At 40.6% G+C, this 174221-nt stretch carries 143 protein-coding genes and 2 riboswitches; of the genes, 119 read left to right on the forward strand and 24 right to left on the reverse strand.

All coding sequences use genetic code 11. The features are described 5' to 3' along the window. The 9 genes from ASU00_RS26210 to ASU00_RS12225 all read left to right on the forward strand — a co-directional run. Positions 1-215: hypothetical protein (locus tag ASU00_RS26210; protein ID WP_236712713.1), on the forward strand; the 215-nt coding region annotated here is incomplete at its 5' end. Positions 216-267: 52 nt separating this feature from the next. Next, positions 268-1515 (forward strand): amidohydrolase family protein, encoded by a 1248-nt coding sequence (locus ASU00_RS12190; RefSeq protein ID WP_082630279.1) that lies wholly within the window; start codon positions 268-270, stop codon positions 1513-1515. A 24-nt stretch (positions 1516-1539) separates the two neighbouring features. Continuing rightward, a complete protein-coding gene (locus ASU00_RS12195) occupies positions 1540-2787 on the forward strand; it encodes an amidohydrolase (RefSeq protein ID WP_057913746.1) in 1248 nt (415 codons plus the stop codon). A 19-nt stretch (positions 2788-2806) separates the two neighbouring features. Further along, a complete protein-coding gene (locus ASU00_RS12200) occupies positions 2807-4060 on the forward strand; it encodes an amidohydrolase (protein ID WP_057913747.1) in 1254 nt (417 codons plus the stop codon). 443 nt (positions 4061-4503) lie between these two features. Next, positions 4504-5799: a uracil/xanthine transporter gene (locus ASU00_RS12205; protein ID WP_057913748.1), complete on the forward strand. Its 1296-nt coding sequence runs from the start codon at positions 4504-4506 to the stop codon at positions 5797-5799. Between the two features lie 289 nt (positions 5800-6088). After that, positions 6089-6364: a heterocycloanthracin/sonorensin family bacteriocin gene (locus ASU00_RS24525; protein WP_082630280.1), complete on the forward strand. Its 276-nt coding sequence runs from the start codon at positions 6089-6091 to the stop codon at positions 6362-6364. Between the two features lie 140 nt (positions 6365-6504). Beyond that, positions 6505-8454, forward strand: coding sequence for a putative thiazole-containing bacteriocin maturation protein (locus ASU00_RS12215; protein WP_057913750.1), 1950 nt, complete (start codon positions 6505-6507; stop codon positions 8452-8454). Next, positions 8451-10394: a TOMM precursor leader peptide-binding protein gene (locus ASU00_RS12220; RefSeq protein ID WP_057913751.1), complete on the forward strand. Its 1944-nt coding sequence runs from the start codon at positions 8451-8453 to the stop codon at positions 10392-10394. The genes ASU00_RS12215 and ASU00_RS12220 overlap by 4 nt, the downstream gene beginning before the upstream one ends. Positions 10395-10417: 23 nt before the next feature. Beyond that, entirely contained in the window at positions 10418-11983 is a 1566-nt protein-coding gene (locus ASU00_RS12225; protein WP_057913752.1) for a SagB family peptide dehydrogenase, read from the forward strand. Positions 11984-12051: 68 nt separating this feature from the next. Here ASU00_RS12225 and ASU00_RS26215 read toward each other — a convergent pair whose 3' ends face one another. Next, complete coding sequence (locus ASU00_RS26215; RefSeq protein ID WP_236712714.1) at positions 12052-12519, reverse strand: SIS domain-containing protein; 468 nt, start codon at positions 12517-12519, stop codon at positions 12052-12054. Next, complete coding sequence (locus ASU00_RS26220; RefSeq protein ID WP_236712715.1) at positions 12480-12893, reverse strand: MurR/RpiR family transcriptional regulator; 414 nt, start codon at positions 12891-12893, stop codon at positions 12480-12482. The genes ASU00_RS26215 and ASU00_RS26220 overlap by 40 nt, the downstream gene beginning before the upstream one ends. Before the next feature lie 635 nt (positions 12894-13528). Between ASU00_RS26220 and aspA the strand changes: the two genes are divergently transcribed. The 3 genes from aspA to ASU00_RS25440 all read left to right on the forward strand — a co-directional run bounded on the left by aspA (position 13529) and on the right by ASU00_RS25440 (position 16789). After that, positions 13529-14959 carry an aspartate ammonia-lyase gene (aspA, locus tag ASU00_RS12235; protein ID WP_057913753.1) on the forward strand — a complete coding sequence of 477 codons (1431 nt, stop codon included), beginning with the start codon at positions 13529-13531 and terminating at the stop codon, positions 14957-14959. A gap of 479 nt (positions 14960-15438) precedes the next feature. After that, a complete protein-coding gene (locus ASU00_RS12240) occupies positions 15439-16503 on the forward strand; it encodes an ABC transporter ATP-binding protein (RefSeq protein WP_057913754.1) in 1065 nt (354 codons plus the stop codon). Positions 16504-16636: 133 nt separating this feature from the next. Then, the gene (locus ASU00_RS25440) at positions 16637-16789 is read left to right on the forward strand and encodes a hypothetical protein (RefSeq protein WP_161809732.1); all 153 of its coding nucleotides are present in this window, start codon (positions 16637-16639) and stop codon (positions 16787-16789) included. Between the two features lie 352 nt (positions 16790-17141). Here the strand turns inward: ASU00_RS25440 and ASU00_RS12245 are convergent, their stop codons facing one another. Both ASU00_RS12245 and ASU00_RS12250 read right to left on the reverse strand, forming a co-directional pair. Continuing rightward, on the reverse strand, positions 17142-18575 hold the full coding sequence (locus ASU00_RS12245; RefSeq protein WP_057913755.1) for an amidohydrolase: 1434 nt from the start codon (positions 18573-18575) through the stop codon (positions 17142-17144). A gap of 47 nt (positions 18576-18622) precedes the next feature. Beyond that, on the reverse strand, positions 18623-19858 hold the full coding sequence (locus ASU00_RS12250) for an MFS transporter (RefSeq protein ID WP_057913756.1): 1236 nt from the start codon (positions 19856-19858) through the stop codon (positions 18623-18625). A gap of 180 nt (positions 19859-20038) precedes the next feature. Between ASU00_RS12250 and ASU00_RS12255 the strand changes: the two genes are divergently transcribed. From ASU00_RS12255 to ASU00_RS24535, 7 genes are all read left to right on the forward strand, one after another. Then, positions 20039-22117, forward strand: a complete 2079-nt coding sequence (locus tag ASU00_RS12255; protein ID WP_057913757.1) for a helix-turn-helix domain-containing protein — start codon at positions 20039-20041, stop codon at positions 22115-22117. A gap of 529 nt (positions 22118-22646) precedes the next feature. Further along, positions 22647-24551 (forward strand): endonuclease MutS2, encoded by a 1905-nt coding sequence (locus ASU00_RS12260; protein ID WP_057913758.1) that lies wholly within the window; start codon positions 22647-22649, stop codon positions 24549-24551. Between the two features lie 238 nt (positions 24552-24789). Next, on the forward strand, positions 24790-24939 hold the full coding sequence (locus ASU00_RS24530; protein WP_082630282.1) for a helix-turn-helix domain-containing protein: 150 nt from the start codon (positions 24790-24792) through the stop codon (positions 24937-24939). 208 nt (positions 24940-25147) lie between these two features. Then, positions 25148-26965, forward strand: coding sequence for a sensor histidine kinase (locus ASU00_RS12265; RefSeq protein WP_236712716.1), 1818 nt, complete (start codon positions 25148-25150; stop codon positions 26963-26965). Then, positions 26937-27680, forward strand: a complete 744-nt coding sequence (locus tag ASU00_RS12270) for a LytR/AlgR family response regulator transcription factor (protein ID WP_057913759.1) — start codon at positions 26937-26939, stop codon at positions 27678-27680. The genes ASU00_RS12265 and ASU00_RS12270 overlap by 29 nt, the downstream gene beginning before the upstream one ends. 141 nt (positions 27681-27821) lie before the next feature. After that, positions 27822-29615 (forward strand): carbon starvation protein CstA, encoded by a 1794-nt coding sequence (cstA, locus tag ASU00_RS12275; protein WP_057913760.1) that lies wholly within the window; start codon positions 27822-27824, stop codon positions 29613-29615. A gap of 108 nt (positions 29616-29723) precedes the next feature. Continuing rightward, positions 29724-29879, forward strand: coding sequence for a DUF1540 domain-containing protein (locus ASU00_RS24535; RefSeq protein WP_064505156.1), 156 nt, complete (start codon positions 29724-29726; stop codon positions 29877-29879). Positions 29880-29953: 74 nt separating this feature from the next. Here ASU00_RS24535 and ASU00_RS12280 read toward each other — a convergent pair whose 3' ends face one another. Continuing rightward, entirely contained in the window at positions 29954-30163 is a 210-nt protein-coding gene (locus tag ASU00_RS12280) for a hypothetical protein (protein WP_152983749.1), read from the reverse strand. Between the two features lie 212 nt (positions 30164-30375). Further along, positions 30376-31467 (reverse strand): low temperature requirement protein A, encoded by a 1092-nt coding sequence (locus ASU00_RS12285; protein ID WP_057913762.1) that lies wholly within the window; start codon positions 31465-31467, stop codon positions 30376-30378. 198 nt (positions 31468-31665) lie between these two features. Between ASU00_RS12285 and ASU00_RS12290 the strand changes: the two genes are divergently transcribed. The 27 genes from ASU00_RS12290 to ASU00_RS12420 all read left to right on the forward strand — a co-directional run bounded on the left by ASU00_RS12290 (position 31666) and on the right by ASU00_RS12420 (position 59229). Beyond that, positions 31666-32214: an NADPH-dependent FMN reductase gene (locus tag ASU00_RS12290; RefSeq protein WP_057913763.1), complete on the forward strand. Its 549-nt coding sequence runs from the start codon at positions 31666-31668 to the stop codon at positions 32212-32214. 60 nt (positions 32215-32274) lie between these two features. Continuing rightward, the gene (ycaC, locus tag ASU00_RS12295; protein WP_057913764.1) at positions 32275-32916 is read left to right on the forward strand and encodes an isochorismate family cysteine hydrolase YcaC; all 642 of its coding nucleotides are present in this window, start codon (positions 32275-32277) and stop codon (positions 32914-32916) included. A gap of 209 nt (positions 32917-33125) precedes the next feature. Further along, a complete protein-coding gene (locus ASU00_RS12300) occupies positions 33126-34163 on the forward strand; it encodes a LacI family DNA-binding transcriptional regulator (protein ID WP_057913765.1) in 1038 nt (345 codons plus the stop codon). A 118-nt stretch (positions 34164-34281) separates the two neighbouring features. Then, entirely contained in the window at positions 34282-35118 is an 837-nt protein-coding gene (locus tag ASU00_RS12305; protein WP_330219535.1) for an SDR family NAD(P)-dependent oxidoreductase, read from the forward strand. Positions 35119-35152: 34 nt separating this feature from the next. Further along, complete coding sequence (locus ASU00_RS12310; RefSeq protein ID WP_057913766.1) at positions 35153-36334, forward strand: iron-containing alcohol dehydrogenase; 1182 nt, start codon at positions 35153-35155, stop codon at positions 36332-36334. 4 nt (positions 36335-36338) lie between these two features. Further along, complete coding sequence (locus ASU00_RS12315) at positions 36339-37772, forward strand: aldehyde dehydrogenase family protein (RefSeq protein ID WP_057913868.1); 1434 nt, start codon at positions 36339-36341, stop codon at positions 37770-37772. Between the two features lie 49 nt (positions 37773-37821). Beyond that, positions 37822-38445, forward strand: coding sequence for a cupin domain-containing protein (locus ASU00_RS12320; protein WP_057913767.1), 624 nt, complete (start codon positions 37822-37824; stop codon positions 38443-38445). A gap of 2 nt (positions 38446-38447) precedes the next feature. Beyond that, the gene (locus ASU00_RS12325; protein WP_057913768.1) at positions 38448-39155 is read left to right on the forward strand and encodes an alpha/beta fold hydrolase; all 708 of its coding nucleotides are present in this window, start codon (positions 38448-38450) and stop codon (positions 39153-39155) included. After that, positions 39152-39928 (forward strand): HpcH/HpaI aldolase family protein, encoded by a 777-nt coding sequence (locus ASU00_RS12330; protein WP_057913769.1) that lies wholly within the window; start codon positions 39152-39154, stop codon positions 39926-39928. The genes ASU00_RS12325 and ASU00_RS12330 overlap by 4 nt, the downstream gene beginning before the upstream one ends. Before the next feature lie 21 nt (positions 39929-39949). Continuing rightward, positions 39950-41143, forward strand: a complete 1194-nt coding sequence (locus ASU00_RS12335; protein ID WP_082630286.1) for an ester cyclase — start codon at positions 39950-39952, stop codon at positions 41141-41143. 151 nt (positions 41144-41294) lie between these two features. Then, positions 41295-42512, forward strand: coding sequence for an ester cyclase (locus ASU00_RS12340; protein WP_236712720.1), 1218 nt, complete (start codon positions 41295-41297; stop codon positions 42510-42512). Between the two features lie 329 nt (positions 42513-42841). Continuing rightward, positions 42842-44107, forward strand: a complete 1266-nt coding sequence (locus ASU00_RS12345) for an ester cyclase (protein ID WP_057913770.1) — start codon at positions 42842-42844, stop codon at positions 44105-44107. 54 nt (positions 44108-44161) lie between these two features. After that, complete coding sequence (gene hisD, locus ASU00_RS12350; RefSeq protein WP_057913771.1) at positions 44162-45415, forward strand: histidinol dehydrogenase; 1254 nt, start codon at positions 44162-44164, stop codon at positions 45413-45415. Positions 45416-45687: 272 nt separating this feature from the next. After that, positions 45688-46896 carry an MFS transporter gene (locus tag ASU00_RS12355; protein WP_057913772.1) on the forward strand — a complete coding sequence of 403 codons (1209 nt, stop codon included), beginning with the start codon at positions 45688-45690 and terminating at the stop codon, positions 46894-46896. A gap of 24 nt (positions 46897-46920) precedes the next feature. Next, positions 46921-48285 (forward strand): amidase, encoded by a 1365-nt coding sequence (locus ASU00_RS12360; RefSeq protein WP_057913773.1) that lies wholly within the window; start codon positions 46921-46923, stop codon positions 48283-48285. Between the two features lie 244 nt (positions 48286-48529). Further along, positions 48530-49765 carry an MFS transporter gene (locus ASU00_RS12365; RefSeq protein ID WP_057913774.1) on the forward strand — a complete coding sequence of 412 codons (1236 nt, stop codon included), beginning with the start codon at positions 48530-48532 and terminating at the stop codon, positions 49763-49765. Positions 49766-49902: 137 nt separating this feature from the next. Next, the gene (locus tag ASU00_RS12370) at positions 49903-50880 is read left to right on the forward strand and encodes a zinc-dependent alcohol dehydrogenase family protein (RefSeq protein WP_057913775.1); all 978 of its coding nucleotides are present in this window, start codon (positions 49903-49905) and stop codon (positions 50878-50880) included. Between the two features lie 131 nt (positions 50881-51011). Further along, a complete protein-coding gene (locus ASU00_RS12375; RefSeq protein WP_057913776.1) occupies positions 51012-52322 on the forward strand; it encodes an amidohydrolase family protein in 1311 nt (436 codons plus the stop codon). A 653-nt stretch (positions 52323-52975) separates the two neighbouring features. After that, positions 52976-53446: a GNAT family N-acetyltransferase gene (locus tag ASU00_RS12380; protein ID WP_057913777.1), complete on the forward strand. Its 471-nt coding sequence runs from the start codon at positions 52976-52978 to the stop codon at positions 53444-53446. Between the two features lie 127 nt (positions 53447-53573). Then, a riboswitch (SAM riboswitch) is annotated at positions 53574-53685 on the forward strand. Positions 53686-53842: 157 nt separating this feature from the next. Beyond that, complete coding sequence (locus ASU00_RS12385; RefSeq protein WP_057913871.1) at positions 53843-54865, forward strand: methionine ABC transporter ATP-binding protein; 1023 nt, start codon at positions 53843-53845, stop codon at positions 54863-54865. A 13-nt stretch (positions 54866-54878) separates the two neighbouring features. Next, positions 54879-55529, forward strand: a complete 651-nt coding sequence (locus tag ASU00_RS12390; RefSeq protein WP_057913872.1) for a methionine ABC transporter permease — start codon at positions 54879-54881, stop codon at positions 55527-55529. A gap of 21 nt (positions 55530-55550) precedes the next feature. Then, positions 55551-56420, forward strand: coding sequence for a MetQ/NlpA family ABC transporter substrate-binding protein (locus tag ASU00_RS12395; RefSeq protein ID WP_082630288.1), 870 nt, complete (start codon positions 55551-55553; stop codon positions 56418-56420). Between the two features lie 85 nt (positions 56421-56505). Then, positions 56506-57714, forward strand: coding sequence for a M20 family metallopeptidase (locus ASU00_RS12400; protein WP_057913778.1), 1209 nt, complete (start codon positions 56506-56508; stop codon positions 57712-57714). Positions 57715-57843: 129 nt separating this feature from the next. Beyond that, a complete protein-coding gene (locus ASU00_RS12405) occupies positions 57844-58425 on the forward strand; it encodes a TetR/AcrR family transcriptional regulator (RefSeq protein WP_236712721.1) in 582 nt (193 codons plus the stop codon). Further along, a complete protein-coding gene (locus ASU00_RS12410; protein ID WP_057913780.1) occupies positions 58425-58646 on the forward strand; it encodes a hypothetical protein in 222 nt (73 codons plus the stop codon). Before ASU00_RS12405 ends, ASU00_RS12410 begins: the two co-directional genes overlap by 1 nt. Before the next feature lie 173 nt (positions 58647-58819). Continuing rightward, positions 58820-59026, forward strand: a complete 207-nt coding sequence (locus ASU00_RS12415) for a Fur-regulated basic protein FbpA (protein WP_057913781.1) — start codon at positions 58820-58822, stop codon at positions 59024-59026. Between the two features lie 11 nt (positions 59027-59037). Continuing rightward, positions 59038-59229 (forward strand): hypothetical protein, encoded by a 192-nt coding sequence (locus tag ASU00_RS12420; RefSeq protein ID WP_057913782.1) that lies wholly within the window; start codon positions 59038-59040, stop codon positions 59227-59229. Here the strand turns inward: ASU00_RS12420 and ASU00_RS12425 are convergent. Beyond that, positions 59226-59825 (reverse strand): dienelactone hydrolase family protein, encoded by a 600-nt coding sequence (locus ASU00_RS12425; RefSeq protein ID WP_057913783.1) that lies wholly within the window; start codon positions 59823-59825, stop codon positions 59226-59228. The two genes, ASU00_RS12420 and ASU00_RS12425, sit on opposite strands and share 4 nt — an antisense overlap. 223 nt (positions 59826-60048) lie before the next feature. Between ASU00_RS12425 and ASU00_RS12430 the strand changes: the two genes are divergently transcribed. From ASU00_RS12430 to ASU00_RS12445, 4 genes are read left to right on the forward strand one after another with little or no spacing between them, the layout of a single operon-like run. Beyond that, the gene (locus tag ASU00_RS12430) at positions 60049-61857 is read left to right on the forward strand and encodes a M3 family oligoendopeptidase (RefSeq protein ID WP_057913784.1); all 1809 of its coding nucleotides are present in this window, start codon (positions 60049-60051) and stop codon (positions 61855-61857) included. Then, on the forward strand, positions 61854-62306 hold the full coding sequence (locus tag ASU00_RS12435) for an NUDIX hydrolase (protein ID WP_057913785.1): 453 nt from the start codon (positions 61854-61856) through the stop codon (positions 62304-62306). The genes ASU00_RS12430 and ASU00_RS12435 overlap by 4 nt, the downstream gene beginning before the upstream one ends. Then, positions 62296-62661, forward strand: coding sequence for a nuclear transport factor 2 family protein (locus ASU00_RS12440; RefSeq protein WP_057913786.1), 366 nt, complete (start codon positions 62296-62298; stop codon positions 62659-62661). Before ASU00_RS12435 ends, ASU00_RS12440 begins: the two co-directional genes overlap by 11 nt. A 34-nt stretch (positions 62662-62695) precedes the next feature. Continuing rightward, the gene (locus tag ASU00_RS12445; protein ID WP_082630298.1) at positions 62696-63112 is read left to right on the forward strand and encodes an NUDIX hydrolase; all 417 of its coding nucleotides are present in this window, start codon (positions 62696-62698) and stop codon (positions 63110-63112) included. A gap of 61 nt (positions 63113-63173) precedes the next feature. On the opposite strand, the gene ASU00_RS12450 is transcribed toward ASU00_RS12445, so the two are convergent. Continuing rightward, positions 63174-63755 (reverse strand): LOG family protein, encoded by a 582-nt coding sequence (locus ASU00_RS12450; RefSeq protein ID WP_057913788.1) that lies wholly within the window; start codon positions 63753-63755, stop codon positions 63174-63176. A 334-nt stretch (positions 63756-64089) separates the two neighbouring features. Here ASU00_RS12450 and ASU00_RS12455 point away from each other — a divergent pair, with 334 nt between their 5' ends. The 3 genes from ASU00_RS12455 (at position 64090) to ASU00_RS12465 (ending at position 68799) form a co-directional block, all read left to right on the forward strand. Then, positions 64090-64665, forward strand: a complete 576-nt coding sequence (locus ASU00_RS12455; protein WP_201786293.1) for a TetR/AcrR family transcriptional regulator — start codon at positions 64090-64092, stop codon at positions 64663-64665. 74 nt (positions 64666-64739) lie between these two features. After that, entirely contained in the window at positions 64740-67907 is a 3168-nt protein-coding gene (locus ASU00_RS12460) for a bifunctional cytochrome P450/NADPH--P450 reductase (protein ID WP_057913789.1), read from the forward strand. A 442-nt stretch (positions 67908-68349) separates the two neighbouring features. Further along, positions 68350-68799: an NUDIX hydrolase gene (locus ASU00_RS12465; protein ID WP_082630290.1), complete on the forward strand. Its 450-nt coding sequence runs from the start codon at positions 68350-68352 to the stop codon at positions 68797-68799. A gap of 48 nt (positions 68800-68847) precedes the next feature. Here ASU00_RS12465 and ASU00_RS12470 read toward each other — a convergent pair whose 3' ends face one another. After that, entirely contained in the window at positions 68848-70245 is a 1398-nt protein-coding gene (locus ASU00_RS12470; protein ID WP_057913790.1) for an NCS1 family transporter, read from the reverse strand. 317 nt (positions 70246-70562) lie between these two features. Here ASU00_RS12470 and ASU00_RS12475 point away from each other — a divergent pair, with 317 nt between their 5' ends. The 4 genes from ASU00_RS12475 (at position 70563) to ASU00_RS12490 (ending at position 72295) form a co-directional block, all read left to right on the forward strand. Continuing rightward, complete coding sequence (locus ASU00_RS12475) at positions 70563-71048, forward strand: GNAT family N-acetyltransferase (protein ID WP_413783526.1); 486 nt, start codon at positions 70563-70565, stop codon at positions 71046-71048. Between the two features lie 374 nt (positions 71049-71422). Then, positions 71423-71650, forward strand: coding sequence for a DUF3953 domain-containing protein (locus ASU00_RS12480; RefSeq protein WP_057913792.1), 228 nt, complete (start codon positions 71423-71425; stop codon positions 71648-71650). Between the two features lie 44 nt (positions 71651-71694). Further along, the gene (locus tag ASU00_RS12485; protein ID WP_057913793.1) at positions 71695-72051 is read left to right on the forward strand and encodes a DUF4181 domain-containing protein; all 357 of its coding nucleotides are present in this window, start codon (positions 71695-71697) and stop codon (positions 72049-72051) included. A 22-nt stretch (positions 72052-72073) separates the two neighbouring features. Then, positions 72074-72295: a hypothetical protein gene (locus ASU00_RS12490; protein ID WP_057913794.1), complete on the forward strand. Its 222-nt coding sequence runs from the start codon at positions 72074-72076 to the stop codon at positions 72293-72295. A gap of 65 nt (positions 72296-72360) precedes the next feature. On the opposite strand, the gene ASU00_RS12495 is transcribed toward ASU00_RS12490, so the two are convergent. Beyond that, positions 72361-73203, reverse strand: coding sequence for an SDR family oxidoreductase (locus tag ASU00_RS12495; protein ID WP_057913795.1), 843 nt, complete (start codon positions 73201-73203; stop codon positions 72361-72363). A 284-nt stretch (positions 73204-73487) separates the two neighbouring features. Between ASU00_RS12495 and ASU00_RS12500 the strand changes: the two genes are divergently transcribed. Beyond that, positions 73488-73907 (forward strand): HIT family protein, encoded by a 420-nt coding sequence (locus ASU00_RS12500; RefSeq protein WP_330219536.1) that lies wholly within the window; start codon positions 73488-73490, stop codon positions 73905-73907. Between the two features lie 152 nt (positions 73908-74059). On the opposite strand, the gene ASU00_RS12505 is transcribed toward ASU00_RS12500, so the two are convergent. From ASU00_RS12505 to ASU00_RS12515, 3 genes are all read right to left on the reverse strand, one after another. Next, a complete protein-coding gene (locus ASU00_RS12505; RefSeq protein WP_057913796.1) occupies positions 74060-74338 on the reverse strand; it encodes a sigma factor in 279 nt (92 codons plus the stop codon). Between the two features lie 133 nt (positions 74339-74471). Beyond that, the gene (gene blaOXA, locus ASU00_RS12510; protein ID WP_057913797.1) at positions 74472-75260 is read right to left on the reverse strand and encodes a class D beta-lactamase; all 789 of its coding nucleotides are present in this window, start codon (positions 75258-75260) and stop codon (positions 74472-74474) included. A gap of 531 nt (positions 75261-75791) precedes the next feature. Further along, positions 75792-76388 carry a spore coat protein gene (locus tag ASU00_RS12515; RefSeq protein WP_057913876.1) on the reverse strand — a complete coding sequence of 199 codons (597 nt, stop codon included), beginning with the start codon at positions 76386-76388 and terminating at the stop codon, positions 75792-75794. A 284-nt stretch (positions 76389-76672) separates the two neighbouring features. On the opposite strand from ASU00_RS12515, the gene ASU00_RS12520 reads away from it, so the two are divergent. Continuing rightward, the gene (locus tag ASU00_RS12520; RefSeq protein WP_057913798.1) at positions 76673-77056 is read left to right on the forward strand and encodes an iron chaperone; all 384 of its coding nucleotides are present in this window, start codon (positions 76673-76675) and stop codon (positions 77054-77056) included. Between the two features lie 638 nt (positions 77057-77694). Further along, entirely contained in the window at positions 77695-78186 is a 492-nt protein-coding gene (locus ASU00_RS12525) for a PTS sugar transporter subunit IIA (protein ID WP_057913799.1), read from the forward strand. An 80-nt stretch (positions 78187-78266) separates the two neighbouring features. On the opposite strand, the gene ASU00_RS12530 is transcribed toward ASU00_RS12525, so the two are convergent. After that, complete coding sequence (locus ASU00_RS12530; protein WP_057913800.1) at positions 78267-79013, reverse strand: MurR/RpiR family transcriptional regulator; 747 nt, start codon at positions 79011-79013, stop codon at positions 78267-78269. A 172-nt stretch (positions 79014-79185) separates the two neighbouring features. Between ASU00_RS12530 and ASU00_RS12535 the strand changes: the two genes are divergently transcribed. The 5 genes from ASU00_RS12535 (at position 79186) to manA (ending at position 87687) form a co-directional block, all read left to right on the forward strand. After that, entirely contained in the window at positions 79186-81147 is a 1962-nt protein-coding gene (locus tag ASU00_RS12535; RefSeq protein WP_057913801.1) for a fructose-specific PTS transporter subunit EIIC, read from the forward strand. A gap of 75 nt (positions 81148-81222) precedes the next feature. After that, complete coding sequence (locus ASU00_RS12540; RefSeq protein WP_057913802.1) at positions 81223-83886, forward strand: glycoside hydrolase family 38 N-terminal domain-containing protein; 2664 nt, start codon at positions 81223-81225, stop codon at positions 83884-83886. Beyond that, positions 83883-85556 carry a sugar phosphorylase gene (locus ASU00_RS12545; protein ID WP_057913803.1) on the forward strand — a complete coding sequence of 558 codons (1674 nt, stop codon included), beginning with the start codon at positions 83883-83885 and terminating at the stop codon, positions 85554-85556. The genes ASU00_RS12540 and ASU00_RS12545 overlap by 4 nt, the downstream gene beginning before the upstream one ends. Before the next feature lie 14 nt (positions 85557-85570). Continuing rightward, positions 85571-86716, forward strand: coding sequence for a glycerate kinase (locus ASU00_RS12550; RefSeq protein WP_057913804.1), 1146 nt, complete (start codon positions 85571-85573; stop codon positions 86714-86716). A gap of 20 nt (positions 86717-86736) precedes the next feature. Beyond that, a complete protein-coding gene (manA, locus tag ASU00_RS12555; RefSeq protein ID WP_057913805.1) occupies positions 86737-87687 on the forward strand; it encodes a mannose-6-phosphate isomerase, class I in 951 nt (316 codons plus the stop codon). Positions 87688-88068: 381 nt separating this feature from the next. Here the strand turns inward: manA and ASU00_RS12560 are convergent, their stop codons facing one another. Further along, positions 88069-88620, reverse strand: coding sequence for a hypothetical protein (locus ASU00_RS12560; RefSeq protein ID WP_057913806.1), 552 nt, complete (start codon positions 88618-88620; stop codon positions 88069-88071). Positions 88621-89210: 590 nt separating this feature from the next. On the opposite strand from ASU00_RS12560, the gene ASU00_RS12565 reads away from it, so the two are divergent. The 15 genes from ASU00_RS12565 to ASU00_RS12635 all read left to right on the forward strand — a co-directional run bounded on the left by ASU00_RS12565 (position 89211) and on the right by ASU00_RS12635 (position 112458). Further along, the gene (locus ASU00_RS12565; protein WP_057913807.1) at positions 89211-89627 is read left to right on the forward strand and encodes a VOC family protein; all 417 of its coding nucleotides are present in this window, start codon (positions 89211-89213) and stop codon (positions 89625-89627) included. Between the two features lie 383 nt (positions 89628-90010). Beyond that, entirely contained in the window at positions 90011-90466 is a 456-nt protein-coding gene (locus ASU00_RS12570; RefSeq protein WP_057913808.1) for a hypothetical protein, read from the forward strand. Positions 90467-91032: 566 nt separating this feature from the next. Beyond that, entirely contained in the window at positions 91033-92040 is a 1008-nt protein-coding gene (locus ASU00_RS12575; RefSeq protein ID WP_057913809.1) for an ABC transporter substrate-binding protein, read from the forward strand. Between the two features lie 167 nt (positions 92041-92207). After that, positions 92208-93962, forward strand: a complete 1755-nt coding sequence (locus tag ASU00_RS12580; protein ID WP_201786294.1) for a cache domain-containing sensor histidine kinase — start codon at positions 92208-92210, stop codon at positions 93960-93962. A gap of 39 nt (positions 93963-94001) precedes the next feature. Then, positions 94002-95201, forward strand: a complete 1200-nt coding sequence (locus ASU00_RS12585) for a response regulator transcription factor (RefSeq protein WP_057913810.1) — start codon at positions 94002-94004, stop codon at positions 95199-95201. Further along, entirely contained in the window at positions 95194-97080 is a 1887-nt protein-coding gene (locus ASU00_RS12590) for a substrate-binding domain-containing protein (protein WP_057913811.1), read from the forward strand. Before ASU00_RS12585 ends, ASU00_RS12590 begins: the two co-directional genes overlap by 8 nt. 366 nt (positions 97081-97446) lie before the next feature. After that, positions 97447-98973: a sugar ABC transporter ATP-binding protein gene (locus ASU00_RS12595; RefSeq protein WP_057913812.1), complete on the forward strand. Its 1527-nt coding sequence runs from the start codon at positions 97447-97449 to the stop codon at positions 98971-98973. Continuing rightward, entirely contained in the window at positions 98954-99955 is a 1002-nt protein-coding gene (locus ASU00_RS12600) for an ABC transporter permease (RefSeq protein ID WP_057913813.1), read from the forward strand. Before ASU00_RS12595 ends, ASU00_RS12600 begins: the two co-directional genes overlap by 20 nt. Continuing rightward, positions 99955-101007, forward strand: a complete 1053-nt coding sequence (gene yjfF, locus ASU00_RS12605; protein ID WP_082630292.1) for a galactofuranose ABC transporter, permease protein YjfF — start codon at positions 99955-99957, stop codon at positions 101005-101007. Before ASU00_RS12600 ends, yjfF begins: the two co-directional genes overlap by 1 nt. A gap of 406 nt (positions 101008-101413) precedes the next feature. Continuing rightward, complete coding sequence (locus ASU00_RS12610; RefSeq protein ID WP_057913814.1) at positions 101414-104791, forward strand: beta-xylosidase family glycoside hydrolase; 3378 nt, start codon at positions 101414-101416, stop codon at positions 104789-104791. A gap of 30 nt (positions 104792-104821) precedes the next feature. Beyond that, positions 104822-104962, forward strand: a complete 141-nt coding sequence (locus ASU00_RS25445; RefSeq protein ID WP_161809733.1) for a hypothetical protein — start codon at positions 104822-104824, stop codon at positions 104960-104962. 39 nt (positions 104963-105001) lie between these two features. Then, on the forward strand, positions 105002-106204 hold the full coding sequence (locus tag ASU00_RS12615; protein WP_057913815.1) for a galactokinase: 1203 nt from the start codon (positions 105002-105004) through the stop codon (positions 106202-106204). A gap of 422 nt (positions 106205-106626) precedes the next feature. Next, entirely contained in the window at positions 106627-107226 is a 600-nt protein-coding gene (locus ASU00_RS12620) for a TlpA family protein disulfide reductase (protein ID WP_057913816.1), read from the forward strand. 117 nt (positions 107227-107343) lie between these two features. Then, positions 107344-110847 (forward strand): family 16 glycoside hydrolase, encoded by a 3504-nt coding sequence (locus ASU00_RS12625; RefSeq protein WP_057913817.1) that lies wholly within the window; start codon positions 107344-107346, stop codon positions 110845-110847. Positions 110848-111086: 239 nt separating this feature from the next. Continuing rightward, positions 111087-111165, forward strand: a riboswitch (ZMP/ZTP riboswitch). Positions 111166-111258: 93 nt separating this feature from the next. Next, positions 111259-112458, forward strand: coding sequence for a phosphoglycerate dehydrogenase (locus ASU00_RS12635; protein WP_057913819.1), 1200 nt, complete (start codon positions 111259-111261; stop codon positions 112456-112458). A 291-nt stretch (positions 112459-112749) separates the two neighbouring features. On the opposite strand, the gene ASU00_RS12640 is transcribed toward ASU00_RS12635, so the two are convergent. Both ASU00_RS12640 and ASU00_RS12645 read right to left on the reverse strand, forming a co-directional pair. Further along, positions 112750-113220, reverse strand: a complete 471-nt coding sequence (locus ASU00_RS12640) for a FixH family protein (protein WP_057913820.1) — start codon at positions 113218-113220, stop codon at positions 112750-112752. A 26-nt stretch (positions 113221-113246) separates the two neighbouring features. After that, a complete protein-coding gene (locus tag ASU00_RS12645) occupies positions 113247-114590 on the reverse strand; it encodes a PepSY-associated TM helix domain-containing protein (RefSeq protein WP_057913821.1) in 1344 nt (447 codons plus the stop codon). A 330-nt stretch (positions 114591-114920) separates the two neighbouring features. Here ASU00_RS12645 and ASU00_RS12650 point away from each other — a divergent pair, with 330 nt between their 5' ends. Beyond that, a complete protein-coding gene (locus ASU00_RS12650) occupies positions 114921-115991 on the forward strand; it encodes a M4 family metallopeptidase (protein WP_057913822.1) in 1071 nt (356 codons plus the stop codon). A 24-nt stretch (positions 115992-116015) separates the two neighbouring features. Then, positions 116016-116333, forward strand: coding sequence for a protealysin inhibitor emfourin (locus tag ASU00_RS12655; protein ID WP_057913823.1), 318 nt, complete (start codon positions 116016-116018; stop codon positions 116331-116333). A gap of 76 nt (positions 116334-116409) precedes the next feature. Here ASU00_RS12655 and ASU00_RS12660 read toward each other — a convergent pair whose 3' ends face one another. Further along, entirely contained in the window at positions 116410-116946 is a 537-nt protein-coding gene (locus ASU00_RS12660) for a DUF4309 domain-containing protein (protein ID WP_236712722.1), read from the reverse strand. Between the two features lie 487 nt (positions 116947-117433). Here ASU00_RS12660 and ASU00_RS12665 point away from each other — a divergent pair, with 487 nt between their 5' ends. From ASU00_RS12665 to ASU00_RS12695, 7 genes are all read left to right on the forward strand, one after another. Continuing rightward, the gene (locus tag ASU00_RS12665; RefSeq protein ID WP_057913825.1) at positions 117434-118534 is read left to right on the forward strand and encodes a DNA sulfur modification protein DndB; all 1101 of its coding nucleotides are present in this window, start codon (positions 117434-117436) and stop codon (positions 118532-118534) included. Continuing rightward, a complete protein-coding gene (locus ASU00_RS12670) occupies positions 118521-119552 on the forward strand; it encodes a DNA sulfur modification protein DndB (protein ID WP_057913826.1) in 1032 nt (343 codons plus the stop codon). Before ASU00_RS12665 ends, ASU00_RS12670 begins: the two co-directional genes overlap by 14 nt. 154 nt (positions 119553-119706) lie before the next feature. Continuing rightward, positions 119707-120264 carry a competence protein ComK gene (locus ASU00_RS12675; RefSeq protein ID WP_057913827.1) on the forward strand — a complete coding sequence of 186 codons (558 nt, stop codon included), beginning with the start codon at positions 119707-119709 and terminating at the stop codon, positions 120262-120264. Between the two features lie 167 nt (positions 120265-120431). Further along, positions 120432-120701, forward strand: coding sequence for an excalibur calcium-binding domain-containing protein (locus ASU00_RS12680; protein ID WP_057913828.1), 270 nt, complete (start codon positions 120432-120434; stop codon positions 120699-120701). Between the two features lie 423 nt (positions 120702-121124). Beyond that, the gene (gene helD, locus ASU00_RS12685) at positions 121125-123464 is read left to right on the forward strand and encodes an RNA polymerase recycling motor HelD (RefSeq protein ID WP_057913829.1); all 2340 of its coding nucleotides are present in this window, start codon (positions 121125-121127) and stop codon (positions 123462-123464) included. A gap of 110 nt (positions 123465-123574) precedes the next feature. Beyond that, positions 123575-123709: a small, acid-soluble spore protein L gene (gene sspL, locus ASU00_RS12690; RefSeq protein ID WP_057913830.1), complete on the forward strand. Its 135-nt coding sequence runs from the start codon at positions 123575-123577 to the stop codon at positions 123707-123709. A gap of 233 nt (positions 123710-123942) precedes the next feature. Then, positions 123943-127113, forward strand: a complete 3171-nt coding sequence (locus ASU00_RS12695) for an ATP-binding cassette domain-containing protein (protein WP_057913831.1) — start codon at positions 123943-123945, stop codon at positions 127111-127113. Between the two features lie 46 nt (positions 127114-127159). Here ASU00_RS12695 and ASU00_RS12700 read toward each other — a convergent pair whose 3' ends face one another. After that, positions 127160-128428: an ATP-binding protein gene (locus ASU00_RS12700; protein WP_057913832.1), complete on the reverse strand. Its 1269-nt coding sequence runs from the start codon at positions 128426-128428 to the stop codon at positions 127160-127162. Positions 128429-128638: 210 nt separating this feature from the next. On the opposite strand from ASU00_RS12700, the gene ASU00_RS12705 reads away from it, so the two are divergent. The 9 genes from ASU00_RS12705 (at position 128639) to ASU00_RS12740 (ending at position 134687) form a co-directional block, all read left to right on the forward strand. Continuing rightward, positions 128639-129094, forward strand: coding sequence for an SRPBCC family protein (locus tag ASU00_RS12705; RefSeq protein WP_057913833.1), 456 nt, complete (start codon positions 128639-128641; stop codon positions 129092-129094). Positions 129095-129390: 296 nt separating this feature from the next. Next, positions 129391-129888 carry a matrixin family metalloprotease gene (locus ASU00_RS12710; RefSeq protein ID WP_236712717.1) on the forward strand — a complete coding sequence of 166 codons (498 nt, stop codon included), beginning with the start codon at positions 129391-129393 and terminating at the stop codon, positions 129886-129888. 23 nt (positions 129889-129911) lie between these two features. Then, complete coding sequence (locus tag ASU00_RS12715) at positions 129912-130595, forward strand: cell surface protein (protein ID WP_201786295.1); 684 nt, start codon at positions 129912-129914, stop codon at positions 130593-130595. 5 nt (positions 130596-130600) lie between these two features. Further along, entirely contained in the window at positions 130601-131137 is a 537-nt protein-coding gene (locus tag ASU00_RS12720) for a hypothetical protein (protein WP_057913835.1), read from the forward strand. Positions 131138-131383: 246 nt separating this feature from the next. Then, positions 131384-131530 (forward strand): hypothetical protein, encoded by a 147-nt coding sequence (locus tag ASU00_RS25450; protein WP_161809734.1) that lies wholly within the window; start codon positions 131384-131386, stop codon positions 131528-131530. 360 nt (positions 131531-131890) lie between these two features. Then, positions 131891-132640, forward strand: coding sequence for a methionine ABC transporter ATP-binding protein (locus ASU00_RS12725; protein ID WP_057913836.1), 750 nt, complete (start codon positions 131891-131893; stop codon positions 132638-132640). Next, the gene (locus ASU00_RS12730; RefSeq protein ID WP_057913837.1) at positions 132633-133295 is read left to right on the forward strand and encodes a methionine ABC transporter permease; all 663 of its coding nucleotides are present in this window, start codon (positions 132633-132635) and stop codon (positions 133293-133295) included. Before ASU00_RS12725 ends, ASU00_RS12730 begins: the two co-directional genes overlap by 8 nt. An 18-nt stretch (positions 133296-133313) precedes the next feature. After that, the gene (locus ASU00_RS12735) at positions 133314-134141 is read left to right on the forward strand and encodes a MetQ/NlpA family ABC transporter substrate-binding protein (protein ID WP_057913838.1); all 828 of its coding nucleotides are present in this window, start codon (positions 133314-133316) and stop codon (positions 134139-134141) included. A 219-nt stretch (positions 134142-134360) separates the two neighbouring features. Next, positions 134361-134687, forward strand: coding sequence for a hypothetical protein (locus ASU00_RS12740; protein WP_057913839.1), 327 nt, complete (start codon positions 134361-134363; stop codon positions 134685-134687). 78 nt (positions 134688-134765) lie between these two features. On the opposite strand, the gene ASU00_RS12745 is transcribed toward ASU00_RS12740, so the two are convergent. Beyond that, positions 134766-135971, reverse strand: coding sequence for an MFS transporter (locus ASU00_RS12745; RefSeq protein WP_057913840.1), 1206 nt, complete (start codon positions 135969-135971; stop codon positions 134766-134768). A gap of 283 nt (positions 135972-136254) precedes the next feature. Between ASU00_RS12745 and ASU00_RS12750 the strand changes: the two genes are divergently transcribed. The 20 genes from ASU00_RS12750 (at position 136255) to ASU00_RS12840 (ending at position 169383) form a co-directional block, all read left to right on the forward strand. Further along, positions 136255-137994, forward strand: coding sequence for a T7SS effector LXG polymorphic toxin (locus tag ASU00_RS12750; protein ID WP_057913841.1), 1740 nt, complete (start codon positions 136255-136257; stop codon positions 137992-137994). A 1-nt stretch (position 137995) separates the two neighbouring features. Then, the gene (locus ASU00_RS12755) at positions 137996-138610 is read left to right on the forward strand and encodes an SMI1/KNR4 family protein (RefSeq protein WP_057913842.1); all 615 of its coding nucleotides are present in this window, start codon (positions 137996-137998) and stop codon (positions 138608-138610) included. Between the two features lie 131 nt (positions 138611-138741). Further along, positions 138742-139197, forward strand: coding sequence for an SMI1/KNR4 family protein (locus tag ASU00_RS12760; protein WP_057913843.1), 456 nt, complete (start codon positions 138742-138744; stop codon positions 139195-139197). A gap of 227 nt (positions 139198-139424) precedes the next feature. Then, positions 139425-139844, forward strand: coding sequence for an SMI1/KNR4 family protein (locus ASU00_RS12765; protein ID WP_057913844.1), 420 nt, complete (start codon positions 139425-139427; stop codon positions 139842-139844). Positions 139845-140547: 703 nt separating this feature from the next. Beyond that, on the forward strand, positions 140548-141399 hold the full coding sequence (locus ASU00_RS12770) for a hypothetical protein (protein ID WP_057913845.1): 852 nt from the start codon (positions 140548-140550) through the stop codon (positions 141397-141399). Further along, a complete protein-coding gene (locus ASU00_RS12775; protein WP_057913846.1) occupies positions 141400-142902 on the forward strand; it encodes a hypothetical protein in 1503 nt (500 codons plus the stop codon). It begins immediately after the preceding gene. 1133 nt (positions 142903-144035) lie between these two features. Continuing rightward, positions 144036-146210 carry a DEAD/DEAH box helicase family protein gene (locus tag ASU00_RS12780; RefSeq protein WP_057913847.1) on the forward strand — a complete coding sequence of 725 codons (2175 nt, stop codon included), beginning with the start codon at positions 144036-144038 and terminating at the stop codon, positions 146208-146210. Beyond that, positions 146203-146373 carry a hypothetical protein gene (locus tag ASU00_RS25770; protein ID WP_169792911.1) on the forward strand — a complete coding sequence of 57 codons (171 nt, stop codon included), beginning with the start codon at positions 146203-146205 and terminating at the stop codon, positions 146371-146373. The genes ASU00_RS12780 and ASU00_RS25770 overlap by 8 nt, the downstream gene beginning before the upstream one ends. A 13-nt stretch (positions 146374-146386) precedes the next feature. Then, the gene (locus ASU00_RS12785) at positions 146387-148378 is read left to right on the forward strand and encodes an AAA family ATPase (protein WP_057913848.1); all 1992 of its coding nucleotides are present in this window, start codon (positions 146387-146389) and stop codon (positions 148376-148378) included. Next, a complete protein-coding gene (locus ASU00_RS12790) occupies positions 148378-148890 on the forward strand; it encodes a hypothetical protein (RefSeq protein ID WP_057913849.1) in 513 nt (170 codons plus the stop codon). Before ASU00_RS12785 ends, ASU00_RS12790 begins: the two co-directional genes overlap by 1 nt. A 658-nt stretch (positions 148891-149548) precedes the next feature. Further along, complete coding sequence (locus ASU00_RS25455) at positions 149549-149722, forward strand: hypothetical protein (RefSeq protein WP_161809735.1); 174 nt, start codon at positions 149549-149551, stop codon at positions 149720-149722. A gap of 420 nt (positions 149723-150142) precedes the next feature. Beyond that, positions 150143-151825, forward strand: a complete 1683-nt coding sequence (locus ASU00_RS12800; RefSeq protein WP_057913851.1) for a hypothetical protein — start codon at positions 150143-150145, stop codon at positions 151823-151825. A gap of 12 nt (positions 151826-151837) precedes the next feature. Continuing rightward, positions 151838-153415: a hypothetical protein gene (locus tag ASU00_RS12805; protein WP_057913852.1), complete on the forward strand. Its 1578-nt coding sequence runs from the start codon at positions 151838-151840 to the stop codon at positions 153413-153415. Continuing rightward, positions 153415-158448: an FtsK/SpoIIIE domain-containing protein gene (locus ASU00_RS12810; RefSeq protein WP_057913853.1), complete on the forward strand. Its 5034-nt coding sequence runs from the start codon at positions 153415-153417 to the stop codon at positions 158446-158448. Before ASU00_RS12805 ends, ASU00_RS12810 begins: the two co-directional genes overlap by 1 nt. Before the next feature lie 101 nt (positions 158449-158549). Then, positions 158550-159428 carry a DUF4007 family protein gene (locus tag ASU00_RS12815; RefSeq protein ID WP_057913854.1) on the forward strand — a complete coding sequence of 293 codons (879 nt, stop codon included), beginning with the start codon at positions 158550-158552 and terminating at the stop codon, positions 159426-159428. Beyond that, positions 159425-162868 (forward strand): hypothetical protein, encoded by a 3444-nt coding sequence (locus tag ASU00_RS12820; RefSeq protein WP_057913855.1) that lies wholly within the window; start codon positions 159425-159427, stop codon positions 162866-162868. The genes ASU00_RS12815 and ASU00_RS12820 overlap by 4 nt, the downstream gene beginning before the upstream one ends. Before the next feature lie 12 nt (positions 162869-162880). Continuing rightward, positions 162881-163684: a hypothetical protein gene (locus tag ASU00_RS12825; protein ID WP_057913856.1), complete on the forward strand. Its 804-nt coding sequence runs from the start codon at positions 162881-162883 to the stop codon at positions 163682-163684. Positions 163685-163841: 157 nt separating this feature from the next. Further along, on the forward strand, positions 163842-164222 hold the full coding sequence (locus tag ASU00_RS12830; protein WP_057913857.1) for a hypothetical protein: 381 nt from the start codon (positions 163842-163844) through the stop codon (positions 164220-164222). Between the two features lie 183 nt (positions 164223-164405). Then, complete coding sequence (locus tag ASU00_RS12835; protein WP_057913858.1) at positions 164406-166958, forward strand: MrcB family domain-containing protein; 2553 nt, start codon at positions 164406-164408, stop codon at positions 166956-166958. Continuing rightward, positions 166930-169383, forward strand: coding sequence for a restriction endonuclease-like protein (locus tag ASU00_RS12840; protein ID WP_057913877.1), 2454 nt, complete (start codon positions 166930-166932; stop codon positions 169381-169383). The genes ASU00_RS12835 and ASU00_RS12840 overlap by 29 nt, the downstream gene beginning before the upstream one ends. Before the next feature lie 160 nt (positions 169384-169543). Here ASU00_RS12840 and ASU00_RS12845 read toward each other — a convergent pair whose 3' ends face one another. The 3 genes from ASU00_RS12845 to ASU00_RS12855 form a co-directional block, all read right to left on the reverse strand. Then, positions 169544-169942 carry a hypothetical protein gene (locus ASU00_RS12845; protein WP_057913859.1) on the reverse strand — a complete coding sequence of 133 codons (399 nt, stop codon included), beginning with the start codon at positions 169940-169942 and terminating at the stop codon, positions 169544-169546. A gap of 17 nt (positions 169943-169959) precedes the next feature. Further along, a complete protein-coding gene (locus ASU00_RS12850; protein ID WP_057913860.1) occupies positions 169960-170178 on the reverse strand; it encodes a helix-turn-helix transcriptional regulator in 219 nt (72 codons plus the stop codon). A gap of 188 nt (positions 170179-170366) precedes the next feature. Next, the gene (locus tag ASU00_RS12855) at positions 170367-171266 is read right to left on the reverse strand and encodes a DMT family transporter (RefSeq protein WP_057913861.1); all 900 of its coding nucleotides are present in this window, start codon (positions 171264-171266) and stop codon (positions 170367-170369) included. Between the two features lie 149 nt (positions 171267-171415). On the opposite strand from ASU00_RS12855, the gene ASU00_RS12860 reads away from it, so the two are divergent. Next, positions 171416-172792 carry an aminotransferase-like domain-containing protein gene (locus ASU00_RS12860; protein ID WP_057913862.1) on the forward strand — a complete coding sequence of 459 codons (1377 nt, stop codon included), beginning with the start codon at positions 171416-171418 and terminating at the stop codon, positions 172790-172792. 61 nt (positions 172793-172853) lie between these two features. Here ASU00_RS12860 and ASU00_RS12865 read toward each other — a convergent pair whose 3' ends face one another. Continuing rightward, on the reverse strand, positions 172854-173771 hold the full coding sequence (locus ASU00_RS12865) for an aldo/keto reductase (RefSeq protein ID WP_057913863.1): 918 nt from the start codon (positions 173769-173771) through the stop codon (positions 172854-172856). Between the last annotated feature and the right edge of the window lie 450 nt (positions 173772-174221).

Here is a 174221-nt window from a genome sequence, read left to right on the forward strand (position 1 = left end):
CCCCGCAGGCGCAAGCGCCGAGAAGGCTCCCCAACCGCCCGCGGAAAGGGAGCGCCCGCAGTGGAAAGGAACGGTCTAAGTACAAATCCTCCAAAAACGTGGGCAATCTTAATTCAGCTTTCGTTTCAATCAGAGTGGGTGGTTTTTTCATTTATTCAATAAGTAAAAATAACATAAAAAAGAGTAAAAATTCTGAAAATATACGAATTACTTAAGGATTATAATGAAAGGGACGCATGTTCAATCTGTAGTGGAAGGGTGAGTTTAATGTCACGATCGTATTGGTTGACGAATGTTCGGTTGGAAAAAGGCTTCACTTATAATGAAAATGAAGTAATCACCGGCACTGAAACCGGGAAATATCACATTAAGATTGAAAATGGAAAAATATCCTCCATTTTATCGGCAAAGGAAACGATCACAGATCAAGAATTGCAGCATGATGTAGGGGGCCTGCTGATGGTTCCTTCGTTCAAAGAAATGCATATCCATATTGATAAAACATACTACGGCGGTCCGTGGAAGGCTTGCATGCCTGCCATAAACGGAGTGAAAACCAGGATAGCAGAAGAGCAGGTGTTACTGCCTGCGTTATTGCCAACAGCTAAGGCAAGAGCGGAAAAAATGCTCGATCTATTATTGAGTTACGGTTCTACGCATATACGCACCCACTGTAATGTCGATCCCGTAATTGGACTGAAAAACTTAGAGGCCACGATCCAGGCTCTGGAAGGCTACAAAGATAAATTGACGTATGAAATCGTCGCATTCCCGCAGCATGGACTTTTACGTTCGGATTCGGTGGGGCTAATTAGGGAAGCCATGAAAAATGGGGCCAACCTGGTCGGAGGTGTCGACCCCGCTACCATTGATGAAAATATCGAGCGATCGCTTGCAACGATCATGGATATCGCGGTTGAATCGAATTCGGATATCGATGTCCATCTTCATGATCCGGATCAGCTTGGGCTGTTTACGATGCAACGGCTTGCTTCCATGACGGAAGACGCTGGCTGGCAGGGCAGGGTAACGGTAAGCCACGCAAGCGGCTTGGCGGATCTATCCGTTTCTGAGGCGACGAGTATAGCCGAACGGTTTTCGGAATTAGGCATATCGATTACATCCACTGTGCCTATTTTCAGAACGATCCCGATCCCGCTGCTTCATGAAAAAGGAGTGAAAGTCGAACTGGGTAATGACAGCATCACGGATCACTGGACACCATTCGGGATTGGCGACAATTTGGAAAAAGTCGGGCGCCTTGCGGAAAGGTTTCGCATGATTGATGAGCGTTCTTTGGCAAGCAGCCTTCAATTCATAACTGGAGGAAGGACACCGTTAAACCAAGAAGGAGTCAAAACATGGCCTAATGTTGGCGATGAGGCGAATATCGTCCTGGTTGAAGCCGGCTGTTCAGCGGAAGCGGTGGCTAGAAGGGCGAAGCGTGCCGCTGTCATATTTAGGGGCAATGTCGTAAGTGGATCGATTTCCGCTTTTGAGACGACAGGTGTCTAATCTTCTATTAAAGAGAGTGATTTAATGTATAAAGCATACTGGCTTACAAACGTTACACTTGATAGTGGATATGTATTTGGGAATGAAAGAATTGAAGGAACGAAGACCGACCTATACAATTTGTATATAAATGATGGAATCATTAAGGAAATTCAACTTGCGAATGCTCCTTTGCAAACTCATTTGCCTGTTCAAGACGCAAGTAAGCTGCTTGCACTTCCCGCTTTTAAAGAGATGCATAACCATCTTGATAAGACCTATTTAGGACTGCCATGGAAATCATGCACTCCGGCAGCGAATTTAACGGAACGGTTAAAATTAGAAGCAGAGGAACTCACAGAATTGGCAGAAACCGGGCAGCATCGTGCCGAACACATGCTGCAGCTTTTGTTACAAGGCGGTGCGACGCATGTCAGAACTCATGTGAATATTGATCCGTACATCGGCTTGAAAAACCTGGAGGAAATCCAGAAAGCGCTGGATCATTTCAAAGGGAAAATGACACATGAGATCGTGGCTTTCCCCCAGCATGGCTTGTTAAGAACGAACTCAACGGCGTTAATGAGACAAGCGATGACAGAAGGAGCGTCATTGGTGGGTGGCTTGGATCCGGGCGGAATCGACCAGAATATTGAAGCGTCTCTATATGAAATGATGAACATGGCTGTCGAATTTGATGCAGATATTGATATACATCTACATGATCCAGGTCATCTTGGGTTTTATACGATCAAAAAACTGGCTTCGTTGGTCGAAGAAGCAGGGTGGAAAAACAGGGTCGCCATCAGCCATGCTTTTGCAATCGGTGATGTTTCCGTTGGAGAATCAGCTGAGATGGCGGATGAATTAGCAAGCTTAGGAATTGCCATCATGTCAACGGTGCCGATCAATCGGGTCATGCCACCAGTCGATTTACTGAATGAAAAGGGTGTACACGTAGCTCTTGGTTGTGATGGCTTTTATGACTCATGGTCCCCATTCGGTACAGGTGATATGCTGGAAAAGGCAGGTCGGTTAGCTGAGAGGTACAAATGGAAGGATGAATATTCATTATCTCAATCGCTGCAATTCATTACGGGCGGAGTCAAGACACTAGATCGTGATGGAAATCGTTTATGGCCGAATGTTGGAGATGCTGCGAGTATGGTTTTAGTCGATGCATCCTGCTCTGCCGAGGCCGTTGCAAGAAGATCAAGGCGTGCAGCGGTACTTGCCAATGGAAATTTGGTCTACGGTAAAATTAGCGGTGAAGCTGTTTTGGCGGACAATTAAATAAGAAGGGATGAGGGACTTGAATACAAACTTTTGGTTGAAGAATGCACGGTTGGAATGCGGTTTTCAAAAAGAGGATGAAGTAGTGACAGGAACAATGACCGGACTTTTTCATCTATTGATAGAAGATGGAAAGATCACGCAGATCGTCAAGGATGGAGAGACCATTTCCAATGATGTGCCTGTTGAAGATGCAAAAGGATTGCTCGTGCTTCCGTCCTTCATTGAAAAGCATGTCCATCTTGATAAGACCTTGATGGGAGATGTATGGAGAGCATGTACCCCATCTTCAGGTGTCATTGGCCGCTTTGAAAATGAAAAAAAAGTGCTTCCTACCATTGCAACGAGCACACAAGTGCGTGCGGAATCTTTACTGGAAATACTTTTAGCTTCTGGTTCGACTCATGTAAGAACTCATGTTGATATTTATCCAGAAGTAAAATTGCAAAACCTGGAGCAAGTGCAACAGGCGTTAGAAACCTATTCCAACCGACTCAGTTCAGAAATTGTCGCATTCGCCCAGCACGGTTTGCTGCGATCGAATTCAGTCAAGCTCGTCAGGGAGGCATTGCGAAACGGGGCGGGAATCGTAGGGGCAGTCGATCCGGCCACGATCGATAACGATATTGAAGCATCGCTGGTGCAATTGATGGATTTAGCAGTGGAAGCGAATGCAGATGTTGACCTTCATTTACATGACCCTGGCCATTTAGGGACGTTCACGATGAAGCGGTTGGCAGCTCTGACAAAGCAAGCAGGCTGGGAAGGCAGGGTCGCCGTCAGCCATGCATTCGGCATAGGAGATGTTTCCAAAGCAGAAGCCTATGATTTGGCCAACATTTTAAGGGATGCGGGGGTTTCCATTGTTACAAGCGTCCCAATTAATAGACAAATGCCACCCGTTGATTTATTGCATGAAAGAGGCGTTGAGGTATCGGTAGGTAACGATAATATCTTCGATGTGTGGTCACCACTCGGGAATGGTGACATCCTAGAGAGAGCTGGCAGGCTTGCCGAACGCTTCAAATGGGTTGATGAAGTTTCCCTGTCCCAAACATTGAGGTACATAACGGGCGGAAAAACCCCGCTTGATGAACATGGGAATCACGTATGGCCGAAGGTTGGGGATGCGGCAAGCCTAGTATTGGTTGACGCCAGCTGCTCTGCCGAAGCAGTCGCAAGAAGGTCTGAGCGTAAAGCTGTCATTCACAAAGGACGCATCGTTTCCGGTTCACTAAGTAAACAAAAACTGCCTATGAACGTAAAGGGCTAACCCGAAAAAGGATTTCCGGATACTTCCGGATTTCCTTTTTCGTTTTGGGCAATGTAAGACTAGGTATATCAGGTTTTGAGCGTCCCTCCCGCGTCTTAGTGTTCATGTACTCTATCGTGATAATAAGATAAAATGGAAATGAATTCATGGGATAGAGCCTGTGGCCTGCCGATTAATGTCATATTAAACCTATCTTTTGAAACAAACGGAAGCGGTCTTTTTTACCAATACTGATAACAGAATCATTATCCATGCAATCTGTACCTTCATTCTGGTATGATCGATAACGGAATGCAGATTGCGACGTGGTGTTCAAGCAATGCCAATGCAACTTATCCGGTTAGCGAGGCTTTGGGAAAAGTAATAGAAGCAATACTGCAATTATTTTAATTATGCATTCATTATAAGATTGAATAGCATCATGGGTAAAGGAGATGGAAGCTATGAAAAGTTGGGGATCTTCCGTAACCCTATTTTCTTCTTTTCAATGGTTATTTTTTATTTTTGCAAATACGGTAGTCGTGCCCATATCGATTGGGGCAGCGTTCGATTTACCTGCTGATGTTACGGAAATGACAATGAGGAGCTCGCTCGTTTTCACAGGGATCGCTTGTGTGATCCAGGGTTGGAAGGGGCATAAGTATCCAATCATGGAAGGGCACTCTGGCTTATTGTGGGGAGTGATGCTTAACCTTGGATTATCTGCGCCATCAATCGGTCTCGGTTATGCAGAGATTGGAGGGGGAATAGCTACAGGTCTCCTGGCAGCAGGTGTCGTAACGATGATCATAGCGGCCTTTAACCTGATTTCTTATGTCCAGAAGATTTTCACCCCGATGGTCATGACCGTTTACTTATTCCTCCTGACCTTCCAGCTTATCTTTGTATTCTTTAAGGGGATGCTCGGAATTACCGATGCTGGGGAAGTCAACATCCCGGTCAGTTTCCTTTCGTTGGGGATTGTCTTGTTAGTAAGCATATTGAAGATAAAAGGCCCGAGGACCATTAGCAATTTTTCGATTTTGATCGGAATCATCGTCGGTTGGATTTTTCACGCGTTGCTATTTCCTGCGACCGGTGCTGAATCGGTCCCGAAAAGTGCTTCATTTTCATTATTCCCGTTAGGTATGCCAAACCTTGAATTCGGCATCATTGCGATTGCGTTTTTTGCCGGGTTGCTGAATTTGTGTAACACCTTCGCCTCCATCCAAGCTGCATCGGAAGTATTGGGGGAAGAATCCAATCATAAGCAATATCGCAATTCTATCTTCTTGACGGGCGGATTCACCATTTTATCGCCCTTGCTTGGACTTGTTCCATATACGCCTTTCACCTCATCCATCGGCTTTCTGCAAAGCACCCAGATTTATGAGCGGAGACCGTTTTTACTTGGTGGGGTGCTGTTGGCCGTAATTGGACTGATTCCGCCTTTTATTTCTTTCCTGGCCACGATGCCAATAACGGTGGGGAATGCAGTCTTGTTCGTTGCGTACCTTCAATTGTTCGGCACGGCCTTCAACAGCGTCAAGGGGCAGTATTTCACTTCGGACACGATCTTTAGGCTTGCCGTACCAGTATTGATCGGCGTTAGCTTGATGAACGTACTGCCAAGTGCCTTCGCCAATGTTCCGACCCTTTTGCAGCCATTCTTAACGAATGGTCTCATCATGGGCGTATTGATTTCGATCGTGCTGGAGAAATCGGTAAACTGGAAGCGTTTTGAACAGGTGGAGAACTAACCGTATACAAATATCCACCATGAATAAGGAAAAACACGAAAACCGGAAGGAGTCATCCTTCTGGTTTTTTTGTTTGGGTTTAATTTATCAAAAAATGTAATGCTGAACTTTCCCCCCCCCCCCCGCTTTTCATTTCATGAGCCACACGAAAATAGGCTTTCGAATCAGTGGCATTACCTACTTCCTTTACATATTTTGTTGAAGGGAGTATTTGACGTGGCGAATTCCCTGACTATTTCTTGTTGTTACAAAGGATTATTTTATTAATGAATATACGGAGGTTATATAAATGAATGAGTTTCAAAATCAACTTCAAATGTTGAATGTTGACGATTTTCAGGTAAGTCAGCCGGTGCCTTGGGAACAAAATCAGCAACAGTATTCCATGGAGGATTCCCGTCTTATTGGAGGCTGCTTCGGCTGTTTCTTGTGCTTTGGCTGTTTTGGCTGCGGAGGTTGCGGCGGTCGTTGTGGCGGATGCGGTGGACGTTGTGGCGGAGGCCGCTGCGGCGGTTGTGGCGGATGTGGCGGACGTTGTGGCGGAGGCCGCTGCGGCGGACATTGATAACATGAGGAGGTGTCCCTGCAGAGATGTTGCAGGGACTTTCTTTGGAGTTTAGACATATGAGACAAATTGTTATACATAGGATGAAAGTGAAGTGATAGAAGCTGAGCTTAGAAAAGCTTCGGGTCAGGAGGTGCAAAATGGTGAATGTGAGCCCTTCCATGCGATTGAAAGTGAAAAGGGACACGTTTTTTTTCCCTGAACCAAATAGAGGCGTATATTTCAGGAATAATATAAGTTCGTTCCGTATGGAAGGAAGCGCGGTCGTCAAGTGGATCGAAATGCTGCTGCCGATGTTTAACGGCGATCATACGTTACGTGAGATGACGGATGGATTGCCTGGCCCATACAGGAGCCGCGTTATGGAAATCGCCGAGGTTTTGTACAGAAATGGATTTGTTCGGGATATAAGTCAGGACAGTCCTCATCAATTGAGCGATCAGGTTGTAAAGACCTACGCCTCCCAAATCGAGTTCCTTGACAGTTTTGGTGAGTCAGGAGCTAGCCGTTTTGAAGCGTATCGACAAAAGAAGGCGCTGGCAATCGGCTCTGGACCGCTGTTCCTTTCATTGGTGTCTTCACTGATTGAATCGGGTCTGCCCAAATTCCATTTTCTCATCACGGATACGGTACAAACCAATAGGCAGAGACTATCGGAAATCGTTGCACATGGGCACAGCACGGACGATGACGTGGCGATAGAGGAGGTTTTGGCGGGGAAGGAAGAGAATCCGCAATGGCAGGAGATCGTCCGGACGTTCGATTCGGTATTATATGTGTCACAGGAGGGCGATATAGAGGAATTGAGAGAACTTCATTCGGTTTGCAGGCAAGAGGGGAAAGAGCTGTTCCCGGCGGTAATTCTCAATCAAGTTGGTTTGGCAGGTCCGCTTGTCAGCCCGCACTCCAATGGTTGCTGGGAGTCAGCGTGGCGTCGGTTACATCAAACCGTGCTCGAGGGGAATCAGGCATCCGGCACATATTCCGCCACAGCTGGCGCGATGCTTGCAAATGTCATGGTATTCGAGTGGTTTAAAGAGGCTACGGGTGTCACGGCGGCAGAGCAAGACAATCAATTTTATCTGTTAAATACAGAAACATTGGAAGGGAGCTGGCATCCGTTCCTGTCCCATCCGGGGGTGACGGGAAAAGGGAATGCTAAATGGGTCCGGGATTTCGAACAAAAGCTCGGGCAAGATTCGAACCGGGGGGAACCGAGTAAGGTATTCATGCTTTTTGCTAGATTGACATCCGAGCAATCAGGCATATTCCATAGCTGGGAGGAGGGAGAGCTAAAGCAGTTGCCGCTGGCTCAATGCCGCGTTCAGGTTGCCGATCCGCTGTCAGATGGTCCTGCCATGCTCTTGCCTGAAATCATAGGCTCTGAACTGACCCATGAGGAAGCGAGAAGGGAGTCTGGTCTCTCGGGAATCGAGGCTTATGTATCACGAACATTAAATCAACACGTTGCGACTCTTCCGCCGCTCCATGATGGCTTAGCTGAGATAAAGGAAACGATTGCAGTTGGAGCAGGGGCAACGTTTGCTGAATGTGTATGCCGGGGACTGAAAAACTGCTTGAAAGCGGAGTTTGCGAACAGGAATTTCAGCAAGGAGGAGCTTGTTTCGGTGCGGTTGGCAGAGGTGAATGATGAACGCTGCACGTATTACTTACAGGCATTAAGGCGGTTGCAAGGTGAACCGACCATCGGGCTTGGCGGTGATGTGTCCGGTTTTCCAGCAGTTTGGGTAGGAACGAGTGCTGGCTGGTCCGGTGCCGTCGGCTTGAATGTCACGCTCGGCTTGCGGGACGCGTTGAAACAAGCGGTTATGAAGGCACAAAATCAAACCGTTCGCCCAACGGCCCCGGAATTGCGGACATCAACGGAACCGCAACAAGGCGACTCGGATAGCTTTGTGATTCCTTCGTTTGAGGCGGCAACGAACGCCGAGATTGTACGCTCCGCGATGCAAGTCGTAAAGAAGAGCGGGAAGCGAATTTTCGTTTTCGAAGTGGAAGCGGAGCCGCTCTTGAAAGAAGAACTGGAAGGGGTGTTTGGGTTGTTTTTGCGAGAGGAGGAATCAGGGTGAAGGCTGACGTATCGGTTGTCGGGGAAGGCGTGTTGGCCGACCAAGTCCATCGGCAATTAGCCAGCACATACCAGGTTAATCGCCTATCCGATTTCGCGGAAGAAATCCCGCAAGCGACTGCTTTGGTCCTTGTGCTTGAGGATGCCTGGAATCCCGCCTTGCATCTAAAGGCAGAAGAGCTAGTAAGGTCACGAAACATCCCTTGGCTGCGGGGATTCGTATCATTTGGAGAGGGAGTGGTCGGCCCCTTGGTGCGTGCAGGCATTCCCGGCTGCTCACAATGTGCAGATCTAAGGCAGCTCATGGCAGGACGTGACCGCAAGGAAATGTGGGGCATAAAAAAACAGCTCCAGGAAAATGGAGGGATCGGGCGTGATGCCGCAGCGTCGCGCACAGGACTTCTGCAGATGTCTCACCTGATCATGGAAGAGGTTAGGAGGTTCATGAGCGGTGACCATGTCCATTCAGAGGGGCGGGTTGGATTACTCAATCTGAAAACACTTAATGTATCGTGGCATACGTTTTTACCTGATCCATTGTGTCCCGTTTGCAGTCAATTGCCGGATGACACGAGCGATCGAGCAAGAATATCATTACAGCCAAGCCCAAAGATCAGTCCCGATAGTTACCGAACCCGTTCAATGGACGATCTGGGCAAAGTTCTTGCCCGGGATTATTTGGACGCTCGCACGGGTTTCCTGAATAATAAAGTGACCGACCTTGTGCCGCCCTTTGCCGATGTTAGTGTTAATTTGCCTTTGTTCATAGGCGATGAAGCAACGGCTGGTCGGACTCTTTCATACGCTGCAAGCGAGATGACGGCCATATTGGAGGGTCTTGAACGATATTGCGGAATCGAGCCACACGGCAAGCGAACCGTGGTGCACGACAGCTACAACAACCTGAAAAACCAAGCACTCGATCCGATCAAGATAGGTGTACACGCTAAGGAAAATTATGCTCAACCCGATTTTCCGTTTCAGCCGTTCAATCCTGACCGCGCGATAGATTGGGTATGGGGATATTCGTTCCAGCAGGAGCGGCCGATCTTAATTCCAGAGCGGCTTTCCTATTACAGCTTGGGCTGTGGCAATGGATTTGTGTATGAAACCTCCAATGGATGCGCTCTTGGCGGCAGTTTGGAGGAGGCCATTTTCTACGGCATTATGGAAGTGGTGGAACGTGATTCGTTTCTGATGACATGGTATGCACAACTGCCACTCAACCGGATTGACCCAAATTCGGCAAATGATAAAGAGCTGGAATTGATGATAGACAGAGCAAGGGCTGCGGCCGGTTATGATATCCAGTTATTCAATTCGACGATGGAGCACGGTATACCGAGCGTATGGGCGCTGGCAAAAAACAGGAAACAAAAGGGATTGAATCTCATATGCGCAGCAGGGGCCCATCTTGACCCGATCAGGGCGGTGAAAAGCGCGGTTTTCGAGTTGGCGGGCATGATGCTCACCCTTGATCAACAATTGGAAAAAAACAAGGAAGAGATCGAGAAGATGTTCGAAGATTCCTCCCTTGTACGGAAAATGGATGACCATGGCATGCTGTATGGTCTGCCGCAATCGGAAGCACGACTGGATTTTCTGCTGAATGCGGATCGGCCGATGCGGACGTTTGCTGAAGAATTCACGAAAAAGGAGAAGCATCAGGACTTGACTGATGATCTGCAAGACATTCTTCAGGAGTTTCGCCGCTTAAAGCTCGAGGTGATTGTGGTCGACCAGACGACGCCTGAAATCGAGCGGAATGGATTGCATTGCGTGAAAGTGCTGATTCCGGGAATGCTGCCGATGACATTCGGCCATCATCTTACACGGGTGACAGGACTTGAGCGAGTACTCAGGGTACCAATGGAGCTTGGATTTGCAAAACGGCCGCTTGAATTCGCACAGCTCAACCCGCATCCGCATCCGTTTCCATAAACGGTGACCAAGGAGGTAGGGGGATGAGTTTAGACACATTTTTGCATAATTTGCATTTTGACATTGAAAAGGCAAGTCCACCTGATTGGGAAGTGGATTGGGAGGATGCACCGCTTCCGTTTAAGCTCTACCGTGGCTTGCCACAGTTTCCGTTGACACTTGAGGTGCCGCTTACGCTTGATGGACCTGCCGATTTTTCGAAGCGTGGCGTAGGAGGAATCGGTCATTTTCTCTGGTATGCCTATGGACTTACCCAAATCAGTCAAGCACCTAGAGCCTCTGATCCTGATGACCTCATGCAGTCATTCAGGCGTTACCCGCCATCAGGTGGGGGGCTTTATCCTAGTGAGCTGTATGTGTACTTGAAGACAGAGGAATTTCCTGATGGGGTTTATCATTATGATGCGGCACACCATCGATTGGTGCTTTTGCGGGAAGGGAATTTTGATTCATATTTAACGAAAAGCCTTGGTGATCGCTGCAATCTATCCGCATGCTTTGGCGTTATATTCGTTTCGACGATGTTTTGGAAAAACTTTTTCAAATATAATAATTTTTCATATCGGCTGCAAGGCCTTGATGCGGGGGTGCTCATCGGACAGCTGCTTGAAGTGGCCAAACGGTTCGGTATGAATACGAAGGTGTGCTTTCAATTCCTGGATCGCGCCATCAATCATCTCCTTGGACTATCGGAAGAAGAAGAAAGCACCTATGCCATGATCGCCTTATCGAAGGAACGAGCAAATGTGTGTACGAGTGATAAGAATACAGAAGCTGTCACCTCGGCCGATTTGTGCCGGGAATTGCCGGATATCCAGACGGAACACTATGTTCGGTCGCTCGTGGTCAAGGAATTCCCGATGGTAACGACAATGAATCGAGCATCGATGATCGAAACCAGCAGGACGATACAACCGATCGAACCAAAGGAAGGACGGAAGTGCGAGGGACATGTAATTGCCCTGCCTATCGTGAAGAGGTTGTCCTATGATTTGGCTTCGGTTTGCAAAAAACGATTTTCACCTGAGATGGACTTCGTTTTAGGAAAGGTAAGTCAAGTGCAACTGGCACTGCTCCTCCAAGAATCAACAGCTTCATTCGCCTATCGAAATGATCTGGATAAATCAAGTGTAGACACCGAGCACCGCGTCTCCATCTATGTTAGCTTATATAATGTAGAAGACTTGGAAAATGGATCGTATCAATATGATGGCAAAACACATTCGTTAATATTGATACGACCGGGCGATCACCGGCTTCAACTGCAATCCGGAATGTCACTGGATATCTTGAACTTCCAGCAAGTCCCCATCTGCATCCATGTGGCGGGCGATCGCACCTACTTCAAGTCACAGCTTGGATATAGGGGATACCGCATCCAGCAAATGGAGGCGGGAATGCTTGTCCAGCGAATATTGTTAGCGGCGTCTGCCCTCGGAATGAATGGGCACCCCCTCCTCGGGTTCGACGTCCATATGTGTGATGAGCTCTATAAAATGTCCGGTTCCCAAGGAAAAACAAGCCTGATTCAAATCCCGATCGCACCGTATCGCAATCGACCGTGGCTAAAAGCTGGACTGCACAGCTAAACATAAGAAACGAAGGCCACCATCCCTTTCTGGAGATGGTGGCCTTCGTTATTTGAAGAAGAGGGGAATCAGTGGGTATCCGTTAATGCTTGCAACGTCCTTTCCCTAATACTTATCCTGTTCTTATAATCCTTTGCAACCAATTCGGTATAAAGCAAATCAAAAAGCAATAAGAGCGGAAGCAATGGAAAGATGTTCTGTCCCATATGCATGCTATTTTTGCTTGTGACCAATAGCGATATGTCACTTAACTGTGAGAGCTCGGAATTTTTATCGCCAGTAAAAACCAAGATCAGTGAGCCTTGTTTCTTCGCTATTTTCACCGCGCGAATGACCTCTTTTGTTGTGCCGCTAATGGAAATGCCGATGACAACGCTATCTCGGTTGCTTAAAGCTGCATCCATCATCGATTGATGCGGGTCGGTTATCGCCTCGACTGACAGCCCGATCCTGAAAAACTTCGATTTGAACTCATGTGCCGCTATACCTGAACTTCCTATTCCATAGACATGTATCTTTTTTGCCTTGGTAAGCAAAGATACCGCTTTATGGATATCTTCATAAGAAGTAATATGAAAGGTATGATCGATGATGCCCAAGTGATCTTGACATAATTTCGCAAAATAATCGACATTTTTAGATCCTTCATATGTATCGGCGTATTTTGGAGATCGACGAATCTTTTTAACTCATGCTTAAATTCATTAAATACGGAAAAAGCTAATTTTTGACAGAAACGCGTTATCGTTGCCGCCGAGATATGCAGCTTTTTAGCGATTTGACTAATCGTTAACTGACTCACTTCCTCCGGGTGTTGTAGTATATATTTGGCTAATTCTTCTTCCGTTTTGGTGAATTTGCTCATACTGCACTCAATTCCATATATGAGGTTTTCTGCTAAGTATTCCATATGACCACCCATTCAGGCAAAATATAAGATATGTAAAGTTTAATGTAACCATTAAGGCCGTCAATAACCGAAATCTTTAAAGAAGTGGGAGTCATTATAATCGCCCAACCTGTAAAGATTCAACCCGTTTAATCCAGCTCTTCCTTGAAAGCGTTTATTTGCTGGACAAAACAATAAAGTTGTAGGAAGATGTTCTAATGGCATTCAGCCAATTAATCGTTTCCCGATGCCGATGCTTGCCGAGAAATGATGGGAGTATCATATAAAATTTTGAAAGAAAAGCTACTTAAATTATTCTTATATAAAATTATAAAATCTAGTATAATGAAATTGTCCAACGATACCTATCTTCCGTAAAATTGGGCTGATGTTGCATTGGATAGGGTTCACCCCAATAATAGAGCCAAAATCCCAAAATCCCTTTGCTTTCAAAGATCCATTTGAAAGTAATTGAAGGGGTGTTATATTATTCGTTGGAAAACATTTTTGAAGAATGTATGAAGGTAGGGGAGCGAATATTATAATTATAAGGCTCGTTCCAGGTTAAATGATGGAACCAACCATTCCAAAACTGATGTGATGCACAAAGGTGAAGAGAAGAATTTACGTTTTAAAAACATGGGGGCGCAAGAGAAATGATGATAGATGAAAAAACAATCCGAATCGAGAAAGACTTTCTAGGTGAAAAGGAAATTCCAGTTAATGTGTATTATGGGATTCAGACTTTACGCGCAGTGGAAAATTTTCCGATTACCGGATACAAGGTTAATGAAGAAATGATTCGTGCCTTGGCGATGATAAAAAAAGCGGCCGCGTTAGCCAACATGGACACAAAACGGTTGTATGAAGGAATTGGGGAAAATATCGTAAAAGCTTCTGATGAAGTGATCGAAGGAAAATGGCATGAATATTTCATCGTCGATCCAATTCAAGGTGGCGCCGGTACATCCATGAATATGAACATTAATGAAATCGTTGCCAATCGGGCCATAGAATTAATGGGACATGAAAAAGGGGATTACTCAAAAGTTAGTCCTAACAGCCACGTTAATATGTCCCAGTCGACCAATGACGTCTTCCCGACGGCGATTCATATCTCGACGCTGCGACTATTGGAACAATTACTAGAGACGATGACGAAGATGGGTTCCGTCTTTAAAGCAAAAGCAAAACAATTCGATCACGTTATCAAAATGGGCCGTACTCATCTTCAAGATGCCGTGCCCATTCGTCTCGGCCAAGAATTCGAGGCATATAGCCGTGTGCTTGAGCGGGATATAAAAAGGATAAGTCACTCTCGCCAGCACTTATATGAAGTGAATATGGGAGCAACAGCTGTTGGAACGGGATTGAATGCAGATCCACGCTATATCGAAAATGTTGTGAAGTATTTAGCTGAAATTAGCGAAATGCCGCTAGTGGGTGCAGAACATTTGGTGGATGGCACACAAAACACGGATGCTTATACCGAAGTGTCAGCTGCATTGAAAGTATGTATGATGAACATGTCAAAAATCGCGAACGATCTACGTTTGATGGCTTCTGGCCCAAGAGCTGGCTTAGCGGAAATCACGCTTCCAGCACGTCAACCAGGTTCATCGATCATGCCAGGAAAAGTGAATCCGGTCATGCCTGAACTGATCAACCAAGTTGCTTTCCAGGTAATTGGGAATGATAATACAATCTGCTTGGCATCAGAAGCGGGGCAATTGGAATTGAACGTAATGGAGCCTGTACTCGTATTCAATTTATTACAGTCGATCAGCATCATGAATAATGCCTTCAATGTATTCACCGATTATTGCTTGGAAGGTATCGAAGCAAATGAGGAACACTTAAAAGAATATGTCGAAAAAAGCGTTGGCGTCATCACGGCCGTCAATCCGCATCTCGGATATGAAGTCGTTTCACGTATCGCGCGTGAAGCGATTCTAAAAGGCAAATCCGTTCGCGAACTTTGCCTGCAGTATGATGTGCTGACGGCAGAAGAATTGGATTTGATCCTAAACCCTTATGAAATGACCAAGCCTGGTATAGCAGGTGCTTCTCTTTTCGATCGGGAATAAAAAATTTTCAGAAGAACTATGCCTGCTTAGTTAGAGGCATAGTTCTTTTTCTTGTTCAGGCATGTTGTTCACTACAATTGAATAACAAGGATGTTGCTTTAAATACTTTTTCTGCTTCTTAAGTTCCGAAAGAATTTGTCCAGACTGTTACGCCCGTCTTTTAAAAAACATTTAGAGTGATTGCCCCTCTAATTCTTTTGGTTATTTTGGGTAATAATTATTAATAGGGGCAACTTGTTACAGCGATAATAATCAATCCAATTTCATAGTACATAACGCTATATCATAAAAAGCCCTGATTAAAAAAAGCACGTAAGCATGAACAACAACAATTCGAACGCTTTGTCATGCCTGCAGAACCGACTAACTTATACACGGATGTGAACCTAAAACATAAAGAACTCAATCAGTGGGAACATAGAGTGATTAAGGATGGCCCACTGGATGAGGGTTTTGCTAGTGAAAGGAGGAAATAATAAATGGCTTTATTCACTTTACAAGATATTTCCGTCGCTTATGGCAAACAGAAAATTTTAAAGGACTTCAGCCTTGAGATTGAGAAAGGGAAATTGGTCTCACTCCTTGGACCAAGCGGCTGTGGGAAAACGACGACTCTGCGTGTGATTGCCGGGTTGTTAAAGGCGAACGGAGGAAAATTTCTATTCAAGGATAAGAATTATATGAAGGTTCCCGTCAACAAGCGGAACTTTGGCTTTGTGTTTCAGAGCTATGCATTATTTCCGCATTTGTCGATCTTCGATAATATTGCATTCGGTCTTCGTCTAAGAAAGAATTCAAAAGCTGAAATCGAAAAAAAGGTAAGGAATGTGCTGGAAATCGTTAATTTAACAGGATGTGAAAAACGATTTCCGGAAGAGCTTTCTGGAGGGCAAAAGCAGCGCGTTGCGATTGCGAGGGCGCTGGTGATAGAACCGGATATCCTCTTATTTGACGAGCCATTGAGTAATCTTGATGCGAAATTAAGGGTGAATATGCGGGCCGAGATTCGCAGGATTCAACAGGAACTTGGAATTACAACGGTTTATGTTTCCCATGACCAGGAAGAGTGCTTGGCGATATCCGATCAAGTGGCGATCATGAATAAGGGGGCCATCGAGCAGTTTAGTGACCCTGCGACCATTTACCAATATCCTCAAACCAAATTCGTCGCGGATTTCATCGGCTTCCAAAACTTCATAGACTTCGATAAGCGGACGGATCATCACGATAAAATTGAGCTAAAAAAATCCGGCTACTCCTTTGTATTGGATAAGGATGCGCGGATGACCAATAACGCTGGGAAAATAGGTGTGATCAGACCGGGCGATCTTCTGATCAAGGAAAAGGGTGACGCTTGCGCCGTTCAGGAAAATAGCTTATCCGGCCGTGTCAAGGTGAGTACGTATCTTGGAAGAAGCTATCAATACGTCGTTGAAACGCCGATAGGGGATTTCATCGTCAACAAGGAAAGTGCGGAATCCTTTCGGACGGGGCAGGAAATCGTTCTTGAAGTTCCGAGAAACCAGATGGTGCTTGTCGATTGAGTTAAGTTAATAAGGTGATTCCAACTTACTTTAATTTCCATTAAGTGAAAGATATGATAAAATGGAGGAACAACTGAGGGTAGAGTGGTTGGTCACATACTTTTCCATCTATAGATGGAAAGGAGGTGACTGTATGTTTCATTTCTTATTGAACGTAATTGTGGATATGGGTAAAGAGATATTTGTTGCAGTAGCAACCAGTCTTATCCTGTCTATGTTCGCCAAGAAACGGAAAAAGAACCACTCATCCTCCCAAGATGGCAATGGTTCTTCTTCTGACGATTAAATTAAGTTAGTTGTGACCAACCACTCTTGCTAGTTGTCAGCCTCATGTTAGCGCATGGGGCTGTTTTTATTTTATGATAATATAAGGATAACATACCCCGATTTTAAAGTAAATATTCAGACATTGAAGGGGAGTTACGGAAGCAGCATGAGAAAATGAATGCTAAAACCTTGATTAACGAACAAAAGAAAGAGCGTGCTCTGAAAAATATTGATCAAAACATGCTCTTAATATATTCCATTGAATGGTTCTATTATTTTCCTTTAAAGCGCAGGTTGGTAATATAAACTACTCTGAAAAGTTCATATTGTTGGGTACGATAAACCTTTATAAAGGTGACATTAAAAATGACTCAGATTGTTGATACTGGAACAGCATCACTATTTTGCACAGGTGGCTTCGCATCAGATGGGATACCGGGTTTGTAAGCCAATCCTTTTGTGCTTGCGATGAACTCGGCTTTTGCTTTTTCTAGAATGCCATTTTGATCTAGCAGCAATTCATATGCAGATAACGCCATTACTTTCGCTGCGTAATGCATCCCCTTCATGCCGATTGATGAACCAAATGAGGCCGTAGCCTGCCAGGTATGGAACTGAACTCCGAGCGGTGCGCAGGTGGTCATGATTTGTCCGACCGGCGTGATCCAAGAGACATCGCCAACATCCGATGATCCACCCATGGTTATACCGAAATGTTTACTGTTGTGATAGAAACCTGTATCGAGTATTTTGTTAGCATCTGCACTTATGACTTGATCTTTAGCTGCGGCCAACACAGCTGGATCAACCGTTTGGCGGAGTTCTTCAGAGAATTTCTCCTCTTCTTGGGTAAAAACCATTGATCCTGCTGCTTCCGCTTGTGTATACATAAGCTCATTTAGCGCTAGATTTGGCAATGTATCGTAGCATCCAGATTTGATTTCCCAGTGTACCGAGGTTTCTGTCATCATAGCTGCCCCCTGGGCCACTTTAATTAATCTTTCTTTCAATTCTTCCACCTGCTTACGGTCTGCACTGCGTAAGAAATAATAAACGCTAGCGGTATCTGGCACGATATTCGGTGCCATCCCCCCGTTCGTAATCTGATAGTGGATTCGGGAACCATCCGGCACATGCTCCCGTAAATAGTTAGAACCTACATTCATTAGCTCTACTGCGTCTAGTGCACTACGGCCAAGATGTGGGGCCGCACCAGCATGGGAAGTTCTTCCGGTAAAGTAAAATTCGATTGCAGTTAATGCCTGAAAACGAAAATTTGCGGTCATATTGGTCGTTCCCGGATGCCATGTAAGGGCGCAGTCTAAATCATCAAATATGCCCACCCTCGCCATAAATGTCTTTCCTGAGAGGAGTTCTTCAGCAGGACAGCCATAATATCGAATGGTTCCCGCCAGCATTTCCGTATCGATTACTTCCTTAAGAGCAATCACAGCTTCTACCCCGGCTGTTCCGAGCAAGTTGTGCCCACAACCATGTCCGGGTCCATTTTGAACGACCGGGTCATAATTCGGAGTGGCTTGTTGAGATAATCCTGGTAGGGCGTCAAATTCACCAAGAATACCTATGACTGGTTTTCCTTTTCCGTATTCTGCAACAAATGCAGTTGGGACATCACCTATCCCAGAAGTGATCTTAAACCCCGCTTCTTTTAACGTCTTGATTTGCAAGGTAGATGCAAAGGTTTCCGTATAGCCTACTTCAGGGTGGTCCCAAATCTGTTTGGCGATATCTGTAAATTTTGCTTCATTCTCATCAATCCATTTTGTAATGTTCAATTTCCCCATTCTTATCACACCTCTCGTTTGTATAGTAATTACCTGAAATAAGTCCTTCAACCAACTGTTTTTACAGATGAATCTGTTACTTCTTGATTTCTTTTAGCTGACGGTAAAAAACATGCAATGACACCAGCGATTAAGCAGCAAACAGTTAAGAATAAGAACGCACTTTTATAAGATCCGCCTGACGAAGCGATAAGAGCACCCATGATCATCGGGGAAAAAATTCCTGCAGCTTGACCTCCGAAATTCAATATACCAAATGCGGTACCCACTACCTTCTGTTCCATAACCCGGTGGGGGAGCGTGAAGATAAAGCTCATCACAAATGACATGAAAGTAAAAGCAATGCACTGATATATAATAACTTGGACAATGCTGGTAGAAAGTGTCATCAAATAAAGTGAGACACCCATAATAAAGATTCCCGTGATTACTCCATACTTTGCATTAGAACCAACCTTATTAATGATTCGACCGCTTATTATCATGCCTGCTGCCATGAACAAGGTGGGGATGGCACTGATTATTCCAATTGATTTAAGATCAATTCCAAGAACCTGCATCAGGTATGAAGGCATCCAGGAAGAGAGGCCCCAGCCTGTAATATTAATAAAAAAGAAGACTAGAAGAACTTTCCATAAATAGGGGTTTATAAGTAGCTGTTTATACTCTTCTTTCTTAGGCTTATGTGCTTTATCGGAATTAGAGTATCCACCTGCTTGTCTTGTGGATAGGAGGAACCAGACTACAAAGATAATACCTAATAGGGATATCACCCAAAATACATGACGCCACCCTAGCCATACAAGTAGAGGAGCACAAATAATCGGTGCAAGAGCCGCGCCAAGTGAATTTGAGGACATCATTGTTGATTGGGCTTTCGTCCTTTTATCTGCCGGGAAATAATCAGATATGGCTTTAGTACTTGCTGAAGGATATCCTCCTTCCCCGATTCCGAACAGAAAACGAATAAGAAGTAACGAAGTGAGGGACCATGCCAGTCCAGTCAATGCAGTAAATACCGACCAGAACAAAACAGCTATAACGATGACCTTTCGTGATCCAAAACGGTCTGCGAGCCAGCCTCCTGGAATCTGCATCAACGCATAACCCATGAAGAAGGCACTTAATACAATTCCTAATTTTGACGCGTCAAGTGATAAATCTTCTCCGATTTTTAATATGGAGAGACTTACAACGGTTCTGTCAATGTACGATACAATCCAGCCGAAATAGAGGACTAATAAAATCATTTTGCTTTTTGAAGAATTGAGATTGTCCTCCATATAAAACCTCCCTTTTTACTTTAATGATTACAAGTTAAATATTAATAAAACAGGCTATTAGTTGTCATTGTCAGAATAAACAATGTATTCAGAATTCGATTGTGAATCTCTACAATGTGTAAGATAATGAATGGAGAGTTGTACAATTAGTAAAAAAAGAGTTGGGTAAGGGGGAACGCTATGGAACAAAGAGGAATTTTAATGTGCCGATCTGATGAAGCCTTGACATACCATGTCTGGATCTTGGATTCCAGACAGGACTGGGTCCACTTATGTGGGGAACCCCTAACCGATAGTGATCAAAATTTTTTTTCGAATGAAGATACATGGCCGAATTCATCATGCATAGAAAGTAATAATTATGCTACTTGCTACAATCCTCATACCGGTAACCAACTGTTTTTGTTTGTAACGGAAGTTCCTGAAACAACTTCAGTTCGTGCGTCCATACATTCTGGTAGGACGTTATCTAAATTGGAGTCCGATCATTTTGTGTTGCAAGTACGTTATTTGCTCCTTGAACGAACAATCGAGCGGCATTGGCAAGAGAACGATGCATGGCTCGAAGGCTTGCATTCGCTAACTTCCATGCTTGAGTTGAATGAACTGTTACACAACATCATGAAAAACGCATTGATCGCTATTCCAGCCGTAGATAGTGGATTTTTAATGCTTTATGACGCTGAGACGCAAAAGCTTGTCCCTAAAGCAAGCATTGGAATGGGAGCTTCTATCTATGATTTCAAGACGAACTTAGGGGAAGGTGTTGGAGGAAAGGTTTTCCAGAGTGGGATCGGCCACATCTACAATAGAGAACAAGCCTTTGCAGCTATAGCTAATATTCAGGCGAACAACATGAAAAGTTTAATGATTTCAATGGAACATACAGAGGAAAATCCCAATCTAATGGTGATGTCGGTTCCTGTTAGGATGAACAAAGATAAGCTTGGAGTGATGATTGTCCACCAGATTTATAAAAAGCAAAAGCTTACTAATGATGATCTTCGCCGGTTGCAGGGTTTTGCTGATCAGGCAGCGATTGCCATTACCAATGCAAAACTTTTTTCGGATTTAAGGGAAACAAACGAATATTTGGTTAAACGAAACCATATTCATGATGTTTTTACTAAACTCTCTTTTAAGGATTCTGATTTGATAATGGTTGCTAAAACAGTTGAACAGATGACCAATCTTCCTGTTTCTCTTTTTGATTTGACTAAAAATGAGTGGTATCCACATTACTCTCCTCTTTCAAGGAGGCTAATGGATGCGGATATAACAAAAAAATGGGGAAATAGTGTGGAAGCATTGACAGTTACTATTAACGAAACATCCATTCATTTGTATCCCATTGTGAATGATGGAGTTCCAATCGGTTACTTTGTCGTGGAGCTTCACCGATCGCTCCGCCCTCTTGATACGGTAGTGTTGGAGCAGGGTAGTGCTTTAGTTGCACTGAAAATGGTTAATACCTATTCAATGACGGATATGTACTATAAACAATGCTATGAATTTTTTAATGAACTTCTCCAATATAGCGAGCCAAATCAACTTGCTTCCAAATCACGAGATTTTGGTCTATCCCCAGACAAACCACTCTTCGTCACAGTATTGCAACTGAGTGGGAAGGCACAAGTCGTCAAGAAACGAGAAACACACCAGAGAATGCTCATTGCCGCTCTACATAAAGAGCTGGGTTCTTTAGAGTACCTTCTATTCGGTTTTCATGATAAAGTGACGATCATCATGAACGCTAGTACCGAGTCCCTGCAGGAAGTTCTGATCGAAAAATTGAACAAAGTGGTAACGTTATGGACAAATAAGGATGCTCCAATCCTTAGGGGAGGTATAGGCAGACTTTACACAGGACTAGAGCATGTGGCGAGAAGTTCAGAAGAAGCGAATAAGTCGTTAGCTTATCTCTTAAGTCGTGGTACTCCTGGCATTATCAGTTATCAAAGTATTGGCATTAACCGATTATTCCTAAATCAGCAGACCGAGGATATCGAACAATTTATTCAAGAGGTGTTTGCACCGCTCCAATCTCCTAAGGCCAAGTCAAGTGATCTGGAATTGACACTGAGAACATACATTGCAGCTAATCGATCTATATCCGATACGGCAGAACGTTTGCATATTCACCAAAATACACTCTATCATCGAATAAGAAAAATCGAGGAAGCTCTTGCAGTTGATCTAAACGATTCTAATGTTTGGCTTAAGTTGCTCCTAGCCTATCATCTAAGTGAAACGTATTAGAAGGTAAAAGAGAAGGTATTAACTCCTTTAAAAAACTGTGCTGAACAAAGTTAAAAGATTAATCAAACTTTAGAAAACGAAAAAATAATTTGACTCTTTCTTACTGATATGGTATGTTAATTCCAATCTAAGAAAAGGTGTGGTGTTTTATGTCGGGAGTAGGTATCAACTAATTTAGTTGAATAAGGTTCTTTGATCGCTGATTGATCAGCGGATTAAGTATGCCTTTTTTCACGGTGCAATTATGCATTGTGAATACCTACCTTAAGACTGCTTCCTTTTCCATAATTCGTGTAACATGTAGGTGTTACGGCGAAAAGCATGGTGGGATTTGTCCTATCATGCTTTTTTGTTCTATTCAGGTTTATTTGACCTGCCTATTTTGTTATCGATTTTAGGTCTTTAACAGGCCGTGCCCGCAGGAGCTTTCTACTCAAATGGCTAGTTCATTTGTAAAGGTAGGGGGGACTTTTGCGGGCATTTTTTGGATTTAAGGAGAATATCACACTCATTCAAGGAGGATCATGCTATGAATACGATGACTTATGAAAAATTACAATATATCCAACTAAAAGAAATGGTGAAAAACCATTGTGTAAGTGGTTTAGGGAAGGAATTATTGGATCGGCTTCAGCCAAGCAGCGTGTTGAAGGTTGTTAAGAACCGATTGAACGAGACGACGGAAGCAAGGAACTTATTGAACGCGGAAAGTCATATTCCTTTAAAGGGCATTTCCCATGTTGGCCTTCATATCGACAAACTGGAAAAGGGAATGATTTTGGAGCCAAGTGAGCTAGTGGCGATAGCCGACTTTTTGAGAGGCTGCAGGAATATCAAGACGTTCATGACCGATAAAGAGTTCTTTGCACCAACGCTGCACTCGTACGCGCATTCGATGACCGAATTCAGGAGCATCGAAGAAGAGATCCAATTCACGATAAAAGGAAATGCCGTTGTTTCTGAAGCCAGCAAGGATCTGAAGCGGATTCGGAATCAAATTAGCAAAACAGAAAGCAAAATAGAGGAGCGGCTGAATAAGTTTTTGAAGAGCGGGGCCAATAAAGAGTTCATTCAGGAATTCTTCATCAGTAAAAAGGATGATCGGTACACCATTCCGATCAAAGCCTCTTATAAAAACCAGGTGGCGGGGACGATTGTGGAGGTTTCGGCAAAAGGGGCCACCGTGTTCATCGAACCTGCCACCGTGACGAAATTGAATGCAGAATTGGCCAGCTTCAAAGCGGAGGAAGCGATGGAGGAGTATCAACTTCTGGCCACATTATCCGGCACGGTTTTCGAGCAGCTGAAACCGATCAAGATCAATGTTGAGCTGATCAGTCAATATGATATGATCTTCGCAAAAGCCAAGTTCAGTAAAAGCATGGATGCGATCGAGCCGAAAATCAATGATCATGGGTTTATCCGATTAACAGGCTGCAGGCATCCGCTTTTACCCGCGGACAGTGTACCATTGGACTTCGAGATCGGGCACGATTATCGCAGTTTGGTCATTACAGGACCTAATGCCGGGGGAAAAACCGTCGTCCTGAAGACGATTGGCATCCTTACGCTGGCTGTGATGTCAGGGCTTCATATTGCCGGAAAAGAGGGAACGGAGCTGGCTGTCTTCGATCACATATTTGTCGACATTGGTGATAACCAAAGCATGGAAAATGCGCTGAGCACGTTTTCGTCGCATATGAAGAACATCTCGGAAATCCTGCTTGCTGTATCCAATAACTCGCTGCTGCTGTTCGATGAAATCGGAAGCGGAACGGAACCGAATGAAGGCGCCGCGTTGGCGATTGCGATACTAGAGGAATTTTATCAAAAGGGATGCATCACCGTTGCCACGACCCATTACGGGGAAATCAAGCGCTATTCGGAAATTCACAGTGATTTCATGAATGCGGCGATGCAGTTCAACGGTGAAACACTGGAGCCAAAATATAAGCTGTTGATCGGGCAATCCGGCGAAAGTAACGCCCTATGGATTGCGAAAAAGATGGATATACGCCAAAAGGTTTTGCAAAAGGCAAAACACTATATAAACAATAAAGACTATGACTTGGAACGTGTCCAGGAAGGGAAAATCAAAAAAGCGAAAACGGAGATTCCTTCAAAAAAATCAATATCTGACTTTGCCGTCGGTGACAAGGTAAAGGTAAGCGGACTTGAAGGATATGCGATCGTCTATAAAAAGAAGGATTCATTCAATAATGTCGTCATTCTTTTTGAAGATGAATTCAAGGAAGTTCATGCAAATAAACTGGAGCTTGAAATAAAAGCCGTCGACTTATATCCGGAAGGCTATGATCTGAATTCCCTATTCGTCAGCTATGAAGAAAGGAAGCTGAACCATGACCTGGAGCGGGGATCGAAGAAAGCATTAAGAAATGTCGCGGCGGATATGCGGAAGAAGCTAAACGAATAAGAGAAGCAAAAAAACAACGTTCATATCTGAATCCCCCCTTATTCGTTTGGAAAATAGGGAGGTAAGAAAACCGGGGCAAATTTCTGCCCCGGTTTTCCCGTTACCTTAGCTTTTGCAGGTTGCTTGTTTGGCTGATTAGCTTATATCATGAGAAGGGACCGCAAAGTTTAAGAGAAGCTAGCCCAATTCAATTAACAGAGTGCGAAACGTGAGTTATATAGTAGGGTGGCGAAAACGTATGGATGAGAAGGATTGTTTAATACTGCAATATTTATTGAAAGACCAGAATCTAACAAAAGCCGCAGAGAGACTTTACATGACGCAACCTGCCTTAACGTACCGCGTAAGACAAATTGAAAAGGAATTCATTTGGGGTTTAAATAACTGAGTAAGCACCGAATCTATCTATTTTTTAACTCTATTGCCTTGCCTCAGCCTTTTTTCCTCTGACAGCCATGTCTCTAAGATTGCTTTTCACTTCTAGGTCTCTACTTCAAATACGTATCCGAAATGATGAATATATGGAAAGTGTATACTGGCATTTGATTCGCACCCATTTTGACGAAATTCGACAAAGTTTTCCTAGCTGTTGTAAGATGAATGAAAAAGCCAGAAGTGGGGCGAGTGTGTTGGTTCATTTATTACCATCGCTGTTTGAAAAAGTGGGGATCATCGTCATTGCTGCGTTCCTGCTTTCTTATATGAAGCCGTTTCGGCAGATGATCGGCCATGAACATCGAATGTCAAAGAAGATCATGATCATCGTCCTCTTTGGAATATTCGGCATCATTAGTAACTATACCGGGATCGAAATCGGAAATCATGATATACCGTTGGGTGATTGGCATACCGAAATCGCTCCCGATAACGCGATTGCCAATACAAGGATCATGGGCGTGGCCATCGGCGGCTTGCTTGGTGGGCCATTCGTTGGCTTGGGAGTCGGTTTGATTGCAGGACTTCACCGCTATACTCTCGGCGGTTTTACAGCAGGGGCATGTGCGATTGCGGCGATTTTGGCTGGAGTCTTATCGGGGTTTTTGGGGAAAAATCGGCAAAAGCATATGATGGTCACGCCGTGGTTTGCCCTCCCGATTTGCATGGCTCTGGAAGCGCTCCAAATGGTCATCATCCTGGCAACGGCCAAGCCATTTGAACGGGCGTGGGAGCTCGTTCAAGTAATCGGCCTCCCGATGATTTTCATCAACGGCTTTGGCACGTTATTATTCATGCTCATCATTCAATCGATCACGAGGGATGAAGCACGGACGCGGGCCGTTCAGACGAATTTGGCATTCCTGATCGCCGATCAGACATTGCCTTATTTCCGCCAAGGGTTGAATCAGATCTCCTGTAAGAAAATTGCCCAAATCATACTTGGGCTGACTGAAGCCGATGCCGTGGCCATTACCAATGAACATAGCGTACTTGCGCATGTTGGGGCAGCGTCCGATCACCATTTTCCAAAAGAAGGAATCGCGACGGGCATAACGAAAAAAGCCCTTGAACAAGGGAAGATCATTGTGGCCAAAACAAAAACAGACATTAATTGTTTTCATGAGCAATGCCCATTGCAAGCAGCTGTAGTCCTGCCTTTGCAGGTCCAACAGAAAACGGTCGGGACGTTGAAGATGTACTTTAAGCATCCTGATAAGTTAAGCCAAGTGGAGCAGGAGTTGGCTGAAGGCCTGGCGAAGCTTTTCTCCACCCAGCTGGAGCTTGCCAAAGCGGAAATGCAGACGGAATTATTGAAGGATGCCGAAATCAAGGCTTTACAGGCTCAAGTCCATCCTCATTTTCTGTTCAATGCAATTAATACGATTTCCGTTTTATGCCGCACCGATGTCGAAAAGGCAAGAGGCTTATTATTGGAGCTGAGTGCTTTCTTTCGCAGCAACTTACAAGGCGCTAGGCAAATATTGGTGCCGCTTGAAAAGGAATTGGAGCATGTTCATGCTTACTTATCGCTGGAGCAGGCCCGATTTCCGGATAAATATCATATCGACTTTCGTATTGAGCCAAAACTTAAGGAGATTCCAATTCCTCCGTTCACGCTGCAGCCGCTTGTTGAAAATGCGATACACCATGCGTTTCCACATGTGAAAAACAAAGGGGAAATCATCATTCAAGCATTTGTTAAGGACGATATGATGCACATTGTTGTGGAAGATAACGGAAAAGGAATGGCAGGCGAGAAATTAGTTGAATTAGGAAAGCGTGCTGTAAATTCTAGTAAAGGTACAGGAACGGCCCTTTATAATATCAGTGAACGGCTGGAAGGAATCTATAAAGGTCAGGCAAGTCTCGCGATAGAAAGTGAAATGGGGCACGGGACACAAGTGAAAATATCAATACCACTCAATGAAAAAGGAGCATATGTCAAAGATGTTGAAAGCATTTATCGTAGAGGATGAACCACTCGCAAGAGATGAATTGAAGTATCTATTGAAGAGAAGCAGGCAAGTTGAAGTCGTGGGAGAGGCCGAGGGGATAGATGATGCCATGAGGGATATCTCCCGCCTTAAACCGGAACTTGTCTTTTTGGACATTGAGCTTGCGGATGGAAATGGTTTGCACTTGGCAAAGCGATTGGCAGAGCTTGACCCCGCACCTTCGCTCATTTTTGCGACCGCTTATGATGAATTTGCCCTCCAGGCCTTCGAATTATATGCATTCGATTACTTGTTGAAGCCTTTTGATGAAAAGAGGATTCGACAAACCTTGGACAAGCTCGTCAAAGTGCGTAAAGCAGGCGAAGGCGAACCCGGGATGAAACCTCCGCTTCGGACCGCGGTGGAGCAGACAGGGAAACTTGCCGTCGAAATCGATGACCGGATCGTGTTGATTGACCGCAATTCGATTTTATTCATCGGGCTCATAGAAGGAAAGACGATCATTAAAACGGAAGAATCTGAATATAAAATTGGCGAGCCGCTCATCGTATTTGAAAGGAAGCTCGATCACCGCTCCTTTTTACGGGTGCATCGCGGATTTATCGTCAACATGATCCATATATCGGAAATACAGCCTTGGTTCAATTCGACGTATAACCTCATTATGAGTGACGGGTCGAACATACCCGTAAGCCGCACATATGTAAAGGAGCTAAAGCAGCTTATCGGTTTTTAATATTTTTCATAATTCTGCATTTTAGCTTCCTTATGATGCAGTCCAGCCCCCATAATCTGCATTGTAGCCTGAAAACCCTTTGAATCCGCTTTCATCATGATATCATCAGTTTACGATGTAAGAAATAGAGGGGGTTCATATATGAATGCGGTTACAATTGTCATAGGCTCAATCTGCATATTAATGATTGCCTACCGTTTATACGGGACATTCATAGCACTGAAAGTATTAAAACTAGATGATTCCAAGCCAACACCGGCCCATACATTGGAAGATGGAAAAGATTATGTACCAACAAATAAATGGGTGGCATTCGGCCACCACTTTGCTGCGATTGCAGCGGCGGGTCCACTCGTTGGTCCGATCCTTGCTGCACAATTCGGTTATTTGCCAAGTTTGCTATGGCTATTGATCGGAGCTGTCATCGGCGGAGCCGTCCATGATGCCGTCGTGCTTTTTGCATCGATGCGGAAGGACGGCAAATCGCTATCGGAAGTTGCCAAGGAAGAACTTGGCCCAGTCGCAGGCTTCTGTACAGGACTTGCAATGCTTTTTATCATTACCATCACGATGGCAGGACTTTCGATGGTAGTTCTGCATGCCTTGGAGAATAATCCATGGGGGACGTTTGCTGTCGGGATCACGATTCCCATCGCCATGGGAGTCGGTCTGTATCATAAAAAAACCGGCAACTTAAAAGGTGCGACCATTGTCGGCTTCGCACTCATCATGGCTGGGATTTTACTTGGACCAAACATTCAAGGAACGGCCCTTGGTGAACTATTGACACTGGAAGCAAGTACACTTGCCATCATTCTGCCAATTTACGCCTTCTTCGCAGCGGCATTGCCCGTGTGGCTGCTGCTTGCACCACGTGATTACTTAAGCACCTTCATGAAAATCGGTGTGTTTGCCGCTTTGATAATCGGCGTGTTCGTGGTGAATCCAGAAATTCAATTCCCCGCGTTCACCGAATTCGTCAATGGCGGAGGCCCGATTGTCGCCGGTCCTGTGTGGCCATTCATTTCGATAACGATTGCCTGTGGAGCCATTTCAGGATTCCATGCATTCGTTGGCTCCGGCACAACGCCAAAAATGTTAAACCGCTGGAGTGATATCAAATCCGTCGGCTTCGGAGCGATGCTTGTCGAGTGTGTCGTTGCCATCATGGCACTGATTGCGGCAGTTTCACTGCAGCCAGGTGATTATTTTGCGATTAACTCAACACCTGAAGTCTTTCAAACATTAGGCATGGAAACGGTACACCTTAATGAACTAAGTGAAGAAATCGGTATTAACCTTGAAGGACGGACAGGCGGGGCCGTAACCCTTGCTGTCGGGATGACCTATATTTTCACGGAAATTCCCTTCTTTGACAAACTGGCTTCGTTTTTCTTCCAGTTCGTCATCATGTTCGAGGCGGTGTTCATTTTAACCGCAATCGACTCAGGAACACGTGTGGCCCGTTACTTGATCCAAGACTTCTTCGGCGAATTTTATAAACCTTTAAAGAAAGTCGACTGGCTGCCCGGTAACATCTTCGCCAGTGCACTAGCCTGCTTCATCTGGGGCTATCTGCTCTACTCCGGTGACATCAGTTCGATCTGGGCACTCTTTGGCGTATCCAACCAGCTCATGGCGTCAATCGGTCTCATCATCGGCGCGACCGTCGTATTGAAAATCGCTGAAAAACGCTGGTATATCTGGACATGCCTCGTACCACTTGCATACCTTTATGTAACGGTTAATGTAGCAGGATACTGGATGGTCAAAAACGTATACCTGAACCCGGACTCGGCAGGATTCAGCATCCTGAACGGAATATTATCAATCACCATGCTATGCCTCGGCTTGGTCATCCTCATCTCGGCCCTGAAAAAGTGGCGCGAGCTCTGGAAAATCCCGCAAGCCGAACTATTGCGAAGATCAGCATAAGAAATCGCAAAGTTGAGGATATAGTCCTCAGGTCAAGCGCAACCTTAAAAAGGAAAGTATCAATACCCCCAAATTTGTTAATGATAACAAATGAGGAGGTGTAATACGATGGCAAAAGATGTTTTATGTGAGGTAAATAATTGTGTACACTGGCATTCTGGAAACAAATGTAATGCTGAAGCTATTTATGTAGTGAGTCATAAAGGGAATCATGCATCCAATAGTAAAGAAACGGATTGCAAAACATTTGATCCAGGCGTTTAAATCATTGAGGGGAGGTAACCATCATCTGGTTACCTTTCTTCTATTTTAGTATTGATAATAAAAATCATTTTCATTCAAGAAAATTGAAATTCCTTATTTTTTTCTTCATGAGGTCGTGGGATTGGCCGAAATTCGGGTCTTTTTGAAGGAAATCTAAATTCACGAATAAAGTGGCCAAACTCACGAATAAAAGCACCCAATTCACGAATAAAAGCATCAAACTCAAGAATAAAAGCAACAAACTCACGAATAAAGTGGCCAAACTCGCGAGTAAACTCCCCCAATTCACGGATAACGCTCCAAACTCGTTAAAGAAAGCCCCAAACTTCCCCAAATTCATAAGAAACGCAAGAAGTTTGCAAATAACGGCTCAAAATGGCGTGAGAAACTCACGAAATTCTGTTTAAAACCCAAATTCGCGAGTAACTCTCCTAACTCGTGAAAAAAAGCATGAAACTCCCAAAAGATTCAGCTTCTATAATAAGTTTGTCTATATTCATGTGGTCGTCAGCTTGGCGTAGACAATGAAAAACAGAGTTAATTCACCGATTATGACTATATTGGGTACGAAGAAAAGTAAGTTAAAAATAAAAAAGACTGCTAATATCCCTATAAATATCGCTAAATGATACATTTGCAATTGGTGTTGCTTACGTCTGTATTGGTGAAATACAAAAGTGGTGGATAGGAAATAGAGCAGGACGGAACCGAAAGCGAAATACACGTTAAACAAATAATCGACCTCATGTAAAAACAATAATCTGATGGCTGCTGCAATCATGCTTAAGGACATTAGAATAAATAGGTGACCGTAAATGATGATTTGGCCGGACGTTTGTACAGATTTGTCGATTTTCTTCTCGAGGTTATCAAAATATTGCCACCACATCGATATGATCAGTGTAAATGAAAGGATTGCATAGGCGATTGAATCCCAATTGCCTTGTTTAGGTTGAATGACCGCGATCGTGCTAATAAGGGCCTCGCCAAAGAGAATGATGGAAAATAGACCAAATCGCTCTAACAAGTGGGGTGTATTCGTAGGAACCTTAACCAAACATTTTCTTCCAACGATCGGGACGATGATATCGATCAGGATGCCCAAATACAGCACAGCATATCGCAGCCACGAATCAAAAAGGACGGAGAATAATGAAATGACGATTCCTATCCAAAAATACTTTCCTAAATAGAGTGCCGCTTTTTTTCGAAATCCCTCTTCCGTACGCTGTACAACAAGATATTGGATAGCGGTCACAACTCTTAAGCCGATATACCCAATTAAAAAAGAAAGATAATAAGCATCAAAATCAACGGATAAGCTTGATATCATAATGAGGACAAAAAACATTTGCACGATCAAAAAAAGCCGTTGATGAAATAAGTCATTCCCGAATCGGTTGATGAATATCGTTTGACCTACCCAAGCCCACCAGATAGGAATAAAAATCAAGACGAACTTCAGTAAATACTCAGGATGGATATATCCATCTTCAATATGCAGTAAAACATGAGTGGCGCCCGCAACGGCGGCAACAAATAATAAATCATAAAAGAGCTCTAACCAAGTAACCTTCTTTTCATCCATTTCCTGCACTCCTCCCAATCTCCTTACGTATTCTAGTATGTTGGAAACATGCATAAATTGAAAGAGCTTTGGAGCATTAATTCAAGAGTTGAGCTTCATAGGAAGCCAGCCTTAGCCTGTAATTAGGGATAACGTCACTGTCTATAAATTGGTACATTATGGTATTATAGTCTAAGATTTCAAAAAAGGAGGAATCGAATGACAAATACCATCGGGCTTATTTGTGGGAGTTTACGGAGAAATTCTTATAATCGTATCATTGCTCAATCATTGGCCGAAATGGTTGATGCGTACCAATTTCGTTGGATTGACATTAATGATCTCCCTTTATTTAACGAGGACTTAGAATCAAGTGGCGTTCAAGAAGCCGTGACATCTTTTAGGTCTGCCATTCACGACGTCGATGGTGTCATTATCGTAAGTCCTGAGTACGATTCAGGAATTCCAGGCGTTTTAAAAAATGCATTGGACTGGGCCTCAAGACCTCGGTCTGTTCTTAACAGAAAGCCAGTCGGCCTAATCGGCGCAACGCCAGGAGGATTAGGAACTGCTCTGGCACAACTGCAAATCAGGCAAGTACTGGAAGCCATGGAGGTCCGTGTGCTCCCATTTCAAAAAGTGCTGATTTCGCAAGTACATAAAAAGATCGATTCTGATCAGTTTGTGCTTACTGACGAACATACAAAACATCAACTTGAGCGTTATTTGCAACAATTCATAGATTGGATCGACCACACAAAAGTTTAGATTAATAGAGGGGGTGGGGAAGAATTTCCTGATGCCCTTCAATAAAAGGAGGAATGTAAAATGTCTGATCTCTATTCTCGTCTTTCCAAGGATGATGCGGCCGTTCTGCTTGTTGACCATCAAACAGGCCTTATATCCGGCCTGGTGCGTGATTATGGTGTTGATGAATTCAAGAACAATGTTCTGGCACTTGCTAACACCGCCAAGTTTTTTGATTTACCCGTTATTTTAACAACAAGCTTTGAAAACGGACCAAACGGACCGCTCATGCAGGAATTGGAGGAACTATTTCCTCACGCACCCAAAATAGCAAGACCAGGACAAATTAACGCATGGGATAATCAAGATTTTGTTAAAGCGATCGAGAAAACTGGAAAAAAACAACTTATTATCGCGGGCGTGGTTACGGATGTCTGCGTTGCTTTCCCTGCACTATCCGCCATAAACGCTGGTTATGAAGTGTTTGCTGTCACGGATGCCTCTGGAACATTCAGCAAACAGGTAGCTGATGCGGCATTATCGCGCATGGCCCATGGGGGTGTGCAGCTGATGAACTGGTTTAGTGTCGCCTGCGAATTGCAACGTGATTGGCGCAACGATGTCGAAGGCTTTGGGGCGTTACTTTCCAGCCAGCTTCCGGGCTATCAAAACATCATTGGCAGCTACCGGGGAGCTCAGCGCGACCTCAGCAAGCAGATCTAACTCCATACGAAGAAAAGGTTTCGGAATGTTTTCTCGCCGAAACCTTTTTTGACTTCCAACCATTTTTTTATCAAGTTGTACGTTTTACACCACGATGGCTGCAGGATGCAAGAAAAATTTGTAATATTATGATATATTATATGTTATGGGTGTCTATGAGGTTTATTTAGTTTACTAGAAAAACAATTCTTAGGAGTAGAAAGGGTTTAATGAGTATGAAAAGATTGACGACGGAAGATGTGGCGAGAATTGCTGGTGTTTCACAGTCAACGGTTTCGAGGGTTTTAAATGATTATCCGTATATTAAGAAGCATACCCGTGAAAAGGTTCTTGCTGTCATTGAAGAACTGGGATTCACAAGGGATGAAATTGCCCGAAGCCTTGTTGAAAAAAGAACGAAGTCGATAGGGTTAATATTAGGGAGCATTTCCAACCCGTTCTTTGCCGAGACGGCTGAGGTCATCATCGAAAGAGCCCAGCAATTGAAATATGATGTCATCGTTTATAATACGGGGCATAAAGATGAAAACCTGGAGCAAGCCATCAATTTATTGATCGGTAAACGAGTTGACGGTATCATCCTCACAAGTGTTAGTAAAAATTATACTGAAAAAATTAAAAAATTACATGATAATGGATTTCCGGTCTTATTATATAATAGCTTCCTGGAAATTGAAGATGTCAACTTTATTGTCATGGACAATAATAAAGGAGCGAGGCTAGCCGTCCGGCACCTGTTGGGATTGGGACATGAAAAAATCGCAAAAATATCTGGACCTTCGAAATACTTAGCCACTTATGAGCGAACCTTGGGCTATAAGCAGGAGCTGACGGAGAATGGATATGAAATCGATGAGGATTTAATTTTCAATAGTGAATTTTCCTATGATGAAATTTATTCATTCACGAAAAAGCTTTTGAAGAATAAGGACAGGCCGACGGCAATCATCGCAGCTTCCGATCAAATGGCCCTCGCCGTTTTAGGCGCAGCTTCCAGCCTCGACATGAAAATCCCGGATGATTTATCGGTTATCGGCTTTGATAATATAAAGCTCGCTTCCAATGAGTTCATAGGGTTAACGACCATATCGCAAAAAATGGATCAAATGTCATTGACAGCACTGGAAAAACTGATTTATATGATTGAACATAAAGAAGAAGCAGCTTCATCAATCCAAATTTTCCTAGAGCCTGAATTAATGATTCGTCAGACAACAGGACCAGCCGCAAAACAAGATCGAGTGTAATGACCGGTTTTGGGGGTGGTCTCTAGTATTCTTGATTAAAGAATTTGTATTTTTACTATTTACAAAAGTCAGAAAGTTGTATATATTTTAATTTGTAATCGATTATGCGTTCCATTTTTTGAATACGTATTCAAAAAAATGCGGGATTCGCAAAAATCTCCTCGATGAGGTAAAGCTGGGTGATAGATTGGAGCTTAATCAATTATTTAATTTAAACGGTAAAGTGGCGATCATTACTGGCGCAAGTAAAGGAATCGGAAAAGACTTGGCGATAATGCTTGCGCGAGCAGGTAGCGATATCGCTATCATAGCCCGTAATGAAGAGCAGCTTGAAGAAGCTGCCCATGAAATTGAACGAGTCGGTGTGAAAGTTTTACCTGTCTCTTTTGATTTAACGAAGGTGGAAGACACGGCGCATGTAATGGAACGGATATACAAGCATTTCGGCAGGATAGATATCTTAATTAATAATGCAGGCATCAACGTGGCAAAGCCGGCTGAAGAGCTGACACCACAAGATTGGGATAAGGTACTGGACATTAATTTAAAAAGTGTATTTTTTACGAGCCAAGCAGCAGGGAAGTATATGATCGACCAAAAAAAAGGCAAGATCATCAATATGTCTTCACAAATGGCATTCGTCGGCTATTACAAGCGGGCAGCGTATTCCTCCAGCAAAGGAGGAATAACACAGATGACGAAAGCGCTGGCAATAGAGTGGGCGCCGCATCAAATCAATGTCAATGCCATAGCCCCAACCTTCATAGAGACACCGATGACGAAGCAGATGTTTGAGGATGAAACCTTTAAACGTGAAGTATTGGGCAGGATTCCTCTCGGCAGGCTTGCTAAAACGGAGGACCTATTCGGCGGCGTGCTCTATCTGGCTTCGAGCAGTTCAGATATGATGACAGGCCAAACATTGGTGGTTGATGGCGGTTGGACGGTCTGGTGAGATTTTTGAATACGTATTCAAAGGAGGATGAAGAATGTTTGCACATATAAACCACGATTTTCGGATGCCGACAGTTTTCCGCTTTGGTGTTGGGGCATTTGCGACGTTAGCGAAAGAAATTGAAACGATTGGTGCCAAGAAGGTTGCGATCGTTAGTGACAAAGGACTTGAAAAGGTGGGCGTCGTTCAAAGGGTGGTCGAGCTTATTGAACCACTTTCCGTGCCAACCGTCACTTATACGAATATTGCCGGTGAGCCAACGTTTCAGCTATTGCGAGATGCTGTAGAAACGCTTCAAGCCGAGAAATGCGACTTGATCATTGGAATTGGCGGGGGAAGTGCGCTGGATGTCGCCAAAGCAACAGCTGCTTTATGCGGGAAAGATGATATCAGCTCGTATTTAAGTGGTGCGAAAACGATTGAATCCCGGGCGGTGAAATGCATCCTTTTACCGACAACCTCCGGAACAGGTTCGGAAGTGACGTTGAATGCCATTTTCGGTGATGAAGAGCAGCAGGTTAAAAGAGGGCTCGTAAGTCCAGCGTTCCTTCCGGATGCAGCGATCATCGACCCGGAGCTGACCATTTCCTGCCCGCCTCGAGTGACCGCGGCATCAGGGGTGGACGCATTTACACATGCGATTGAATCATATATCGCCATCAAGTCGACACCGCTCACGAAGGTCTACTCAGAAAAGGCGATGAAGCTATTCACTTCGAACATTACTAGAGCTGTCCACAATGGAAATGACTTGGAGGCACGGATTGGGATGAGCTGGGTAAGCTCGCTCGCCGGTGTGGCGCTTGCAAATGCAGGAGTGGGAGCGGTTCATGCACTCGCATATCCATTAGGCGGAACATTCCATATTGAGCATGGAGTCGCAAATGCCCTTTTAATGCCATTTGTTTTCGAAGTGATCGGAAAAACCTGTACGGAAGAAATGATTGAAGTAGCGTCCTTTTTACAGCTGGGCGATTACAAATCACGACCGCATCAAGCATTAAAGGCAGTTGTTGCTTACATGTATCAGCTTCTGGAGGATCTGGATTTACCAACATCGTTATCTGAACTGGGGATTGATGAAGGCTCATTACCGATGCTGGCGGAACAAGCGGCCAAAATCGATCGCCTGCTCTCGAATACTCCTTATAAGCTAAATGAACAAAAGATCCTTGGAATCTATCAAAGCGCCTTTAAAGGAAGGGAGGGAAACTAAGTTGATTGGTACCGATTCAGATAAAAAGAAATTATTCATCGGGGGCGAGTGGCTGGAAGGAAACAATCATTACGATCTTCGGTCTCCTTTCTCGGGTAAGGTGATCGCACAAGTTCCTTTGGCAGAAAAGGAAACCGTTTTAAACGCGATTGAATGTGCCGAACGTGGCGCGAAGGAAATGAGAAAGCTGACGGCGCTTGAGCGTTCAACCATTTTGGAACGCGCAGTCGCACTATTTCAGGAAAGACTTGAGGAATGTGCATTAATACTCGCTAAAGAAAATGCCAAGCCATTGAAAGCGGCGAGAGGGGAAATAGTACGAACGATCGAAACGTATAAGTTTGCGGCAGAAGAAGCAAAACGGATCCATGGTGAAACGATTCCGATGGATGCCGCTAAAAACGGGAAAGGCCGTTTTGCTTATACGAAGCGTGAACCGCTTGGTGTCATTGCTGCGATCACACCCTTCAACTTTCCGTTTAATTTAGCAGCACATAAGCTTGGCCCTGCGTTTGCTGCAGGTAACGCAGTCATATTAAAGCCAGCTTCACAAACGCCGTTAAGCGCAATCATGGCCGCGGAAATCTTTGAAGAAGCAGGCTTGCCTAAAGGAGCGCTCAATGTCGTCACAGGTAAGGGAAGCGTCGTCGGCGATGTTTTGGTCACTGATCCTAGAATTAAAATGGTTACGTTTACAGGAAGTGTCGACGTCGGTTTGGGAATCAAAGAAAAAGCGGGTTTGAAAAAAGTGACATTGGAGCTTGGTTCAAATTCAGCTGTCATCATTGACAGTGCTGATGACTTGGATGCCGTTGCAGCGCGTTGTGTCGAAGGTTCCTTTGCCTATTCAGGTCAGGTATGCATCTCGATCCAGCGAATATATGTACAAGAAGATTTACATGAAGCATTTTTACAAAAATTCACGGAAAAGACGAAGCAGCTCAAGATTGGCGATCCGGAATCCGAAGATACAGACCTTTCCGCACTGATTCATATTAATGAAGCGGAACGTGTGGAAAAATGGATTGAATTGGCTAGAATGGCTGGAACGGAAATCGTTTATGGCGGGCAAAGAACAGATGCAGTCCTTCATCCAACCATTATCAAAAATGCAGGGTCAACACAGGAAGTATGCTGTCAAGAAGCATTTGCCCCGATCGTTTCAGTGAACGCCTATAAAACATGGGATGAAGCAATCGAGCTTGTGAATGATTCTTTATACGGCCTCCAAGCAGGGGTGTATACGACATCCATGCCAAAAGCGTTCGATGCCGTTGAACGGCTTGAAGTCGGCGGGGTCATCGTCAATGACATCCCATCCTTCAGGGTGGATCAAATGCCATACGGCGGTGTGAAAAACAGCGGAACAGGCAGAGAAGGGGTTAAGTATTCAGTCGAGGAAATGACGGAATTGAAGCTTGCCGTCTTTACGCTTTGAATAGATTGAAATTTATAAAAAATAACGAACGTGGAAGGGGAAATTAAAAATGACAGTACAAGAACCTAAAGTGAAAAAAGCGGTAACGAATGAGGAAATGGAAAATAATTGGATCGTTCGGTTTGATGAAATGAAATCAAAAGGCATACCGTTAATGTTCATTGATAGCATAATTCCGGGTCACCAACGGATAAACTATACATTAATTGGGGATACAGCAAGTGAAAATGATAACTTCACACCAGAAATCACCGAGCCGCATGGTTTCCAAATCGGAATGGTAAAGGCCCAGAAAGGAAACGGACCTGCATACCATACGCATGATTACATCGAATCCTTTCTTCCGCTTTCAGGAAAATGGCGTTTCTATTGGGGAAAAGGACCGGATGAAATTGAAGGCGAAACTATTATCAATCAATGGGATCTAATTTCATTACCGCCAGGCTTATGGAGAGGCTTCGAAAACATCAGTGAAGAAGATGCCTGGATCTTCGCCGTGCTTGAACAACATCAAGTATTTGATGGAAAAGACCCTTACTGGGCTCCAAAAGTGATTAAAGATGCAGCTAAGTATGGCTTTCATGCCAATGATTTAGGAAAAATGATTAAACCGGATAACTTCGAAGAGCTTGAAAAGGAAATCGCCGATAAATTGAAAATGGGAGAAAAATAAGCATGGCTAAAGTACCGCTCATTTTGCTTCCTGGTACGCTTTGTGATGAGCGCTTGTGGGAAATGGTGAATCTATCAGATCTTGCTGAAGTGAAAGTCTGTGATGTATCCAAGGCTGATACGATAGAAGGATTGGCAAAGTCAGTATTGGAAGATGCACCTGAAAGGTTTGCCCTTGCAGGCTTATCCCTGGGTGGCATCATTTCTCTTGAAATCATGCGTCTTGCACCGGAGCGGGTCATGAAGCTAGCGTTGCTTGATACAAATCCAAACCCTCCCCAACCTGAACAAATCTCAGGTTGGGAGAGGTTTATCGAAATGGCCAATAATGGCCAATTTCTCGATATTACACGCAAGTACCTTCTCCCGGTGTTAATCCATCAAGACCGGAGACATGATGAAGCATTAGTATCAAAGATTATCGATATGGCGGAGAAAGTCGGAAAAGTTGGGTATATCAATCAGTTAAAGGCCGTGATGACGCGCTCTGACCAACGTTCCATCCTTTCTACTATTGACTGCCCGACGATGATTTTGGTAGGCAAGGAAGACATGGTCTGTCCTGTTCAAATGTCTGAATTTCTAAAAGAAAAGATCCCGGGCGCGAGATTGGAAATCGTAAATCATTCAGGTCATTTAAGTGCGTTAGAGCAGCCAGGAAAAGTAAGCGCTCTATTGAGGGATTGGTTAATGAAGGGTGAGGAAAGATGAAGCAGAATGCAACAAAGGAAAAAATAAAACGTGGGGAACAGGTTCTTGGTGCATTTTTAGGGATAAATTCCCCTCCTTTAGTCGAAATGCTTGGGTATGCAGGCTTTGATTTTGTCCTAATAGATGACGAGCATGGTGCATTCAGTCCGTCAGAGCTTGAAAACATGATCCGTACGGCAGATTCTGTCGGGCTTGACCCGATCGTCCGGGTTTCCTATGACCCTTCCAGTATCCAAAAGGCTTTGGATCGGGGCGCAAAAGGTGTACAAGTACCAATGGTCAATACGAAAGAAGAGGCACTTGAAGTCGTTAAGCGGGCTAAATTCCCTCCATATGGAAATAGGGGGGTATCGTATTCGACCAGACCTGCACGTTACGGAAAAGAAAGTGGAAAACCCTATTTAGATGAGAGTAATGAAAATGTTATGATAATTGTGCATATTGAAACAAAAACTGCTGCCAGCAACTTTGAAGCCATTGCCACGGTGCCTGGAATTGACTTAGCCTTTATCGGATCGACGGACCTCTCGGTGAACATGGGCTATCAACTAGAAGGTGCGAGTCATCCGGACGTGCAAAAGGTCATAAATCAACTGTTCACACAAGGGAGAGAACTAGGTGTTCCAATCGGTACGGTTGCCGGTAATAGCGCTGCTGCAAATGATGCATTTGACAAAGGCGCCCAATACGTTGGGGTCATATTGAATAATGTGATTACGTCTGCATTAAATGATGTTGTCTCGTCAAGCAAACCAGTGCACCCTATTAAATGATGTTGAAGAGGAGTTAATGGGATGACTAAATCCACAGAGACCGCCGATGTGAACGAGAAAAAAGCTGTACCAAGGAAGATACTACGTTCTGATAATGGGAAAATCCATTATGGATATAGTGAAGAGGTTAATAGATTAGGATTTCACGACTTCAATGAGTTTAGTAAAAACCTGAATCGCAAGCAAAGCATGGATGGTTTTGATCCACAGTACTTAGACATAGTGGATTACATTATAAAAATCACTCATCAAATTTGGGAAGAGCGAGGCATTGGCGTTATTTACAAAACGTACCATAATAATGTCACCATGCATTGTGGGTCATTGAATGTACAAGGGATGAATGCGGTTATCTCCAATACCCTGCAAACATTACATGCCTTTCCAGATAGAAGATTAATAGGAGAAAATGTTGTCTGGTCTGGAAACGATAAAGATGGCTTTTATTCCTCCCACCGAATTAACTCCACTGCAACGAATTTAGGGGACTCGTCTTTCGGGTCTGCTACAGGTAAAAAGGTGAATTTTAGAACTACTGTCGATTGTGTTGTTCACTCGAACCGCATTTATGAAGAATGGTTGGTGAGGGATAATCTTTATCTTGTTCAACAGCTTGGTTTCGATCCTCATGAGGTTGCAAAAAAACTGGCGCAAAACTCTAAAAGTAACGCATCTTCCTTACAACTTAGCTACGGTTTAAGCGAGACGATGAATGGTCAATTGATGCCAGCCTTATTTGAACCAAAATCCGCTCAATTCGATATTGGAGAAGTTATTTTGGATATGTACAATAAGGTTTGGGAATGGCGATTATTCAATCTAGTGAGTGATTATTATGCAGATCACGCAGTTGTACATTACATTTGTGATAAGGATCTTGTCGGCTACGATCAAATTCAAGGAATGCTCGTCAGCCTGTTGGCATCCTTCCCGAATGCCAAGTTTTTGGTGGACCGTGTCACTTGCAACCCGTTAGATGATAATGATGCTTGGGATGTATCTGTAAGATGGCGCCTCCAAGGATTACATGAAGGAATAGGCTACTTCGGACAACCTAGTTGGAAACCGGTTGAAATTCTAGGAATCACTCAGCTGCGAGTAATGGAAGGTAAAGTAGTTGAAGAGTGGATCACCTTTGATGGGTTGGATGTCCTTAAACAGATTTACTTGAACACAGAAGAACCTATTGAAAAATCCCATCAGGAAGATCTTTAATCTTCTGGATTTTTGTTTGTAGATATTATGTAATGCACAAAAAAGCATAATGAACTAGGCGTCAATTACGACTGAAAATGTATTTGAGAAAACATGGTGATTTTATTTTAGAAATGTACAATAAGGTATGGGAACGGCGGGATAACGTTTGATGGTATGGACGTTCATGCCGATCAAGAAAAAAAGGACGTGTGGAAAATTGACAAAAGTAGATGATAGTAAAGTGATGGAAAAGAAAGAATCACTAGATTTTAACACCACACAAAATAATCATATAGTTCTTCATGACAAAGTTTTTTACGGAGATAATTCAGAGGTAAATCGTTTAGGCTACGCAGATTATAATGAATTTTCGAAGAACACAATCCGAAAACAAAGCATGAGGGGTTTCGATAGTACCTATGTAGACATTGTGGATTATATTGTGAAATGCACCCACCGCATTTGGGAAGAAAACGGTTTCGGCTTGATCTATTCCCACTACCATAATGAATCGATTTTACATGCAGGATCACTTAATTACTATGGAATCAATCATGTGCTGTCTAGTTCCATTCAAATGCAACATTCTTTTCCTGATCGAAAGGTAGTAGGCGAACAAGTCATTTGGTCAGGAAATGATCAAGATGCATTTTATACATCTCACCGTAGCTTGTCATTGGGGACAAATCTAGGAGCAACAAGTTTTGGACCAGCGACAGGTAAAAGGGCATCTTTTAGAGTGATTGCAGATTGTGTTGTTCATTCTAACAGAATCGTAGAAGAATGGCTTGTAAGGGATTATCTTCATATAGTGAAACAGTTAGGATATAATCCGGTCGAGATTGCTAAAAAACTCGCTCGCACTTCTCAAAAACAGTCTAGTTTCGGGAGACCTGAAGCGATGGAAGGTCAATTTATGCCTGAAGTATACACTAAAAAGCATGAATATTTCGAAATTGGAGATTTTGTTTTAGAGATGTACAATAAAATTTGGGAACAGCGATTATTTAATCATGTAAAAGATTACTACGCAGATCATGCAGTGGTCCATTACATTTGTGATCAAGATATAGTAGGGCACAATAAAATCCAAGGATTGCTTGTTAGTTTATTTGCATCGTTCCCAACGGCAAAAGTAATCCTGGAAAGAGTTACGTGCAATCAAGGTGAACGTAATAAAGAGTGGGATGTTGCAGTAAGATGGAGATTGCAAGGTATGCATGAGGGAATTGGCACGTTTGGTTTGCCGAGTGGAAAGCCAATTGAAATCCTTGGAATTACTCATCTGAAAGTTCGCAATGAAAAAATAGTTGAAGAATGGATCGTATTCGATGGGATAGATGTATTGCGGCAAACCTTTTTAGACACAGAGGATGAAACTATTTAATTGATGCATGTCCACCGATTGTTTATACATGAATCAGCTTTCTAATGCCATATTATATATTACTTTGAAAAGGAGCCTTCTTTTACCTTTTAAAGGGAGAGTAAAGGGGGGGGGCTATTTTTGGGATATTTTTATTTACATTAGTTAGAAAATTGTTTATATTCTATACTATCAATCATTTTGAATGCGTATTCAAAATCAATTCTACCTTGGTGATACAAAACCGGTTGAACAAATGATATCTCAAGTTTGATTAAGTACTGACTTAAGTAAGGATATTAAACCCAAATTGCGGATTTTAAAATCTAACAAAAAGGATGGTTACTATCATGACAGAAAAAAATTCAGGTTCAATCGAATTGGCTGTAAAAGAGGAAAGAACAGGTTCAAGCAACGTGGCTGCAAAAGAAGCAAGGAAAACGAGTCAACCGGCCAAGCGATCGTCCAACTACATCTTCTATGCGGATGCAGATGAAGTGAATATGCTCGATACAAAGGATGACTATGATTACATAAATATAGAAGAAACGAATCAAAAGAAACAGCGGATGAACGGTTTTGACCCGCAATATAATAACATCGTCGATTATATTGTGAAAATTACGCGTCAAATCTGGAAGGAAAAAGACATCGGCCTGATTTACGATACGTATAGCACTAGTATATCTGTACATAAAGGCTTGATTAATAGTCATGGGGTTAACGAAGTCATTTCAGGGACGCTGCAAACCTTGCATGCTTTTCCGGATCGGAAAGGGCTGGGATGGAGTGTAATCTGGTCAGGGGATGATGAAGCAGGATTTTTCACTTCTCATCGAGGACGTTCCGTAGCAACGAACCTTGGCGATAGTTTATACGGTCCGGCCACTGGAAAGAAAGTGATGTTCAGGACTAGCGCCGATTGCTTAATCTTAAACAATAAGATATACGAAGAATGGCTTGTGATGGATACTTATCATCTTATCCAGCAACTTGGCTTGGATCCGGTCGAGTTCGCTAAAAAAATGGCCAAAAGCACGCAGAAGCTTGCTCCATCGATCCAATTCGGCTTTAAGGAAACAGCCGAAACGGGGCTTCCTCCAAAGCTCTTCATTCCTTCTTCGGATGAATTCGAGATAGGTGAGTTCATGCAGCTTGTATTCAATCGAATTTGGGCTCGGCGTTCCTTTAATTTCGTTCGGGATTATTATGAGGAAAATGCCGTCGTTCATTATGTTTGCAACAAGGATGTCATCGGGGTAAGTGAAATTCAAGGAATGTTCATGAGCCTCTTTGCTTCTATTCCGAATGGGAAAGTGATTCTTGAAAGAGTAACGTGTAATAGACGAGGATCAGACAGTGATTGGGATGTAGCAGTACGCTGGAGAGTTCAAGGAGTGCACGAAGGGACAGGTTATTTCGGAGCACCGAGCGGAAAAGCCATTGATGTTGCTGGAATCAGCCACTATAAAATCCGTAATGAAAAAATCCTCGAGGAATGGCTATTGTTTGATGGTATGGAAGTGTTGCGCCAGATCCACTTACCTGATGAAAACGAATTGCAACAAGATGGTCAAGCCACGGTGGATGATGGGAATTTTACCGGCGTATCTTGATTAACCAGCAGCCGGATGTGCTGCAACCAACATTTTGATAAGGAGGAAAAAGAGATGGATTATATGAAGAAAGCGGAAGTGCTTGAAGAGACTTCTTCAAATGATGTAGAACAAACGGTAAAGTCGATAATTGAGCATGTAAAAGCGGGTGGCGATGCCGCCGTACAGGAATACGAAAAAAAATTCGGTCAATCCGATCGTCCGGTCCGGGTAAGTGAAGAGGAGCTGGAGCGTTGCGTAAGGACGCTGCCTGATGAGGTGAAAGTACTGATCGACCGAGTCGTGGATAGGGTGTGTGAGTTTGCCAAAGCGCAGCTGAGCTGTCTGACGCCATTCGAAAAGGATTTTGGTGAAGGAATCAAAATGGGGCATAGAATCGTCCCAATCGAAAAGGTTGGTGCCTACGTACCAGGAGGGAGATTTCCGTTGTTATCTTCAGGACCCATGGTCGTAGCCCCAGCAAAGGTAGCGGGAGCAAAAAGAATCGTTGCTTGTTCCCCGGCCAATTATGAAGGCGGCATCCATCCAGCCGTTTTATATGGCTTGATTCGCTCCGGTGCGACTGACATTTTTGCCATTGGAGGTGCCCAGGCAATTGCTGCGATGGCATATGGAACGGAATCCATTCCGGAAGTGGATATCATCGCAGGTCCAGGAAACCGCTTTGTGGCAGAAGCGAAGCGCCAAGTGTTCGGCAAGGTCGGCATTGATCTTATTGCAGGACCGAGTGAGGTTATGGTTTTTGCCGACGATTCCGCATCACCGACGAAAATCGCTGCAGATTTACTTGCCCAGGCAGAACACGATCCGTACGCACGCGCCATTCTTGTCACCACTTCCCGGGCGGTAGGCAAGGAAACGGAAAACGAAGTCGCAAGGATTTTGAAATCCTTCTCACCTTCATCTCCTGCCCATGAATCATGGGAAAAAAGGGGAGAAATCATTTTTGCGGATTCCCTGCAGGAAGGTCTGGACATTTGCAATGATTATGCCATCGAACATCTACATTTGCATATTGAAAATAGCCGCGAATTGATGGATAAACTATATAACTATGGATCATTGTTCATCGATGAAGGCAGCTCCGTCGTCTTTTCGGACAAAGTCTCTGGAACGAACCATACGTTGCCGACTCAAAAGGCAGCAAGGTATACGGGCGGATTATGGGCAGGAAGCTATGTGAAGGTCATGACACATCAGGAGATAACTGGACAAGGCATTCAATTCCTGGCCTCCCATGCAGAAGACCAATCACAGATTGAAGGATTGGAAGGTCATAAATTATCAGCCACGGTCAGGATAAAATGAATTTGGGACAAGTGTGCTTGGAGGCAACGTTCAAATTGTGTAAGCACTAAAAAAACTGCAGATAAGCTCAATTCTAATCGGGCTTGTCTGCAATCTGAGTCAAATATGTAAAAAGTAAACAAATGCCGATTTCTTTAGTTTATCTCTCTTGGACTGTGATTTCCTTTAAAGCATTCGATAAATGTCATCAGGTATCAAGAAATGTCGAGCTATTTCAACTGTTCGTATTTTTTGGCGGAATTTACGGAAAAGAATAAAAATGAGGTGACTTAATGAACAGAGTCCAATTTCGATTAGATATTGTAATATTTTTTATCATAACCGTACTCTTCTTTATTAGTATTTCCGCCTTTGATCCATTCATTTCATCATATGCCAAAGATTTAGGAATCGCACCCGCAGTGATAGGTAGTGTGATGGGAGTCACGGGGCTGGCATCCATGTTCTTTCGTTTCCCGCTTGGCGTATTCTCGGATATATTGAATAAAAGAAGATTGATTATTCAAATTGGGCTTTTAATTACAATCATTGGTTGGATAATTGCATTTATTGAACCAAACGCTACCACTTTATATCTTGCCAAATTTTTGGATGGTATAACGGGGGCTACATGGGTTCTTTATACGGTCATGTTCGCCTCTTATTTCGGCGTTCATAATTCTGCAAAAGCTGTGGCTTTTTTAACGTTGGCAGATTACATCGGAGCTTTAGCAGGATCGGTCATAGGCGGAATTGTCTCAAACAATTACGGATATTCATATTCTTTTCTTGTTGCCGTTTTCGCTGCTTCTATTGCCTTTGTTTTAACGTTCTTTTTGAAAGAGAAAAAAGTTATCGTGAAAAGGGAAAAACATAATATAAAGCAGATCGTTAAGGAACAAGTTACTGATAAAAACTTATGGCTATTATCACTTTTAGCCATCATAGCACTGATGGCTTCTTTTGGAATGAGAGTTACATTTACACCTCTTGTGGCAAGGGATTTAGGGGCTGGAGCGATTGCGCTAAGTTGGCTATCCAATACGTTTTTAATTGCAGGAGGAATTGCTGCGGCATTATGTGGAGGCTTTTTCTATAAAAAACTGGGAATAGTGAACACGGCTGTTATAGGGGCATTTTTACAATTTTTTGTTGCCATTTTAACACCATTTGCACCAAGTTTACTTTTGCTCTTTTGTTTGCAAGCCCTTTCCGGAATCGCGTTTGCATTAAATTTTACTGTTTTAATGTCCTTAAGTATTATGAATATTCCAGAACATAAGCAATCTACTAGAATGGGATTTTTTCAAAGTGTGTTTTCGTTTGGAATGTTCTTCGGGCCTGTTTTAATGGGGTTATTGACAGAAGCTTTCTCAAGAAGCTTTAGCTTTATAATAATAGGAATCCTATCAGCTATGTCAGGTATATTAATAAAGCTTTTTATTAAACCGAAAACAATAGATAACCAAAGCTTCGTTTCCGAAACGGATCAGGTTAGTTAATACACAGGGAAGGGGTGATGCAAATTGATTTTATCGATTAAAGAACTAATGGAAGGGTATAAAAATAAACAGTATTCCCCTACTGAAATAACAAAATGGTATATGGAAAGAATAAAGGAATTAAACCCAAAGATGCATTCCTACATCACAATTACGGAAGAAAGGGCTTTTGATCAGGCGAAAAAGGCGGAAGTAAAGATTAATGCTGGAGAAGTAAGTGGCTTGATGGGAGTGCCTATTTCTTATAAAGATTCTATTGATACTAAGGGTGTCTTAACAACTAGCGGCTCGATAATCGATGAGATGCGAATCCCGGCTGAAGATGCTGAAGTCGTCACAAGGCTCGAGCAGGAGGGCAGTATTTCTCTTGGTAAAAATAATATGTATGAATATGCTTTCGGCATCACCTCTCAGAACCCTTTTTTTGGTGATGTCATTAACCCATGGAATAACAATAAGACTGCAGGCGGATCAAGTGGTGGTTCAGCAGCAGCTGTAGCCGCAAATCTCTGCTTAGGTTCGATCGGAACGGATACTGCTGGATCCATTCGTGTACCAGCAGCTTGTTGTGGCGTTGTGGGCTTAAAGCCTACTTATAATTTAGTTTCCATGAAGGGGATGACCCCATTATCATGGACTCTTGATCACGCAGGACCGATTGCAGGTAACGTTGAGGATACCGCGATAATAATGCAAGCCCTTACAGGTATCCCATACACAAAGGCATGTTTGAATGGACTGGCAGGAATGAGAATCGGTCTGCCGACACATTATTTCACTGAAAATATCGATAACGAAGTCAAGAAAATGTATGAAAAAGCTATAAGGCATATGACCGATTTAGGAGCTGCCATAGTAGAAATCGATACCTCTTTTTTAACGGATGTAATAAGTATTGCAACGACACTTGGGACATCCGAAGTTGGGGTTGTTCACAAAGAACGGATACAGTCAGCGCTTCATCTTTACAGCGAAGGTGCACAAAAAACATTTGAAAAAAGTCGGCTTATTTCGGCCTTTGACTATATAACAGCTTTGCAAAAAAGAGCGGAGTGGACTCGTAAAGTATCAGAGATCTTTATTGATGTTGATGTAATGATGACCCCAGCGATGCCTATCGTCACAGCTGACCTACAGACAGAAGAAGTGACCATTGGCGGGGTAAATGAATCGCTCGGGGATTGTATGATTCGTTACACTAGTCTGTTTAACATCACTGGACATCCGGCATTATCGATACCATTTGGCCTAACAAAATCTGGAGTTCCCCTCGGATTACAGTTGATCGCTAATCACGATAGAGAAGACCTCCTATTTCGTGCTGGATATGCTTATGAGCAATATACCTTGACAAATTTTTACTCTGAGCGCCACCTTAAACTGCATTAAACAATGAAGGAATTGTGTTAGTACCAGAACGATTGGTCAGTTAATTTATTGGCGAGACTTAAGAAAAAGCTGGACGGGACAAAAAGAATATAGAAGAAACGAGTCAAATGAAAAAGTGAGGCTGAGAACGGTCAAGATAAGCCGTTTCTGCAAATTTTAACCCGGAAAGTATATGAGAAGTATGTATAAACACTAATGAAATCGCCTTTCCGACCAAGGGGACGAAAGGGAGGGGAAAGAAAGGGTGGAATATGTGAACCGAACGAATAAAATGAACAATCGAAAAGAGACCATTTTATTTTTTATCATTAGCTTGTTGTTCTTTGTCACCATTTCGGCATTTGACCCATTTATCTCCTCATACGCTAAAGATCTCGGGTTCGACTCCGTCGTTATCGGCAGCATAATCGGAATTTCAGGGATTGTCGCCTTATTGACCAGACTCCCAATAGGGATACTTTCAGATATGTTCCATAAACGAAGATTGTTCATCCAATTGGGGCTGTTGGTCACGATCGTAATGTGGACGTTAGCCTTCTTCATCCCACATGCAACGACCTTGTATCTTGGGAAAATTTCGGATGGATTAACAGGCTCCACCTGGGTGATTTATAACGTCATGTTCGCTTCCTATTATGGGGTGAGGGAAGCTGTGAAGGCTGTAGCGATATTGGGCGTTGCATCGCCGCTCGGCTCGATCCTGGGTACGACGACCGGTGCGTTAGTGGCCAATAGTTATGGCTATCATTATAGCTTTCTAGTCGCTGTTGCCGCGGCAATCCTTGCGTTGATATTAACCTTCTTCACGAAGGATATAAGTATTAAAATGAAGGCCAAATACGATAAGAAAATACTCATTGAGCAAGTTACCGATAAAAAAATCTGGGTCATTTCCGCTTTGGCAACGGTTGCCTTGATGGTAACCTTTGCAACAAGGGACACGTTCACTCCTCTTGTTGCAACGGACCTGGGGGCCAATCCGCTCATGATAGGGATGCTGGCAAACACGCACCTGATCGTATATGGGGCAGCGGCAGCATTATGTGGCGGCTACTTTTACAAAAAAATCGGATTGATGAAAACGGCGTTTATAGGTGCAGTATTACAAGGGGCGGTCGTGATAGCGATTCCCTATGCCCAAAGTCTGTCGGTGCTTTTCCTTTTACAAGCGCTTCAAGGCTTTGGATACGGCTTGATCTTTACGGTTGTCACCTCCTGGGCTGTTGAAAACATACCGGAAATCAAGCAATCCACGAGATTGGGGTTATTTCAAAGTTTATATTCTGGGGGGATGTTTTTGGGCCCTGTCCTTATCGGGATTTTAATAGAAATATTCTCAAGGACGACAGGGTTCCTGATCATTGGAATCTTATCAATCGTTTCCACGATCTTGATTAGAGGAACAGTAAAAGGACAATCTTCCAATGAGGTCCAGCCTTATTTAGGAGATGCTGATGGTAAGAAAATAAGTACGCGCTGAAATGATAACGCATACATCAATAAAAAAGGTCAAATCCTTAACGGGTTTGCCTTTTTTTACTTGTGAGACACTAGGAGGATTATTGAAAAATGATATGATGAATTCAGGTGTAAGTTCATGTAAAGGAGACGATGGTTTTGGAAGGCAATTGCATTACATTTCATGAATTCGGAAATCCTCAAAGCGTGTTGAACGTTGAACGTAAGAAAATCCAACCTCCTATGAAGGGGGAAGTCCTCGTTCGGATGACCACCCGTCCGATTAATCCTTCTGACTTGCTGCCCATCCGCGGCGCCTATTCCCACCGAATTCATTTGCCTGCGATTCCAGGCTACGAAGGCGTCGGCATCGTGGAAGAAGTGGGTCCTTTTGTTTCCCAAGACCTTATTGGCAAACGTGTCTTGCCTCTGCGCGGCGAAGGGACGTGGCAGGAATATGTAAAAGTATCTGCAGATTTGGCCATCATCATTCCCGATTCCATCGAGGATCATGCGGCGGCCCAATTATATATAAATCCGCTCACGGCCTGGCTTACCTGCACAGAAGTGTTGGCGTTGAAGCCGGATGATGTATTGATCGTGAATGCGTGCGGATCTTCGATTGGCCGTATCTTCACCCAGCTATCAAAGATCCTTGGATTCAAGCTGATTGCCGTAACGAGAAACGATACCTATACGGAAGAACTGCTTACCCTTGGAGCTGCCTATGTAATCGACACATCGAGGACATCATTGATCGATGCCGTGATGGAATGGACGAATGGGTGCGGCGCGAATGCGGCGATTGATTCGGTGGGTGGAAGTGCTGGCTCGGAGCTAGCTTTTTGCGTTCAGCCTAACGGCATTTTGCTAACGATCGGTCTTCTATCAGGCAAATCAGTCAATTGGGCGAACATTTCTCAAGCGACAAAAGTCCATGTTAACATGTTTCATCTAAGGCATTGGAACGAGAGGGCGTCCGTTCAAACTTGGCATGAAACGTTTAACCAGTTGATGGGTTTCATCGAGGATAAACGCTTGAAGCTCATGGTGCCTCATTCCCACTACGGCCTTACGGATGTGCATGAAGCCATCCGTGCCGTCAGCAATAAAGGGAAGGTCTTTTTAAGCAGCTAAATCTGTTTTTTTCCGTACAGAAACTCAAACAGACTCCCTTAATATGGAAATGCTTGATTATAGGTAAGGTGCTGGTTTAGAATGCGGAATAGAAACATGTTGATCAATGATACGACTTGGAGGAATTATGAATGAAAACGATATATAAGAATGCTACTTTTTTTACCATGGATAAGGAAAATCAAATCTTTGAAAATGGCATGATGGTCGTACAAGATCAAACGATCTCCTCTATCGGTCCACATTCACAAGAACAATTGAAGGATGCAGATCAAGTCATCGACCTTGGTGGGAAATGGGTGATGCCAGGACTTGTAAACGTCCATTCACACATCGTGATGACATTATTGCGCGGAATCGGCGATGATATGCTGCTCAAGCCATGGCTTGAAACGAAAATCTGGCCGATCGAGGCCCAGTTCACAACCGAGATCGCCTCCGTAAGCACACAGCTTGGCATTCTGGAAATGATGAAATCAGGCACGACCACATTCTCGGATATGTTCAATCCTAATGGAATAGATGCGGGTACTGTCATGGAAACGATAGGCGAAACAGGCATGCGCGGAGCCTTCTCCTACACGATTTTCAGCTTAGGTACAGAAGAAGACCAAAAAGCGAACCTCATCGGAGCTGAACAATTCTCGAAAGCATACAAGAATTTTGCCGATGGCCGCCTGACAACCATGGTCGCACCGCATAGTCCATATGCCTGTACGCCTGAAGCGATATTGGAGAGTGCACGGATCGCTAAAGAAAATGACCTGATGGTCCACATTCACGTATCGGAAACCGACTTTGAAATCCTCGACATCGAAAAGCGATACGGCTCCCGTCCGGTCGAGCACCTTCGCCGTTTAGGGCTGTTTGATCAACCAACCGTCATGGCCCATGGCGTCGTTCTCAACGATGAAGAACGATCGATACTAAAACAGCATGACGTACGAGTTGCCCACAATCCAATCAGCAACCTAAAACTCGGATCAGGAATTGCCGATGTTGTCAGCCTATTGGATGCAGGCATAAAAGTAGGAGTGGCAACTGATGGCGTCGCCTCCAACAACAACTACGATATGTTCGAGGAAATAAGGACAGCGGCATTGCTCCAAAAAGGCATCTACAAGGACGCCACCAAATTCCCGGCCCAAACCGCACTCGCCATGGCCACAAGAATGGGCGCCGAAGCAATTGGCATGAGCCATACCGGATCACTCGAAGCAGGTAAAAAAGCAGACTTCATCACCATTTACCCTCACGACAAAGAACATCTGCAACCGCTAAGTGAAGCCTACTCGCACTTGCTCTATGCCGCACGAGGAAACGACGTATGTGATGTCTACATCAATGGCAAAAACGTCGTCAAAGACCGCGTCTCCCTAACCATCGACGAAGAAAAAGTCATTGCCGAAGCAAATCGACTGCAAGGCACCCTATCACGATAAATATCAATGAAAAGAAGCTGCACGTGCAGCTTCTTTTTTTTTATCCATTAGTGGTGAAAAATCGGGGCGGACGAATAAATCCGATTGTAGGTCGAATTAGATGGGGGTTAGGTCGAAAAATTGGATTGTAGGTCGAATTAAAAGGAGTTTAGGTTGAATAATTTGATTATAGGTCGAATTAAATGGGGTTTAGGTCAAAAATTAGATTGTAGGTCGAATTAGATGGGGTTTAGGTTGAATTAATTGATTATAGGTCGAATTAATAGGTGTTTAGGTCGAATTAATTGATTGTAGGTCGAATTAAATGGTGTTTAGGTTGAAAAATCGATTGTAGGTTGAATTAAGTGGTGTTTAGGCCGGAAAATTCGATTGACCTCAATGTTAGCCAGCTAATGATAAGCAATGAACTGGATAATAAATCTTTGCTAGCGTCGAACATTTATTTCACTCATGACTGGTATATCTTGTTAGTATATAGTATACATGATTTTACAATTAGCTAGGGAAGTGTCGCATGGTTCATGTACATTTAAGTAGAGAAGTGAAAATGAAGATTTTCCTTTAAAAGAACAGTTGCAGCAGCTGGTTTGACCATAAAGAGTGCAAGTACCTGTTATAAAACTATTCCACCAAAACGAAAGAGGATGATGAAGTTGATTTTTCGTACCATAGATATCGACAAAGATAAGGAAATGATCGTTGCATTCAGGAAGGATTCGTATGTTGTAAGCTTTGGGTCTGACGAGGGTTTTGGCGATGAGCGATCATATTTGAATAGAATTAAAGAAAGGGTGCGCCAATTTCCGGATGGGCAGGTGATCATTGAACGGGACCTAGAGCCAATCGGACAAATGGAGCTTCAAATTCGGGAGCATGAAGGGACTGAGATTGGCTATGTGAATTTATTTTATCTTATTCCCGAATACCGAAGTAAGGGGCTTGGCAAGGAATTGGTCGGCTATGCAGAAACTTTTTTCAGGAAATTCGGGGTGTCCGAATATCAGTTAAGGGTGTCTCCGGATAATCAGCGGGCGATTCGGTTTTATACGAAGTCAGGAATGGTAAAATTAAGGGAAGAAAACGAAAAATATCCTGTATGGAGAATGAGGAAATCCTTGCAGTAAGTTATCTTGATATAATAAATAATTGATAAATTAACTATATTATGAAAATGTTCAGAAGGATGAAAAAACGGTTGACTTTAGCTGGGTTTGAAGATATAGTGAAGGACATAATTAAATATTACGTTAATTCTTATCAAGAGATGTGGAGGGACTTGGCCCTATGATACCTCGGCAGCGGGTTTTTACTTTTGTAAAAATACTGTGCTAATTCCAACGGACGAAAGTTTGAAAGATAAGAAGGAGCTTTCCTTAGATAATTAAATTAAGAGTTTACTCTTTTTATGTCTAAAAGAGGCCTCTTCTGTCTGCTGACGGAGGAGGCCTCTTTTGTTTATTCAAGGCAAAGGTCTTCTCTATCGAAAAGGGAAAATAATGAACAACTTGGGGGGAGACAGGATGATTGAGTTTCAACATGTTAAAAAGGTTTACGAAACAAAGAAACAGAAGGTCGAGGCTTTGAAAGGAGTCAATTTGACCGTCGAAAAGGGGGATATATTCGGTGTCGTCGGTTATAGCGGCGCCGGGAAAAGTACGTTGATCAGGCTGGTCAATCTGCTGGAACATCCTTCAGAAGGGCAGGTCATCGTTGGCGGAAAGGAACTCACTTCATTGAACCCGAAGGAATTACGGGCCGAAAAGAAGAAAATCGGGATGATCTTTCAACATTTCAACTTACTAAACTCAAAGACCGTTTTTGATAATATTGCGATGCCGCTCGTATTATCCGGTACGCCCAGTAAAGAAATCAAGGAGCGGGTAGGCGAGTTGCTCGAGTTCGTAGGCTTATCAAGCAAAGCAAAGAGCTTTCCGGAACAATTATCCGGCGGTCAAAAGCAGCGGATTGGGATTGCGCGGGCATTGGCGACAAACCCATCGATTCTATTATGTGATGAAGCGACATCCGCATTGGATCCACAGACAACGAGTGCCGTGCTGCAGCTGTTGAAGAAAATAAATAAAAAATACAATATCACGATCCTGCTCATCACTCATGAAATGTCAGTGATTAGGGAAATTTGCAATAAGGTCGCAGTCATGGAAGGAGGACGCGTCGTTGAACAAGGCTCAGTGTACGAGGTTTTTGCCAAGCCACAAACCGATACCGCCAAAAACTTCGTGAGAACGGTAATTCATGATGAGATTCCGCAAAGCTACCTGAAAAATATAGGTTCGCACATTCCGATTATTTGGAAAATTAATTTTATTGGGACGACTTCCGGTACCCCGTTACTCTCTACGATCTCGAAGAAATATGATGTTCACTTAAGTGTATTATCAGCCAATATTTCCGAAATTCAGGAAACGCCTTTCGGGAATTTGATCATCGAAGTGAAAGGAGATAAACAAGAGGTCGCCAAGGCTTATCAATATATTAAAGATGAGGGGATTCTCGTCCAGGAGGTGCAGGTAAATGGGTAATACACTTTGGGGAATGGAAATAACGGCAGCACAGCTATCGACCGCTTTCGGTGACACGTTGTATATGGTAGCTCTCTCACTGATTTTTTCCGGATTGCTCGGGCTTCCGCTCGGAGTACTGCTCGTCATTACAAGGAAGGGTCACATCCTCGAGAATAAATGGTTCTTTAATGTACTGAACCCGATCATCAATATCGTGCGTTCGGTTCCTTTCATCATCTTGCTTGTCGCAATTATTCCTTTGACTAGAGCGATCGTAGGCACTGGTATTGGATCGAATGCAGCGATTGTTCCGCTTGTTTTTTACGCCGCTCCTTATATTGCCCGGCTCGTGGAAAACTCCCTGTTGGAGGTGGACAAAGGAATTATCGAGGCAGCTCAGGCAATGGGGGCGACAACATGGCAAATCATTTATCGCTTTTTGATTCCTGAGGGACTTAGTTCGCTGATCCTTACATTTACAACAGCGACAATCGGGCTTGTTGGGGCTACTGCAATGGCAGGGGCCGTCGGTGCAGGCGGGGTCGGAGATCTAGCTTTGGCATACGGTTATCAAAGATTCGATACGATGACGATGGTCGTCACGGTAGCAGTGCTCGTGATCATCGTTCAATTGCTGCAATCCACCGGGAACTTCGTTTCCAGAAAAATCAGAAGAAGATAAACTTATCAGGAGGTAGGAGACATGAAGAAAATTTTAGTAACGATCATGGTATTGGCATTTGCACTCGTGACGGCCGCATGCGGAAACGAAAAGGGAGCATCCGGTTCAGGTGATGTGAAAACAGTGAAAGTAGGAGTCAATAGCGGGGATACAAGAACGTGGGAGTACATTGTTGAATTAGCCAAAAAGAAGAACCTGAATATCGAGCTGGTCACATTCAATGATTATATCCAACCAAACCTTTCCTTAAGCGAGGGCGAAATCGATGCGAATTCGTTCCAAACGGTCGCTTATTTCGATGAATTCATTCAAGATCAAAACTTGAAATTGGAGGCCATCGGGTCGACCGTCATTGCGCCAATGGGTCTTTATTCGAAAAAACATAAAAGTATAAAGGATATTCCAGATGGTGCTACTATTGCCGTTCCGAATGAAGCGACGAATTGGGGACGGGGCTTACTTCTTCTACAGGAAGCGGGCTTGATTACATTGAAAGATGAATTCAATGGATCGGGATCAGCGAATATCATTAAGGATAATCCGAAAAAGTTGAAAATCAAACCTGTTGCGGCCGGAAGTACGCCACGATTGTTGGATGATGCCGATGCCTCCACCATCAATAGTAACTTTGCCGTTGAAGCAGGACTTACATTGAAAGATTCATTATTCCATGAAAGTAAAACGGCGAAACCTTATATCAATATCATTGCCGTTAAAAAGGGAGATACTGATCGTCCTGAGCTGAAAAAATTAGTCGAACTTTACCAGTCGAAAGAAGTGGAGGCGTTCATTAAAAAAACGTATAAAGGAAGCTCGATCCCGGCATATGTGACGGTCGATGAATTAATGAATTACCAAGATGCCTGGACAAAACCAGGTAATGAAAAGTAAGAATTGAAGCAAAGGGTAAGGAAGCCGGATGGAATCGAGTTAGCTATCCGGCCTTTTCATTCAACAGAAAAGGGGAAATGGCCATATGGGAATTGAAATAGTGAAGTCGCCTCAGCAAATCATAACTGATCACATCGATCATCATGCCACATTATATAGAGAAACGAGTCAGGCAATCCATGCTAAACCGGAAATTGGCAATCAAGAGTTCTTCGCTTCGGATACGTTAACCCAAATACTTCAAGAAGAAGGCTTCGATGTGACCCGCAATATAGCTGGGCACGAAACAGGATTCATCGCCAAGAAAACCTCTGCAAAGAAAGGCCCCACCATTGCCTTTTTAGCCGAATATGATGCATTGCCTGGGTTAGGTCATGCATGCGGCCATAATATCATTGGTACGACGAGTGTGGCAGCAGGGATTTCGCTCGCTCAAGTGCTGGAGGAAACTGGCGGTGAGGTGATTGTGTTCGGAACGCCTGCCGAAGAGGGAGGCCCGAATGGCAGCGCAAAAGGCAGCTTTGTGAAGCACGGACTATTCGATGAGGTGGATGCGGCGATCCTTATCCATCCTGCCGGCCAAACGGGTGTAACGAGTCCATTTTTGGCTGTCGATCCGCTTGATTTTCATTTTTATGGAAAATCAGCGCATGCCGCAGCTGCACCGGAACAAGGCGTGAATGCACTCGATGCGGTAATTCAGCTGTTCAATGGCATTAATGCTTTGCGCCAGCAACTGCCAGCTGAGGTCAAAATTCACGGAATCATCACCAATGGCGGTGAAGCGCCTAACATCATTCCCGAATATGCTTCCGCCAGGTTCTACATCAGGGCCACCACCTGGAAGCTATGCCAGGAAGTATCCGAAAAAATCCGTGATGTAGCAAAAGGGGCAGCGCTTGCCACCGGTAGCACGGTCAAAGTCGAACGATTCCAAAATGAAGTGCTCGATTTCATCATTAATCCGGTTCTGGATGAGTTGTTAGCAGCAGAACTGACTTCATTAGGGGAAGCGGTCGCCCCGAGAAAAGAGAGTGGCTTTGGCTCGACGGATGCAGGGAATGTAAGCCATGTTGTCCCGACAGCCCATCCGTATATAAAAATCGGACCGGATGAGCTGATTGCCCATACGAATGAATTCCGCGACTGCGCCAAATCCCTTCGAGGAGACGAAGCCATCCTGATTGGAGCAAAAGCACTTGCTCTTACAGGGTATAAATTGATCACCCATCATGACCTGTTGGATAAGGTGAAAGCAGCCTTTCATGAAGCGAAGCAAACGGAAAAAGTTTGATTATTAATTGTACAATCATAATCACGAACAGTTATAAGTAAAGGAGCGGTTTTATTCTTTGGAATGAAACCGTTCCTTTCTTTTTTATTTCCGGTTGACATTTTAGTACGGTCGTACTAAAATTTGGGTATGGTGAAAACAAAGGATAAAATCATTCAAAAATCTGTAGAACTTATTTCTCAATCTGGTTATGTTAAATTTTCCATCGGAAATGTTGCTAAGGAGGTACAAGTAAGTAAAGGTGTTGTAAACTACCATTTCCCTCAGAAAGAATTATTAGTAGCAGTAATCATCACTCAATACTTTGAAAAAGCGGCCATGTATATGGGAGAGCACATGATCTTGGAGGAAGATGCAAAAAGGATGTTAGAATCATACATCGAGTCTAATTTAAGGTTTGTGGCTGAAAATAAAGCAGAAACATTGGCAATAACGGAAATCATACGTAACGGCAGAAATGAAACCGGAGAATTGATGTTTGCAGATGAAAATAACGACATATTGAAGCCAATAATCGAGATTTTTCAATACGGACAGGAAGTGGACAATAGTTTTAGAAAATTTCCTCCTGACATAATGGCTAGAGCAGTTAGAAACGTAATTGATAGCTTTAGTTCAACTATCGCAAAAGATGAAATAACGGATATTGATTCCGTAATAAACGAAATAAAAACCATATTCATTAAAGCCACCGAAAGAAGTGATTCATAATGTCTAAAAATGAAGGACTAAGATTTATAGGAATTGTCTTATTTATTTTTGCTGTTCAAGGATTGATCCGACCATTGATCAGTATGTTTGTTGGTCATTCTCTAACATTTAACTTATTCTATCTTCCTAGTGCAGTTTCGTTCGTACTTTATGTAACTATTTTAACGGTAGGAATTTTGTTAGTGAATAAGACAAAACCATTTGATGGAGAAACAAAGTAATGGTTATAAAAAAATGTTGACTGCCGATAACAGGGGTAGTAGTATTAAACCAAGTAATTAAATAGGGATTATTGGTTAATTGACCGGATAACCGGAGACTTTCTTTCATGTAAAGAGGCGTCTCCGGTTATTTTTTTGAAGATCAAGTGTTCATAATAAAGGAGGATTTTATTATGGGGATGATATTACGCCAAGCAATCGAAACAAAACGGAACTTTCTGATCAATAAGTTGATTAACACCGGAGTTTATCAGAAGCATGACATCCATCTATTCGAATGGACCTTAACCGATTTAGAGGAGGAATATATGAAAATACAGAATAAAGCCAATCCATATCAAACTTCATGGGCAGAATTTGGATATCCAAATAAAGAATAGGAGCGGATGAAATGAAGAGGGGTGCGAAAGAAAGACAATGGGAATTAATTTATAAGCTTAGAATCCATCATTTAAACAAGAGCGAAGAGCAGCTATTGAAGCTACCTTTACATGAATTGGAAACAGAGTACCAACGGATGCAATCGGACTGTCATCCCCACAGTGACGCCGGTTCGATTCGTTGGATTCATGCAAAACGTTAGACCATCATGCTTCGTAAAAAATCGATCATGATACTGAATGCCCTTTCGGCTGATTCGCCATCATAGTTGGAATTGTGGGAGTCACTGAATCCGTGCTTTCCATTGAAAGTATGGATATCGATAGGCTTTGATTGTAATGATGAAATCAATTCATTCACATCAAAAGAACGCTCTTCTTGGGCAAAGAATAACAGTACAGGGCACTGTGGCACCAATCCGCTATAATTCCTGATTCGAGAACCGTAATATCCAACGATCCCATCAACACATTCTCCCTCACTGCACATCCAAGCCACAGTTGCCCCTGCACTGAATCCAATGACGAAAATTCGTTTGTAAACATCCTTAATATCCAATAAGATCGCTTTTACCTTATCTAGGGCGCCCCTAAAACCTACACCCTCCATAAAATGACGATAAGCTTCCTCCTCGCACGAATAATCAAATGCTAGCTTTCGTTCCAATAAATTCGGACACATAACAGCGAAACCTTGTTCTGCCAATACGTCACAGAAATCATGCATATGTCTGTTCAATCCATAAATTTCATGAACGACAAGAATGACCGTATCCGAATAGTTCTTTATATGTAGCATAGTGTACCCCCTTATATGAATGATCCCATTATACATAACCATGAAATGGAATAATAACCATATGACAATATTGTAAGATGGCAGCTTAAACTGTTAGAACAATCGATGGCGATTAAAATCGAAAAAAAGAAAATCAAAGGATTTGTAAGTCAGGATTTTTTTCCACCCATAATATTCCACATTTTGATAAAATGAGAATATCCTTATCAAGGAGGAAGAAGAAATGACCGAAACGAAGTATGTACAAGCTTGGAACTTGGATTCATTGTTCCCAGATGGAGGTTATCCATTTCATGAGCATGTAAGGCGCGTGGAAAAGAAGGTTTCCGAGTTAGAAGGCAAATTAAAAGTATTCCTAGCTCCACAACAAGTAAATGATGCTTTTAAATTGGCAAATATTTTGGAAGATATATTAAACATTCGAATGAATGTAACACAGGTTAATTCTTTGATAACCTGCCTTCTTGCCCAAAATCCTAAGGATCAACAGGCTATAACACTACGAGGAAAAACAGCTGCTATACATGCTAGTTTTGAGTCTGCTGTAAAAAAAACACAAAAAATACTTGTAAACATAAATCAACGGTTGTGGGGGGAGATACTACATACTGAGGATTTAAAACAATATACGTTCATACTGAATGACTGGCGGAAGAAAGCCGAGATGCACCTTTCTGATGGAGAAGAGGGGTTAGTAGCTGATCTGATGGTAGATGGGTATCATGCTTGGGGGCAGTTTTATCAATCACTAGCTAGTAGTATTACCGTTCCTGTTCATATCGACGGAGAAAAAAATGAATTATCTGTTGCTCAAGCGATAAATTTACGTTCACATCCTGATGAAGAGGTTCGCAAACAATCTCATAAGGCTTTAGAAGAGACATGGAAAGATAAAGAAGAGCTGTTTGCGAAAATACTGAATCATATTGCAGGGTTCCGATTGCAAGTGAACAAAAAACGGGGATTGGAAAATATACTACAAGCTCCTTTAATTGAAAACCGCATGAAAGAGGAAACGCTGAATGCAATGTGGACAGCCGTGTGTAAACACAAACGACCTTTTACTAATTATCTCAATCAAAAAGCGAAAATGAATGGCGATGAAAAAATGCACGCCTATAACTTTTGGGCTCCTATTACAGAAGATATTCAAACGATAAAATATGAAGATGCTGTGGAGTTTATTTTGGAGCATTTCAGTCAATTCGGTACCGAATTGGAAAATTTTTCTCGGCGGGCATTTGCTGAAGGGTGGGTAGAGGCTGAGGATCGTCCGAATAAATCAACTGTTGGGTTTTGTGCGGCGTTCCCACTTTCGGGAGAATCAAGAGTTTTCTTGACGTATGGCGGTAGAATTACCAATGTTTTAACATTGGCACATGAATTAGGACATGCATTTCATAACCCTGCGATGAAACCGGTTAATGGACTGAATAAACGCTATCCACTGAGCATGGCTGAAACCGCTTCAACATTTTCGGAAATGATCATCTTGGATGCTGCAATGGAAAAAGCTCAATCCACTAAAGAAAAATTGTTTTTACTTGATGAAAAATTAAAACGTAGTGTGATGAATTTCATGAATATTCACTCTAGGTTCTTGTTTGAAAAGAAATTTTACGAGGAGCGGAAAGAGGGGATCGTTTCTGCAACACGACTAAATGAACTAATGCAAGAAGCGATGGATGTAGCATATGAAGATTCTCTTGATCATGCTTCGATCCGTTCGTGGATTTGGACACCACATTATTACATGACCAAATCTCCTTTCTATAACTTCCCATACACATTCGGATACTTATTTTCTTTAAGCATCTATGCAAAAGCAAAGGAAAAAGGAAAAGAGTTTGAACGAGATTATTTGGACTTGCTTCGTGATTCAGGAAGTATGTCCACCGAAGATCTAGTAATGAAGCACTTAGGAGTGGATATTACGTCAGAAGCGTTCTGGGAAAAAGGAATAAAATTATGCGTTAAAGATGCTGAAGAATTTATGACCTTAACAACCTCATCAGAGAGAAAAGAAAGATGACTGTATTAGTAGTTAGCGTCACCATAGTAGATGATGAAGACGTATTACTTATAAAAGAAAATAAACCAACTGCTTTCGGTAAATGGAACTTTCCGAGTGGGCGTATTGAATATGGTGAAGACATTCTTCGTGCCGCTCGAAGGGAAGTGAAAGAGGAAACAGGATTTGAGATAAAACTTGTTAATACGACGGGTATATATCATTTTGTTAGCAGCACAAACGACCAAGTTATTTTATTTCATTTTACCGGTAAGATCATCGGCGGTGCATTAAAACTTGAAGAAGATGAAATTGTAGACAGTAAATGGATAAAGGTATCCGATCTTATAAAATTAGATAAAAAAGAACTACGGGAGGCAAGCGTTCTAAACCGAATTATCGAAAACTTACGGAAAGAGAATGTATATCCAATTAGTATTTATAATAGGGGAGTGGAACATGGCAAGTGAATTTTCTTTAAAAGAACAGTTACGTCAATTTGAAGAGAAGCTGTTAAAACCAGAAATTCGTACATCTCAAAAAGAGCTAAATCAGTTACTGGCAGACAATTTCTTTGAATTTGGAAGCTCTGGAAAAGTCTTATACAAAGATGAGCGTATTGGTGAAGAAGGAATAGGTGAGGTAAAGATGACATTGAGTGATTTTGAAATTCATCCAATGTCGGAAGAAATAGTATTAACTACATATCGAATTTTTAACATAGTGAATAAACAGCATTCCTTGCGAAGTTCAATTTGGAAAATTACAGATGGAAGCTGGAAAATGATTTTTCACCAAGGTACAAACACAACTCCTTCACTTTAGGTCAGGTACACGGACGGGAGGAACGATCGTGTTGATGATAAAAAAAGCTTACGGGTATGTGACAAGAATTAAAAATGGAAAAACAGAGGTATTGGTTTTCCGACATCCCATTACGGAAGCAGGAATCCAAATATCAAAGGGTACAGTGGAGCACCATGAAAATACTTACGAAGCCGTGATTCGGGAGATAAAAGAAGAGACGGGACTTGAGTCATTTCAGGTGGAAGGGTTAATTGCCGAGGATTTCTGGGAGAACGCCGATGGGGCCATGCATCATCGATTTTTTTATAAGCTGCGTGCCTGGAATGCTCCCGATGAATGGGACCATCAGCCAACGGGCGGCGGGGAAGAAGCTGGGCTGATCTTTCATTTCTTCTGGGTTTCATCGCCACATGAAGTGGAACTTATTAACGGGCATGGCGATTATTTAAATCTGATATTTTCTTTATAATCAGCGGTTTAAAACAACCAGCCAAGATCATCATTGATCTTGGCTGGTTGTTTTTTAATGATCAGGTTTGGTTTTCGGTCATGAAAGTTTTTACGGTTGGCGGCTCATATGTATTGAATTGATCTAGCAGTCCGTTTGCTTCAACATCTACCAGCGCCATGGAACGGAATTTTTCATGGAGGAACTGTTCGTCGGACATATGATTGAATAAGGCGACCAACGGATCATAATAGTGATTGATATTTAAGAGTCCGCAAGGTTTTTGATGAAGACCTAGCTGAGCCCAAGTGAAAATCTCAAAGAATTCTTCCAAAGTTCCTGGACCGCCTGGCAAGGCCATGAACCCATCGGCAAGCTCGGCCATCTTTGCTTTTCTTTCATGCATCGATTCCACGACGATCAGCTCGGTTAAGCTCTTATGTGCTATTTCCTTTTTTTCTAGAAAATCCGGCATTACGCCAATCACATTTCCGCCTGCCGCCAAAACGGAATCGGCAACTGCACCCATGATTCCTACACTCGAGCCGCCATAGACAAGGGTAATCTTACGTTTTGCCAGCTCCTTGCCCAGGTTTTTAGCTTCTTCTACATAGACAGCAGATGCCCCTTTGCTTGATCCACAAAATACAGCTAGACTTTTCAAAATATCACATCTCCCATTTAGTAATCTTCCTTTCTTATCATACAAAATTTAAGGGGAATTGTTAAACTTGAATGATGAAAATTAATTATCCCCTTGGAAGAAGTATTTGATGCCCTAGGTAATCAGCTCTTCTTTTTGTGGGTCGAAAGGTTTGTTTTGAAGCTTATTTTCTTATAAAAATAAAAACAACCAGTCTTTTATCCTTAATTCACTTACGAATAATTCACAAATTATGGGTACTACGCTCGATTGAGATTGGGTTTTATTGGGTATACACTTGCAGTGATAGGAATGAACGTTCATTCCGTATTTTTGGATGAAAGGCTGATTCATTATGATAACGGCAGTAAATAAACGAGACAGCATCGTGTCCAGCGCCTTGGAGCTATTCGCTGAACGGGGATATGATGCGACGACGATTCCGATGATCGCAACGAAGGCCGGGGTCGGAGCTGGTACCATTTATCGTTACTTTGAGAATAAAGAAGTGTTGGGCAATAAGATTTTTCAAGGGTACGTGGATATTTTCACGGCTACGATCAAGAACGGATTTCCATATGAGGAATCGATTCGCAATCAATTTCATCATATTTTCAATTCAATGGTCCATTTTACTAACGAGCAGGATCAAGCGCTCTATTTTATAAAAATCCATAGCGGGGCCCATTTCTTAAATGAGGAAAGCCACACTAGCTTTCAATGTCTTTTGGATCTATTTAAAAATTTCTTCGATTCAGGTAAAGAAAGAAAGGAAATCAAGAAATTGCCCTCTTCCGCTTTGATCGCGATTATTTATGGGGCATTTCTTGAGCTGCAACGACTTGTCCGGATAGGGGAGTTGGTCCCTGAGGCGAAACTTTTGGCAGATGTGGAAGAAAGCTTTTGGGATGCTGTCCGCCTGCACAGTTAAAATAAATTCGATTTTTCAGCCATTAAACGGAATGAACGTTCATTCCGAAAAAATTTGTAATAGAGGTGCTAAGCATGACAAAGACAACTCAAATACCGCAGCCAAAGACATATGGGCCTTTAGGGAGCCTGCCTGTCATCGATAAGGATAAACCGCTTCAGTCTTATATGAAGCTGGCGCGTGAACTTGGACCGATTTTTCAATTTCAATATCCGGGCCGTATCGGTACATTCGTATCAAGTGCAGCATTAGCTAAAGAAATTTGCGATGAAGCAAGATTTGACAAGAAGGTTGGTCCGGCTCTGCAAAAAGTGAGGGCATTTGGCGGTGACGGCCTCTTCACAAGTGAAACGGCGGAGCCGAATTGGAAAAAAGCGCATAACATTTTGCTGCCTAGCTTTAGCCAGCAGGCAATGAAGGGCTATCATGCCAAAATGGTCGATATTGCCGCCCAGCTGATTCAAAAATGGGGTCGCTTAAATCCAGCAGATGAAGTTGATGTGCCTGAGGATATGACTCGCTTGACGCTGGATACGATTGGCCTATGCGGATTCAATTACCGCTTTAACAGTTTTTATCGCGATACGACCCATCCGTTCGTCGCAAGCATGGTCCGGTCGCTCGATGAAGCGATGAGCCAAACGCAGCGACTCGGCATCCAGGACAAACTGATGCTCAAATCAAAAAAACAATTCCGCGAAGACATTCAGTACATGTTCTCCCTTGTGGATGAATTGATTGCCGAACGAAAGCAAAACGGCGATCAAGGCGAGGATGATCTACTCTCCCATATGCTGAAGGGAGTCGATCCAGAAACGGGAGATAGATTGGATGATGAAAACATCCGGTATCAGATCATTACCTTCTTGATCGCTGGACACGAAACGACGAGCGGTCTCCTCTCGTTCGCCATCTATTTCCTAATGAATAACAGAGACAAATTAAAAAAAGCGCAGCAGGAAGTCGATGAAGTACTCGGTGAGGGAATACCGGACTACAAGCAAGTCAAGAAACTGAAATATGTCCGGATGGTGTTGAATGAAACGCTTCGTCTATGGCCGACAGCTCCTGCCTTTACGGTTTATGCGAAGCAAGACACCGTACTTGACGGAACATACGAAGTGAACAAAGGTGATGTATTCTCGCTTCTCATTCCTGAGCTTCATCGTGATCGAACCGTTTGGGGAGATGACGTAGAATCGTTTCTTCCGGAACGTTTCGAAAATCCAAGCTCGATTCCTTATCATGCGTATAAACCGTTTGGAAACGGGCAGCGTGCCTGCATCGGACAGCAGTTTGCCCTTCATGAAGCCACGCTTGTGCTCGGAATGATTTTACAGCACTTTGAACTGATCGATCATAACGAATATCAATTGGACGTGAAAGAAACGTTGACGCTTAAACCGGATGGATTAACGATGCGCGTTTCACCACGGAAGCCATTGATGTCGTTTACCGTTGATGCTCCTGAACCGGTATCTGTGAATAAAGGAGACGCTGCCCCTTTAAACGAATCCGCTCATGACACGCCATTGCTCGTCCTGTTCGGATCGAACATGGGAACAGCGGAAGGAATGGCCCGTGACCTCGCCGAAACAGGAAAACGACAAGGATACGATACAGAGGTTGCCCCTTTGAATGATTATGTCAATCAACTTCCTCGAGAAGGAGCTGTCCTGATTATATCGGCGTCCTACAATGGGAAAGCCCCTGATAATGCGGGTGATTTCGTTTCGGCACTGAAGGAAAGCAAGAATGGCAGTCTGGGTGGAGTTCACTACGCAATCTTTGGATGCGGAGACCGCAATTGGGCCAATACGTACCAACGGATTCCGACCTACATTGATGAACGTCTGGAACAATGTGGAGCCATTCGGTTGTCAGAAACGGGCTACGGAGATGCCAGCGATGATTTTGAAGGAGATTATGAAAAGTGGACGGAGGCGCTTTGGCCGAATCTTGCTAGAGCCTTGAGCATTGAAGTCAATGCGGATGATCGCGAAACAAGCTCGATTACGATGAACTTCGTCAGTAATGTAAGCGGCACACCACTCGCCCGCACCCATCACGCCTTTTCAGCAGTTGTCAAAACGAATGTTGAATTACAACATACAGATAGCGGAAGAAGTACACGACATATCGAACTAGCGCTGCCAGATGGCATAAAGTATCAGGAAGGTGACCATATGGGAGTCCTTGCGCAAAATCCAGCGGAACTTGTCGAGCGAGTGCTCAATCGATTTGGCTTGAACGGCCAAGACTATATCACACTTACAGGTGATTCAGGTAAAGCGGCTCATCTCCCTACAGGAACACCAGTTAAACTCAAGGAGTTACTCTCAAACTATGTCGAATTCCAAGAATCCGCTACCCGGTCCCAAATACGGGCGCTTGCCGCTCATACTGTATGTCCACCACATGTAAAAGAGCTTGAAGCACTGCTGGAGGACAATACGTATAAACAAGAAATCCTGAGCAAGCGCATGACCATGCTGAATCTGGTTGAAAAGTACCTTGCGTGTGAAATCCCATTTGCAGTGTTCCTGGCATCGCTGCCGCCATTAAAAGCAAGATACTACTCGATTTCAAGCTCGCCGCTTTACAAGGAAGAAGAAGCGAGCCTCACAGTCAGCGTCGTCCGCGGCGAAGCATGGAGCGGCAACGGGGAATACAAAGGAATTGCTTCCAATTACTTGGCAGGGCGCGCAGAAGGCGATAAGTTAGCCTGCTTTATCCATACACCGCAATCCAACTTCCAGCTTCCGAAGCAACCTGGAAAACCAATCATCATGATCGGACCTGGAACAGGGATTGCACCGTTCAGAGGCTTCCTTCAAGCCCGCCGCGTTCTGAAGGAAAAAGGTGAAACGCTGGCAGCTGCCCACCTGTACTTTGGCTGCCGCAATCCGGAACACGATTTCCTCTATCAAGAAGAACTCGTCCAAGCCGAACAAGATGGCATCGTAACCTTGCACACCGCATTCTCTAGGTGTGAGAACCAAGAAAAAACATATGTACAAAATCGCCTAGCGGAGAACGCCAAAGTTATTCTTCCTTTATTAAACGAAGGCGGACACCTATACATCTGCGGAGATGGAAGTAAAATGGCCCCAGATGTTGAACGAACGCTAATCGAAAGCTATATGCAATACCACCAAACAACCAAACAAGAAGCAACCGCCTGGCTCCAATCCCTAGAAGAAAACGGCAAATACGCAAAAGACGTCTGGGCAGGAGCATAAACCAACAAGCAAGCAGCGACCCCGAAAGGGAACTCGCTGCTTTTCTGTTTATATACCAAAATAGCATTCATGAGTACGCGCCGTGCAAAATAAGCGTTAAGCGCAAACTCACGAATAAAATGCTTGAATTCACGAATAAAGTGCCCAAACTCACGAATAAAATGCTCGAATTCACGAATAAAATGCTTGAACTCACGAATAAAGTGCCCAATTCACGAGTATAGTAGCTGAATTTGCGATTAAGCCGCCAAAATCGGCGAGTAAAGCACCGAATTCATCGACGAATCGCCCAAACTTTCGAGTAAATGCGGCTTATAGATGTAATCATAGTTTCCTCAAGCTGGACATAAAACGCTCCAATGGTGTAAAACCAATGTTATATGAGTTGCGACTTTCATTTTTTATAAAGTTGAAATCGATCGTTACGTCTGGGGTTGTATGTATGTTTAGGTATACAGTTTGTTTTGTGAAGAAAAAGAATGAAATCCTGATGCTTAATCGGGAGAAGGCTCCCATCATGGGTGTTTGGAATGGGGTGGGCGGCAAGATAGAGAGCGGGGAAACCCCGGATGAGGGTGCCGTGCGTGAAGTGTTCGAGGAGACGGGCATTCGTGTCGGGCGCTATTATTCTAGCGGAACGGTAACGTGGGAGACCGCAGGGGCCCAACGCGATGGAATATATGTTTATTTATATGAAGCGAATGATGATTTAATCTATGAAACGCCTAAAAAAACGCGAGAAGGCATTCTTGATTGGAAAACGATAGATTGGATCCTTGAGCCCCAAAATCTTGGGATTACGGAAATGGTTGGCGAGTACTTGCCCGTTATGTTGAAAGAAAAAGGCAGCTATTCTTTCATTTACAAAGATGGTCACACCTATCTTTCGTAATCTTCTTAAAAAGAGATACTACCAGTTTCGGTAGTATCTCTTTTTAGCCTATTTTTCAAATATCGTATCTTTTTTGAAAGGTGAATCCTTAAAGGTGAACTTCATCAGGAGTATATAAGCTATGCCTGCCACGACAACACCAATGATCCAGGCGAGCTCCACTTTTAGAAAGGCAGCACCAGCGCCGATCAGCATGGCCATCAGTGCGCAGGGATTATACCCAGCGAATGGTCCGTCTTCTTTGTACAAATCGGCCACATTCATTTTTTGCTTTCTTAATAGATAATATTCGACTAATAGAATTGAAACGATCGGACCTAAAAAGGCAGAATAAATCAGGATGAACATGCCGAGGCCCTTTGCCGAGGAATCCTGGACAAGCACCCAAGGGAAGGAACAAGATGCGAGCAGTCCAGTGACGATAACGGCGGCCTTATATTTCATTTTTGTCAGCAAGGTGATGACATAGGTGGGGGGGATGATATTGGCCACCATGTTGACCGCGATCGCACCTATGACGATGAATGCAGATACACCAACAGTAATATAAGGATTATCCACGACGATGGCAAACGCCTTGACCGGATTGGATATGCCGGTGGCGGATGCGAGCATGACACCGATTGTCAGGACGAAGCCGTACGCAATTAAAATCGGTGAAAAATACAAAAAACCACGCTTTGCATCACTAATGCCAGTTGTAAGCTCTCTGGAATAGTCCGCTGCGCTTAAAAAAATCGCTGCATAATTCCCCAGAAACATCATGATGAATGCGAAGAACGGCAGCCCCCATGAGCCTTTGGCATGCACCCATTTTTCTGCAATGATTTCACTATGGGACGTAAGCAGAACGCCGAATACATAGACAAGAGCGAGCATGATGACAAGCGAAGCAAGCATTTCCACCCATTTGATGGCATGGAAGCCATACAGGGAGAGGGTGATTTGCACCAGTTGAATGACGACAAAGCATATGAAGCTATTGTCAAAAGCCCCGCCCGTAATGATTTTTATGATTTCATTTAAAGCGGTACCGCCGATCCAACTTTGGAAACCGTACCAAATGATGGCCGGGATGCCACGCAATAGTGATGAGAGAATTGCGCCTTTCATCCCGAAGGACATTCTAAGCTGTACAACATAAGGAATTCCCGTTCTGTATCCAATTCGATCATTCAAAGCAAAAATGGTGGAGATGATGGCGATTGCGACGGCCGCTGCCGTAAATGTCTGAACGATGTTCAACGTAGCGGTTCCAGCCACGACCAAGCTCGCCCCTAGTGTCATATTGCCTAAATTAACGCCATCACCAATCCACATGAAAGTATAAGAAACCGGACCGACCGTCCTGTCTGCTTCGGTTTTCGGCAGCAATGATTCATCGACATCCGCAGCTCGGTCGATTTTCGCATCCTCTACAACGTGATTTTTTAAATAGGTCGACAATATACACTCAACTCCTTTTGTTGTAAGAATAATTAACTGTTTTGTGTCAGGTAAAATAACATGTGAAAAGTATATAAAACAATGATATTTTAGTCATTGATTTAATTGTGAAATTTCAGATTATTCGTTGTGCTAATTAACTAAAATGATTGGTAGAAACACAAAATCACAATGGGAAAAACTTATGATTTAGTAAGCCCATTGGTTTTAGTTCATTTATCATCCATCCCCCATTCAATAGGAAAAGGATATAGATCGGTTAATAGCGAAAATAATCTCTGTGAGATAACGTGATAAGGAGCGATAATTTGAAAATAATGAGAGAAGCTGCAGGCAAGGATATGGAAGCGATTTATATGATGGGCTATGACGTTTGGGGAGACAATATGCCAGCAAACGAATATATAACCATGTGTCAGAATTCCGGTAAATACAAACAAGGTCAATGGCATGTGCTGGAAGAAACAGATACTAAAAAGCTAGTAAGTTCGCTGATCGTATATGAACTAAATCCTAAAGAGAATTTGATTGTTAGAGGAATTGGTTCGATTGCGACCCCTATTTCTGAAAGAAAAAAGGGCTATGCATCTCTATTGATTCAGAAAGTGATAAACGATTTGGAGAAAAGAATGAATTGCACAGATTTCTTACTCTATAGCGATATTGGAGCAGAGCTATATGAAAAACTTAATTTCAAGAAACTCCCATCGATGGAACAAAAATATAAGGATAGTATTTGTATGTATTATTCAAAAGAAAAGGATATGGAATCCATATCCTTTGAAATTCCCAATTATTTTTAAAGGTACTTTTTCAACAATCAAACGTACAACCCACCTGTAGTTACTTCAAGCTTTCTTTTTCACCGTAAACATAAGAACAGGAAATGCCCTTTAGACGCTCACTGGTGGCGAGAAATATTGCCGTCTGTGCGCCTTTTTTTTTCGCCTATATTCGTCCTGCCCATCATCCAGCCGCTTTAACGAATCGATCAGCAATCGAGGTGATTCACCCGTGCATATAATCAAAGTGTCATAGCCTGATAAAGGAGACGCTGCTACGGTGGGAAAATATCGTAATCTGTAAAAAGGCTTATAGTAAAATGGTATAATTATCATATATTGTATAAATGATTACGTGTACCATTTGGCATATGGATCATGTAGGAGGCGCAAACATGAAAGCAATTAAATATATCCTGGCGGTGACCGTCATCGCTTTATCCGTTTATCAGCTCATTACTGGGGATACTGAATTGATGCCGTATTCGATGTTTTGCCTGGGGGCCATGGTGCTGGTGATGGGACTGGTCGATCTTCGAATGGATCGGAAAGGATCGTGGTATAGGTCCCTTGTTATCTCATTATTTCTTTTCTTTGTCTCAATCTTGGGGTTCTTCGGGTGATGTGGAGCCTATGAACTACCCGATTCCGGGAAGGAGGTTTTTTTGTGAAAATAATCTTGATGTTCGCGATTTTAATGAGTTTAATGTTCTTTATCGATAAAATTGTAAGAAAATGGGTTGGTTTGGAAAAGAAAAAGGTGTCGGAAACGCCTGGGAAGAATATCGATCGTTGGGGAAGGGGGATCATTTTAGTCATTTATTTATGCACTTTACCTTTTATCATAGAGGAGCCAAAGCACATGAAGCTGATTTTTTTGTGCTATTTCACAGTAATATTCGGGTTTCAGTTAATTATGGAGAAAACGTACCTGAAAAACAAAGAATATTTGTTTACGCTTGCTAACGTATTGATATTATTAGTTTTGTTATATTATATCGATCACTTCATTAACTGGGCCTGAAATTAAGTGGAAGGATGATTACATGAAGCTTTTCAGAGAGATGTCTGCAACGGAGTCAGCTCATTGGAAAAAAGGCGCAATACTTGGTTTTTACACGTATATGCTGTTATTATTCATTGACCATATGTATTATCTTTACTTTGAAAAAAACGTATTTTCATCCAACATGATTTTTTGGTCAGGATTGCTTACTGCATTTGGATTGCAATGGGTTTTGGATCTTCGTGAGAAAATGAAACGTTGAAGAAGAGGCGCGGAGTCACTGAATATGAAAGGCAAACCACCCCATGAATCCAGGGTGGTCATCAGTCAATTTAAGCCTACCTGTTGTTCACTCCAATGCCAGAAACGCTCGACAAGCTCGTCATCTTGGGCAAGCTTTGATATCGGCGCTTCTTTTTCATCGTAAAAATAAGAACCGGAACTGGTTTTGACACGCTCGCTGGTGGCGAGAAATATTGCCGTCTGTGCGCCTTTTTCCGGAGTTCTGAAAAAGGGGACAAGAAGCTTGATGAACCGTTTGCCGAAACCGGTGTCACGATCAACGCCTATATTCGTTGCGACGGCCCCGGGATGCAGGGCGTTTACGCTGACAGACGTCCCTCCCATTCTTTTCGCTAATCCCTTCATGAACCAAACATTGGCTAGCTTGGAACGTCCATACCCTTTAACAACATTGAAGCCTTTCTGAAAGTAAGGATCGTCAAAGTCGAACTTCCCCCATTTATGTGCTCCTGAAGAAACGATGACAACCCGCCCATCATCCGACCGCTTTAACTCATCAATCAGTAGATTGGTCAGCAAGAAATGGCCGAGGTGATTCACCCCCAACATCGATTCGAACCCGTCCTTCGTTTCCTGCCGTTTTAATGTGACAACGCCTGCATTATTGATCAATAGATCAAGAGAATCATGCTTTGCCTTGAACGCACCAGCAAAGCGGTGAATGCTTTCGATGGATGCTAAATCAGCTATCATTAATTCAATGCTGCTGGAATGGCTTTCTTCCTTGGCCATCTCAAGCGCTTTTCTACCCTTCGCTTCATTGCGGCATAGCATGATGACGTGCAGCCCTTTCTTGGCTAGGGCTATCACGGTTGCCAGGCCCATTCCTGAATTGGCACCCGTTACGATCGCTAGTTTCTTGTTCATGAATGTGCTCCTTTTTATTCTATTTGATTTTCATAATCAGCTATCCGCTTGTTCTTTTAAGTTTGAATGGAGTATATCATGAAAAAGACAAACCGGTACGTAAAGTGAACTCTTAATAAGGCTAAACAATTCAAATACAAATTCGCGAGTAAATGATTAAAACCCCAAGAACTAAAAAATATAGGCATTCATCATCAAGCGGCATTTCATGTTGCCCTTGGTGCAGTAAAGCATTATTTGCAGGAAGCTGATTGGCTAAATATAAGTGCAGAGGGAGCGGGTCCGTGGGGATTGTATTGTCGAATGGAAAAACGATCGATGTGGACTGTTTGAGCTGTGCCATAACAGTCGGCTTAATCGAGCCTGATGGCGGTGTTATAATTGAAACGGAGTATCTTCATGCCCATCAGGATGTAGCAAACCCGCTTAAAGGATTGGTCATTTTAGCATCGAAACGCCATATTACGTGTTTTGATGAGTTGACTGAAGAAGAAAAAATCGATTATATCAATCTATTGACGAAAATCAGGCAGGCTCAAAGGAACGTATTGAATATAGAGTATGTGAATTATTTCTACAACGAAGATACGACGCAACATTTCCACACATGGATGGTTCCGCGTTATGACTGGATGTATCAATTCGGCCGTTCAGTCGAATCCGTAAGGCCGATTCTTTTGCATTCAAGCACACTTGAACGGTAAGGAGAATATTAAGGAAGTGTTGCTTGCAATAGCGGCGCTCACTCAGGAATTAAAAGGGAAATAAGTTTCCCCAGCTAACGTCCCGATGTTTTTAGTGCTCGGTTGATATTCGGAAATCAGAAGTCCTACTATCGCGGCTATTCGCCTGTGGATTATCTTGCTTTCGCTAAGCGTCGTGCATATAAATGATTGTATACGACCTGTTTCATGAGATAGGTTGAAATTGATTGATCATTGGCAGCTTCAAATGAATGGGGCGAATCCCACAATTTCTTGAAGGTGATGAACAGCAGATTCTCGGCATTGATTTCAGAACCGGTAAGTTTGATTGCGGCATTTTTTAGCATCTTTTCATGTTGAGAGTAAAGCTTTGAAAAGTAAAGCCGATCCCTTTCTAATAGGTGGTCCATGATTTCTTGTTTATTCATCATTATTTATCCTCCTTCCATTTTAGGTTGATAGGTATAAGTACCTTACTTTGCTTGAAATGAAACCTGATTTTGAAATATAGTGAATTTGATCCAAAAACGCATGCCCCGGAAGAAGGGCATGCGTGAGGACATATTACTTTATGATTTCCAACTCTTTCAGGGCTTCCAGTGTAATTGCCTTGGCTGTGCTTCCGCTGCCGTCCAAGTTCGTGGCGAAAGCCCATTTTCCTTTGTCCGTTTCTACATAACCGATATACCAGCCCAAGCCCATATCAGAAAGGCGCGTACCTGTTTTTCCATGAAGAACATAGTCGTCGGCTTCTTCATTGATCATGATTCTCTTTACCGTCCTCATATGTTGCTTATCGATGGGCAGCTTTTCCTCCACCAGGTTTTCAATAAACTGTACCTGTTCCTTGGCAGAGATGTTCAGGCTGCTATCCAGCCAGAATTGATCAATCCCGCCAGTTATGTCTCGATTGCCGTAGTTGATCATGTTCACATAATGCTGCATGTTCTCTGCCCCTATATCGCGGGCCATTTGCTGATAAAACCAGATTACGGAATATCTCATGCCTGAAGCAAGTGAATGATCCCTGTTCCAATCCTCGAATTCCCGGATTACCCCATCCCATCGCTTCACTTCATATTCATCTTTCACTGCTTTTGTCTGTAAGCCGATCAATGCATTCGCCACTTTAAACGTCGACTCCGGAGTATAGCGAACGTTACTCCTTTTTTGGTTATACATATACTTTTTATCAGTATTTAAGTTTTGGATGATCATCGTCCCATCCACACCGCCGAAAGATTCCCCTATTTGCAGTTCTTTCACCTTATGACCGTTTGCACTTGCATGAATCGTACTCAACGAACCAGAGACCAACAAGACAAGAATGAAGCATAACGTTTTGAATTTCATTACACACTCTCCTTTAAGGGTTGGATTCATTTTTTTCCAAAAAATAGGACAACAACTAAATTATACTTATTATCTTCGGGAAACGAAACTATTAAATTATGATACTCAAGCAGGGATGCAGCAGGAAGTTGATGAATAGGTAGGGTGAATGCTAGAATGTGGGGGTTTATATATGAAAGTTAGTCAAAGAAAAATAAATATGATTGAAAAGGAAATTACATACACCTATATCTAGTAATAGGAGAAAAAGACCCTCATTTTAATCCTGAAAGAATTCAAAGGATCAACACTAAAACGAGCATGAGCATGAATATTGTCACTGATGCTAATCATTCATTGGATACTTTTTAATGCTTCAGGGTCGATAATGGCCCTAGATAGTGTCATGAAAGGATTGGCGAAAATTAAAAACTGAGCCTTACCAGAACAAATCCAGTTTTCATAAGGCTCAGTAAATGATTCGTCATTTTAAAATGCATGGAGTCCATTCAAATAAAGCCCAGTTTTTCAAGCGAAAGACTGGGCTTTGGTTTAATTGATTATATTTTTTGTGGATGGGCCAAAGCCTTTTATCATTTGTGTCATGTCCTGTGGCGCTAATTGTGCCACTTGATAATAGCGATGCTTGTTTTGATACAAGAAAATCTCATAGGCCATTTCAATAAAGTTAGGAACGCTGTCAGCGATCACCCGTCTAAGCACGGGGTTCGTGATTTCGGGAGCTGTCATGGCAAGCAGTGATGCCGAGGATTTAATTAGCCCAAGCATATGACCGGAAACACCCTGTTCATTCATCTCATTAACAGATTGATTTGGTTTTTTTGGCTGAGAGGGTGTGAGCCCATAAATGACGTCATTATTTTGTTTCATTTCGTAGGGCTGGGATACGTGCGTCGGTTTTTTTCCTGTAGAGAAAGCTTCTACAGCAATGTTATATACATCTGTAACGAAGGTATACTGATGGTTAAGGATCGCCTTCAACTCTTGATCTTTAATGTGCTGGTCAAAGAGCTGATACTGATCTAATACATTTATTAATCCTGAAAGGACCTCGTGAGCGTCAAATAATTCATGACCACCATGATTCATGTTCGGCACCATGCCTTGTGGTTGTTGGGTATTCGACATATTCGGTTGAATTTGCAAAAGTATTACCTCCCAATTTTTTTTAGCATACCCCTTTAACATGGTCAGTGATGTAAAAAAATATGTAAGTATTTAATGAAAAAGGTGATTTGTCGACCCAAACTGGAATAATTCGACCTGAAGCCGGAATAATTCGACCCAAACTGAAATAATTCGACCTAGAGTGAAATAATTCAACCTAAAGCCGGTATAATTCGACCTACAACACTAAGAATAAATGGCTATAATATAGGATAACGACATTGTGATGAATGAAAGGGGAAATCATGGAAGGAACCAATACGTTTCAGACAATTGATGAATATATTTTGCAATTTCCCGATGAGGTACAGAAGATCCTACAGGCGTTAAGAAAAGTGATAAAAGCTGCGGCACCGGATGCCAGTGAAAAGATAAGTTATCAAATGCCCACCTTTGCTTTACATGGAAACCTGGTCCATTTTGCTGCCTATAAAAATCATATAGGGTTTTATCCAACACCTAGCGGAATCAAAGCTTTTGAAGATGCTTTATCCGACTTCAAGCGGTCGAAAGGGGCCGTTCAGTTTCCCCTTAGCAAGCCAATTCCTTATGATGTAATTAGCGAGATCGTTACATTCAGAGTGGATCAGAATATTAAAAAAGCCGAAGCCAAAGCGAAAAAGAAATAATCAATCGAATTCAGGATTAAAAGGAGCGATTTTTCTTTAAGAAGAATCGCTTCTACTGTAGATAAGTTTGTTTCCATCATGAGTATTTTCTTTGAGTGGAAACTTGGTACACCCTAAAAAAATGTATCCAATGGGGAAATCTATCTTCGTGCTCAGTGCAATGAAACGGGCTTAGTGCAAATTTTCAAATCTGCGAGCAATCGGAATTCCAGCTTAATTTCCACGCAGAGTAAAATGAAACGGTCAAATTTTTAAAAGCGATTCTTCTCAAGGAAGATTCGCTTTTTCTTATGCCTCTTCAAGATAATCGATCGCCTCTTGCACGGCGCTTTGGAACCTGATAATTCTCAAAGGGGAGTAACCTATGATAAGCTAGTATTATCGGAATTAACGAAATATTCATGGCCTTTTGGCGGGAATTTTGGTGTACGCTTCATTTGAAGGTAGGAAGCCGACGTTTATTACTGATCGCTCCACATTAATGGAAGAATTTAACGAAGCGAAATTCAAAAGAGGGAAAAAAATCGGTCGGGGAAAGTAGCAGGTCAATTCATGAAGCCTTTATTAATGTCGGATTCATACAGCACTTGTTGAAAACATCTCGATAAATTTGACTAAGAAAGAGGAAGGTGACTATTATGTTCAAGAAATTATTCGGTAAAAAAGAAACGATGGAGCAACTGCTTGCTCCTATAAATGGACAAGTAATCAAAATTGAGGATGTTCCGGATCCAGTGTTCTCCGGGAAGCTAATGGGGGATGGAATTGCAATTCTTCCTGAGGAGGGTTTGGTTGTATCTCCTGTTGAAGCAGAAGTAATCCAGGTTTTTCACACAAAGCATGCCTTAGGTCTCCGTACCAAGAGTGGTATCGAATTGCTTATACATATTGGTTTGGACACTGTTAATCTGAAAGGCGAGGGGTTTGAGCTGCATGTCGCAGAGGGACAGCATGTAAAAGCGGGGGATAAGCTTGTGACATTCGATATCGAATTCCTTAAAGCGAATGCACCTAGCATCATAACTCCGATCGTTATCACGAATGGCGAGCTGGTTGAAAAAATGGAGAAAACAAATAGCACTGTAGCAACTATAAACGAAACGGAAATTATGACTGTTCACTTGAAGTAAAAGAAATGGGTGAACTATCCCCGGAATGATGGACACTGTCCTCCATTCCGGGGCTTTTTTGTTTTATAGGGAGATAGCAATTAGGGTTGGGTACTTTTTAAGTAACTTTCAAACAATAAATCAATAAGCAGCATCAACGTGGATCTTGCGGTGATATCATATCCGGCGAAGTTCACTTTCTCTACAGTCATGCTTAAGTTGGTTTTAACCAATTTCCCTAACGTCGAATCGGAAGAATTGGTTATCGCTGCCGTTTCAACTACTTGGAAGGATAACTTTTCCGCTGCTTGGATGAGTGTTTTGGTCTCCCCGCTCGTAGAGATGAAGAAGACCATGTCATTGGGTTTGATCATGTTTGGCAGAAGATCGATCATATGCGATTCATATGTATAGTGAGTTTGTTTATTAGTTTGCATGAGCAGCTTACTGAAGTATTCTGCCAGCATTTTGGACAATCCCACTCCAATAACGATCACACGCTTTGCATTTTTGATTTTTTCGCTCAGCTTATCCAAGTCTTTTATTTGAATCGTTTCCAAGGCGGCGATGAACTCTTCTTTGTAATGTACGAAAGGGAGGGAGTTTACCGTCGTTTGCTGATAATCACTTGTTTTTAATAGGTACTTTAGTTCTGAAAATCCTTCTAATCCAAGTTTGTGTGCCAAACGGACAATCGTTGTCGTGCTGACATTGTTGACCTTCGCTATTTCGGTTAGTGAAAGGTTTTTTGCCTCATCTACATGCTGATCTATGTAATACAGTACTTGTTTTTCAGTAGGTGTTAAGTTTGCAAGGCGATTGCCGAACTGATCAAGAAATTTCCCCAATTACATTCCCTCTTTTCCCTCTGTTTCTTTTCTAGTATATCATGCCCACTTTTCGATTCTGTACAATTATACAGAGACTGTACAAAGTTCACGAAGTATAAGTGGTATAACATTATTAGGACATAGAAAAATGAACACGGTTTCATACTAGTGAGAGACGGGAGTGAATGGCATGGAATTAAAAAACATGACCCATCCAAATTTAGTGCTGTTTGATGTCGAGGCTTCAAGTAAGAAGCAAGTCATTGGACACTTAATATCTGAATTATATAAAGAAGGCTATTTAGAATCAGAAGAACCATTTTTGAAAGCGGTTTTAAAACGGGAGGAGGTTTCTCCCACTGGTTTAGAAAAAGGCTTGGCGATTCCACATGGTAAGTCTTCTGCGGTTAAAAAAGCCGCCTTTGCGGTAGCTCGGTTAAAAACTCCAATACAGGATTGGGAAAGCATCGATCCAAACAATAAAGTTCAACTTGTCTTCCTGATCGCCATTCCAGAAAGTGAAGCCGGCACGACTCATTTAAAAGTGCTGTCCACTTTAAGCACGAACTTAATGCGTGACGGTTATTTGGAAGGACTAATGTCTGCAGAAAATCCTGAGATTTTTCTAGAAAGGCTGGATCAAGAAAACCAAATCGAGCCAAAAGCCAATCAAGTGTATGAACAAACCGTTGTTGCGATAACTGCTTGTGCAACCGGAATCGCTCATACGTATATGGCAGCTGAAGCACTTGAAAAGGCTGGCCGTGAATTAGGTATAGACGTACTCGTGGAGAAGCAGGGCGCGAACGGGATAGAGGACAAGCTGACTGAAGAGGTTATAAAAAAAGCGGACGCGGTCATTTTCGCAACAGACATTGCGCCAAAAGAAAAAGAACGTTTTGCTGGTAAGCCTTACGTGCAAACCCGCGTTGCAGAGCCGTTAAGAAAGGGTAAAGAAATCATTGAATCAGCGTTGAACAATCCGGCTGGAGTAATCGCAGGGAATCAATCAGATGAAATGACAAGCAACACCTCTTCAGGCGGAGGAGGATTTAAAGATGCCGTTCAAGCTGTCATGACAGGTATTTCATACATGATTCCCGTCATTGTAGCCGCAGGTCTCATGATGGGGATCGCAAAACTTGGTGCGATGCCTTTTGGTCTCGTTAATGAATTGGGAGATCCGAAATATGCCACAGATCCTAATGAGTTACTAGTCATCTTGCATCATCTGGACAAATATGGCGCATTGATCTTTAAGTTCATGTATCCGATCTTTGCCGCTTTCGTAGCCTATTCCCTGGCTGATCGCGTCGGGTTAGTTGCTGGTTTCATTGGCGGTGCTTTTGCTGGTGGGCTTCACTATACATTCTGGGGTATTCCAGATGGTGTTGCTTCCGGATTCTTAGGTGCCTTAATTCTTGGTTTAGCGGCTGGTTACATTTCCCGTTTCGCAAATCGACACATTCATTTAAGCAAAAACTTTCAGGCGATGAAACCGATGTTCATCATCCCGGCGATTGGTGTCCTATCGATATTCTTCCTGAATTTTTACATCGTGGATCCTGTCTTTGGCAGTTTGAATGTCGTTCTTCGCAATTGGATTGAACATGCTCAAGGTACAGGTGATGTTGTCCTTGCGTCCATTATAGCTGCTGCGACTGCTTTTGATTTAGGCGGTCCGATAAACAAAGCGGCAGGTGCCATCTCAATTGGACTTGCAGCAGATGAGGTGTATCCAATAACGGCTCGGGTGCTGGCAATCGTTATCCCGCCGATAGGTCTTGGGTTGGCAACAGTGATTGATAAATATATAGTCGGACGTCGCGTATTTGATGCAAACCTTCGCATAGCGGGAAACAGTTCCTTGATTTTAGGTTTTCTCGCAATCAGTGAAGGGGCGATTCCATTCATGCTGCGAAACCCGCTAATCACGATTCCGATCAACATCATAGGTGCAATCATAGGTGCATGTACAGCCGTGCTTTTAGGAGCTGTTCAATGGTTGCCGCTGCCGGCAATCTGGGGCTGGCCATTGGTGGAAAACTTATGGGCCTACTTGCTTGGACTCGTTGTCGGAGCAGCATTTATTGCATTTGCTAATATATTTGTGCGTTTTTCCATTATTAAGAAAAAGGAACGTCAAGCGTAAATCAAATAAGGGGGCATCTTGTAAAGGATGACCCCTCTTTCTATTAAACGCGTAAGATCTTAGGAGGGACATTGAATGAAACAGAAAAAAGTATACGTCGTACCGCATTCCCATTGGGACAGAGAGTGGTATTTTACAATAGAAGATTCGAACCTTTTACTAGTTGAAAATATGAACCGTTTAATGGATGTGATGGAAAAAGATCCAGCATATAAGGGATATGTATTCGATGCTCAATCTTCCATTATTGATGAGTATTTGAAAATCCGCCCTGAGGAAAAAGAACGATTGCAAAAATTGATTACAGACAAGCGCATTTTCGTCGGACCTTGGTATACACAGGCGGACTCACTGCTAGTGAACAAGGAATCGTTGATTCGTAACTTGCTGTATGGAACGCGCATAGCGGAAAAGATGGGGCATAGCATGAATATCGGCTATTTGCCTGATATTTTTGGCCAAAATACGTATTTGCCTTCCATTTTCCAAGAGTTCGATATCGACTATAGCATTTTGCAGCGTGGAATTTATACAGATCAACTGAAAGGGGATTTGAATTTCACGTGGAAATCTCCAGATGGGAAAAGCGTTAAGGCGAACAACATCTACTTTGGATACGGACCTGGAAAGTTTTTAGCGGATGATGATCAATACATGGAAGAGCGTTTGCTTCCGATTTTAGAAAAAATCGCAGAGATGAACAAAAATACAGACAATCTGCTCTTACCTGCAGGGGGCGACCAAGTACTAGTGCGTAAGGATTTTCCTAACACGGTGAAAGCACTGAACGAAAAGGATATCAAGCATGAATATGTCCTTTCCGATTATGAAACGTTCATGAATGAAACGTTTGCCGATCATGACCGATTTACGAATGAGATTGAAGGGGAGTTAATTGCCACTCAAAAATCACGGATCCATCATACAATCCGTTCACAGCGCTATGATATTAAGAAATTGAATGCAATAGCGGAAGAAAAGGTCATATATGAGCTGGAGCCTCTAGCAAGCTTAGCCGGCACATTGGGCTTTAGCTACCCACAAGCTTGGCTCGATGAAATGTGGAAGATGTTGTTTGACGTACATGCTCATGACAGCATCGGCGGCTGCAATTCGGATGATACGAATCAGGAAATTGTCAATCGATTAACGAAAGTCATTCGCTTGGCTGATGGTTGCTTGAACTTATTGAAAAAGCAAATGACGGAAGCGGTGAGCCGTAACTTAGGAAAGAACTCTATTTTTCTACTGTTTCATTTGCTGCCAAGTACTTTTAAAGGCTCGACAAGAGTGACTCTCTTTACAAGGGAAAATGAGTTTTCCGTAAGACAATTAAACGGAAAAAAAGTGATGCTGGATGTGTTGAAACAGGAGTTCATTAGTGGCGGAAAAACGATCGTGGTAACGGCTGAAGGTGAAAAAGAAGTAGAAACACCTGGCTATTACCGCAATGAAGTTCAGCTTAACGACATACAATTGCCATCAATGGGATATGAAACATTTGACGTAATCGACGGTGGTAACGGCGGCTCCCTCGAGAAGGTAGACCGTGATTCCATTGAAAATGAGCATTTTCGCATAACCGAGGAAAACGGTGCACTGCATGTACTTGTTAAATCAAATGCACAGACAATCAAGGATTTCATCAAGTTTGAGAACGTAGCGGATGCGGGTGATTCGTACGACTTCGCACCGTTAGATAAAGACTTGCCAATTATTACGAAAAACGTTCAAATTGTAAGTGTTGAAGCAAGTACGGGTGTCGAGTTTATGGATGTTCAACATACCCTTTTGGTACCTGCAGACTTAGCCGAACGAGAAGCGGGTCAAACGTCCAAAGAACTGGTGATCACATCACGGTTTGAACTGCGTAAGAACGAGACATTCATAAGAGTGACACATATCATCGACAATGATGTAAAAGACCATCGTGTGAGGGTGTTGTTGCAAACATCGCTTACGGCACCAGAGCATTCATTTGGAGATCAAGGCTTTAGCTTGATTCAGCGTCCAACCATCAATCCGTATATGAAGAGCTGGAATGCGCAGAAATTTGCTGAAGCTCCCGTACCGATCTACCCCCTTGAAAACCTGGCTGGAGCAACGAACGGTCAAATCACAGCGGCTGTTGTCACGAAAGGAATCAAGGAATACGAGCTGCTTAAGGAAACAGGAGAACTGGCATTGACGTTGTTCCGAAGTGTTGGATTGCTCGGTAAAGATAATCTAGCATGGCGTCCAGGCAGAGCATCTGGGATCAATAACAAGGTGGTCTACACGCCAGACGCACAAATGCAGGGTACGATGACATTTGAATATGCGATCCATTTTTCAGAGGGCTATCATGAAACAGATCTGTTTTCACTTATCGAACGATATTATGGGCATACCGTACATTACCAAAAGCAAGCCTTGAACACCTTTGAGGAAAGATTGGATCGTTTCGAGATTCCTTATCCTGTCGATACGTTGCCAAGCCGCTTTAGTTTGTTTGAAATAACGGGTGATGAAGTGTTTTTTAGCACATTAAAACAGGCACATGACGATGATTCGCTTGTGGTCCGCTTATTTAACCCTGCAAATGTTGCGCAATCCGTAAAAGTTATAAGTGAGCATATAGAATTCATTTCCGAAACAACATTGAACGAAAAAAATGTGAGCGAAATAAACAATGAAGTGACGATAAGTCCAAAAGGGTACGCAACACTTAAACTGGTAATGAAGGAGAACCGATCATGAATATTACCGTGAAAATCGAGAATTGGTTAAAGCTGATTTACAAGGAAGATTATTCATCGGCGTTTACCAATCAATTAGTGAATGCAATAAACGAATGGAAGCAAAAAGACTGGAAGGAAACGATGCCGCTTTCCGAGAAAAATGTGTATCTAATCACGTATGGAGATGCAATCAGTGAAGATGGGGAGCCTACGATAAAAACGTTAAACAAGTTTTTGAACGAATATGCACGTGAAGAAATTACCGATGTTCACTTGCTTCCTATGTTTCCGTACACATCCGATGATGGCTTTTCCGTCGTTGATTATCATCAAATTCAGCCGAAGCTTGGTGATTGGGCCGACATTGAACGCTTCTCTGGCGATTACCGCTTAATGTTTGATTTCGTTGCCAACCATATGTCTAAATCAAGTCAATGGTTTCAAGAGTACTTGAGAGGCTGTTCAGCGTACAAGAACTATTTTATTCCTAAAGAAGCTGGATTCGATTCGTCCAAAGTGGTGCGGCCGCGAACTTCGCCACTTTTTCACGAATATGAGGGGGGAAAAACAGCTTGGACAACGTTCAGCGAAGATCAGGTGGATATAAACTTTAAACACTTCCCTGCCTTGCTTGAGATGACCAATATTTTACTGGAATATGCCTATCGAGGTGGGACGAGTATCCGCTTGGATGCCATCGGTTTTATGTGGAAGGAAAGCGGAACAACTTGCATCCATTTACCTCAAACGCATGCAATCATTAAGTTATGGCGGGAGATTTTGGAGGAACTGCAGTTACACACCTTACTTATCACCGAGACCAATGTTCCGTATAAAGAGAACATCAGTTATTTTGGCGATGGCAAGAATGAAGCACACATGGTCTATCAATTCTCCCTGCCTCCGCTCGTTTTGCATACGCTAACGACCCATCATGCGGATACGCTGACAAAATGGGCAAAAACGATTGAAAAAGTATCGGACGAATCGACTTATTTCAATTTCTTGGCAAGTCATGACGGGATTGGCATGCGTCCGACGGAAGGGATATTATCGGATGATGAAAGAACCGCTTTAGCGGAAAAGGTTCTCGAAAATGGCGGGCGGGTATCATACAAAAGCAATCCTGATGGTTCCGAGTCGCCGTATGAACTTAACATCAACTATATGGACGCACTCATTAATAAAGAGGAAGATACAGACGAAGCTATTCAAGTTCAGAAGATGCTTGGGGCACATTCGATTTTGTTTTCCGTCATCGGTGTTCCCGCCGTTTATTATCATTCATTACTAGGTTCAGGCAATGACTATGAAGGTCTTGAAACATCTGGAATCAACCGCCGCATCAATCGTGAGAAATTTGACTACGAAAACCTTGTCAACCAGCTTCATACGTCAAAGAGGCGCGAGAAAGTCTTTAACGGCCTAAAAAAATTAATTCGCATTCGCAAGCAGCAAACCGCATTTTCACCATTTGCCGAGCAGGAAATCTTGGAGATGGGTGATCAGGTGTTTTCATTAAAACGGAGAAACGAAGAGACTGGTGAAACGATTTTATTTGTGATAAATGTCGCCAATGCCGTGATCGATGTTGAGCTCCCTTATAATGGGTACGACCTATGTAGTGAAAAACGTGTAGAAAAGTCGATCGTGCTTACTCCTTATCAATTCATGTGGATAAAAATATAAGGTAGGTGGATGGAATGAAGATTGTGATCGCTCCTGATTCATTTAAAGAAAGCATGACAGCTGCAGAAGTTTGCGTGGCTGTTGAAGCTGGCTTTAGGAAAACGTTCTCTGCTGCCTCTTATTATCATGTTCCGATTGGTGATGGAGGTGAAGGAACGGTTCAGTCCGTCGTGGATGCTACGGGTGGAAAAATCATCACCCGTGAAGTAAGAGGTCCGCTTGGACATGCTGTCGAAGCGTTTTATGGCATTACGGGCGATGGAAAGAAAGCTGTCATTGAAATGGCGGCAGCATCAGGATTGCAACTTGTTCCGAATGCGCAGCGCAATCCGTTGATAACGACCACGTATGGAACGGGTGAGTTGATAATCGATGCTCTGGATCACGGAGTAGAGCGGATTGTATTGGGACTTGGCGGTTCAGCAACAAACGACGGTGGCGCAGGTATGGCGCAGGCTCTCGGAGTGAAGCTATTAGCTGGAAATGGAGATGAGCTTCAACCCGGTGGAGGAGCTTTATGTAAAGTGGCATCAATAGATATGACCACGATGGACTCTCGCTTGAAGTTTGTCAAAGTGGAAGTGGCTTGTGATGTAAGGAACCCTTTAACAGGCCCGCTTGGGGCATCAGCTATATTCGGCCCTCAAAAAGGGGCCACTCCTGAAATGGTGGAATTTCTCGATAGTTGCCTGAAACGATATGCACAAGTGATAGAAAAAGACCTTGCCATCACTGTTGACGCATTGCCGGGAGCCGGTGCTGCAGGAGGTTTAGGTGCTGGAATCGTTGCCTTTTTGGACGGGAAGCTGCAAAGCGGCATTGATTTAGTGTTGGATGTAATTAATTTTGAGGATGTCGTGCAAGGTGCCGATTTAGTCATCACAGGGGAAGGCCGAATCGACTCACAAACCGTTCACGGGAAAGCCCCGGTCGGTGTTGCTGGCCGAGCAAAGTTGGCTGGCGATATACCAGTCATAGCGATCGCAGGAAGTATGGGGGACGGGTATGAAGCCGTGTTCGAGCATGGTATTGACGCGGTATTTAGTGTAGTGAATGGGATCGTCACTTTAGAAGAAGCGTTAGAAAACGGAAAAATCAATATCGAAAAAACCGCAGAAAACATCGCGCGGGTGTTGAATATAAAAGGTTTTTATACTTGATTTTGGAAGGGTGTTAGTTCATGTATCGAGAACCCATTTTTTTAAAACCTGTCTGTCAAGATCGAATCTGGGGCGGGACAAAGCTTAGGGAAGAATACGGGTATGAAATTCCATCTGAAACAACAGGGGAGTGCTGGGGGATTTCGGCACATCCAAACGGCCCTTCGATAGTGGAAAGTGGACAGTTTGCAGGAAAATCCTTAAACGAACTATGGAAGAAACAGCCTGACCTTTTCGCAAATCCACCAGAAGCTGAATTCCCGCTGTTAACAAAAATCCTGGATGCCAACATGGATTTATCTGTACAAGTTCACCCGGACGATCTCTATGCAAAAGTCCATGAAAACGGTGAGCTTGGAAAGACGGAATGCTGGTATATCATTGATTGTGATGAAGATGCGGATATCATCTTTGGACATTCTGCGCAAACGAAGCAAGAACTTGAAACAATGATAGAGGAAGAGAAATGGAGCAAACTGCTTCAACGCGTAAAAATCAAACCAGGCGATTTCTTTTACGTCCCAAGCGGTACCATCCATGCCATTTGTAAAGGAACGCTTGTACTGGAAACGCAACAAAGTTCGGATACAACCTATCGTGTCTATGATTATGACCGAACCGACATGGACGGAAACAAGCGCGAGCTTCATTTGCAGAAAGCCATCGACGTGACGACGGTACCTCAGACAGAGCAACGTACACATGATAAAGTCGAGCGAGTAACAAGCGCAGAAATTACGACTTTTACTGAGGCGGAATATTTCTCTGTCTACAAATGGGACGTCAATGGTACTTTTGAATACAACAACGAGAAATCATACCTACTGTGCAGTGTTCTTAATGGAGCGGCGAGCATACTAACCGAGGACGGCGAGTTTCCACTGAAAAAGGGAACACACTTCATAATCCCTGCTACTTTGAAACGCTTCAAGATAAAAGGAGAAGCTACTCTAATCGTTTCACATACTTAAGGATAAACAATACACATATGTTAACTGCCGCTGTGAAGCATCAGCTTTTGTTTTTTATTCTCTAGAGTTATCTATCTCTATTAGGAATCTACTTCTTTCTATATCATTTCAGCGCCATTTAACACTTTAAATGAACTGAAATTTTGAAAGTTTATGTAAAATAAAAGATTAGGTGTTTACAATAATGAAAACCTGTAAAAACAGTCCTTTCAGCCAATGCTGGAAGAACTGTTTTTATTTATGAGACACTTATTACCAAACACCCCCAGGAGATACCGCAGCATTTCTTTATCGTTAGCATAGAGGGGATTGGCTCCAATGTTTATAGCTTCAGCTTCACTTAGCATAGTGAACCTGAAGTCTCGCATATACTCTATAACACTATTTAAAAGATTTAAGATTGTTAATTAACTTGCTAATATTTTGGATTGGACCGCTATCATATAAAGCCTCTCTAAATGTTAAGTACTCAGTCCCCCTTTCTATAATATAATTCAACAATACCTTTTCAGGGAAGCGCACGGTCGATTTACTAGGAATGTCATTCCATTCTTGGCTAGCGAAACCATGATGCCATGTAAATAATATAGTGGAATTTTTTTTCATTAGCTTTTTCATTTCCCAATCCATGGAACGTTCTGAAAAGCCACTGCTGCCAAAACCGGTACATAAACAATCAGTCATTGCCTGTAAAATTGAAAGCCATATACCATCAACATCATCCCAATCATAAAAGCTCGAGAGATATTGATGTTGATAAGCTATAAGTACTGTGCCGTAAAAGGTCGTGCCTTTTGTATGAATAAGCTGCTGATTTGCTAATTGCTTAGCATGTAAGTGATGGATTGGGATAAAATCTTCGTTAACTAATATTTGCTTTTTATTTATAGTATCATAACCATTTTTTGATATATATGTTTGAATGGTAAACATCTATGAACCACCTATCTAGGGTTGAATAATGTTATTCTATATTTTTTTATAATTAACCTGTACTTTTTGCCATCAACTGTTGTATTAATCTCAGCGTAATCGTTTTCAGATTTAATTTTAGTATGACATGAAATTAATTGTTTCTTGTTTCCTAAAATGGAATGATGTGTTTCAATTAAGAAACCCTATTTCAAAATAATCATCTTTGAAATCACATAAGATTGTATGGGCATCTATTGATATAACAGCTATGTATACAAGCAAAACTCAGACAATGCTGAGTAATAGAAAGATACTGCTTGAGACCGCTTGCAGTGAACTAACTTACAGATTAGATTATGAGCTTTAACACCAACGTCTTAAAAATGAAATATCATGTTTTATATTTGAAGGAACCCTGCTTATTAGTGGATGGCGAAACCCAATGGAGAAGTAGAAAATTATCTTCTTCCTACCATTACTTCTTAAAAGTTTTTCTCGGATATTCAATTAGGAAGTGAAGGAAATATTTGCTGCCAGCAGGATAATCAAAAAAAACAACGAATAGTAGGGCAGTGAACGAAAAAATTAATCAAGTGAGGGTGAATGTAATGAGAGTTCAAGCAGATAAGATATTCGTTAACCTGCCAGTCAAAGATTTGGATGCTTCGATACAATTCTTCACCAAGGTGGGCTTTACCTTTAACGAGCAAATGACCAATGAAAACGCAACGTGCATGGTAATCAGTGAATCCATATACGTCATGCTGCTGGTCGAGGAGTACTTCCAATCGTTTACGAAGAAGGAAATAGCTAATTCAGAGACCAGTGCAGAAGCGATAGTCGCCCTATCGGTAAATAGTAAGCAAGAAGTAGACGAAGTCGTCAATAGAGCATTGAATGCCGGCGCACAGCCTTTTAATGAAGCCATCGATCATGGGTTCATGTACGGCTGGAGCTTCAAAGATCCCGATGGACATCTTTGGGAAATATTTAACATGGACGAAAGTGGATTCAGTCAAGAATAAACGAACAGCCCTTCACTTAAAATATATGCCCTGGACATTAATAAAAAAGATGCGGTCTGTATTTGCAGACCGCATCTTTTTTTAACTCCCACTCCCCTCATTTCATTTACCATCCTATGAATCCATGCACCTTTCAAACATGCAAATGATTGCTCAAATTGATATAGCGTATGAAAGGCAATAGTAAGATACCTCCTTCCGATACAGAAAGCGAATGCCTGCAGTGTAATGAAACGGTCTGGGCAATCGAAATTCTATCTCTATTCCCATGTAGAGGTGAATGAAATGGCATCTCACTCATCTTGAAATGGTTTATTTGTTAATAATTAACTATATATGATACTATTACCTATAGTTTGTTTTAACATGGAAGAAGGTATTAGATGAAGGGGATTTTCCGAACTAAAGTTTTTTATGTAACTATTTTGGCCGTAATGTTGCTTGTTGGCCTTGCTATTAAGTATTACGATCATGAAGAGCCGAAAGAGGCATTGACCGAAGCTGAATTTTATACAGCCTTAGAGGCTGGAAACGTGTCTTCGTTAAAATTGGAGCCGAAAAAAAGTGTATATGAAATAAGTGGTCGTCTGAGGGGGCATGGGGAGGATCAATATTTTCAGGCCATTGTACCGATTAGTGAACACGCGTTAGATACAATCAACAGAGTTGTAGGTGAACAGGAAATAAATCAAATTGTGGTGATACCGCCAGATACAGAAGTAAGCGAGTGGGTCACCGTTATTACAACGACACTGCCGTTCATTCTCCTTTTAATCATGAGTTTTGTCATTTTTCTCTTGGTACTCGTAATAAAAAGATGGAACCGTCCTGGCTGGTAAAAAACTCGCTTTTCCACTATTGGAAAGGCGAGTTTTTTTAATCAACATGTCGAGTCGTGTACTCTCTACATCACGTATAAAAAATTACAAAAAATGGCGTATTATCGTAAATACTATTTGGTGGAGTTTTTATAATATTATGGTAGCCATCTAGAACCGATCGTTTTGTCATGGTCGGCTATAATCACGCAGTCGGAATTTTCAGGGGGAGGGATCATCATAAAAAAATGTGAGCATCAACAGCTGTCGACAATCAAGCAGGTAAGTGGGCCGACGTTGATCATGTGTACAACATGTAATGAAATCATAAAAATCGTAAAGGGATAAAGCAGAGTTATGTTAGTGGAAGCGGGAGCCCCACATAAAAAAGCGATACTTATCGTAAACCACTTTACGATAAGTATCGCTTTTTTTCTTTTTTGCTTTCAGGCATCCTCCCATTGTTACATCAGATGTAAATGACATGACAAAAAAACGAAAAATTATAAATAATCCTGTTTTATTATAAATACATTCTCCTCTTTTAGCTGTAATCTAATGGTGAATAACTCAAAGGGGGATATGGAATGGGGAAAACAAAAAAAGGTTGGATGCTATTATTTGCTTCATTAATGACGATCTTTTTGTTGGCAGGCTGCAATAGTGAATCATCCGGCTCAAGCAGTGATGGCGATTCAAAAGGCAAGGGAGATAAAATCGTAGTAGGCTTCTCACAAATTGGGGCGGAAAGCGGCTGGCGAACAGCGGAAACGGACTCCATTAAAGACACGTTGGGCAATGACCCCCAATTTGAATTGAAATTCTCGGATGCTCAACAAAAACAAGAAAATCAAATTAAAGCGCTTAGAAGCTTTATTGCTCAAAAAGTGGATTTGATAGCATTGGCTCCCGTAGTTGAGTCAGGCTGGGAAACGGTACTTAAGGAAGCTAAAAATGCTGATATTCCCGTCATCTTATTAGATCGTGGGATTAATGTTAAAGACGAAACACTTTATACAAGCTTCATCGGGTCCGATTTCATTACCGAAGGTGAAAACGCTGCTAAAGAGTTGATCAACTTGATGGGCAAGGATTCGAAAGTGAATATCGTGGAACTGCAAGGAACGGTCGGAGCAAGTGCTGCAAATGACCGCATGGCTGGATTTGCCAAGGAGATTAAAGGAAATGCCAATTATAAAATCATTAAATCGCAAACAGGTGATTTTACACGTACGAAAGGTAAGGAAGTCATGGAGGCATTCTTGAAATCCGATGGCGATAATATCGATGCGGTGTACGCTCATAATGATGATATGGCGTTAGGAGCGATACAAGCGATCGAAGAATACGGATTGAAGCCAGGTGAGGATATCAAGGTGGTTTCTGTGGATGGCATTAAAGATATTTTTAAAGCGGTCATTGCAGGGAAAGCAAATATCATCATTGAGTGTAATCCATTGTTGGGACCTCAGCTTGCGCAGGCAGCGAAAGATTTAAAAGCTGGAAAAGAAATTGAAAGATGGATTAAAACGGATGAAGAAGTGTTCGTTGGGAAAGAAGCGGCAGAGAAAGCATTATCTTCACGACAATACTAATAGTACGGGAAAAATCGGAATTGTTTTTAACAATTTCGATTTTTGTATGGAATCAACATTTGAAAAATGCATTTTGATTATTGTGAATTTTATTGAAATTAAGTAACAGATTGGTAATAATATAACCATGACCCAAAGTAAAGGGAGAGGGAGAGTTCACTATTGCTTTGAAATTGCTAGCACATTTCAATAACAGCAGCATTCGATTTAAACTATTTTTCTATTTTTTTATCATCATCATTTTGTGCATCATGACCCTCAGTTTTTTTGGTGGGGAGATTTACAAGAAATCGATTGAAAAAGAAGCGAATAGGCACACAGATCAGATGATTGACCAAGTGTGGAACCACATTAAAGTACTAATTCAAGAGAATGATAATATTATGTATTATTTAGCGAACGAAGAGGCCATTGACCAATTTCTTAAACAAAAAAGCCCATCTGAAATGATAGAGCAAAAAGCAAAGGGGAAAATAGAAATCTATAAAGACCGGCACGAGGAAATTGCAGGAATCATTATCGTGAACCGATACGATCAATTGATTAGTAATGAAATGACCAGGATTTCCAGAGATCCGCTTACGAAAGAATCCTGGTATAAAAAGGCGATACAATCACCAGGGAAAATCCAGTTGATTTCAAAGCCGATCGGCAGGAATCTTACAAACACATCGGATTATCAAGTCAATAATGTGCTATCGCTTGTCAAAGCCATCGAAAACCCGACAACCAAGGAAGTGGAGGGTGTCATTTTAATAGATCTTAAGTTCGATTTCATCAAAAACGTGATAGAATCGATCAAGCTTGGGAAAAGCGGCTTCATATTTATTATGGATAAAGAAAACAAAGTGGTTTATTCACCGGTAAACTCGACGGTTTATCGCATACATCCAAGCTGGTTGGCCAATGATGAATCTCCGCCGATTGAAAAGGAGATTGATCATGACAAGTTCCAGATCATTTATAATACGGTTCCTGCTATTGGTTGGAAGATTGTCGGTGTGTTTTCCATCAATGAAACGACAAAGGTTGTATCTAAAGTACAAGGCTTTACATTAATCATCGCCATCATCACGTTAATCCTCAGCTTGATCGTGTCCTTATTCTTTGCGAATACGATAACGAAGCCGTTAACAAAACTCAAGACATTGATGGGGAACGTGGAGGAGAGGCGCTTCGACCTTCGCTTTCACTCGAAGTATAACGACGAAATTGGCCAATTGGGCAACAGCTATAATAAGATGATCCAGGAAGTGGAGGAGCTCATTGAACTCGTCTATAAGGAACAAAAAAGTAAAAGGGAAGCCGAGCTTAAAATATTGCAAGCACAAATCAAACCGCATTTTTTATACAATACATTAGACACGATTCAGTGGATGGCAAGCGAATATAAAGCCGATAAAATCATCGAAATGGTCAATGCGCTGACAACCTTATTCAGGATAGGCTTGAATAAAGGGAATGAATTCATAACGGTTGAAGAAGAGGTCGAGCATATAGTCAGTTACCTTACGATACAGATGACCCGCTATGAATCCAAATTAGAATATCAATTGGATGTTGATGAAACGGTAAAGAATCATCAAGTGCTGAAACTCATTTTACAGCCTTTAGTGGAAAACGCGATCTACCATGGAATCAGGAATAAAAGAGGGAAAGGGAAAATATCCATCAGCATAAGTAAGAAGGATGATAAGCTTTTATTTGCCGTAAGGGACACAGGAATCGGTATCGAGAAGGAGCCTTTGCAAAAATTGAATGCTGCGTTAAGAGATATGAGTGTTGACCATAAAGGTTATGGCTTATTTAATGTGAATGAAAGAATCATGTTGTCATATGGATCTCTTTATGGCTTAGAGGTTTTTAGTGAATATGGAACCGGCACAACAGTAATAGCGATACTTCCTATAAGCAAAAATTAAAGCGCTTACAAATTTATCGGCTATCGTGGAGGGTTTATTATGTGGAAGTTATTAATTGCCGAAGATGAAACGACGATAAGAAAAGGGCTCAGGTTCGCAGCTGATTGGAACGATTACTCCATTGACGTAATAGGGGAAGCGGAAGATGGGGAAATAGCATTGTCCATGGCCATCGAATTGAAGCCACACATCTTGTTCGTCGATATTAATATGCCGTTCCTAAATGGATTGGAACTGATGGAACAATTGCGAAAAAACCTTCCGGACGCCATCTTCATCGTCATATCGGGCTACGATGAATTTGGCTATGCACAACAGGCGATCAAGATGGGGGCATTTGATTATCTAATAAAACCAGTTAATAAAGGTGAACTAATAAAAACGGTGAAAAGAGCTGCGGATCATCTGGAGAAAAACAGCAGAAGCAAGCGGCTTGCGCAGCAATTGGAGGGCAATAAACCACTGCTTAAAGAAAAATTCCTGCAAAACTGGTGCTCAGGCTCATTGTCTTCGGAAGAAGTCGATGAACAGTGCCAGCTACTGGAAATCAAGCTTGACGGCCATATAGGCATGTCAATCTTCAAGGTAGTCAGAGGCATCGATGACGGCGGAGCGGAGCGGTATTGGAGTGATAGTTTAATAAGCTTTTCGTTGAAGAATATCGTCAAACAGATGTTGAATGCGTATCCAAACGTCGAGCTCTTTGAAGACCACTCAGGTAATATTGTCGTCCTTGTTCCAGATGTTAATATGGAGCAGCTGCTCATGAAGAATAGGGAAATAAAAGAATACACTGAGAAATTTTTAGGCAAGGTGATCGTGTGTGCAGAAAACATGTTTGATGATCATCTAGCTTTTCCAAAGCAATATACGCAGTTAATGAACGAGATAAAAACTTCCAAAAGTTTATCGCCAATGGTTTTATTGGCTAAAAACTATATCGATCAACATTATTACGAGCATTCGATTTCATTGAAAGAAGTGGCTGCCATTGTCCAGGTAAGCCCTACGTATTTAAGCAAGCAAATTAAAAATGAATTAGGGGTCTCGTTCATACACTATCTTACAAAAGTACGAATTAATAAAGCACTATTGCTGATAAAGGACCCTTATTTAAAAATCTATGAAGTGGCTGATATGGTTGGATATAGTACTCAGCATTACTTTTGCAGTGCCTTCAAGAAGGTGATTGGCATTTCACCGATGGTTTATAAGAGTGGAGTAAGAAGTAATGACTAAAAAAAAGGTATATAGAAATATCATGATTGGATTAAGCATCTGCGGCATAATCCTGTCATTGCTTCATTACAAAACTAGCGAAAAGAAGGCAAAAGGTGAGAAAGAAATAGACTATGTCATTGGTGTTTCCCAACCCAACCTGCTAGAACCATGGCAAGTGCTGATGTATGAGGAACTAACAGAAGAAGCTGCGAAACATCACAATATAAGAGTGATATATACGGATGCAGCGCACAGCACGTCCCAACAGATAGAAGAAATCGAGACCCTGAAGTCCTATGGAATCGATCTGTTAATCGTATCCGTAGATAATACAGCTGCCATGACCCCTGTGATATCGGAGATTTATGAAGAAATACCGGTCATTGTCCTAGGCAGGGGAGTCGAAGGGTACAATTATACCCTATATATCGGTTCAGACCATCATTTCATCGGTGAGATGGCAGCAGAGGCTGCCATGCAATTGCTTGGCAATAAAGGCGGTGACATCATTGAACTGCAAGGGACCGGGAGTGCCTTGCAAGTGGAGGAGCGAAGTAAAGGTTTCCGTGAGAAAATAAGTGAAAACTCGGCTTATAAGATAACCGATTCACTTGTTGCGAATTGGCAAAGAGATAAGGCGGAGGACATGCTGAAGCAGCTATTGCGCTATCGATCGGATCCGCCTGCCTTGATATATGCCTACAATGATGCGATGGCCTTAGGGGTCCGTAAAGCCATCGAAGCTCTTCATCTTAACGGAATTTATATCATTGGCAGCGATGGGGTGAACAAGCCGGACGGTGGATTGCAACTAGTAAAAGAGAAGAAAATCGATACGACATTCATTACCCCGACCGGTGGTAAAGAAGCGATTCGGTATGCAATCGAAATCCTGAATCAAGAAGCGGAAATCCCGAAAAAAATAATAGTCAGGAACCATCAAGTGACACCGACGAACGTAAATGATTATATACACCAAAAGGACGTATCGATTGACCGGCAGAAGACTAAGCATGTAAAGGTCACGCTCGGCTTCGCGCAAGTCGGTAAGGAAAGTGGCTTTAGGGCAGCCAATACGAGTTCGATCATTGCCGCAGCAAAAGACGAAGGAGTAAAGCTGATCCTGAAAAATGCCAATAATGATCAAGAAAAGCAAATCGAGATAATAAGGGGATTCATTAATAAAGGAGTGGATGTCATCGCCTTTTCCCCAAAAGTGGAACATGGCTGGGATGAAGTGCTGCAAGAAGCGAAGGATGCCGGAATTCCAGTCATTCTCTCCGATCGAGAGATTCAAGTGAACGATTCCTCCTTGTGGACTTCCTTTATCGGTTCGGATTTTGTTGAGGAAGGTAGAAGGGCTGCCCGGTGGCTAGTCAATGGAAAGAAGGTACCCGGGAAAGAGGTGAATATCATTGAATTGGAGGGGACGAGCAATGCAGCACCTTCTATTGGCAGAAAGGAAGGGTTTGAGGAAGTGCTTCATGATCATCATTCCTATCGGATTCTAGATTCATTAATTGGTGATTTTACTTATCAAAAGGGGAAGGAAATGATGACCACGGCCTTAGCCCGCTATGGCCGGGACATTGATGTTGTGTACGCTCATAATGATGATATGGCTATTGGTGCGATTGAAGCCATTGATGAATATGGCTTGAAGCCCGGGAAAGATATTAAGATCATTTCCATTGATGCAACCAAAAAGGCTTTGACGGCATTGAGTACAGGCAAGCTGAATTTCTCGGTGGAATGTAATCCATTATTGGGTCCCCAACTCATGAAATCGGTTAAAGATCTTAAAGCGGGGAAAGAAATACCGATGAAAATCATTACTTCGGAAAGGACATTTACGAAAGATGAAGCAAAGCAGGAAATTTTGATGAGACACTATTGATTGTCGATAGTTTTGGAGGAATTGTACTTTGACCGTTTCATTGCACTGCAGGCACTTAGCTTTCCAGAGGCGGGCCTTGAGCGTCCTCTGCTTTCAGCCTGTGGGGTCTCACGTAGACGCGCAATTCTAAGCAGGTGTTCACCTGCCATTTCATTCCACTCTGCTTTAAAACAGGGTGGATTCCTATTTGTCTAAAGGCTTGAGCCGTGGTAGTTGATGCCAGGGCTCTTCTTTTTGCTTATGTGATGTATTCACTGAAATGTGTAAAAAAAGACCCTTTTTTTTAAATACATAAAATAATCGCTACTTTATACTTAATTTAACATTTCACATGATGATTAAATAGTGATAAAGAAGGTGTTATAGATGGGTGCAATTTTATTGAAGGCTGAAGGGATCACGAAAACCTTTCCAGGTGTTAAAGCATTATCTAATGTAAATTTCAATTTACAAAGGGGAGAAATCCACTCTCTTATGGGAGAGAATGGAGCCGGAAAATCGACATTGATCAAGGTGTTGACAGGCGTACATGAGAAAAACGGGGGTACCTTCTATTTGGAAGGTGAAAAGATAGAGCCGGCTTCTCCCGAAGAAGCACAGCGTTTAGGCATCAGTACCGTATATCAAGAAATAAACTTGTGTGAAAACCTTTCTGTTGCAGAAAATATCTTCATAGGCAGAGAGCCGATGAAGAAGGGAAGAATCGACTGGAAGGAAATAAATCGAAGAGCAAAGAAGGTCCTCTTGGAACGATTGAATATTAACATCGATGTAACAAAAATTTTGTCTTCCTATTCCACGGCGATACAGCAAATGGTTGCGATTGCCAGGGCTGTCGATATTTCCAGTGGTGTATTGATACTTGATGAACCGACATCAAGTCTGGATAAAAACGAAGTGAAGCAGCTGTTCGATGTTATGCGGAGCCTGAAGAATGAAGGGATGGGCATCATTTTCGTCAGCCACTTTTTAGATCAAATATTTGAAATTACCGATAAAATCACGGTGTTAAGAAATGGTGAATTCATTGGTGAATACGAGACGAAAACGATCTCGAGGACAGAACTTGTATCGAAAATGATTGGAAGGGAATGGGGAGAGGATTCTAGACAAGATCACAAGAAAATAAGGCAAATCAGTGAGAAAGTTTTTGTGGATGCGAGCAGCTTGGGCAGGCAGGGAACGATAAATCCGTTTAACTTAAGCCTGCGACAAGGTGAAGTCTTAGGATTGGCGGGACTGTTGGGTTCGGGCAGGACCGAGGTTGCCAAGCTGATTTTTGGGATAGAAAAGGCGGATGAAGGAATGATGTCCATCGATAACGAAGCAATCAGGTCGATGAATCCTAAGGTCGCTGTGGATAAAGGACTAAGCTTCTGCCCGGAGGATCGTAAAGTAGAAGGAATCGTGAACGATTTAACGATTCGCGAGAATATCATTTTAGGATTGCAGGCTAAGCGAGGTTTATTCAAATACATTCCGATGAAGGAACAAAAGGAAATCGCACAAAAATATATCGATTTGCTAAGAATCAAAACACCTAGTATGGAACAAAAAATCGATAATTTGAGCGGCGGGAATCAGCAGAAGGTAATCCTAGCAAGATGGTTGGCGACAGATCCTAAATTATTGATATTGGACGAACCGACACGGGGAATCGATATTGGTTCTAAACGGGAAATTCGCAAATTGATATTGGATCTGGCAGCGGAGGGAATCACGATTTTGTTTATCTCATCGGAATTGGAAGAAGTGATAGCCTGTTGTGACAGAGTCATTGTGCTGCGTGACCGGAACATCATTGGTGAATTGCAAGGTGATGAAATGAGTGAATCCAAAATTATGGATATGATTGCAAAGGAGGCTGAAAGTAATGAATCCATTCCTGTATAGGATGGCCCAAACGAAAATATTTTGGCCGCTCGTTGCACTATTGGTGCTCCTGCTTTTGAATTTCTTTTTGATTCCCGGTTTCTTTTCTGTAGAAATTAAAAATGGGCATTTATTCGGAAGCTTGATCGACATTATGAACCGTGTCATCCCCTTGCTAATCATTTCCATCGGCATGACGTTGGTGATTGCAAAAGAAGGAATCGATATTTCGGTTGGTTCCGTTTTGGCCATTTCAGGAGCCTTGGCTGCCTATATCATGGAAAGCTCCACGGTTTGGGTTGCGCTTATTGCAGCCGTGGGCGTCGGGATCGTGTGCGGCATGTGGAATGGCGTTCTTGTTTCCATATTCGAGATACAGCCGATGGTTGCCACGCTCATTCTCCTGACAGTTGGAAGAGGAATCGCCCAATTGATAACGGGTGGACAGATATTAACGATCGATGATGAACTATACAAATATATCGGTTCTGGTTTTTTAATGGGACTGCCATTTTCAATATTCATTGGCGGGGCCATTTTTCTGATTATGTTATATATGAAGAAAAGAACGGCAATGGGATTATTCCTTGAATCGATCGGCAATAACATCACGGCAAGCAAATTCGCCGGGATTCAGCCAAGGAAGATCATTTTTCTCGTGTATACCATTAGCGGCGTGTGTGCAGCGATTGCAGGGATCATTGTCAGTGCCAATGTAAGCAGTGCTGACGCCAATAACGCAGGATTATGGATTGAGCTCGATGCCATTTTAGCCGTTGTCATCGGCGGTACCTCCATGCGCGGCGGAAGGTATTTCCTTGGCGGAACAGTGGTGGGGGCTTTATTCATTCAAACACTGTCGACAACCATCTATTCGGTCGGGATAAACCCTCAAATCGTGATGGTCGTTAAAGCCTTTGTGGTGATTATTGTGTGTCTCGTCCAGTCCGAGCAGTTCAGAAGCATATTTATGCAGTTTAACAAAAAGAAGGTGTCCTTCTAATGAAACGTGAAAAATTCGGTATAAAAGAAAATCATATTTTCATAATCGCTACGATGGCATTAATTGTCTTGTTATACGGATATGGTTCCATTGCCTTTGCAGGTTTTTTTAGTACACAAGTATTTCTGAATCTGTTTATCGACAATGCTTATTTAATCATTGTAGCTACAGGTATGGCTTTCGTGATCATTACTGGCGGAATTGACCTATCCGTCGGGGCCTTGGTTGCCTTGATTAGCATGGTTTCCGCCTCGTTGCTGGAAGCGGGCTTAAATGGATTTGTGGTCATGGCTCTTTCGTTACTGATTGGCATCGCTTTTGGTGCCTTCCAAGGCTATTTCATTTATCGCTTCGACCTGCATCCCTGGATCGTCACACTTGCGGGAATGTTCCTGGCAAGAGGTGCAAGCTTCCTCATCAGCACGGATAGTATCGTCATTACAAATGAAACGTACAGTGCGATTTCACAAGCGAAGGTCTATTTATTTGGCGATCACTACATTTCAATTGGGGCAGTCGTTGCCATCATTGTTGTGGCCATTGCGATTTATATCGCCAAATGGACAAGGTTCGGCCGGAATGTATATGCCATTGGCGGCAATGTCAAATCAGCCGGATTGATGGGCTTGCCTGTGAAACGAACCACCATCCTTGTGTATGTGTTTTCAGGGTTTTGTTCCGCTTTAGGTGGAGTGGTATTTACATTGTATATGTTATCGGGGTACGGTCTCCACTTATTGGGGATGGAAATGGATGCGATTGCGGCCTGTGTCATTGGCGGTATCCTATTAACCGGAGGGTTTGGCTATTTAATCGGTCCGACACTAGGTGTAATGAGCATGGGGATCATTCAGACGATCATTATGTTTCAAGGTACGCTTAGCTCATGGTGGACAAAAATCGCAGTCGGGTTTCTACTGTTTGTATTCATTCTCCTCCAACGGCTGATTGTCATGAAAAGAAGGAAAAGGAACGTCATTCGCCTCAAGAAAGTACGTAACAATGTAAAAGTCCAGTCGCCATCACAGTCTGTTTCAAGTGAATACAAGTAGATGTTTAAATCAGAGAAGTCCCAATTTGCTTATCATTGGGGCTTCTTTGCATTTCGTTTCATGGAATGGGTTGTCTTTACTGCGATTTCCACCAACATTGCAAACGACCTAGACTTCGTCATCTCGTTTGGTCAGAACGACCTATCGTGCTTTATGGTGGTATGAGACTCCCGACGTATTCAGGTGGATAGCGAAGAAATAATTATCTGAAAAGTATAAAATGTAACTGCTTTTTACAAATAATTTTTCTTGAAGGCTTGGTAAAGTAGTAAGGGAAAGGAGTAGATATAGAGATGAATTAACGGAATGGTGCTTCTGTTCATGAAGTTCCGGATCTGGAATTTGAAAGCGGTAACATAAGTTGCATGAGCAATTGACCGTACTTAGGGGAGGTAATTTTATCGTTATGAAAAAGACATTGATGGGTTGTTTATTCGTTAGTTCTATCATGATTGGCGGTGTTAATGGATCATCCGTTTCGGCAGCCGGTGATGCTGATAATGAGAATCACGGGTTGAAAGGTGAGTACTATACCTCAACCAAGGCCGGCGCATTTGATTTCAATCAATTGAAAACGACAATAATGGATTATAATATCGACTTCGCGGATCTTAATCCAGCTCTACAGAATTTCACCGGGCAAAGTGATGCTGCTGCGGTGAGGTGGACTGGAAAGTTGGTACCGGAGCATTCAGAGGATTACACGTTTTATATGAAAGGCGACAACGGGTTCAGAGTATGGATCGACGGAAAATTGGCGATCGATTTTTGGGAAGATAAATGGGACGTTGAACAAAAAAGCCAGGCGATTTCGTTAGAGGCAGGTAAGGAATACGACATTAAGATTGAGTATTTCGAACATGAAGGCGGAGCGAATTTAAAAATGTTCTGGTCAAGCGCCAGTGTTCCCAAGCAGATCATCCCCAGCAGTGCCTTTTATTTGCCTGAAGACTATGTAAGGGACGAGACGGTTCAATCTGCACAAGTTCTCGAGGATGGTAAACAAGTGGAGCTGACCTTTGCCAACCCATTGGATAAACTGCCTCGAAATCTTGATGAGCATGTCGCTATCAAGTTGAACGGCCGAGATTGGGAGATTGAGAATATCGCTTTCAAACAGAATAGCAAATCAACTGTCGTTATCCATACTAAACAGCCCATATATGAGCGGACAGGAAATCAAGTCCTGATCACTTATGATGGCAAAGGAGCTTTGCGTTCGGAGGGGAAGGATGTTCCAGCCTTTTTGAACAGGGTGGAAAATCATTCACAATTCAACATTGAAACGCCATGGGCAGCTAAAGTAAGTAAAGACAACGTGCTGCCAGAGTATCCGAGGCCTCAATTGGCCAGGGAAGACTGGATGAATTTGAACGGGGAATGGGAATTCCAAAGTGCCGCCGAGGGAGATGAGCTGCCGACAGGGAAAAAATTAAAGGAGAAAATTTTGGTGCCTTTCCCGGTTGAGTCAGCTTTATCCGATGTTGAAAGATTGGAAGACCATATGTGGTACAAACGCGATTTCACATTACCGGATAAATGGAAGGGCGATCATATTAAATTGAATTTTGGCGCAGTCGATTGGAAATCCACCTTATATGTGAATGGGGAAAAGGTCGGGACCCACACTGGCGGATATGATGCTTTTAGCTACGATATTACAAAGTATTTAGTGAAGGGCAAAAATGAACTGATCCTGGAAGTGCATGATCCAACTGGCGGCGGGCAGGCGAGAGGTAAACAAACGACTGTGCCAGAAGGCATTTGGTATACACCGACATCAGGCATTTGGCAAACGGTATGGATCGAGCCCGTTCCAAAGGCAAATATAGCTTCATTGAAAACGACACCGGAAATAGATTCCGAGCAATTGAAATTAAAAGTAAAGGCAGATGGCGTATCAAACGAAACGGTAGAGGCGATCGTTTATAAAAAAGGCAAGAAAGTGAGCACGGTAACAGGAAAAGTAGGAAAGGAATTTACCGTTCCAGTTCCTGATGCACGCTTATGGTCAACGAAAGACCCGTTCTTATATGACTTGGAAGTGCGCTTGAAAAAGAAAGGGAAAATCGTTGATACGGTAAAAAGTTATTTCGGAATGCGTGAAATTACGATAGGCAAGGTGGATGGTAAACTTCGTCCGTTAATCAATGGGGAATTCGTATTCCAGATGGGACCGTTAGATCAAGGGTACTGGCCAGATGGAAACTATACGGCTCCTACAGATGAAGCACTGAAATTCGATATTAAAAAGACAAAGGATCTTGGCTTCAATATGATCCGAAAACACATTAAAGTGGAGCCTGCCCGCTGGTATTATTGGGCGGATAAGATGGGCATGATCGTTTGGCAGGATATGCCGAGCTTAGAAGGTTCATCCGCAGGAGGCAGGGCAACTGCAGATGAGAGAAAGCAATTTGAACATGAATTCAAAGAAATGATTCAAGAAAAGTACAATCATCCTTCGATCGTGCAATGGACCGTCTTCAACGAAGGCTGGGGACAATACGATACGGTGCGTTTAACGAATTGGGTAAAAGGATTGGATCCTACACGATTCGTTACAAACGCAAGTGGCTGGACCGATCATCCTGTCGGCGATGTCATTGACTGGCACACCTATCCGAATCCAAAATCACCGAACGTGGAGGAAGACAGAATCGCGGTCATTGGTGAGTATGGCGGTTTGGGATTGGATGCACCAGGTCATGAATGGGGTACAAGTGGCTGGAGCTATGCGATGCAGTCCGATAAGGATGAAATAACGGATACGTATATCGAGTACATTGAATCATTGAAAGGGTACGTCCATGGCAATGGGTTAAGTGGGGCCGTTTATACGCAAACAACGGATGTTGAAGGCGAATTGAACGGGTTGCTCACATATGACCGAAAAGTGACGAAAATGGATGCAAAAAGAGTGGCTGAGGCTAATCAGTCGCTGATTAAATCCGCATCACCAAAGTATGTTCTAAAGGAAGAAATAGATGAAACGAAAGCGGTATTAAAAAATGCAAAAATGGGCAGCACGCCTGGAACCTATCCAAATACGGCGATCTTTTTCCTGAAAAAATCAATAAAAAATGCCGAGGCGGTCTATGACAATACAAAATCCACATCCGAGGAATTTTTTAAGGCAGCGGACCAGTTGAAAAAGGATATCCAAAGCTTTAAATACGAGGTGAACTCACCGATTGCCAAAAAAGCGAAAGTGGACCAATTTGAAGGAGAAGTGCTAGACAAGAAGTGGTCGGTGTTCAATGAAAGCCCAGCTAATTGGAGCTTGAAGGAAAATCCAGGCCACCTTACAATCACTTCCCAACCTGGTGATTCATTTCAGGATAGCAATACACTGAGTAACCTCTTCCTGCAGAAGGCTCCAGCAGGCGATTTTGAGATAACGACGAAAGTTAACGCATCAAACAGGAATAACCATGAACAAGCTGGCCTTTATGTATGGCAGGATCAGGATAATTACGTGAGGCTTGGTCATGTTTGGGATAATGGTTTGAAACTGGAAACGGCAAAAGAAGAAGCGATGAAATACAGCAAAGCCCCAAATTCGGCAGCACATCCTGGTGACGATACATTGTTCCTGAAGATTAAAAAAGTCGGCAATGTCTATTCGTCCTATTATTGGGTCAATGGGAAATGGGAGAAAGCGGCAGACCCGATCACTGCTAAGCTAACGAATGTGAAAGTTGGATTATATGCTGCAAGTCCTGCTAGCGGGAAAAATGTGAAAGCGAATTTTGATTACTTTACCGTTCAGGAAGTTAAATAAAAAGTTGGTAGACGCCCCATGTGAAACCACATGGGGTTGAATAAATTAAGACTGGAAGAAGCGATTTTAGAGAATTCAACAGACGCTGGGAATGCCTTGGAGATAGGAAAGGCCGAGGTTGGTCATACGTTTCAAAAGGCTGATGCCGGCAAGAAGAAAAGCTTCTACTAAACACTCTACATAAACTATATAGAAGGAAGGTTATGAATAATGGATGCTACTGAATTAAGAAAAAAATTTGCCGAAAGCTATGGATACGAGGAAGGTGTCCGGACCTTTTTTGCTCCGGGCCGAGTTAATTTCATAGGGGAGCATACCGATTATAACGGTGGTTACGTACTTCCAGCCGCATTAACGGTCGGAACATGGGCGGCCGTCTCTACACGTGATGATGGTGTATACCGGTTTTGCTCGACGAATTTTGGTACGCGTTTGGAGTGCAGCGTTCACGAGCTCGTTTATAAAAAAGAGGATGATTGGGCGAATTATCCAAAAGGTGTCTTATCTGAATTGATCCAGTTTGCCGGTCCGGATAAATCCAAGCGGTATCTTGGTGCCGACATTCTATATCATGGCAACATCCCAAACGGAGTCGGCCTGTCATCATCTGCATCGATTGAATTGGTGACTGGACTTGCTTTAAGCGAATTGGCAGGGTTTGATATTCCGATGATCGAGTTAGTAAAGCTGGCACAGCGCGCCGAAAACAATTTTGTAGGGGTTAACTGTGGAATCATGGACCAATTTGCAGTTGGCATGGGGAAAGAAGGACAAGCACTTGCTTTAAAGTGCGATACACTGGCATACCGTTACATTCCAGTTAAAAGTTACGGTTATAAAATTGTCATCACCAACACGAATAAACGGCGTGAACTTGCCGATTCGAAATATAACGAACGCCGCAGCGAATGCGAACAAGGTGTGGAGCTGATCAAAAAAGTAATGCCGCATGTTCAGGCTTTAGGCGATCTTGACTTGGAGGATTGGGAGAGGGTCCGCCACGTTATAAAGGATCATGTTATCAGCCGCAGGGTTGAACATGTGATTACTGAGAATGAACGAGTTTTAGCAGCAGTGAAGGTCCTTGAAGCAAATAATTTAACGGAGTTTGGTGCATTGATGATTGCATCACATGAGTCACTGCGTGATTTATATGAAGTGACGGGAATCGAGCTTGACACCATTTTTGAGGAAGCGTCGAAAATCGACGGTTGCATCGGTACGTGCATGACAGGGGCAGGATTCGGCGGATGCACCGTCAGTCTCGTTAAAGAAGAAGCCGTCGCTGACTTTAAAGAAACCGTGGCAGAAAATTATACAAGGAAAACAGGTCTTGTGCCAGCGTTCTACATTTGTGAAATTGGCGGCGGAGCAAAAGAAATGCAAGAGGTAGAGAAGCAAAGCCAATTGTAGAGATTGATGGTAATGGACAGATCGGCCTCCAGGCAGTTGCGTAAACGAAGATATCCGGAAAGCCTTTAAACCTCGAAAAGGACTTTGTGGAAGCCACGGACATACAGGCTAGCTTACTTCAGCATAGATGATCAATGGTAATGGCAGTCCGAGCTTCGTTCTATGAATCTAAAAAAACCAACGCCCCCGACTAAATAAGTAGGGGGCTTAATAAACTAAAAAACCCACTTCATTAATGCTTTTAAAACGCCTCCAATTCTCCGTTCCGCATAGAATTACATCAGCGAATGCCCTCTTTGCTTTTGCGGAAAATCACAAAAATTCGATGTTTATTGTAAATACATCCTGTTGAGAACCATTTATGATGAATGTAGGCGCGTCATGATAGCGCTGCCAATTTGAGTGTGAAAAGGAAGGTTTATATGAAGAAAAACTTATGGCTATATATAGCTCTCTTACTCGTTGTAAGCTTTGCCACCTTCCAGGCTGTGAAAAATATGGCAGCCACCAAGGCAGCAGACGTAGGAGAGGTTCACGGTTTAGATGCCGAGGGCTTGGAAAAAGTCGTTAAGCGGGCCGATTCTGGACAAGAGCGAGAATCAACAAATGTCAAAGCACCCTCGTTTACTCTGAAATCATTGGATGGCTCCGAATATGTATCGATTGGAGGAAAAAGAAAAAAACCGGTCGTTTTGAATTTTTGGGCGAGCTGGTGTGATGCCTGCTCATTGGAAGCTGTCGAGCTTAGGAAGCTTCATGAGCAGTATAAGGACCGAATCGATTTCTATGGAATTAATGTGACAACAGAGGAACAGCCCGAAAACATTAAAGCCTTCGTTACAGAAAACGAACTTACCTATCCTATTTTGCTGGATGAGCATAAGCGTGCGGCCGATCTTTACGAACTGCATTCGCTACCCACCATGTTCTTGATAGATGAAGAAGGCTACGTGGTCGATACCTTCCACATGGTGGATCAGCTTGAACTTGCAGAGAAGATAGGGCGTCTCGCAGGAAAGTGAGTTCCCTTTTTAACAAAGGAGGTGATCGATACGCGAAAAACTTATAGCAGTGAAGGGGGGATTTCCGGTAAAAGTGGAAGGATCGAATTTTATTAAATTGATAGTGAGGTGGATTCGTTGAAAGGCAAATTAACAATTGTTCAGCTTCTTATTCTAACTTTATTCATAACGTGTGCGTTCCCGTTTTCTACGCAAGCGGCCGTACCAAAAAAACATGAAATTCCGGACTATTTCGCGGATCATTTCGACAAAACGGTCATTAACGATAACTGGAATGTAATCGAAGGTCCATGGTCCATCGATTCAGGCAAGCTTACGGTAAGTAAGGGCGCGGGATATAAGGCCATCGCCAATCAAACTGCCGTTCAAGACTTTACGGCAGAGACTGATATCAGCCTCGCAGACCAGAATGGTGATGCTGGGGTATTGTTTCGGGTTAACGGAGCTGTACCTGGTGTTGACAACGTCAAGGGCTATTATGCGGGCGTGTCGGCTAACGGAACCGGGTCCGTGTTTCTTGGTCGCATGAACAATAACTTTACTGAATTGAAACGGACTGAGGTTACAATCAAACCGAACACCTCCTATACGTTAAAGGTGACAGCTGTTGGAGATAAAATCCAAGTCCACTTAAATGGTGACCTGGTGCTTGAACAAACCGACAGCACATATACAGAAGGCAGTATCGGCATTAGAAGTTACAACTCCCAGCCTTCCTTCGATAATTTTAAAGCCAGCACAAAGGGCGGCAGCAGCCTTTTCGAAGATAAATTCGACAATGCTCCAAACCAGGCCATCTCTTCATGGAATATCGTGAAGGGAAGCTGGCAGCTCTCTTCAGGGTCCTTACGGGGAAATAAGGATGAAAACAATAAGATCCTCATTAAGGATAAGGCATTCGATGACATGACCTTGGAGGTTAATCTAAAATTACCTGGTGATACAGGGAATGGAGATGCGGGTCTGTTATTCGGGATGAAAAAAGCGTACCCTGGAGATGCCAATATAGACGGCTTTTATGCAGGCATAGGCAGTGATGGCAACGTAACGCTTACTGAATGGAAAAATAAAAAGCGGACGGTGCTGGAGTCTTTGAAGGCATTTGATCGCATGGAAGCGAATAAGCCTTACCACCTAAAAGTCGTGACGAGCAAAAATACGATTAAGGTGTACGTAAACAATACGGTCACTCCAATGATCGAATATCATGGTAAAGGCAGGGCGCTTAACCTTAAAGGTGGAGTCGGGTTGCAATCTGACCAATTCGAAGCGTCTTTCGATAACTTCATTGCAAGTGCATATGTAGTGCAGGAAAGGACGTTTAAAGAACCGGTTGTTAACAAAAAACCGCTTAGTGAGACGCCATTTACGCCACTTCCTCTTGGCTCGGTGCAGGCCAAAGGCTGGCTTCAAGAGCAGCTTGAGCTTCAGCGTGACGGAGCTACCGGTCATGCGGAGGATCTGTACGGAGAATTGGGAACGAATGCAGCATGGTTAGGCGGCAGTGCTCCTGAATCCGACTGGGAACGACCTGTTTATTATTTGAAAGGCTTGGTTCCGCTTGCTTATACATTGAATGACAAGGATCTGATTGCCACTTCCCAAAAATGGATCAACGCCATTTTGGCGAGTCAGCAAAAGGACGGATCGTTCGGTCCGGAATCCAATGAGGATTGGTGGCCGCGCATGGTAGCTCTTTATGCGATGAAGGATTATTACGAAGCGTCAGGTGATAAGCGCGTCCTTCCATTCATGACGAACTACTTTAAATATCAAGCCGCTAATTTGCCGGCCCAGCCTTTAAAGGATTGGGGCAAGATCCGGGTGGGAGATAATATTGATACCGTCCTTTGGCTTTACAACCGAACGAATGATGCCTTCCTGCTGAAGCTGACGGATACGCTGGCAGGCCAGGCTTACCCGATTGCCGACATATTCAGCCAAAATAAGTTTCAAGACTTTGGCAGCGATTTTCAGCCAATCCATTCAGTCAATGTGAATGAAGCCATTAAAATGCCTTCGATTTATTATCAACGTTCACATGCCAAAAGCGATCGCGACGCGTTCAATGCAGGGGTCAAGAATTTAGCCAATCATAATCAGATCACCGGGATGACTTCCGGTACTGAGATGCTAGCTGGAACATCTTCCACGCAAGGTGTGGAGCTGTGCGCGATTACAGAACGAATGCAAAGCAATGAGGAAGCGGCGATGATCCTCGGGGACCCGCACATCGGTGATGATCTGGAAAAAATCACCTTCAATTCTCTTCCGGGGGCGATGGATAAGGAAATCAAGAACCACCAGTATTATTCATTGCCTAACCAAGTGGAGAGCAACCATGCAGATCATGGCTATAAACAAAATTATTCCAATGGCATGATGCCTTCGCCGACTTCAGGATATTCATGCTGCCGCTTCAATATGCATATGGGGTGGCCATACTTCGTGAAGAATATGTGGGCAGCATCCAATGATGGAGGCATTGGCGTCATTGCCTACGGACCGAGCCAGGTATCCGTAAGGCTGAAAAAAACAGATGTTACGATTAAGGAGACGACCAACTATCCTTTTGAGGATAAAATCAAATTTAACATCACCACTTCAAAAAAGGTGAAGTTCCCACTCAAGCTGCGCATTCCCGCGTGGTCGGTCAAACCTAACGTAACGGTGAACGGAGAGCCTGTTAAAGGTATAAAAGCAGGTGAGTATGTAAGCATCGACAGAAAGTGGCAGAGCGGTGATAAAGTCGTTCTTCAAGTACCGATGAAGCTAAAAACTACAACGTGGATCAATAATTCGATTGGCATTGAACGCGGTCCGCTCGTGTATTCCCTGCAAATGAAGGAAAATTGGCAGATTCAAGACAAGCCGATTGCTGAATTGCCAGGATTCGATGCGTCTGAGCTAGGATTCAACGAGTATACGGTTAAAGCCGATAATCCTTGGAATTACGGGTTGCTCATCGACCGGGAGCATCCGGAGAAATCCATTGATGTGATTACCGGACCAATGCCGGACAATCCGTTCAAGCAAGCGACGACTCCGGTTAAGCTGGTAGCCAAAGCGAAAAAAATTCCAACATGGGGCAAAGCGGCCAATAATGTAGAAAGCGCAGAGCCGCCTGTTGGTCCACTTCTCTCTAAGGAGCCGACGGAAAACATTACACTTGTACCATATGGAGCACAGAACCTGCGCGTCACCTACTTCCCCGAAGTGACGGAGAAAATGACGGATACAGGTGCAGCCAAATATGAAGCGGAACAAGCAGGACTATTCCGCGCATCCGTGAGAACCAACGAACCCAATGCATCTGGTGGGAGCTATGTCGGTGGTATCGATTATGATGACAGTTATGTGAAGTTCGATTCAATCCATGTTCCTGAAACGGGTAAATATAACGTTGATATTTGGTTCGCTAATGGACTCGATCCCGCAACAGGCAAACTCACTGTCAATGGGAAAACACACGCATTGACCTATCAAAATACAGGTAACTGGGGTCGCTTCATGGCCACTAAAATGGAAGTACCATTGAAAAAAGGCACCAATACGATCACGTTCATGAAGAATCAAGGGTTTTATGAGCTGGATTATATCGTGGTCAGGCCGCTGCAATAGGATGAGCTAATTAAAAAGGCACTGACAAAAGAACGCAGTCAAAGGGGAGGACCGGACAAGAAGGGAACATTCCTAGCGGCCTGCTTATCATCTTGATTGATAGATTATATCTGATAGCATGGCAGCCTTGAATTCTATAATATTCAGGAATCCAACTCAAGGAAAGAAACAAAAAAAGAGATAAACTTTAAAATGAAGTTGAAGAATGCTGAATACTTTGATAAAATAAAATAAATGAAAAGACTATGTGCAACTGGCGAAACACGGATAACCGTGAGGGAACACATAGTGTCGTAGCCGTTCGCCTGGGCAGAGGTAAGGGATTTTATCCCTTGCCTCTTTCTGTTTATTACCAGATTTTCATGAGTTAACATTTTGAAACCATCATAATTGAAAAGAGGAGCAAACGACATGAGTACAATCACTTTAGAAAAAGCGAAAACGATCAAAACGTTAAATAATATTGCCCAAAGCGGGTTAAATGTATTCAATAAGGATGGCTTTACAATCGATAATGACAGCGAAAATCCTGATGCCATCGTTGTTCGCAGCTTTAATATGCACGCAATGGAACTTGGATCCGATTTAAAAGCGATCGCAAGGGCAGGGGCGGGAGTCAATAATATTCCGGTCGATAAATGCACGAAGCAAGGAATCGTTGTTTTCAATACCCCAGGTGCGAACGCCAACGCAGTAAAAGAGATGGTTCTGACGTCATTGATGGCGTCATCTCGTAATCTCTTTGCCGGTGTGGCATGGACTAAGGCGTTAGAGGGAGAAGGAAAACAAATTCCTAAGCTTGTAGAAGCAGGGAAGAAACAATTTGTCGGGAAAGAAATCAAGGGTAAAACGCTGGGTGTCATCGGCTTGGGAGCGATCGGTGCGCTAGTAGCGAATGATGCACTCGATTTGGACATGGATGTCATCGGGTTTGACCCGTTCATTTCCGTCGATACAGCTTGGAATCTATCACGCAATGTTCAGCGCGCGATGACGCTTGAACAGCTGTTTGCTGAATCGGATTACATAACGGTACACGTTCCATTGACTGATGACACAAGAGGTATGTTTAACCAAGAAACATTTAGCATCATGAAGCCTGGCGTTCATATTTTGAATTTCTCACGCGGCGAGCTTGTGAATGAAACGGATATGGAAGCAGCACTAGAGAGCGGGATTGTCGGTCAGTTCATTACAGACTTCCCGAATGAAAATGTGTTGAACATGAAAAATGTTGTACCAATCCCGCATCTTGGTGCTTCTACGCAAGAATCGGAGGAAAACTGTGCCATCATGGCAGCTCGTCAAGTGAAGGGCTTTTTAGAAACAGGGAACATCAAAAACTCCGTGAATTTCCCGAACACCTCCCTTCCTTTTACAGGCAAGCGACGTGTAGCCACTTTCCACGAAAATGTTCCAAACATGGTTGGACAGATCACATTGGCTGTATCAAGCTTGAATTTGAACATTGCTGACATGGTGAACAGAAGCCGTGGGGGATATGCATATACGATCATTGACATTGACGGTGAAGTAAACGGTGATATCATTCCTGGCTTGGAAGCAAAAATCAAACAAATCACGGGTATCGTCACGACTCGCATCATTTAAATTTACGTTGAACGAGCAGGAAGACTTTCCTGTTCAAATGAAAAAAGCCTCAATTCCGTTTAGGAGTTGAGGCTTTTTTCTATAGTAAATGGATCGTCCTGTACACTGTTGACCCTCCTCCTTACTTTTACTTATAAAGATTTGGATAAAGGGATATCGCAGCCTTTGAAGTGAAATTGAACATACGATCCGCACAAACCCACTTAATAAAAAAACACTTACCCCTATCATTAGTGTTATTAACAATTGGGATAAGCAAAAATATATCAAAAATTCAGCCTTCAAATAAATTCAATGATGATGTTCATGACTTTCTTCTTGTTTTTGAATTCCTTTTTTCAAGAATTTCAATTCACTTTCAGAAAGTCTTCCTACGACAAACTGTTTTTGAGGCATAATGATTGAACCATCGTTACTAGCATGAACCTTTATATAATATAAGCCATCACCATCAAAGCTTTTACTTAAAGTATACGTACCATTTCCCTCTTTCTCAGCTTGTTCCATGCTATATTTGAGAGAGCCATCATGTTTCCATATTTTAAAATGAACAAAATCCGCGTTTTCAACCTTATTCCCACCTTGAGTGAGTACAGCCTTTATGGTCTCCTGCGTATTAGCTGAAAACGATGCTGGTATAATTATTTCAGCTTCAAGTGGTGTTTCTTCTTTGTATAGAGCAGTAACATCCTTTTCAAGTGAACATGCACATAGTAATATGCTAAAAATAAAGATTAAAAAAATACATATATTTTTTTTCACGCAAAAGCCACCCTTTACATTTTGAATTATGCATTTAAAAACTTTTTAACTGCAGATATTCTCTTAATAATGAACCAGTCAATTAGCCAAACAACAATGAGCGACAAACCAACCAAAGGAAACAAAAATCCTAGACCTATTAACAGAAATAGAAAGGATTTCATGTTCTTTATTTGTGGAGCTTTTGGCGCACCTAATCCTTTTTGGGGCTTTCGCTTCCACCATAAGTAAAAACCACTAAATGCAACAAGCATGATTCCTAAACATATAAGAAGGCTGAATAGTTGGTTAATCAAACCAAATTGAGTTCCTTTGTGCAAGGTAATTCCCCAAGCGACGATTTTTCCTACTAAACCATAATGATCATAACGATAATCAGCTAGAACTGCACCGGAATATTGGTCAATATGTATAGTTGCTTCATCTTGTGCTTTCGGTGGAAAAGCTGACAATGTATAAACGCCATCCGCTTCTGTTGGAACATTGATGCTATAACTTGGATGCATACCTTCACGGTTCGCAATCATGACTACATCTTCAATGGACAGTGGGATAAAGCCTTGAATATCTGAAATGGGTACATCTAAATTCTCTGCTGCCCAAGGAACATCTGCAATGTCTTTTGTCTTGATTGAGGATGTTGGAGCACTTCCTGTCCATATGGAAGGAGGGTACCCTGATCCAGAATTGGTCGCAATTGATTGAAAGTTACTTCCCCAAAAACCCGACCAAGGCAAACCTGTCATAATTAAAAATAACATTCCTGCTGATATCCAAAAGGCAGGTACTGCATGTAAATCTCTTCTTAAAATATTTTTCCCTTTATTCATCCTTGGAAAAAGAATACCAGAAAGACTTTGCTTCTTTTTTGGATACCATAAATAAAGCCCGGAGACAATTAACACAACTGCCCAACACGCAGCTAACTCTACAATTCTATCTCCCAAGGTGCCAGCCATCAGTTCACCATGAATTTCTTCAATTTTATCCATGATTCTGTCTTCATCATTTAACTCTCCAATGGATTTACCTGTATAAGGGTCTATGAAAATAGTAAGAGACTCATCATTAGAAGTGATGCTTACTTCGCTCGAACGAGATGCACTTTCTCCGGGATGATATTTTGTCACCACTGCATCAGGGTAAAGTTCCTTCACTTTCTCAAACTGTTGGGATGGCTGTATTTTATCTCCTCGCGGAACAACCTCTTGGTAATCTTGATAAAGAACTTGTTCAATCTGTGGCTTAAATAAATAGATTGATCCAGTAACTGCCAGAATAATAAGCAAAGGTGCAAAAATGATCCCAGCGTAAAAATGCCATCTCCATACGGTTCTATACAGAGAGGTGTTTGGTTGTTTAGTTTCCATTTATAAAAGACCTCCAGTAGTACTATTCTATTGACCTATATAGATGATAAAAGAAAATTGTGAGAAAAATATGAAATTTGTTAAAAAAGGAAGTTTATAACTGTTAAAAATTTGAAAGAGATAGCAAGTAGTAGAACAGGGGAAATGGAGGGAAATGATGAAAGTGTGGCGAAAGTAATCGATAGGCATATGTTCCACTTGAAGGAAGAACCCGGACAATAAGGCCACTCAACTAAGGGAATATTGTTGAAGGCTAGGCGCTAAGAGAAACTGCACTCTTGAAATCGAAAAAGATAGCGTATGAAATAAAATCATGAAGGAGTGTCCAGTATGCATAAAAAAGACTGTTCCAAATCGATGTGCCAGTGTTTCATCGTACCTACCTATATTTTAGAGAATTTGGCCCAGAATGAGGTGGAAGCGGCAAGAGTCACGATAGCGAAGAGCCGGCAAATGCGCAGGCGCAGAATCTTTAAGGAATATGATATCAATGGCGTTGTCGCGTTAACCGACGCTGGCTCGGGACGTCATGGTGAGTCCGCGCGGCATGTTTATGATTGCAAGGGGAAAACGAAGCTCAGGGTAAATGAGGCGAGGAAAGAAGGAGACCGCTCAAGCGGTGATTCGGTCGTTAACCAAGCATACGATTATAGTGGGGTCGTGCGGGATTATTTCAAGGATATCCTGCAACGTAATTCCATTGATAACGAAGGCCTTGATATTATTCTCAACGTTCATTACGGTAATAAATTCACGAATGCCTACTGGGATGGCGATGAAATGGTTTTCGGTGATGGCGATGGGATCATCTTTAGCAATTTCGCCAATTCACTCGATGTGATTGGACACGAGCTTACACATGGGGTAACGCAGTTCACGAGTGGATTGGAGTATGAAGGTCAGTCAGGGGCTTTGAATGAACATCTTTCTGATGTGTTTGGTGTTACGATTAAGCAATATCATTTGAAGCAAACGGCTAGTGATGCCGATTGGCTGATTGGTGCCGATATAATGGGGCCGTCATTAAAAGGACAGGCGCTCCGATCGATGAAAGCGCCAGGTACGGCATTTGACAATAAATTGATGGGGAAGGATCTCCAGCCGGATCATATGAGGAACTACTATAAAGGCGAGCGCGATAATCATGGTGTCCACATAAACAGCGGAATTCCCAACAAGGCTTTCTATCTTGTCTCGATGGAGATTGGAACGGACAAAGCAGCGCTGATTTGGTTCGAGGCGATGCAGCATTTATTTGCGACAGCGAATTTCAATCAATTCGTCCAAATTGTTCTCAAGGCTGCCCATAAACTTGTGGATGGTGGAAAGGTGCCTGATACAGCGATACAATCGATTGAAGCTGCTTTTAACGCTGTTGGGTTGCCTGAGTCGTTAAAATAAAACGAATGGGAGGCTAAATCGAACATGCACATCCAATTTAGCTGTGTCGGGGGTATGGCCAACCTTGATTTGAATGTGGTGATAGATACAGACGAATTACCGCAGGCGAAACGAGACCAATTGCAGCACTTAATGGAGACAGCCGATCTTTCCAATCTCTCCTTGGGTAAAATGATAGAAGCTAAAGCCAAAGGAGCAGATGCGTTTTCCTACAAGCTGGATATATTAGAAGAAACGGAGCAGCAATCCTTCACATTTACAGATACTACAGCTTCAGGGAAGGTACGGCCATTATTGGATTATTTACGTAACCTGGCCATTGAAGTGAAGCTGGCCGAATAACAATTAACTAAGGCTGTCGAGATTCCTCGGACAGCCTTTTCCTTCGATATATCTCATTATTAGAGGCATGCCCTCATTAGTCACATGATTCGTCTGCTGCTTCAACCGTATACATGCTCAATTTTGGGTTAGGGTTGATCCAAGCGCTTTCAAACACGAAAACGATTTTATAAATTTCGTTATCCGTATAAGTGACATAGTACATCCCCTCTTGCTCCTCGGCACTGTCAGGTTCACCAATCAAATCCTTTAGCTCGGATAAATGAATCGTTTGCAGCTTCGGACTAAAATCATCAATGGCGGTAATCGTTTTTTTGGCATTTGACTCGTCATAGAAGAAACGAACATCGTGGCTCCAATAATTGGCTGCGACTGTACTTAGATCTTCCGGTTGCCCCCATGATTTTTCTACTTTTTTCAACGAATCACCGACGGAAAAAGGTCTACTGCTAATCGATTGCTGGGATTCAGAGGCTAGCCTCATGATATTGCCAATCAGCCGATCAGACGCAGACTTCGCTGGTTGCGCTGCTTTAGTTTCATGAACAGTTCCCACGTTAAACATGAGCGCAACAAGGGTTAACATTGTGAAGCTTCGAATCAACCGATTCATATGTTTCAAGCTTGAACACCCTTTCTACACTGAAATTGACGAATTACCTAAATATCATACGCCTTTATCATAAAAAAAGAACTTAGGTGTCCCATTCGGGATATCGGTCATACAAGCTGAGCTGGTTCATGAAACGTATCTTTATGGGCCATATAAAGCAAAATAATCTTTATGGTTCTGAAAGGTTCAGTTTATTTTTTGCGGAGGTTTGTTTTCTTTACAAAAATGTCATTTAATTGCCCTTTTAGGATCATTTTTTGCAGTTAGTTCGCAAAATGGACACAAATTAAGGAGCAAATAGCCAGTGCAACGAACAGATTCGAAATGGAAATCATAAATTATAACCATTTGTTTGATAGTTGTAAAGAGTAAGCCAATCTATTAAGTTATCTAGCCACAAAAGGAAATGAATTTTGAAATGTAAAAATGAAAGCGATTTTACAAAAAAAGCAGAAAATAGGATAATGGTCGCAGAGAGGTGAAAATCATGATATATCAAGAAATGAAAGTGACGATTACTGGGGAAAGCTTTACCCAATTCGGGAAAAGAATATTAATCTCGCAAATCCAATTTTCAACATTGGAAGCCATATTCGAAGTCGATGAAGCGGTTCAAAGGAAGCTCGATCTTCATAGAAGAGCAGAAATCAGGGAGTTCATCATTGACTCTGTTTCAGAAGGTGATTTTTACTTTTCGCCGTTCATCTTCTCGAGCAGGGGGGCGATTCATGAAGTGCCCGAAGGCGGGGAACTGCCACCAGGAAGTAAGATCTACATACTGGACGGACAGCATAGAACGTACGCCCTCATCTCGGCCATCAGCCACTTAAGGGCACGCAAGGAAACGGAAGAAGAAATGGGGCATTTCTCAGAAGCAAAAAAGCTCCAAAGCCAAATCGATAAGTTGAAGGCGTATCCAGTCACCATCCAAATTTATTTAAACCTGGAGACGATTGAAGAAAGACAGCTCTTCAATGATATCAATACGAAACGAAAAGAGCCTCATGTCGGCTTGGTGATGAAATACGACCAGCGTGATGAATATGCTGAACTAACGAGGGTCATCGCCAGTCAATTAGAAAGTAAGATGGAGATAGAAGCTACGCTGTCCAGAATAACCGTGAACAGTACCGCCTTGACTTCGCTGACGATCATGAGGCGCTGCCTAATCGCTTTATTCGAAGGAAAGATCACCGCCAAAACCGGTAAAGCCCAACTTGGAGAACTCAAAAAGGATGAGATACTCACGATTGCACGGTCCTTTTTCGAAGCATGGCTGAAAATCTTTCCGAAGAAGATGACAAACAGGAAAACATTCACATCAGGCTATTCCGGCATCCAAATAGCCCTTGCCCAAACCGTCCAACAACTCCATAGACACCATGAAATCCCCTTTGAAGAAGCAATCGAACATATGCTGCGACTGAAGAATGCCTGCACTTGGAAGCATGACGACGAGCTGTTTGCACACATCTACGATCCGGTAAAAAAAAGAGTCAAAAATCATTCCACCACGAACGCCATCCAGAAAACGGCTCTCCAGTTCAAACGGAAAATCGAAGGAGGAATGATGCATGATACTAAGTGAATCAGACCTGAAGCGAAGGACAATCGTCTCCTATTCCATCATGGAACTGGTCGACATGTATCGTAATGGTCAAATCGCCACGAGGGAAATGAACCAGCTGCGGATTCGATCGATCAAGAACTATCTTTTGGAAAATGCATTAACGAAACAAATCTACTTGCCTCCGCTCGTTGCCAACCGCAGGCAAGGAAGCCTCGCCATAAAAGAAGCCACTCAGCTGATGATTATCGATGGAACCCAGCGGATAGCGGCCCTCGCCCAACTGGAGGACAGCATCCTTAAAGCATTAAAGAAGGATGAAGAAAAGGTTAAGCAAGCCTACAAGCTGGATTCACTCATGAAGGACAGCTCGATTGCCGTCCAGGTATTCGATGGGCTTACAGAGGCGGAAGAATCACAGTTATACTTGGATCTCAATCTAAAAGGCAAGAAAGTGGCCCTTTCGAAACGAATTTCGTTCGACTCGCGAAACAACCTCAATGTCATCACCAATCAGGTGCTTCATACCCATCAAGCATTAAAAACAGCCGGTGTCGAACTCGAAAAGCGATCGATCAACCGTCCGGCAAACAAGAACCTGCTTTCCTTATCGCAGCTAAGGCAGATCATCGGCATCTTCATGACGGGCAGATTATACGCAAACATCGAAGAGAAGGTAGCTTCATGCCCGCTATCGAACAGTGAATACATCTCGCTCATTCATCTATATTTTAATGAATTATTCGGTATGTTCCAACCAGAACAAATGGGGGATTACACGAAATGCATGCTTGCCAGCTATCCGCTTTTCGTTGCGGTTGCCCTTTATGCGAACGATAAGATGGAAAATCAACACATCGAACAAAGAAAACTGCTGATCTCCACAAGGTTGTCAAAGCTGAAAGCGGTGGACTGGAGCCCAGCCAACCCGATTTGGAGGGAGTTTAAAGGAACCTATAAAGGCAGACCGTCCTTATTTCAGCTAAGCAATGATAAGCACAATATCAAAGCAATGGTCAGATGGCTGTATACCCTTTAAGGGAGGTGAGGAAAATGTGAGGGTAAACAGCAAAAACCCCCTAGGTGAGAACGTCCTGGCAGACTGTCACCTAAGGGGCGCGAGCAGGCGTATACCTGACTCTATGTCTTAGTATACTCCTAAAAAATCATTATGGAAATGAGGAGTGAACGGAATGGTAATACGAAAAAATTATGTAATGAATAAAGAAACCGTAGCGATGATGGAGCACTATGATGCAAATGGTGTACAGCTTACGATGGTGGTGGAAGGAGAAAACACGTTCCTTGTCGCCCGACCGCGCCTTGACATCCTCAATCATACGCTCAATCACTTTGGACTGGATCTTGATGGCGGACTTGCAGGAGCCAGATCGGTGCTTGGCGGAACTTACAGGCTCCCCGTCTGCATCAATGCCCAGCTTGGCATGGTCTGGTTCTCCTCCCGCTCATTCCGAAAAAGCGGCGGTGTCTGGTTTTCCTACATTCACATTGATGACTTCGATGAAATGAACGGAAAAGAAACCCTGGTCTACACAGACTATGGACATTGCCTCCCTGTACCCTTGAGCAAAAAGCAACTCATCTTCAAGAGGGACCAAGCATCCTATTTGCATACCACCTTCAAGCAACGCTCTTTAGGCAAAAAAACCTATTACTATGAACCGGGAAGCGGAATCACCTTTTGCAAGGAACCTGGCGGGATGCATTACAGGGTAAAGCGAAAGAAATAGAAAAAAGGACGATGACAGGAAGACCGCCGGAGTGGCGGTCTTTTTTAAGCGCCATAACCGTGAGCAATCGAGATCCTGCTAAAAAACTATGCAAAAAGTTATTGTAAAAAAAGAAATGATACATTATGATTAGTAAAAAGTTAATTTTAGGAAAGGGAGTACATAATATGAAAAGATTAGTTACTATTTCACTATCTTTAAGCCTAGTTTTTGGACTTTCGCTTGGAGCAAACGATGTGGCCAATGCCAAAACGAAGGTGAAAGAATATAAAAACTGTACAGAATTGAATAAAGATTACAAAGGAGGCGTAGCCCGTACGTCTTCCGTTAAAAATAAAGGCGGAAAAACGAAATACAAGCCTCACGTTTCAAAAGCGCTATACGATGCCAACAAAAAAAGCGATCGTGACAAAGACTTGATCGCTTGTGAAAAATAAAGATTGTTTCAAGGAGACCTTTTAAATAAAAGGTCTCTTTCTTTTTTATTCGTTGCTTGTAACATAAAAGATAGATATATAGTGTAGGGCTTTCCATTTTTAAGTCCCGAATAATTAAGCCGAACCTACGACGAATCAAAACGGGATGCGAGGACACGTATATGTTAAACATCATTAAAATAACCAGTCAAGCATTTAGCTCAACTGGTTACTGAATGTATATGTTGAATGAAAGTTTTAAAAAACAATTAGGTATGAGGGCAGCAGATGTGAAATATACATTGATATCATTCGGAAATTGTGATAAATTAGTATAGAAACACATTTTTTAATATGTAAAATCAGTTTACCCCTTACTATAAGTATAAGGTAAAACTCACCTCTAGTCAACCCTAATTTTCATTATTTAAAGGAGTGTCTCATATGAACAATGAAATTCGGCAGGAGCAAGAACGTTTGGATGAGGTGATGGAAACAATCACGAAGCAAATCAGCAAAATGGAAGGAGAAACTTCCCAGCGTAGAAAAGAAGTTGTTACGATCCGTAAACACTTTTGGGATGACCTTAAGGTTAATATTGATACGTTCGATGATTACCTCGAGACGATCATTGGCTTAAGGCAACAGGCTCAAGAGTTGTCACAAAGCGAAGGTGCGCATAGATATACGTTCAAGCGGTTGGCAACACTGCGCCGCATGGAGGAAGTGCCTTATTTCGGCCGGATAGATGTCACTGAAGAAGGGTCATCCCTTACGGAACATATTTATATTGGGACCGCTACTCTTACTGATTCAACAGGAGAAAACTTCATGGTCTACGATTGGAGGGCTCCGATTTCGAGTGTTTATTATGACTATCCTCCAGGTGCTATAGAATATTCAACTCCAGAAGGCGTAATTCGGGGGATGCTGGAGAAAAAGTGGCAATACATCATCAAGGAAGGCGTCATCGAAGCGATGTTCGATACGAGTCTCACCATTGGAGATGAGATCCTGCAGCAGGTGCTTGGTAAGGGGACGGATAAGCATATGCGCAGTATTGTTTCCACCATTCAACGGGAGCAAAATAAAATCATCCGGAACGATCGCGGACGTCTGCTCATTGTTCAAGGGGCCGCTGGCAGTGGCAAGACATCCGCTGCACTCCAACGGATCGCTTACTTGCTCTACAAGAATCGGAATAAGCTAAAAGCCGATCAAATTATTTTATTCTCTCCTAATTCGATGTTTAATAACTACGTATCCACTGTGTTACCCGAACTTGGCGAAGAGAATATGCAGCAGGTAACATTTCAGGAATACTTGGATCATCGCCTGACTGACTCATTCCAAGTGGAGGACCCTTATGAGCAATTGGAATATTTGTTGACGGCAGAGGATGACCCGTACTATAGCACCAGGACAGCGAGTATTAAGTTTAAGGCATCACTTCGCTTCTTTGAAATCATCAAAACATACAGGCAATCACTAGAACGATCGGGGATGATGTTTAAAGGAGTGAAGTTCCGGGGAAAAACGCTCGTCTCCGCCAAACAAATTTCCGAAAGATTTTATCACACAAACACCACCCTGAAGTTTCACAATAGAATTGAAAAGTTGAAAGAGTGGTTAAGTGACTTACTTGATAAAACGGAAAAGGTCGAGCTGAAAAAACCTTGGGTCGAGGAAGAAATCGAGTATCTTAGCAAAGAAGATTATCAAAAGGTATACACCTACTTGGAGAAAAAACGCGACTCTTCGGAAGACTCCTTTGATGATTACGAGAAAGAAAATACGATGCTCGCGCGTATCATTGTTCGCAAGAAATTGAAGACGTTACGCAAACGGGTAAACGCACTTCAGTTTATTGATATGAAGGGAATATACAAGCGACTTTTTGATGAACAAATACGGATTGAACTTTGGAACGAGGATAAAACACCAGTCGAAACGGAAATTTGCTTATCTACACAAAAAATGCTCGACGAAGGTAAACTGCATTACGAAGACGCGACGCCATTTTTGCTGCTGAAGGAGCTAATTCTAGGGTTTCAGTCGAATACCGCTATAAAATACGTGCTTGTAGACGAAGCACAAGATTATTCTCCATTTCAATTCGAGTTTTTGAAACGGTTGTTTCCTTCTGCAAGGATGACCGTGCTCGGTGACTTTAATCAGGCCATATTCGCCCATGCCAGCGAACGGGTCGATTTCCAGACTTTGACCAGCTTATACGGAATAGGTGAAACAGAGAGTATAACCTTGGAGCAAAGCTACAGATCCACAAAGCAAATTATCGAATTTACACGGCAACTTGTTCCTGAGGGCCATCGAATCAAGGCCATCGACCGTGAAGGCGAGCAGCCTGTACTGACGCAAGTGAACAGCCATGACGCATTGCACGGCAAGATTGTAGCCAAAGTCAAAGACTGGCAAAGCCGCAAGTATAATACGATGGCAATCATATGTAAATCTGCTGCAGAAAGTGCCGCTGCATACGATGCCCTTAGCAGCATCGAGGAAATAAAGCTCGTACAGAAAGGCACAAATGAATATGAACAAGGTGTTGTCGTTATTCCCGCTTATCTGGCCAAGGGCATCGAATTCGATGCAGTCATCATTTACGATGCATCTGTGCAAACATACGGTGATGAAAGCTTACGAAGATTGTTCTACACCGCATGTACAAGGGCCATGCATGACTTACAGTTATATTCGATTGGCGAACCGACGCCTTTCTTGCTCAACGCTGCAACGGACAGTTTACTTCTGACCTTGGATTAATAAAAAAATAGCTTGCTGAAACCTGTGTAGACGATTGTTCTATGCAGGTTTTTTATTGATTGCAAGTAATTTACAACCGGTCGGACATAATAATCTTGGAGGTGAAGGAAATGAGTAAAAAGTCAGCAGGAAGAGGCCAAATCGCACCAAGTGTTAACCCGCAGGGACAAGGAAAAGACGTCGAATTCTCGACTGAGCCTAAAAGCGAGCTTGAAAACAAAGCAAAAAAGTCCAATACAAAATAATTGTACTTAGAAAAATAAGCCCTTCTCTTAGTCGAGAGGGGCTTTTATAATTTATAACAGTGCTCTAAATGCATTAATAAATCCTCGATTTTTGATGAATCATACGTTTTAGAACCGTGAAATGTGAAAGAATAGAAGAATGGAGCTACTGTGAGAAAAGTACCAAATCCGTCTGTCTCTGTGCTAATATTAAAGATTGAGCTAAACCTTAATAAAATGGAGAGGAGTTACAAATGAAAATAAATCAATTAATAGCGAACAATATTAACAAGCTTGATGCACAACTGCCAGGCGATCAATCTTTGGGGATTGCAGGGTTATCTGGTTCCGGGAAAACGACTTTTTGTCAAACCATTGGGGAAGAATCGAAGAAGCGCCTTGTTTCCTTATTGCCGAAATCGGAATATCAATATTTATTTTCGAATATTATGGAAACCAATTTCAGCGCCATCAAGATGGAAGAAATGCCACTCGTCCTTTTTCTCGGCAAATCATCCATTTCATCCAATCCCCGTTCAACCATTGGCACGCATACTGGTGTGTTTAAAGAAATTCGTGTTTGTCTTGCTGAAAAATATAATCTTTCTCCAGAAGTTTTTTCCTTTAATAATGCCTTAGGCTGGTGCCCCAATTGTAAAGGACGCGGGACGACGAAGAACGTCGAATGTCCGAAGTGTGAGGGAAAACGCTACAATCAAGAAGTCGAGCAATATACGATTGAATTATTCGATCGTCCGCATACTATTTCCGATATTAACAACTTAAGCATCGAAACGATCCTTTCACTCGCAGAGAACTTACATATCAGTGAAGCTAAACAACATATTCTCCAAAATATAATCAATATGAATATTGGGTATTTAAGCATAAACCGGATTATGGGAACTGTATCAGGGGGAGAATTAACCCGGCTTTACTTGGCAGAATTCATGGCAACAAGTGAAAATACGGTGATTATCATCGATGAAATCTCCGTCGGTCTTGATCATCAAACCCTTTTGAAGATCTTGGAGCAGATTAAACAATTGGGCTATAAAAATCAAATATGGCTCATTGATCATTCAGACACGGTGTTGGATAGCACAGATGAACAATTGTTCTTTGGACCAGGCAGTGGAAAATATGGCGGGAAAATCGTGGAGGAATCACCACGTCCGAAACCAATCAGCTGGGACCGAAATGAAGTGGCGCCCACGGAATCCTATCATTTTCACGATCTTTACTGCCGTAATATTCAAATGGAGGAAATTGGGCTCCCTAAGAATAGACTCATTACCTTTACGGGTGAGTCAGGCTGCGGTAAATCTACACTTGTCAATGAATGTATCGCCAAAGATTTTCAGAAGCGCTATCCAAAGGATAAACTGGTCATGGTCGGACAGGACCGAAATAAATCGATTACAAGTCGGTCAACCGTTGCCACGTTTCTTGACATTAAGAAGAAGCTCACCAAATACAGTGATGAAATTGATGATATTTTTCTGCGTTCGATTGAAGATATCATTGAAGAATTGCCAACGGAGGATATCGCTCATAAACGCTTGAGTTTATTGATCAAGCTTGGGCTTGGTTACTTGACGTTAGAGCGAAAAACCCAATCACTATCGACCGGTGAATTTCAATGTGTCCACTTAGTTTCAGAGCTGTTCGCGAAGACAAGGAACCCGCACACGCTGTTCATTTTTGACGAGCCTTCAAAAGGGTTATCGCAAAATATTTTAAACCAATTCATCGATAGCATCAGAGTCATCCTCGAGGATGAAAAAGTCTCGATCATCATGATTGAACATAATCGGTATATGCTGGAAAGCTCGGATTATATCGTTGATTTTGGTAAACGGAAGCTTGCGCCTGTCCAGCACCTTGATGTTGTCAGTCATGATGAATACTTCCATCACAACAACAATGACGATCGAGTGGAGCCGCTGCATATCTCTTCCACACTTCGGTCGAAAAACGGCATGAATTATTTGCAGGAAAATCACCTGGACTATTTCAAACGTGCAGAGAATGTCTATAAGGGCGGCATTTTAAAAAGCTTATCATCAATGGCGCGGCTGATTTATGGTGAGTACGAGTCTGACACGATTGCACCTGTGATCGCGATTGATCTTGAACGGCACCTGTACAGTCAATATACATTTCTTTATGAATTGGGCGGCATGATCAATCATCTGGTCGCGGCACATCCGACTAATAAGGATACAAGAAGCTTCGATTTCTATTCTAATGAAAATCATTGTCCAAGCTGTTCCGGCCGCCGCGTCATCGAAAAATTTGATATCAATGTCGTCATTCAAGACAAAAACGTACCCTTCTGGGATGGCTTGTTACATCCTGATGTGATGGAAGTCTTGAAATATTATCAATATCCAAAACTGCAATTTTTGTTTGATGAGATCAAGAATGAACTCGGTCACGACATGAGTAAAAGCTATAACGAGATGACTGATGAGGAAAAGCAAACCTTCTTATATGGATATTGGGAAAAGTCCTTTTACGATAAAGCAGGCAAGGCATCTCGGACATGGGAAGGCTTCAATCTCATCATCGGACGTTATATGTTCATCTCGAAATCGATCATTAAAGAGCAAATGAAAGCATCAAAAGAGAGTATCACCTGCCCGGTCTGTCTTGGAACAGTCTTGAATCATCATAAAAAACTGACATTTGCTGATACGGACATTCGCGAGATCATCCAACAGCCAATTGATGAAGTCATCAAAATAGCTGGAAACTTGCCAGTACTGGAAAAACTAAAAGCGATTGTAGGCGGCGAAATCACACTGACGGCTGATGTCTCATTCCTTTCCCGGGAAACGCAAGCAGCGTTAAAAATGCTCGAACTGGAACTGGCAAGCTTCAAAGGCTATGAAGTGGTCTTGCAGAACACGTTACCTTTCTGGAGCAGCATTACAGGCAGCATCGAAGCGATCAGCAGCAAAAATCAGATCACCATCTGTGATTTTGCCGATATTAACGAAACAAGGGAAACGATTATCGATAAATACTTCACCAATGGCAAATACAAAAAACTGACTTATGTGTATGAAGCGTTTGGCTACAAGAAAATCGTGACCCAAATCAATAAAATAAAAGCAAAACATAAATGCCCATTCTGTGATGGGAAGAAAGTCATTTCCGAAGATGGCCTCCACGACGGGGTCCATAAATTAACGATACCTTGTGTGAGTTGCCAGGCCAGTGGCATCAATGACGAAGGGCGTAAAGCAATCGTCGAAGGCATCGACGTACAAACCTGGCTGACAGGGAAAGTAAGCGATGTCGTCGCTGAAGATGAACGGACCGAAGCCGTTGCCAAGATCCCCATTTTCGCCCGAATTCGTGAATTGAACAAACGTGATATGATGGCAGTTCATACATGCCTTGAACGGAATAAATAAATTAAAAAGTCCGCCGTCACTGGCGGACTTTTTAAATGATAAGATTTTATTTTGCAGAAGAATCTTCATCATAAACAGGGAGTGTTACGGTAATCGTCGTTCCTTTACCCGAAGCGCTATTAATATGAAGCGTGCCATTCAGCGTTTGGATGGTTTTGACGGCCACCATCGATCCTAACCCTGTGCCTTTTTCTTTGCTGCTGTAATAAGGCTCGCCAAAACGATGAATTTGTTCTTTGTTCATGCCGATTCCATCATCTCTTATTTCAATAATGAGGTCGTCATGAGTTACATAGGAAGCAATACGAAGCTCCCCGCCGTTTGGCATGGCCTCTATCCCGTTTTTAATCAGGTTGAGGAAGCATTGCTTGAAATGCTGGATATTACCCCGGATGATGCCTGGAGTCAGCTGTTGGCATATCGTAACGGAATTCATGTTAGCTAATGGTTTGATCATTTCAATCACATAGCCAATTTCCCGGTCGATGGAAATAGGATCGACTTTTTCGATGGCAGGCTTGGCGAATGCCAAGTATTCACTAATAATCGATTCGGCACTATTCAGCTCGCGAACAACATGCCCTATATATTGTTCTTTCACATCCTGGGTAAGATCAGGTGTCTTTAGCAGTTGAACAAATCCTTTCACAACCGTTAACGGATTTCTAACTTCATGTGAAATGCTGGCTGCAAGCTGACTGACTACCTCCATCTTTTCAAGCCGTACCATTTGTGTGCGAATTAAAATCGCATCTTTTAAAATCTCCATAATATATACAGCTAAACCGATAATGAAAGGAGGAAGGATGATGAAGTAAAATACGTACGCCTCCGTTATACGAAAGTAATCAGACATAACAAGTGAAATAAAGCTGGTTAGTATTCCTAAAAACAAAATCAATAGGATGGGGCTTCTTAGCTTATTTTTTCGATTAAAAGATTTGAATTTTGATGAAAATAGAGCGGTAATAATGAAGATAACGATATAAACAATGACAGTAAGGAAATTGAAGCCATAAAAAGCAAACCTACCTGCTAAAAGGATGACTAACAGAGCAGCCCCTACAGGCCAACCACCATAAAGTGTCCCGATGATAAAAGGGATTTGCCTGAGATCATGAACACAGTATTCATCGATATAAATAGGAAACTTCATACATAATATGATCGGTATGCTCATGCACGCCGTGATCAGGGTCTTGCCATACTGACTTAACCTTTTGCCGTGATCTAAAAAAATGTAGTAAATCAAAATACTTACTAAGATATAAAAGAGATTATCTAATATGTTTTGATTAATATAAATAAAATTCATCGGATTCTCTCCTAAAAAATTAACAGTATGGTCTATTATACAAGAATACCATTAAAAAGGAGCGTTTTAATTAAGTAATTTATTTACAGAAAGACAGTGCATTAAAAAAAGCGCATGTAAGGTGTAGATGGGTGAAAAATGTAACTTTATCGCTTGTGAATTTGGTTTTACCTGATAAAGGAAATATAATCTAGGTAGAGGTGATTTTTAATGAAAAAATGGACAAAAGCAATAGAAATAAACGCTCCAATCGAACAGGTTTGGAAATATCTTGATGGTTCCGTTGAAAACATGCAAAAAATCATGCCCCAAGTAATTGAACAAAAGCCCGTCAAAATAACGGAGGAAGTGGTCGGAAGTATATACCGCCAAAAATTTAAAGAAGGAAAACGAACAGAAGAATATGATATCGAAACACTCGAATATACCAATGAAGCTGATGAGAAAAAGGTAAAAGTAGGCTTTATCCTTGCGAAAATGTTTGAGATTACCGCTCTTTACGAACTAAATAAAATCAATGACACCAAGACTTCCCTTACATATACCGTCACCACCCGCCCGTTAAAGTGGTATCTGAAATTCCTATTAATATTTGCCACCGATAAAACCGTCGTTGAGTTTTTGGAACGTTTCAAGAAGGTAGCTGAAGCGGAGTCGGGTAGATAATGAATTAATTTTACCTAAAACTGTAGATAAGAATGGAAATGCAAACTATATATAACCTTTCAAACCCTTGACACTTCTAGTTTCAGGGGCTTTTTATTGTGGGGAGAAAGGTATCACATGAGTGTTTGAGTGATCCTCTTTTTCGGTGTTTTTGTGAGTGGATCAGAGAAACGAAGGAGAGGTGTTCCTATATTGAAATGCCACATTTCAATATAGGAATATCTAAATTTGAATTTTCGGCTATTATGCCATTAGAGAATAAAAATAAAATATGAGGAAATTTGGAGGACTATTCTTTGAAGAAAAAAATAGGAATAATTGTAACGGCAGCATCTTTAGTATTTATGCTTGTGATACCAATGAGTGCTTCAGCAGCCACAGTTAAAACATTATCTTGGAATCTTGTAGACTCTGGGAAACATATGGACTGGGATGGAAGTACAAAATATCAAACTCAATTTAATGCAGGAGTAAAAACATTCAATGGCTATAAAAGTGGAGTTATTAGAAAAGATACGGCAAAGGTAATACAAGATGTTGCGATTTCTGATTATAGTGAAAAATCCAGTGTTGCAGGAGTAACTTCGTCTCGAGGGACTATAAAGTTTAATAAATATGTAATGGACACTTTAACTGCTACAAAAAAACAAAATGTGGCAACACATGAATTAGGACATGCGTTAGGTTTGGCACATAATACATCAAGTGATGTCATGTATGGATATGTTTCTACAAAGACATCATTAAGTGCAAATGATAAAGCTTCTTATGCCGCTGCTTATAAGAAATACTAACAGAAAGAGGAGGAATAAAAATAATGGGTAAGAAAAAAGTTCAGTTAGCTTCACTTTTATTTATCGTAAGTCTCTCTTTGCTAGTTTCAGCTTGTTCTAATTCCAAGAAAGATATAAGTAATATAAGTTCGGAGGATAAAAAAAATCTAAAGGTAATTCTAATGGATGGTACTTTTGCTGTAGATGTGGATGATCCGAAAGAAACTGTAGGTGATGCGGATTACGTTTTTATAGGCCGAGTTGATGAAGATGTTGACACTGTATATAAAAATCCTGTAACAATAGAAACTAGAGACGGTACTAAAGAGGTTTCAACACCGTATACAAATTACAAAGTTACTGTTCTACAAAATATAAAGGGTGATTTAGTTACAGATACTTCCATACCTATTCAAAAGGCTGGAGGGATAAATGAAGATGGTTCTTCTGTTGTTTTGTATGAAGATGATGCATTACCGGAGGAAGGAAAATCATATGTGTTTTTAGCGTATGCACAAGATGATGAATCTTTATTAGTATCAGGTCCAAATTCGAATGAATACGTTGAAGGTATTAAGCAGGATGTGACTAGCGAAAAAATGGAAAAAGGTACAGCTTCATTGAATGAGGAAGCTATAGAGGTAGTGTCTGAATATGAAAATGCATTTGAAAATGAAAAACCTACAGAAAGAAACCGTTCAGAATCAGAATTTGATGCTGACCAATAATTTATATGAAAAAGAAATGCAACTTCGCGAATTTATTCCCTCCAAAAAGAATTGAGGAAGTAGCTTATATATTAGAGCATGATCTAGAGGGAATAAAGATTAATAAAGAGGATGAACGTATAAAATATATACTGGCTGATCCTTATGCTCCAGACATTAAGTTAATTAAAGGAGTCTATTTAATCTATAATAAAATGATACTAGAATTACTCACAGGAAAAATTCATTCTATTAATAGCTATGAATTTAATTATCCTAAGAAAAAGAATAGAAAGATTTCAGATAAAGACATAGAATATGCACTGGACATAGCAACAATAGTAGTCCTTGCAAGCACAAATAGCAAAATACTTACGAGCTATTTTATTAGTGGTTCTGCTGAAAAACTAAACAGTATATTAAACTTATGTATTGGCTACTCCAAAGATTTAGAATTCGAAGAATATAAAGCTAGTTTACGGAATTTTAAAAATGATATTGAAATAGTTAGTCAGATGGGGTTATTAGAAAAAATACTTGGAAATGATTTGGGTATAAGTTAATTGAAATTTATGATTATTGAATAGTTAAACACACCCAGTTATTTTTTTATGGGTGTGTTATTGTACGGTCTACAATGGTACCTACATCCAATGTCATTTTTATGATATTTCTTTAGCACCCTCTTCATGCCAAAGAGGTACTTTTCCAATCATGACTAGTTCAAGCTGTTGATAAAGTCGACAGCTGTTTATTTATAAAAAGTTTAGCAACCTAAGGCCACTTACTAAAGAGAGGTATAATTTTTCATGAATAATACAACTTTTAAAATAATTCTTTTAATATTACTAACCATTTTAATAGTGGTTCAAATATTTATGACAAAAGCAGTATTTGATGTTATTGACCAGCTGACAAATATTGCTCAAACATTACCTGGTTTAGTGAATCAATAAGCTTATTACGGAGCGACACTGCCGTTTTAATCGGTAGTGTTTTTTATTGGTTAACCGTAACTTTGTTATTCTCATACAGCTTATTGTAATAATGATTGCCTCTACACACTTTTTTATTTATAGCGTATATGAATCTAATAAAGATGATAATAATCATTCTTATCTAATTCAATTATAAGAAAAGCCAAAGGAGTGTTGTCTTTGGCTTATTTTAAGTGGTAAGACGGAGCTGATTGGGATTGGAATTGTTTAGCTGTTAATTTGTGTCTTTGCAATTGGTCCGCATTAGTTGATAAAATGGTGTTTCTTGATGATAGTATAATGAGGGGCGCAGAGACTTATAATGGAAAGTGGGATTTTATGATTAACCTGCATCAAGTGAGTAAGAAGTTTTCACAGTTTCAGGCAATTAAGGCTGTGACTTTGACGATACCTAAAGGGGAAGTTCATGGAATAATTGGAGCGAGCGGAGCGGGGAAGTCAACGCTGCTGCGGTTAATGAATTTGTTGGAGTCACCAGATGCGGGCGACGTGGAGGTAAACGGCCAAAGATTGACAGCATTGAGCAATAAAGCGCTTCGAGAGGCACGAAAGTCGATTGGGATGATTTTTCAGCATTTTAATCTTGTCGCGAATAAAACGGTTTACGACAATGTCGCAGCTTCTTTGGAGCTGGCACATTACCCTAAGCAAGAACGTCGGAGCCGCGTTGTGGAGTGTCTTCAATTCGTCGGCTTGGAGGGTGAGATGGAGAGATATCCTGCACAATTAAGCGGGGGACAAAAGCAGCGTGTTGCGATTGCGAGGGCATTGGCCAATAATCCGCAAGTGTTGTTATGTGATGAACCGACATCTTCGCTTGATCCGAACACAACGGCTGAAATATTGGACGTGCTGGCCAATATAAACAAACGCTTCGGTGTGACGATTGTGATCGTTAGTCATGAGCTGGATGTGATTAAAAGTATTTGCAATCGTGTAACGGTCATGGCAGCTGGGGAGATTTATGACACGATTTTAATTCAACCAACGGGGATTCAAAAAAGGGATAATCGGCCAGAATACTTTATTGAACAATTAGCGAAGAATGGTGGGCTCGATCATGCCTGAGATTTTAGTACAATACGAGGCAGAAATCTGGCAGTCGATTGGAGCAACGATTACGATGGTTGGGGTGTCCATTTTAGCGGCGATTGTGATTGGATTACCGGTCGGGACGTCGCTATTTCTATGCCGAAAGGGCCAGTTGCTTGATAATCGGTTGGCTTTTTCGATTGTGAATTTATTGGTCAATATTATTCGTTCTTTTCCATTTTTATTATTGGTCGTTTTTTTGATCCCGTTTACAAGACTCGTAATCGGCACAGCCATTGGCACAGCAGCTGCTTGCGTTCCATTAGCGATCATTGCGATTGCCCATTATTCACGATTGGTCGAGCAATCCTTATTGGACGTGCCGAAGGGTGTGATCGAGGCAGCTCTTTCCATGGGGGCTTCCGCATGGGATGTCATCTTTAAATTTCTATACGTGGAGGCTCGTTCCGGGCTTGTCCTTGGACTAACTACATCGATCATCAGCTTTATTTCTTATTCAACGATCATGGGAGTGGTCGGAGGCGGCGGTATCGGCGATTTCGCCATCAGGTACGGCTATCAGCAGTTTCAAACAGAGTTAATGATTTATATGATTATCATCATGATCATTCTCGTACAGCTAGTCCAATTCATTGGTACAACTGTAGCCAGGATGATCGACAAAAGATAAATAATGGAGGAAAACATCATGAAAAAAATACTCTTTCTCGTGGCAGCAATGATGTTGCTTTTAGTAGGATGCGGCAAGGCGAATGAAGAAAAAGAAAAGGACACTGCGCAAAATAAGGAGAAGGAAGAGGTAACCTTGAAAGTGGCCTCACTCATTCCGCCAATGACGGAAATTCTTGAACTGGTTAAACCGAAGCTGGCAGAGGATGGAATTAACCTCGAAATCGTCATATTAAGTGATAATGTCCAGCCTAACACGGCACTAGCGGCAAAAGAAGTGGATGTGAACTTCTTCCAGCATGTTCCGTATATGGAGGAATTCAATCGAAACAAAAATGCCGACCTTGAACCAGTGCAACCGATTTATTTTGCCAATTATGGTGTCTATTCCAAGGAATATGATTCCATGGATAAATTGCCAGAAGGAGCCGTTATTGCGATTGCCAATGATGTATCGAACATCGATCGTTCATTATCATTGCTAGCACAGCATAAAGTGATAACGCTAAAGGAAAAAAAGGGTCCATACTATGCGATGACTGATATAAAAGAAAACCCAAAAAACTACAAGTTTAAAGAAGTGGATCTTTTAATGCTGGCGAGAACGTATGATGAAGCAGATGCGATCGTCATAACACCTGCTTACGCTGCACCGCTTGGTTTAACACCAAAGAAAGATGCTCTTCTCACAGAGGGTGTTGAAAACGACTTTGCAATTACATTAGTTGCACGCAAGGATAACGTCGATTCCGAGCCTGTTCAAAAGCTGGCCAAGGCGATGACAAGTCCGGAGGTACGCAAATTTTTAGAAGAAAAGTACAGTGAAACGGCCATCCCGGCGTTTTAAAGATAATACGAAGAAAGAGCTATTCCAATCGGAATAGCTCTTTTTTGTGTAATAGTACGACGTAACTGGAGAATTCGGATGAAAGCTGGTTACAAAAAACAAAAACAAATGTTGGCAAGATAAAAATTCCACATGTGAAGAACCTTATTTCATTTTTGGAATTAGTCAAGCTTCGTTTTCTGTTATTATGCCATTATCAGGTTCAGGAGGAGGAAGAAGATGCTAATTGAAAGTATGAGTGACTATTTATATGAGCCATTTTACATACCGATTTTATTGCTGCTGCTTGGAATATTATATATAGGTATTTTAATATATAGTTTTACAAACGTTACATTTACTATCATAGGCTATGGTTTAATGGGAATATCTATCCTAACGTATCTTCTTGTTGGCTTGTATATGACCGGAAAAGGATATTATTTAGACGGACATGCTCCAGATATATTGGTTTTTGGAAGTATGGGTTTTTTAGAGCTTACTATATTAACGTATCCTTATATTTTTCTTACCTTGGCAGTGGTACTCGGTAAAAAAGGCGAGTGATTATTTCCTAGCAAATAAAAAGAAGTATCAAAGAACTCAATGTTCTAGATACTTCTTTTCATGTTTTTCATTACGTTCCTAAGCTTTCTTCAATGCTGCTTTCTGTTGTTGTTTTTGATCCAAGCGATAACTAAGGAAAGTTAGCAGACTTGCACAAATGGCAACCAGCCCACCGACCCATGTCACATTCAGCAAGTTTCCCTGATGGTAAACAACTCCGCCGAGTGCCGAACCAAAGGCGATACCGACATTGCTTGCGACTGGCATCAGTGAAGCAGCCAGCCCTGTTGCTTTTGGCTGATAAATACCAGCAAGATCTATCAAATAAAGCTGGGTGGATGTTGTTAAAAGGATGGCCATTAACGACATCAAGCCAATGTTAATCAAACCAATGATAAAATGATTCGTCGTCCAATATAAGCCGATCAGAACGATCGCCTGCATGAGGAACACGAACCGGAGGCGTCCGATCGCATTGTAGCTGGCAATTTTACCAGCTAGTATGTTGCTGAAAATGGATATGAATCCGTAGCCAAACAATATTATACTAATGGAACTGCTTGGTGCTTCCATTCCTTTCAGAATCGGAACAAGATACGTATAAACGGCATACGTCGCCCCAAATCCAAGAGATGGAATGAAAAAAGCCATTAGAATTCGCGGGTGTGTTAACAAAGAAAATTGATCACGCATCGAACTGCGAATTGTACTGTTCATAGTAGGCAATACGAAGAAAGCTGCCAAAAACGCAATAGCTCCGAGAAAAGTCGTTAACAGGAAGCTTGCATTCCAGTCGTACCATTCAGAAATGACAGTGCCTATCGGGACGCCAATCACGTTTGCCAGCGTAAAGCCGCCAAAAACGAATGATATCGCAAGTCCGCGTTTAGCAATCGGCATGGTTTCACTTGCAACAACCATCGCAAGCGAAATTAACACGCCCGTTACAATCGCCGTCAGCATCCGCAGTGCAAGAAGCATGATGTAGCTCGTCGAAAACACACACAAAGCATTCAGGACGATGAACGAACCGATCAAAAACAACATCCATTTACGCTTTGGAAAATGACTCGTTGCCGACATCACGAGCGGTGTGGCAACGGCAAACGTAAGCGCAAACGCAGAAACGAGTGTGCCTGCTTTAGCATTCGTTATATGAAGGCTCGAGGAAATATCGGTTAAGATCCCGACGATAATAAATTCACTTGTCCCGAGAACGAATGTTAATAAAGTAAGTGTTAAGATGAGTAACCAATGGCGCTTGGTTAATTCTGTGCTGTGCATAATTACCTCTTTTCTTAGCTGCATGTATATGTGTACAAAGTAAATAAACAATTTACCTATCATACCATAAAAACATTTTTACGAGGAAAACCCTTGCTTAGTTTTCGTTGGTAAAAGGTGTTATGTTAAAAACCTCACTAAATATGGTGTGAATTCCCCTTCCATTGTTGAATAAATGAAGAAACTCTTCTAAACTATATGTAATCCACAATTTAACAATAGAAAAACCTATACATACAAATGAATCTAGTTAGTAGAAAAGCAGTTGAAAGGACTTTCCACTATGTCACTGATCTACGAATCTCAAACACTTTTATCTGCCATGCAAACACGTGTCGAACAATATAAAACGCTACAAGAACAGCTCAGCGAATTGAAAAAAGGATTTCAGAGCATCGTTACTTTGGATGATGAGCTGCAAGGGCAAGGCGCTGAGGCCATCAAAGGATTTTACAAAGCGCAGATCGATGTCGTCGATGCCTGGCTGCGACTGATCCAACGCCATATTGCCTTCTTTAGTGGCATTCAAGGCGACGCAACCGAAGCGAACCTTCATGAAACCGTAGTCACGGTCCCTTTTTTAGAAGAAGAACTGGCTAACGCCAATCGCAATGCCAAGGAAATGGTCACAGCCCAAAAAAACGACCTAAAAAAAATCTTCGCCGAAATTGATGACATCATTCAGTTACAGCCCTTTTCCGATGACGCGTTCTTTGACAACATCGAAAAAGCCGAAACGAAACGGACCGAAACGATACACAAAGTAAACGAAATCGACCACAAGTGGACATCTGAATACGCAAAATCCGAACAAGACCAAGTTGCATTAAGCGCACTTATGGAACAACTGAAACTATCCAGCACAAGAGGAGGAGAAGTATCTCCGCTCTACTTTAACGCAACAGCCTACAAAAATAGCGAAGCCTATAAAAACCTGGAAGTAAGGAAAAAAGAAACCGCGGAATATCTGCAAGTGAAGCAAGCAGAAGCGGAGAATCGCCGGATCAAAGACCTGAAGGCCCAACTCGAACATGTCACAGATCCAGACGAATACCTCAAAATTGCCAAGCAAATCGGATACGAAAACCTAGCACCCACCCAGCAGCAACTTGTCATGCAGCTAGAAAACGCCAAGCAAACCGCAGACATTGCCAAAGGAATCGGCGTAGGCCTCTTTGATGTCGGAAAAGACTTCGTCACAGGAATATATGACCTCGTCACAGACCCAGGGCAAGCGGTCGAAGGCGTAGCAAACTCGATCATGCACCCGATTCAAACCTATAAATATATCTCAAAAGCCATATCAGATTCATACGAACGAGACATGATAAATGGCGATGCCTACTCCCGCTCCCACTGGGTCACCTATGCCCTCGGAACCGTCGTAACGACAGTCGTCGGAACAAAAGGCGCAGGAGCCATAACGAAAACAGGAGTAGCCACAACAAAAGCCGCTGCAGTAAAAGGCGCAACCAAGGCAAAAGAACTAGCCTCCATCCCTAACCTATTGCCATACAACCCGAAAAACCAACTGTCGATGGCAGGTGGGGTGCCTTATAATGTGGTTGATGGTGTTGGGTTGAAGGATCAGTTAATTTCTATGGCGAAAGTGGTAGGCAGTACTATTAATCCTAGAACAAGGTTGCCAAGAACAAACGGAAGATGGGAAGGTAATCCTGGAAATGGAAAATGGTATTCAGAAAATCCAGAAGTATTAACAGTTACTGGTGGTGTGCCGGTAGAGTTTAAGAATAAAAGACCAATTTTCTCTCCTTGGTCAAAGGGTCAATTGAAATTTAAGGAAGGCCAACTTAATGGATCTGATGGGGACTTCAAGTTAGTCTATGAAAAATTAATGAAAGCCAAAGGGTTTAGTAGTCAAAACCAGGCGAAAAACTGGTTGAGGGAGAAAGGTCTAACACCCCACCACGCAGATGACATTACAATTCAGTTAATACCTACAAAGTTACATAAAAATATACCACACATTGGTTCTGCATCAGATTTAAGAGGAGGGTTTTGATTTGAGTAACAATTATAAAGATCAAATAGAAAATAAATTAAACACCTTAAATATTAAAAAACAAGCAGTCTTTACTTTAAGTTTGAGAGAAAATCTGATTAAGAAAATAGAGACGATGTATGATATTAACATTACAAAAGATTATAGGGAGTTTCTTCTTAACTATGATGAAACTTTTTTTGAAAATGAGGTAACATATAAACCGATTGAGACATCACCTTGGACAACTAAGGAGGGTACTCAAGTATTTGAAGGTTTTTATGGATTATCTAGTGAAAATAATTTATTCGACCAAATCGAAAGTTATTTAAATCGGATGCCAGATTGTATGATTCCAATTGGGGAAAGCCCGGGTGGAAATTTAATTTGCATAGGAGTAAAGGAAAGCTTCATGGGTAAAGTTTACTTCTGGGACCATGAAAATGAACGTGAAGCTAAAATAATGGTAGGAATAGAAGTTGCTTCAGATGATGTTAACTCATATTGGGAAAATATACATCTAGTTTCGGAAACATTCTTAGGTTTTTTAAGTGGATTACAATTAATTAATGAAACTGAGAATATAGATGTTGATGATGTAGAGTTGTGGCTAGATGATGATTTATTAGATGATTAAATTGTTTTAAGCAATTGCGGTTAGCCTTAATTGGTTAACCGTATTATTATGATTACCATTTTAAATGGATAACATTTTCAAACAATATATTGGAAAGGACATTTTAAATTCAATATTAGTAGGTGATTTTAGTGAAATATTTAGCTTTACAGGAATTTATTAAGCAGTATGGCGAAGATGATGATTTTACAGGTGGAGTAAGTGAAGACAAAGTAAAAGAAACTGAACAAAAATTACAGGTCTCATTACCGGAAAGTTACAAGTGGTTTTTAAGAAACTATGGTTATGGTGGATTTTTTGGTGTGGACATAATTGGATATGGTTTTACGGGTCCAGCAGTAGTAGATGCTACCAAAGGTCATAAAAAGTATTATGATTTAATAGATGGACTTGTGGTCATAGAAGATATTGATGAATTTGCTTATTGTCTCGATACTTATAAAATGAAAAATGGAGAATGTCCAGTTATTACGTTGGATAATCAGGAGGGTTATGGTGTTAAACTAGCTGATAGTTTTTTAGACTATTTTATTGAACGCCTTGAGGAAGCTAAAGATAATTGGGATGAAGATGAAGAAGATTGGTAAAAGCTGAAGGTAATAGTTATTTATCTTGTTCTTATAAAGTAAGAAATATTTTTATATAAGAAGAAGTGGATAGAGCCTGAAATCAAAGGGACTATCCATTTTTTTGTTCATTTATATCTTTTTAAGGCTGATAGGATGGAACACAACAGCTTATTAAAACAATTCAACAACTTCAGAAAGAAGTACTGGAGATGGCGTTCTAATAATCTAGATTGAGGTGATTAATTATGAATAATGAACTATTAGAATTAATAAATCAATATATGGAAAAAGGGGACTTTATTGGAGAAGTTTCGGATGATTACATAGCGAGAGCAGAGAAATTACTGGAAGTGAATTTCCCACCAGAGTATAAAGAATTTGTTAAAAAGTTTGGTTCCGGAGGGATTTGTGGAGTTGACGTACTGGGTGTTGAAGGCGCAGATTACGCATCTGTAGTTGAAAGTACAAAGCGTTATAGAAAGTTAGGTTTACCAAAAAAATATATTGTTATAGAGAATGTTGATGAGTTTGTTTACTGCTTAAGCACTTTAAATGAATATAATGTTGTGCGATGGGGTGATATAAGCAGCAAAAAGGAATTAGATAGATATACAACGTTTTATGAATATTTACAAGACAGCTTTCAGGAGGCAATTGATAACTGAGATTGATGGTTGTATCATCATGGAGTTGTAAACTAAACTTAGTATTTTAAATAAGAATTGAGATAACTAGGCAAATGGACATTTAAAACTTACGAAGTATGGTTAGAGGGAACAAATCAAAAACTAACGAAATTAAACAAGCGAGTGTTTGTGACATATTTTATATAGAACAGATAAAAAAGCACTTGGTTGTCTCTTAGGCAACAGGTGCTTTTATCTTTTTAGCATGAAATGTTAAAAAACGTTTATATTTGTATTCATAGCCCATAACGGAATTTTGTTTTAATTATGTATTAGGGTATGGAAAATACCAACAAGCTAGGTCTAATAATAGTGTGTATTAATTATTTGAGTAATTCTTCAGAATTCTCTATAGCGACAATTTTATTAATAATATAAAAAATGAATATATCGACAATAACTGACATATTTCTTCGGTGTTTAATAGTAAAATATTTACAGGGATATAGTCCTGAATAATTATATGAGTGATAAAGGAAAACTCTAGTAGATGGAGCAGATTTGTATTTACTTTTATAAATTTAGTATAAAAATATTTCATATTTTGTGAATGTATCTCTGGGAGATTTTACTCTAAAGATTTTTAAATAATAAGGGTCGATTTACTATATAGGGAAGTTCTACTTCATTTTAAATACCCTATTATATAATTACAGGTAAGTAGAAGAAGGAGAGATTGTCTATGCTGAATAACTCATTAAAAAAAGAAGCTGTAGAGAAATTGAAAAGGGCTATGGATCATTATGAGAAATCTTCAAAAACATTACAAAATAATGCAGTTAAATTGCATAATACACGTACTTATGGTGTAGATGTAATTGGAAAAGTAGAAGAATATATAAATTCGTTGGCAAATACGCCAAAAGAATTAAAAAAAAGCTTTGAAATAGTCCGTGTTAATCTAGCAAGCTTTAAAGTACTTAGCGAAATTTCATATGATGAGAAAGAAATGATTAAGCTAGCTGGTGGAGGTGCAGCAGCAGGTGTTGCAGCAGGCGTAGCTACAGCTGCACTCGCTCCAACAGTAGCTATGGCGATTGCTACAACTTTGGGCACTGCGTCAACAGGTGCGGCTATTTCTACTTTATCAGGAGCAGCAGCAACTAATGCAGCTTTAGCTTGGTTGGGAGGAGGCGCTCTTGCAGCAGGCGGCGGTGGTATTGCAGGAGGAAGTACCTTACTAGCATTAGCAGGTCCTATTGGTTGGGGGATTGGTGCAGCAAGTTTAGCAGCGGGAGGATTCTTTGCAAGTAAAAAGAATAAAGAAGCTGCTATTAAAGCAGATGAAGAGCGTGTTGAGATTGTGAAATCAACAAGAGTTCTTGATGCTACATCTACTGAAATTATCAATTTAAAATCTTCGACACAATCAATGGCTACGAAATTAGAGCAAAGTTTAATTTCATTTATTAGTAATACTAAACATGTCAAATCTTTTACTGCTTATTCACAGGGTGAACGTAATTTGTTAAGAGCTATAATTAATAACACAGAGAGCTTATCAGTATTATTTATGAAGGAAGTTGGCAAGTAGATGTCAACAATTGTGTGGAAAGACCAAATTACTGCAGCTGGAGTAGATGGCTTTAATCAATGGAAAAGTCAATCCATTGCGAAACAAATAGATCAAATCGTTAATGAAAAATTGCAGAGTCAACAAAATCAAAATTTAAATTTTGAAACTGCATTAAACTATATGATGAAAATGCGTCAGTTTCTCTCTGAACCAAAAAAAATACTAGGTTCAGAGCAAACGAAACATGGAGAAGTAGCGGAACATCTGGAAGTCAATGTACGGAATGCTTGGGCAGCCATAAAGGGGCAAAGTGAAGTTGCTACATTAGATGGTGTGGCTCGTACCGCACCAGAAGACTTCATATTTGATGGCATTAAGTATCAATCAAAATTTATCAATGGTACTAATAACACGCTTAAACATGTACTTGAACATTTTTGTAAGTATCAAGATAGTTCTATGAACTACTCTATACCAATGGATCAATTTAATATTATTAAAGCTATTAGATTAGGTCAAGCTCCTAGTGATTTAAATGATAAATCGATTCGTGCCATTCTCCAAAAAGTAGAGGAAATAGAGCGTCAAACAGGCCGAAGTTTTCAAGAAATAATAACACCATCTGTTTCAAATTATAGTGAAGCCCAATTAGGTGCAGTTGGAGGTACGGTTTCAAAACATCAAGATCAAATTGTTGATGAAAATCAAAGAATTCAAGATCAAATTCAAAAAGATGCAAGGGAAAAAACGAAATTAATTGAAGCTAAAAAAGGACCTTCAATTGGTGTAGGGGTAAAAGTTGCTGGTTCAGCAGCAGCAATTAAGGCTTTATTAAATACGATTACAATAATTTATAGTAAAGTAAAAAATGGGAAGGAAATTCAGGATTTTGATAAAGATGATTGGAATGAAATTGGTATAAGTTCTGCCAAGGTAGGTACCAAAGGTGGTGTTACTGCAGGGAGTATATATGCTTTAACTAATTTAACTTCTCTCTCAGCACCATTTGCAGGAGCTGTTACAAGTGCAGCTATGGGGTTATCATCTTTACTGGGGGATTTAAATAAAAATCAAATCTCTATGGATGAATTTGTCACACAAGGTCAGATTCTTTGTATTGAAGCAGGTATTGCAGCAACAGGAGGAGCAATAGGGCAAATGTTAATACCTATTCCAGTATTAGGTTCTATTATTGGTACAGTTACTGCAAATCTCGTTTGGGGGTTTGCAAAAGATAAATTAGGTGCGAGAGAACAAGAATTAAAGAAAATGTTAGATGCCTACACAAATTCTATATTAGCAAAAGTAGATAAGGTTTATCAGGACATTATTTCTAAAATCAACGCAACTTATGCTCGTTATAATTCTCTTATTGAAGCCGCGTTCGATGTTCATACAAATTCATCTGTATTAGCAGCTGCTTCCATAGATTTGGCACTAGAATTAGGTGTTGATGATTCTAAAATTTTAAGAAGTGATGATGACTTAGATTCGTTTTTCTTAGGGCAGGATGGTTTTTAATAACGGAACCTTATGATGTAAGAGGAAGTTAAGGTTAAAGATAACAATGTAAAAATATAATGATTTATTTTTTTAGAAATCATTACCGGGGCAGCACAAGGATTGGTTACGTATTGCAGAATCTTTCATTGAAATGGAGAAGCAGCTATAAATACAGCAAAAAAAATTAGGTAATGCAGAAGGGTACAAAGTAAAAGTAGCAGACGAAAACAAACGTAAAAGCTGCTGTCGATCAAGTTATTGTAGAACTTACTTTGACGTATTAACCAATATTTTAGGACTTCAATTCATTTCTCGAAGATTTCCATGTAGAAAAGTGGGACCTTGTAAATGACATCATTTTATTGTTGACCAAACTAGCACTGCCTGGACCGTACGTATAGTACTAGCAGAATAAGATAGCACAACAGTAGAAGTAACTTTAAAACACCTCATCCTAGTCAATGGTTCAAACGTTTACTTGAACCATCAGAGATTGGTGAACAGTTGTATTCCTAGCATCAGATGGTGCAGCGGGCACAGGCGGGATTTAATGATTTTGGACTATCTCCTATACTAAAATGAGCACGATTGATCGGAAAAGAGCATGATTTCAATTGAAACATGCTCTTTTTTTATAACTAGCCCGTCCAATCAGATATGTTACTTAAACCAGGATTTGAGTCAAAAGAAATAATCTATTTAAAAAAATGAAATTAAAATCATGGTATTTGTAAAAGCAAACATTGTCAGTTGGAGGAATGTTTAACTATAACAATCTGAAATATCGCCTCACTCGCATCGTATCATCAGCAATTACCAAACACGCTTTCATCCCCAATAAGGTCTTGCTCATTTGCATACTATGGTCCAAGTAATTTTTAATATTATATACTTGCTACAATATTCTTTTTCGAATACAAGCGTTAAGACAGCAACCTTGATTAGCAAGCATTTATACGCTCTTATATCACTTCTAAGCGAAAGTATAAATCCGGGTATATTTTTTAAAGAAATAATTATACATAGCATTAATAATAGGTTATATTTACTATAAAATATAATTTATTGATTATTTAGATATATAAGCAAAGAAATCTAAATTGTTTATATAAGGTTTGATATAAATCTTAGTAGAATCGCGGTGAAATTCGATGAGTTTTAAAGAGAAAAATATTAGAACCGAATACCGTTCTTTTAGTAATAATGTTGTAAAGGAATTTTATTTGCCTCTATTAGAAGATGCTGTACTTTATAAGCGTGCTGTAGGGTTTTTCTCATCATCTGCGTTAGTAGAGATCTCAAAGGGTATATCTGGTTTAATTAAGAATAATGGCAAAATACTCTTGATTGCTTCCCCGAAATTAAGTGAAAAAGATATAGAAGCAATTAATAAAGGGTTTGAATTAAGGGATAGTGTTATTGAAAGAGCTATAGTTAATTCTTTTTCAGCACCTAAGGATATTTTTGAAGAGAAAAGGTTAAATTTAATTGCTAATTTAATTGCTAATGGACAGTTAGACATTAAAATTGCATACCTGGAAAAAAATAAAAGTTTGGGTATGTTTCATGAGAAAATGGGTCTTATTTATGATATTGAGGAAAATATAGTTGCTTTTACTGGATCTATGAATGAGACAAGTACTGCTTTTTCCCATAACTATGAGTCTATAGATGTTTTTTGTTCTTGGACATCGGATAAAGAGAGAGTTTTAGCTAAGGAACGTGCTTTTAACTCGATGTGGAGTGGGAAGGATTCTACTTTATGCATAGTTGATTTTCCTGAAATAGGAAAAGATATATTTGAAAGTTATAGGAATTCAAATACTGTTGATTTAGATATTGATGAGGAAGAAATTATTAAGGAAGAAAATGCTCAGGTTTTAGAAGTGAAAAGGAATAACGGTCCGAAAATACCTGAAAATATCAGTTTACATGACTATCAAATACAAGCTATCGAAGAATGGGAAAAAAGAAATTATAAAGGGATATTTGATATGGCAACAGGTACTGGAAAAACTTATACGGGACTTTCCGCGATATCTAATTTATATAATAATTTAGAGAATAGATTAGCTGTAATAATCGTATGCCCTTATCAACATTTAGTAGAGCAGTGGGTAGAGGACATAATAATGTTCAGTATGAAGCCTATCATAGGATATTCTACTTCTAAGCAAAGGGATTGGAAGAGAAGATTAAAGGATGCAATAATTTCATTCAATTTAGGGGTTTCCAAACATTTTTGTTTTATAACCACTAATGCAACTTTCTCATCGGAATTAGTTCAGAATCAGATAGAAAGGATTAAAGGTAGCATCGTATTAGTTGTAGATGAAGCACATAATTTTGGTTCTAAACATCTAAGCAATGCTTTAAACCCTAATATTCCTTATAGATTGGCTTTATCTGCAACAATAGAACGACATGGAGATGAAGAAGGTACTCAAAAACTTCTTAATTACTTTGGAGAAAAATGTATTGAATACACGTTAAAACAAGCAATAGATAGTGAGAAATTAACGCCATATTTCTACTACCCTATTGTCGTTAGTCTAACTGAAGATGAACTTCTAGAATATAAAAATATTACAGCACAAATATTTAAGTATTGTTCAAAGGATAGAAAAGGAAATATTAAAATCAGTGAAACAGGTAAAATGCTATTAATTAAAAGAGCACGGTTAGTAGCAGCAGCACAAGATAAAATAAAAAAATTGGCAGATAGTATTGAGAAATATAAAAATGATTCTCATATACTAGTGTATTGTGGTGCTGCTTCTTTAGAAGATCCGCAATATACTGAGGGCTCTGTTAGCAAAGAAGAAAAAAGACAAATCGATATTGTAACAGAAATGTTAGGAAACCACTTTGATATGAAAGTATCAAAATTCACCTCAGAAGAGACTTCTGAGGAAAGAGAGAATATAAAAGTAGCTTTTTCTGAAGGAAGGCAAGTACAAACTTTAATTGCAATTAGATGTTTAGATGAAGGAGTTAATATTCCTAGTATTAAAACAGCATTTATCTTAGCAAGTAGTACTAATCCTAAAGAATATATACAGCGAAGGGGAAGAGTGTTAAGAAGGTATCCTGGGAAAAATTCAGCTGTAATATATGACTTTATTACATTACCTTTTTCATTAGAGGAAATAGGCTCTATTTCAGAAGAAGATATTCGTATAGTTCGTTCCTTAGCAAGTAGGGAAATATTAAGAATGAGAGATTTTGCTTCTATAGCTGAAAATCCTTCAGCAGCAGACCAGTTAATAAATGATATTACAGCGGCATACAATTTAAACGAAATTGGAGGAGATTATGATGTCTGAAAAAAGATCGGAAGTTATTATTGATGAGAAGAAACTTAATCAGATGAAATTAGGCATTATATTAGTTGAAAGAAAGAATTTAAAGACTCGAGAGAAATCTAATGATGAAATGGTAGAGACCATTAGAAAAATAATTGAAAACGAAATAAAAAAGAATTATTAAGGGGGCTAACAAAATGCTGTTAAAGTCACTAACCATGAAAAATTTCAGACAGTATCGAGGAGAGCAGCGTGTTGAATTCTCTAGCTATAAAAATCAAAACGTAACAGTAATTTTAGGGAATAATACAAGTGGGAAAACAACTCTACTGCAGGCTTTTAATTGGTGTTTATATGGGGTAGCGATTTTTGAGACAAAAGCCTTTCTTTTGAATTTAGATGTTTCAAGGGAAATGAATATAGGAGATAGACAATATGTTGAGGTTGAGATCAACCTAATTCATGACAACACTGAGTATTTTATTAGTAGAAAACAAGAATATACTTGCGATTCCAAAGGTACTAGGCCTTCCCCGTTAAAGCAAGTGAACATATCTTATAAAAAACCTGATGGGCAAATAGAACCTATAAAGCAAATGTTTGTTGAAAAAAGTATAAATGAAATATTACCTAAAGAGTTATCTAATTATTTCTTCTTTGACACAGAACGTATTGGGAATATTAGCTCAAAAGCGGATGTTACCGAAGCAGTAAAAGGATTACTAGGGTTATCAGTATTAGATAATGCTATGAAGCACTTAGGAAATACGGGAATAAAGTCAAGTGTTATAGGTAAATTGAATTTAAGTATAAACTTGGATGGGAATGATAAAGCTTTACAGGCTTTAAAGATTATACAGAGTAAACAATTAAATCGGGATAACATAGCTAAAAAATTAGAAACAGTTAAAGCTGAAATTACGCATTATGAAAATAGAAAAGATCAATTAGATGAAATACTACGAGACAATCAGTCAACCTCAAGATTGCAAAGTAAAAAAGAAAGATTAGAAAAAGATATAAACCAGGAAGAGTCTGCTCTTGAATCAGCGTATGAGAAGCTTCTAAATAATTTCAATACTAATACAACTAGTTTTTTCGCACAGCCTTTAATGAGAAGAGCCGAAGCACTATTAAAAGAAGCTAAAGTTGATGATAAAGGTATAAAGGATATGAACGCTCGGTCTATTGAGGACATTATAAAACGCGGAAGGTGTGTATGTGGGACAGAAATTAATAATGAGAATGATGCATATAGACACTTACTTAAAGAACTCGAGTTTCTGCCACCACAATCAATAGGAACCATAATAAGAAATTTTAAAGAAAAAATAGTTACATATGATAGTACAAATAATTCTTTTTACGATCATATCCAATCAAAATTTGAGGATATTTACAGATATAAAGGTCGAATACAGGAATGGGCGGACGAAAGGGATGTGATAAGCGATCAAATAAAAGGAAAAGAAAATATGAAAAAATTCGAAGACGAAATAATAGATGTAAAGAATCGTTTAAAAGAGTTTGAAGCTAAAAAAGAAAAATTAATTCATGAAGATGGGGCATGTGTTTCCGAAATTGAGAGGTACCAAAAGACATATGATAGCTTAGCTTCCGTTTCAAGCAAAAACCAACAGACATTGCTTTATATAAAATATGCGGAAGAAATTTACACCTGGATAGAAAGAACCTATCGAGAAAAGGAATCTGCAATCAGAGAAAAACTCGAAAAAAGTGTAAATGGAATTTTCTCTAAAATGTACCACGGCAGAAGAAAAGTAACCATTGATGAAAAATATCGTGTCTCGCTACTTACAGCATATGCTGATGAAGATATTAAAACTGACGAATCTAAAGGACTTGAAACTGTTAAAAATTTTGCATTTATTGCTGGTTTAGTTGATTTAGCACGAGAGAAGATTGTAAGTAATGCAGGGGAGAGTACTATGGCATTAAGCTCAGAGCCATATCCTTTAGTAATGGATGCTCCATTCTCAAACGCTGACGAGAAACATGTAAGTAATATTTCTCAAGTACTTCCTGAAGTAGCAGAACAAATAATAATGTTTGTTATGGAAAAGGATTGGAGATATGCAGAAACCGTAATGGGAAAAAAAGTTGGAAAGAAATATTTTCTTGATAAGCAGACAGAAACACTAACTTACTTAAGGGAGAGTGAGATGTAATGTTTGAAAGAGATTTGGTAATATCGGGAAAACATGCGACATATACAAAGTTCTTAGTGAATGAGGCAGACATATTTAAACGTTACATAGATGTATATATGAATGGAGCAATTCTAGGATTTTTATACGGGAGAAAAGTTGAAAAAGATAAAGATTCAAGTGACAAAGCTAGTATTTTTGCGGATGCATTTGCCAAAGAAAGAATGCGTTGTGATTTTATATACCGCCTAGTAATGTTATTAGATGATTCGATTACTATTGAGAATAGAGTTGACCGTGCTTTTAGGGATGATTCTAAAGGTGAAGAGGATGAAGATCATAAGGCCAATATGCAATTATTTCAGTCTTATGTTTTAGGTGGTATTGAAGTTTTATATGAAAAATTCATTGAAGATTGTACGACCAAAGAAGATTATATTAATAGAATGTATGAGGTAGTATCTGAATTTAAAGAAGAAATAGATGGTGTCGAATATAATGACCGAATTAAAGAAGCAATTGAAGAATATTAGGCATGAGTATTATTAATACAGAGGTATATGAAGTTGAATATGTACTTTCAGATTTCATTAATAAAGAAAAAAAGCTAGTGTAGTAGTTTTAATTTATATAAAGCACTTAATTATCCTATAAAAAACCAAAACCCATAAACTGTATAATTTAAAATTTTTATCCTCGTAATTTGGAGACATTGTATTTACTGTTAGAGAAAATAAAAGTTTTACAGAAATCAGTTCAATTTCTGTCCTTTTTACTATAAATAAAGAAATTTTTCTATCTTCCCAGTGCTATAAACAAAATTTTTTTCATAAAATAGCATTTCTTGTTATAGATTTGAATTCCATTCGTAGAGATAGAAGTATAGTTATACCCATTTTAACAAAAAATTTAACTAGGTATTATAACTACCCAATATTAACCCTGTTTATTCAAGAAGATAATATAGCATTTTCCGGTTTAATCTATGATTTTATTGATGAAAATTAATAAGTAAAAAACTCTAGAGATTCAGGATATATATAATATTCCCTTGAAATTGAGTAAATCATGTCATAAGTTCTTGTAAACTAAACTTAAAATTTTCTCTTCTTCTAAGTTTGAACAGCAATACCAATCTGATAATAACACTTCTACTTTATATAAATAATATTAATGCTGACCTTTTATATATTGAAGACCAAATTTATTTGGGTGATCTCGAAGAAAAAGACATTTGAAGAACACATAGAGTTTGGAGAGATAGAAGAGAATTTTGATGATGAAAAAGATTTTGAAAATTATAGTACACCTGAAGAAATAGATGAAAATAATTTTGATGCCAACGAAAATGTTGGAGTGGTTTGAAAGTTTTAATTAATATATGAATTAGGTTAGTAGTTTAGTAACCTTAAAATGGTGTGCCATTTTTAACCAATATAATTTTGGGCTTTTTTACTCTATTTATAAATATGTTCTCTTAAAAATTATTGAATTCTATGTTTTTATTATAATTTTATATGTATATTTTACTATTATGAAAGTAGGGGTATTATAATAAGATAGTGGTTTACTAACATTGAAAGAGGACTAACTTGGATAATAATTATCTGAAAACTGAGACGAATAAACATAAAAAAACATAATAGTTAAAAAGCTATTGTAAACCTTTATTGCCCTGGTATGAAGGGCACAGTAAGCAAAGGTTGAAATGTGCGTCCGTATTGGAAGTTTGGGTAATACCGACTCAAATATAGAATACGAAAGTTTAAAAATTGGAGGGCGAAAATGGTAGGGAATCCTTTTGTAGACTATCTTAACCAATTTAACGTTATGTCACCTAATCATTCAAAAATATACGATGAGTATACTTATGAAGCAAAAGAGAATAATTTTTCATTTACCATTGAAACTAAAATTGAGGATCATTTAATTTCTTTATTTAAAAATGAGCCTCATAGTGTTATTTTAACAGGTAATGCTGGAGATGGAAAAACGAGACTTTGTCGCTCTATTTACAATAGTCTTAGCTTCTCTGAATTGAATGATTGGCCAAACGAAGGGATTATTGACCTTAAGTTTGATAAAGGTATTATTCGTTTTGTAAAAGACTTGTCAGAGCTTAAAGATGAAATTATAGAAAATGAATTATTAAAGTTACAGAGCTACATACAAAATAATCATCAAGAAAAAATTTATTATCTAATTGCAGCAAATGAGGGAAAGTTAACAAAATTTTTATCTCGAAATTCTCAAATGAATTACTTGAAAGAAAGTGTCAGGGATAGGCTAAAGGATTATTCAAATAATAAAAAACAATTTAGTGTTATGAATCTTTTAGACGTTACTTCCTCATTATATGTGGATAAAGTTCTTGAGGAGTGGAATAAGGATTCCAATTGGGAGTTATGTAATAGGTGTTCTAGAAAAAAAACTTGCATTATACAATTCAATCATGAAAAGACATCTAATGAGCAAGTGAAAGATAGATTGGTAGAACAATATAGATTGCTAGATTATCTAGGCACTCATATTACAATGAGGGAATTACTTATCCACATAAGTTATGCTTTAACTGGTGGTTACGATTGTTCTGATATTCAGAATGCAAAGCATGATGAATTTGCTAAGCAAATGGATAGGCCTTTTTATGAAAACTTTTATGGTCATGGAATAGAAGCAGAAGCTTTTTCGGAAATGAGAGCGTTGAAAGCTTTTAGAGAAGTTGATCCTGGTAATTACTCCATTTCAAATATTGATGATTTTATTATAAATGGAGATTTAAGCAGTAATAAAAGGTTAGAAGAAATTCATAGACAAATCTTTAACGCAGACCTTGATTTAAAGTTAGGTTATTTTATAAAAAAACTAGATATATATAGAAATCATAACAAAGAAAGTAATGATAATTTCGTTAATGAGTGGATAAACAAATTAAGAAGGAAATTCTACTTTGAGTTTCCTGATGAAAGTCTGTTTGATAGAAAAAGCCTTATTCCCTTTAATTATGTATCAGATTATGGAGATTTATTTAATAATATCTCGAAACTAGGAAAAATACGAAGAGATATTATAAATGGACTTAATAGAGCATTTTCTAAAAAGTTAGTTGCTCCTACAAATGATCTGTTAGCTACAAATGATAACTTAATGATACATGGGACATATAAAATGAAAAATTTAAAAATAAATCAAGAAAATGCTCGTCCCGAGATGGATCATAGGGCTTCAAAGTTTTCATTGTCAGTAGATGGAGTGTTAATACCTATGGATTTACATTTATTTGAATATTTAATGAGGTTGAATGCCGGGAATACCCATAATCTATTAAGAGAAGATGTAGAAATTTTATTGGACACTTTTAAGAATGAATTGATTAAATTGTCTGAACCTGATCCGGATATATTGAGTATTCTTAGATATGATAGTGACAAAGGTATGTATATAGAGGATGAAATATTTATCCCATAAGGGGGCTACAACATGGCTAATAATGTAGAACAGTTCTCTTCACAGCTTTCTGCTAAAATTTGGGGACACAGATTCAAAGATGGACAACGGGGACCTGAATATGTATTAGAGTTTTTTAATGTTATGTATGGAACAAAATATCAATTAAATGCCGATATGTATTTCAGGAAAAAATCCACCAATCTCAGAAAATTTATATTTGAAGGTGTTAAGGAAGGTAGTAAAAGAGATACTGCTAAATTAGATGAGGAGTCAAAGGATTCCCTTTATGGATTATATGATGCCATCGGTGAAGGGAACGAAAAGGTAGAAGTAATTCGAGAGTTTTTTAGGAATTTAGAAGTGCCATTAGTAGATGGCAAAGGGAAAGAAGCCGATCGTTCTTGGTATGCAAGGACATTATATCCTCTTCATGAAAGCCTATTATTCTTTGAACTTCGCAAAAAAGGAGAAAGTATTTCCTACGAACGTAACTTTTTTGCAAGAGGCGGAGAGTTATATTACTTAATGATTTCATATGGAACCCAGAAGGACTCTTGTTTAAAACTCAGTATAGAAAATAAATTAAGTGCACTTTTAACAAAAAATGTATCCATTGAGAGAATTGTAGATACTATTTCAAATGCTTTAGGGGATAAAAAAAATGAAAAGGATTTATATCCTTTAAAGAAATATACTCAAAATAAAGAAAATAATGAATTTCCTTTTTTACCAATACATGAACACTCATTATTTGATAAATTCGCCCTAGAACTTGATCAACTATTATCCTTAAACATTGATGTATATGAAATGTTTAAATTATTAACAAGTTTGGTTAGTTTCCAACTAACTCGATACATGTATGAACGTTCTAAGCCAGATGAATCATATGATACTTTATACTTTTTCGATTGTTTAGACGGACAAAATAGTCAAGTTCTCAAACATTCAGCTAATTCTTTTAAGCGTAATGAGTTACTTATGAAAGATAAATTAGAAGAGTATTTCGTTAAAGAGTTTATGAATAATATCGGAACAGAAGAGGCAGTAAATAATCAATTAGAAATGTGGAAAGATAATCCTGATATTTTTTTAGAACTACAAGGTCTTTCTAAGCTGCAATCTAGAAAACAACCTGTTGTAAAAGCATTGCTTTCTTGTAAAAACTATCAAGATGTTACTACAAAGCTAATAAAAACAGTTAGGGAAGTAGTATCAGATCAATTGAAGAGACAACAGACTGCTATTGTAAGAACCCTTTGTAGAGACGGTGGTCTAGGAAACTATAAAGCAGGCACCAATTATCGATATACAATGACTGATAATTTTTTACAATCGATCGTATTTATAAATGTTAAGCCAGGCGAGACAATGGAATTCAGCGAATTTTTAGAAGCTATTTATTTAGAGTATGGTTTCGTGATCGGAGATATTCAAGCAAAGCAAAGTGGACTATATGATTCCTCAAAGTTAAATATAAGTTACTACAATAAAAATGTACTGGCCTTAAGAAGTAAACTAAAGAAAAACGGTTTACTTATTGAATATTCTGATGCTACTGCAATGATAAGGAATCCATATGATGTAGTAGAAGGAGTAGTTGTCTAATGAATGAAAACAATTTAATAGGATCATGGATAAATAAATTACTAAGCGACCATTTTAAAGCTGAAAAACAAAACCACACCGAAAAATTGTTTTTGAAAATTACAGGTCTTAATCAAGAAAATATAATAAGCTTATTAAATGAATTTAGGAAAAGTAAGAGCATTTTACAGCAATCATATTATCCTATTATTCGTACTATCACCCCAATTAATAGTTTCGAAGAATTTTCTTTCCATGGGGCGGAGACAAGTACTTGGCTAAGGAACAATACAAGGGTTAATCAAGCACTTATACTTGTTATAAATGAAATTAATCCTGAATCACAAAGCTTAGAAAATATCTTTACTATTGATGAATCCTATTTATTGTCGAAACAAGGACTTGAGTCTCTTTTTAATCTCTTTTCTGAGAATGGAATTTTGGCAGCTGATGAAATAGGAATTTTAAATGACTTTATAAGCCTATTTAGGAAAGTTTCTGAACCACAACTTAGAAGTATATTGCAATTTCTAGTTCATTTAATTAATGATGAATCTCCTTCAGTAATCGATAAGATTCAAAAAAACTTACCTTATCTAAACCTTTTTAAAGATACAAAATTAACATTAAGTGATATAGGTAAATTAAAGAAAAACTATGAATTGGCTAATTTACAGGTAGGGAGTAGAAATTTAGATACTGAACAGCTGCAAAATAAACTCTATTCCTTTTTAGAAGAAGAGGAGCGAGTTTATTGGGCAGAAGATATATGGGAAAGTACTTCTTCTGAACAGTTTACAAAGGAAGCAATAGATTTCCTTAACAATAATGATAATACCTTTTTGTTTAATGAATTTAGCTTAGTAGAAAAAGTATTTAGTTTTAAAGTAGTAAAGAATATTAATGAAATGCTTATGGATATAAAACAAACCTATACATTTCAAGATGATAGAGAAGAGGAAGATTTTGAAAGCGGATATAATGACGTACTAGACGGTATTGATCCAGAGGCCATTCAAAAGTTCATTGACGATTGTGAAGATATCCTAAATGTTAAGCAAGGTTTGGTGAAAAAGTTAACAAGAATTGTAGAGAAATTAAGAAACCCTTCAGAATATGGGGACCTTTTCTATGGATTAACGAGAGAAATATTCGTATTTCTTGAAGAAAATTCAGATAGAGATGATATTGATAAACTATACTTTAACCTTTCTATTATTAACTCAAAGCTTCCAGAAAATATTTTAGCCATACAGAAATTATATTTGAATAATATAAATAAATTAATACCACGGCTTACTTTTGATATTTTATCATTAGATAAATATGATAACACCAGTAAAGAAACAGATGTATCCTACAATTTAAGTTTTCATATTGAAGAAAATATTATTGAAAACAAAAAATTTAAAATAAAAGGACTTAATCGTCTAGAAATTTATAGTCTGTATAGTCTGGTATCAAAAAAATCTATTCCTTACTTACAAAATTATGCGGAAAATGAAATAGAAATAATTGATGTGCGAAATTTTGTAGATGAAAAGGTAAAATACTATTTAGCTGGAAATGAACAGCAAATGAAAGATCATTTTGAAAAATTTTCGAATTTCCTATCCATTTATAGTGAGTTATTATCAATTGCTATAGAGGATGGATTAAGTGTGCTAAGTGTGAATAATTTAGAGGCTGAAGTTACAAATTTATTAGAAAATATATATGAGTCCTCTCAAGTTGCTAAGCATATATATCAGTATATAAATATTATCGGTGCTATTGACACATTTGAAACAAATAAAGGTGAAAGTTCAATACCTTATAGCAGAGTATTGACTATCCTTAATCCAATTCGATTAATATCTATAATTAAAAGATATGAAGAATTAAACATTCAAATTGAATCTTGGATTACTGCTGCAACGTCCGGCACTCTACAAGTAGAAAAATTGGATGATTATTTAGGATTTATTTACGAAAAGACAAGTAATTTAGCACCTAGATATTTCTCCACTAATAATGATAGGGTATTCCTAATTGAACAGGAAGAACGATTAGGTGAAGGGATATTTACCCTTAGTAGTAAGCCTCATCAATCAACAGATACTTTAGTAAATGAGCTATCAGAAGAACTAGGAAAAACGATTAAAAATTATTTAGAGGTATATCCATACTCAAAAGATGGACTCGATGTACTGATGCTATATTGTCAAAGTGCTGACATAGTCACAAAATGTATAGATGAAATATTTAAAAAGACGAAGGTGAATAAGCTTAGATTAACTGTTCATAGTGAACAGGCTGCCAAAATTCATGGGAATTTGAATAAATGGATTGAACAAAAAGAAGAGTATACAAAGCCACAGTTGGGATCTAAGTTTCCTAAGCTTGAGCTAAATGTTATATCCGGAAAAAATATTTCGTCCATTCAAGAAAGTGTTAATAGCCGAATGGCAGATGCGGATATCGTTGTATTGGCTGATTACTTTTCACAAGTAAACCAAATTCAAAATAACTTTGAAAGAATTAAACCTTCGACAAGTTCATCTTGGTTTGAAACTTTATATAAAGAGCCATTAAATGATGATGAAGCGGTAAAACGACTAAGTTTCGTAAGCGAACATTTGCCTGTTGCTTTGCAATCCTTTTATCAACTTCAATACATCATAGATACAAATCAAATGCCTGAAAGAAATAATATAAATGTTCTAAAAAATACGATTTCTATCTCTAATGTGAGTAATAATGCATTGATTGATTTTATGCATCAACGGTTCAATTGGGTTGTTATTCTTGATAGGTATCTAGATAAGACACTATTAACTAAAGCTTCTTCTCAGGCAAACATTATCCAATATAAATCTAAGACTGGTACGAATAGTAACTTCAAGTTAATTGTATCTTCTTCCAAATATATTAGGAAAATAAGTGAAGAAACAAGTGATTATGCCTATTATGATCGTTTGCATAGAAAGCTCGTTTCCATCCTAAAGAATGAAAACGTAAGTCGAGAAGAAGTTATAGCAGCAGTTAATAAAGTAAAAGATATTTCAGGAGCATTAGTTTTAAAAGTCATAGGAAAAGGAAAATATGCTCACGAAATGCTAGCTACTTATTTAACTACTAAAAAAAGAGGTAACGGTGATTCCACATCTTTAGAAGTGTGGTCTTCGTGTGACGATCTTCCATGGTTTTCAAATAATAAGAGAAGGCCAGATTTGGTTTTAACTTCAATAAATGAACAAGAGGGTAAATTAAATATCCATTTTGAATTAGTTGAATTGAAATTTGTAAGCCATACTATCATTGAAAAAGAAAGATACGATGCACTTAAACAAATTAAAAGTGGTTTGAGTTTATATGAAAAACTATTTAATTTTACTTCACCCAAACTTGATACTGAAGTTTGGCGGGAAGAATTAGTGCAATATTTTATTGAGAAGAGTTCATATAAACCTGATCAGATTTATTTGTTAAAAAAACTACAACATATAAATCTATCGGATATAACTGTAACGATGAGTGGAAGTGCTGATGTTTATTGCTACACATCAAATTTAACTGAATCGAGTTTCCAAAGGATTGATGAAGGTATCTATTTAGAGAAAATTGATTCTCAGACTGATAACTTTATATATACAAGATCTTTTATTCTTAAACAATTACAAACAAATGAACAGATTACTCCTGATTATGAAGAGTTAGATGAAGGTTATCTTATTGATATTCCAACGGGAATAATTGATGATGAAGAGTCTGGTGATATGGTTTCAAAAGATTCCGGAGTTCAAGTTGAAGATGAAAACTTCGGGGAAGACAAACAGCGGGAGTCGATCAAAGAACCAGACAAAGCTCAAGATGAAGAGCCAGACAAAGAACCTAGAAATATAATACCTAAAGTGGTTTCTTCTCCATCCTATTATCCTGAACAAGCTGCTTTAGAGCGCGTATCTGTTACATATGAAGATACTAAGGAAGATAACGAAGAATTAAAAAATTCTTATATAAAAAAATTAAAGTTAAAGTTGAATCAAGAAGGAGTTCACATCAATGTTAAAAAATCTATCATTGGTTCTGGAGTTATAAGATTGAACCTAGAGCTTCCTTCCGGTTCTTTTAAAAAAATATCTAATCGTTCCGAAGACATTCAAATTTGGTTAGGACTTAGTATGGAACCACATATTTTTATAGATAAAAACGGAATTAATATTGATGTCATTAGAGATGATCCAGAAACTGTATATTTTGAAAAATTTATGGAGATTGTTAGAGAACAACTACAGAATAAAATTTCTGAAACTAACTTAATTGCACCGCTAGGACTTGACCCTTTAAATAATATCGTATATATGGATTTTTCGAGCTCTTTGTCTCCGCATTTACTTACAGGCGGTACAACAGGAAGTGGTAAAAGTGTAACTTTAAACTCTATTATTCTAGGAATGATGTGTCTTTATTCTAATGAACATGTCGAATTTTTATTTATTGATCCTAAGAAAGTAGAATTTATGATTTATGAAAATAAACAACATACTATTGATGTTATTACAGAAATTGATGGTGCAGTAGGGAAATTAAATGAATTAGTAGCTGAGATGGAAAATAGGTATACCGTCTTTGCTGAAAAGCAGGTTACAAATCTAGAGGAATACCTAGAGGAATACAATAATACTCCGAAACTACCAAGAATTGTTTTAGTTTTTGATGAGTTTGCAGATTTTATGACTAGAGATTCAGAAACCAAGAAGGAAGTTGAAATAGCTATTCAACTTCTAAGTCAAAAAGGGCGAGCAGCAGGAATACATTTAATTATTTGCACACAAACCCCTAAAGCAGACATCATTAATACTAATATTAGAAATAATCTAGTGAGTAGACTTGCATTAAAAGCTGCCGATGCTAATGCTTCTAATATTATTCTTGATGAAGTAGGAGCAGAGAAATTGGCAGGAAAAGGAGATTTTCTTGCTAGGGTAAGTGGTACTGTTATAAGAGGAAAGAGCCCTTTCTTAACTACTAAAGTGAGAAGAGCGTTACTAAATTACTTTTCAAAAGAATAAACTTGAAGAACATCTAGATTTGATTCTAGATGTCTTCTTTTCAACAAATCAATTACTGGAAAAGCTTCTCCAGTGAAAAATAGAAAGGCGTTAGATGTGATATGGCATATGGGCAACATCAAAGCTTTTATTTAAGAGATAGATGGTTAAATAAAGGTATTAAGCATTTGGCTACCGATGAAAGATTTTTCTATGATAAAGATGCTTTTGAAAAAATCGGACTTGGAAAAAATATGGTTCAATCTCTACGGTATTGGGTTGTTGCTACAGGTGTAGTTTCAGAGGTATATAATGCTGAAAGAAAGAAAATACATCGCATCACTGACCTTGGCGATTTAGTATTTAAATACGATAAATTTATTAAATTTCCGGAAACAGCGTCTATTTTACACTATCAATTGGTTAAGGATATTGAGCCATCTTCTACATGGTATTGGTATTTCAATGTATATAAAGAAACAGTTTCAACTAAGGATAGCCTTCTCAATGAGCTCATAAAATGGGTGAAGGATACAGAGAAAAAAGCTGTTTCAGAGAAATCATTGAAGCGTGATATTGATTGTCTAGTGAAACTATATACGGCAGGACAAAATGTGAACGACCCTGAAGAAGTCATTCAAAGCCCCTTGCATAAATTAGGTTTAGTGGAAGAGATAAAAGGAGTTATTTACAAAAAGGCTTCTAACTATAATCATATTGGTTTAACCGCTTTAATGTATGTCTTATTGGATTACAGTTTTCAAAATGATGTTGATACTGTCAGTGTGGATGATTTAGTTCATTCTATTGGCTTATGGGGTAAAACTTTCAATATTAGCAGAAGTTCAATTGTGAATGCCCTGAATCAATTAACATTACATCCAAAGTATCCGGTAAGTTTTATTCGAACAAACAATTTAGATTTAATTAGAATCCCAAATATTACTCCACAGAACTTTTTACAAGATGAGTATAGCCGAAAGGTGGAAGTAATTAAATGATAGTTAAAGAGACCCCATTTAAAACGAGTGTCAATATAAAATTTGACTTAGGAAAAAAGGAATTTATCAATCGATACCTGCCTACACCTTCACACGCAGAATCTTTATTAGGTCTCTTAGGAGGATTTTCTGGTAAAGAAATTAGATCACATATTATTATTGGTCCTTATGGCACAGGTAAATCACTAATTGCTACCATTGTAGCCGGGCTAGTTTCAAAGAAAGTAGATAAGAGAACTTTCAATGCTTTATCAAAGAAATTCAACAAGGTACATGATGATATTTTTGATGAATTACTTGAGGTTAATAATATAGAAACAACCTACTTAACTGTCGCACTGAACGGGAATGAAGGAAGATTTAGACAATCTGTTTTAAATTCAATCATTAGAACTATTAATGAGAATAAGATTAATATTACTCTTCCAGGGCAAAATGGGAAGGTCATCCAAACTGTTGATTTATGGTCACAGCAGTTTCCAACAACATATAGGGCATTTAAGAAAATCCTGAAAGAAAAAGGAAAAGATATAGATACCTGGAGATTAGGAGTATTAAACCAAGAGAAAGAAGAAATCGATTGGTTTATAGATATATTTCCTTCACTAACTTCTGGGTCTGAGTTTGTTGTGGATTATAAGGAATCTTTTATTGATCAAATTAAGTTTGTGCTACATGAATTAAAGAAAAAAAATATTGGGTTATTCATTGCCTATGATGAGTTTGGCAGAATGCTCCAAACGATCGAACCTCATCTTGTTCATGAAACTATGCAAGATTTACAAGATCTAGCGGAGTTGACGAATAATACAGCGGATAATTTGCATTTGCTATTAATTACACATCGTAATTTAGCTCAATATTTAGGCTTGTTAAATGAAGAATTCAAGAATGAATTTCAAAGAATTGAAAAGCGATTTAGAACCTACTATGTAGAAAGTGACCGCTTCACTTTCATACGGATCGTTGATAGCTATCTTAACGATATAAACAGTAACAGGTTAGTTAAAACTGAAAACATACCGGATTTAATTGATCAATTAAGAAAATATCCTTTATTCCCAGAATTGAATCAACAGGAAGTTGAAAAGATCATTATAGAAGGAACGTATCCTTTACATCCAGTGACCCTATACTTATTACCATACTTATCTAGTTTTTTTGGACAAAATGAAAGAACGTTATTCACATTTCTAGAAAGTAGTGAAACTGGTGGTCTAACTAATCATCTCAATAAAAATGACGGATACTATCTTCCATCCCATTTATTTAGTTACTTTTTTCCTTCCTTACATGAAGTAGATACTGGTAATGATGGCTTTGAAGCAATGAAGATATACAAAAGCATTATTCATAAAGCACCCTTATTACTAGAGGATAAGAATAATTTGGAGGTTATAAAATTCATTACGCTATGGGATATGGCAGGTTTACAATCAAAATTTAAGCTGACAACAGACTTTTTACAGTTTGCCTTGAACAAAACAAGAAATGAATTAACCAATGTTCTTACAAAGTTATCATCAATAAAAACGATTAGATTTAATAGAGTAATGGGGTATTGGGAGTTAATGGAGGGTAGTTCATTCTTTATTGAAGAAATTATAAAAGAAAGACGGCCTTTTATTAAACTTAATTTAAATTTAAGAGAAACAATTTTAAAAAACTTGTTAACAAAACGATTCTTTTTATCCAATGATTATAATGATGAGAAAAGTATGACTCGATATGCTGAAATAGAGTTTCTATTCAGTTCAGAAATTTTACAGGATGAAGGTTGGAGAGAAAAATATAAAAAATCAAAGAAATCAGACGGGGTAGTTTTTTATATCATACTCGAATCTTTAAGTGATTTGGAATATGTTAAAGAAAAATTAAAAAATTCTAGTGAAGAATATTTTATTTACTGTATTTCTAAATATTCTTTTTCACCAATAGATGAACAAGTTACGGAACTTGTGGTCATTAATGACTTACTGAATGATATTGAATTGTTAAAAGAGGATAAATTTTTAAAGGAAGAATTGATATTAAGGAAAGAGGATCTAGAGTTTTCAATCAGAGATTTTATTGATAAATATACGAGCTATAGTTCTGATTGTTTATGGCTTTATAAGAACGACGAGATTGCTCTTCAGAGTGAAATTGCTTTAGAGCAACTTTTAAGTAATATTATGTTCAAAAATTATAGACTAACTCCAGAAGTTAGAAACGATTCATTTAATAGAAGAAAAATTAATAACATGCAGCGTAAAGCAGGTTATACCGTTCTTGATAAAGTTATCAATAATTATAGTAAACATGATCTTTCTATAGAAGGACAAGGGCCTGATTATTTAATCTATGCCACAGTATTTAAAAACAACAATTTTGATATTAGAGATCTAGATAATATAAGTTCAATTGAATTAAGAGAATTAAGAGAAAAATTAGTACATTACTTAGAGAGCAATGTAAATGGTTGTCTGAGTGATCTTTCAGCAATCTTACAAAGAGAACCATTTGGGATTAGAGCCCCTTTAATTCCTATATTTGTGGTTTCTTTATTAAGAGATAGATGGGATCAGTTGATGTTCTATAGAAATGATATGTATATAGCTGGGATTACAAGTGAGATTTTATATAAAATGTTCGAAGAAGCTAAAGAATATGAATATGTTTATTATAAATTTGATCAGCAATACGACGAGTTTTTCTTATCATTAGAAAATATTTTTAGTCATTATGAGAATGATCTAATAAAGAACAAGCCTAAATTTATTCGCTTGAATAACGCTATGCTTTCTTGGCTTAGAAGTCTTCCAAGGTATACTCAAACTACATCCAAACTTAATGAGAATATATTGTGGTTAAAAGAAATTATTAGAAAAAGCGAGATAAATCCTCAAGAAACTTTTAGGAAGTTATATGAGAGATATAATAACAACATTGACTTACTTTTAATGGAAAAGAAAGAGATAGAATTGGCTTATACGGAATTTAAGACATCCCTATGCCATGAAGTATTTAATATAGTAGGTGTAGTCTCATTTGATCAACTACATTCATGGGCACAGGATAATAATGTAGAAGTAAAGAAGAAAAATAAATTTGTAAAAAGTATAATTAATTTAGATCAATTAGAAAATTGGATTGAAGAGTTTGCCTACTCTTACTTGGGTATTGAACTATTAAATTGGTCTGATATCACTACCGAAATGTTTCTTAGACAAATCAGATCAGATTTCCAAGATACATCAATTCATAATCTAAATACTGGTAATCGAATAGAGATTGAATATAATGGAATAGTAAAGACTCTTAATAAAGTAAGTTTATCAACAAAGTCCGAAACAATTTATAAAAATGTTGAGCGGATGATTCGTAATGCAGGGCGTAATGTACCAAAAGAGGAAGTAGAATATCTTGTTTATAGTTTGTTTGATCAATTTGTAGAATAGAGAAGGTGACTTGTGTTGGATAGAAAACCAGTACATGTAGCTATGTTTAGCGGGGGCGCTGCAAGTGCCTATGTTGCTTATCAAATGGTACAAGCGCATGGAAAAGAAAATTGTATTCTTTTTTTTACTAATACATTGTGGGAAGATGACGATAATTATAGATTTATGGATGAGGTATCTGAATATATTGGACTTGAAATTACTGAACGAATAGATGGTAGAACTCCAGAAGAAGTTTTTTATGATTATCGATTTTTGGGAAATTCAAGGTTGGCGAAATGTTCAGAAGAGTTAAAAGTCTATCAAACTATTGTTTTCTTAGAAGAGCTTAGAGATCAACATAACTTAGAACCAATCCTTTACTTTGGAATTGGCCCACATGAGTCTCATCGGGCTGATAATTTAAAGGAATTTTATAGCCACCGCCCTCTTGAACCTATTGAAACTAGATTTCCTATGATTGAAACCTTTAGAGAGGATATTGATGCTAAAGGTATCATTGAAGGAGAATGGAGAATAAAATTACCAAGAATGTATGAAATGGGCTTTTCACATGCAAATTGTGGGGGGCGCTGTGTAAGGGGCGGTTATCAACATTACGCACAATTATACAAAATTTGGCCGGATAGATATGCGTTACAAGAAGAGATGGAAGAGAACTTTCGTAAGAACTTTGAAAAGAACGTATCTATCTTGAAAAAAGATGGAGGGCCCTTTACTTTAAGGGAATATAGAGAGCAAATGGATAGTGAAGGTGTAGAAAAATTCTTGAAAACAAAAGATGAAACAGTTCCATGTGTTTGTTCTTTCTCGTAACAATTAAGGTACTGTTGTAAACGATATTAAAGTAAAAAACCATGATTGAGTAAATCATGGTTCTTTATTGTACTCACCATTTGAATAAGTCATACATATAATGGGAATAAATAATAATACATAACCAGATATAAAATCTATCTGCAAGGGTGTTAATATGTTATATGTCAAGAATGGTCATGTTCTAGAAATAGGACAAAAAATAAGAGTATATCGGAATTTACACACAGGAACCTTCTCTATTCAAGATTTAAAGACCAGAATAGTCATAGCTCATGGAGATGGATTTATCCTACATGACGTTGATTTTAAAGTATACAAAAAGGGTCAAGAAAGAGTCAGAAACACTCTTCAAAAAAGGGTCCATGCTTATGTAATTGGAACTTATTCTGATGAAGAATGTAATTTAACATCTGAATATAGCCCCATTTTTTATGATCCATATAAAACAGATTACTTTGTTGAATTGAAATCATTTAACCCAGTTCACAAATCAGATTTATGTCTTTGTTTAAATAATAGATGTTATATAAAATGAACTTTAACCTGAAATAATTTATATAAGTATAAATTATTCAAGGAGTATTCTCTCAGAATTATGCTTGAATTCATCAGTTAAAATTCGCTTTTTTCAAGTAGACAAATGATTTATAAGAAAGGTATCTTGTACTATTTATACGAGATTAAAATTAGAGTGATAGAGACTTGTGAGGGGGTAATTATGGTTATTGAGAAAATACTAATAGAATTAATAAAAGACTTAACACAAGTAAATACATTAAGTTCAAAAATTTTTTACATAAAAAGCATCAACCAAAACGTAGTAGATATTACAGTCAATAAGTTCGATGGAGGGAAAGAGCGGGATATACAAATCCCTTTCAATACTATATTTAAAGCTTGGTATGAGTTTGTTTCAGTAAGAACTGCTTCTCCTTCAGATTTTGTTTTGACCAAAGATTTTTCTATATTAAATATGGCTTTCATATCTAAGCTTCCTTTTGTTGAAGTAATTCATTTAGCTGAGGAGCCAGCTATAAAACTACGAGAATTTAAAACAGATCAGTTACCTGCCGATAATTATGATAACTTTGAGATTTTCCTTGATGAGGTGTATAACGGCAAATATGACCCGTCTACATTAAGTGAACAAATAAGCGGAAGTATGTATCATCTTAAGTCTCGCAGTCGCCAAGACTTAAGATTAATAGGTTTGATAAACGAGGAAAATAAAATAAGTCAAACTCATATGAGTGAGTACTTAAATAGTAAGAATAAAAAACAATTCCTTAAAAAATTGGTATTGGTACAAGATTACTTTCAAATTGCATTAGAGTGCTTAAGTATTATGAAAAGGTGTTCTAAAGTTGAAAAAAGAACAGCTCTTATCGAGATAGGTATGTTAATAGTTCGTAATTCTCAAGGTGAAAACTTAATGCTTGAATCTGTTGCCAAGAAAAGAACAAATAATCTACTCTCATGGCTTGAAAATCTTCAATTAGTGGATCAAAATTGGATACCTATTAATAAGGAGTTGCAAAAAATGGACAGTAAACTACGAGAGTATTTTCTGAAAATATCGAGTGAATATCTAACAGCAAAAAGTGGGGGTTTTGGTGGAAATGTTATTGCTAGTTTTATAAGAAATGATGTACCAAAGGAGATTAGTAAGGTATCGTTTCTTGATAATAAGTACTATACCGTTGCAGCTTCTGCTGGTAAAGGGAATTGGGCAACGGTTCCTTGGATTTCTATTTTAAATAATGAGGTAACCAATTCTACACAAAGAGGGTATTACTTAGTTTACCTTTTTAGTGAAGATATGAAGCGACTTTATTTGTCTTTTAGTCAGGGGGTTACGGAAACGTCTAAAGAAGATATGCTGAGAATCAAAAAGGACATTCGTGGTCATATCACAATGGATTCTTCAGTCAAAAAAGATGATAACATGTTTATAGGATATAGCAATAAAGCAAAGCAATATGCAGAGTCGACTGCTGCTTATATTGAGTATAACCTTTATGATCTACCTTCTGAAACGAAGCTTGTTCAAGATCTTAATATGATGGTCGGCTATTATGAAGAGTATATAGCATTTAAAAGGAATCCTCTTATAGATCCTTTATATAAGCCAGCTCCGGGTAATGTGATTACATATGAAAAAGAAAAATGGTTAGCGAGTAACAAAGATCTAATCACTCACATCCATTCCTACATTACAGCTAAAGGTTTTTTATACTCAATAGAAGAAGTCACCAATTTGTTCCTATCTCTTAAAACAAAGCCATTTGTAATTCTTTCCGGTATTTCTGGTACAGGGAAGACGAAGGTTGTTCAGTGGTTTGCGGAGAGTGTGGGGGCTACTGAGGATAATGGGCAATTTACATTGATCCCGATTCGTCCGGATTGGAATGATGGGTCGGATTTGCTTGGGTATGTGGATATTAAGGGAGATTTTAAGCGAGGTCCGTTTACGACCGTTATTGAAAAAGCGGAACAGAATCCGGATGATCCTTATTTTGTGTTGCTCGATGAGATGAATTTGGCGCGGGTGGAGCATTATTTTAGCGATGTGTTGAGTGTGATGGAGAGTCGTAAGTGGGTGGATGGGAAGATGGTTACGTCTACGCTTCTTTCTGCGGAAATGGCTAAGCGGGATATTAGGCTGCCAGTGAACCTTTATGTTATTGGGACAGTCAATATGGATGAAACGACACATCCTTTTAGTAAAAAGGTGCTCGACCGGGCAAATACAATAGAGTTCAACCGGGTGGAATTATCGAATCTTGCTTTTCTGGAAGAGCAGGTGGAAGTGGAACCAAAATTGGTTCAGGATCATATATTCAGGTCCAAATATTTGCACTTGAAAGATCTTTATTTGGGGAATCAGGAGCTTGTTAAAAAGGTTACCGCTGAATTGGAAGATATCAATAAATCGTTGCAGCTAACCAATGCCCATATCGGTTATCGGGTTCGGGATGAGATATGTTTTTATCTTGCTTATAACGAAGACAATGAATTAATGAGCTTTGAGAATGCCTTTGATCATTGTATCTTACAAAAGATCCTGCCGCGCATTTCAGGAAGTGATACTCGAGTAGAGAGGTTACTAGAGGGTTTATATCGTTTGTTTACTACAAAAGAATATATCGATGATGAGGAAAGTAATGATATCAGCATACGTACAGCGAGATATCCGAAAAGTGCCGCTAAGGTAGTAGAGATGCTTAGGAGGTTGCGAGATGATGGCTTCACATCCTTCTGGATCTCCTGATGATGTCGACTTGGTCAAAATAGAGGCCGCGGCATTTTCATTAGTGATTAAGGGAAAGCCGTATCATCACCGGTACGAGGGGTTAAAGCAGTATCGAAAGATGGATTATCATGATGTTATGCAATTTTCTGTTTCAGGAGGAGACGTTCAAAGTGTTGAAGTCTATGATATTGAATCAGGAATGTTTACTGATTCCCAGCAGGTGCGGCCGATTTTCTTTGAAAATGGGACCTACCAAGTGCTTATCATTTCAAAACAGAATCAAGAACTGGACTTTTATCATGAACATCCATTGTTACGCAAGGCAATATCTCGTATGGAATTGAGTGGTATGTCGCTATTAACAGGGAATCTTCAATTTCAAAATGAGGTAGGGTATACGACTTTTGAAGTTCGATCAGGAGCACAAACGTTAGTGGAAGTAACGCTTGAAATTTTTCCTGTTAAATTGGATTATCAAAAAGATTATCGACAGCTGCTTGAGGAAGTGAATGATGAGATTTACAACTTGGCTTTTCACTTTATCCGGAAAACGTATTTAGGGTCAACCATCAAGCTTGAAGGCAAGCCAAGCAGGGCTGAATTCTATCGTTTGATGACGAAGCATTTTAAGCAGTTTATTCAGGCAGTAAACCGAATCGAGAGGCAGCCGCATCATATATTAGAAACATCATATGTAAAAGCGCGCGGCGATCAGCTCAGCAAAACTGATTCTTGTACACGGAAGTATTTGCAAAAGCGGAGTCAATCTTTTATGGAAGTGGAGAATGGAATTAGAATTCATGGGAAAACGATGATGCCGCGTGAAGGGGTTAAGCCTAAAAAAGAGTTGCGTTACGATACGATGGAAAATCGTTATGTGAAATGGATGATGGACAGGCTGATTCATAAGTTTGATGATTTGTTGGGCGCTTTAATGAATAAGAATAAGCGCTGGAAGGAAGAGCCTGATACGGAACTTCTGTTACGGCTGAATCAAATGAAACAGCAGCTAGAGTCAAGGAAGAACAATGTCTTTTGGCGCTCGATTGGCAGACTTGATCGTTCGGTAATGAGTTTGGTCTTGCAAATGGCACCAGGCTATCGTGATGCCTTTCAAATTTATTTAACTGTCTCAAAAGGCCTTATGCTGCAAGGAAAGCTATATCAAATGTCTGTTAAGGATGTCGCCACTTTATATGAATACTGGACTTTTTTAAAGCTAGGACAAATTTTGAGCAGTAAATATACCCTATTGAGTCAGGATATCGTCTGCGTGAACAGAGAGGGGCTGTTCGTGAATTTAGAGGCAAATAGAACGGCAAAACGAGTCTTTGAGCACCCAGTAACAAAGGAAAAGATTGAACTTATCTATCAAAAATATGAGAAAGATTTACCTACCATTCCGCAAAAGCCTGACTCGATGTTGACGATTGAGAAAAAAGGCAAGAATCACCGCTATAATTATGTATTTGATGCCAAATACCGAATTGATTATGCACAACCTGAAAGCTATTATGAATCCCGTTATAAAACGCCGGGACCGGTGGAAGATGATATTAATACGATGCACCGCTATAGGGATTCACTTGTTTCGATGATTAATGGTCCATATGAGCAGACAGCCTTTGGAGCGTATGTGTTATTTCCTTGGTCAGATGAGCAAAGGTATGAAGACCATCATTTTTATAAAAGTATAGATCAAGTCAATATTGGCGGTTTGCCTTTTTTGCCAAACGCTACCGATATGGTCGAGCGATTCCTAGAGTGTCTCATTGGAAAAAGTCCTGAGGAAATTCAGCGTGAAGGGATTTTACCTAGGGGGACGAAAGAGGAATGGGAATCAACTTTAGAAGAAAAAGTACTTGTCGGAACAATTTCGAACGAAGCAGTTTATCGAGACTTAATTCAGCAGGGCTACTATCAAATTCCTGTTAATAGCCTAAAAAGGGGCTGGCAAGAAGCAAAGTATGTAGCACTTTATACGACTTCAGAACTTGGGGAGAACGGTGTTAGAGAGTATAGGAAAATCAAGCGAATTTCGACTGAAGAAGATTCTGTTCTATTCTTTGTGGAAGTTTGGAAGAATACAAAGCAGGTTATCCGCCCTGTAAAATACGGCATAGCAACGTATATGATGACAACTCTTTCTTTACTAAACGAGGCAAAAGAGCTGCCAGAGCTATACATGAAAAACAAACAGGAAACCACTCTTTGGAGGATGCTTAGAAGGATTTCAGATCAGATAGAGATTAACCTGGATAACAAGGTTTTGGAGGACGCATTAGGAGTAGGGACTTTCTCATTTAAAGGAATCGAAATCCATTTGGACAAAGAGAAGCAAATCTTATCAATTAGAAATGATAGTCAGGAACGAATATTAGGTACGGATTTACTAATTCATCAGCCATCTAAAGTATTTCGAGAAGTGCTTGGTTTGCTTTAAATCACTATACTTTTGTATAGTGGTTTTTTTATATTTAACTTTGTTATAATTTTTGGGGAAGAGATATCATGCCAAATGAAAGTATGTTCTCCTTCATAAAATAATAACCCTCTCATCTTCCTTTACATAGATCAGTTAATAACTTAGCATTTTATTTGGATTAATTCACAAGACCTTGCACAATTTGAGAAACCATAAATACCAACAAACTTGAAATAATAGCTCCGACCAAAATATTATAGCCTGAAGTGAAATCATGATAGAATCCAATTGCTCCAACCAATAAAAAAATCAGCATAAAAACATATGATAGAGAGAGGGAAATTAAAATTTTACGAAAAACACGTTGATCTGCTACAACGTAACTATCGTTCCACTTATCATTTTTTTTGTTGATTAAAAAATTAATGACTTGATAGCCCATAACAAGAAAAGCTATCCCCCACAAAACCCATAAATTACTTCCTGTTTCATCTGCAAAAATTGAATAAGATGAATATCCAAAGCCTAAGAATAAGCACATGTAACCAACTAAAATCATCCATTTTTTCAAACGCATAAGAATCCCTCCTGAATTTAATCTGTTTTTTCTTCTAAAAAAAATAATTTATCGATTGGTTCATTTAATACAGCTGAGAGCATCAAAACAATTCCTATTGAGGGTTCGTATTTTTGTTTTTTCAAAGCAACAATGGTTTGTCTATGTACACCGATTCGATCCGAAAGTTCTTCTTGAGTAAAATCATGTAATCTTCGAAAATAGCGAACGTTGTTTTTTACTTTTCCTCTTTTCAAATTTTCCACCTCTTATGTATAGTATTTTATACAAAATGGATTGAAAAGGAAATATTTTCAGGTGTAAAAGGGTTTAAATGGATATGTATTATTGGCCAACAAACATGAATTGATTTAGAAGCAGTAGAGAAAAAGCAGTGGATACCATGTTTAACAAATGGTATCCACTACTTTTTTCATCAAAAACATCACCCCTCCCCAGCTACCTCCACCTTCCTTACAGCAGCATCCTTCCCGAAAATAACCGAAAGTACCACGATCACGGCGATTACAATCGTAAAATAGGTGATGGATTCATGTAGGAATAGGGTGGCGAATAGGATCATCAGGAATGGCTGCAGGTATTGGATTTGGCTGACTCTGGCTATTCCGCCGATTGCCATTCCGCTGTACCAGGCGACATAGGCGAGGAATTGGCTGACGACGGCGAGATAGATGAAGCTGATCCAGGCTTGGAATGGGGCGTGAAGCATTTCCGTTGTTACGCTTAGGGCGACTGGAATGATGAAAAAGGGAGCACCGATGATGATTGCCCAGGCAATCACCTGCCAGCTGCCTAATTCTTTTGCTAATTTTCCTCCTTCCGCGTAGCTAAGGCCGAGGATGATCACGGCTGTCAGTAAAGCTAGGTCGGCATATTGCAGTGAACCGAATCCCAGGTGGAGGGCATAGATGATGACGGCTAAGGAGCCGATTGCGCTTGATATCCAGAATTTGAGTGAGGGGATTTCGCCTGCACGAAGCATGGCAAATCCGGCTGTTGCTAATGGTAATAGCGCTACTTCCACTGCGCCATGGGAAACGGGCAAGGCTTCCATGGCCCACGAGGTAAGGAGCGGAAATCCTAATACGGCCCCGACGGCAACGATAAGGAGACTTTTGAATTGTCGGGGAGATGGTAATTTTTCTTTGCGTACGATCAATACGACCGCTACTAACATGGCCGCAATGACTGTTCTTCCTAAGCCGACGACCGTCGTTCCGAAGTGCTCGACGGCAATCCTTGTAGCAGGGAGCGTTAAGCTAAAACAAATGACACCCACCAATCCCAATAATAATCCGAGTTTTTCTCTTTGTTCTCCCTGCATCCTATCCAACTCCAATTCTGATATTTGTTCAGATCTGTACCATTTATAAAAAAAGTTTTGCTATAATTTACATATTATGAGACCGTATATTAATAATAAACACTTATTTTACTGATCTGTCCTGGTACAGTTGGAGGGAGGGCGACAGAATGAGCTCGAAATATAGTAGAATTATGGCGGACATGAAGCGCCGGCTGGAGGAGGGTTTACTTACTGCAGGCAGTAAGCTTCCTTCTGTTCGTCAGGTGTCTGAGGATTATGGCTGCAGCAAGAACACGGTCATGAAAGCTTATGATGAGCTTGAAAAAGAGCATGTTATTTATTCGGTTCCGAAAAGCGGATACTATGTTGTCAATGAGTTTCAAAAAGCGAGGGAAGAGCTGGAGGTGATTGATTTTTTGTCTGCCGGTCCGGATAAAAATATCATGCCTTATGTGGAATTTCAGCATTGTTTGAATCAGGCCATTGACCAATACAAAGAAGAGCTTTTTACCTACTCCGATCAACAAGGGCTGTATTCGTTGCGTGTGGAGTTGGTGAAATATCTGCAAAATTTACAGGTGTTCACCGAACCTGAAAGATTGGTCGTTGTATCTGGCTCGCAGCAAGCTCTTCATTTATTGGTTTCACTGGCTTTCCCAAATGGAAAAAACAATATTTTAATAGAGCAGCCTACTTATTTCGGCTTCATCGAGTCCCTTAATTTGCAGCAGGCGAATGTGTTAGGGATTGAATTAACGATGGAGGGGATTGAGCTTGAGCGGCTGGAATACATGTTTCGAAATAATGATATAAAATTTTTCTATATAATTCCGAGGTTTCACAATCCGCTTGGACATTGTTATACGAATCGCGAAAAGAAAAAAATCGTGGAGTTAGCGGAAAAATACGATGTCTATATCGTTGAGGATGACATTTTAGGAGATCTTGATCCAGATGCGAAGGCTGATCCGTTATTTTCCTATGATCCTTCGGGGCGGGTGATTTATATTAAAAGCCTTTCGAAAGTTTTTCTCCCAGGGTTAAGAATTGGTACGGTCGTTCTGCCAGCACTGATGATGAACGATTTTTTGCGAGCTAAATTCTGTTCGGATTTTAATAGTTCAGCACTTTCCCAAGGTGCGCTGGAAACCTATTTAAAAAGCGGGATGTTCAATAGCCATCTTAAAAAAGTAAAAGAGGTGTACCGGACGAAGATGCATCTCGTTCAAGAAGCCTGTGAAGCATTGCTGCCGGCTAATACCCAGTTTTCGAGACCAGCTTCAGGATTTTATCTTTCCATCAGCTTGCCTGAGCATGTGAAGGCGAAACAGGTCGTCCAGATGCTGCACGAGCAGCATATTTATGTGGATGATGCCTCCAGGATGTTTTTGCCTCAATATAAAAAGGAAAACCTGATTCGCTTAAGCATCTCCCAGGTGAATGAGAGTCAAATTAAACTAGGGATCAAGATGTTGGCTGACTGCATTGCAGTCCTTGACAGCAGAAAAAATCATAGAAAGCCGCCTACCTTTTTGCCCATTTAGGTTGAGTGCAGATAAAAATAAAGCCCTCCAAAGTATTTGGAGGGCTCATCATTATAGTCGGTTACGGCAGCACATTGCCTGCCGCGCGATAGATGCTATACCATTCTTCGCGTGTTAGCTTGATTTCGGTTGCCTTGCAGCAATCTTTAAGGCGGTCTTCATTCATCGTTCCGATGACCGGCTGCATGTGAGCGGGATGGCGCAGAAGCCAGGCGATGACGATCGTCGTGTTGCTGACGTCATATTTGCCGGCGATTTCATTGATTTGTTTGTTCAATTCAGGGAACTTTTCGTTTCCGAGGAAAACGCCTTCAAAGAATCCGTATTGGAAGGGTGACCAAGGCTGAATCGTGATATCGTTCAGTCTGCAAAAATCGAGCACACTGCCGTCGCGGTTCACGGCTTGATCATTTTCCATATTCACATTAAAGCCATTGGAAATCATGTTGGCGTTGGTGATGCTTAATTGCAGCTGGTTTGCGACAATCGGCTGCTTGACCGATTTTTTTAGCAGCTGGATTTGCATCGGATTTTGGTTGGAAACGCCGAAATGGCGCACTTTTCCTGAGTTTTCAAGAATGTCGAACGCCTCTGCCACTTCTTCCGGCTCCATTAACGTATCCGGGCGGTGGAGAAGAAAAGTATCCAGGTAATCCGTTTTCAGGCGCTTCAGGCTTGCGTCCACAGATTCGAGGATATGTTCTTTGGAGAAGTCAAACATCCCTTTGCGTATGCCGCATTTGGATTGTACGATGATCTTTTCGCGAATGCTTGCGTTCATCCCGATCGCGTCGGCGAAAATTTCCTCGCATTCGCCACTGCCATAAATATCAGCATGGTCGAAGAAGTTCGCGCCTAATTCCAACGCCGTTTGCACAAAGTGCTCAGCCTCGGTCTTGTCCAGCGAGTTGATTCGCATGCAGCCGACTGAAACGACCGGCACCTCTAATGTGCTGCTTCCAAGTTTCATAGTCCTCATGAATTCATGTCCTCCTTAATTGTGTACAGGGTGTGAGAGTCCGTCACCTGCAGACCTTCATTACAAGCGGGTTGCTTCACGTTACAAGTAAATTTGCGTAGCTCTTTTTGATTGTGACACATCTTGCTAGTAGTTTTCAAGATTTAACATAGGGTGAAGGAAAATTAATGAAATTCATAAAAGCTGCTACGTTTCAATATAGTACTACTTTATATTTCGCCAGGATGAGCTTCCTGGAAGAATATAAATATACTCAAAAAAAAGAAAGTCCAACACTAAACTGGCATCCATGTCAAAGACACTTATGCTGAAAATGTTATTGTACTCATGATGTCTCCCAGTCCCCTTATTGTGAAATAACTATATAAAAAATACCTGTAAATTGGTATTATCCCCTTCAGGTAGACAGAGAAAAAAGAGAACATGATAAAATGTTCTTAACTGTCAATC

The sequence above is a fragment of the Peribacillus muralis genome (assembly GCF_001439925.1).
Classification (GTDB): Bacteria; Bacillota; Bacilli; order Bacillales; family DSM-1321; genus Peribacillus; species Peribacillus muralis.

Excerpts from the sequence above, each read along its gene's own strand:
- ASU00_RS12190 (WP_082630279.1), top strand. The coding sequence starts at position 268 with ATGTCACGATCGTATTGGTTGACGAATGTTCGGTTGGAAAAAGGCTTC.
- ASU00_RS12195 (WP_057913746.1), top strand. The coding sequence starts at position 1,540 with ATGTATAAAGCATACTGGCTTACAAACGTTACACTTGATAGTGGATAT.
- ASU00_RS12205 (WP_057913748.1), top strand. The coding sequence starts at position 4,504 with ATGAAAAGTTGGGGATCTTCCGTAACCCTATTTTCTTCTTTTCAATGG.
- ASU00_RS24525 (WP_082630280.1), top strand. The coding sequence starts at position 6,089 with ATGAATGAGTTTCAAAATCAACTTCAAATGTTGAATGTTGACGATTTT.
- ASU00_RS12215 (WP_057913750.1), top strand. The coding sequence starts at position 6,505 with ATGGTGAATGTGAGCCCTTCCATGCGATTGAAAGTGAAAAGGGACACG.
- ASU00_RS12225 (WP_057913752.1), top strand. The coding sequence starts at position 10,418 with ATGAGTTTAGACACATTTTTGCATAATTTGCATTTTGACATTGAAAAG.
- ASU00_RS26220 (WP_236712715.1), bottom strand. The coding sequence starts at position 12,893 with ATGGAATACTTAGCAGAAAACCTCATATATGGAATTGAGTGCAGTATG.
- aspA (WP_057913753.1), top strand. The coding sequence starts at position 13,529 with ATGATGATAGATGAAAAAACAATCCGAATCGAGAAAGACTTTCTAGGT.
- ASU00_RS12240 (WP_057913754.1), top strand. The coding sequence starts at position 15,439 with ATGGCTTTATTCACTTTACAAGATATTTCCGTCGCTTATGGCAAACAG.
- ASU00_RS25440 (WP_161809732.1), top strand. The coding sequence starts at position 16,637 with ATGTTTCATTTCTTATTGAACGTAATTGTGGATATGGGTAAAGAGATA.
- ASU00_RS12245 (WP_057913755.1), bottom strand. The coding sequence starts at position 18,575 with ATGGGGAAATTGAACATTACAAAATGGATTGATGAGAATGAAGCAAAA.
- ASU00_RS12250 (WP_057913756.1), bottom strand. The coding sequence starts at position 19,858 with ATGGAGGACAATCTCAATTCTTCAAAAAGCAAAATGATTTTATTAGTC.
- ASU00_RS12255 (WP_057913757.1), top strand. The coding sequence starts at position 20,039 with ATGGAACAAAGAGGAATTTTAATGTGCCGATCTGATGAAGCCTTGACA.
- ASU00_RS12260 (WP_057913758.1), top strand. The coding sequence starts at position 22,647 with ATGAATACGATGACTTATGAAAAATTACAATATATCCAACTAAAAGAA.
- ASU00_RS24530 (WP_082630282.1), top strand. The coding sequence starts at position 24,790 with ATGGATGAGAAGGATTGTTTAATACTGCAATATTTATTGAAAGACCAG.
- ASU00_RS12265 (WP_236712716.1), top strand. The coding sequence starts at position 25,148 with ATGAATGAAAAAGCCAGAAGTGGGGCGAGTGTGTTGGTTCATTTATTA.
- ASU00_RS12270 (WP_057913759.1), top strand. The coding sequence starts at position 26,937 with ATGTTGAAAGCATTTATCGTAGAGGATGAACCACTCGCAAGAGATGAA.
- cstA (WP_057913760.1), top strand. The coding sequence starts at position 27,822 with ATGAATGCGGTTACAATTGTCATAGGCTCAATCTGCATATTAATGATT.
- ASU00_RS24535 (WP_064505156.1), top strand. The coding sequence starts at position 29,724 with ATGGCAAAAGATGTTTTATGTGAGGTAAATAATTGTGTACACTGGCAT.
- ASU00_RS12285 (WP_057913762.1), bottom strand. The coding sequence starts at position 31,467 with ATGGATGAAAAGAAGGTTACTTGGTTAGAGCTCTTTTATGATTTATTA.
- ASU00_RS12290 (WP_057913763.1), top strand. The coding sequence starts at position 31,666 with ATGACAAATACCATCGGGCTTATTTGTGGGAGTTTACGGAGAAATTCT.
- ycaC (WP_057913764.1), top strand. The coding sequence starts at position 32,275 with ATGTCTGATCTCTATTCTCGTCTTTCCAAGGATGATGCGGCCGTTCTG.
- ASU00_RS12300 (WP_057913765.1), top strand. The coding sequence starts at position 33,126 with ATGAGTATGAAAAGATTGACGACGGAAGATGTGGCGAGAATTGCTGGT.
- ASU00_RS12310 (WP_057913766.1), top strand. The coding sequence starts at position 35,153 with ATGTTTGCACATATAAACCACGATTTTCGGATGCCGACAGTTTTCCGC.
- ASU00_RS12320 (WP_057913767.1), top strand. The coding sequence starts at position 37,822 with ATGACAGTACAAGAACCTAAAGTGAAAAAAGCGGTAACGAATGAGGAA.
- ASU00_RS12325 (WP_057913768.1), top strand. The coding sequence starts at position 38,448 with ATGGCTAAAGTACCGCTCATTTTGCTTCCTGGTACGCTTTGTGATGAG.
- ASU00_RS12330 (WP_057913769.1), top strand. The coding sequence starts at position 39,152 with ATGAAGCAGAATGCAACAAAGGAAAAAATAAAACGTGGGGAACAGGTT.
- ASU00_RS12335 (WP_082630286.1), top strand. The coding sequence starts at position 39,950 with ATGACTAAATCCACAGAGACCGCCGATGTGAACGAGAAAAAAGCTGTA.
- ASU00_RS12340 (WP_236712720.1), top strand. The coding sequence starts at position 41,295 with ATGGTATGGACGTTCATGCCGATCAAGAAAAAAAGGACGTGTGGAAAA.
- ASU00_RS12345 (WP_057913770.1), top strand. The coding sequence starts at position 42,842 with ATGACAGAAAAAAATTCAGGTTCAATCGAATTGGCTGTAAAAGAGGAA.
- hisD (WP_057913771.1), top strand. The coding sequence starts at position 44,162 with ATGGATTATATGAAGAAAGCGGAAGTGCTTGAAGAGACTTCTTCAAAT.
- ASU00_RS12355 (WP_057913772.1), top strand. The coding sequence starts at position 45,688 with ATGAACAGAGTCCAATTTCGATTAGATATTGTAATATTTTTTATCATA.
- ASU00_RS12375 (WP_057913776.1), top strand. The coding sequence starts at position 51,012 with ATGAAAACGATATATAAGAATGCTACTTTTTTTACCATGGATAAGGAA.
- ASU00_RS12385 (WP_057913871.1), top strand. The coding sequence starts at position 53,843 with ATGATTGAGTTTCAACATGTTAAAAAGGTTTACGAAACAAAGAAACAG.
- ASU00_RS12390 (WP_057913872.1), top strand. The coding sequence starts at position 54,879 with ATGGAAATAACGGCAGCACAGCTATCGACCGCTTTCGGTGACACGTTG.
- ASU00_RS12395 (WP_082630288.1), top strand. The coding sequence starts at position 55,551 with ATGAAGAAAATTTTAGTAACGATCATGGTATTGGCATTTGCACTCGTG.
- ASU00_RS12400 (WP_057913778.1), top strand. The coding sequence starts at position 56,506 with ATGGGAATTGAAATAGTGAAGTCGCCTCAGCAAATCATAACTGATCAC.
- ASU00_RS12405 (WP_236712721.1), top strand. The coding sequence starts at position 57,844 with ATGGTGAAAACAAAGGATAAAATCATTCAAAAATCTGTAGAACTTATT.
- ASU00_RS12410 (WP_057913780.1), top strand. The coding sequence starts at position 58,425 with ATGTCTAAAAATGAAGGACTAAGATTTATAGGAATTGTCTTATTTATT.
- ASU00_RS12415 (WP_057913781.1), top strand. The coding sequence starts at position 58,820 with ATGGGGATGATATTACGCCAAGCAATCGAAACAAAACGGAACTTTCTG.
- ASU00_RS12420 (WP_057913782.1), top strand. The coding sequence starts at position 59,038 with ATGAAGAGGGGTGCGAAAGAAAGACAATGGGAATTAATTTATAAGCTT.
- ASU00_RS12425 (WP_057913783.1), bottom strand. The coding sequence starts at position 59,825 with ATGCTACATATAAAGAACTATTCGGATACGGTCATTCTTGTCGTTCAT.
- ASU00_RS12430 (WP_057913784.1), top strand. The coding sequence starts at position 60,049 with ATGACCGAAACGAAGTATGTACAAGCTTGGAACTTGGATTCATTGTTC.
- ASU00_RS12435 (WP_057913785.1), top strand. The coding sequence starts at position 61,854 with ATGACTGTATTAGTAGTTAGCGTCACCATAGTAGATGATGAAGACGTA.
- ASU00_RS12440 (WP_057913786.1), top strand. The coding sequence starts at position 62,296 with ATGGCAAGTGAATTTTCTTTAAAAGAACAGTTACGTCAATTTGAAGAG.
- ASU00_RS12445 (WP_082630298.1), top strand. The coding sequence starts at position 62,696 with ATGATAAAAAAAGCTTACGGGTATGTGACAAGAATTAAAAATGGAAAA.
- ASU00_RS12455 (WP_201786293.1), top strand. The coding sequence starts at position 64,090 with ATGATAACGGCAGTAAATAAACGAGACAGCATCGTGTCCAGCGCCTTG.
- ASU00_RS12460 (WP_057913789.1), top strand. The coding sequence starts at position 64,740 with ATGACAAAGACAACTCAAATACCGCAGCCAAAGACATATGGGCCTTTA.
- ASU00_RS12465 (WP_082630290.1), top strand. The coding sequence starts at position 68,350 with ATGTTTAGGTATACAGTTTGTTTTGTGAAGAAAAAGAATGAAATCCTG.
- ASU00_RS12475 (WP_413783526.1), top strand. The coding sequence starts at position 70,563 with ATGAGAGAAGCTGCAGGCAAGGATATGGAAGCGATTTATATGATGGGC.
- ASU00_RS12480 (WP_057913792.1), top strand. The coding sequence starts at position 71,423 with ATGAAAGCAATTAAATATATCCTGGCGGTGACCGTCATCGCTTTATCC.
- ASU00_RS12490 (WP_057913794.1), top strand. The coding sequence starts at position 72,074 with ATGAAGCTTTTCAGAGAGATGTCTGCAACGGAGTCAGCTCATTGGAAA.
- ASU00_RS12495 (WP_057913795.1), bottom strand. The coding sequence starts at position 73,203 with ATGAACAAGAAACTAGCGATCGTAACGGGTGCCAATTCAGGAATGGGC.
- ASU00_RS12505 (WP_057913796.1), bottom strand. The coding sequence starts at position 74,338 with ATGATGAATAAACAAGAAATCATGGACCACCTATTAGAAAGGGATCGG.
- blaOXA (WP_057913797.1), bottom strand. The coding sequence starts at position 75,260 with ATGAAATTCAAAACGTTATGCTTCATTCTTGTCTTGTTGGTCTCTGGT.
- ASU00_RS12515 (WP_057913876.1), bottom strand. The coding sequence starts at position 76,388 with ATGTCGAATACCCAACAACCACAAGGCATGGTGCCGAACATGAATCAT.
- ASU00_RS12520 (WP_057913798.1), top strand. The coding sequence starts at position 76,673 with ATGGAAGGAACCAATACGTTTCAGACAATTGATGAATATATTTTGCAA.
- ASU00_RS12525 (WP_057913799.1), top strand. The coding sequence starts at position 77,695 with ATGTTCAAGAAATTATTCGGTAAAAAAGAAACGATGGAGCAACTGCTT.
- ASU00_RS12535 (WP_057913801.1), top strand. The coding sequence starts at position 79,186 with ATGGAATTAAAAAACATGACCCATCCAAATTTAGTGCTGTTTGATGTC.
- ASU00_RS12540 (WP_057913802.1), top strand. The coding sequence starts at position 81,223 with ATGAAACAGAAAAAAGTATACGTCGTACCGCATTCCCATTGGGACAGA.
- ASU00_RS12545 (WP_057913803.1), top strand. The coding sequence starts at position 83,883 with ATGAATATTACCGTGAAAATCGAGAATTGGTTAAAGCTGATTTACAAG.
- ASU00_RS12550 (WP_057913804.1), top strand. The coding sequence starts at position 85,571 with ATGAAGATTGTGATCGCTCCTGATTCATTTAAAGAAAGCATGACAGCT.
- manA (WP_057913805.1), top strand. The coding sequence starts at position 86,737 with ATGTATCGAGAACCCATTTTTTTAAAACCTGTCTGTCAAGATCGAATC.
- ASU00_RS12560 (WP_057913806.1), bottom strand. The coding sequence starts at position 88,620 with ATGTTTACCATTCAAACATATATATCAAAAAATGGTTATGATACTATA.
- ASU00_RS12565 (WP_057913807.1), top strand. The coding sequence starts at position 89,211 with ATGAGAGTTCAAGCAGATAAGATATTCGTTAACCTGCCAGTCAAAGAT.
- ASU00_RS12570 (WP_057913808.1), top strand. The coding sequence starts at position 90,011 with ATGAAGGGGATTTTCCGAACTAAAGTTTTTTATGTAACTATTTTGGCC.
- ASU00_RS12575 (WP_057913809.1), top strand. The coding sequence starts at position 91,033 with ATGGGGAAAACAAAAAAAGGTTGGATGCTATTATTTGCTTCATTAATG.
- ASU00_RS12585 (WP_057913810.1), top strand. The coding sequence starts at position 94,002 with ATGTGGAAGTTATTAATTGCCGAAGATGAAACGACGATAAGAAAAGGG.
- ASU00_RS12590 (WP_057913811.1), top strand. The coding sequence starts at position 95,194 with ATGACTAAAAAAAAGGTATATAGAAATATCATGATTGGATTAAGCATC.
- ASU00_RS12595 (WP_057913812.1), top strand. The coding sequence starts at position 97,447 with ATGGGTGCAATTTTATTGAAGGCTGAAGGGATCACGAAAACCTTTCCA.
- ASU00_RS12600 (WP_057913813.1), top strand. The coding sequence starts at position 98,954 with ATGAATCCATTCCTGTATAGGATGGCCCAAACGAAAATATTTTGGCCG.
- yjfF (WP_082630292.1), top strand. The coding sequence starts at position 99,955 with ATGAAACGTGAAAAATTCGGTATAAAAGAAAATCATATTTTCATAATC.
- ASU00_RS12610 (WP_057913814.1), top strand. The coding sequence starts at position 101,414 with ATGAAAAAGACATTGATGGGTTGTTTATTCGTTAGTTCTATCATGATT.
- ASU00_RS25445 (WP_161809733.1), top strand. The coding sequence starts at position 104,822 with ATGGGGTTGAATAAATTAAGACTGGAAGAAGCGATTTTAGAGAATTCA.
- ASU00_RS12615 (WP_057913815.1), top strand. The coding sequence starts at position 105,002 with ATGGATGCTACTGAATTAAGAAAAAAATTTGCCGAAAGCTATGGATAC.
- ASU00_RS12620 (WP_057913816.1), top strand. The coding sequence starts at position 106,627 with ATGAAGAAAAACTTATGGCTATATATAGCTCTCTTACTCGTTGTAAGC.
- ASU00_RS12635 (WP_057913819.1), top strand. The coding sequence starts at position 111,259 with ATGAGTACAATCACTTTAGAAAAAGCGAAAACGATCAAAACGTTAAAT.
- ASU00_RS12645 (WP_057913821.1), bottom strand. The coding sequence starts at position 114,590 with ATGGAAACTAAACAACCAAACACCTCTCTGTATAGAACCGTATGGAGA.
- ASU00_RS12650 (WP_057913822.1), top strand. The coding sequence starts at position 114,921 with ATGCATAAAAAAGACTGTTCCAAATCGATGTGCCAGTGTTTCATCGTA.
- ASU00_RS12655 (WP_057913823.1), top strand. The coding sequence starts at position 116,016 with ATGCACATCCAATTTAGCTGTGTCGGGGGTATGGCCAACCTTGATTTG.
- ASU00_RS12660 (WP_236712722.1), bottom strand. The coding sequence starts at position 116,946 with ATGAATCGGTTGATTCGAAGCTTCACAATGTTAACCCTTGTTGCGCTC.
- ASU00_RS12665 (WP_057913825.1), top strand. The coding sequence starts at position 117,434 with ATGATATATCAAGAAATGAAAGTGACGATTACTGGGGAAAGCTTTACC.
- ASU00_RS12670 (WP_057913826.1), top strand. The coding sequence starts at position 118,521 with ATGATACTAAGTGAATCAGACCTGAAGCGAAGGACAATCGTCTCCTAT.
- ASU00_RS12675 (WP_057913827.1), top strand. The coding sequence starts at position 119,707 with ATGGTAATACGAAAAAATTATGTAATGAATAAAGAAACCGTAGCGATG.
- ASU00_RS12680 (WP_057913828.1), top strand. The coding sequence starts at position 120,432 with ATGAAAAGATTAGTTACTATTTCACTATCTTTAAGCCTAGTTTTTGGA.
- helD (WP_057913829.1), top strand. The coding sequence starts at position 121,125 with ATGAACAATGAAATTCGGCAGGAGCAAGAACGTTTGGATGAGGTGATG.
- sspL (WP_057913830.1), top strand. The coding sequence starts at position 123,575 with ATGAGTAAAAAGTCAGCAGGAAGAGGCCAAATCGCACCAAGTGTTAAC.
- ASU00_RS12695 (WP_057913831.1), top strand. The coding sequence starts at position 123,943 with ATGAAAATAAATCAATTAATAGCGAACAATATTAACAAGCTTGATGCA.
- ASU00_RS12700 (WP_057913832.1), bottom strand. The coding sequence starts at position 128,428 with ATGAATTTTATTTATATTAATCAAAACATATTAGATAATCTCTTTTAT.
- ASU00_RS12705 (WP_057913833.1), top strand. The coding sequence starts at position 128,639 with ATGAAAAAATGGACAAAAGCAATAGAAATAAACGCTCCAATCGAACAG.
- ASU00_RS12715 (WP_201786295.1), top strand. The coding sequence starts at position 129,912 with ATGGGTAAGAAAAAAGTTCAGTTAGCTTCACTTTTATTTATCGTAAGT.
- ASU00_RS12720 (WP_057913835.1), top strand. The coding sequence starts at position 130,601 with ATGAAAAAGAAATGCAACTTCGCGAATTTATTCCCTCCAAAAAGAATT.
- ASU00_RS25450 (WP_161809734.1), top strand. The coding sequence starts at position 131,384 with ATGAATAATACAACTTTTAAAATAATTCTTTTAATATTACTAACCATT.
- ASU00_RS12725 (WP_057913836.1), top strand. The coding sequence starts at position 131,891 with ATGATTAACCTGCATCAAGTGAGTAAGAAGTTTTCACAGTTTCAGGCA.
- ASU00_RS12730 (WP_057913837.1), top strand. The coding sequence starts at position 132,633 with ATGCCTGAGATTTTAGTACAATACGAGGCAGAAATCTGGCAGTCGATT.
- ASU00_RS12735 (WP_057913838.1), top strand. The coding sequence starts at position 133,314 with ATGAAAAAAATACTCTTTCTCGTGGCAGCAATGATGTTGCTTTTAGTA.
- ASU00_RS12740 (WP_057913839.1), top strand. The coding sequence starts at position 134,361 with ATGCTAATTGAAAGTATGAGTGACTATTTATATGAGCCATTTTACATA.
- ASU00_RS12745 (WP_057913840.1), bottom strand. The coding sequence starts at position 135,971 with ATGCACAGCACAGAATTAACCAAGCGCCATTGGTTACTCATCTTAACA.
- ASU00_RS12750 (WP_057913841.1), top strand. The coding sequence starts at position 136,255 with ATGTCACTGATCTACGAATCTCAAACACTTTTATCTGCCATGCAAACA.
- ASU00_RS12765 (WP_057913844.1), top strand. The coding sequence starts at position 139,425 with ATGAATAATGAACTATTAGAATTAATAAATCAATATATGGAAAAAGGG.
- ASU00_RS12770 (WP_057913845.1), top strand. The coding sequence starts at position 140,548 with ATGCTGAATAACTCATTAAAAAAAGAAGCTGTAGAGAAATTGAAAAGG.
- ASU00_RS12775 (WP_057913846.1), top strand. The coding sequence starts at position 141,400 with ATGTCAACAATTGTGTGGAAAGACCAAATTACTGCAGCTGGAGTAGAT.
- ASU00_RS12780 (WP_057913847.1), top strand. The coding sequence starts at position 144,036 with ATGAGTTTTAAAGAGAAAAATATTAGAACCGAATACCGTTCTTTTAGT.
- ASU00_RS25770 (WP_169792911.1), top strand. The coding sequence starts at position 146,203 with ATGTCTGAAAAAAGATCGGAAGTTATTATTGATGAGAAGAAACTTAAT.
- ASU00_RS12785 (WP_057913848.1), top strand. The coding sequence starts at position 146,387 with ATGCTGTTAAAGTCACTAACCATGAAAAATTTCAGACAGTATCGAGGA.
- ASU00_RS12790 (WP_057913849.1), top strand. The coding sequence starts at position 148,378 with ATGTTTGAAAGAGATTTGGTAATATCGGGAAAACATGCGACATATACA.
- ASU00_RS12800 (WP_057913851.1), top strand. The coding sequence starts at position 150,143 with ATGGTAGGGAATCCTTTTGTAGACTATCTTAACCAATTTAACGTTATG.
- ASU00_RS12805 (WP_057913852.1), top strand. The coding sequence starts at position 151,838 with ATGGCTAATAATGTAGAACAGTTCTCTTCACAGCTTTCTGCTAAAATT.
- ASU00_RS12810 (WP_057913853.1), top strand. The coding sequence starts at position 153,415 with ATGAATGAAAACAATTTAATAGGATCATGGATAAATAAATTACTAAGC.
- ASU00_RS12815 (WP_057913854.1), top strand. The coding sequence starts at position 158,550 with ATGGCATATGGGCAACATCAAAGCTTTTATTTAAGAGATAGATGGTTA.
- ASU00_RS12820 (WP_057913855.1), top strand. The coding sequence starts at position 159,425 with ATGATAGTTAAAGAGACCCCATTTAAAACGAGTGTCAATATAAAATTT.
- ASU00_RS12830 (WP_057913857.1), top strand. The coding sequence starts at position 163,842 with ATGTTATATGTCAAGAATGGTCATGTTCTAGAAATAGGACAAAAAATA.
- ASU00_RS12835 (WP_057913858.1), top strand. The coding sequence starts at position 164,406 with ATGGTTATTGAGAAAATACTAATAGAATTAATAAAAGACTTAACACAA.
- ASU00_RS12840 (WP_057913877.1), top strand. The coding sequence starts at position 166,930 with ATGGCTTCACATCCTTCTGGATCTCCTGATGATGTCGACTTGGTCAAA.
- ASU00_RS12845 (WP_057913859.1), bottom strand. The coding sequence starts at position 169,942 with ATGCGTTTGAAAAAATGGATGATTTTAGTTGGTTACATGTGCTTATTC.
- ASU00_RS12855 (WP_057913861.1), bottom strand. The coding sequence starts at position 171,266 with ATGCAGGGAGAACAAAGAGAAAAACTCGGATTATTATTGGGATTGGTG.
- ASU00_RS12860 (WP_057913862.1), top strand. The coding sequence starts at position 171,416 with ATGAGCTCGAAATATAGTAGAATTATGGCGGACATGAAGCGCCGGCTG.
- ASU00_RS12865 (WP_057913863.1), bottom strand. The coding sequence starts at position 173,771 with ATGAGGACTATGAAACTTGGAAGCAGCACATTAGAGGTGCCGGTCGTT.